Genomic DNA, 217,150 nt, shown 5'->3' with positions numbered 1-217,150 from the left:
GGGCCGGTAGCACCACAACCGCCGTCGCCTCCGGCAATTACGCCGGCATCTTCGTGCCGTCCGGGAAACTTGCCGACGGGTGGAAGGTCCGCTGGCGTGTCCGCGCCACGGCCGCCGGCGTCAACGGTGCCTGGACCACCTGGCATCCGCTCATCGTTGATATCTCCAAGCCCACGGTCGCCGGCGAGTACGTACGGCCGACCAATGGCGCAGGCGCGGCCACCACACTCACTCCCGAGTTCCGGGCCGAGGTCAGCGATCCCGACGGCCGGCCTATGACGTTGATGGTCGAGGTTGAGCACGATCCTGCCGTTCCCGGTCAAGGCACTGGAGTCATTTGGGCCGGTAGCACCACAACCGCCGTCGCCTCCGGCAATTACGCCGGCATCTTCGTGCCGTCCGGGAAACTTGCCGACGGGTGGAAGGTCCGCTGGCGTGTCCGCGCCACGGCCGCCGGCGTCAACGGCGCCTGGACCACCTGGCACACCTTGAGCGTGGCTACTTCTACGCCCGCCCTATCCACTGGAAAGGCAACTACGGCGGGAGTGACCGCGGCAACGGACACGAACACCAGCGGCCCGTTCGACTACCAGCGCATGAGCCCCGCGGACTGCAACGCGGAGCGACTCAAGTCACCGCGCCCCTGGCACGGATTCGGCTGGACCGTCCTGCGCCCCTATACCGGTTGCTACAGCCGGATCGCAGGATGGGGAGACTGGGACGTCGACCTGTACACCGGGATCCCGAAGACGGCGTGCCCCAAATCGCAAGGCGTCAGGATGACCGTCAACGTCATCATGTACACCAATCTCGGCACGACCAAGGATGGGCCGGTCGTATACGGACAGAACGACCCCGACCTGAAGGCCAGAGACATCAGTATCTGGATCAACATCAGCGAACTCATAGTCGTGGGCGCCAACTGCGTCCAGACGAACGTGCTCGACGGGCGCAACATCACGGTCAGGGTGGAGGCCGAAGGGTCCGACAATTCCGACTGCGATATGATCAAGGGCCCTGAAGACGGAAAGAGAATCGCCACGATCGGTGACTTCAAGCGAAACGGCCAGACCGCATTCGTCTTCCGGTCCCAGGGCTCCAAGTGGGGAAACTGCACACTGCGCCCCAAGCTCTACCCAGGGGTCAGCATCGACTTCTTGGATCCGGCTCCGTTCAAGCTGTGGCACCACCTCGGGACCGAGCAGATCCCCAATCGGCCGAAGGGCGATTTTCCCTTCGTCGCCCGCTGCGACAGTGTGCGCCTCAGTTATCCGGCGCTCAGGTCCAATGGAGACTTCTATTGGCCGGGCCACACCGGCGGATGCAGAATTCTCGGCGCCGACCGTGTCTACACCATGTACACGGAAGATCCCTTCCGGGGAGAGGTGGCGAGACACATCAGGGACGCCTTCCAGAACCCGCAGGCGACCGATCCGAAGCTGGATCGGCAAGGCCGGCCCATCACCAAGAACTTTCCCGGCAACTACGACGTGATACCCAGGGCCCCCTTGACCAGGCGGGCGAACAGCGAGCTCGCCCCTGACGGCGTGCTGCTGAACGGGAAGAACCGCACCCAGATGACCTGGTATTGTCCGAACCTCAGCGGGGCCGGCCCGGGCAAGGAGTGCGATGAGTATCCGTTCCGCTCCACCTTCCAAGCGATCGGCGTCGAGGGCAAAATGGTCAACAATGTCTGGACTCCTACGCTCAACGCCTCACTTCGTATGGTGAGCGCGGCGCACAACGGAGCCGCCGGTCGCGATCTGGGGGCCTTCTACTCCCGCTATCGCGTCTTCACCTCGAGCTCCCGTGAAGGCGGCGCGGGCAACTGGCCGTCCAACGCCTTCTGGGTCAGAATCCGCACGGGCACGCCACCGTCATAACTCCACAGTCAGGAGGGGGCGTCTCCGGAAGGCCCCCTCCTGGCGCACCGACAATCGGGAGCCGATCATGCGGTCGCCGACGTACCTGCACGACCTTCTGGTCTCGACTCTCTTCACCGAAGAACTCGATCACGACATGGACCTGTGGTCGCTGGGATTCAGCGCCCTCTGGATCAAGGGAGCGGATCTCGACACCCTCGCCCAAGCCTTCTCCTTGGACCTTTCCACCCGCACCCCGTGCCACCTGAGCGAAGTCCTTGACCACCACGGCGACGACGGTTCTCTCTGGGTAGCCGAGGCCGGAGGTTGGACGGGCATCCTGCCGGCACGTTCAGACGACGCTTTCCTGTTGTCGCTGACCGAAGGAGGCCGTCACGCCCTCAGCTTCAGCATGGACATCAACGGCCATGACAGTTTCAAGTATGTCCGGAACGGGGACATCATCGTCTCTTTCCGGCCCACCTGGCCCGACTCCCAGCACGGCAGTGACCCGCACGCGCTCGATCACCTGATGGATGGGCTGCGCTTTCAGGTCAGTGGCGATGACAACCCCGTGGAAGAGGGCGAGAGTATCAGCTCGATCCTGGCGTTGATCGGCCGCATAACCGAAACGGACATGGCTGCTGACTGGCTTGAGGCGGTGCACTCTCGCATTGGACTGATTCGAAGGTGACGGGGTTAGGACGTGTCTCAAGAATGCCGAGCCAGTCGTTATGGCAGCGATGTGGATGGTGGCTATGTAGCGGACAGCGGGTTTTGTCGAACTGGACAGCGATGCCAGGGTGGCGTCTGAGCCTGTGATTCCGCATTCGACGGTGGAGCGGGCACGGTAGTCGACTAGATCGAAAGCGAGTGCGTACGAGTTAGGGCACGTGCGAGCACTGCGAGCGACCTGAAGGACTCTGCTGGTTAACTCGTTTCAGGCGGTCAGGGCTGGTTCGAGTTGGGTCAGGTGGCTGGTGCGTTTCCGGCTCAGCGGTTGGCCGTTCCACCAGGCATCCAAGCGGATGAGGTTGACCGCGATGGCGGAGACGACGTGTTCGAGGTGGACCTTCTTGATGCCGCGGTAGCGAGTGCGGCGCAGGCCGGTGACCGTGACGGCTTGGTGGATGGTCGCCTCGATGCCGCACCGGAGGACGTACTTGTCCCGCCAGGCGGGGGTGGTCTGTTCGGTGCGGGCGGCGTCGAGGGTTTCCTGGATCGCGCGGGGGTGCAGGGTGAGGTGGCTGCCGCTGCGCTGGGCACTGGTGCATGGTCAGATCACGCTGTATCTCCTTGCTTTCAGGGATGAAGTGACTCTAGCGAAGACGCTGGCCCATGAGAAGTATCACGTAGGGCAACTGCGCAGGGGGGGTGCCGTATCGCGAAACGGACGCAGAGGCCATACCTTTCGAGCGGGAGGCATGGGAATTCGAAAAGATATGGTGGGACGCTCACCCTCTGAACCCTAAGAATATGAGTCAGTAGATGGCTGGCGAGTCGCGCCGATGAGCGAGCTCTATGGGAAGTGGGAAAAGGCCTTCGAGTAGGCCGCGGAGGATCCAGGTTCGGTGGCACGCCTGACGTGCCCTAACTGTGGATGTACGGCGCTGCGACTGCTGTTCGTTGTGCCAGAATGGGATTCGACCGTCGGATGGTCTGAATTCTGGTGCGAGAACTGTAGGCAGGGGATATTCTTTTCTCGAGTAAATGTTCCCCCTTGTGGAAACTCGTTCACAATCAACGAGCGCACAGCCCTCTCGGAGGGAGAGGGAGCAAGATACACCATCATCCCTCCTCCTGATTATCCGGATGACCTCGATGACTCCGGGGATGGTTGACCTGTCTGAGCAGATCGGCGGGATGGGTTTTCTGCCTGGTCGTCTGTTCGGGGCGGTGGTGTGTGGCTTGTCGGCCAGGTGCGGGAGGTGTACGAGGTTGCCCGGCCGAAGCCGGACTGGGCCGATCGAGCGATCTTCGCCGTGCTCGCTGTCAACTGCGATCCAGGCTGAGCAAGACGCCGAGGGCCGCCTGGACTGGGACATCGCCGTGGACTCCACCACCGTCCGGGCGCACCAGCACCGCGCCGGTCGATAATTCCATCCGTGCAGGTCAAGCGGCATGTGAGTATTTGTGGAGGATGCCGCCGAGCCGGACTCGTCGGCGTATGCTCAGGTCGACAATCCGCTCGGGATCCGTGATCGGGTCAGGGACGGTGCGTTGCGGAGTCGCTTGGCCCTGGGCTTGGTGGGCTCGGTACCGGTTGTAGAACAGTTCGTACTCGCGTAGGGCGTGCCGCAGGTGGTGTTCGTTCCACAGGAGGCAGCGGTCGAGGAGTTCGCGGCGGCAGGACTGCACCCATCGCTCCATGATGGAATTCATGCGCGGCATCCGGATGCCGGTGAGTGCGGTCTGGATGCCTGCGTCGGCGAGGATTCCGTCCATGAGGGTGGGGAACTTCCCATCCCTGTCTCGGATCAGGAAGCGTGCTCCGGCAGCCTGCGTCTTCCAGGTCCATCACGAGGTTCCTGATCGTCTGGATCACCCGGTCGGCGGTCGGCGGTCGGGTGAGCGGTGGTGCCCAGTACGCGAATGCGCCTGCTGGCGTGCTCGATGACGGCCAGGATGTACTGGCGTTGCACCGAGACGTAGGCGTCGGCGGTCAGCACCACACGAGCCGCCAGCCGTTCGACATGTGCCGCGGCAGGATGGAGCGGTCCGGGCTCGGGCGCGTGGTGCACGCGCTGTCCAACGAGCAGCTCGCCGGGCCCAAGCCGGTGGCGGCCGGCCCGGTGCCGCGGGAGGGACCGGCGCTGTCCGAGGAGGCCCGCGTCCCGCTGGAGGGCTACTACTGGAAAGGGCACGGCCGAAGCGGTTCCGGCCGTGCCCGTTCGCGTTTCAGCTCGTCACGGCACCGCCACCTTCGCGGTCAGCGAGCCGACCTTGTCGGCCTGCGGGTTGAAGACGATCGTGTACGTGCCCGTGGCGGGCAGCGTCGTCGCCGCAATGGTGCAGTTGCGGCCGCAGTAGGGCGAGCTGCCCAGCGCCGTGCCGTCGGGCTTCAGCAGGCCGACCCGGACATCGGTGGAGGCGGCGAAGCTGGTGCCGGTGAAGGTGACGGCCACCTGCTGCCCGGCGGTGCCGCTGAAGGTCCAGCTCCCGTTCTGGCCCGGGGTCGTGGTGGTCAGCGTGACCGCCGTGCCGCCGATGGTGACGGCGGCCGGGGCGAGGTCGCGGACTGCATGGACCCTGAGGGTCAGCTTGCCCACCTTCTCGTCCTGCGGGTCGAACTCCACCGTGTAGGTGCCGGTCGCGGGCAGTGCCACCGGCTCCAGGAAGCAGTTCTTGCCGCAGTAGGTGGCCGACACCAGCGTGGTGCCGTCCGGCTTCTTCACCGACACCCGCGCACCGGTGGTGGCGGTGAAGTTCGCGTCGGTGAGGTTGAACGACACCACCTGCCCGGCCGTCCCGGCGAGCGACCAGGTGCCGTTCTGGCCGGGGGCCGTCGTGGTGATCGTCGAGGCGGCGCCGCCGACGGTGACCGCGCCGAGCAGGTGGGTGACCGCGTACGCCGCCAGGGTCAGCTTGCCGGTCTTGTCGTCCTTCGGGTTGAACTCCACCGTGTAGGTGCCGGTCGCGGGCAGTGCCACCGGCTCCAGGAAGCAGTTCTTGCCGCAGTAGGTGGCCGACACCAGCGTGGTGCCGTCCGGCTTCTTCACCGACACCTGGGCGTCCACCGAGCTGGCGAAGCTCGCGTCGGTGAGGTTGAACGACACGAGCTGCCCGGCCGTCCCGGCGAACGACCAGGTGCCGTTCTGGCCCGGAGTGGTGGTGGTCAGCGTGGAGGCGGGGCCGCCGAGTGTGACGTTCGCGCTCAGGTGGGTGACCTCGTGCAGCTGCAGGGTGATCGAGCCCGTCTTGGCGTTCTGCGGCCTGAACTCGACCGTGTAGGCGCCGTCCACCGGCAGCACGGCCGGGTCCAGCAGGCAGTTCTTCCCGCACGCGGTGTCGTCGATCAGGATGGTGCCGTCCGGCTTGCGTACCGCGACGTAGGCGTCGTAGGTGCTGGTGAGCGTCGAGCCGGTGAAGTTGAACGACACCCGCCGGCCCGCCGTCCCCGTGAACGTCCAGACGGCCTTCTGCCCGGCGCCGACGGTGGTCAGCGTGGACGCCGGGCCGCCGACCGAGGTCGTCCCGGTGACGTCGCCCTCGGTGAGCTGCGCGGTCAGCGAGCCGGCGAGGGCCTTGCGCGGGTCGAACAGGATCGTGTACGTGCCGGACGCGGGCAGCGTGATCGGGTCCAGCACGCACACCTTGCCGCAGGAGGTGTCCTCCCGCAGGACGGTGCCGTCCGGGCCGCGCACCGAGACCGCGGCGTCGGAGGCGCTGGAGAACGTCCCGTTCATGAACGCGAGGTTGACGTAGCGGCCCTCGGTCCCGGTGAAGGTCCAGGTGCCGTTCTGTCCCGGGGTCGTGGTGGTCAGCGTCGAGGTGACGCCGTCCACCGCGATCGTGGCGGTGACGTCGTTCACCAGGTACGCCCGCAGCGTCAGCGCGCCCGTCTTGGCGCCCTTGGGCCGCAGGTCCACCTGGTACGTGCCGGTCGCCGGCAGGGTGACCGGCTCCAGCAGGCACCCGGTGCCGCAGTTGGTGTCGGCGACCAGGTCGGTGCCGTCCGGCTTCCTGACCTTGACGGTGGCGTCCGAGGCGTAGGTGAACGTCGAGCCGGTGAAGTCGAACGACACCCGCTGTCCCGCCGTCCCGGCGAAGGTCCACAGGCCGCGCTGCCCGGGGATGGTGGTCGTCAGCGTGGACGCCGGCCCGCCCACGGTGATCTGCGCGGTCACGTCCGGCGGCACGAGGTTGAGCTGGGCCGAGATCGAGCCGGTCTGGATGCCGGCCGGGTCGGCCACCACCTGGTAGGTGCCGTCCACCGGCAGCACCGTCGTGTCGAAGTAGCAGGAGCTCGCGCAGAACGTGGACGGCACCAGGACCGAGCCGTCCGGCTTGCGCATGGAGGCGTTCGCGCTGGAGAACGTGCCGCCCGAGAAGGTGACCGAGATCCGCTGCCCGGCCGTCCCGGCGTACGTCCAGGTGGGGTTCTGGCCCGGGCCCTTGGTGGTCAGCTCGACCGGGTCGCCGCCCGCCGTGAGCGCTGCCGTGACGTCGCCCACGGTGACCTGCGCGGAGATGGAGCCCACCGCCGTGCCGGAGGGGTCGAGCACGACCGTGTAGGTGCCGTCCGCCGGCAGTGTGGCCGTGTCGAAGGCGCACGACGCCTTGCAGAATACGGAGTCGAACAGCTCGGTGCCGTCCGGCTTGCGCACCAGCGCGTACGCGCTGCTGAACGTGCCGCCCGTCAGGGCGAACGCCACGCGCTGCCCCGCCGTGCCGTCGAACGACCAGGTGGCGGCCTGTCCGGCGCCGGTCGTGGTCAGCTCGACCGGGTCGCCGCCGGCGGTCAGCGTGCCCGTGACGTCGCCCTCGGCGACCTGCGCGGACATGGAGCCCACCGCCGTCTTGGACGGGTCCAGGACGAGCGTGTAGGTGCCGTCCACCGGCAGCGCGACCGTGTCGAACGCGCACGACGTCTTGCACCAGGTGGACCTGTACAGGTCCGTGCCGTCCGGCTTGCGCAGCGACGCGTACGCGCCGCTGAACGTGCCGTCCGCCAGGGAGAACGCGACGCGCTGCCCCGCCGTGCCGGCGAACGTCCAGTACGCCCGCTGGCCCGGCCCGGTCGTGGTCAGCTTCACCGGCCCGCCGCCGACGGTCAGGACGCCGGTGACGTCACCCTCGATCACGCTCGCGGTGATCGGCCCCGTGTGCAGGTCGCTGGGGTCGACGAGCAGCGTGTACGTGCCGGTCGCCGGCAGCGTGGTGGTGTCGAAGGCGCAGGCCGCCGGGCAGTAGGTGGAGCCGAACAGCCGCGTCCCGTCCGGGTTGGCGATCGAGGCGCTGGCGGCGCCGGCGCCGCTGACCGAGAAGGCGACCCGCTGGCCCTGCGTGCCGGTGAACGACCAGGAGGCCGTCTGACCGGGGACGGTGGTGGTCAGCGTGGACGGCGCGCCGATCGCGACCGTCCCGGTGACGGCCGCGGGCACCGCGTGCAGGCGCAGCGCGATCGAGCCGGTCTTGGCGTCCTTCGGGTCCCACACCATCGAGTACGTGCCGGTGACCGGCAGCGTCTCGGTGTCCATGAAGCAGCCCTCGCCGCACGACCCCTGATCGAGGATCTTCCCGTCGGGGCCGCGCAGTTGCAGGGTGGCGTCGCCGAGGGCGGTCAGGGTCGAGTCGCCGAGCACGGCGGAGACCTTCTGGCCCGCGGTGCCCGCGAACGTCCAGGTGCCGCGCTGGCCGGGGTCGGTGATCTGCAGCGGCACCTTCGGCCCGTCGATCGCCGCGGTGGCGGTGACGTCGGCCCCCAGGGTGTTCACGCTCAGCTTGTAGGGGCCGAACACGTCGTTCCACGGCCACACGCGCAGCCGGTAGGCGCCGGCGGGCAGCGCGTCCACGCGCTTGGCGCCGCACAGGTAGGAGGTGGCGACGCTCGCGCCCGCGGCGTCGGCCAGCTCCCACCGGAGCCCGAACCCGGACCCGGGGCACTCCTGCGCGTTGACGAAGACCGAGGCCGGCTGGTCCAGCGTGAACCGGTACTCGTCGACCGCGACCTCGCCCTCCAGGTTGCCCGCGCCCTCACCGGGCACGCCGTCCGAGGCCGTGAACGGCAGCGAGACCGGGAATGTCTGCGGCGGGGTGACCTCCAGGTCGAGCGCCACGTTGTCGAGCCCGTACGCCTGGTTGGACAGGCCCGCGGTGCCGGTGGCCGAGACCTTGACCTCGATCTGGCTGTTCTTGTGCGTGATCGGCATCGTGACGCGGTACTTCGCCCACGGCAGGCCGTTCGCCAGCGTCCCGGACGCGACGGGCGTCAGCTCGCCCGGCGTGATCGTGTGCGGGTCGTCGCGGTCGGTCTCGACCTTGATCGTCTCGTTGTCGGAGTCGGACGTCCAGTCGCCGACGGCCAGCAGGTCGAAGCTCAGCGTGCCGGCCTTGTGCAGCGGCAACGACTGCACGAAGAACCGGTAGGAGTCGCTGCCGCTGAACGGGCCGGCGAACGAGGTCACCGCGGGGTCGGCCGACACCCGCGAGGGCAGCGTGTTCTTGCCCAGCGTGCCCTCGAAGTCGATCGTCAGGTCGCCGTTGGCGTCCACGGCCTGCGCCGCCGGGTCGAGGGCCACCGTCTTCTGCTCGGCGGCGGCCTCGGCGAACGAGGTGTCCGCGGTCAGCGCGATGTCCAGGACGCAGTCGTTGAACGGCACGCCCGGCGCGACGCCGCTCTCCTCGCACTGCGCCGTCGCGAGCTGCATCTGCTCGGGCGTCAGGTCGTGGATCGTGACGATGCGGGAGGGGAACTGCAGGTTCGTGAACGTCGCGGTGCTCTGGCCCGGGCCGTAGGTGAACAGCGACTCGGTGTCGTCCAGCCGCCAGGAGTTGGCGTAGTCGGTGTGCAGCTGGGCGGGGCTGGCGTTGGCGGGCAGCTGGGTGCCGTCACGCAGCTTCAGGTCGTTCTTCGGGTCGCCGTCGGCGTTGCCGAGCAGGCCCTCCAGGTCGCTGTCGGCGGACGGCGGCAGGTAGAGGCCGGCGGCGCCCCGCCTCCAGGACAGGACGGGCCCTTCCAGACCGTCGAACATGACCAGCCACTTGCCGTCCTTGCGCAGGACGAACGCTTCCTTGCCCAGGTAGAGGATCTTGTCGGTGCCGAGCGTGAACTTCTGGCCGTCGATGTAGAGGTCGTCCTCGTGGAACTCGACCTTGTGGTCACCGGCCTCCATCGCGGCGTCGAACATCACCGACACGTCCCGGCCGCCGCTGGCGGGGCTGAGCCGGCCGTGGATCTCCAGGCCGTGCCTGTCGCTGTTGGCGAGGACGAACTCGCCGACGGACTGCAGGTCGTAGCCCAGGCCGTCCAGGGTGGTGAAGTGCGGCTCGCCCTTGACCAGGCCGCCGTGCTCGGAGAAGTACCACAACAGGATGAGGACGACCAGCGCGCCCACGCCGAGCGCCAGCGCCATCTCGACGGTGGCGAAGCCGGCCGCGCGCAGGAAGAGCGCGCCCTGCGGGGTGCGGAGGAACACCATGACGGAGGCGGTCAGCGCGGCCGCGGCCGCCGCGGCGCTGCCGTACTTGGCCACGTCGTTGTTCTGCGAGTCGTTGGAGTCGTTGCTGGGGGTGGTGAGGCGGTCGATGAGCTGACGCAGGCCCTGCGGGATCGGCCAGTCGCGGTCGTCGTCGTTCTCGTCCAGCTCGGGAATGTCGGCGGGCGGGCTGCCCGGCGGGGGCTGCCGCTTGCTCTCCTCGCACTTGCGTTCCTTCTTCACCTCCTCGATGTGCAGCAGGCCGGGAACGGGCGACAGCGCCCGGTACGTGGAGAGCTGGTAGCCGTCCTTGCCGTCCACCTTGCAGGAGGGGTTCTTGCTGTAGACCTGGAACCAGTCGTCGTAGGTGCCCCAGCGGTTGAGCACCGTGCCGGCGGTGACGTTCTTGACACCGTCGTTGGTCAGCACGCCGACGTACCGGACGACCTGCCCGCCCCAGCCGGAGTAGTCGGGGTTGCCGTCGACCTTGGCCTCGATCACCTGGCCCCAGTTGTTGCCGGCGCGGTCGTAGTAGACGATGTCGGGCCGGTCGCTGCCGCCGCTGAGGGTCGGCTCCCACTGGATCTCGGGGTTGATGAGCCCGCCGCTCCCGCCGATCTGGTCGCTCAGGTACTTGATGGCCCGGGCCTGCCCGATGGCCTCGATGCCGCCGGACGGGCTGCACTCGTTGGGCTGCTGGTAGATGTGGGTGCCGAGCACCGGACGGTCGCGCAGGCACGCCTCGTTGATGCGGCGGCGCGTGGAGTACATGTGGTTGAAGACGCAGCGTTTCTGGCCGCTGCGGCCGTTGGACCAGTCGCTGCTGTTGGGGGAGCAGGCGGTGGCCGCCTCCGCCCACCTGGCTAACAAGAACTCGGGCACGGGCACGAGGAACCCGGCCACGAGCACGGCCACCATGAACAGACGAAGACGCCGCACGCGTTCACCCCGAATAAAGAGGACATAAGACTGGCAGCGGGACCGTACACCCAAAAGATCGTTGCGCGATAGAGATCACCAGCTCCCCTTTGGGGTGATCTTTGACTAGGCTGCGCACCGGATCAGTAACAGGAGGTGTCGTGGTCGTCGACCGGTCATGGGAGATCGCATTCGATGCGCCGGCTGCGCGGCCGGTGCGCGCGGCCCGGATGGTGCTCGCGGCCACCGGGCCAGGCGGGGCCGCCGTGATCGTGCTGGACGCCGACAGCGACACGTTCGCGGCCGTTCCCGGCCTGCCGGCGCACCTCGCGCCGGAGACGGTGTCGCTGTCGTCCGACGGCACCCGGCTGGTGCTCACCGCGCGCCAGGACGACGGCGCCGGCCCGCCGCGCGTCGTGCTGCACACGCTCGCCACCGGGGCCCGCCAGGAGTTCGCCTCCGACGACTACCTGCGCGCGGCGCTCTCGCCGGACGGCACCCGCCTGGCCGTCCTGTCCGACCTGTCCGACGGCCCCGGCATCCCCGGCGTCGGCGACGAGCTCGCCGGCATCGAGCTGATCGACACCGGCACCGGCTCCCGGCAGCGGCTCTGGTGGGCCGAGGGCTACTGGGAGGAGGCCTCGATCAGCTGGTCGCCCGACGGGCTGCTGCTCGCCGCGACGTACCTCACGCTGGACGACGTCCTGACGACCGTCGTCCTCGACCGCACCGGCAAGGAGCTCGCCGCCTACGCCGAACGCGTGGCCCTGCCCGGCCCGCACTCCGTCTGGGCCTCCGGCCACGAGCTGGTCGTCTACCCGGAGCCCGATGACGAGAGCCCGCTGATCCTGATCGACGTGCGGACGGGCGGCGAGCGCCGCTTCACCCGGCGCACCTTCGACGGCTACCTCGCCGTCAGCGCCGGCCGTGTCGTCCGCCCCGGCTCCGCGCCCGGGCGGCTCGTGACCACCGACCTCGACGACGGCGACGAGCGCCCCTTCCTGACCCTCAGCCCAGCCGTCTCGATCGACGCCCTCGACATCGTCGCCTGACGGTTCAGCCCCGCAGGCGCCGCTGCCCGGGGACCGCGTAGCCCGCCGACCGGTCGTCGGGCAGGTAAGAATTAGCGGGACCGGTGACTTCCGGGTCCTGATCAGATACCGGGACAGCAAGTTCACCGCTCTGTTCGATGAGGTGTTCACGACCGAGGGCATCCGCGTGGTGCTCACCGCACCACAGGCTCCTCGGATGAACGCGATCATGGAACGGTGGGTGGGCATCGTCCGCACCGGGCCCACTGCTCGACCTGGATGCCGAGATGAACCCGCAGCTCACGACCGTGAAATGGAGTATTGACACCCTTGACATGCCCTTCCGGCGAGGCTGATCCCTTCACCGCCCTGGCTCCCATGGCGGCGGAGTTCGGCCGGTAACGACTGGTCTTGCGGTCTGTCCACGTACGGCTTCCTGGAGGATGGCAGCCTGGTGGCGGCCGCTCGTTCGCAGGGCGTCGACACACTGGTACGGATCACCCCTGACGGGTCGGTCGCGACGGTCCCAGGTACCTTCACCGTGATCGACTCGCTGGCCACCGCCGGAACGACCGCGGCGGTGATCTGTGCCTCGCCCGGCCTCGTTCCCGCCGTGGCGCTGGTTCCCGCCGCAGACCCGGAGATCCGGGTGGTACGGCGGAGCCGACCGCATCCGGTCGGCCCGGAATGGGTCAGTACGCCGGAGCGGATCGAGTTCCCCACCGAGGCCGGACTGACCGCCCATGCCCTCTATTGGCAGGGACCGGATCCTGCTGACCACCTCGTCGTTGACCGCTGTGACTGTTCCGGACAGCGAGGTCGGGGCGTTGTAGACGACGGCCGGCTGCCGAATGGAGTAGGGAGCTCGGCGTATTCTTCAAGGAAGATCTCGGGTGCGCCGTACGCGAGCGCGGTCAATCGAGCCTGATCCAGGCCCAGGCACGAGGCGTGCAGGCCTGGGTGCATGTTGCCGTTCAGGCGTGCGCCGATCTCCACCAGTGCTGGCCCATCCGGTCCGACGATCACCTCTGCGTGCGCCGGACCGTTCTGTATGCCCAACGCGTCAAGGACTTTCAGCACGTACCCGTACAACTGATCGCAGACCGGATCGGAAGGGTCGACGAGGATGTCCCGGTTGTCGATCGGTTTGCCGTTGTCCAGGAGCCGCTTTTCGTAGCGCCAGATGCCGACAAGCCGGGTACGGCCGTCGCAGGAGACGGTGTCGATGATGTACTCGGTGCCCTGGAGGTAGCTCTGCACCAGCACGAGGCTGTTCATGGTGCCGAAGATGTCGGTGGAACTGATGATCCGCTCTAACGCCCGCTCCAGTTCCGCTCTCGAGCGGCAGACGAAGACGCCGTCCGTCGACGCGGACGACAGCGGCTTGGCCACGCACGGCCAGTGACCGTGCTCGTCGGCCCAGCCCGCTGCCTCGCTCTGCGCCTTAGTGACCAGTTGCGCCGCGGTCCGCAGCCCGGCCGCGCCCACTGTTTCGATCATTACCGACTTGTCGCGCCGGGCCTGCGACAACGCGGAGCCGTTGGTGCGCAATCCCACGGTCAGACGTGCGCCGCCGCGCGGGCGAACTCCTCGTCGGCGAAGTCGGCGTACGCCGGACCGCCACAGTTCGAGCGCCTCGGCGAGCAGCGCGGCCCGCGCCACCGGGTCGGCCGAGAGGGTTCCGGCCCGCGGTGGCGTGCGGGCCGGGGGAGCGGCGCGCCAGGTGGGTCGCGGCGACGGCTGGCGGCTCGGTTTTCGCGCTCCGGCCAGGGCCGTACGGTCATCCGTGGGACAGGAGCGAGGTGTAGGCGCTGGAGTGCTGCTGGCCGGACATGAAGGAGACGAACTGCCTGACGAACGCGCTGCGCGAGTAGCCGCCTGCGTTGCCGGTCAGGTCACGGTGGAAAGCGGTGCGGAACAGGTTCTGATACTCCCCGACGTCGATCCTCTCGTCGTCGTCGGTGTCGGTGACGTCGAACAGCACGTCGGCGATCTTGATGAGCCCCGAGCCGGGCAGGCGGGCCGCCGCGGCGGCGTACTCGTCGCGGGTGACGCGTCCGTCTTCGTCGCGGTCGAGGGCGGTCTGCAGCTCGCGCCACCAGGCGGCGTACGCCTGGAACAGCCGATCCTCCTCCTGCTCGCCCAGGTCGAGCCGGGTGGCGATCTCCCGGGCCATGGCGGCCAGATCGGGCCAGCGCAGGTAGCCGTCGCCGGTCTGGTCGAGGACCTCGGCGAAGAACCGGTCGGCCGACCGGACCGCCTGGTGGTCCTCGTCGGCGGCAGGGGTGAGCAGCCGCGCCAGGGCAGCGGCCTTGCCGGCGCGGCGGCGTACGGCCTGCCAAGGTCCTGCTCCCTCGCCGGAGGGGTCCAGCAGTCCCATGACGAACTCCACCCGCGTCCAGCTCTGCGGAAGGTAGCGGGTGGCGAGGGCGGCGCTCAGGTACACGGACTGCATGAGCGTGCGGGCTCCCGGCAGGTCGGGCAGGGCGACGCGGCGGCTGAAGGCTTCGGGGAGCGAGGCGATGGTGATGGCGGCGGCCACCGGGCCCGCCACCGCGCGGCCCGCGGTCCACACCGCGGGGTGAGCGCGCAGGACCGGAGGAGCGGGCACGTTGGCGAAGAGCCGGTAGAGGATGACGCCCACCGCCTCGTTGTTCTCCAGGCGGTGCTCGACGACGTCGTCGTAGTAGGGCCAGAACTCCGGCAGCGTCGCGGGGAGGTGGTCACCGGTGCCGTCGATCAGGGCCAGGAGCGTGCGGTGTTCGTCGTAGAGCCGCCGCATCGCCTCGGCGTCGAGCTTGTCGCCGCTCAGCCGGCACATGGTCACCGTCGACTCGAACAGGGTCGCCACCACCCAGGCGCGCGCCTCGGGGTCGGTCGCGTCGTAGGGGCGGCCGTGGGCGTCGGTGCCGGACATGCGGGCGTGCAGGCGGTTGAGCCGGGCCGCTTCGCGGTCGCGTACGCGCGGGTCGGGGTCGAGCAGGCGCCGCGAGCTCGTCGTGGTGTTGCGCAGGCGCCGCCACGGGTGCGTGAGGAACGTGGAGTTCTCCATCAGCGCCGCGCCGATCTGCGGGTGGGCGGCTTCCAGCAGGGTGGCCCGGGTCACCGCGAGGCTCCAGCGCGCCTCGTTGACCAGGCGGCGCAGGAGGGAGTCGGGTCCGAAGACGTCGGCGCCGTCCTGTGGGGTGGTCTGGCTCATCGAAGGCTCTCTCCTGTCATCGGGGTGGGTTCGCGTACGTCGCCGAACCGGCGACGGCGACGGCGGTATGCGTCGAGGCATGCCGAGAAGTGGCCGGCGCGGAAGTCGGGCCAGAGCACCTGGGGGAAGACCCACTCGGCGTAGGCCACCTGCCAGAGCATGAAGTTGGAGATGCGCTGCTCGCCGGAGGTGCGGATGACCAGGTCGACGTCGGGTGTGTCGGGGTAGGGCAGGTGCTCGGCGAAGCTGGCCTCGGTGACCTGGTCGGCCGGCGTCGCGGACCGGATCAGCGACCGCGCGGCCTGCACGATGTCGCGGCGGCCGCCGTGGTCGAAGGCGACGGTCAGCGTCATGCGCCTGTTGTCGCGGGTGAGGGTCATCAGGTCGGTGATGTCCTGGACGAGCGGTGCCGGGATGCGCGGGTCGGTCATGCCGAGGAACCTGCAGCGGATGCCCCGCGCGTGCAGCACCGGCGCGTGCTTGCGGATGGCGCGGCGGACGAGCCGCATGAGGATGTCGATCTCGCCGGAGGGCCGCCGCCAGTTCTCCGTGGAGAAGGCGTACAGGCTCAGCCAGGCGACTCCGGCCGAGCGCGCCGCCTCGATGACGTCCATCACGGCGGCCTCGGCGGCCTCATGGCCCGCGGTGCGCGGCAGCGACCGCTGCCCGGCCCAGCGGCCGTTCCCGTCCATCACACACGCCACGTGACGCGGCACGACCATGACCACTCCAATGGCTGAGCGTTACTATGCCAATACTTTAAGTGGTCGGAGGCCGTCGGCGGGTCGTTCCAGGCGCAGCGACTCGCGGCGTGTGCGGGGCCGACTTCCGTCTCCGGGCAGGCCGGCACCACCGCCTGCGGCCTGCCGTGCCCTCGCTTCCACCCATGTCCTTGGGGTGCCTAGAACGCGAGGCCGCACGCCGGCCAGGCATGACCCGCGCGGGAGCGGGAACGTCAAGAGCCATGCCATTGTGCCTGGTCACGGGGGCGACCGGCTACATCGGCGGGCGGCTGGTCCCCGAGCTGCTCTCCGCCGGTCACGACGTTCGCTGCATGGTGCGCTCGGCCGGGAAGTTGCGCGACCTGCCCTGGGCCGCGCGCACGGAGGTCGTCGAGGCCGACGCCACCGACCTGGAGCGGACGCGCCGGGCGCTGGCCGGGGTGGATGTCGCGTACTACCTGATCCACACGATGGGCGCGAGCGGCCGGTTCGCCGAGCGGGACCGTCTGGCGGCGCGCAGGTTCGCGGCGGCGGCGGCCGAGGCGAGGGTACGGCGGATCGTCTATCTGGGCGGTCCCGCTGGGGATGAGCGGCTCTCGCCGCATCTGCGGTCGCGGGCCGAGGTGGGGGAGATCTTCCTGCGCGGAGCTGTGCCGGCGGTGGTGCTGCGCGCCGCGGTGATCATCGGGTCGGGGTCCGCCTCGTTCGAGATGCTGCGCCACCTGACCGAGCGGTTGCCGGTCATGACGACGCCGCGCTGGGTGCGCAGCCGTACCCAGCCCATCGCGGTGCGGGACGTGCTGCGCTACCTGGTCGCCTGGGCGCGGGTGCCGGGAACGGTGAACCGGGGGTTCGACATCGGCGGCCCGGATGTCCTGACCTACGCCGACATGATGCAGGGCTACGCCGCCGTGGCCGGGCTGCCGTCCCGGGTGATCATCCCGGTGCCGCTGCTCAGCCCCCGGCTGTCGAGTCTGTGGGTGGGGCTGGTCACGCCGGTCCCGGCGAGCATCGCGCGCCCGCTGGTGGAGTCGCTGCGCAACGAGGCGGTGTGCGGCGAGCACGACATCGCGCGCCACGTGCCCGACCCTGAGGGCGGGCTGATCGGGTTCCGCCGGGCCGTGGCCCTGGCGCTCATGAAGATCAAGGAGGCCGACGTCGCCACCCGGTGGTCCTCGGCGTCCACACCGGGCGCGCCGAGCGATCCGCTGCCCACCGACCCCGACTGGGCGGGCGGCAGCCTCTTCGTGGACGACCGGCGCCTGGCCGTACCCGCGAGCCCGCAGGCGCTGTGGCAGGTCATCGAGAGCATCGGCGGCCGCAACGGCTGGTACTCCCTGCCGGTCGCCTGGCAGCTACGCGGGCTGGCCGACCGGCTCGTCGGCGGCGTGGGCCTGCGGCGCGGCCGGCGCGATCCGGCCCGGCTGCGGGTGGGCGACTCGATCGACTTCTGGCGGGTGGAGGAGGTGGTCCCGGGCGAGTTGCTGCGGCTGCGGGCCGAGATGCGGCTGCCCGGCCTGGCCTGGCTGGAGCTCGGTGTCACCCGCTCCGGCGGCCGTACGGTCTACACGCAGCGGGCGATCTTCCACCCGCATGGGCTGCTGGGCCACCTGTACTGGTGGGCGATCGCGCCCTTCCACGGCCTGATTTTCGGCCGGATGCCGGTGAACGTGGCCGCGGCGGCCCGGCGACGGGAACGCGACTTGTCCTGATGCCCGCACGGCCATGAGGCTCGCCTGGCACGCCACGGGCACATGCGTCCGCGAGTTCCGCGCAGAGCCGGACGCATGACGACAAGGCCCACCGGCGGCGGTCGGCGTGCTGCAGGGCCCGGGCGGGGGCTCGATCCCCGCGGCGAGCCGTGCATCGCGGCCGCCAAGGCGTCGCCCACCACCGTCAGCGCCGGGGAACCACCTGCTGTCAGCCTGCTGATCAAAGCGATCCGGGTGCTCGCCAGCCGCCGGTCGTCGACGGCGACAGCGGTGAGCAGACCCGCGTCCAGTTCGGGGCGGGCGCCTTCGATCGGCATGGAGCTCGCCACCTCTGTCCGGACGGCGAGCTCGCGCAGGAGTGCCAGCGAGTTGGTCTCGTAGGCGACGCGCAGGCGGACGTGGTGTTCGGTGGCGGCTCGCTCGACCTCCTGGCGGATGCCGGAGGACTTGTCCGGGAGCGCGAGCCGTACGTCGAGGAGATCGGCCAGGTCGCATCGCGGCCGGGCCGACAGCGGGTGATCGGGCGCGACCATGACGAACAGCGGCGAGGGCCGGGTCACCAGCTCCGTCACATCCGGCGGATCGGTGCCCTCCCCGATGCGATGGCCGAGCCCGGGTGGCTCGCCTCGGATCCGTCGCCGGTCAGGCCGTCCCTGACGGAACCGCGAACGGCCTGACCGGCATCCGAGCGTCCGGCGTCAGCTGCAGCTCCACCGAGCCCAGTAGGTGTTCTGGTAGTCGTCAGTGACCCACAGCGCGTGGACGATGTTGTTGTCGCCGAGATAGATGTCGCCCGGCCAGGCGAGCGGATCCGGGTACGGGAAGATCACCGGCGCCCCGGAGGCTCCCCAGAACCCCGAATCGTAACCGGTGGTGCTCGTTCGCTTGACCAGGCCGACGGTGTCACCGACCGTGTTCGCCGCCACCGGACGCGCGTCCGGGCGAGTGTGCAGCACCGAGCCGTCGCTGTTCCACACGATGGAGACCTCGCCACCCGCCGCGGCCGTGCCGTAGCCCACCGGCCGGCCGCTGTTGTCGCTCTCCGTGATGGAGAAGCTGCTGACTCCGGCCGGCGTCTGCAGGTCATGCAGGGTGCCGTCCGGGTACAACATCTTCTTCGACGTGAGGAGGATGCGGCCGTCCTTGTCGATGCTCACCGGCCGGCCCTGCCCGACGACGCGGTACGTCGAGTAGTTGGTCCCCGGCCACACCACCACGGAGTTCCCGGAGCTGAGGCTGGCCAGGCCGACGACGTCCCCCTTGTCGTTGATCGCGATCTCCTCCGTGTAGCTGGAGCCGGACACCTTGGCCAGCCGCACCTTGGACCCCGAGCCCGGCCGCCAGACGTACGGCTCTGACGGTCCTCCCCACGGGGTGAGGCTGCCGATCACCGTGCCGCTGCTGTTGACGTCCTGCGGGGTGTCCCGCTTGTTGCCGTCCATGGTCGGCCAGTTCGCCACAGTCTGGCCGTTTCGCCATAAGAAGCGGCCGTTGTTTTCGCTGGCGCCTACGGCGTACTCGCCGCTGGCGCTCGCGCCCACGATCGAGGCGTAGTCGTCGCCGTTCTGGTCCGGGAGGTTGCCCAGGTAGGTGCAGGCCGTCGCGGCGGACGCGGTGTTCGCCGGCACCAAGAGCCCGGCGGCGGCCAACGCGCTGACCAGTATCGTGCGCACGTGCTTACGCATGGAACTCCTCACGGGTCGATTCCCGGCTTCCAGGACGAGCGGCCGGATCGTGCGCAGCCTCCCAGTCGTCCATCAAGGGGACCTCGAATCGGTATGGGGAAGTCCCGATCAAGGAGGCCGAGGGCAACGCCGGACGGCCTGCCACCACCGGACCCGCCCACCGAGAACCCGGGTGGTGGTGAGGCTCCTCGCTGAAGCGATGAGCGGGGCGGGGCGATGACGAGCCGGGGGATGGCTACGCTTTCCGCAGCCGTTACCGGACATGGAAGGTCGAACCGTGCGCATCGCACTCGCTGGGCTCGCCACCAGCCACCCCTACACCGACGCCCGCACCCTGTCCCGCCATGCCGAACTCGTGGTGTGGGAGCAGGATCCAGAGCGGCTCGGCCGGTTCACCGCCGAGCACCCGCAGGCCAAGGTGGCGGGCAGCCTGGCGGAGGTGCTGGCGGGCCGGCTCGACGGGGTGGTGCTGACCGTGCCCAACCCGCAGGTCCCGCAGGCGCTGGCCGAGGTGCTGGAGACCGGGCTGCCCTGCTTCGTGAACAAGCCCGCCGCCGCCAGCCGGGCGCAGCTGGAGCAGCTCGACCGGCTGCCGATCCACGACCGCGTGCTGTCGAGTTCGGTGCTGCGGTTCGCGCCCGCGTTCGCGGGGGCCCGGGTCGATCGTGACCGGGTGCTGGCGGTGCGGGCCACCGTACGGCACGACGTCGGCATGTGGGCGACCGGCTACAACGCCTGGCAGGACACGCCGGGGGAGGGCGGCGGCACGATGGTCACCATGGGCATCCACGGGGTGGAGCTGCTGGTGGCGCTGCTCGGGCCCGAGGTGCGGCTGGTGGGCGCGGCGGGGGCGAGGCGGCACTACGCGACGCTCCGCTCGGAGGACACCGGGGTGATGGCGCTGCGCTGGGGCGACGGCATCACCGGCACCGTCGAAGTCCTCGGCGTGTCAGAGTCGGAGTCCTACAGCGTCACGCTGCACACGCGCGACGGCAGCGAGACGATCGTGATCGAGGGCGGGGACGACGTGGTCCGCGGTCTCGGGTACGAGGGGACGATCGAGGCGTTCCTCGCGATGGTGGGCGGCGCGCCGAGTCCCGTGCCGTGGGCGGAGACCAGGGCCGTTCTCGACGTGCTGGTCCGCGCGCGCGAGGACTTCTGAACGACTGAGGGTCTGACGCCTGGGCGCGTGCTCCTGGACGAGCGGCGTCCGGCGTTCACCCATGCCCCGGCCGCCCCTCCCCGTTGACAGCCGGAGCTCCGCCCAGTTACGGTCTGGACCGTAAATCATGGACGGAGGAGACCGCGTGCGGACGACAGCGGAACTCGAGGAGCGGCTCGCGCGGCCGAGCCCCGGGCTCGTCGACGATCTGGGCAAGCTCGACGGCGACATCATGATCCTGGGCGCCGGCGGCAAGCTCGGCCCGAGCCTCGTACGCCTGGCCCTGAGGGCCACCGGCGGCGACAGGCGGATCATCGCGGTGTCCCGCTTCTCCGAGCCGGGGCTGGCCCGGGCGCTCCAGGACGAGGGCGCCGCGGTGGTCGCGGCCGACGTCGCCGACGAGCGGGCCCTGCACGAGCTGCCGGACGCGCCGAACGTGGTGTTCCTGGTCGGAGCCAAGTTCGGCACGAGCAGCGGCCAGGAGCACGCCGCCTGGTTCACCAACACCTACCTGCCGGGCCGCGTCGCCGACCGGTTCGCGGGGAGCAGGATCGCCGCGCTGTCCACCGGGAACGTCTATCCTCTCGTCCCCGTCACCGGCGGCGGCAGCACCGAGGGCTCACCCACCGGGCCCGTCGGCGACTACGCGATGAGCTGCCTGGGCAGGGAACGCGTGCTGACGCACTTCGCCGGGAAGAACCGCACCCCCACGGCGCTGCTGCGCCTCAACTACGCGGTCGAGCTGCGCTACGGCGTGCTGGTCGACCTCGCCCAGAAGGTGCTCGCCGGGGAGCCCGTCGACCTGACCACGGGCCAGGTGAACGTGGTCTGGCAGGGCTACGCCAACGAGGTGACGCTGCGGTCGCTGCTGCACGCCGGCGTGCCGCCGTTCGTGCTCAACGTCACCGGCCCCGAGCTGATCTCGGTGCGGCAGGCGGCGTCGGCGCTCGGCGAGGCGCTGGGCAAGGAGCCGGTGTTCACCGGCGAGGAGGCGCCGACGGCGCTGCTGTCGAACGCCTCCCGCTGCCACCGCCTGTTCGGCTACCCCGAGCTGACCCCCGCCGAGCTGATCGAGCACACGGCGCGCTGGGTCGCCGACGGCGGGCCGCTGCTGGGCAAGCCCACCAAGTTCGAACGCCGCGACGGGCGTTTCTGACGCACCTGCCCGCCGCGTACCAGGCAGGCGGGCGTGCTCATCTCACACGGCGAAGGGGGACCTCACGTGCTCGGCACGGCTTCAGAGGCGCAGGCTCCACAGGCACAGGAGTCCGTACGCGACCTGTTCAGGCGCGGTCTGGTGATCCCGGCGCATCCGCTGGCCCTGACCGCGGACAGGAGGCTGGACGAGCGCCGCCAGCGCGCCCTGACGCGCTACTACGTCGAGGCCGGCGCGGGCGGGTTGGCGGTGGGCGTGCACACCACGCAGTTCGCCATCCACGGCACCGGCCTGCTCGCGCCCGTGCTCGAACTGGCCGCAGGAACGGCGAAGGAGTTCGAGCGCGAGGTGGTGCTGGTCGCCGGCGTGACCGGGCCCACCGACCAGGCGGTGGCCGAGGCGGAGCTGGCCCGGTCGCTCGGCTACCACATGGTGCTGCTGAGCCCGTACCGGGAGTTCGACGAGGACGGGCTGATCGAGCGGGCCAGGGCCGTGGGCGAGGTGCTGCCCGTGATCGGCTTCTACCTGCAGCCCGCGGTCGGCGGGCGGCCCCTGTCGCGCGACTTCTGGACGCGGCTGGCGGGCATCGAGTCCGTCGTGGGCGTCAAGGTCGCGCCCTTCGACCGGTACCGCACCCTCGACGTGCTGCACGGCGTCGTGCGGGCGGGCCGGGCGGGGGAGGTGGCGCTCTACACGGGCAACGACGACCACATCCTCGCCGATCTCATCACCTCCCACCGGGTGGTCGTGGACGGGCGGCAGGTGGACGTCGAGTTCGTGGGCGGCCTGCTCGGACAGTGGGCGGTCTGGGTCCGGCGGGCGGTGGAGCTGCTGGAGGAGGCCACGCGGGCGCGTTCGGGCGACGACGCCGCCGTACGCCGGCTGCTCGGCCTGGACGGCCACCTCACCGACGCCAACGCGGCCATCTTCGACTCGGCGAACGGCTTCCACGGCTGCATCCCGGGCATCCACGAGGTGCTGCGCCGCCAGGGGTTGCTGGCGGGCCGCTGGTGCCTGGACCCGGAGGAGGACCTGTCGCCGGGGCAGCTCGCCGAGATCGACCGCGTCTGGGCCGCCTATCCGTGGCTGCGCGACGACGACTTCGTCGCCCAGGGGCTGGACCGATGGCTGGCCTGAGCGGCGGGTCCGGCGCAGGCTACAGGGTCAGGCGGTAGAGAGTGAGCGGACGGCCGCTGGATCCGCTGGTCAGGTTGCCGGTGCGTTCGGCCAGCCCGGCCAGCTCCAGCCGGTGCAGCATGCGCCGGGCGGTGCGCTGCTGGACGGCGAGCCGCTCGGCGATCTCGCGGGTGGTCAGCGCCTCGCCGCCGGCCGCGTCGCGGGCCTCCAGCAGCTTCTCCAGCGTCGGCACCGACAGCCCCACGCGGCGCGCGAGCAGCGGCAGGTTCTGCCCGCCGGCGGGCGCGCTGATCACCGACTCCAGCACGATGTCGGTGTCGGCGCGCAGGGACAGCACGGCGGCCACGTTCCCGATCCGCCTGGCCCTGGCCAGGGCGCGGCGGGACAGGCTCTCGGCCTCGGCGGCGCTGCGCCCGAGGCCGAAACCCACCCGCGCCACGCTGCTGTGATTGGCCAGCCGCGCCAGCATGGGCAGCCCCGTGAAGCCGCCCGTGGCCTCGTAGAGCGGCCCGCGGGTGGTCACCAGCAGGTGCTTGCCTCCGCGGAACCCGGCCAGCGTGCCGGCCAGCGCGCCGGCCTCGCGCAGCAGGCCCTCGTCGCTGTCCACCTCCACCAGGCCGAGCGCGATCTGCGCGTCCTCCTGAGCCTGCCCCTCGGCGGTGAGCAGCAGCTGGCGCAGCGCCGTCCGCACGGAGTGCTCGGACGGCGCCAGCCGCAGCACCTGCATCTCATCGCGCAACGCCTCGTGCACGGAGCTGAGGCAGGTGATGACGGGGTGGTCGGGGGAGCGGCGGTGGAAGGCGATGATCTTCTTGGACGTCGTCTCCGGCCGGTAGCCGAGCGTGCGCAGCTCGCCGGTGGGCAGCCCGGCCTCGTCGAACGTGGCGGTGACGTCGGCGGGCGAGATGGTGTCGATGGACAGCCGGGTGATGTCCTGACCCTCGTGCTGGAGCCGTACCAGGGCGCTCAGCAGCGTCGCGCCCGAGTAGTCGACGAACACGGCGGGCCGGGTGAGCACGTCGGCGCCGCGCGCCAGCATGTACGGCACGATGCCGGTGAACAGCCAGCCCTCGACCGAGCTCGCGTGCGCCTCGACGATGGCGGGCGCCTGCGACTCGTGGTCGTAGTCGAGCCGCAGCGCGCTCACGCCGGGTTGCTCCTCGCAGGTGGCCGCGACGTCGTCGACCAGATCGTGCGGGCCGACGACTCCGATGACGAAACCCACCCGCGTCTCCTTCCCCTTACTTACGGTCTAGACCGAAAGGCTATCCGGTGACCCTGCACTTTCCCAACATGGCCGAGCCCGCGGGCCGCACCCTCGGCGACGAGGAGGTGGCCGCGCTGGACCGCGTCATCCGCTCCGGCATGCTCAACTCCGTGTGGGGGACCGAGGCGCGGGCGCTCGAACGCGAGGTGGCGGAGCTGTACGGCTCCCGCCACGCGATCGCGTGCGCGTCCGGCACCGCGGCCCTCCACCTGTCGGTCGTGGCGGCGGCGCCGGACCCCGGTGACGAGATCATCACGACGCCGATCACGGACTTCGGGACCGTGGCCCCCATCTTGGCGCAGAACGCGGTTCCTGTCTTCGCCGACGTGGACCCGTCCGACGGAAACCTCGATCCGGACGCCGTGGCCGCGCTCATCGGGCCGCGCACGCGCGCCATCATGGCGGTGCACCTGTTCGGCGCGCCCGCCAGGGCCGGCGAGCTGCGCCGGCTGGCCGACCGGCACGGCCTCACGCTCATCGAGGACTGCGCGCAGGCGTGGCTGACCGAGTTGCCCGGCGGCCGGTACGCGGGCACGGCCGGCCACGTCGGCACCCTGAGCCTGCAGCAGTGGAAGCACATCACGTGCGGCGACGGCGGGCTGGCCGTCACCGACGACGACGAGCTGGCCAGGCGCATGCGGCTGTTCGCGGACAAGGGGTGGGACCGGGCGGCGGGGCGTTCGCACGAGAGCCTGGGCCTGAACTACCGGATGACCGAGCTGCAGGCGGCGGTGGCCCGCGCCCAGCTCGCGAAGCTGCCCGGGGTCGTCGAGTCCAGGCGCCGAACCGCCGGCCTGCTCGTCGACGCCCTGCGCGAGATCGGCGGAGATCTCGGGCTGCCGCGGCCGGACGGGCACGCGTGGTGGCTGTTCCCGCTCTTCCTGCCCCGCGGCGACGCCCCCGAGCTGGCCGCGCACCTGAACGCGGCCGGAATTCCGGCACGGGCCGGTTACCTGAAGGAACCCCTCAACCGGGCTCCCCTCTGGGACGGGCCCGTCTACGGCTCCTCCCGCTACCCCCTGGAGGGCTACCGCCCCGCCCCCTGCCCGGAGGCCGAACGGCTGGTCGCCGCCACCCTGCTCGTCGTCGACTGGAACGAGCACTACACGTCGGAGCACGTCAAGGCCATCGCCGAGGCGATCGCGAGCTACCCCGGCCGGCCGTAGTCACGTTCATGTCTCAGGCATTGACCGGACCATCCCCGGTCACTAGGTTTCGGTCAGGACCGGTATTCAGGAAAGGAACGCCGCCGATGAGAAACATAGCGGCAGCAGGCGTCGCGGTCGCCCTCAGCGTCGTGATCGGCGGGTGCGGTTCCGGTGGCTCGGGCTCGGACAAGAGCGCGGTGACTCTCTGGATGTACCCCGTCATCTCGGACCAGGCCAAGAACAAGGCCTTCTGGGACAAGGTCGAGAAGGACTTCGAGGCCAAGAACCCGGCGATCGACGTCACGATCGACCAGCAGCCCTGGGACGGCCGCCAGGAGAAGATCACCACGGCGCTGGCCTCCAGGAAGGGCTTCGACCTGGTCGTGCTCGGCCCGGACCAGATCCCCCAGTACGCCGAGCAGGGCACCCTGGAGCCCGTGGACGACGTCATCGCGGCCGACAAGAGCGGCTACCTGCCCAACGCCCTCACCGCGCTGACCGTGAACGGCAAGCTCTACGGCGTGCCCGTCTACCAGACGATCACCGCCCCCATCTACAACAAGAAGCTCTTCGCCGACGCGGGAGTCTCCAAGGTGCCCGAGACGCTGTCCGAGCTGAAGGAGGCCGCACCCAAGCTGGCCGCCAAGAAGGTCGCGGTGCTCGACTACCCCGGCAAGCCGGAGGTCTCGCTCAACCAGAGCTTCTACCCGATCCTGTGGGCCAACGGCGGCTCGGTGTTCTCCCCCGACGGCAAGAGCGTGACCGTCAACAGCCAGGAGGGCATCGCCAGCCTGCAGCTCCTGCTCGACCTCAAGGCCGTCGGCGGTCTGCCGGAGAACGCCGCCAGCAAGGGCAACGACATCGAGGGCGGCACGCTGGCCGCCGGCAGGAGCGCGATGTACCACGCCGCCACGGCGCTCAACGCCGACCAGCTCGGCGCCGCCATCGGCGCGGAGAACGTCGGCATCGGCCTGCCGCTGGAAGGCACCAAGCGGGTCGCGTTCGGCATCCCCGGCGGCCTGATCCTGGCCAAGCACTCCGAGAACAAGGACGCGGCCAGGAAGCTCGCCGCCTACATCGCCTCGCCCGAGGTCGCCGGCCCGCTGGCCAAGGAGTCCGGCTTCTTCTCCGCGCGTACGGACGTGACGATCCCCGACCAGTCGGCCACGTCCAAGGAGTTCGCCAAGTCGCTGCAGTACGCCTTCCCCGGCGACACCCACCCCAAGGCCCGCCAGGTCATGGCGATGGTCGCGGCCCACGTCCAGGCGGCGCTGATCGGCAAGGAGGACGCCAAGACGGCCCTCGACGCCGCCGCCAAGGAGGGCAACGACCTGCTGGCCAGCGGTGGCTGACACGATCCCGGGCCGCTTCGGGGGCGGCCCGCCTGCTCGGAAGGGTGTGAGGTCCGGTGCGTGACCGCCTGCGCGACCCGATCACGGGGCTGCTGTTCGTGCTCCCGATGCTCGTGCTGTTCCTGATCTTCAGGATCTTCCCCACGCTCGGGGCGGCGGGCATGAGCCTGACGGACTGGAACATCGGCGGCGAGTGGAGCTTCGTCGGCGTCGACAACTACACCCGGCTCGTGAACGACCCGAACTTCTGGTCCAGCCTGCAGGCCACGCTGGTCTACACCGTCATCTACGTGCCGCTCGTCATGGCCGTCTCGCTCGCCACCGCCCTGCTGCTCAACTCGATCGTCTTCCTGCGCGGGCTGTTCCGCGGCATCCTCTTCCTGCCGTACGTGACCAGCTTCGTGTTCGCCGGCCTCATCTGGCGCTGGATCTACGAGTTCGACGGCCTGATCAACGGGCTGCTGGCCAAGCTGGACCTGGGGCCCGTCGGCTTCATGGAGCGGGCGGAGCTGGTGCTGCCCGCCCTGGCCGTCGTCTCCTGCTGGAAGGGCTTCGGCTACTCGATGCTGATCCTGCTGGCGGGGCTGAAGGCCATCCCCGGCTCCTACCTGGAGGCGGCCAAGGTCGACGGGGCCGGCCCGTGGCAGCGCTTCCGCGGCATCACCCTGCCCCTGCTGAAGCCGGCGATCTTCTTCGTGCTGGTGATCGAGACCATCTCCTCGTTCCAGGTCTTCGACACGATCTACGTGATGACCGGCGGCGGGCCCGCCAAGGCCAGCTACACCCTCATCTACGGCATCTTCGAACGCGGCTTCAGGTTCTGGGAGTTCGGCTACGCGGCCACCTGGGGGATGGTGCTGTTCGCCATCGTGCTGGTCGTCTCGCTGATCCAGCGCCGGTTCATCGGCAAGGAGAACACATGACGATGACGGCCACGCGCCCCGCCGCCGTCCGCGACCGGCAGGCCACCAGGCCTCGCCGCCACGGCCGGCGGTGGCCGCTCTACACGCTGCTCGCGGTCATGTCGCTGCTGACGCTCGGCCCGTTCGCCGCCATGGTCGTCGTGGCGCTGTCGCCCCGCGGCGAGCCGACCGTGCCGGCGCAGTGGCCAGGCTCGCTCACCCTCGACAACGTCATGCAGGTCCTGAGGGCGTCGGGGTTCGCCGAGTGGACGCTCAACTCGCTGATCTACTCGGGCGTCTCCGTGGTGATCATCCTGCTCACCGCGTCGATGGCCGGCTACGCGTTCGCCAAGAAACGCTTCCCCGGGCGCGACACCATGTTGTGGACGTTCCTGGCCACCATGATGGTGCCGTTCCAGGCCACGCTCATCCCGCTGTACGTGCTCGTCTCCGACCTCGACGGCGCCGACACCTTCTGGGGCCTGATCGTGCCGACGCTGGCCAACTCCCAGGCGGTCTTCCTGATGCGCCAGTTCATCCTGGGGCTGCCCGACGAGCTGTTCGACGCCGCCAAGGTCGACGGCGCCTCCGAGCTGCGCGTCTACTGGACGATCGTGGTGCCGCTGACCAAGCCGATCCTGGCCACCCTCGGCGTGTTCGTCTTCCTGTGGCACTGGAACGACTTCCTGTGGCCCCTGGTGATCTCGCAGAGCGACGCCACGCGGACGCTGACGGTCGGGCTCACCGTGCTGAAGACGGAGGAGATGCAGTGGTCGCTGCTGATGTCCTCCGCGGCCGTGTCGGCGGTGCCGTGCCTGGTCGTCTTCTTCCTGCTGCAGCGCTACCTGGTCAACAGCATCGCGATGACGGGCCTGAAGTGACCGGCTGATCGGGACGGCCTACGCTTGTCGCCCGGAACGTCCGGTGAGGGGAGCGAGGATGAGCACGCCGATCGACGCACGGGCCGCCGGGCTGCGCGACCGCCTGCGCGGGAGCCTGGCCGCCGCCGCGCTGACGCCGATGACCAGGGCCGGCGAGGTGGATCTCGACGTCGCGGAGACGTACTTCCGGCGGCTGGCAGCCTCGGGCGCCGACGCCCTGGCCGTCCTCGCGCACACCGGGCGCGGGCCGTTCCTGCCCGCGCCGGTCCGGGCCGGCGTGATCGCCCGCGCCCGCCGCGCGGGCGTCCCCGTCATCGTCGGCATCGGTGGCACGCGGGACGGCGGCGAGGCCGGCGCGGTCGCGGACGCCCGGATGGCGGCCGAACTGGGGGCCGACGGGGTGCTGGTGTTCCCCGAGGCGGGGGACCGGGTGGCGTTGCACGAGGCCGTGTGGTCGGCCGCCGGGCTGCCGATGATCGCCTTCGACCTCTACACGAACCCGTGCCCGCCCGCCACGCTGCGCCGGATCCTGAGCCTGCCCGGGGTCGCCGGCCTCAAGACGGCGCTGCTGTCGGACGCGATGGCGTGCCAGGAGACGATCGCCCTGACCCGCGAGGCCGGCAGGCTGGCGATCACGGGGGAGGACCGCATGTTCGCCGCCTCGCTGCTGTGGGGCGCGCAGGCGGCGCTCGTGGGCATCGCGGCCGCGTCGGTGGGGACGACGGCGGCGGTGCTGCGCGCGTACGAGGGCGAGGACCTGCGCGCCTTCGAGAAGGCCGCCGCGCGCCTGGACCGGCTGGCGGCGGCCACGTTCACCGCTCCCATGGAGGGCTACGTCCAGCGCATGTCCTGGCTCGCCGCCGCGGAGGGGCTCATCCCCGAGGACCGGGCCCACGACCCGTACGGTCCCGCGCTTCCTGACGGCGAGCGTGCCAAGGTGCTGGCCTGGTAGCTCAGAGGGCCACCCGGATCAGGTTGCGCCCCTTGAGCGCGTAGAGCGCCTTGCGGGACGGGTCGATGTTGAGCCGGGAGCCGCCGCCGAACCAGTCGCTCGCCAGCCCCTCCACCAGCTTGCGCGAGGTGAGCCTGACCAGGTCGATCTCGTAGATCGCGTCCTCGTCACCGGTGTAGGCGTGCCTGCCGGCGAGCACCAGGTCGCCGCCCCGGTCGCACACCTTCAGGGTGCGCGTGACCTTGCGCCGGCGCGGGTCGTACTCGAACAGCACGCCCGCGTCGGTGATCCCGTACAGGGCGAGCGCGCCGTGCTTGAGGCTCGTGACGGCCTTCGCGCCGGCCACCGGCTCGACCTCCCACCTCACCTCGCGGGTGCGCAGGTCGAACGCCGCCAGCCGGGCCGTGGACGTCACCGGCGGCGATCCGAGGCCCTCCTGCGTGCTGGTGCCCAGGTAGACGGTGCCCAGCCGGGCGGCCAGCGAGAACACCGTCTGGCGTTCGACGACCGGGCGGTAGGTGTCCACCCGGCCGGTCCTCGGGTCGTAGACGTCGAGCGCGCCGTTCTGGTGCCCCGGCTCCGGCTGGGTGGACATCACGATCAGGCCGGTCAGCCTGTCGTGGACGAGGTCCTTCGGCCGGTCCTGGTTGTGGCCGGTGCGCAGGAGCAGCTTGGCCTCCGGATCGCCCGCGCGGTGGGAGTAGAGGGCGGCCTGGGTGTAGACCCCGAGGTAGGTGGTCGTCCCCGCCGTCATGATGGTCTTCGGCTCGCCGGGGATGGGCAGCCGGGTGACCTGGCCCGTGGCCAGGTCGTGCAGGTCGCAGCCGCCCTTGCCGCCCACGTAGACCCGCTCGCCGTCGCAGTGCACGGACATGGGCTCCTCGGGGGCCGCCCGGAACCCCTTCTGCACGTGGCTGACGTAGGCCAGGTCGCCGGTGGCGGGGTCGTAGACGAAGATGCCCGGCTCCTGGACGCCGTAGATGCGGCCGCCGTGCTCCAGGATGCGGACGGTCTGCGCCTCCGGGAACGGCACGCCGAGCACCTCGTACGCGCCGGTCGCGATCTCGTAGCGGTAGAAGGTCCCGGAGGGGCGGCCGGCGAAGTAGACCCAGCCGTCGTGGATCAGCACCGAGACGACGTACTTCTCCCCCGGGGCGGTGGCCTTGACCACCTTGTACGCGGCCGGGTCCGCCTTGTCCACCACGAGCAGCTCCGCCAGCGAGTTCATGCCGCCCGCCACGTGCGTGTCGCTGATCGCCATGCTCGACACCCAGTCGCGGTCGGCCACCTCGGCCGGCAGCAGCTCGCGCTTGTCGCCGGTCCGCCGGTCGATCGCGATCAGGTGGGCATTGGCGCCGACGCCGGCGTAGACGTGGGTCTCGTCGGCCTGGATGCTGCGGACGTACGCCTCGCCGGGAGCGGGCTGGCCCAGGTCGCGGGTGGCGCCGGTGGCGGGGTCGTACTCCAGCACGCGGCCGGGTTGCGACGTGCCCAGGTACACCTTGCCGTCGGGGGAGGCGGCCATGGTCCAGATGTAGGGGTCGGGGTACTGGGCCAGCAGGGTCGTCCTGCCGGTGAGCGTGTCGATCCTGTAGAGGTCGGAGCGGCTGTGGGTGCCGACGTAGACGTCGGTGCCCACCTTGCACATCGCCCAGATGCCCACGCCGGTGGGGATGTCGAAGTGCGCCGTGACCCGGTCCTGGCCCAGGTCCCAGGCGCCCACCACGTTCGGCGCCAGGCCGCGCGAGCCGAGGTAGAGCACGTCGCCGACGAACTCGGCGTTGCCCAGGGGGCTGGCCACGCTGGCCGGGCCCAGGTCGGTGATCGTGCCCTTCGGCTCGCGGGTGGCGGCCTGCGCGGGGGCGGCGGGGAGGGTGACGGCGGCTGCGGAGGCGGCTGCGGCTTGGAGGAAACGGCGGCGGGGGATCATTCGCTGGTCACTCCTTGTGAGGGTGGCCGCACGGTATAACGGACTAGGCCGTAATGTCCAGATCGAAGAGCCGTGCGGCGTTCCGCCACGCGACCAGCTCGGCCGTCTCCGCGTCCAGGCCCGCCGCCGCCACCGCGCCGAACGCCGAGGCCGGGTCGATGAGGGTCGAGTCGGTGCCGAAGAGCAGCCGCGTGCGGTCCACCGCCGCCGCCACCTGCGCGATGCGGCCGGCGGGGGCGTGCGAGTAGCACGGTTCGAGGTAGAGGCGGTCGCAGGCGCCGGCCGCCTCGATGGCGTGGGCGTGGCCGTCGGCGCCCATGTGCCCGGCGATGACCCGCAGGCCGGGCGTGTCCAGGCAGGCCTGCGCCAGGTCCAGCACCGTGGCGCCCCACGTGTGCACGAGCGCGGGCACGCCCGCCTCCGCGACCATGGCCAGCGCCTCGCGCGTCTGGGGCGAGGAGACGGGGGAGCGGGTGTAGTCGGTGTGGATCTTGACCCCGACGAACCTGCCGGTGGGCAGGTACGCCCGCAGGTCCCGCTCGGCGTCCGCCTGCCTGCGGGGATTGACGGTGACGTAGCCGAGGTGGCGGTCCTGGCCCTCCAGCCAGGCGGCCAGGGCCCGGTTGCCGGCGGGGGCGTCGTAGATCACCGCCTCGGTGGCCGAGACGATCGACAGGTCGATGCCGAACCGGTCCATGGTGCTCAGATTGGCGCCGGCCACGTCCATGGTGAAGAACCACGGGCCCCAGTGCGCGTGCACGTCGATGATCATCCGAGCAGCCTCCTCGCGTTGCCGCCCGCCACGGCGGCGATCTCCGCCGGCTTCAGCCCGCTGGTCGCCAGGCGCAGCAGGGGGACGACCGGCTCGTAGTGGGGGGTGCGGGAGCCGTACAGGAGCCGGTCGGCCGGTACGGTCTCCAGCGCGTCGGGCGAGTTCAGCAGGCGGGTCGAGGTGTGGAAGCCCGGCTCGTCGGCCGCCACGACGACGAAGTCGCCCAGGTGGTAGAAGTGCGTGTCGAGAAAGACCACCGTGGCGTCCAGGCCGGAGAACGGCTGCCAGAAGCGCCGCACGTCACCGCCGGTCAGCACGACGAGCCCGAGCTCCGCTGACTTCCTGGCCACGTGGCGGACCGAGGGGAAGCCCGCCTCCACCCCCTGCTCGTCGGGGAAGAGCCTGACGGCCCTGACCCCCAGCCCGGCCAGCCGGTGGAGCTCCCGTACGGCGCCGATGGGGTCGCGCAGGTCCACGGTCCCGACCGGGACCGCCGGCGGCTCCAGCGCCAGGACCTCGTCGTTCCCGCTGCGCACGTCGAACAGGGCGGCACGCAAGGACGCGACCGCGCCCGCCCGGATGCGGTGCGCGGCCAGCGTGCCCAGCACCGCCCGGGGCGTGCCCGGCGGGCCGTCGCGGTCGGGATAGGCGCCGACCAGGACATCCACGTCCAAGCTCACCTCGAGGTCACCGATCAGCCTGCTCGCGTCGAACGCCGTCACAACCGCCTCCATTGACTTATTCAGCTCCGCACATTACGGTCTGGGCCAAAATTGGGCAACATGCTCTCGTGGAGGTGCGGCCGTGCCGCGTAAACCCCTCGCAGTCCTCGCGGCCCTGGCCGCGGGCCTGTTACTGCCGGTGCTCCCGGCCCAGGCGGCCACACCGCCGAAGGCGCCTGCGTGCGCCGGGCCGCGGGTGGAGACGTTCGGGCCGGCGTCGATGACCGGCGCCATCGTGGGCGCCACGGTCCACGAGGGCAGGGCCTACGTCGTCACGCGCGGCCAGAAACCGCCCGTACTGGCCGAGATCGACCTGAGCAGCCGCAAGGTCGTCAGGAGCGTGCGCCTGCCCGACGGCCCCGCCACCGGGGAGCCGGAGGGCGGCTGGGCCACCACCGTGGCGGGCGGCAAGATCTACGTCGGCACCTACCCCGTCCCCGACCTCTACCGCTTCGACCCGGCCACCGGCGAGGTCGAGCACCTGGCCTCCTTCGGCAGGAACGGCGGCTACATCTGGGCGCTGGCCGCCGCCCCCGACGGCACCGTCTTCGCCGGCACCTACCCCGACGGCCGGGTCAAGCAGTACGTCCCCGCCACCGGCGCCGTGCGCGACTTCGGCGTGCTGGCCCCCGGCGAGCGGTACGTCAGGGCGCTCGCCGCCGACGCCGAGAACGTCTACGCGGGCCTGCTCGACAAGGGCAAGCTCGTCGCGATCAACCGCGCGAGCGGCGCCGTCACCGAGCTGGCCCAGGGCACGACGGGCATCGGAGTGGTCGCCGAGCACGGCGACCGGGTCCTCGCGACGAGCGGCCAGACCCTCATCGACGTGCGCAAGGACGGCACCGACGCCCGGCGCGTCCCGCTCGGCGGGAACAGCTTCGACGCCCTGGTCGTGGCCGCCGACGGCACCGTCTACGCCACCTCGCGCCCCGACGGTGCCGTCCACCGCTACCGCACCGGCGACAGCGCGCCCACCAGGATCGCCGACGCGCCGTCGCCGGACGACGAGACCAGGCGGCTCGCGCTGACCGGCGACGGCACGCTGGTCGGCTTCTCCGGCAGCGGCGGCATGTGGTCGCTGGACCTGAGCTCGGGGCAGTCGCAGTTCACCGACCTGATCGAGGCGGGCCTGCCGGCCGGCGCCGAACGGCCCCAGAGCATGCTGCTGGTGCCCGGCCGCGCCGTCTACGTGGGCGGTCACTTCTTCATGGACGTGCGCGACCTGCGTACCGGCGAGCAGCGCCGCTTCCGCGTCCCCGGAGAGCCCAAGGACCTCGTGCGCCGCGGCAACAAGATCTACGCCGCCATCTACCCCAGCGGAAAGATCATCTCCATCGACCTGCGCACCGACGAGGTCCGCAGCCTCGGCTCGCTGGGGCACGGCCAGCAGCGCCCCTGGGACATCGAGTACGACCCGGTGCGCGACAAGCTGCTGGTCGCCTCCGCCCCGCTGGGCGCCGAGCTGGAGGGCGCCCTGTCGATCGTGGACCCCGACACCGGCCGGATCGACGTCCACAAGGGCGTCATCCCCGGCCAGAGCCTGATGAGCCTGTCGCTGGACGCCCGCAAGGGCGTCGTCTACCTGGGCGGCGACGTGCTCGGCGGCGGCACCCCGCCGGTGCACACCTCGGCGTCCGTCGCGGCCTTCGACCTGCGCACCCGCACGGTGCTGTGGCAGGTGGACCCGGTCGCGGGCCACCGCACCTTCCAGGACGTCAAGGTGCACGACGGGCTCCTCTACGGCGTCTACAAGCGCAACTCCGGCGCCTGGATCGCCCTCGACCTGGCCACCAGGACCGTCAAGCACCAGGGCACCCTGTCCGGGTACGGCGAGCTGACCACGCACCGCGGCCGGGTGTTCGTCAGCACGTTCTTCGGCGGCGGGAACGTCTACGAGCTGGGAGCCGAGGCCACGCACCTGGCCACCGGCCTGGGAGACGACTGGTACACCAACCCGCAGCTCCACTTCGAACCCGGCTCCTGGAAGGCGTGGGCCATGAGCGGCCGGCACCTGGCCAGGATCGACCTCGATCCGCGCTGCCCCCTGCTCACCGTCACCCCGCCGCAGACCTGATGCCGCCCCTCGTCGTGGACGCCCACCGGCTGATCGGCCCCGTACCCTTCGACGACCTGCCGCGGGACCCGCGGCCGGACATGGAACGGCTGGGCATCGACCGCGCCTACGTGACCCACACCCTCAGCCTCTACTCCGACGCCCGCGCCGGGAACGAGGCGCTGCTCGCCCTCGACGACCCCCGGCTCGTCCCGGTGCCGGTGCTGCTGCCCGACCCGTTCGAGCCCGTGCCCGACTGGGACGTGCCCATGGTCAGGCTCTGCCCGGCCCGGCACCGCTTCGAGCTGACCGGCCCGACCGCCCTGCGCCGGCTCGCGGAGCTCGACGTCACGGCGGCCATCGACCTCGACGAGACCTCCCCCGGGCAGCTCCTCACCCTCGCGCGGGAGCTGCCCGGGCAGCGCATCCTGCTGCTCAACCCCGGCTACCGGCGGCTGCGCGCCATCGGCGAGCTCATGGCGGCCATCCCGAACCTGTGGCTGGAGATCGGCACCGTCAACACCCAGCGCGGGGTCGAATGGCTCGCCGGGCACTTCGGGGCCGGACGGCTGGTGTTCGGCACCGGCGCCCCCGTCATGGACGACTGCGGCCCCCGCTTCCTGCTCGACCACCTCGACCTGCCGGAGGCCGACATCGCCCTGATCGCGTCGGGAGGCGGCCTGCTGTGATCCTCGACGCGCACGGGCACCTCGGCCCGTGGCCCGACTTCCTCATCCCCGACCCGTCGGCCGGCGGCATGGTCGCCCTCATGGACCGCCTCGGCATCGACGCCATCGGCATCAGCCACCTGCTCGCCGTCGGCCCCAGCGCCGAGGAGGGCAACCGGCTCGCCTTCGCCGCCGCCGAGCGGCACCCCGGCAGGTTCGGGGTGTGGCAGGTGTACAACCCGCACCAGCGCAACCGGCTCGTCGAGAAGGGCGTCTGGGGGGTCAAGATCCACCCGGACGTGCACCAGTGCGCCCTCGACGACCGCCGCTACGACCCCGTCTGGGAGCTGGGCCTGCCCGTGCTCGCCCACGGCCAGACGGACTCGCCCTGGAGCGATCCGGAGCGGTTCGTCACCGTGGCGCGCCGGCACCCCGGGGTTCCGCTGCTGCTCGGGCACGCGGGGCTCTGGCCGTACGGCTTCGCCCGCGCCGCCGAGCTCGTCCGCGACCATCCGAGCCTGTACCTGGAGATCTGCGGGTCCAAGATGACCGGGCGATGGATCGCCCGGCTGGCGGAGGCGGTCGGCGCCGATCGGGTCGTCTACGGCTCCGACGCCTGCTTCCTCGACCTGCGGATCGGCTTCGGCCGCGTCGCCCTGGCCCCGCTCGACGACGCCGACCGTGCCCTCGTCCAGGGCGGCAACCTCGCCCGCATCCTGGGCGCGGCCCGTTCCGCACCGCTGGAAGGACCTTGCCCATGACGCTCGCCACCGACCGCGGTCCCGCGGAAGGACATCATCCATGACCCTGGCCATCGACGGTGGCACCCCCGTTCGCACCGACCCCTGGCCGTCGTGGCCGCCCCCGATGGACGACGCCCAGCGCGCGCTCGTCACCGCCGTGCTGGACAGCGGCCGGTGGGGCGCCACACAGGGCGGCCGGGCCTGCTCCGACCTGGTCGCCGCGTTCGCCCGCCGCTCCGGCGTCGAGCACGGCGTCGCCGTCGGAAACGCCACGCTCGGCCTGTTCGCCGCGCTGCGCGGGCTCGGCGTCGGGCCCGGTGACGAGGTGATCGTGCCGGCGTACACGTTCGTCGCCACCGCCACGGCGGTCCTGCTCGCCGGCGCCACACCGGTTGTCGTGGACGTGGACGCCACCGACCTCCACCTGTCCGCAGCCGCGGTGCAAGCGGCAATCACCCCCCGCACCGCCGCGCTCGTGCCGGTGCACCTCGCGGGGAGCCCGGCCGACATGGACCCCCTGAACGCCATCGCGGCGCGGCACGGCCTGGCCGTCGTCGAGGACGCGGCCCAGGCGCACGGCGCCACCTACCGCGACCGCCCCGTCGGCGGGCTGGGCGACGCCGGGGTCTACAGCTTCCAGTCCAGCAAGGCGATGACGGCGGGGGAGGGCGGCCTCATCGTCTGCCGCGCCGGCGAGGTCCACGAGGCCGTCTGGTCGGTCTGCAACGTGGGCCGCACCCTGGACGGCGCCTGGTACGGCCATCCGCGCGTCGGCTGGAACCTGCGCCTGACCGAGATCCAGGCCGCCCTGCTGCTGCCCTGGCTGGACCGGCTCGACGACGAGATCGACCGCAGGAACACCTTCGCCGCCGCCGTCGCCCGCGAGCTGCCCGCGGCATGGGCGAGCGTGGTCCCGCAACCGCCCGGCACCACGCGCGACTCGCGCCACCTGCTCATGCTGCGCGTCCACGTCCCCTTCGACCGGTCGTTCCTGCTGGCGGCCATGGCCGCAGAAGGGGTGCCCCTCGACGGCGGCTATCCGCCGCTCGGCACGATGCCCGCCCTGACCGAGGCGGGCGCCCGCACGGAGCCCTGCCCGTCGGCGGAGGCGGCGGCTCGCGACGTGCTCTGGGTCCGCCAGGCCATGCTCATGGACGATCCCGCGGGCGCCGCTCACATCGCCGAGGCCCTGGCCAAGGTTCTCGCGAGCATGCCCGAGACCGGATCGGGATAGCTCGCACGCCATTCGCCCCGGTTCTGCCCAGGGGCTCGGTTCCTCCTGGTCGTGCGTCAGCGGACCTTCACCGACAGAGGTCAACGGTCCACGACCAACCATGCACCGTGGTCTTCGAAGGTGGTGCTGTGGCCACCCAGCCGTTCGCCCATGTCAGCCAGGCGGCCCACGTCGAAGCGTTGGCAATGGCCGAAGTACGGGTCAGGAGTCTCCTCGATGGGGACATTGATGATCAGCCGTTGTGCCGTGCGCTTCCACAGCACATCGAGGGCGCGAGCGGCTGTGTCGCTGTCGAGATGTTCAAGCAGGTGAATGGCGGTAACGGTATCGAAGCGAGGCAGGAATTCGACTCGCGGGTCGAACAGGTCAGCCGCCAGGAAATCTGCGCCCGAAATGCCCTGCTCCTCGGCGTACTTCCTCGCCGCCTGGATGAAGAATTCCTCGATGTCCAGACCGACCAGTTGGGGGCTTGGATGGCCGGTGGCAGGCAGATCTGCGCTGAGCAGCAGCGGCAGGAATCCGTGACACGTTCCGGCATCCAGTAGCGATTCTCCACGCCGCAGTTCGCGCACTCGTCGATAAATCACGCTGAACGGTTGGATGAAGTCCGTCGGATCGATGTCGCCGGGCGGCTCACGCAGGGCCTTCAGGGTGTTCCGGTAGAACCAGCGCGAGCAGGTGTAAGGGTCGGCGTGCACGGAGTAGAGCGTGATCGTCATGAGTTGGTTGAAGAGCGCGTGGGGTTCCTTTTCCCAGACGCCCCACACAGGCAGATCCATCCCGAACCTATGCCGCGTGCTGGCCAACATCGGGATCAGCGAGTGCCGAATGTGTTTGCCGACATTGTTGTCGATCTCTGACAGGTGAAGATCGTGGACCACCATCAATTCGGGCTCGATGTCACGATCGGCACCTCCTGGCGGATTGAGCCAGTGAAGTGTGAACGGTCCCGCTTGCGCTACTGGCTCATGCGACCGCGTGAGGCGTTCCACAAGTCTGTGGTGGCGGTGGATGGAGAACATGCCGCCCGAGGATATCGGCGGTCCCCTCGCCCGAGCCATGTCGGCCGTACCCCTCCGACCAGGGTGTTTAGGTTTGCCCAAGGCTTGTCCAAGCCGCGTTGGTCAGCCTCACATCGTACGGCGCGAGGAGGCGGCATGCGAGGAGTGGGCGAAGTGATGCAGAACGGGAGGCGGAGGCCCGGGCCCGATCTCAGCGTTGTGATCCCCACGCACCGTCAGGCCCATTGCCTGGAACCGGTCCTGGAGTCGCTCGCTCGCCAGACCTTGCCCGAGGAAGCGTTCGAGGTCGTGGTGGTGGAGGATCCCAGTGAGGTGTCCTACGAGGCGGCCGCCGAAAGGGCCTTGGAGCTCGGATTCCGCTTCGAGACACTTCCCGGCCGCGCGGGTCGCAGCGCAACCCGGAACCATGCAGTGAACCTGGCTCGCGGCGACGTCCTGCTCTTCCTCGACGGCGACTGCTATGCAGAGCCTGGCCTGCTGGAAAGCCACTGGCGCTTCCACAAGGACGCGCCCGGCCCACGGGCGGCGCTGGGCTCTCGGCTCGAGATCACCTCGCTGGGGTTCGCTGGACGACTGATGCGTGGCGAGGCGATCTCGGCGGAAGAACGCGGCCGGCACTGCTTCGACATGAGGTTCCCCGCCGGGTTGCCGGCTGAGGCTGTGCGGCTGGCCATGGAGACCCCCTGGCTGTACGCGTACACGAACGTCTCCGTGCCGCGGGCGCTCGTGACCTCGGTGGGAGGTTTCGACGAGCAGTTCGGTCTCCAGTGGGGGCTGGAGGACATCGACCTGTTCTACCGCGTCTATGTGCGCATGGGCCGTCTACCAGACGCCTTTGTCTACGACGAGTCGATGGTCGCGTACCATCTGCCGCACTATCGCAACCGGGGCTCGGAAATCGGCCAATTCCTGGGGAACGAGCCCTACTTTCGCCGGAAACATGCTCATTTCGAGGTTGAACCGAGTGTCGACCTGCCCGATATATCCGCCTACCAGATCCGACTCTACCGGCAGCGAGTGGCTCAATTCACTGCCTCCGGGGCTGGTCGCACCGACGAGTCCACCTGGCGCCGCGTGGAAGAATTGCTGTCCACCTGGCCGACCCCGCGTGTCCTGTACGCCGGTCTGGATACCGCCGACCTTCCGTTGCCATCAGGCACGATCACGGTGGACCACGGCGCTCCGCCGTCACGGTCGAATGAGCATGTGCTCGGTCTATCCACGGGTTACCCCGAACGGGCCTTCGACCTCGTCATCAATGTGGATCTTTGGCGTCTGCTCCACTGGCAGGACTTCTGCGCCCATGTGAGCGAGGCCCTACGGATCGCGGATGAGCTGTTGCTCATCCGCACGGCCCAACCCGGCGACCGCCGGATCGGGATCGACGGTGACCCGGCCGCAGACGATCGAGACCTGGAGTACTTCCTGCGTGCGCTGCGGTCACACGTCTCCGTCATCACTGACCGCAGCGAAGCGGGTGCGTTGCTGATCCGGTGCCGGTGACCGCCATCACCGAATGCTGCGGTGCGGCACCGTGCCCGATGCTGGTGTAGTAGCCGATCATCCGTGCTCTCACTGCGTGGAGCTCCGGCTCGGAGTCCACGCTCCGCGCCAGCTCACCGGCATAGGAGCGGGCAAGGTCCGGCAAGGTGTACCGGCCCGGTACGGACTCGGCGAGCAGCCGCGCTTCGGCCAATTCTGCGCACAATCGGGCGACGCGCTCCACGGGCATAGCCGCCATGCAGGCTGCGGCGTCCAGACTGATGTCCGGCCCTGGGCACAGTCCCAAGATTCGGAACAGTCGCGCTGTCTGCGGGCGCAACGCCTGGTAGGACGCGGAGAAGACCGCGCGGATGTCCGTCGTGAGGTCCTGCGTCGCCAGGGTGTCCAGCTGCCGTGGGGTGTCAGCCAGGTCGCGGGCGATCGCGAGCAGGGGGAACCCAGGACTTGTGGCGGCTCGGGCGGCCGCGATGGCCAACGCCAACGGCAGCCCCGCGCAGGCAGCCAGGATCTCCGTCACGGCCCTCGGTTCGCTCGAAAGGCGTCCGGCACCGAGCCGGGCGGCCAGCAACTGGCGCGCCTCATCCTCATCGAGCACATCCAGCGACACGGGCCGGGCTCCCTCGGCGACGATCAATCCGGTCAGGGTGCTCCGGCTGGTCACCACTGCCATGCTGCCTGACCGGCTCGGCAACAGCGGCCGCACCTGAGCAGCGTCGCGGGCGTTGTCCAGCAGCACCAGCACTCGCTTGCCGGCCAGCCTGCTGCGGTAATGGCCCATCCGGGCCTCCACGCTCGTCGGGATCCGCTCGGCCGGAACACCCAGCAGCTCGAGCAGGGCCTGAAGGGCTTGCGACGGATCGAGCGCCGGACTCGCCGGATCGAAACCACGCAGGTCCAGGTAGAGCTGCCCATCGGGGAAAGCGTCGCGATTCTGATGCGCCCAGTGGACGGCAAGCGTCGTCTTTCCCACCCCGCCAGAGCCGGACACTGCGACAACCGGAGCCTGTACAGAGAGCAGCCGGTCCAGCAGGTCCATTTCGTTGCGACGGCCCACGAATCCAGGCGGGTCAAGGGGCAGGTTTGCCGGCACTTCGTGCGTGCCCGACGACAGCATCTGCGGCGACATCGCCTCGTCCGGCGGCGCAAGGCTGCTGTCGGCGCCGAGCAGGCGGCGATGCAGGTGCTGCAGAGCAGGGCTGGGATCGCACCCGAGCTGTTCGACCAGTCGTTGGCGTAATCGGGTGTAGTGCGCAAGGGCATCTGCCTGCCGGCCGGACCGGTAGAGAGCCAGCATCAACTGCCCGGCCAGCCGTTCGTTCAGCGGGTGTGCGGCTGCCGCGGTCGCCAGCTCGGGCAGGAGACGATCATGGTCGCCGTGGCGCAGCCACAGGTCGTTGCGATCGAGGAACGCGGACAGGTGCTGGTTGACGAGTGTGTCTCTGACCCCGTTCAGCCACGGCAGATCCAGGTCCTTGAACGGCTCGCCGCGCCACAGCGCCAACGCCCGGTTCCACAGCCCGATGGACGCCCCCGCGTCGTCCGCGGCTCTGGCCTCGGACACCAGGTACTGAAACCGGTGCATGTCCACCGCTGTCGGCTCGATGTCGAGCACATACCCGCCACCTGTACGGACGATGGGGACACCGCCCAACAGGTGACGTAAACGGGAGAGATAGGTGTAGATGGTCTCCCGGGAGGCTCGTGGTGGTGCGCCGTCCCAGAGACGGTCGACCAGATCGTCCACCGTCACCCTCCGGCCGGCCTCCACGAGAAGAATCGCCAGCACGCCCCGCTGCCTGGCGTGGAGGTCGACGCGTCTGCCCCCTACCCGGGCTTCGACACCACCCAGAACGACGAACTCCATCCGCGTTTCCCCTTTGCTATCCCGACGACTTCGGGGAGCAAGGGTGAGGTTAGCGAGCGCGGGTATGGCGGCGGTATGTCCGGCTCACCGGGCAGGTTCGCTCACAGGATCAGTGCCCGGTGCTCTCGTACCGTCTCACGCCTGCCCTGAACGTCAGCCCGCCGATCAGCAAGCAGGCCATCGCCACCACCGGCGTCAGCGCGCCCAGCCATCCGTGCGGCCCTCGGTCGAAAAGGTGAGCGGCTGGAAAGAACCCCACGAATGCGACCGGCACGATCGTCAAGACGATGCGCAGGTCGGGTCCGTAGACGCTGATCGGATAGCGGGCAAGGTCACCGAGCGCCTGCGTCGCATAGGCCAAGGCGCTCGATGGGCTCAACAGCCAGAAGGAGGCTGCGCCGGCAGCCAGATTGATGCCCAGCCTGACCAGAATGGCGCTCAAGAAGAGGATCAGCGCCCATATGACCGTAAGAACTGTCCAGTTGGTGTCCACATGGGCCAGGCCGGCAGTCAGCAGGACAACGCCCATCGTGAGGTTACCGAGCCCGTTCATCCCCACGGCGGAACTCATCACCTGAAGGACGACAGGCATCGGCCGCACCAGCAAGTAGTCGAGCTCACCACCGTTGATCATCGAAGCCAAGTGCCATGTTCCCTCGAACAACAGGGAACAGACGCCTTCGGCGCTGATCACCATGGCATAGACGCAGACGACCTCCCATTGCTTCCATCCGGCCAGCACGGGAAGGTGCGAGAACACGGTGAGCAGAAAGATCAAACCGGCAAGCTGGGTGAGGACGGCCGCGGCGGCCAGCAAGATCGCGTCAGTCCTGTACTCGAGGACGGCTCTCAGGTGCACCCCCAAACATCTCCTGTACAGCCACAGCAGCCGGCGCGTCGACCTCATCTCATCCCCCATGAACCGTGATCTGCCGCAGCCCCCGTGACCAGGCCACCCGTCCGATGAGCCACAAGGAGGCGATCCAGACGACCTGCCAGCAGAACAGGAGAGCCGCCTCCCCATCCCTGACCCGGCCGACGAAAATCAGTGCGGGTGTGGAGACCATGCTCGGAAAGGGGGACATCTGGCACAGAGATTGCAACCAGGCCGGATAGAGCTCGACAGGTACCAGCGATCCGGACAGAACCCCGGCGATCCCGGCCCGGGCCCAGCTGACACCCTGGTAGTTCTGCGTCCAGAAGCAGGCGACGCCGGTCAGATAGACGATGCCGAACTTGAGCGGCACCACCGCGCACAGGCTGGCCACGAACAGCAGCCCCTGCCAGCCGGTCGGCATGGGCACCGGGGCGACCACGGAGATCATCATCACGCCGATGGAACCGACCGCCAGGAGTTCCACGCCCAGGAAACCGAGGGTCTCGGCCCAGCGCGCCAGCTGGAAGTCCACCGGCTTGGTCAGGTCGAGCGCGACCATGCCGGAGAGCACCCGGCCTGCCAGCAGCAGGTCGGTGTACCCCGAGACCAAGGCGTTGGCGGCGAATGCCACCAACAGGTATCCCTTCATCTCATGCCAGGTGAAACCCGCGAGCCGGGAGGGGCTTGCCTCACTCAGCAACGCCTGCCAGACCGCCAGCATCGCAACTGCCTGCACGACGGTTCCGAGCAGGATGAGCAGGAAGTTCATCCGATAGACGCGCAGCGATCTCCATGAGTTGCGCGCGAGGCTCACGTACCCCTTCATCGGAGTTCGTAATCGCGTGCGTAGATCCTGCGTACGACGTCCTCGATCCTGGGCTCGTCGATCCACATGTCGACGATGTCCGCCTGCGCGGCCACCGCCTTGGTCACCTGACCGGCCGTGAACATCAGCCGGTCGAAGGTGATCGACAAGTGGCGGGACGAGCCGCCTTGGCTCGCCCTGACGCCCGGCAGCGACCGTACGAGGTCAGGTGGCGCCGCGCCGGCGAGTGCGAAATGAACGGTCCTGTCCGTGGCCAGCAAGTCCTTGATCGTGGCGATGGGCCCGTCGAAGACGATCGAGCCCGCATCGATGATGACGATCCGCTGGCACAAGTCCTCGATGTCGGCGAGGTCGTGGGTGGTGAGCAGGATGGTCGTACCCTGCTCGCACAGGCGCCTCAGCATGGTGCGCACCTGGTCCTTCGTAGTGATGTCCAGACCGATCGTCGGTTCGTCCAGGTAGAGCACGGCCGGATCGTGCAGCAACGCCGCGGCGAGGTCGGCGCGCATCCGCTGCCCGAGAGAGAGCTTGCGTGCCATCACCGGCAGGAGTTCCCCGAGGGCGAATGAGGCATCGAATTTGTCGAGCTGGGCGCGGTAGAGCCGCTCAGGCACGCCGTAGATGTCGCGCAGCAGCTCCAGGGAGTCGCGAACCGGTAAGTCCCACCACAACTGCGAACGCTGTCCGAAGAGCACCCCGATCCTGCGCGCGTTGGCGCGCCGCTGCCGGTGTGGTACGCATCCGGCCACCAGCACCTCACCCGCTGTGGGAACGACGATGCCGCTGAGGAGCTTCACGGTCGTCGACTTCCCGGCCCCGTTCGGCCCGACGTAGGCGACCGCTTCGCCGGCCTCGATTCGCAGATCCACGTCCCTGACCGCGGCATGTTCCTGGTAACGCGGCCGGATCAGGTGCCGCAGGGAACCAGCGAGGCCAGGAGACTTGTCCGCGAGGCGGAACACCTTGGTCAGGCCGTGCGCCTCGATCAGCGCCATCCGGCTTCACCGGTGGCCGTCTCGACTGCCGGCTGGAGTCGCAGCGCCATGGGCCCCGGTTCGTCATCCCCCGCCAGCAGTTCGGTGTGGAAGTGGTTGCCGAGCCCCCGGGCGAGGAAGGCCAGCTTCTCCATGGCGGCCTCACGGCCGTCCGGCTGCGCATCGGCGATGACCAGGAACAAGGTCCCCGCCACCCGGACAGACTCGTCCACGAGGTGGTAGAACTCCGGCCGGCCAAGATGCTGCCAGACATCCACGTTCACCACCGCGTCGAAGCCGGCGTCCTCCAGCGGCATGGCGACGCCGAGAAGATGGAAGTTGGTTGCTGATGGCGGACGGCTGAAGTCGAACGTCACCGTCCCCTCTCCGGTCGGCAGGTTCTCCGTGCCGCTCCCCATCCACACCACGCGTGTCGCGCCAAGGGCTTCGAGCCTGGTGCTGATCCAGGGCAGCACAGGCGCGGTCCGGCCGGCACCGGACTCCGCGATCCGCGTGACCACCTTTCGGTAATGGCCGAGCAGGCGCGCGGTTTCGGCGGCCGGTCCCCATCCGGTGAGTTCCCATTCCAGGTGCGGATGCTTGCGCTGAACCCGGGACAGGTTGTCCGCATAGTCCCTGTACCAATCACCTAGCCGCCGATAGTGCGGCAAATGATGACAGAGGGCCGCATGATCATAGGTGAAAGCCTCCGCATCCCTGTCCAGCTCCACGTAAATCCGGTAGAAAAGTTCAGGATCCTCCCACCCCCACGTGGTGCCGAACGCCTCGTCGAATCCGTCGACCGCCACCACCAGGTGTCGGGGGACCGACACGTTGGCGGCCCAGGCGATCATCCAAGGCACCCGGAGCGCCATCGGGATCTGGGAGTCGCCGCCGGGAAAGCGCGTGTCGTCGCAGAGCGGGTCCACGACATCGTCCACAGACGTCTCGCCGCGCAGGATGGCGGGCAATTGCGGAGGACCCATCTCCAGCCGTCGGCCTACCACGACCCGGGGGCCGTCCGAGTGATGGCCAAGATGACGCTGGAGAAGTTCCGGTGAGGCGTGGGAATCGGCGTCCAGGAACAGAATGACCCGGCCGCGGGCACGCGCGATGCCGTGGTTGCGGACCGCGGACCGGCCTCGCCGCTCAGGCAGCATGATCAGCTGCAGGTCCAGCGGTTTGCCTGCCTCCATGACGGTCTCATAGCCTGGATGGTCGCCGTCCCGAACCACGATCACCTCGAACCGCTCGGGCGCCAGGGTCTGGCGGGTGAGGGAGCGGAGCACGAGTTCAAGACATTCGGGGTCGCGGTGGGTTGGGATGATCACGCTGAGTTCGATGTCGTTGCCGTGTGGTGCCGCCATCGTTGGTTCTCCTATCGCCGGATGCCTCGGGTGGTAGCCGGGCGCGAGCCGCATCTTGTGCGGCTCGCGCCCGGCGGCCTTCGTGCCCTACCTCACGAGCGGCACCGGCAGCTGACGATGCAGCCGCACCCGCAGCAGGTGGTCTGGCAGCCGCCGCAGCCGCCGCCCCTTCCGGCCTGAGCCATGTCGTTCGCCTCCAGGGCAGTGGGTGCCTCGATCACCTGGATGACGTCCAGAGCAAGGTCCGACACGTCGAGCACGGTGGTCGCCATGGTCATGATCTCTTCTCCATTCCCGACTGTTCGTGACCGATGAAGGCCACGAATCATGAAATGACCGTACGAACTACGCTTTCGCTGATCCACTGTGGTTATCGTTGGCTTAACACTCAGGGGAAAGGGTGCGGGTAGGCATTGATTTCGGCTTCGGGCAACGGCTGGCTCCGGTAGCCGAGCCGTACCGGAGCCGTCCGCAACCGTGGCAGCCCGTTGGCGCGCCGGTGACGGTGACCGAAGGTCATCGGCAGCGTTCCGGGAATGATGACCTTGACGCAGTGGAGGTCAGCGGCACGATGCTCGCTTGATGTCTGATCCACCACCAGCACGTCGAGTCCTTCTGCCAGGTAACGGTCCACTACCTGGTCAAGGTCAGTGCGTAGATCGTCGGCAGGCCTGTGCCGGGCATCGAGCGGGAAGGCCTCTGCCATGTGCCGCATGCCCGAGCCCGTGAACAGGAACTCGAGACGCGGCCACGCCAGGGGTGAGGCGTAGGCGATCGCGTGGTCCTCCATCGTCCGGACCAACTCGGGATCAGCCGCCATCTTCTCCGCACGTTCCGGGTCTCTACGCAGTTCCTCCGCCGCCGCCCGGTAGGTGCTCGCCAATTCCGACAACCCACCCCGCAGCGCCTGCTCCGGGTCCATATGCGCGCCCGCGCTGAAGTACGCCTTCGGCACGCCCGGCCGATCTTCCTCGTCGACCAGCGCCACCATCATGGCGGGCAGACCTTCCGGCATCGTGGCGTCGAAGACGTGCAGCCGGCACCCGCTGTCGCTTTCTATCTGGTTCACCAGCAGGCGGTTGACGGGATCGGCCGAGGTACGAGGATCGACACTGGGCAGTGGAAGACGGGCGTACCAAGTGATCAGGAAGGCGTCTCGCTCGGCGACCTCGAAGACGCCGTGCAGGATGGCCTCTGCCAGGCTTCCCCCGAGCGCACAACCGTTGGAGCATTCGAACACGATGTGCTCGCACCCTTCGCCGTAATAGGCGACGCTCGCAGGCACCAACAGGGGCCCTCCACGCGCGAAGGAGTAGGCGTAGACCCAGCCCAGTCGCAGGTCGGACCGGTAGGCGAAATCCGGCGTGCACGGGTCCGCCACCGGCCGGTCCGGCAGTCCCAGCCGCACAGGGTCCAGGGCTCGCTCCGGGCCGAGTTCGTCGAACGAAGCGCGGACACTGACCTTGCGGGAGCGCGGGTTCAGTCCCCCCATCCTCTCCAGCGCTTCCGCTATCGCGACCACCGCGCTGGCGGTGTGGCTCGGTGTTCTCCCGTATCCGTCGGCCGCGGAAGGGAACCCCGGACGGCCGGCGACCGCCTGTGCCACCGCCAAGGGTCCGGCCTCGCCGGACGGCACTCTCGGGATCAGCCCGTACCTGGAGTCGACATAGACGTCCAGGAGCCGTTCATGTTCGGCGACCAGATCGCGAACCCGGTAGGAAGTCCGTGACGGCTTGGGGGAGGGCGGAAGGACCAGCGTCCCGTCCGCGGGCGTGTTGTCGGGAAAGTTGCCGCAGTCCGGGCACAGGGGATCCGGCAGGAAGCGACGCCGCCGTACCGCAAGGGTACGGGTGTCCAGCTCCAGCACTGCCTGAGAGGTACGCGGCGTGGCGCCGTCACGCAGCGCGGCGCATTCCCCGGCGACAAGGGCGGCGATGGCCTCCAGCGTCGAAGCGGTCAACGGCGGCGGGGTCAGGCGGATCGCGCCGGACGACACTGCCTCACACAGGTCGCGCTGCCCTTCGGGCGCGGCGGCGAGAGCGGTCTCCTCGCGACGCCGGCGGCAGGTGTCGCACCCTGGTTCTCCCGGCGTGACGAGCGGGCCGATCGTGACCTGTCCAAGAGCGGCGCGGACCACGAGCACCGGCCGGCCGCGGCGGGCGGCTGAAGCGATGTCCTCCGCAGTGAGGCCGTCGCCGGGTTCGTCCGCGACAACGGTCTCGAGCGGCTCGCCGAGCGTGGCGGCTGCGATGGCCTGGGCCAGGGGGCCGTTGCTTCGAGCGGCCGGCGGCTGAGCTGCAGTCATCGAGCTCTCCTCGGACCGGGGACGACTGCGACCGCCGCCAGGAACGGCAGCACGTCATTGATCTCCTGGCATCTGTCGACGGGTGTCACCAGAACCTGGCAGCCACCCTCCGCCAGGCGCCGCAGCAGGGGTTCCAGGCGTCTGTCCCACTCGTCGTCACCCAGGTCCTGCGGGATCGCCACCTCGGAGATCGGATGGCCGGCGATCGCAGCGACGGCGCCTTCTACCCCGGCTTCCAGCGCGGCGGACACCGTCAACGCGCAACCGCGAACCAGGTGTTCTCCGTTCACGGCCCGTACCGCGATCTCCGCTATCGGTCCAGCACGCAGCCACACCTCCAGCGGAGTCCCCAGCAGCTCGGCGGAATTCAGGAGATTTCGGGTCGCGGTATCAGGTTCATCCGGCTCGATCCTTCGCCAGCCCTTCTCCTCGGGCCGCTCCATCGGTACGGCGGTGCCGGCGTCCAAAGGCAGCCAGTCACCCAGCGGCCGCCGTCCGTGGCATCGCAGTAAAGCCCGCCCGACCGCCTCGTTCCAGGTGAACCCGCCGGCGACCTCCATCGGTTCGTCGCACGCCGGCGGTTCACAGCGCGCAGCGAGTTCGAGTCCCCCGAGCAGCGCGCGCTGACGTGCACGGGCCCGATCCGGGGCGACCGCGACGGCGACCAGCGGTCCAGACGCCAGGGCAGCCGGATCGGCCACCGTCGCAGCCACTGCGGCGAGCGGAACCTGCGTTCGATCAGCCTCGCCCACCTCGATCAGGGGTCCGAACCGCCGGTCCAGCAGGTCCGCTGCGCGCCGGGAGAGCACGTCCGCCGTCACAGCGGGGCGAACCGACAGGCGAGATATCCGGTCCGCCACCGGCGGCAGCTCGGGCGGCGCACAGGCTCGGCAGGACGGATGCGGATGCAGCCGATGCTCCTGCGCGGTCGCGGTCGCCAGATCGATCACTGTGATCCGGGCGGCGGTCTCCTCGGTGTCAACGACGAGCCGGAAATAGCCCATCGCGAGCGTGGCGGCGACCATGCCGATCAGCGGTCCCGACAGATAGGGCTCGGCCGCGTCCGGCCGGTCAGAGAGGTCCAGCGCCGCCCATTCAGCATGATCGCGGGATACGGCACCCCGGGCGCGGCGTACGGCGCATTCCATACAGCCGCCCGCGGTATCAGGCCCGGACGGCCCGACCCAGGCTGCGCCCGCGATCGGCAGAGCGTGCAACGACGGGATGCCGGCGGACCGGGCCGCCCGGGCGATGATCGCTGCTCTGCCCAGCATCGGCCTGTCGCTGCAATGGAGGATGGCATCGTAACCAGCGAACTCCGCCTCGAACCTATGCAGGTCGGAGCCGGAATCCGGCTCCGACACCATCGTCAGCCGCTGGGCAGGATCGTCCTCCCGGCGTTCGGCAAGGATCGTCTGGTAGAGATCCGTCTCGGTGGGGACCTCTGAGGTGGTCCAGACGGCGGGGTGTCGCACCCCGACCCGAAGGATGCTCCGGACCAGGGCGGTCATCGTGTCGCCGGCGCCGACGAGGAGAACCTTGCCGAGGCGGAAGCGCTCGAATCGATGGGCTCCTGAGCCGCCCATGCCCTCGGCGAACGCGATCTCCTTCGCGTAGCGGCGCACTTCCCATGGCTCCAGCTCATGAGGCAGCTCGGTGGCCGCGTCGCGGGCCAGCCCATGGCGGAGCAGTTCCTGCGTCAGCTGTGTCACCACGTGGGCCGGTCGCGGTGGTAGCCCGGCCACGAGCTCGGCGACGCTCCGCGTGCCGTCCAGGAGTGGCGCAAGGCGTTCCAGCAGCGAGTGAAGACCGCCGCCCTGCAACCGCAGGCTATGTGTATGCGTACGCAGGTAGAGCCCGTCCTCCACAGGCACGTACCAGCAGTCGTCGCGCAGCCGTGGTCTCGGATTCGTCATGAGGTTCTCCTGGAAGAGGGGGTTCCGGTCGGCATGCTCGGCTCGGTCACCAGAGCTCCAGCTCCAAGAATCCGGAGCCGGTTCCGGCCGTACCGAGCACGACTTGCACCAGCGAGTTGTGGTCGGACGGCATGGCCAGAAGGGCATCCACGGCGGGGGCGTCGAAGCCCAGGATCGGCCTCGCCCCGAGCCCGACGGGATGCGCGGCCAGGCAGAGGCGCTGGACGATCACACCCGCCAGGAGGTGGAGCACTCGGTACCAGCGAGGCCCGACCGATCTGGCCCCGCCCTCCAATGGCCCTGCCACGAACACGTGAACCGCGCCGATCGGCGTGAGCTCCGTCGGGTCATACATGGCCGCAGCAAGCCGCTCAGGCGCGTCCACGGTGGCGCAAGGCATCAGAATGTGCGTCGCTGGATCGTAGCGATAGGCGCCAGGCTCGAGCCCGGTCACTCTGTTCACCACGCAGTAGAGCGATAGCGCCGCCTCCTCACCGGTCGCGGCCATGACATCCGACGGGATGTCCGCGGCCGCCTGTGCCAGCACCGCGGCGAGTTGGTCCGGCCGGATGGGACAAGGGACGAAGGCGGTTGCCGAGCGCCGGTGAAATGCCTCGGCCAGCACGTCGACCGGGGGCGCATCGGGCAGGGCGACGGCCGCCTGCGTAGGCACAGCGTTCTGGGCCGGCGGGAGGGGGCCGGAGTGCTCGGCGATTCCCGCCAGCTGATGCAGTTCCCGTACCTTCGGATCCGCGAGGCAGGCTAGCTCTTGATCGGCGTGGAGGCGATCGGCCGGGCAGGGCCTTGCCCACGCACGGTTCTCCATCCATCGGGTCCAGTCACGTCCATCGGGCGGCTCGGAAAGGATGGCGTACACAGAGAGCACCGTGGAGTCCAAGCCGAGAGCGCTGTCGATCGCATCCTGGTCGAAGAAGAAGTTCACCGTGTCGCCGGCGGCGTCCAAGGCGAGCAGCTGGCCGGCGAGCGCACCGAGGTCCAGGCAACCCAACCGGTAGCCCACGGGCCCGTACTTCGCCGAGTTCTTCCATACCCGGCACGCAAGCAGGTAGCTGGGTTTCCCGCCGGGCAAGGGCGCTGCGCCGGCCACTTCCACCAGCTCGTGGTGGACGGCATCGTAGTGATACAGCCCGGCCGGCAAGTCCGCCGAGCCAGGCCAGCTCACGTACAGCTCGCTGGGATAGTAGGCGCCGCCGGACGGAACCGCCCGGACCAGATGTGTCGTGCCCCTCCGTTGTGTGGCGTCACCAAAGCCGGTGAGCAGCCGGAAATGGGTTCTATTCGGCGCGCAGCCAAGCAGGTTCCGGCCGAGCGTGGCGATTCCCCCCTCATCGGACGGACCCTTCGGGAGGGAGGGCCAGGGCAGCCGGATTCTGCGTCCGCCGGCGTACCTGATCGAGGTCACCGCAGGCTGCGTACTAGGCCAGTTCATGAGGGCCTCCGATCCACCAGATCGATTCACGCTGCAGCGGACCGGGGTGTGCCAGCATTCGAGGCATCCGGCCGGCGAGCATCCCGAGCTGGGATGCATAGGAGCAGACGGCGCGTCGTTTGGTGCGCCACTCGCTCCCGTCCAGCCGGAGTCGCTGCTCCGTTCCTGCCGCCGCCGCATGGGCCGGCAACGCCTGCCGTAACGGAACCGGCCTGGACCGGCCGGTAGAGGCCGGCGCGTCCGCGTAGAAACCAACCCTGCGCTCCCGGGCTGAGCGCAGGATCTGCCACGTAGCGTCACGCACCCGGTGGCAGCCGGGATCATCTGTCATGCCGGCCGGTGCGATCACCGCCGTTGCGGGAGGTAAGCCGGCAAGGAACTCACGCAGAGTGTCAAGCTCATCACCTGCCCGAGGATCCTCCAGGTGAGGCAGGTGGATCGTGTCGGCATTCAGGATGGCGCATGCCGCGACATCCTCACCGGCTCGTACCCGAGCCGCCTCCGCAGCGCTGGTGAACCCGCACAGCCGGTCCCGGTCCGTCGGCGGCATCTGCTCTTCGGGCATCCCTCCGCACACCGTGACAACAGCGACCGTGCCGGCGTACCGGTGGATCAGGCCTGCCGCCCCAAGCACCGCGTCCGCGAACCGTGGAGAGATCACCACCAAACGCCAGCAGGACTCCGGTTCAGTCTCGTCCTGATTCGGGGCAACAATCCGATAGCCGACACCCCTGACCACCTCCACCCGCACGGCGTCCTTGATCTTCGCGCGAAGCGTGGCGATGTGAACGTCCAACGTGCGTGAGCCGTTGCCATTCAGCGTCGGCCAGACCTCTGAGACGAACTCCTCCCGCTTGACCACCGTTCCGGGCCTGCGTGCCAGGATGGCCAGTACCTCGAATTCCTTGCGGGTCAGTTCCACCGGGGCGGCGCCCACGGACGCCTGGTGCCGGCCGATGTCGACTCGTAACGGTCCCACGTCAAGAATCTCCGGCGTGGCCTGGCGGATCCGGCGCAGCACGGCCTCCAGGCGGGCATGAAGCTCGGCGAAGCTGAACGGCTTGGTGACGTAGTCGTCGGCACCACTGCGCAAGGCCCTGACCCGGTCCTCCTCGGTGCCGTGGGCCGACAGCATCACGATCCCGACCGTGCTCGATCTGCGCAGCTCTCGGCACACGCCAAAACCGTCACCATCCGCGTGCGGGTCCATGACGACCAGATCCCACCCGGAATCCATGGAAGCGGCGGCCGCGGTCTGGACGTGCCGCACCTGGTACCCGACCCGCCGCAGCGCACTGCTCAGCGCCACGGCGAGCCGGGCGTCCTTGTCGATGAGCAATAGCCTCCGCAACCGCCTACTCCTTCGTCGCCGTAGCCCGGTGTAAGCCGCCGAGCAGACGGCTCCGAGCGAACTGGCCCCTCCTGCGTCGGCCAAGTCGCAGCCTTCCGGCGCAAGCTAAAGGGAACCTTGAGGCGATCTAGCACAGGTGCTGATGCTCGCCATAGGCGGGCTTGTCGCTGCGCCTGTAGGGCCTGCTGAAGGGCGTTCAGTGCCTTTCGCAGTGCGAATCTCGTCATACTCAGGAGGCGTGGCCAGTCGTCCCGTTCATGGGGGGCCGGGCTCGGAGAGCGTGGCGGCGACGGCTTCGGTGCCGGGCTGAACCTAGTGCTGTGACCGGAAACGTTCACCGGGTTGGGCGCCGGCTTCTGGCCGCGGTTCCAGTGGTCGGTTGGCCGCTTCAAGCGCCGGGTTCAGCGAAACCGTGGGGTCGTGGAAGACCATCGCCGGCGATAAGCCGCCCCAGGACGTCCTCGCCTTCATCACCCTGGGCGGTCGGTAACGCTGTGGCAGGAATTGCCGATGCTTGACGCGAAGGAAGCCATTCGACGCGCCTGGCTCCGGGGGAGATCGTCAATGTCGGTGCGGATGTCGCGAAAGATCGCCGCCTTCTGCCGGGAGCTCGCGGATGGTTCCTTGGAGACACTGGCGGAGCAGGAAGGTCACGGGGAGACGTTCCGGCGGGTCCGGGACGGTCTCAGGTCCGATCTGCCGTCCGACATCCTGGAAACCGATCTCGACGCGTTGAACTTGATGTGCGAACGCGTCCTCGGGCAGGGTTTCCTTCCCGCCGACACTCGCGTGGCGCGATTGCCGGGGCATGAGGCGGCCACTGGCGCCCGCCTGTGGAACTGCCCCGGCGGCCGCTGTTCCGGCCGTGGCCGGGTCCGCCCCCACCAGGCGCCGCCGATCTGCTCGATCAGCGAGCTGCCCCTGGTCGACACGCCGCTGCCAACGACATGACCGGCTTTCTGAGCGAGCTCGGCAAGAAGCTCGCCGAGCGATGGGTCGCACTCCTCGCGCTCCCCGGCCTTCTCTACGTCGCTGCTGCCCTCGCGGCGACGGCACTCGGCTGGCCCCACGCCCTCGACGTCGCCGAACTCGGTCGCCGGATAGAGATGTGGGCGAGAGAGCCGGCACTCGGTTCGGTCGGTGGCAGCGTCCTCGTCGTAGGGACGATATTGATGGGCTCGGTGGCGGCGGGCCTGGCTGCCGTGGCGCTGGGCCGGCTCACCGAAATCCTGTGGGAGCTTCCCGGGCGGCAACGGCCCGCTCGTTGGCTGGCTGACATGCGGCGAAGGCGTTCCATCCGGGCCAAGCAGGCGGCCGACAGCGCGCAGACCGCGGAGGAGATCGCTCGGGCCGTCGCTCGCGCCGACCGGCTCTGCCTGGTCGAGGCTGACCGTCCGACCTGGATAGGCGACCGGCTGCGGGCCTGCCGGATCCGTGTCGAACGCTCCTATGGCCTGAACCTCGACGTCGTCTGGCCCCGCCTGTGGCTGACCCTTCCCGATCAGGTCCGCGCCGAGCTGACCACCGCACGGGATGCGTACGGGCGTGCCGCCCGCCTCTTCGGCTGGGCCGTCCTGTACCTGGTGCTGGCCTTGTGGTGGTGGCCTGCCGTACTGATCGCCGCGGGGACGGCCTGCACGGCCTGGAGCTCCGCCCGTACGGCGACGACGGTCCTTACCGAGCTCATCGAGGGCGCGGTCGATCTGTACGGCCCACCGATGCTCGCGCAGCTCCAGGACGTGTCACTTACTCGGGAACAGGGCGCCGCGCTGACGTCCCGGCTGCGCCGCAGCAGATGGGATCCTGACTCTCCCTTGGGGGAATGACATGAGCTTTCGGGAGCGCGGCCGTCTTCTCAAGGTGATCGGTCGCCGGGTCGAGCTGGTGGGGGAACACCAGAGCCCTTCGTCCGTTCAGGGAGAAACCGCGCTCGCTCAGGCCCAGCGGCTCAGGGCGCTGCTCACCGACAGTCCCCGCGATCAGCAGGCCCGGTTCCTGCTCGGCTGGTTCCACTTCTTCCGGTTCATGGCCTCCGTCGGAGAGTCCGAAAGCGATATGGCGCTGGCGATGCAGCTTTTCGTCCGCTGCTACCGGGACGGCGTCGAGCTCGCGAGGCTTCCGCAGATGGCGCTGCCGTCCATCGCTCAGCGGGTCGACCCCGACCTGCAGGATGCCGCCCTGTGGGAGGAATTTCTGGCCGCGCTCGACATCGATCAACCCGGCTGGGCCGGGCTGGCGGTCAACACCGGGCTCGCCTTGGTCTTCCGGCCTGAGAGCCAGGGCTCTCAGGCCGATCTTGACCGAGCTGTCGAGTTGTACATCGACGCCCTGAACGCCGACCTCGACCCCGAGGACGTCCGCGGAACGTTCGCCAACCTCGGCCACGCGCTCGTCATGCGCTCGCAGATACGCGAGTCGACCGAGGACCTCACCAGCGCGATCAGCGCCATGAACAGTGCCCTAGACCTGACCCCGGCCGGAGATCCGGAACACCCGGAGATGCTCAACAGAATGGCCGGTGCCCTCACCGAGCGCTTCATCCAGACCGGCGACAGCGAAGATCTCGTCCAGGCGATCGGCCTCTACCGCCGCGTCACCGCCGCCGTTCCTGGTCAGCCCACCTATCTCGCCGAGTTCGGTACGGCGCTGCGCATCAGCTTTGTCGAGGTGGATGGTGACTTCGACGACCTTCAGGAGGGCATCGGCCTGCTCCGACAGGCAGTGCGGCTCTGCGCGCCTGACGATCGTCAGCGCTACAAGTGGCAGTTCAGCCTGGGCACGGCGTTGCGGGTCCGAGGTGAGCGCACCGCCTCACTCGAAGACCTCGACGAAGCAGTCATCTTCCACCATGCCGCGTTACGCGAGCTGTCCGAGGGTAACCCCGATCGCGCCGCCATCTTGAACGGCAGCGGCCTCGCCTACCTTGTCCGCTACCGGATCGGTTCAGCGCTGGAGGACATCGACGAGGCGATCAAAGTGCTCCGCCTGTCCGCCGAGATCACCCCGAGCACGGGAACCATGTCCAACCTCGGCACCGCGCTTCGTGCCAGATTCGAGCGGACCGGGAATCCCACGGACCTCGACGCGGCCATCGACACTGGGCGGCGCGCGGTCGCCGCCGACCCTGGGGTGCACGCCGCATCCCACGCGAATCTGGCCGTCGCCCTCATGCTTCGCTACCGCCGTACCGGCTCCCGCGATGACCTGGACGAGGCCATCGGCACTGGGCGCCTGGCTGTCACCCACACCCCCGCCGGCCATTCCGAACGGTCCGGCCGCCTGTCCAACCTCGGCCTCGCCCTTCAAGCGCGATCCGAGCTGTCTTACTCCTCCTCCGACCTGGATGCGGCGATCTCCTACCACCGCGAGGCAGCTGCCGCCCTCACGGCGAACGAGCCGCAGCATGCCGTGATGCTGGTGAACCTCGCCGGCGCTCTCCACGACCGGCATGAGCTGACCGGCTCGGCCACCGACCACGACGAAGCCCTGCAACGGTTCGAAGAGGCCGCCTACGCCGCGGCAGCGCAGCCCACGATCCGCCTCCGCGCCTGCCGCGCGGGCGCCGACCTGGCTGCTGATCAGCATCCGTCCCTTGCCGCCGCCCTGCTGGAGACCGGGGTACGGCTGCTGCCGCGGGTCGCTCCGCGCCGCCTGTCCCGTAGCGACCAGCAGCACTCTCTCGGCCAGCACAGCGGCCTGGCTGCCGATGCGGCCGCTTTGGCCCTTACAGACCCCTCTCGACCGGAGACCGAGCGTCCCGCACGGGCCTTGAGCCTTCTCGAGGCCGGTCGCGCCGTTCTCTACAGCCAGGCACTGGAGACACGGACCGACCTCAGCGAACTCGCCGAGCGGCATCCGGACCTGGCCCGGCGCTTCACCGAACTGCGCGACCTGCTCGACGCGCCCGACCCCGGACCGCACACCCCACCGGCCCGCACTTGGAACGAGCTGCTCGCGGAGATCCGAGCCCTGCCCGGGTTCGCCGGCTTCGCCCGGCCCCCATCTCCGGCCGAACTCGCCGCACATGCCTCTCACGGGGCGATCGTGGTCATCAACATCAGCGACTACCGCAGCGATGCGCTCATCGTCACCACGGCGGGAGTGACCCACCTGCCGCTGCCTGCCCTCACTCAGGGCACGCTCCTCGCCCAGGCTGATGCCTTCCACGGCGCGCTCGACACCGCAGATCTGTCACTCGCCGAGATCGCGACCGCCCATGCGCGCATCCGTGAAGTCCTCGCCTGGCTGTGGGATCAAGCCGCCGGCCCTGTGCTGGAGGCACTCGGCCACAGCGCCCCCTCCGATGAGCCTCCCAGGGTCTGGTGGATGCCGGGAGGACTGCTCAGCTTCCTCCCCCTGCACGCCGCGGGCCACCACACCAACCCGCCCGACCCGCGCTCCAGGACTGTTCCCGACCGCGTCGTGTCGTCCTACACGCCGACCATCGCGGCGCTCAGCCACGCTCGCCGTTCCCTTTCCCGAACTCCCGTGACCGCCCCTCCTGACCGTGCCGTGATAGTGGCGATGCCCACCACGCCTGGCCACCCCGGGGACCTCCCCCAAGTGCCAGTCGAAGCCGCTTTGGTCGCCCGCAAACTCCCCGGCTCGATCATCCTCACCGAACCTGACCCCCGCAGCCCTCAACCCCATGACGCCGCGATCCCGACCCGAGACGTGGTGCTCAACCTCCTCACCACCCACTCCATCGCCCACTTCGCCTGCCACGGAACCAACTCACCAGACGATCCCTCTGACAGCCGCCTGCTTCTGCACGATCACCGGACCGCTCCACTGACAGTCGCTGCCCTGACCTCGATCCGGTTGGAGCACGCCCGGCTGGCTTACCTGTCGGCCTGCGAGACCGCAGTGTCCTACTCTCTAATCGACGAGGTGATCCACCTCGCCTCCGCCTTCCAGTTGGCCGGTTACCCCCACGTGATCGGCACTCTCTGGCCCATCGATGATTCCCGTGCCGTCCAATTGGCCGAAGTCTTCTATGCTGCCCTGACAACAGGCGGCCACCCCGCCTTCGAACGCTCCGCTCATGCGTTGTATCAAGCCACGCAAGCCCTCCGCGCCCGCTCCCCGCTCACCCCAGCGCACTGGGCGTCTCACCTGCACACCGGCGCATGAACTGATGCTGGACGGGACATGGGGCGGGCCGAGCGCCCAAGGTCATCCCGGTGCCCCGCAACAAGGATCTCCGCTGGGGCGGCCGACCACTGGCACTCCCAGCCAGAAAGTGCGCACCCAACCCCCGGTGAACGTTTCCGGTCGCAACACTAGGTGCCGAGGGTGCCCAGGTTCCGGTGGAGCCGATTCCCCGGCCTGCCCGGCACGAGTACGTTAGGTGTGACTTCGTTTTCCGTCTCGCTTTTGGAGGCCGGCTTGATTTGGTCGCGCCACGTCATGGTGGCTGCAATTCTGCTGGCGTCCGCCGCCTGCACGAATGAGGCCACTCCCGCCCAGGGCAGGCCCCATCAGGCGTCCGGAAATCCGGCCACGACGAGGCCGTGCAAGTTCCAGGTCGTCAAGGACCAGCCACCTTCTTGGGCACGAACCGGTTTCACGCCTGGCGCGGAAATACACTATGCCGCCAGCAGGCGTGGCGACATGGTCGCCGTCCTCTTCGGTTATCCGCTCTACAGCCCGCCGAAACCGGACCGGGGCAACAAAATCCTGTGGCGTTCGAAAGCGCCGCTGGTTCCTTCCGACCCGTTGCGGATCGAGGCCCGGCTGAACGGTACCGGCACGCCGACGCGGATCACCGTCCAGGGCGGCCCCGGGCCCTCGTCCGTCGACCTGCCCAGCCCCGGCTGCTGGCGCCTGGACCTGGCGTGGAGCTCCCATACGGACTCCATCGACCTGGAGTACGTCAGTCGATGACCGGCTCCCCTGCCATCGCGTCGAACAGCACCGTCCGCCAGTCCCCGACGTTGGCGAAGATGGCGCCGCGGGTCCGCACGCCGAACCGGCGGGTGACGCGGGCGGCCTTGATGTGCGCCGGGATGGTGCCCATCTGGTAGACCTGGTCGAGGTTGTGGAAGAGGGTGACGCTCAGCACCCGCCGTGCCGCGACGTCCGTACGGGTGGCGATGAAGACGAGCCCTTCGAGCCGCGGCGTGATGCGCGCCGAGATCCAGGCGTGCGCGATGCGGAACGCGAGCAGCCGCCACAGCCCGCCGCAGTCGAACCTGGTCACCACGACGACGCCGCCGTCCGGATCCGGGGTGCAGCGCGAGGCGGCTCCGGCCACTACACGATCTGGAGCAAACCCAGGCATATCAGCACTACTCCACTCAGAACCCGAACAGTACGGATGAACACGCGCTCGCCACCCATGAACGCCCGGCCGGGAACGTGGTTGAGCGCCGTCCCGATCGCCGTCCCCAGCACCGAGGCGGCCACCATCCCGACCAGGAAGACCGGAGCCGCCGCGGGGTTGAGCAGCACGGTGGCGACCAGGGCGCCCCAGATGAGCGACGTGGTCTTCTGCGTGGTGAACAGCAGGCCGAGGTCGACCCCCCAGAGCAGGCCGCGCCAGCCGGGTTCGAGCGCCCGCGCGTAGTCCTGGGGCACCTGCCGCATCACATGCGGGGTGCGGTTCAGGACGTCGGCAACCCCCACGCCGACGAGCAGAGCGCCTGCCGCCACCTCGCGCCACCGGAGCGGGAACGCGCTCCCCAGACCCTCGGCGACGACGGCCGCCAGCAGGGCGATGACCGCTCCGCCCGCCACGAGCCCCAGGGAGTAGCCCGCGATGAAGCGGCGTGCTGCGCCAGGCGACCGCCTGGACAATGGACCGGCGACGCCGACCATCGAACGGCCTCAAGGGCTCCAGTACTGCAGGACGAAGCCGGCCGAAGCCAGGGCCACGATCACGGGAACGTTCATCAGACGAGATCCTTGCCCGGCAGGACGCTCACGCCGTCCGCGGCGTCGGAAGTGTCGCCGAGGGAGCCGATCCAGCTCGACAGGGCGTTGAAGGAGCTGAACACCACAGCGGACCGCACGACCCCCTCGGGCGAGAGCGCCACCGCCGCCGGGCTCATACCGACGCCGAGCGCCGCCATGCTGAACCGGCCCGAGACGTCCACGTAGCCGGGCAGGCCGGCCAGCCCGTAGCGCGCCACGAACTCCCTGCCCGACTCGGCCGACGCGCACGACACCACGATGCCGACCAGGTCCACTCCCGCCGAGGCGAAGAAGCCCCGCGCCTTCGGAGCCAGCTCCTGGCACGCCCCGCAGGTCGTGCTGAACACCAGGAGCACGCCAGGCGGCCGGGCGAGCCCGTCGGGGAAATCGATGACCGTCGCGCCGAGCTTGGCCTCCGGCAACGGCTGGACGGACTCGGGGCGCCCCGCCTGGCCCACAGGCGCCTGGGCGACCCGCGCGTTGAGCTCACCCAACATCGCGAACAGGATCACGACCGCCAGGGTGAGCAGAGCGAGCAGGGTGACAATCAGTGCGGTGATCATGTTTCGGTCCGTTCGCGCGCGATGGTTCCTCTGACGAAGACGGTCAGGTATCGCCGGTTCGCCCAGACGGGGACGGCCACCGCCACGTTCAGGGCGAGCAGTTGGACGGCCTGGTCGTGCTCGGTCTCGCGCAGCGCCGGCACCAGTGCCCAGGCCAGGACCGCGGCGCCGGCCAGCACGTTCCAGCCGCCGAACGACCGGGAGCCGCTCCGGCCGAAGCAGCCGCAGGGCAGCGAGCTCGCCCGCAGCCGCCCCACGACCCCCACCAGCGCGAACCCCGCTCCCAGCAGGGCAGCGGCCGGCAAGGTCAGCGGGTGCTCCTGGGCGAATACGGCCAGCGCCGCCAGCGCGATCTCCACGACGGCGACCGCTCTGATCAGGACGACGGGCGGCTGCCGCGAGCCGGTCAGCTCACCGAGGGCCGCGGCCAGGCCGCGCGGGCTGACCATCTTGCCGGCCCCCGAGGTGAGCAGGGTCGCTGCGAGCAGTGCGCTGAGGATGACGGGCAGTACGCCCATGGCCGGCTACGACGGGAGCCCGGCCGCGGTCAGCCCCTCGGCCGCGGTCACCATGCGGAGGTGGATCACCTGGTCCTCCCCGTAGACGGCGACGGGCGCGGTCGAGTAGCGGCCACCCTTGTCCCCGACCAGTTGAATGGTCGAATCGACCTTGATCTGTTTGGTGCGGAAATGAATGGCGATGACGCCGACGGGCTTCTCGTTCTCGATGCGGGAACAGACCGCAACGTTCACCGCGCCCTCGTTCTCGAAGATGTACGCGTAGCCGTGGTTTGTCGGGGTGATCGACATTTCGGGCCTCCGGGTCGTCCGTCCGTTGCTCAGGGATAGCAGCTGATGGAGGCCCTGCCGGGGGCCTCACAGCATCGGCAGAAGGACGCTCCCGAGTAGCAGCCCCAGATGTAGGTCGCGTTGTTCGAGCAGGTGCTGTAAGGGAATGTCGGGCAGTAGAGCAACTGGCAGCAGAGGTATTCGCAGATGGCCTGCGCCGAGGCGGGCCGTGCCTGAGTGGCGACGGACGTGGCGGCGGCCAGGGCGCTGGCGCCCACGGCCCGGGTGAAGAAGCGTCGAGATAACCGGCGTTTGCGCTGCGGGGGCTCATGAACTGCCACGGCCACTCCATCACAATCGATCGATTCGATTTGATCTTTAATGGAGAGTACAACATCATTCACATACCGACAAGAAGATTCTTTCGCGTGGCCGGTCGACGCGACGTCGATCTACGAGTGCGTCAGGGCAATTATGCCGGGCACAAAACACCTGCAGAAGTTCCCCCTTTTCTGTGTTGAATCACTTGCAGGCGGGATGTTGTGATTGAAGGTGAAGACGTTGTTCCGGTCGTACCGATTCCTCGGCCGGCAGGCGGCATGCTGGAGGCCGAGCGGCTGCGGGCCCGACAGCGGCACTGTCCGGGACGGCGCCGTCGGACATCCCCACCCACCACCTGGCCGGCAGGCGGGCACGCGGGCCGCAACACCGTCGCCGGCACCTGCCCAGGGTTCCTGTCACACCCGGCCCTCCGCGACCTCACGTTCAAGCCGGCACTGAGCGCAGGTGCGGATCAGCGAGCGGGCAACGTCCATTTCCCGCCTTCGCAGGCGGGCGGGCCGAAGGTGAAACGGCGCCCACTGGCCGTCTCGGCCACGATCATGTCCTCGGCTCCGTTACGCAGGCAGCCTCCCGACACGACTGGGATCTGGACGGATTCCCCTGGGGCGAGTTGCCGGTCATGAATCGTGTCACCGAGCCATTTCACCGTCACGATTTCACCGGTACGGTTCTCGACGTCCACCCACCGGCTGACGCGTGGCCGGCAGGCGGCGAGGGCGAGAATCACCGCCAGCCAGATGATCCTTTTCACGAAACCCCTTGGCCGCTGGACTGTTCGTAGTCAGGTGAGCATGTGCCCGGCGCCCGGCTCGGCGCCACCGTCCGCCGGCACGCGCGGGTCATTGCGGCGATGTAGCGCAGTAGCAGTTCTGTCGGTTGCGGCACGCTGTTCTCGGCCGGGCCATCGGTAAATGTCGGCGTTCGGCAGCAGGTAGCCGCTACCGTGCCTCCATGTTGAATGCGCACGAGCGATTCGTGCCCTCCGGGCCGCTGCGGATTTGGACGGAGCGGGTCGGGGATCCTGGGCTTCCCGCCGTTCTGATGGTCATGGGGTCGGCTGCTCAGGGTGTCAGCTGCCCCGATGCGCTGGTCGGCCGGCTTGCCGGGCGTGGGGTTCAGGTGATCCGGTTCGATCATCGGGACACCGGCCGGTCCAGCGTTGTCGACTTCGAGGCTCATCCGTACACGATCGGGGACATGGCCCGCGACTGCCTGGCTGTGCTGGACGGTTATGAGCTGGGCTCCGCTCATGTGGCTGGGACCTCCCTGGGCGGCATGATCGCGCAGTGGCTGGGGGTGCATGCGCCGGACCGGGTCCGGTCGTTGACGGTGATGTCCAGCTCGCCGATGGGTCATGATCCGAGCCCGGCGTGGGCACGGGCGCGGGCCGGGGAGCCGGCCGAACCGGATGATCTGCCGCCGCCTTCGCCGGCGTTTCTCGCGCATCTGGCCGCCGGGCTGCCGCCGGGTGTGGAGTCCGACGTGGCCTTGTTCCGGGTCTTCAACGGGCCGGTTCGGCCGTTCGACGAGCCGGCTGCCCGGGCGATGCTGGAGCTGGCGCTGTCGCGGGCCACCGACCCGGCGGCCGCGGCCAACCATCACCGGGCCGCGTGGATGGACGCTCCTGACCTGCTCGCCCCGCTGTCGTCGATCACCGCGCCGACCTCGATCGTGCACGGCGACCAGGATCCGGTCTATCCGCTCGGTCACGGCGAGGCCCTGGCTGCCGCGATTCCGGGCGCGGTACTGCACGTCGTGCCCGGGATGGGCCATGTCATGACGTCACCCGGCCTGCCCGAGCAGGTCGCCGACCTGATCCGGCTGTGACCCGCATGGCGTCCCTTCGCGACCGCGAAGGGACGCCATGAGCCGGGAGCCTGGCTCAGTACCGCTCATCCACGGAGAACCCCCAAGAACCGCGAGCCGGAGGGTTGGCCGTGTAGAAGTAGCACGGCCCCGGCGTGGTCCACGACGACTTGTACTTGGGCCGCTCCCGCTCGCAGGCGGCCTTCGTCGGGAACATCCCGACGAAATAGTCCGCGTGCGCCGGTCCGGCCAGGGTGACCGCACCGATCGCCGCCGTCGCGACCGCGAGGCCGACCACTCCGGTGCGGCGCAGACCTGGCCGACGGATGACCATCATCATGTGACTCCCTTGGGTCGGGGTTTTTGCGGAAAGCCAAGCATCCGGCGGTACACAGCCGGGATATCCGGGCCATGTTCCGAGAATGTGACGCAGGTATGCCGGCCGCAGCGGCTGCACACGGGTGCTCGGGGGCCGACCACCAGCAGGACCCTGAAATGCGGATCACGCATTGCCGGATAGTCGTCATCTCTGGAGCCCATCGGCCGCCACGCCCCCGGCCGGCTCACCGTGTTCGACGCCCGCGACCACCGGCCGCTCGGCGACGTCGAGGTCGGCCGCTTCCCGCTGACGGTCACTTCGTCACCCGACGGCCGGCTCGGCTACGGCTCATGCGTGTCCTCCTCCACCGTGGACGTCGTGGACCTGGAGGAGATGCGTCGGCTGGAGCGCCTGGAGATCCCCAAGCGCGGCGAGCCGCGTGCGCACGGCCTGGCCTACATCCCCCGGCAGAGGCAGTGAGCACCAACGGGCGACGGCATCCTGTGCCTGAGGAATCCGCTCACCGGGCCGACCGGGTCGCCGGCACCGCGACGGCGCGGCGGCAGCAGGCGATCGGCGACATGGCCGCCGCACTGGCCTCGGCCGCCGAGACCCGCCCAGGTGGTCCTGGCCGGCCACCCGACCGGCACGCTGGAACTTGCGCGGACGCGGCATCGAGACGCCGCGCAACCGCGTCGAGGTCCGCGGCGCGGCCGTCAGTAGGTGGCGCGTCCGCCGCTGATGTCGTAGACGGCGCCGGTGGAGAAGCTGACCTTGTCGGAGGCCAGCCAAGCGATGAGCTCGGCGACTTCTTCCGCCTTCCCGACGCGGCGCATGGGGATGAGGCTGGTGATGTGGGCGAGGGCCTCGGGCCCGGTGTCGGCGTTCATCGGGGTCTCGATCACGGCGGGGGCGATGGCGTTGACCAGCACGCCGCTGGTCGCCAGTTCCTTGCCGAGAGATTTGGTGAGCGCGATGACGGCGGCCTTGGAGGCGGAGTACGGCGCCATGTTCGGGTTGCCGTCCTTTCCGGCCATGCTGGCGAGGTTGACGATGCGGCCCCAGCCGCGTTCGCGCATGCCGGGCACGAACGCGCGGCAGGTGTGGAAGGTGCCGTCGACGTTGACGTCGAAGGTGCGCCGCCAGCCATCCAGCGGGATCTCCCACAGCGGGGCGTTCGGGCCGACGATCCCGGCGGAGTTGACCAGGATGTCCACCGGGCCCACCTGTTCGGCGGCGGCCTGGACGGCGGCGGCGTCGGTGACGTCCACGACCAGGTCGGCGCCGTCGGCCACGTCCAGAGTGATCACCCTGACGCCGTCTGCTTCGAGGCGGATGGCGGCGGCCTTACCCAGGCCGCTGACGCCGCCGGTGATGAGCGCGGTGCGCATGAGGGGTCCTTTCAGTGGGATTCGCGCGGCACGTGGTCGCCGCTGGAGCCGATGAGGAAGTCGAGGTCGGCGCCGGTGTCGGCCTGCCGCACGGTCTCGACGTAGAGGCGCTGCCAGCCGCGGGAGGGACGGGCGAACGCTGCCGCCATCTCCGGGGACGGCCGGCGGGCGGCAAGTTCTTCGGCGGGGAGGCCGACGTCGAGGCGGCGGTTCTCGACGTCCAGGATCACCATGTCGCCGGTGCGCACCAGCCCAAGGGGTCCGCCCGCTGCGGCTTCGGGGGCGACGTGCAGGACGACGGTGCCGTAGGCGGTGCCGCTCATCCGCCCGTCGCAGATGCGCACCATGTCGCGCACGCCCTGGGCGAGCAGCTTGGGCGGCAGCGGCAGGTTGGACACCTCAGGCATGCCGGGGTAGCCCTTGGGGCCGCAGCCACGCAGGATCAGCACCGAGTCGGCGGTGACCTCCAGGTCTGGGTCGTCGAGGCGGGCGTGCAGGTCCTCGACGGAGTCGAACACGACGGCGGGCCCGCGATGCCGGAGCAGGTGGGGCGAGGCGGCAGCGGGTTTGATCACGGCCCCGTCGGGGGCGAGGTTGCCGTACAGGATCGCGATCCCGGCGTCGTCCTGGAGAGGCTCGTCCCGAGGCCGGATGACCTCACGGTCGTGGATTTTCGCGTCGGCGAGGTGATCGACCAGGGGGCGGCCGGTGACGGTGATGGCGTCGGGGTCGAGCAGGTCGCCGATCTCGTTGAGGACGGCGTGCAGGCCACCGGCCCGGTAGAGGTCGTCCATCAGGTGGCGGCCGGCGGGCTGCAGGTCCACCAGCAAGGGGACGCCGGAGCCGGTGCGGTCGAAGTCGTCCTGGGCCAGCTCGACGCCGAGCCGCCCGGCGATGGCCAGCAGGTGCAGGACGGCGTTGGTGGAGCCGCCGAGCGCGGCCAGGGCGACGATGGCGTTGAGGAACGAGCCGCGCGTCATGACGGTCGAGGGGCGACGCTCGCTGGAGATCATCTCGATGATCAGGCGGCCGGTCTCGTGAGCGCCTTCGAGCAGGCGGCTGTCGGGGGCGGGGGTGCCGGCCAGGCCGGGCAGGGTCATGCCGAGCACTTCGGCGAGCAGGCCCATGGTGGAGGCGGTGCCCATCGTGTTGCAGTGGCCCTTGCTGCGGATCATCGACGACTCCGAGCGCAGGAACTCGGCCGCGCTCAGCGTCCCGGCGCGCACTTCCTCGCTCAGCTTCCACACGTCGGTCCCGCAGCCGAGCGCGGCGCCGCGGAAGGTTCCGGTGATCATCGGCCCACCCGGAACGACGACCGCGGGCAGATCGACCGAGGCGGCGGCCATGAGCAGCGCGGGAATGGTCTTGTCGCAGCCGCCGAGCAGGACCACGCCGTCGATCGGGTTGGCCCGCAGCATCTCCTCGATGGCCATCGCGGCCAGGTTGCGCCAGAGCATCGCGGTGGGGCGGACGTTCGTCTCGCCGAGAGAGACCACCGGCAGGTTCAGCGGGACGCCGCCCGCCTCCCACACGCCGCGCTTGACGTGCTCGGCCACCTCGTCGAGGTGCATGTTGCAGGGAGCGAGGTCGGAGGCGGTGTTCGCGATCGCGATGTGCGGCTGGCCGTCGAAGGCGCCGGACGGCAGCCCGCGCCGCATCCACGCGCGATGGATGTAGGCGTTGCGGTCGCTGCCCGCGTACCACTGAGCGCTCCGGCTCCGCGCCATGAGCCCACCAATCTTCCAATAAATGGAACTTTAATTCGACTACTGAAACCCTGGAGGCAGATTAGACCATGGGCGGCCGCGGCGGAACTGCTCATGACGGCAACTTCCGTTTTATGGAATGGTGGTCTAATCTTCGGAACATGCCCGAACTGATCGACGTGTCCAGGCTCGGCGGGTCCGATCGCGTGCCGGCGGCGCCGGACGAGCCGATCCTGTTCACCAAGTCGCCGGACACGCTCGTCGGCCCGTACGACGACGTGCGGATCCCGCGCGGCGCCTGGCTCCAGCCCGGCGACGTGATGGAGCTCGGCATCGACGGCCTCGGTGCCCAGCGCCGGCACGTCATCGGGGCCCGGTAGATGCGCGCGCTGGTCCTGACCGGCCCCGGCAAGGCCGAGGTTCAGGAGGTCGAACCGCCGACCGCCGCGCCCGGCGAGGTCGTGGTGGACGTCGAGCGCGTCGGCGTGTGCGGCACCGACGTGGAGCTGTTCACCGGCGAGATGAGCTACCTGCGCACGGGCCGTTCGTGGTATCCGCTGCGGCCCGGCCACGAGTGGTGCGGCCGCGTCACCGCACTCGGCGACGGCGTCCCGGAGGAATGGCTGGGCCGCCGCGTCACCGGCGACACCATGCTCAGCTGCCGGAACTGCGACCGCTGCCGCTCGGGCCGTCACCACGTCTGCGGCGACATGGTCGAGATCGGCATCAGCCGCGGCCGCCCGGGAGCGCTCGCCGAGCAACTCGCCGTCCAGGTGACGGCACTGCACGCTCTGCCGCACACGGTGGACTCCACGCTGGGTGCGCTGGTCGAGCCCGGCGGCAACGCCCTGCGGGCGGCCCGTGGCGCCGGGCTCGCCTCGGGCGGGCGCCTGCTGGTGCTGGGCACGGGCACGATCGGCCTGCTGACAGCGCTCTTCGCGAGGGCCGCCGGAGCCGAGGTCCATCTGATGGGCCAGGACGAGCCCAGGTTGGGCCTGGCCAGGCGCCTCGGCTTCGACCACGCCTGGACCGGGGCCACCCTGCCGCGCCTGCCGTGGCATGCCGTCGTCGACGCCTCCAACGCGCCCGAGCTGCCCGCCCTCGCGCTCGACCTCGTCGAACCCGCCGGACGCGTGGTGTACATCGGCCTGGCCGGCACCCCCTCCACGCTCGACACCCGCGACCTGGTGCTCAAGGACGTCGCCGCGATCGGCATCCTCGGTGGCTCCGCGGGCCTGGCCGGAGCCATCGCCGCCTACGCCGACGGCTCGGTCGACGCCCGCCCGCTGGTCGCGGCCACCGTCGGCCTCGCCGAGGCCGCAGGCATCCTGGCAGGGCAGCGCCCGGCCCACGCCGGGCCGGGGCCGAAGATCCACATCGACCCCCGGAGGTGAGGGGCGACCACGGTGATGCGCGGTGCGGGTAGAACGGCCGCCGGCCGCCTTCGCGCTGCTGCCGCAAGCGGTGCAGCTCGCCGGGCTCTCGGAGGGTGGACGGAAGAGGTGCATACGCGACATCCTGTGACGTGCTGTTGCGCCAGTTGGAGTACCTCGTCGCTCTGGCCAGGGAGCGGCATTTCGCCCGCGCCGCCGCGGCCTGCCACGTCTCCCAGCCGTCGCTGTCCGCGGCCATCCGCAAGCTGGAACGCGAGCTCGACGTGCCGCTGGTGCGGCGCGGGCAACGTTTCGCCGGGCTGACGCCCGAGGGCGAGCGGGTGGTGCTGTGGGCGCACCGCATCCTCGCCGACGCCGACGGGCTGCGCCAGGACCTGTCCCGGATGCGAGAAGGGCTGTCAGGGACCCTGCGCATGGGGGCGATCCCGACCGCGCTGACCGCCGCCTCGTTGCTGACCACGCCGTTCTGCGAGCTCTATCCGCACGTACGGGTGCTGCTCACCTCGCTGTCGTCCCGGGAGATCGCGCGGCGGCTGGCGGACTTCGAGATCGACATGGCGATGACGTATCTCGACGACGAGGAGGAGGATTTCGGCGAGGTGCGCACCAGCCCGCTGTACGAGGAGCGCTACCTGCTGCTCACCCCGTCCGACGGCGAGCTGGCCGACCGGCGGGTCGCGCGCTGGGCCGAGGTCGCCGCGCTGCCGCTGTGCCTGCTCGCCCCCGAGATGCGCAACCGCCGCATCCTGGACGCCAACTTCCGCCAGGCCGGCGCGGTGGCCGTCCCGGCGATCGAGACCGACACCGTCTCGGCCCTGTTCGCGCACGTGGCCACGCACCGCTGGTCCAGCGTGATCGCGCACGCCTGGCTGCACATGTTCGGCGTGCCGGAAGGCATGCGCGTCGTCCGGCTGGAGCGGCCCGCGCGCGAACCCCGCGTCGGCCTGGTGGTGTCCGGTACGGGCCCCGAGTCGGTGATGGCCAGGGCGGTGCTGGACATCGCCCGGGACCTCGATCTGCGCGAGGTGTTCGACCGGCTCGCCCACGACCACCTGGCATAGACGGCGCCTATCACCCGATAGACACAAACGCTTTGACCTGCGAAGACACCTCGTCGGACAGTGAGATCACCCCGACAGGCAAGGAGCAGAAACCATGGCCAAAGTGTTGTGCGTTCTCTACGACGACCCGATCGACGGCCATCCGGCCGGCTACGCCCGCGACGGCCTGCCTGAGCTGGCCGGCTACCCGGGCGGCCAGACGCTGCCCAGCCCGAAGGCCGTCGACTTCACCCCGGGTCACCTGCTCGGCAGCGTCTCCGGCGAGCTGGGGCTGCGCCGTTTCCTGGAGGAGCGGGGTCACACGCTGGTGGTCACCTCCGACAAGGACGGCGACGGCTCGGAGTTCGACCGCGAGCTGGCCGACGCGGACGTGGTCATCTCGCAGCCGTTCTGGCCCGCGTACCTGACCGCCGAGCGCATCGCCCGCGCCCCCAAGCTGAAGCTGGCCGTCACCGCCGGCATCGGCTCCGACCACGTCGACCTGGACGCCGCCATCGCCCGCGGCGTCACCGTCGCCGAGGTCACCTACTGCAACAGCATCAGCGTCGCCGAGCACGTGGTGATGATGATCCTTTCTCTCGTACGCGACTACCTGCCCGCCCACCGGACGGTGCTGGAGGGCGGCTGGAACATCGCCGACTGCGTCGCCCGCTCCTACGACCTGGAGGGCATGCACGTCGGCACCGTGGCCGCCGGCCGGATCGGCACGGCCGTGCTGCGCCGCCTCAAGCCGTTCGACGTGCACCTGCACTACACCGACCGGCACCGCCTGCCGCACGAGGTCGAGGAGGAGCTCGGGCTCACCTTCCACCCCGACGCCGCCGCCATGGTCCCGTTCTGCGACGTGGTGACCATCAACGCCCCGCTGCACCCGCAGACCGAGGGCCTGTTCGGTGACGAGCTGATCGCCACGATGAAGCGAGGCGCGTACCTGATCAACACCGCCCGCGCCAAGATCGCCGACCGCGACGCGATCGTCCGAGCGCTGGAGAGCGGGCAGCTCGCCGGATACGCCGGCGACGTCTGGTACCCCCAGCCCGCGCCGGCCGACCACCCCTGGCGCACCATGCCGCACCACGGCATGACCCCGCACATCTCCGGCTCCTCGCTGTCCGCCCAGGCCCGCTACGCCGCCGGCACCCGCGAGATCCTGGAGGCGTGGCTGGACGGCACGCCGATCCGCGAGGAGTACCTCATCGTCGAGGGCGGCGCGCTGGCCGGGACCGGCGCGCGCTCCTACAGCACCCGCAAGCAGTAGAAGGGACGGGCGCGACCAGTGGTGTGCCGGGGTTCCGGCCCGGCACGCCGCGGCGGAGACACTCGACATCGTGACGATGCGACCCCGACCGGCCTCCATCATGGGTGAGAAGGAAGGGGCAGCGGCCCATTCGCGGGGCCGCTCCGATCGGTTCAGTCGTTCCTGCCTGGCCTGAAATTCTGCCGTCGGCCGCGGACACGTAGGAAGTGAAAGCCCGCAGCGTTCGGAAGGCCTGACGAGGATGACACGTGAGTGAACAAGACGACCGGTCCCGGTTCGAGGCGGTGTACCGGCGCACCCATGAACAGATCCTCGGCTACGCCGTGCGGCGGTGCTCCTCACCCGAGGACGCCGCCGACGTCGTGGCCGAGACCTATGTGATCGCCTGGCGGCGGATGAGCGAGCTCCCTGAGGGTGAGGCCGGCAAGCTCTGGCTGTACGGCGTGGCCCGGCGAGTGCTGGCCAACCACCGCCGCAGCGAGCGGCGCAGGCTCACCCGGCACACCGAACTCACAGCCGAGATCGAACACCTTTACACCGCCCCCTCCCCACACCATGAGCGGGACGGCGTGGAGGAAGCCATGGACATGCTCGCCGACAGCGATCGGGAACTGCTGGCCCTGACCCTCTGGGAGGGGCTCGACCCCGGCGAGATCGCCACAGTGCTGAACTGCTCCCGCAATGCCGCCCGGATCCGCCTGCACCGGGCCCGCAAGCGCTTCGCCAAGGCCCTGGAGAAGACCCGCCCGTCGGCCGCTGGTCTCGCGCCACGGCCGCTCGTCGAGAAGGAGTCAAGGTGAACAGCGACCAGCTCTTCAAGGACCGGGCGCGAGTGCTGGATGAGGACCTGGCCGGCCGGGCGTCCACCGCGGGGGCGGACGCGCTGCTGATGCAGGTCGTCTCGCTGGAGCGCGTTCCGGCCCGGCGACGGCTCCGGCTCTCTCCCGGCCGCGCTCTGCTCGGCCTGGCCGCGGCCGCCGCCGCGGTAGCGGTCATCGCCCCCGCGATGCTGTCCGACAGCACGATCTCCATCGCGCCTCAGCCCAGTACGTCGGTGTCCGTGACAGCCGAACCGACTGCCCAGCAGATCCTGCTCGCTGCTGCCGTCGCCGTGGAGAAGGCCCCCGCGAGCGGAGACTACTGGCGCACCGCGACCATCAACCAGTGGATGTTGACCGACCCCACGCGCAGCTATGTGCTCGAGGGAAGACGCTCTGCAGAGGTCTGGCTGGCGAAGCGGCCGGATCTGCCGAGCTGGCGCATGCGGCAGGATCTCGGCGTCAAGCCCGCGACACCGCGGGACGAGGCGGCCTGGCGGGCCGCGGGGGCGCCTACCACCTGGCGGTACCCCAAGGACATGAAGACGGAGAACCTGTTCTCCGTCCCGTCCAGGCCGCTGGAGGCGGCGGCAGGTGAGCGAACCGGCGAACGGCTTCACTGGAAGACGGTCGGTGACCTGGCAGGCAAGTCGTTGACCTGGCAGGAGATGCGCGCGATCCCGGGCGAGCCCGAGACGCTCCGGAGCTACCTGGAAGAGCGCATCGGCCGGCTGGATCTGGCCGGATCCGGGATGGACGTGGAGGAGGCGAGGGCGTACATCTTGATCCGGAACTGTGTGGACATCATCAGCACCCTGCCCGCCTCGCCCGAGACCCGTGCATCCGCGTACCGGGTCCTTGCGTCCCTGCCCGGCATCCGGGCCGAGGCGGAGATGACAGATCCGCTGGGCCGGCCCGGGCAGGTGCTCAGCTATCAGGAGGAGATTGAGCCGGGCGTGTTCTCCAAGGTTCAGCTCGTGGTCGATCCCGGCACCGGCCTGCTTCTCGCCGAGGTGAGGACGAACACCACCAAGCTCGCGAACGGGCGGCAGGCGGAGCTGCGTCTCTCCACCTCGTACCAGGCGATCGGCTGGACCGACGAACGCCCGGAACCGCCCACGCATCGGAACTGAGCCGCCCGCCGCCGACCGGCCGTCCTTATCCGGCAAGCATCGCATGCACGGCATGACCATCCCGAGTCGGCGGTCCGCCGTCGGCTCGGGGAGCCGGGGAGTGGATGGCGTGCACGCCGGAAGGGGGCGGCCGGCGGTTACGTAGCGCGTTGCCGCCACTCCTCGTAGACGGGGCACTGCGGGCAGCTGGCCCGGTCGCACAGCCGGCACAGCGTTGCCACCAGCCGCTCGCTGCGTGCCTCCGGCCCGAGCAGCGCCGCCGCGATCGGCACCAGGTGCTCACGCTGCTCGTCGGTAAGCCGCTCGATCAGCCGCTGCAGGGCGCTCTGCCGGGCCGCCAGCGCCGCTGCCGCCACGCGCTCTCCCTCGGACGTGAGCCGCAGCGGGCGCGCGCGGCCCCGGCTGCTGCGCTCGACCCAGCCCTGCTCGGTCAACCGGCGGACCAGATGGGCGGTGCCCGGCTGGGAGATCCCCAACACGCCGCCCAGCCAGTCCGCCGTGCGGCCCGGCTGGTCCTTGATGGCGATCAGTGCTTCTCCCAGCGCGCCACCCGAGCCGACCGCTCCGGTCACCGCTTCGCGGATGATTCCCGTCACGAACAGGGCGGATGCGCCGAGCAGGTTTGCGGCATGCTCTTCTCGTACATTCATTACTGATGAATGTACGCCTCTCAGGGTTGATTGTCTGCTACAACGCCGCACAGCTGCCCGTGGCGATGCGGCCCCTGCTCATCGCCCTGGTGGCCGCCCAGCAGGCGGGCGGTTTCACCGGCGCCGGCCTCGCCGGTGGGGCGGCGGCGACGGGCATGGCGCTGTCGGCGCCGTGGTGGTCCCGCGCGCTGGCGCGGTACGGCGACCGGCGCGTTCTGACAGCCTCCGGCGCGCTCTTCCTCGTCACCGAGCTCGCGCTCGCGGCCAGTCATGGCCTGCTGCCGGTCATGGGCGCGGCGGCGCTGTGCGGGCTGTGCACGCCCCCCATCTCCAGCAGCCTGCGCTCGATGCTCCCGCACCTCGTCGCCAACGGCGATCCCGGCAGGGCCTACGCCGTCAACGCCGTCGCCAACGAGACGGTCTACATCGCCTCGCCCTTGTGGGTGACCGGCTGGGCCACGCTCGCCGGTCCGGCCGCCGCGCTCGTCGCCAGCGCGCTGGCAGGCGCCGCCGCCCTCGGCGCCGGCATCGCGTTCACACCTGCTCTTCCGCGCCCGTCCCGCCGGGCAGGGCCGCCCCTCGCGGCCCTGCCCGCCGTGCGCACCCTCGGCGGCGCCTACCTCGCCTACTGGGTCTGCATGGGGGCGATGTGGGTGCTCCTGCCCGCCTTCGCCGCCCACGCCGGCGCCTCCCACCAGGCCGGGCTGCTGGTGGCGCTCTGGTCGGCCGGCAGCCTCGCCGGCGGCCTGGCCCTGGCGGTATGCGGACCACGCGGTGCCTACCGTGATCGCTACCTCTGGCTGCTCGGCACGCTCGCCGCGACCTCGCTGCCGCTGGCCCTGCCGGCCACGGTCGCGACGATGGCCGTCGCGATCACCCTGTTCGGCATCGCGCTCGCGCCCTGGCTGGCCACCAGCGACCAGCTCGCCGCCGTGATCGCCGGGCCGCGCAGCAGCGAGCTGTACGGCTGGCTGACCACCCTCGGGCAGATCGGCAGCGCCGTCGGAGCCGCGCTCGCCGGCCCGCTCGGCGACCGGTACGGCGGCGGCCCGGCCTTCCTCCTGGTAACCGCCGCCCTGGCGGCGGGCCTCGCCGTCGCCCTCACGCGCAGGCGCACGCTGCCCCAGGACGGCCGACCGTGAACGCAGACGGCGGGGCGGTGCTCTCGATCGCGATGACGCCCTCGCCCTTGATCCTCCACCACTGGAACGCGACCTGCCCGGGCCAGGCCGTGCCGGGTCAGCGGCCGGCGAGTTCGGCGAAGATCTCCACCAGTTCAGGCCGGTCCAGTCGAGCCGGCTCACCCGGAGGACCGCTGGATCGGCGACCATCGCCGCGCGGTCATGACGGCGCCGCACCATCCGGCCGGCAAGGCTGTTTCGGAGGGGGATCGTCCCGCAGCCTGCTGTACATCAAGCCATCACGCCACTGACCGGCGCGGAACTCCACCGCACGCATGACGCCCTCCAGGGTGAAGCCGGCCTTCTCCAGCGATTTCTGCTCGGCGACGTTCTCCGGATGGGTGGTCGCCTGGATCCGCTGGGCCGGGGTGTGCTCGAACAGGTAGTCGCACAGCATCGCCTGCGCGCGCCAGCCGACACCGCGTCCGCGCCAGTCGGGGAGCAGGGCGATTCCCGTCTCCCAGTGTCGTGAAACTTCGGACCCTTGCGCTGACCAGCTCACGAAGCCGGCCGCCGTGCCGTCGACCTCGACGATGAGTCTGCTGTTCTCGGCGCCCAGGTATCCATCCGTGGCGAAGCGCCGTGCGGGGGCCTGCGCGTCGCGGAATCCTGTCCAGTCGAGGCCGATGAGCCCTGGTGTCGTGGCGAAGCGCCGGAACATGGCGAGATCATCCTCGGTCACCGGCCGCAGTCGTACTTCGAGCGCGCTCATGGCGCACCTCCCCTGTGGTTTCTTCGCCCTGCCCATGGTCGCGTCATCGGCCTGAACCTGGTTCGCGACATCCAGGGGCGCGGGACCGCGCAGTGTGCGGGAATGTGCCTCGGCCAGCGCGCCCACGGCGTTCGAACCGTCCAAGAACGATGACAGCGACCAGGGGGAGTGCCTGCACAGGCCCTATGCATCATCCGCCGGGTCACGCTCCGCTTCCCCAGGACGCCTCGGAATCCGTCCGCGTTCAAGCCGCTCCTTGGCCCCGCCGATCTCCTTCTTCACGTCGGCGGCCAGCCGGCGGCGTAGCACTGGCTCCAGCAGCCACCGGAGGAACGGCGCGAAGTCGATCGAGATCGTGCGCCTCACCTTCGTGGTGCCGTCTCCGACGTTTTCCGCTTCGAAGGATGCCCTGAATCGGGACAGCCGGTGGTTCAGGCGATTGTGAGGCAGGGGCGCGTACTGGACATCGACGCGCCGGCCCGGGGTCAGGCGCATCTGGGAGATCAGCTTGGGTGCTGGGCCAGGGACGCCCGGCAGGATCGGGCGGAACTTGAACTCCACGAGGTCTCCGCTGTGCCGCACCCAGTCGATGGGGCCGATCTTGTCGTCGATCTCCGCGTAGCGTTCGGCGTCCATCACGAACCGCAGGAACTCCTCCGGCGTGCAGCGGATGATCTCTTCCGCGATGACTTCAGGCATGGAAAGAGAGTACTCTCTCACTATGGCGCGAACTACCCCTGGGGTGGCCAAGGAGCGCCTCCTCGAGGAGGACATCCGGCTGCTCGCGGTCAAGGGGTGATCGCCGGTGACAGCGCGATGCCCCCTCCAGTGCTGGGCGCATCGGTGCCATCTCAACGGGTAATTACAATGCAGTGCTGCATCGTATTCAAATATGACCCATCTCACCTATTTCGATGCAGATCTGTACTGTATTGTAATCCGCCGAGGAGGCGACGTTCCGTGAACGGCCTCCGCGCGCAGTGGGCTCGCACGACGGGTGCGGTGAAGTCGCCGCTGCCGGGTTCCAGGCAGGTCATCCACCCCATGAGAGACGGGAATCAGCCATGAGTGCCTTCGTACTCGGGTTCCATGACATCGACAGGACGCAGCTTGCCCTGGTCGGAGGCAAGGGCGCCAACCTCGGCGAGCTGTCCGCGATCAGCGGGGTTCGCGTGCCGTACGGGTTCTGTGTGACCACCGACGCCTACCGGGAGGTCGTGGAACGGGATGCGGCGGTCAGCGCGCTGATCGACGGGCTGGCCGGGCTGCGGGCCGATGACCGGCCGGGGATCGCCGCCGCCTGCGCGCGCCTGCGGGCCACCATCGAGGACCTGGCCGTGCCCGAGGAGCTCCGGCGCGACATCATCCGGCACCTGCAGGAGACGGGCGATGAGGGCGTGCCCTGCGCGGTGCGTTCCAGCGCCACCGCCGAGGACCTGCCGTCCAGTTCCTTCGCCGGCCAGCAGGACACCTACCTCAACGTCAAGGGCACCGCGGCGCTGATCGACAGCGTGCGGCGATGCTGGGCGTCACTGTTCACCGACCGCGCGGTGGCCTACCGCATCCAGAACGGCTTCGATCACCGAGCCGTCCGGCTGTCGGTCGTCGTCCAGCAGATGGTCTTCCCGGAAGCGGCCGGCATCATGTTCACCGCCGACCCGGTCTCCGCCAACCGCACGGTGGTCTCGATCGACGCCGGGTACGGCCTGGGAGAGGCGTTCGTCTCCGGGCTCGTCAACGCCGACAACTACCGGGTCAGGGCAGGGCAGATCACCGAGAAGAAGATCGCCACGCAGACGAAGGAACTGCGGGCCTCCCCGTCCGGCGGCACCATGGAGCAGCCGATCGAGGCCGCCCGCCAGCACGCCCAGACACTGACCGACAGCCAGATCCTGCAGCTTGACAAGCTGGGACGGCGAATCGAGGCGCATTTCGGCAAGCCGCAGGACATCGAGTGGGCCCTGTGCGACGGCACCTTCTACGTGCTGCAGAGCCGTCCCATCACCACCCTCTATCCCGTGCCGCCGTCGAACGACGGCAAGAACCACGTGTACATCTCCTACGGGCACCGGCAGATGATGACCGACGCCTTCGCCCCTCTCGGCCTGTCGTTCTTCGCCCTGCTGCACGACAAGCTGGGGCGCACGGCCGGCGTCGTGGCGGGCAACCGCTTCTACAAGGACGTCTCGTCCGAGCTGACCTCGTTCTGGGCCAGGCCCGCCACGCTCAAGAGCCTCGGCCAGGTGGACGTGCTGATGGCCAACGCCCTGCGGACCGTGCTGAAGCGCAAGGACTTCGTGGCCTCGCTGGCGCGCGGCAAGACCTCGATGCTGGACTTCGGCGAGGGCGGCCCGCTGCCGATCGCCCGCCAGTACCTCAAGCTCTCCCGCGAGAACGACCCCCGCGTCGTGCCCGACCTGATCGCCTACACCGAGAAGACGGTGGAGCGGTGCAGGCAGGGCCTCGCGGGCAGGTCGGGCGACGAGCTGTTCCAGTACATCATCGACGACCACGCCGTGCTGGCCGAGCTCACCTTCGATCCGCGCAGCGTGGCGGCGGCGTTCGTCGGCATCCAGGCGGTCAACTGGGTCAACAAGCACATGGAGGCCTGGCTGGGCGTCAAGAACGCCGCCGACGCCATCGCCCAGTCCGCCGACCACAACGTGGTGGCCGCCATGGGGCTCGACCTGCTGGACGTCGCCGACGTCGTCCGCGAGCACCCCGAGGTCATGCGCTACCTGGAGACCGCCGAGGGCGGCACCTTCTTCACCGGTCTCGCCGCGTTCGACGGCGGCGAGGCCGTACGGGACGCCATCCAGGACTACCTGCGCAAGTACGGCATGCACTGCGCCGGCGACATCGACATCACCCGGACCAGGTGGAGCGAGGACCCGGCCCCGCTCGTCCCGCTCCTTCTCGGCAACATCCGGAACTTCCCGCCCGGCGAGCGCCGCCGCAGGGCGGAGCAGGGGCGCGCCGAGGCCGAACGCGGCATGAACGACCTCCTCGCCCGCCTCAGGGAACTCCCCGGCGGCGCCGGCAAGGCCAGGAAGGCGGCCAGGAAGATGAGCCTGATCCGCCGCTTCATCGGCTACCGCGAATATTCCAAGCACTCCCTGCTCCTGCGCTACGAGCTCTACAAGCGGGCGCTCATGGCAGAGGCCGCCAAGCTCGTCGGCCGGGGCGTCATCAAGGACGCCGAGGACGTGTACTTCCTGTCCATCGAGGAGTTCAGGCAGGCGGTCAACACCGGCGAGCTCGACTACTCGGTCATCATCCAGCGAAGAGAGGCGCACGAGGCGTACCGGAAACTCGCCCCGCCACGCGTGATCACCTCCGAGGGTGAGGTCATTCCCGGCGAGTACGACGCCGGCACTCTCCCGGAGGGGGCGATGGCCGGCATCGCCGTGTCGGCGGGCATCGTGGAGGGCCGCGCCCGGGTCATCCGCAGCATGGCCGAGGCCGACGTGGAAGAGGGGGACATCCTCGTGACGGTCTTCACCGACCCGAGCTGGTCCCCGCTGTTCGTCTCCGTCAAGGGGATCGTGATGGAGGTGGGCGGCGTGATGACGCACGGCGCCGTGGTGGCCCGCGAGTACGGCCTGCCCGCCGTCGTCGGCGTGGAGAGCGCCACGGAGCGCATCGAGGACGGGCAACGCATCCGGGTGAACGGCAGCGAGGGGTATGTGGAGGTCCTGCCGAACCCCTGACACTTACGGCCTCATCCGCATCTGCCCGGGGCCCGGCCCGGGCAGGCTGATCGCGTGTAACTTTCACCGAACGCGGGCGGCGGCGCACAGCTCACTGACAGGATCTTCTGACGGCGGCGGTACGGGCCTTGACAAAGGCTGCCGCCGCCCCAACACTCTCCCCACCACAAGTGTGTGACATAGCACTTAGTGGGTTCGAGGTGTTAACGCTAACAAGGAGACACCGCAGTGAGACGATTAAGGTCCGTGATTCTGGCCGGGCTCGTGGCAGCGGGCACGTTCCTCCTCCCCGCCGCGCCCGCGTCGGCCGCCCCGGTCAACCTGGCCCCCTCGGCGAGCCCGTCCGCGTCCTACACCTCGCCGTGGGAGAACGTGGCCGCCATCAACGACGGCATCGACCCGCCGAGCTCGAACGACACCGTCAACCGCCGCTGGGGCACCTGGCCCAACACCGGTGAGCAGTGGGCGCTGCTGACCTGGTCGCAGGCGCAGACGCTCACCTCGGCACAGGTCTACTTCTTCGACGACAACGGCGGTGTGCGCGTACCGGCCTCGTGGCGGCTGCAGCGCTGGACCGGCAGCGCGTACGCCGACATCCCCGGCACGTACGCGACCGCGACCAACACCTACAACACCGTCACCTTCGCCGCCGTCTCCACCACCCGGCTGCGCGTGCTGATGCAGAGTGGCCAGGGCTCGGTGGGCCTGCTCGAGGTCAAGGCCATCGGCGAGGGCGCCCCGCAGACCGGCTGGAACCCGCCCGCGAACCTCGTCACCCCGCTCAACGAGGTGTGGCAGCACGTCGAGAGCACCTACCCCAACCTGTACGGGTTCCGCAATTACGGCTGGGACCAGATCATGGCCAACCGCGGCTCGATCAACTACTGCGTCCGCTGGGACACCAGCGCGACCGTGACCGCAGCCCAGCGTGACCAGATCCACGCCCAGCTCACCCGCCAGTTCAAGAAGTGGATGGACGTCATGGCCGGCCACAACGGCTGGCCGTACAGCACCGTGCCGCTCAAGGTCGTCGGCTGGGCCGTACGCGACCGCGCCCAGCTCCAGTGGAGCGACAACTCCGTCGACATCTACGTCAACGACATCCGCGAGAACGCGCCCCAGTGCGCCGAACCCTGCGGCCGCTTCTTCAACCAGAGCGGCAACTACCCCAACTGCCCGGGCGGCGCGTCGCACCACTACGACATGTCGCTCTGGCTGACCAGCGGATTCGGCGGCGGCGCCGGCGGCGACTGGGGCCAGCGGATCGGCAGCGAGTACTTCATGTCGAACCTCAACACCGACAACGTGCACATCCTGCTGCACGAGATCGGCCACTCCTTCGGCCTGGACGACTTCTACGACTGGACCCCCACCGGCGTGGGCGGCTTCCTCATGAAGGCCGGCAGCGCGTCCCAGATCACGGAGTTCGACGCGTGGATGTTCCGTGACTGGTGGCGCCACCTGAGGAGCCGGTATGGCGTCTAGAGTCGCGGCGCTCCTCTGCCTGGTCCTGGCCCTGCTCACGGCGCCCGCGCAGGCGTCGGCGGCGGCCAAGACGGTCTACATCCCCGCGCGCTGGCAGAGCACGGGCGAGGTGCCGTGGGTCAGCTCGCGCACCAAGGAGTCGGCCAACTTCATCCTGCTCTGGGGCGACCGGTCGGGGACGAACCCGACGAGCGCGCCGGAACCGTACCGGTTCGATCCCGACAACATGCTCAGCCAGCTCGAGAGCCTCTACTCCTTCTACGTGAACACCATGAAGTTCACGCCGGAGACCGGGCTGCTGGCCCAGCACAAGATCATCGTCATCGTCACCAGGACCTGGTCGAACGCCCCGCTCGACGCGTGGGCCACCGGCGGGTCCACCGACGGCAGGGTCGGCGTGATCAACATCGCCCCGGCGGCGGCGCTGCCCGGGTCGTGGGGGCTGGCGCACGAGCTGGCCCACGTCTTCCAGAACTACACCTTCCTCGGCCGCTCCGGGTACGGCTTCACCCACCCCAGCGCCGGCACGTTCTGGGAGGCCAGCGCCGAGTTCATGGCCATGCAGGTCTACCCGACGACGGCGGCCGGCGACCTGACCAGGTTCATCCGCACCGAGAACCTGGCCTACAGCAGCAGCCGGCACCACTACGGGGCCTGGATGCTGCTGCAGTACATCAAGGAACGCGACGGCCTGGCCATGTTCAACCGCATCTGGAACGAGGCCAGGAACACCGAGCACCCGCTCGAGGTCTACCGCCGCATCGCCGGCATCGACCAGGCAGAGCTCAACCGCCGCATGGGCGAGTACGCCCAGCGCAACGTCACCTGGGACTACGCCAACCGGAACGACTTCATGCCGTTCATCAACCGCCTGTACCCCTTCATCACCGCCTACAACGGAGTGGCGGTGGAGCCGGTCAACGCCGCTGCGGGACACTTCCGCATCTCCGACGCGCTGGCGCCGTCCGACTACGGGTACAACAAGATCCGTCTCGTGCCGAGCAGCGACGGCGCCCTCATCCGGATGCGGTTCAGGGGCCACGTCAACGCGGCGGCGCAGTCGGGCTGGTCGTACGGGTTCGTCGCCGTCAGGAACGGCGTCCCCCGGTACGGACCCCTCCACAACTCCGCCAACGGCGAGGTGACCTTCCAGACCCAGCCCGGTGAGAGGGACGTCTACCTCGTGGTCGTGGGCGCGCCGGGGACCGTGCACAAGTACGCCTTCCTCGACGGCTACCCGCGCAACCACCGCTACCCGTACCAGTTCCGCCTCCAGGGCGCCACGCCCTGGGGCCACGAGCCGGGCCACGTCAAGCCGCCCGCGCCGGGCGGCGGGCGGTGGCACTCCAACGGCGGCGGCTGGGTGGACAGCCGTGCCAACGTCGCCGCCACGGCCTACGTCGGCCCCCGCGCCGCCGTGTACGGCAACAGCACCGTCAGCGGCAACGCGCGCATCGAGGACCTCGCCTGGGTCAACAGCGGCGCCACCGTGACCGGGAACGCCGTGGTCAAGAACAACGCCCTGGTGCAGGGCGGGGCCAACCTCAGCGGGAGCGTCGTGATCGGCGGGGACGCCGAGCCGGCGACGGCTTGCTCGTCGGGGACGTACCTGATGTTCAACCCCGACCGGCGCTGCGACGGTGGCGGCGGTGAGGCGGACGTCAACCCGTCGCACCCGGTCTTCAGCGACGAGGACCTCGCCTTCGGCGGTGGCGGCGATCCGGGGCCGGTGAACCTGGCGTCGAGCGCCACGCCGTCGGCCTCGTACACCTCGCCCTGGGAGAGCGTGGCGGCCATCAACGACGGCGCCGTGCCCAGCCCGCGCTGGGGCACCTGGCCGGAGACCGGGACCCAGTGGGCCGAGCTGACCTGGACGTCGCCGCAGACGATCAAGTCGGCGGAGGCGTACTTCTTCGACGACGGGGGCGGCGTGCGCGTGCCCGCGTCGTGGCGGATCCAGTACTGGAACGGCAGCGCCTACGCCGACGTGGCGGGCGCGAGCCACTATGCGACGGCGGCCGGGGCCTACAACACGGTCACGTTCACCGCCGTGAACACCACGCGTCTGCGATTCGTGCTGGAAAGCGGCCAGGCATCGGTCGGGTTGCTGGAGGTACGCGCCTTCGCCTGATGGGCGCGAGGTGAGGTGCCGGGCGGCCAGGACACGATCCCCGCCGCCCGGCACGCCCGCGTCCGGGACGCGATCCCCACTGCCCGGCACGCCCGCGTCCGGGACATTCGTGCTCTCGCACGCCCATGTCCCGCGCTGTGTGATCGCCTCCCGACAGGCACGCACTGACCTGTCGGGGGCCGACGATGTGAGCCAACGTCAGATTCGAGTCATGCTGGATTCGTATCCCCCTCCGCCGGGGTAGACCCAGGCGCCGGTGACGGTGGTGCCGTCAGCGCTGAACGTGCCTTCGTAGTAGGCGGGGCTCCCCTTCGCGCCGCCCCAGATGGTCAGTTTGTCGCCGGTCAGCTCGTACACGTAGTCGAGGGTGTTGCCGGTCGAGTCGTAGAAGCGTGACACCACGTCCGTGCCGGTCGGCTCGCCGAACGGGCGCAGGTTGCCGATCACTTCCAGGCCGGTGACGGGCCGGCCGAACTGGGTGAGCTCGACGTGCTGGAGCAGGAAGAAGCCGCCGGGCATCCACTCATACCGTACGGTCCCTTCGGCGCCGCCGGTGACCGCCCAGGTGCCGACCAGACGGTCCAGGGCCTTCAGGGCGGCGGTCGGCTCGTTGATCTCCGGCATCTCCGTCATTTCGTTCTCCTTGCGGGTGTGGCGAGTGCTCGCCGGTACCTCGGAGGCCGCCTGCGAGCCTCGACATCCCAGAAGTGTGATTCAGGTCACATCGCCGTCATGTCGAGAGGAGCGGGCCGGTCACGAGGTAGCGGCAGGACCCCATCAAGGAGGAAGTCATGGCCACCACGGCAACCACCACCGGCGTTCCCGCCGTCCGACGCTCGTCCGAGAACCTCCTGCTGCTCGCCGCCGCCTTGGCCGGGCCGGTCTTCCTCGCCTCGGCCGGCATCCAGATGCTCACCCGCGAGGGCTTCGACATCACCCGCCATCCGATCAGCCAGCTGTCCACCGGCAGCCTCGGCTGGATCCAGATCGTCACGTTCGTGCTTGCCGGCGTGGGCGGCCTGGCGCTGGCCGGTGGTATCAGGCGCACCCTCACCGCGGGCGTCGGCCGGCGAGCCTTGCCCGTCCTGGCCGGGATCTTCGGGGCCGGGATGATCGCAGCCGGCGTGTTCACCATGGACCCGGAGAACGGCTTCCCCGCCGGAACCCCTGACGGGCCGGTGGCGCAGATGTCCTGGCACAGCGTCACGCACTCGGCCGCGGCCGCGGTCTCCTTCACCGCGCTGGCCATCGCCGCCATCGTGCTGGCCGTGCGATGCGCCCGCCGCCGGGCCGTGCCGGCGGCCGTCGCCAACGGCGCCGCCGCGCTCGTCCTGCTGCTCCCCATGTCGCCGGAGCACATGAGCATCCAGATCGCCGTCAACGGCCTGGTCGCCTTCACCTGGACGACCATCCTGGCCCTGTCCCTGCGCCGCTCCGCTTGACCTTTGCGTACGCTTGCCCGCACGTTCGACAGAAGGATCCCCATGAAGTACCTGCTGCTCAGCTACACCCCCGCCGCCGCCTGGGACGCCGCGACCGCTGACACCGCATCCGAGGAGGCTCTGGCGGCCTTCGCCGTGTACCAGAAGTTCGAGCAGGAATTGATCTCCACCGGCGAGTTCGTCACCAGCGAGGGCCTCGGCCATCCGGCGGTCAGCACCACAGTGCGCAGGTCCGGAGAGGGCGTGGTGGCGACCGACGGGCCGTTCGCCGAACTGAAGGAGGTCCTGGCCAGCTTCGCCGTGATCGACGTGGCGAGCCAGGAACGAGCCGTGGAGATCGTCTCGCGGATCGTCGAGGTGCTGGGAGAGCCGATCGAGATCCGGCCGATCATGGGTGAGGACTTCACGGCGTGACGACCACGCCAGACGACGTCCGGCGCGAGCGGATGGCCGGCATGGCAGCGGGACCGGCACGACAGTGGGACCGGTACGACAGTGGGACCGGTACGACAGTGGGACCGGTACGACAGTGGGACCGGTACGACAGTGGGACCGGTACGACAGTGGGACCGGTACGACAGTGGGAAAGGCACACGCAGCATGAACGCCGACATCGAGCACCTGCTGCGCACCGAAGCGCCACAGGTGCTCGGCGCGCTGGTACGCCGCTTCGGCCGTTTCGACGTCGCCGAGGACGCGGTGCAGGAGGCGCTGCTCGCCGCGAGCCGGGTCTGGCCGGCCGACGGCGTGCCGGATAACCCGCGTAGCTGGCTGATCCGCATCGGCTATCGGCGGATGGTCGACCTGCTCCGCGCCGACCAGGCCAGGCGCCGGCGCGAGCAGGAGGCCGGCGCCGCCGAACTGGCCATGCAGGAACCGGCCCGGCGTACGGGCCCCGCGCAGGAGACCGACGACAGCCTCGCCCTGCTGCTGCTCTGCTGCCACCCCGCGCTGAGCGCCACCTCCCAGGTGGCGCTCACACTGCGCGCGGTCGGCGGCCTGAGCACCGCCGAGATCGCGCACGCGTACGGCACCACCGAGAACACCATGGGCACCCGGATCAGCCGCGCCAAGCAGCAACTGGCCCGCGCCGGCGCCCGCTTCACCCCGCCGGCCGACACCGACCGGGACGGCCGGATGGCCGCCGTGACCCAGGTGCTCTATCTGATCTTCAACGAGGGTTACACGGCCTCCACCGGCGCCCAGCTCGCCCGCGTCGACCTGACCGGCGAGGCCATCCGGCTGACCCGCATGCTGCACCACGCCTCGCCCGCCGACCCCGAGGTCACCGGCCTGCTCGCGCTGATGCTGCTCACCGAGGCACGCCGCCCCGCCCGCACCGGCGGCCACGACGAGCTGGTGCCCCTGGACGAACAGGACCGGGCGCGCTGGAACGCCGGCCTCATCCGCGAGGGCACCGAGCTGATCGACGGCGTCTGGAGCCGCCGCGAGGTCGGCCCCTACCAGTTGCAGGCCGCGATCGCAGCCGTGCACGCCGCTGCCACGTCACCGGAGCAGACCGACTGGCCGCAGATCGCGGCGCTCTACCTGTGGCTCGAACGGCTCGCCCCCACCCCGCCGGTACGGCTGAGCCGGGTGGTGGCGGTGGCCAAGGCCTACGGGCCCGCCCGAGGGCTGGCCCTGCTCGACGACCTCAACCGCCGCTTCCACCTCGACCAGGACCCGCTGGTCCGGCAACGTGAACGCGCGGTGCGTGCGCACCTGCTGCAGCTGACCGGCGACGCGGCCGGCGCGGCGCGGCTGTACCGTGAGGCGGCCTCCCTGACCGGCAACCGGATCGAGCAGCGATATCTGCTCGACCGGGCCTGTGAGGCGAAGGGAAGTTCTCACCAGGCGTAGGCCTCCGGCGCGGGCTTGGAGCCGTTCGGGCCGGGCGGCGGGAACAGCTCGTCCAGCCTGGCCAGCGTCCCCTCGTCCAAGGTGATCGCCAGCGCGCGGAGCGAGCCGTCGAGCTGGCCGACCGTGCGCGGCCCGATGATCGGCCCGGTCACGCCGTCCTGCGCGAGCAGCCAGGCCAGCCCGACGTCGGCGGGGTCCTCGCCGATGCCGGCACACATTTTCTCGTAGGCCTCGATCGTTTCCCGGTGCTTGGCCAGGGTGTGGGCTGATCGACCGGAGTCGCCGCGGGAGGCGCCGCCCGCCCTCTGCTTGCGCAGGACGCCGCCGAGTACTCCGCCGTGCAGGGGCGACCACGGGATCATGCCGAGCCCGTAGTGCCGCGCCGCGGGCAGCACCTCCAGCTCGGCCCAGCGGTTCATCAGGTTGTAGATGGACTGCTCGGCGACCAGGCCGAGCATGTGCCGCCCGCGTGCTGCCTCCTGCGCCTGCGCCAGGTGCCAGCCGGCGAAGTTGGACGAGCCGAAGTAGAGCACCTTGCCCTGCCGGCGCAGGACGCTGAAGGCCTCCCAGATCTCCTCCCACGGCGTGTTCCGGTCGATGTGGTGCATCTGGTACACGTCGATGTGGTCGGTGCCCAGCCGCTGGAGCGAGGCGTCGCACGCGCGCCTGATGTGCAGCGCGGACAGGCGGCTGTCGTTGGGCCACTCGCTCGTCGGGAGGTAGAGCTTGGTGGCCAGGACGGTCTTGTCGCGCCTGTTGCCTCCTGTGGCGAACCACCGTCCGATGATCTGCTCGGTGCGGCCTTCGCCGTACACGTCGGCGGTGTCGAAGAAGTTGATGCCGTGCTCGTGCGCCCGGTCCATGATCGCGTGGCTGTCGGCTTCGGACGTCTCCGTTCCGAAGTTCATCGTGCCCAGGACGAGCCGGGACACCGAGAGCCCGCTGCGGCCCAATCGGACGTAGTCCATGTCAGGCCGCTCCGAACTGCTCGGTGAAGCGGCCGGTGAACAGGTCGGCCCCCTTGTAGGCCGAGACCGTCTCCGCGGAGACGACGGCGGGGCCGTCGGGGGTGGGCAACTGGCCGACGCCGCCGTGCGGGCCGAGGGGCAGCAGGATCATGGGATGCGGCAGCGGCCGATAGGTGGCCGTCGGCTGCTCGCCGCGCAGCTGGGCGAGAATGTTCTGGGCCACCACCTCCGCGTGCTGCATCGCGTACCCGGCCATCTTGGCCTCGGCGACGTCGGTGATGTCGCCGATGGCGTAGACGTGCTCGTGGCCGCGCACGTTGAGGGTGTCGGTGACGGGCACCTGCCCCTGGGGCGTGCGCGCGGTCAGCTCGCCGTCCGCGAGATAGTCGCTGTTGATCCGCACACCGTGCGCGCGGAACCAGATGTCGGCGGTGATCTCGTCGCCGCCGGTCACGGTGACGGTGAACGTGCCGGCCTGGCCGGGCTCGGTGGCAGGGGGCGTGCTCAGGCCGGTGCTCAGCCGCAAGTCGATGTCGCGTTCGCCGAGCTGACGGCGCAGCTCCTCGCGCATCTCCGCCGGGAAGGCCGGCAGCAGCTCCTCGGCCGGGTCGACGATGGTCACACGCTTGTGCGGCCAGGTCTCCTTGATCTCCCCGGCCAGCTCCAGCCCGACCGGCCCGGCGCCGAGAATCAGCACCCGATCGGAGCCCGCCAGTTCCTTGTGGGTCCGGCGCAGGTCCTCCAGGACCTCCGCCATGGAGTCCGAGGTGGGCTTGGCGGGGTAGGCGTAGCTGGAGCCGGTGGCCAGGACCAGGTAGTCGGCCTCGACCCGCCGGCCTGAGGCCAGGGTGACGCCACCGGGGTTCACCGAGGCCGCGCGGTCGCGCACCACGGTGCCGCGGGTGAGCCATTGGTCGTAGGGGAAGAACATGTTGCTCGCCCAGTCGGGCTGGGTCAGCGCCCGCAGCGAGCCGGCAGAGTTGATGAACGCGTCCCGGGGGTCGATGAGGACGACGTCGGCCTCTGCGTCCAGGGCCTTGGCGACTGCAGAACCACCGTAACCGCCGCCGATGACCACAACTGTACGACTCATCATTCACTCCAACATAAAAAGGGGTTGAGTTCGTGTCACGAACCATATTAGTTCGTGAGACGAACTGCAACCCCTTCTCGGGTTCAGTGCATGGGACGCGGTTCCATGAAGGTGGCGGGAAACCTCGTCGTCCGCCGTGACGTGGCCGAGCAGGGCGGCGAGCGTGCAACAAAATTCGTGGAACGAATTAACGTTGGGGCTCCTTGGCCTTACCTTGACCAAGGTAGGTGGGCTCGTCACTCTCGTACGACTTCCCGCGCCAACCGGCGCGTTCACCCCGGACGGGGTGCCCAGGTTCGGCCCTTCGAGCGCCGTGCCGCCCTGCCGCGCGTCGGCGACCGGCCGACCGCTCACTGCCCGTAGGTCCTGCGCGATGTCCCGGGTGGACTTCCCCTCCTCACCCTGGCCCGGCTCGCCGGCACCGGGGAACAGCGCACCGACCTGGTGGACCGAGCCAACGCCATCCGCCCCCGCACCGTCCGCTGATCCGCGGCGGCGAGAGGGCGGATGATTCGCTACATCGGGCGGCCGGTCCCGCTCAGCCAGCTACCGTAGAGGGTGCTGGTGACTCGGCAGCGACCGGCGTAACAGACGTAGCTCACCTTGATGCTCCGGTGCTTGTAAACCGACGGATTGAACTTGCGGACGATGCGTCCGTGCGTGCAAACGTCGTACACCTTGGCCTTACTTACACCGTTCTGGTTGTAGATCTTCGTCATGCTGCTCGAGTTCGACTCAGTCCTCTTCAGCCGCTTGACGCTGTGCGTGTTGGGGTTGTAGGTCCGCGTCCCGAGGTAGTTCGTCCACACGCCACCACATTGACCCCTGTCCTCCGACCAGTAGAGGTAGGGCTTGACCGTGTCGGCGCCGGCGGTCGACATCCCGCCGCCTCCGACCACCATCCCCGAAGCGAGTATCGCCGACGCCATGAGCCACCCGAGCCGTTGTCCTTTGCGCATGAACCTTCCCATCTCCGGTGTCGTCGCATCCTGTGGAGCCCAGCACGGTCAACTGAGTGACCGGCTGCCACAGTGCCGTAGGGCGGTATAGGCACAGAACATCTTCGGTACACGTGACGTATCTCGGCCGGAGACCGGTTCGCTTCTCCAGGGGTCCGAAACGCGCAACCGTCGTGAGACGATCGGCCGCTTGGCCCACGACTCCGGGATCCGCGCCGTGCCCGGAGACGTCGACCGCGGCCGGCCGCTGATGATCACGGCGCGCCGCTTCCCTCTTGCCGGCACCCGCCGGCCCCTCGTCTACGGCAGCTCGCGCGCCAGCTTCTCCGCCCCGCTCGGCCGGGTGACCGCGGTGACGGCTGCGTCGGCCTCGGCACGGAACCAGACGTACTTCTCCTTGGCCTGCATGCGCAGGATGCGCGGGTCGTTGACGGTGCACCGCTCGCGTACCGACTTGCCGGGGGCGACGCGCTCCACGGAGATCCGGCACGTGCCGACCTTGTCCTTGATCCGCTCCGGCACGAACGACCCCGAGCCGTACAGGGTGATGGTGATCTTCTCGCTGATGGTGAGCCCGGCGCTGGGGTATTTGCGCAGGTAGGCGCCTTGCAAGGAGGTATGCCCGGTGGAAGACTGGATCTGACGGAGGGGGACGTCATGATCGAGGTCAAGAGCATCGACAAGCCCGACGAGCGCCGCGACTTTCCCAGGGGGCACCTCGAGGTGTGCAACCTGTCCGGGCTGAGTTTCGGCGTGGCCACGTTCGAGCCCGGCTGGCGCTGGTCGGAGTCGGTCAAGCCCATCGCAGGCACGGACTCGTGCGAGGTCCACCACAACGGGTTCGTGGTCCAGGGCCGGCTGCGCATCCGGATGAACGACGGCACCGAGGCCGAGATCGGCCCGGGAGAGATCTTCGTCTGCCCGCCAGGACACGACGCCTGGGTGGAGGGCGACGAGCAGGTGGTCCTCTACGACTTCGCCGGCGGAGCGGCCGAGTACGCCAAGGCCCGCACGTCCGGCGCTGCCGCGAGCGGGCACGGCCCGGACGGATCGTAGGTCGTTGAGGTCGGTCATGCGCTGGGCGGGCTGCGTTGCGAGGCCCGAGCATGGAGCACGAACCGCAGCCCGGCGAGGCGGTCACCCGGATCCATCACCAGGTTGCGAGCCCGCTGCACCGTCCGTGCCCCGGTCGGGGCGCGCAGGGGGGGCGGCCGATCAGGCAAGTCGGCGTAGAGCCGGGGTCTCATGCCGTGATGGTGGTGCCGGGCGTGGTCACGGTGACCGCGGGCGGCTCACGGTTCGTCGTCCAGGATGCGGGCTCGTTCCGGGCGGATGCCGTGAGTGAGTGTCACCGCGGACTGATCTCCGGCCACCTTGAGGGCGGTCGTTTCGGCGTAGGGCTCGATCAGGTTGGCCGGGGTGCAGTCGAAGATGTCGCAGAGCGCGATGAGCGTGCGCAACGACAGGCGTTCGGGCTTGTTGGCGACCAGCCGGTAGACCTGGGCCGGAGACAGGCTCACACCGCGCTCGCGCAGCAGCGGGATCAGGTCGGTCGTCTTCCATATCTCGTGGGCGGCCATGATCTGTCGAAGGCGCCAGTGGAAGTTCAGGCGTCTGGTCACGGTGTGCCTCCCTGCCCCGGGGGCGGGATCGGTGATCGCTTGGATGACCGCTTCGCGGACGATCCGGGCGGCGTCCATGTCGCGTTCCGCTTCTGGTGTGGCGATCAAGGCCAGCGTGGTGCCACGGCCGGCCGCGTGGATCGCGCGCGCCGCCCGCTCCTCCGGGACGCGGAGCCGGCCGGCCAGGGCGACACGGTGCACCAGCCCGGTGAGGATCTCTGAGGCCTGCTTCGCCGCGTCGGCTCCGGCGCCCGGCCGTGGGCTGCCGTAGATCAGCGAGTACAGCGCGGGCTCGGCGAGGCCGAAGCCGATGTGCGGGTCCCAGCCGCGCCGCAGGTCCTCCACCGGGTCGCCGCTGGGCGTCATGCCCCGCTTCTCGGCGAGGTAGGACATGAGCCCACGGCTGGCCACGGCGTCCAGCAGACCCTGCTTGTCGCCGAACAGCCGGTACAGGATCGGCGCCTGGACGCCGGCGGCCTTGCGGACCGCCCTGGTCGAGACCGCGTCCCTGCCCTCGCGCGCCAGCAGGTCCGCCGCGACGTCGAGGATCGCTTCCCGCGTGTCGTTCGCGCTGGTCATTTATCGATGCTAACAGGGCAATGCTGCTATCGCTAACATTCCCGCTAGCCTTCTCTTGTTAGCGGCGTGGTATCGGTGTTAACTTCTATGTGTTAGCGGTTAAACAAGGAGGCTTCATGGGAACCGCATCGCGCATCGCCATCGTCACCGGAGGCTCGCGGGGGATCGGCCGCGCCGTCGCCTCCCGGCTGGCCGCCGCGGGCCAGGATGTCGCCGTCGTGTACGCGTCCAACGCCAAGGAGGCGGACGTCGCCGTCGGTGAGATCGAGGCGGCCGGCGCCCGCGGGATCGCGCTGCGGGTCGACGTGGCCGACGAGGTCGAGGTCGCCGCCGCGTTCGACACCGTCGAGCAGCGCCTCGGCCCCGTTGACGTCGTGGTCAACGCGGCCGGTGTGATGGCGCTGCGACCGGTCCGCGACCTGGACCTGGCCGAGCTGGACCGGCAGATGCGCGTCAACGTGCGGGGCACGTTCGTCATGGCCAGGGAGGCCGCGCGCCGGATTCGGCCGGGTGGCGCCATCGTCGCCTTCTCCACCAGCGTCACCCGCCTGCACCTGCCGGCCTACGGCGCGTATGCCGCGAGCAAGGGGGCGGTGGAGGCCCTCGTCCCGATCCTCGCCAAGGAACTGGGCGGTCGCGACATCACGGTCAACGCGGTGGCGCCGGGTCCGACGGCCACGGAGCTGTTCTTCGACGGCAAGTCACAGCAGGACATCGACCGGATCGCCGGCCTCAGCCCGATGAACCGGCTCGGCACCCCGCAGGACATCGCGGAGGTCGTCGCCTTCCTGGCCGGGCCCGGCCGCTGGGTCAACGGCCAGACCGTCTTCGCCAACGGCGCAGCCGCCTGACCCCGCACTCGACAACCTGCTCGCCCGGCTCGTGGGCCCGGTCGCCTTCTCCGCCGCGGAACCCGAGCACGCGCTCCCGGGCTGCTCACCCTGATCGCCGGCAGCGCCCTCGGCGCCCTTCGCCTGCCAGCGGCTGCAGCACCGGTTCGCCACGTGGCAGCACGAGCGGGGGCCTCAGGCCGTTCCCCGCCCGGCGCGCCCGAACGACACGAAGGACGGATCAGCCATGCTCCTCATCTCCCGCACCGGCCATCGCCTCAGCGCCGTCGCCGCTCTCCTCTGCGTCATGGTCGCCCTGCCGGGATGCGCGGCACCGGCGCCCCGCGCGACAGCCGCGCCCCACGTGACAGCCGCGCCCCGCGCGACGCAGGACCTCACGCGTGGCCTGGTCCCCGGACAGGTCACCGAGATCGCTCGCGGCCTGGCCATGCCGTGGGGCCTGACGTTCCTGCCTGACGGCTCGGCCCTGGTGTCCGAGCGGTCGTCGGCACGGATCCTGCGCATCCGGCAGGGCGGCGAACCCGAGCCGATCGGCACGGTGCCCGGAGTCGACGTGAGCGCCGAAGGCGGCCTGCTCGGGCTGGCCGTCTCGCCGTCTTTCGACAGGGACCACACCGTCTACGCGTACGTGTCGGCCTCGCCCACCAACCGCGTCGTGGCGCTGCGCCTGGCTCCCGGCCTGCGTTCCCTGCGCCAGGACCGGGTGGTGCTCGATGGCATCGACACCGCCGACCGCCATCACGGCGGGCGCCTGCGCTTCGGGCCGGACGGCAACCTCTGGATCGGCACCGGCGACGCCTTCTCGCCCGAGAACGCGGCCGACGACGCGTCACTGAACGGCAAGATCCTGCGTATCCGCCCCGACGGCTCCGTACCGCCGGGCAACCCCTCGGGAACCGCCGTCTACTCCAGCGGCCACCGCAACGTGCAGGGCATCGCGTTCGGCCCCGACGGCACCGCCTACGCATCCGAACTCGGCCACCGCACCTGGGACGAGCTGAACGTCCTGCGCCCGGGGCGCGACTACGGATGGCCCGAATCCGAAGGCCGCGACGGCTCGCACGGCGAACGCCCGATCTTCACCGTCCATCCCGACGACGCCTCGCCGTCCGGCATCGCCGTCGCGGGCGGGGCCGTCTGGATGGGCGCGCTCGGCGGACAGCGGCTCTGGCGCCTGCCCGTCAACGGCCCCCGGGCGGACGGCGACCCCGTCGCCTACTTCGTCCAGCGGTACGGACGGATCCGCACGGTGGAGCCGGCACCCGACGGCTCACTGTGGATCACGACCTCCAACACCGACGGAGCAACGTGGGGCGGCACCGCCGCCCGCCCCGGCGACGATCGGATCCTGCGCGTCGACCTCGTCCGCCCCGGCTCCTGACCGCCGGCGGCGGCACCCTGGTCGCCTATGACGCCCCGCCTGCAACTGATTCCGAAGACAATCTCCGACTCCTCGCCAGCCGGGCCACCACGCTCGGCCGCGACACCGCCCCCCACACGCGCCGAACGCACCCGGCGGCGTCGTCAGGGTCCAGGACCGAACGGCAAGGATCAGCCGGATGCCGGCGGCGAGCGAACGGGATACCGAGCAGGCCGTTGAGGATGGCAGGTCTCGGCAGACGGTGGGATCGTGTAGGGCAAGGCGACCTGCTGGAGGAGATCGTGGAACATCCCGAGCTGAACACGGACATGATCCTCGCCGCCGTCCGGGACCACGGGTTCGCAGCCTACGACGTCCTGGTCAAGGAGTTCCCGTCAGACTTGGTGGTCGAAGAGTTCACGAAAGCGGCCAGGTCGGGCTTCACCAGCTTCGGCGTGGGAGTACACCTGGCGTCGCTGACGGACAAGGGACGCAAGCGCCTCGACTCCCTCGCGCCATAGTCCGCCGAGTGACCGGCGTACCGGTGCGGGTGCTGGACGCACTTCACGCGGATCGGCACGGATCCCGTCAGGCCACACGTCAGCGCCATCGTGGCTGCTTCTGACGCGGTACGGGCCGGCCTGCTCCCGGCCGGTCGGCGGGTCACCCCAAGTTCCACGAAGGACCATCGAGGCGTGCACCGGCCCTGGGACCAGACCTGTGGGGTCCCAGGGCTACGGTGAAGAGATCACGTGCTCCGCACCAGCGGCTCCTCCCTGGTCTCCGTGCCGATCGCGACGTTGCCGCCGGAGAGGAGCGCGACCACGGGCCCCGGCGGCAGGTGCGCCTGGTGGGTGAGGTAGGCGGCCGTGGCCACCGCGCCGCTGGGTTCGGCGCGTTCCCCCAGCTCCCGCCAGAGCAGCCCGGCGGCGGCGTCGATGGCGTCCTCGGTCACGGTCACCATGTCGTCCACGTACCGATGGATGTGCTCCCACGCCAGCGCGCCCAGCACCGGCGCGCGCAGCCCGTCGGCTCGCGTGCGGTAGGTCAGCTCCACCGGCCACGCCGTCCGCGTGCCCGACCGGAAGCTGGCCGCCCCGTCGGCGGCCAGCTCGGGCTCGACGCCGATCACCCGGATCGCCGGGTCGGCAGCCTTGACCGCCACCGCGATCCCGGCCAGCAGGCCGCCGTTGCAGACGGGCACCAGGACGGCCCCCGCGTCCGGCAGGTCCAGGCAGATCTCGGTCCCGGCGCTGCCGTGCCCGGCGATGACGTCGAACGCGTCGGAGCCGACCACCGTCGCGCCGAACCGGTCGGCCAGCGCCAGGCATGCCTCCTCCCGCAGGGCGGGCGGCACGATCACCACCTCGGCGCCGAGCCGGCGCGCGGCGCGCACCTTCAGCTCCGGCGCCGTGTCCGGCAGGACGACGGTCGCCCGCACCCCCTGTTCGGCGGCGGCGTAGGCGATGGCCTGGGCGTGGTTGCCCGACGACTGCGCGATCACGTGCCGGACGCCGCGCCCCGCCAGCCGGCCCACGGCGTTGACCGCGCCGCGCACCTTGAACGAGCGGGTGGGCTGCCGGTTCTCCGGCTTGACCCAGAGCCGTTCGCCGGGCAGCCGCAGCAGCGGCGTGCGCCGCACGTACGGCGCGATGCGGTCACCGGCCGCCCGGATGTCGGCCGCGGTGACGAGCCTCGTGCGTGCCGCGTCTTCCGGGTTCGTGCGTGCCGCGTCTTCCGGGCTCGCGGATGCCGCGTCTTCCGCGTTCATGCGCTCAGCACCCTCTCCTGGATGGCGTCCAGGTCGGCCGCGGCCTCCGACGGCGGCGCGGCGTCGGGGACGAGGTCCTCCAGGTGACGCAGCGGCCGGTGCCACAGCCCCAGCAGCCCCCACACCACCAGGAACACGCCACTGGCGAGCAGCACCGCCCCCGCGCCCCCGCCGGGCCCGCCGGCGAACCGTCCGGCCCACTCCGCCAGCGGCCCGGCGGCGAGGAAGCCGAGCGGCTGCATGGCCGTGGCGATCATGATGTTCACCGCGAGCACCCGCCCCTGCAGCTCCGGCCCCACCTTGACCTGGATGATCGACAGCCAGTGCGCGTTGCCGATGCTCATGCACGCCAGCCGGACGAACAACCCGGCCGCGACCAGCCACACGACCGGCCACACGCCCATCAGCACCACGCCGAGCCCGGACCCGACCACGAAGCCGATCATCCCGGTGGCCCGCCGCCGGGTGCCGCCCCACACCAGCACCACGCCGGTGCCCACGGCCGCGCCGACGCCGCCGATCGCGGTCACCGCGCCCAGGTCCGCCGAGGTGCCGATGGCCAGCACGACCGGGGTGACGAGCACCCACATCAGCGCGGTGCAGAAGTTCACCACCGCGAAGTAGAGCGCCATCACCAGCAGCGGCCGCCGCCTGCGCAGGAACCGCCACCCGCCGGTGAGCGCCGCCGTGAACGTCTCCTCGCGCCGGTGGAACAGCCGGTCGGGGAAGCGCACCAGCAGCAGCGTCAGCACGCCGACCGCGAACGTGGCCACGTCCACGGCCACCACCGCCGACAACCCGAACAGGCCGATCAGCGCGCCGCCCGCGAGCGGCGCGACCACGTTGCCCGCCCCGAAGCCCACGTTCGCCAGCGCGTTGGCCTGCGGCAGGTACGGTTTCGGCACCAGCTGCGCGATCGCCGCCAGCCACGCGGGCTGCTGGAACGCCGACACGACCGAGGTCACGCCCACGATGAGGCAGACGTTCCAGAACGCCAGCCGCCCGGTGGTCAGCAGCAGCACCAGCGCCACCATGGCCAGCCCGGACAGCGCGTCGCAGGCCAGCATGATCTTGCGCCGGTCCACCCGGTCGGCCAGCGCGCCGCCCAGCGGGGTGAGCAGCACGGCCGGGATCTGCGCCAGCATCGTGACCAGCGCCAGATCCAGGATCTCGCCGCTGCGCTGGTAGGCCCACACGCCGAGCGCGAACGAGCTCAGCGCCGTGCCCAGCGCCGAGACGATCTGCCCGGCCGCCACCGTGTAGAAGGGCCGCAACCCGACGCGTTCGGGTGGGCGCACCGGATCGGGCAGCGTTCCGGCCGCCCAGCGGGTCAGGTGCTCCAGCACCAGGGCGGCCAGCGGCTCCGCCTGGTGGCGCAGGAAGTAGTGGCCGGCCCTGGGCAGCACGGCCCGCTCCACCCGTTGCGCGAACGCCGCCCACTCGGTGTAGCGCTCCTCGTGCAGCTCGGTGGCGCGGTCGCGCTCCCCGACCAGGCTCAGGACCGGGGCGCGCAGCGGCGCCCCCTCGCCGGCCAGCTCGCGGCCGAACCACTCCTGCGCCTGGTGGGCGTCATGCCGCATGGCGCGCACGGCGGTGCGCTTGGCGGCCTCGTCCATGTCGTCGAGCAGCCCGCCGGAGGCACGCAACGCGTCGCGGAACATCCGGTCGGACACCCAGCGGTCGCCGCCGAACAGCCGCCTGACCAGCCCGGGCAGCCGGGCCGCCGGGAAGCTCGCGGCGGCGATCACGCCCAGCACGGGCACGCCGTCCGCCTCCAGCCGTCGCGCCAGCGCGACGGCGGGCGCGGAGCCCACGCAGTGGCCGTAGATCGCGACCGGGCCCGACGCGGTCGCGGCCACCTCGGCGGCCAGCACGTCCACCAGCTCCTCCAGCGGCAGCGGCGGCTCGTCCGGGCGGGCGGGGTCGTGACCGGGCAGCTCGGCCGAGAGCACCTCCACCCGGTCGCCCAGCGCCCGGGCCAGCGGCTGGTACACCGCCGCCGACCCGCCGCCGTACGGCACGCACACCAGCGTGAACTCGCTGGCCCGGCCGCCGCCCAGGCGGTGCAGCAGCCCGCCGCCGTCCTCGCGGCCCAGGAACGCGGCCAGCTCGGCCACGGCGGGCCGGGTGAACAGGTCGATCACCCGCAGCCCGCGGCCGATCTCCTTGACCGCGCGCACCGCGGCGAACGAGTCGCCGCCGAGGGCGAAGAAGTCGTCGCCCGCCCCCACCCGCTCCACGCCGAGCACCCGGGCGAAGGCCCCGGCGACCAGCTCCTCGTTCGGCGTCGCGGGCGGCGCGTACGCGGCCTGCTCCGCCACCGGCTCGGGCAGGGCGGCGCGGTCGATCTTCCCGTTCGGGTTGAGGGGGAGCCGGTCGAGGGGCACGACGTGCGCCGGCACCATGTAGTCGGGCAGCCGCTCACGCAGCGCCGAGCGCACGATCGCGGCCTCCACGGTCGCGGGCGTCACCCACGCGGCGAGCTGCCTGGCCTTCCCCTCGCCGACGGGCAGCACCACGGCCTCGGCGACCTGGGGCAGCGCCCGCAGCGCGGTCGTGACCTCGCCCAGCTCCACGCGGTAGCCGCGCACCTTGACCTGGTCGTCCACCCGGCCGCGGAACTCGATCCGCCCGTCGGAGGTGACGCGCAGCAGGTCGCCGCTGCGGTAGCAGCGTCCCTGCCCGGTCAGCGGGTCGGGGACGAACCGCTCGGCGGTCAGCTCGGGCCGGCCGATGTAGCCGCGGGTGACCCCGGGGCCGCCGACCACCAGCTCGCCGGGCACGCCGGGCGGCACCGGCCGCAGGGCGGCGTCCACCAGGTGCCCGTACACGCCGGGCAGCGGACGGCCCAGCGGCACGATGCCGGTCCGCCGGTCGGCGGGGATCTCCTCGGTGTCGCACACCAGGCAGATCATCGTGGACTCGGTGTGGCCGTAGTGGCTCTGGATCCTGAGCCCCGGCCGGGCGGCCCGGGCCCGCTCCACCAGGTCCCACGGGCACGCCTCGCCCGCCAGGATCAGCAGCTCGCGCGGCAGCACGGCGGCCAGGTCGCCGCCCGAGGCGAGCAGCTCCAGGTGGCTCGGCACGCACTTGACGACGTCCACCCGGTGCTCGGCCAGGTAACCGGCGAACGCGGCCGGGTCCATCGCGGTCTCGCGCGGCACCAGGTGCACCGTCCCGCCCGTGGTCAGCGCGCCGAACACGCAGGTCAGGCCGAAGTCGGCGGCGGGCGTGGAGACCACCGCGAACGACCCGCCGGGCACGCCGATGCGCGGCAGCATGCCGCCCAGGTAGTTCAGGACGCCGCCGTGCTCGGCGGCCACCGCCTTGGGCGTGCCGGTGGACCCCGACGTGAAGATCACGTGGTGCAGGTGCCCGGGCCGCACGTCGACCTCGGGGCGGGTGTCCGGCAGGGACGGTGGCCGGTCGAGCGCCAGCACCCGCCTGCCGTCCCCGATCAGGGACGCGAACTCGCTCACCGTCACCACGGCCCGCACCCCGGCGGCATCCAGCATCGCGGCGATCCGTGCCGCCGGGTACGCCGGGTCCATCGGCAGGTAGCCGCCGCCCGACTTCTGGATGCCGAACAACGCGCACGCCAGATCCGCGCCCGGCTCCAGCAGCACGCCGACCGGCTCGTCGGCGCCCACCCCGGCCTCCAGCAGCCAGTGCGCGATCCGGTTCGCGGCCGCCTCCAGCTCCGCGTAGGTCAGGGCACGGTCGGCGCCCACCACGGCCCGCGCCCCGGGAGTCTCGTCCACCCAGCGCTCGATCAGGTGGTGCACCGCCCCGGCGGGCGGCTCGGGCGGCGGCCCGCCGGCCACGGCCGGGCCGGTCACCGGCTCCAGCGGCACCGCGCCCACCGGCGTGTCCAGGTCGGCGAGCAGCCCGTCGAGCAGGGCCGCGTACCAGCGGGTCAGCTTGGCCGCGGTGCCCGGCTCGAACAGGTCGGTCCGGTAGGCGAGCCCGCCGCGCAGCGGCGCGCCCGGCCCCTCGTCGACGACGTGCCAGCTCAGGTCGAACTTGGTGGTCAGCTCCGGCAGGTGGATCTCGGACGCCTCCAGGCCGGGCAACTCCGGCCCGGCCACGCCGGGGATGTAGTTGAGCATCACCTGGAACAGCGGCGTGGCCGCCAGGTTCCGCTCCGGCCGCAGCCGGTCCACCACCCGGTCGAACGGCGTGCCCGCGTGCGCCAGCGCGCCCAGCGCGGACTCCCGCGCGCGGGCCAGCAGGTCGCGCCCGGTCGGGTCGCCGCCCACGTCGATCCGCACGACCACGGTGTTGAGGAAGCAGCCCACCACGCCTTCGGTGTCCGGGTGGTCGCGGCCGGAGACGGGCACGCCGACCGCGATGTCCGCGCTCGCCGACAGCCGGGCCAGCAGCGCCTGCAGCCCGGCCAGCAGCACGATGAACGGCGTGGACCGGTAGGCGGCGGCCACCTCCCTGACCCGCTCGCTCAGCCCGGCCGGCAGCTCCAGGTCGAGCGCGGCCCCGCCCGGGTCGGGCACCGCGGGGCGCGGCCGGTCCGTGGGCAGGTCGAGCACCGGCGGCAGGCCGTCCAGGTGCCCGGCCCACCAGTCCAGGTCGGCCGGGTCGGGGACCGGCGACACCTCGGCGTACTGCGCCGGCGGCGGGTCGAGCGGCGGGCGCAGGCCGAGGCGGGCGGCGTACAGGCCGGACAGCTCCGACAGCAGCAGCCCCCGCGTCCACGCGTCGGTGGCGATGTGGTGGAAGGTGAGCGAGAGCACGTGCTCCCGCTCACCTTCCACGCCGCCGTCGTCCACGGCGAGCAGCACCGCCCGCATCGGCGGCTCGCGGTCCAGCGCGAACGGCGTCGCCAGGTGCGCGGCCAGCACGCCCTCGATCTCAGACCGGGCCACGCGCGCGGTGGACACGGGCACCTCGGCGGCGTCCCGCACCACCATCACCGGTTCGGGGCCGGAGTCGTCGACCACGCCGCGCAGCACGTGGTGCCGCTCGGCCAGGTCGCGCACCGCGCCCAGCAGCGCCTCCGCCCGCAGCGGGCCGCGCAGCCGCAGCGCCAGCGGCACGTTGTAGGCGCTGCTGCCCGGTTCGAGCTGCGCCAGGAACCAGAGCCTGGCCTGCACCCCGGACAGCGGCACCGGCCCGTCCGCCGGCGTACGCCGCACGCGCGCGGCGGCGGCCGGGCGGGGGAGCGCGGCGGCCAGGTCGGCCAGCACCGGGTGCTCGAACAGCAGCCGCACCGGCACCGCCGCGCCCAGCCGCTCCCGCAGCCGCCCGGCGACCCTGGTCGCCGCGAACGAGTGCCCGCCGAGGGCGAAGAAGTCGTCGTCCGCCCACACCTGCGCGAGCCCGAGCACGTCGGCCCAGACCTCGCCCACCAGGCGCTCCCCGGGAGTCCCCAGCGGCACCCGCACCGCGGGCCCCGCCTCGGGCACGGGCAGCGCCGCCCGGTCCACCTTGCCGTTCGGCGTGAGCGGCAACGCCTCCAGCACGCCGATCACGGCCGGCACCATGTAGTCGGGCAGCCGCTCGCGCAGCGCCGCCCGCACCTGGGCCACGTCCACCGTCACGTCCCCGGCCGCCGGCGTCACCCAGGCGGCCAGGCGCCGCTCCAGGCCGGCGCCGACCGGCTGCACGTACGCCTCCGCGACCTGCGGCAGGGCCCGCAACGCCGCGGCCACCTCGCCCGGCTCGACGCGGAAGCCGCGCACCTTCACCTGGTCGTCGATCCGCCCCAGGAACTCGATCAGCCCGTCCCCGGTCACCCGGACCCGGTCGCCGGTGCGGTACCAGCCGCCCGTGAAGCGCTCCGCGGTGAGATCGGGGCGGCCCAGGTAGCCGCGGGCCACGCTGGGCCCGCCGATCCACAGCTCCCCGGGCACGCCGGGCGGCAGCGCCCGCCCGGAGGGGTCGGCCACCCGGCACACCACGTCCGCCAGCGGCCGGCCCAGCGGGGCCCGGCCCGCGCCCAGCTCGGCCAGAGCCTCGCCCGCGTCGCAGGCCAGCACCGACACCGTGGTCTCCGTGGGGCCGTAGTGGATCTGCACCTCCAGGTCCGGCCGGGCCTGCCGGACCCGCGCCACCAGGTCCGCCGGCACCGCCTCACCGGCCAGGATCAGCAGCTTCCCGGGTAACGCGGCCGTGCCGAGGAGCTCGAGCTGGCTGGGCACCATCTTGATCGCGTCCACCGGGTGCGCCGCCAGGCGGGCGGCGAACGCGGCCGGGTCGGTGGCCGTCTCGTGGTCGATCAGGTGGAGGGTGGCGCCGGTGGCCAGCGCGCACCACACGTTCGTCATGCCCAGGTCGGCGGCGGCGGTGGAGACCAGCGCGAACGAGGTCATCCCCGCGGGGATGACCTCGGCCACCGCGCCGAGGTAGTGCGTGATGTGCCGGTGCTCGACCGCGACGCCCTTCGGCCGCCCGGTCGAGCCCGACGTGTAGATCACGTACGCCAGGTGCTCCGGCCGCACGGCCACGCCGGGGCGTTCGCCGGACGCCCCCGCCGCGGCGGCGAGCTCGGCGTCCGTGAGCACGATCCGCGCTCCGGCGTCGGCCACCACCGCCCGGTTGCGCCCCTCCGGGTAGACCGGGTCGAGCGGCAGGTAGGCCGCGCCCGCCTTGAGCACGCCGAGCATGGCGACCACCAGCTCGGGCCGCCGCTCCAGCAGCACGCCGACCGGCTCCTCCGGCCGCACCCCGCTCGCCAGCAGCCAGTGGGCCACCTGGTTGGCGCGGCGGTCCAGCTCCGCGTAGCTGAGCGAGCCGACCGCGACCGCGTCCGGGCGGGCGTCGGTCACCCGCTCGACCAGGCTGTGCAGCGGCACGTCCACGGGCAGGTCCGCGCCCGGGCCGCGCAGGTCGTCGCCGGCCGGCAGCCGCACCGGCGCGTCCGGGTCGGTGAGCATGCCGTCCAGCAGCTCCAGGTACCAGCCGGCGAGCCGCCGCACGGTGGCCTCGTCGAACAGGTCCGTGCGGTAACGCAGCTCGCCCGAGAACCGGGTGCCGTCGTCGCCGAGCTCCAGGTTCAGGTCGAACTTGGCGGTCGGCGCGGGCGGCGACCCGGTCACGACCTCCAGCCCGGGCAGCGACACCGGCGCGCCGGTGTCGTAGACGTTGAGCATCACCTGGAACAGCGGCGTGACCGCGAGGTTCCGCTCCGGCTGCAGGCGCTCCACCACCCGCTCGAACGGCGTGCCGGCGTGCGCGAACGCGTCCAGCGCCGCCGCGCGCGTCCGAGCCAGCAGCTCCGCGCCGGTCGGGTCGCCCGAGGTGTCGCCGCGCACCACCAGGGTGTTGATGAAACAGCCGACGACCCGCTCGGCGTCGGGGTGGTGGCGGCCCGCGTGCGGCACTCCGACGGCGATGTCGTCGACGCCGGACAGGCGGCTCAGCAACGCCTGCAGCCCGGCCAGGAACACCATGAACGGCGACGTCCCCGCCACCGCGCGCACCTTCGCCGACAGCCGCTCGGGCACCTCCACCGCGACCGCCGCCCCCTCCCACGTGGGCACGGGCGGGCGCGGGCGGGCGAGCGGCAGGTCGAGCACCGGCGGCAGGCCCGCCAGGTGCCCGGCCCACCAGTCGAGGTCGGCGTCCGGCCGCCCGGCCTCCCACGCGGCCACGTCCGCGTACTGCAGGGCCGGGGGAGCGGGGGGCGGCTCCAGGCCGAGGCGGGCGGCGTACAGGCGGGCGAGATCGTCCAGCAGCACGCGTTCCGACCAGGCGTCGGTGGCGATGTGGTGCAGGGTGAGCGCGAGCACGCACTCGTCGTCGCCGAGCCGGAACACCGTGGCCCGCAGGGGCGGCTCGGCGTCCAGCCGGAACGGCCGCCAGGCGTGCCCGGCCAGCTCCCGCTCCAGCTCCGCCGGATCTGCGTCCACCAGGTCCACCACGGGCACCGGCACGGCTGCGACGGGACGCACGCGTCCCTTCTCGACGACGCCGCGCAGGATCCAGTGCCGCTCCGCCAGGTCCGCCACCGCGCCGGTGAGGGCGGCGACGTCCACCGGGCCGCGCAGCCGCAGCGTCAGCGGCACGTTGTAGGCGGGCGTGTCCGGCTCGAGCTGGGCCAGGAACCACAGCCGCTCCTGCGCCGGCGACAGCGGCATGTCCGCGGCCGACGTCGCCGGGATGCCGGGGGCGGCGGCCTCGTCGTTCTGCTTCAGAGCGGCGGCGAGCCTGGACCGGACGAGTTCGGCGATCCGGTCCTCACGTACCTCGGTCATCCCTCGATCCCCTCCATCAGGTCGGCGGCCAGCAGCTCCTCCAGAGCGGCGGCGAAGTCGGCGAGCACCGGGCGGTCGAACAGCAACCGCACGGGCACGGCGACCTGCAACATCTCGCGGAGGCGGCCGGCCACCCTGGTCGCGGCGAACGAGGCTCCCCCGAGGGCGAAGAAGTCGTCGCCGGCCCAGACCTCGGGCCGTTCGAGCACCTCGGCCCAGACGGCGGCCACCAGGCGCTCGGCGTCGGTGGCCGGCGCGACCCGCACCAGGTCCGGTCCGGTGTCAGGAACGGTGTCCGGCTCGGGCAGCGCGTCACGGTCGAGCTTGCCACTGGGCAGCGTGGGCAGGGCCGGCAGGGCGACCCAGCGGCGCGGCACCAGGTGGCCGGGCAGCCGGGACCGGGCGTGCCGCTCGATCGCGGCCAGGTCCGCCGTCTCCGGCGCGACGTAGCCGACCAGGTGGGCGTGCGCGTCCGCCCCCGCCACGGTCACCGCGGCGGCGTCGGCGATCTCGCGCAGTACGGCCTCGATCTCGCCCAGCTCGATCCGGTACCCGCGGACCTTCACCTGGTGGTCGCGGCGGCCGTGGAACTCCAGCGTCCCGTCCGGCCGCCACCGCGCCAGGTCACCGGTGCGGTAGCACCGGCCGCCCGGCGTGAAGGGGTCGGCCACGAAGGCGGCCGCGGTCAGGTCCGGCCGGCCCCGGTAGCCGCGGGCCACCCCGGCGCCGCCCAGCAGCAGCTCGCCGACCGCGCCCGGCGGCAGCAGCCGCAGCCGCGCGTCGACCACGTACGCCCGCTCGCCCGGCATCGGGCACCCGATCGGCACGCGGTCGCCCTCGTGCGCGCGCACCCGGTGCAGCGTCGAGGTGACGGTGGTCTCGGTGGGCCCGTAGGCGTTCCACAACTCGCCGACGCGCAGCAGGATCTGCTCGGCCAGCGCCGGGTCCAGCGCCTCCCCGCCGGCGACGGCACGCAGCGCCGGGCCGCCCGCCCAGCCGGCCGCGATCAGCATCCGGTACGCGGTCGGCACCAGGTCGATCACCGTGGCCCCGCTCGTGGTGATCAGCTCCGCCAGCGCGTGCCCGTCGGTGGCCGTGGCACGGTCCACCACCACCGACGTGCCGCCGGCGGCCAGGACGCTCCACAGCTCGGAGGCGGAGGCGTCGAAGCTCAGCGGCGCGACCGCGGGCTGCACGTCGGCCGGGCCGAGGCGGAGCGCCGAGATCATCCCGGCCACGAGGGCGGCCAGGCCGCCGTGGGTGACCTCGACCCCCTTGGGGGTGCCGGTGGAGCCGGAGGTGTAGGTGACGTATGCCAGGTCCTCGGAGCGTACCTCCGGCAGGTCGGCGCGCGGGCCTGCCGCGAGCCGATCCGCGTCGAGCGTCACCGGCTCGTCCGCGTCGGGGGCCGGCGCTGCTTCGAGGGGCGCTTCGCCGCGCGTGAGCACCACGCGGGCGCCGGCGTCCCCGGCCAGCAGGCGCAGCCGCTCGGCCGGGTGTTCCGGGTCCAGCGGCAGGTACGCCGCCCCCGCCCGCCACACACCCAGCAGCACCGCCGGCAACATCCGGTCCCGCGGCACGCGGACGCCGACCACGTCGCCCCGCGACACCCCGTGCTCCAGCAGCCCGGCCGCGATCCGGTCGGCGCGCTTGTTCAGCTCGGCGTGGCTCAGCGCGGCGCCGTCCGGGCCGACCACCGCCGTGCCCGCCGTGCCCGCCGTGCCCGCCGTGCCCGCCGTGCCCGCAGTGCCCGCAGTGCCCGCCGTGCCCGTCTTGTGCGCCGCGAGCGCCAGCGGCACAGGCGGCAGGCCGTCCGGCAGCCGCGGCCCGGCCGCGCGGGCCAGCAACGCCGCGCGTTCGTCCGGGGTGACCAGCTCGAACGCCGCGATCGCCAGGTCCGGCTCGGCCAGCGCGCGCCGCAGCAGCCACAGCAGCCGGTCCAGGTACGCCCCCGCCGCCTCCCGGCCGAGCAGCGCGACCGCGTACTCCAGGTGCAGTTCGGCCCCGGCGGCCGTGCGGTTGACGAGCACGCTGAACTCGTGCACCGCCGCGCCCGAGCCGACCTCGGTCAGCAGTTCGAGGCAGCCGGCGCGCACCGGCACCTCGGCGTGCTGCATGGCCAGCAGCACCGGGGCGCGAGGCAGGTCGGCGGGCGGGACCTCCTGGTGGACCAGCGCCCGCGTGGTGGCCTCCCCGGCCTGCTTGACCAGGTCGCGGAAGGTCGGCGCGGCGTCCGGCCGCAGCCGCACCGGCACCGTGTCGATCAGCGGCCCGACGACCCGGGCCAGCTCCGGCCTGGCGCGCCGCGCCGCGACCACGCCGACCAGCGTGTCCGGCTCCCCGGAGGCCAGGGCGAGAGCGGCCAGGTACACCGCGAACGGGGTCGCGCCGCACGCGCGGGCCAGCGCGGCCACGCCGTCCGTGAACTCCTCGGGCAGCGGCCTGGTCACCCGGCACGTCGTCAGGTCGCCGGGCGGCGGCCCCGCCACCGGCACCCCCGCCAGCTCGCCGCGCCAGAACTCCCGCAGCCGCGCGAGGTCGGGCCGGTCCTCCTGCTCGCGCACCGCCACGTCGCCGAGCTGCACCGCCGGCTCGGGAACGGGCTCACCCGCCAGCTCGGCGGCCAGCTCGTCCATCAGCACGCCGACCGAACCGCCGTCGAAGGCGAGGTGGTCCGTCACGAGCACCAGCTCGGCCACGTCGTCCCCGACGGGGCACAGGCTCGCGCGGAGCAGCGGCACCTCGTTCGTCACGTCGAACACGTACTCCGCCGCGGCCTGGGCCACCTTCACCGGGTCCGCGCCCGCCGGGTGCTCCACCAGGGGGACGGCGACGGGCGGGTGCACGACGGCGTACGGGACGCCGTCCTCGCCGACGGCGACGGTACTGCGCAGGGCCTCGTGCCGGCGTAAGACCGCGTCCAGCGCCGGGCGCAGCGGCGCGCTCCCGCTCAGGCCGCGCACGCGTAGCCGGACCGACACGGTGGTGACCGGGCTGTGCGGGTGAAGCTGGCGCAACGTCCAGAACTCGCGTTGCGTGGCGGTGAGCGGGTGCCGGGCCCGGCCGGTCCGCCGCACCGGCGCCGATCCCGGCTCGCGCAGGCGCGCCGCCAGCCCGGCCGCGGTCGGCTCGGTCAGGAACGCCGCCAGGGGCACGGTGTGCCCGAGCCGCCGTGACAGCTCCGTCACCACCCGGGCGGCGGCCAGCGAGTGCCCGCCCAGGTCGGCGAACCGGTCGTGCACGCCCACCTCCGGCAGGCCCAGCACGTCCGCGATCACCTCGGCCACCTGGCGCTCGTCGTCCGTCCGCGGCGCGACCGGCACCGCGCCTCCCGTCCGGGCGGCGCCCAGCTTGGGCAGGGCCGCGCGGTCCACCTTGCCGGTGGGGCCGATCGGCAGGTCACCCGTCACGCCGATCCTGGCCGGAACCAGGTGGTCGGGCAGCCGGTCACGCAGCCAGTCGCGCAGCTCGGGCTCGGTCACGCCGGAGGCGGCCACGTGCGCGACGAGGTAGGCGATGCCGTCGTCGTCGGTGTGCGCCAGCACGACGGCGCGGCGCACCGCGGGATGGCGGTCCAGCGCCGACTCGACCTCGCCCAGTTCCACCCGGTAGCCGCGGATCTTGACCTGGTCGTCGGCGCGGCCCACGTAGCGCAGCTCGCCGTCCACCCACCGGACCAGGTCGCCGCTGCGGTAGACGCGGGTGCCGTCCGGCTCGGTGCGGAACGCCTGCGACTCGTGGCCCAGGTACCCGCGGGTCACGCCGGGCCCGCCGATCCACAACTCGCCCACCTCTCCGTCCGGGACCGGCCTGCCGGAGGCGTCGCGCACGCTGAGCAGCGCGCCCGCCATCGGCGCGCCCAGCGGCGGGTCGCCCTGGTAGTCGCGGCTCACCTCGAACATGGTGGAGCCGGTGGTGCACTCGGTGGGGCCGTACATGTTGAGCACGCGGCGCACGCCCGGGTTGGCGTACATGCGCGCGACCAGGGCGGCGGTCAGCCGCTCGCCGCCGGACAGCACCATGCGCACGCCGTCCGGCAGCGGCTCGCGCAGCAGCACCGACAGCGCGGACGGGACGCCGAAGACCGTGCGCACCTCGTCGCGGGCCGGCAGCGTCGGCAGCGCCAGCACGTTGTCCGCCATGATCACGGTTCCGCCGGCGGACAGCGGCGTGAAGATCTGCGTGATCGAGGCGTCGAAGCAGATGGAGGAGCCGGCCAGCATGCCGCTCAGTTCCTCGGCGGTGTAGGCGGACGCCTCCCAGCGCACCAGGTTCAGGGCGTTGCGGTGCTCCACGACCACGCCCTTGGGGCGGCCGGTGGAGCCGGAGGTGTAGATGACGTACGCGGCGTCGCCCGGCTCGCCGGGCACCTCGGGCCCGCGCGCGGCGGGCGTCACGTCGTCGACGAGCACGGTGCCGGCGCCGGTCAGCGACGCGGTATCGCGCCGCGCCGCCGAGGTGACCACCGCGCTCACGGCGGCGTCCTCGGCCATGAAGCGTAAGCGCTCCGTCGGGTAGGCCGGGTCCAGCGGCACGTAGGCCGCCCCCGCCTTCAGCACCCCGATCAGCGCGGGCACCAGCCACTCGTCGCGGTCCATGCAGATCCCGGCCAGGTCGCCGCGCCCGACACCCCGCGCGGCCAGGGCGTCGGCGATCCCGTTGGCCCTGCGGTCGAGCTCGGCGTAGGTCAGCCGGCTCGTGCCCGCGACGACGGCGACACGATCGGGCGTCCGCCGGCACTGCGCCTCCAGGGCCTCGTGGAGGCGGGCGGGCGAGTTCGTGAGAGGGCGGTTCGCGCCCGTCACAGCTGTAGTCATGTGTCCTCTTTCCAGCAAAGGTCGAACGTGCCCGGGTGGGCGATCTCGAAGGGGCCCGCTCCCGGGGACGGCAGGCGGGCCCGGGCGAGGTCTTCGCCGGGAGCGCGGGGTCGTGCGGGCGGTTCACCGTCGCGTGGTCGGCGGGTGCGGCGGGGCGCGTGTCTTCTCCTGGCCACCTGCTCCCTTCGCCGAAGACCATGGACGTCCGCACAGCAGCATCGGCGACGCGGCTTGCCGCTGACTTGGAACCTGCCGTGATCTTGCTTGCAGGAGGGGCGCGTCATCGGCCGATCGGCTCGAGACGGCTCGGAAGGCGGGCAGGCACGGCCCGGCGCGCAGCGTCGACCAACACGCGCAAACCTCCTGGACCGGCGACGGGCGAACTCCGGGCTCCGGACCTGGGCGAGGCGTGCGGCCTCCTCGCCACTACTCCGGGGCGCGAGCCACCATGATCCTCTTCACTGGGGCCGTCCCGCAAACAGGATCTGCGGGGGACTCGATGCACGCTTTCCCGGCGACCCAGGTCTCCACCACCCGTGCGCCGTCATCCAACGGGGCGTCGTCACATACCGCGCGGTCGGCGACCTCGCCTGCGGTGATGCCGCCCGCGCCCGGCACGCCGATCGAGGCCGCAGCGGGTCGGGTAGGCCGCCACCGCCCCGCTCCGGCGGTCGCCTGCTCGGGCTGGAGCGTGTGGCGGGTCGCGGACCTCCGATCCGCCGTGGAGGTCGAGTGCGGGCGCGGGGTTCCCTGTCTTCTCGTTCAGATCCAGGGGCTGTCGTCTGCTTCCGGATCCCAGGTTTCGGGCTCGGCGACCCAACCGGCAGTCAGGATCAGGCGGCTCCGGCGGTCGACGGCGAGGAATCCGAAGGGATGGACGAAATCGACGTCGATGTGCTTGGCGCGATAGGGAGGCCGCGGTGTCACTCCGCTGGCGACCGCCCCAGTGGCGGTGACCGCGGCGGCCTGGAAGCCGTCGGCCTGGAAGGTGGCCAGGGCGTTCTGCTGGGCGTGGGTGATGGCGAGCGGCGTGGTGCTGATGCCGGGAAAGTGCCCGCGGGTGGTGTCGGTCACCGTGGCCAGGCCGAACACCTGGGGCAGGTCCAGCAGATCCTGGGCGGAGGTGACGGTGAATCTCGGCACTGTGACGTTCAGCCTGTCATACGGCTTGTGGTCACGGACGAAGCGAACGCTGATCCCGGGGCCCGGGTGTCCCACAGGGAGGGCGTCCCCCTTTCGTGAGGGGTGGCGCCCGGCGAGTACGTCGATGCCTGCGGTGAGAACCTCGCCAGGTTTCCAGGAGTCGTCGCCGAGGACGAGGTGGACGTCGATTCCGTTCGTGCCCATGACGCGAAGCACGGTCAGCGGGCCGGTAGGGGTGTCGGCGACCTGGACGCGGTCGAGCAGCTGGGTGCTGCGGCGCAGCAGGAGGATCTCGCGTGCGGCCCATGGGCCGGTGGGGATCAGGTCCACACCCTCGGCGAAGGGGCGCAGCCAGGTGGTGCGGACGGCGAGTGCGCCGGCCAGTATCAGGCACGTCTCGTCGGTCAAGGGGACGGGCATGGCGGGGATGAGCCCGCCGGTCTGTTCGGCGGCCCAGGCGTCGAGCCGGAGCCGGTCCGCCACCGGGTCCGTGCTCAACTCGCCGCGCATGCCCTCGGGCAGCGTGCCGGCCCAGCCGGGGAGCAGCGGCAGGTCCCGCCTGATCCACAGTCCTAGCGCCGACCGGACCGCCGGCGAGCCTTCCATGGTCGACAGGAGGGTCCGCGCCGCGTGGGAGGCGGTGGCGGCGCTCATCCCGATGGCGTCCTGCAGTTCTGTTCGTCCCGGCCCCGCGGCGGCCGACGCCAGGTACGCCAGCAGCGGCCAGACACCCGCTCCTGCCATCACGACCGATTCCCCCGAGCAGGTCGCTGCCCACCGGCTGGTCAGCGCGTTCACCGCGGTCACCGGGTTCTGGGGGGTTCCACTGTCAGGTGCCATGCCGTGCGTCCCATCATCAAGAGCGCCGAGTAGAGCAGGAGATCATCCCAGCCGGGCGGAGAAGGCGGCAACGTCAATTCATCGCCCGGCATCGGCGTGACCACCCCGTCTCCTCCGGCACGCCGACGGTCGTCATGCGCCCTGGACCCCGGTGCTCTCGAGGAAGCGAAGGCCCAAGCAGGTAGCTCCGCTGAGCAGATGTCCGCCTCATGCCCGGGCGACGCCCTGGTTCGCAGAAGGCGTGATCTTCACAATCGTGCCGTGAACCTCCACCGAATCATCCGGTCATTACACCTCACCATTCTCTCGTTATTGATGGTCGTCTCCTCAGCAGTGCTCTGGGCAGGAGCGACGCCGGCCCAGGCGGTAAGGGGCGGAAGCCCGGCGGCCGACGGCACCTGGGGCTTCGTGGCGAAGGTGAGCGTGGGCGAGACCCACGGCTGCACCGGAGCCCTGGTCAGCCCGCAGTGGGTGCTCACCGCCGCCAGTTGTTTCGCCTCTCAGGGGCAGTCCGTCACGAGCGGGGCGCCGAAGACCGCGACGACGGTGACGGTCGGCAGGACGGACCTGTCCGGGTCGGGCGGGCGGGTGCTGCCCGTGGAGTGGATCCACCCGCACCGCGACCGGGATGTCGTGCTGGTCAAGCTGTCCTTGCGGGCCGTCGGCATCACGCCTGTCGCGCTCGGCTCCACCGTTCCTGCCGCGGGAGATGCGCTGCAGGTCGCCGGCTTTGGCCGGACCGCTGAGCAGTGGGCGCCCAACCGGCTGCATGCCGCGCCGGTCGTGGCCGGGGCCGTGGCCGCCGGCTCGTTCGACTGGACGGGGGCGGACGGCAGCGACGTGAGCGCCTGCCAGGGTGACGCGGGCGCGCCGGTGCTCCGCACGAACGGGAGCCGCGCGGAGCTCGTCGGGCTCAGCTCCGGCGCGGGGCAGGGCGGTTGCCTCGGCGCGGCCGGCGACGGGACGCGCGGCGGGGACGCGGTGCGGGTGGACGACCTGGCGAGCTGGGTCCGTACGGTCGCGGTCGAGCCCACCACGTCCTTCACCCGGTACGGATCCAGCCTGAGCGGGATCGGCGGTTATGACCTGGATGACAACCGTGATCAGGTCGTGGCGTTCGACTACGAGCATTCGGGAAAGCTGGACCACCTGGTGCTCTACCGTCCGGGCTCGCAGATCGTCTTCATCGTCAAGCGGAACGCGGACGGCACCTACGCTCCGGTCTTCTCCTCGACCACGGGTATCGGTGGCTACGACCTGAAGGACGGCCGGGACCGCATCATCGCCTTCGACTACACGGGGTCGGGGAAGCTCGATCATCTGCTGCTCTACCGTCCGGGCGGGCACACGGCCTGGATTCTCGAGCACGGCGCGGGCAACACGTTCAAGGCCGTGTTCCACAGCTCGGCCGGCATCGGCGGCTATGACCTGAAGAGCGCCGAGGACCAGATCATCGCCTTCGACTACGAGCATTCGGGGAAGCTGGATCATCTGCTGTTGTACCGGCCGGGGACCGGGATGGCCCACATTCTCCAGCACAGCGGTGGCGCCACGTTCACGCCGGTCTACGCCTCGGCCGACGGTGGGATCGGCGGCTACAACCTGAAGGACGCGCGCGACCGCGTCATCGCCTTCGACTACACGAGTTCGGGCAAGCCGGATCACCTGGTGCTCTACCGCCCGGGCGGGCAGACGGCCTGGATCCTGCAACACGGCGCGGGCAACTCGTTCACGGCGGTGTTCCACAGCTCGGCCGGCATCGGCGGCTATGACCTGAAGAGCGCGGCGGATCAGATCATCGCCTTCGACTACGAGCATTCGGGGAAGCTGGATCATCTGCTGCTCTACCGCCCGGGCGGGCAGACGGCCTGGATCCTGCAACACGGCGCGGGCAACTCGTTCACGGCGGTGTTCCACAGCTCGGCCGGCATCGGCGGCTATGACCTGGAGATGGCGAAGGACCGTATGATCGCCTTCGACTACCGGAGCACGGGCGGGCAGAGCCACCTGTTCCTCTACCGGCCAGGCGACCAGATCACCTATTTCGCGGGACGGGCGCTTCCGCCTGTACGGGTGGTTCCGGTCACCGTGTCGCCCGCCATCGGCCCGGACTCCATCGTGGAGCGATTCGCCTATCCCGTGAACTTCCCGCACGCGTTCGCGGGCACCTCCGGCCAGGACGACTGGGGTACGGACGAGGCCGAGGCGCGCAACTTCGAGCTGATCTCCGGAAACGGCGGCATCATCTGGGTCTCGTGCACCGCGTCCCCCGAGAACGGGGTCGGCGTGATCAAGGTGTTCCCGGGCTTGCTGAACGGCCAGACCGAGATCGGCGAGCCGCATCTCGGCGTGACGGCGGTCTGCTTCAAGGTCCTCGGCTCCGAAGGATGGGTGAAGCTGCGGATCCCGAACGTCTACGAGGTCCAGGGAGACAGCCGCTCGCCTGGGGCCGGACATGACGTGGACGCGACAGTCGTGAACGTGTCTTCCGGAGCGGAGCGCACCAAGCGCGTCGAGCGGGACGAGAGCGAGCAGTTCGGACGCACGGATACCACCTGTGACGAGAGCCACCAGGACTATCCCGACAACTGCCAAGAGACCCTCCTGGAACTGCGGGTCGTCAGCTGAGAACTGAACGGCCGGCCGGCACGGGACCTCCGGCCGGCCGTTCAGCCCAGGCCTTGACCGCATCGACGGAAATGGTGGACGTGAATACGATTCGAGCGTTACGCGACAGGACCCCTTGGCGGACGGCAGGGGTCATCGGCACCGTGCTCGCGTTGCTTCTCATGGGCAGCCCGATCACCGAGGCCGCGGTGGCGGATCCGCCCGCCGCGCCGGTGTGCGAACGTCAGATGGTTCTGGAAGCGTGGGTCACGGGCGGCGTGAACGTGCGCCCGGCCGCGGAGAAGGCTCTGCTCGGGGACAAGGCGGCGATCTGCGCTCTGCTGGCCGAGCTGCCCCGGCTCGTGGCACAGGACGACCGTGAACAGGTGGGCCGCATCAAGGCCCACGGAGGGCCCGAGGTGGCTGCCGCTGCCAACGCCGCCCTGGTCTCGGACGACTCCGGTGCCGTGGTGAAGTTCCTCGACGGTGGCTGGGAGACCGCTCGGGAGATCGACCTGCGCGCCAGCGTGAACGAGATGAAGGCGGCCGGCGGGCCGGAGGTCAAGGCTGCCGCGAACGCGGTGCTGCGCAACGGGTCGCGTGCGGCTCTGGGGCAGTTCATCGAGTCGGGGTGGCGGCTGCCGTACAAGCTGGACCTTCGCGCGGTCGTCAACCGGGCGATGGCCGAAGGCGGCCCGCAGGTGCAGGATGCGGCGAACCGGGCGCTTCAGGACGGCAGCCTGGAGATGCAGGAGCGATTCGTCCAGATCGACTGGGGCGTGGCCCAGGCCCGGGACAACGAGAACCAGACCTTGAACGATCTCCGGGCGAGTGCCACGGAGGCGACCCGCCGCGCGGCGTTCGAGACGGTCTCCGCAGTCGCACAGGCCGAGCGGGCGAAGGCCGAGGCCGCGGCGGCCAAGAACGACGCGCAGGAGGCCGAACGCCTCGCCGCGCAGGCCGGGCAGGAGTCGGCGGAGGCCAGGCGCCAGGCCCGGCGCGCGGCCGAGGCCGCCGACCGCGCCGCGGCCGCCTCCAGCGTCGCCGTACAAGCCGCGCGGGCAGCCGCGGAGGCCGCGCGCGCGGCAGCCGGTGCCGCCGGACGCGCGGCGACCGCGGCGGCGCGGGCGCACACGAAGTCCGACGAGGCGTGGGCGGCAGCGGCGGCTGCGGAGCTGGACGCGAAGGCCGCTGCCACGGCGGAGAACCACAACCGGGTCATGCAGCAGATCGGCCCGCAGATCTCCGCCTGGCTCTCGCCCATCGATCAGATCACCGCCGTGACCCAGCAGGCGTACGCCGCGGTCGCCGCCGCCGATTCGGCGCGGGCGAACACCGAGGCGGCCGGACGCGCGGCCGAGGCCGCCGGCCGTTACGCGGGGGAGGCCAGCGCCGAGGCCCGGGCCGCGTTCGCGGCGGCGGCGCGTGCGGGCGCAAGTGCGGAACGGGCGAAGCGCGCCACCGCGGAGACGGTGCGCCACGCGGACATCGCCAAGGACGCGGCCGGCAAGGCGCGAGATGCCGCGACGCGTGCGGTGTCCTACGCGGAGCAGGCAGCGAGCGCCGCGGCGAGCGCGGCCAAGCACGCGGGCAGCGCCGTCAACGCGGCCGAGCTGGCGACGCAGCACGCCGACAACGCCTACCGCGCGGCGGAGGACGCGTTGAAGGCAGCCGAGACGGCCCAGATCGTGTACAAGGCGGCACGTGCGGCGGACGCCGAACGGCTCAGGCACGAGCTGGAGCTCGAGTTGTCGTTCGCCCGGCACATCAGTCAGGAAGCCGCGCAGGCCCGGCTGGGGGACGCCCGCGGCTTCGGAGTCCCGATCGGCCGCTATCACACGCCCGAGATCGATGCGCTGATCGCCGAGGCCGCCAGCCCGCAGACCGAGGCCACCCTGGCGGCCCGCAAGGCGCGCGAGGTGGCTCGATACTTCGCGACGGTGCCCGGCACGTGGACCAGTTCGGCGGCCATGGCGGCGCTCGGCGAGGACGACGACGTTCTTGCCGTCGAGTTCGTCAGGAGCGGGCTCGCAGCCGCGGAAGAGCAGGACGACCGCACGACCCTGACCGGTCTCATGGTCACCGGCACCCCGGCCATGAGAGCCGCCGCCCAGGACGCCCTCGACGGCGGGTGGCCCGACGTCATCGCCTTCCTCGACGACCCGGACTACCCCGAGCGAGCCGCCGAACAGCGGGAGCAGATCGGCCGGATCCTCGCTGAGGCCCGCGGCGCCGGCCACGCGCAGACCGAGGAGGCGGCGAACCTCGCCCTGCGCTCGGACGATCCGGACGCCCTCGAGGAGTTCCTGCTGGTGAAGCACAACACCGCGTACACGATGGACGTCCGGTCGAAGGTCGGCGCGATCGCCGGCGACGAGTCCCACGGCACCGAGGTGCGGAACGGCGCCCAGGTCGCTCTCGCCGGCACGACGGCGATGCAGGCCGAGTTCCTGGAGGTGGAGCGGCACCGCGCGGCCGAGCGCGACCACGCGACCGCGACGCACAACTACATCGCCACGTCCTTGATGATCGAGACCTCGCAGATCGCGCAGCGCGCCGTCGACTTCGCGCGCACCGCGCAGGCCGCGGCGGCACAGGCCCGCGGTTCGGCGGAGGAGGCCATCGGGTACGCGAACGACGCCGGCAGAGCGGCCGAGCAGGCGCGGACGTTCGCGACCGAGGCCGTCGCCCACGCCCGCGACGCCGCCGCGTCCGCCGAACGGGCCGCGCAGGCCGTCCGCACCGCCGCCGCCGCGGCCCAGCAGGCTCAGCAGTCGGCCAGGAAGGCGTCACTCTCGGCCCGCTGGGCCCGGGCCTCGGCTGTCTCGGCGGCACAGGACGCGGCCAGCGCCTTCGCCGCCTACGACACCGCGTACGCCGCGCAGCTCGCGGCCGGCAAGAGCGCGTCCGAAGCGGCTCGCATCGCCGCCGAAGTGTTCGACGACTATCGGGAACAGGCCGAGCAGCGCCTCCGCGAGCTCAAGGGCGAGTGGTACGGACACTGCAAGTCGGGGCCCGAGAACGGCCTGCCCGGGTACCACGACTGCAACGCCTACGTCGAGAAGATCCTCAACGACCCCAAGGGGCCGCTCCACGACCCGGACGGCTACGCCGAAGAGCGGATCGAGCACTGCAAGAAGCAGTTCGTCGGCAAGGCTCAGGACGCCTGCATGTCCGTCGTCCTGAGCCCGCTGTTCTACTTCGCGGCGAGAGGGATCTCCGACCGGGAGACCGAGACCCACCGTCTCGCCGAGGAGTACATGGCCCTGACCGGGCTGGACCTGCTCAACGGCGCCTCCCAGCTGTCGTTGATCAACGATTGCAAGAACGCCGCGGGGAAGGCCGCCGCGCGCGGGAGCAAGGCGTTCTCGGACTGCATCACCGGGGCCCTGGACCTGTCCGAGGATCCCGACTGGAACAAGTACTCGAGCGAGTGGAAGGGGACCTTCGTGGAGTCGCTCGTCCCCGAGGAACTGCGATTCGCCGAGTACAACTCGGTCTGGGGGACGATGTACCTGCGCGAGCACCTGTCGGATCGCACCATCCTCTCGGCGATCCACGAGTCCGATCTGGCGACGTCGCTGCTGCGCACTCTTCCGATCGGATGCCTGCAGGAAGGCGGGCACTGCCCGTTCGAGGACGCCGCGCTTCAGCTCAAGGACGTGAGCGAGTCCATCAAGCGGCTGAACAACCAGGGCTACATCGTCGACGAGTCCGGACGGGTGCTCGACGCGAGCGGACTGCCGATCGCGAGTCTGCCGCCGTCCAGCGATCTGGAGAAGTGGGCGGGCTACACCGTCGAGAGCGGGCTGCACGACGACCTGGCGGCCCTCGAACACCGCCTCGGCCTGCTGTACAGGCAGGAGTTCGGCCTGCCCATCGCGCCTCCGGCCTGGCACCTCGAGACGCAGCTCGCCTATCGCGTCGCCACGCGGGAGGTGGCGCTCCGTGACTCCACGCTACGGCTCGTCATGAACAACCGGGGCGGGGTGTGCGACGCGGTCCCGATCAGCGGCACCGGGCCTGACCAGCAGCGGCAGGCCGTGGCAGGGTGCATCCAGGCCGTCAAGCTGCTGCTGCCGGCCGGCACCACGATGATCATCTACTATCCCGATCCGGAGAATCCGGCGGAACTGCTTGAAGTCACCGTGCGCGGGGTCGGCCGCTGGCTGGACTGAACCGGCCTGCCGGGTGTGAGTGAACCGGCCGGCATCCGGCGCAGGGTGAGGGCGCGGTCGTCGAGGGACGCCGCGCCTTCACCGATGCGGCGGAGGGCCGCCCCGTCCAACCGGCACGGACCCCTTCCTCGGCGCCCGCGGTCCGAAAGCGATGGGGCCAACGGCGCGAAGGCGCTAAGGTGGCGGGTCATGAGGTGCTTCGCCGCCTGGCGTACCCGTAGCTGAGGGCCGGCTCACCGCACACGACTGCCGTGAGCAGGTCGCCGGGCTGCACGACCCGGCCGCGCACAAGCACGTCTCGGTCGCGGAGACGGGCCACGCCATCGCCGGTTACGTGGCCTGGAGCGTCGACACGGCGCGCGGGAACGGCGTCATCTCGCACCTCGCCGTCGCGGCCGGCCACCGCCGGCATGGCACGGGCGCGGCGCTGCGCGAGCACGCCTTCGCGGGCATGCGAGCCCTCGGAGCGGAAGTGGTCGAGATCGGCACCGGAGGCGACCCCTTCCACGCGCCCGCCAGGGCTCTGTACGAGAAGCTCGGGTGTACGGCGGTGCCGGTCGTCTTCTACTGCCGGCAGCTCTGATGTCCCCGCGTCAGGCTTGGGCCGGGATTCTCCGGAGTGATGCCAGGGCTCAGGCGGGCCGCTGGGCGCGCCCGAGCTCCGCGAGCCGGGCGAGGGCGGGCAGAGCGTGGGCGATCGCCCGCCGTTGCTCGCCGGTCAGCTGGGCGATCAGCGGGGCCAGATGGCGTGTCCGGTCGGCGTGGCGGGAGCGGCCGATCCGGCGGCCGGCCTCGGTGATGTGGACGAGGACGGCGCGTCCGTCGCTCGGGTCGGGGCGGCGCTCCACCAGCCCGTCGCGCTCCAGCCGGGTGACCAGCTGAGTGATGGCGGGCTGGCTGACCTGCTCGGTCCTGGTCAGGTCGGTCAGCCGCATCGGGCTGCCGCTGAAGGCCAGAGTGTCCAGCACGGACAGCGTCGTGAACGACAGCTTCTCCAGCATGGGGAGGCGGATGTAGAAGCGGTTGAAGTTCTCGATCGCCGCGGTGAAGGCGTTGACGTCCAGGTCGTCGTCGGAGATGTCGTCGTTCACGCCCTGATTATATATTGAGAATTTATATAAGATGCTTATGATGTAGTCCCGGTTGAAGGGGAGAGACACCCATGACTGTTCGTGTTGGCATCAATGGCTTCGGGCGGATCGGCCGCAACGTCTTCCGCGCGGCGGCGGCCCGGGGCGCCGACCTGGAGATCGTCGCGGTCAACGACCTCGGCGACGTGGCGACCATGGCCCACCTGCTGGCCTACGACTCGATCCTGGGCCGGTTCCCCGGCGAGGTCGTCGCCGAGCCCGGCGCGATCCGTGCCGGGGACACCACGGTCAAGGTGCTGGCCGAGCGCGACCCGGCCGACCTGCCGTGGGCGGACCTGGGGGTGGACGTGGTCATCGAGTCCACCGGCATCTTCACCAGCGCGGCCAAGGCGCACGCGCACGTGGACGGCGGCGCGAAGAAGGTCATCATCGCCGCCCCGGCCAGCGGCGAGGACGTCACGATCGTGCTCGGCGTGAACGACGACGCCTACGACCCGGAACGCCACACCATCATCTCCAACGCCTCGTGCACCACCAACTGCCTCGGAGTGCTGGCGAAGGTGCTGCACGACGCGGTCGGCATCGACTCCGGCATGATGACCACCGTTCACGCCTACACCCAGGACCAGAACCTCCAGGACGCGCCGCACAAGGACCTGCGCCGCGCTCGCGCCGCGGCGCTCAACATCGTCCCGACCTCCAGCGGCGCGGCCAAGGCCATCGGCCTGGTCCTGCCCGAGCTCCAGGGCCGGCTCGACGCCTTCGCCCTGCGGGTCCCCGTCCCGACCGGCTCGGTCACCGACCTGACCGTCACCACCCGCCGCCCGACCACCGTGCAGGAGGTCAAGGACGCGTACGCCGCGGCCGCGGCGGGTCCGTACAAGGGCCTGCTGTCCTACACCGAGGCGCCCATCGTCAGCAGCGACATCGTCACCGACCCCGCCTCCTGCGTCTTCGACGCCCAGCTCACCCGGGTGCTCGGCTCGCAGGTCAAGGTCGTCGGCTGGTACGACAACGAGTGGGGCTACTCCAACCGCCTCGTCGACCTGTCCGTCATGGTCGGCGCCACTCTGTAGACGATCAGCGGCCCGCCCGGGCTTCACCTCGCCGAGCAGGCGCTGGACGAAGTGCCGGTCCCCTCCCGTGGCTTCCCGGGCCCCGTGCGTGCGTGCAAGTCGTGCACCCGGAGATCCCGGACGAGCGGTGACATTACAATGATCGACCTATGCCGACCAGACGCTCGGTCCCGGACCACGACCGGCGACCCGACGCCGCCGGTTGAGAGGAGCTGACGGATGCGGCTCACCGCGCGGGAGCTCAACCGGGCCACGCTCACCCGCCAACTGCTCCTGCAACGGCAGATGCTGGATGTCGCCGAAGGGGCGCGCCGCGTGGTCGCCCTGCAGGCGCAGCACGCCGCCTCGCCGTACCTGGCCCTGTGGAACCGGCTCGCGGGGTTCGAGCCGGCGGACCTGGACGCGGCCTTCGCCGACCGTAAGATCGTCAAGGCGACGCTCCTGCGGATCACGCTGCACGCGGTCCACGCCGAGGACTACCCGCCCTTTCACGAGGCGATGCAGCCCTCGTTACGCGCCGCCAGGCTCGGCGATCGGCGCTTCACCGGCAGCGGCCTCACCGCGGCGGACGCTGACGCGTTGGTCGGCGAGCTCCTGGCCTTCGCGGACCGGCCCAGGACCGCGGCGGAGATCCAGACCTGGATCCAGGCGCGGCTCGGCGTGCCACCGAAAGGGGTGTGGTGGGCGCTGCGGTCCTACGCGCCGCTGCTGCATGCCGTTACCGGCCGGCCCTGGTCGTTCGGCGCGCGGCCGGCCTACGTCGCGGCGGGAATCGCGCCGACGCTGGGAACGGCGGCCGACCAGGCCCTGAAGACGCTGGTGCTGCGTTACCTGGAGGGGTTCGGGCCGGCATCGGTGGCCGATGTCGCGCAGTTCGCCCTGGTGTCGCGCTCCAGGGCCCGCGGCGCGATGGACGCCCTGGCCGGAGCGCTCGAACGGTTGACAGGGCCGGACGGCACGGAGCTGTTCGACCTGCCCGGCGCGCCGCGCCCGGCAGCCGACACACCGGCCCCGCCACGGCTGCTGCCCATGTGGGACAACATCCTGCTGGCCTATGCCGACCGCAGCCGCGTCATCCCACCCGACTATCGCAAGGTCGTCACCCGGTCCAACGGCGACGTCCTGCCGACGCTGCTGGTCGACGGTGCGGTCGCCGGCGTGTGGCGGCCGGTCGAGGGAGGGATCGAGGCCACCGCGTTCCACCCGCTGCCCAGCCGGACGTGGGAGGAACTGGCCGGCGAGGCGCAGGCGCTCCTGGCGTTGCTGGCCGGCCGTGAGCCCGATGTCTACCGCCGCTACGACCGGTGGTGGGCGGCCATGCCCAGCGCCGAGGTACGGATCCTCCCGGAGGAGGGGCCCTGATCGGGGCGCGCGCGTCGGCGATGCACGCAGGAGCGCCCGCCGGCCACGCCGGGTGCTCCGGCGCTCGCGGGGGGCCGGCCGGCCGCACGGATGTGCCGTACCAAAGCCCTGCGCGTGAACGAGATCCGGCCTGCCCATGATCGATGAGGTCCTGCCGGAACGGGTCGTCTGCGTCGAGTCCTTCGGCGACGTGCCCGGCGCCGTGCTGCTCGGCGAGGAGGCGGCACTCGTCGCCAACGCCGTGGACAAGCGACGCGACGAGTTCGCCACGGGACGGCACTGCGCCCGCGCCGCCCTCGCCCGGCTCGGCTTCCCGCCCGCTCCCGTCCTGGCGGACGAGCGTGGCGCCCCCGTCTGGCCGCCCGGCGTCGCGGGGTCGATCACCCACTGCGCCGGATACCGGGCGGCGGCCGTGTCCGCGGACGTGCTGAGCGTCGGCATCGACGCCGAACCGTGCCGGCCGCTTCCTGACGGCGTCCTGGAGGCGATCTCCCTGCCCCGGGAGCGCGAGATGCTGGCCCGCCTCGGCGACGCCCAGCCGTGGGACCGCCTGCTGTTCAGCGCCAAGGAGAGCGTCTACAAGGCGTGGTACCCGGTGGCGCGACGCCGGCTCGAGTTCGAGGACGCCCTCGTCGACATCGATCCCGGCGGCACGTTCTCCGCGCGGCTGCTCGTGCCGGGACCGCGCGTCGGCGACGTCGCACTCCGGGCGTTCACGGGCCGCTGGCTCGCCGCCGGCGGGCTGCTGGTCACCGGCGTCACGGTTTCCTGACTCGCGGGGTCGCCGGGCGCCCGGCCGGTTCCGACCGGGTATGCCGATCACGGCGGGCGGACGGCGAAGTGAGAAGAGAGCCGTCCTCGCCCGGGGGCGTGATCGCCGCCTGTCAGTGAGTAACCGTGAGGCCGTTTCGGCAGGTCATCGTGGGCAGCGCGGGACGGTGGAACAGCGCGGGCGCTGAAGGGAAAGCGCGGAGTCTACCTCGCTCGTCGCGGGCGCGCTTCATGCGCGGGCAGTTGCAGATCTCACATCGAAGTCGACAGTGATCGCCGAAACCAGTTGCGGCGCGGAGAACGGTCTTGCTTAGGATGGGGGCCGACGGTGTGCCCCATTGGGGACATGTCGCTCGAATTCACTGCCTTGAGGGGGACCACTCTCTGGTGACTGGTGACGGGGGACAGGGCAAGGTGGCGGTCGTCGGCATGGCCTGCCGGCTTCCGGAAGCGGCGGACGTGGCGGCGTTCTGGACGCTGTTACGCGAGGGCGTGGACGCTGTGGCGGACATGCCCCCCGAACGGTGGGACGCCGAGCCGGGCTTCGCGGCCGCGCCGGCGTACACGCGGCGAGGCGGCTGGCTGGAGCACGTCGACCGGTTCGACGCGGACTTCTTCGGCATCCCGGCCAGGCAGGCCGCGACCATGGACCCGCGCCAGCGGCTGCTCCTCGAGCTGAGCTGGGAAGCGCTGGAGGACGCCCGGGTGGTGCCCGAACGGTTCCGCGGCAGCCGTACCGGCGTCTTCGTCGGGGCGATGTGGGACGACTACGCCGCCCTCGCCCAGCGGTACGCGGCAGGGGCCAGGTCGCCGTACGAGATGAGCGGCCTGCACCGCGCGCTGCTCGCGAACCAGATCTCCTACATCCTCCGATTACGGGGCCCCAGCCTCGTCGTGGACACCGGGCAGTCGTCGTCGCTCGTCGCCGTCCATCTCGCGGTCGAGAGCCTGTTACGCGGCGAATGTGACGTGGCCCTGGTGGGCGGGGCGAACCTGGTGCTCGATCCGGGCAGCGCGGCCGTCTCTGCGGCGTTCGGCGGGCTGTCGCCCAGCGGCCGCTCCGCGACGTTCGACGCCGGCGCCGACGGATACGCGCGCGGCGAGGGCGGCGGGGTGGTCGTGCTCAAACCGCTCCAGGCGGCACTCGCCGACGGTGACCGGATCCACGGGGTGATCCTCGGCGGCGCGGTCAACAACGACGGCGGTGGCGACACGCTCACCAGCCCCGACCAGGAGGCGCAGCAGGACGTCATCCGGCGGGCGCACGCCTCGGCGGGGATCCGGGCCGACGAGGTGCAGCACGTCGAGTTACACGGCACCGGAACCTTCGTGGGCGACCCCATCGAGGCCATGGCGTTGGGGACGGTCTTCCGCCGGGGTGATCCCGCCGCGTTACGGGTCGGATCGGTCAAGACAGCCATCGGGCATCTCGAAGGGGCCGCCGGGATCGCCGCCCTGATCAAGACGATCCTGTGCATCAGCAACAGGCAGCTCGTTCCCAGCCTCCACTTCGAGCGTCCCAGCCCGCGCATTCCGCTCGACGAGCTGGGCTTACGCGTCCAGACGGAGACGGGGCCCTGGCCGGAGCCGGACCGCCCGCTGATCGCGGGGGTGAGCTCGTTCGGGATGGGCGGCACGAACTGTCACCTCGTACTCGCCGAACCGCCCGCCCCCCACCCCGCGCCGCCGGATCCCCACCCCGGCGAAGACCCACCGTCCCGGCCGATCCCGTGGCCCCTGTCAGGGCGGAACCGGCAAGCACTCCGCGACCAGGCCCGGCGGCTGCTCGCCCGGCTGCGCGAGCACCCCGCTCGCAACCTCGACCTCGGCCTCTCCCTGGCCACGACACGCACCGCCTTCGAGCACCGGGCCGTGCTCCTGTCCACCGACCGCGCCGGGTTCGAGCGCGGGCTCGACGCCCTCGCCGCCGGACGGCCCGCCCCCGGCCTCGTGGAAGGCGCCGCCGGACCCCGGGACGGGGTCGCCTTCGTCTTCCCCGGGCAGGGATCGCAGTGGACCGGCATGGCGGTGCCGCTCCTGGAGAGCTCACCGGTCTTCCGCGAACACATGGACGCGTGCGCCGACGCCTTCGCGCCCTACCTGGACCGGCCGCTGCTGGACATCCTCGACGACCCCGCCACCTTGCACCACTCCGACCTCGTGCAGCCCGCGCTGTTCGCGGTGATGGTGTCGCTCGCCGCCCTGTGGGAGTCCTACGGGGTGCGGCCGTCGGCGGTCGTCGGGCACAGCCAGGGAGAGGTTGCCGCCGCCCACGTCGCGGGCGCGCTCTCCCTGCCCGACGCCGCACGCATCGTCGCCCTGCGCAGCCGCCTGCTGATGAGGCTCGCCCACCGCGGCGGCATGCTCTCGATCGTGCTCCCGGCCGAGGAGGTCGACAAGCACCTGCCCGACGGCCTGACCATCGCCGCCGTGAACGGGCCCGGCTCCACCGTGGTGTCCGGCGACCTCGACGCCCTGACGGCTCTGCAGGAGCGGTACGACGCCGACGGGGTGCGCGCCCGCCGGGTGGCGATCGACTACGCCTCGCACTCCCACCAGGTCGAGGTCATCCGCGCGGAGATGCTCGACGCGCTCGCCCCGACCCGTCCCGCCGCAGGCCGGGTGCCGTTCCACTCGACGGTCACGGGCGGCCCGCTGGCCGGTGCGGAGTTGACCGCCGAGTACTGGTACCGGAACCTTCGCCACCAGGTCCGCTTCGCCGAGGCCGTACGGACGATCGACTGCGGGATCTTCATCGAGGTGAGCCCGAACCCGGTTCTCACCGGAGGGGTGCGGGACACCGTGCCGGAGGCGACGGCACTGGGAACGCTGCGCCGGGACGAGGGCGGGCTGGACCGGTTCCTCACCTCGCTCTCCGAGGCGTACACCGCCGGCGCCGCGGTCGCCTGGGACCGGTGCTTCGCCGGGACCGACGCCCGGGTGGTCGACCTGCCCACCTACGCGTTCCAGCGGCAACGGCACTGGCTGGACACCCGTGAGCGCGTCGCGGAGCCGCCCGCGAAGAAGCGGGACGAAGCCGCGCCGATCGCCGAGGAGGCCACCGCGGATCCCGCCGAACTGGTGCGGGCGCAGGTGGCGGCCCTGCTCGGGCACCACGACGCGGACGCGGTGGACATGACGCGGACGTTCACGGACCTCGGGTTCGACTCGCCGCTGATCGTCGAGCTGAGCAGCCGGCTCGCCGCCGCCACCGGGCTGCGGTTGCCGATCGCCGTGATGTTCAACCACCCCACGCCCGCGCTCCTGGCCGAGCACCTGCGCGCGGAGCTACGGCCGCCCGACCCGCTGAGCACGATGCTCGACCGGCTGGCCGAGGCGCTCGACGAGCCCCCCGCCGACCCGGCCAGGCGCGCGGAGCTCGCCGACCGGCTGGCCGCGCTGTCCCGGCAGGTGGCGGCACCGGCCGAGAGACCACCGAAGGACGAGGTCGCCGGCCGGCTGCGAACGGCTTCGGTGGACGAACTTCTCAGCTTCATCGACGGGGAACTCGGATGACGCACGGCGGGACGAACTCGGGGGGCAGCCGGATGACGGACAACGACCAGCTGGTGGAGTACCTGCGGCGGGTGACCGTCGAACTGCACGAGACCCGCCGGCGGCTGCGGGAGGCCGAGGAGCGCGACCACGAGCCGATCGCGATCGTGGGGATGGCGTGCCGGTATCCGGGCGGCGTGCGCTCGCCGGAGGACCTGTGGGAGCTGGTCGCCTCCGGCGGGGATGCGATCGGAGAGTTTCCGGCCGACCGGGGCTGGGATCTGGGGGCGTTGTTCGACCCCGACCCGGAGCGCGCGGGGCGCTCCTCCGTGCGGGAGGGCGGGTTCCTGTACGACGCGGGGGAGTTCGACGCCGGCTTCTTCGGGATCTCGCCGCGTGAGGCGCTGGCGATGGATCCGCAGCAGCGGTTGCTGCTGGAGACGTCGTGGGAAGCGCTGGAACGGGCCGGGATGGATCCCCACGCGTTGCGCGCCACTCCCACGGGCGTCTTCTTCGGCGCCGTCCCGCAGGACTACGCCGCTCCTCTGCACGCCGCGCCGGAGGGGTTCGAGGGGCACATGCTGACAGGCACGACGCCGAGCGTCGCGTCGGGCCGCGTGGCGTACACGTTCGGGCTGGAGGGGCCCGCCGTCACGATCGACACGGCGTGCTCGTCGTCGCTGGTGGCGCTGCACCTGGCGGCGCAGGCGCTGCGGGCGGGCGAGTGCACGCTGGCGCTGGCGGGAGGCGTCACCGTCATGGCGAACCCCGGGATGTTCGTGGAGTTCAGCCGTCAGCGGGGGCTGGCGCCCGATGGCCGGTGCAAGTCGTTCGCGGAGGGGGCGGATGGGACGGGCTGGTCGGAGGGCGTGGGGCTGCTGGTGCTGGAACGCCTGTCCGATGCTGTGCGGTCGGGGCGGCGGGTGCTGGCGGTGGTGCGGGGGAGTGCGGTCAATCAGGACGGCGCTTCCAATGGGTTGACGGCGCCGAACGGGCCTTCGCAGGAGCGGGTGATCGCTCAGGCGCTGGCGGATGCGCGTCTTGCGGCTGGTGATGTGGATGTGGTGGAGGCGCACGGGACGGGTACGGCGCTTGGTGATCCGATCGAGGCGCAGGCGTTGATCGCCGCTTATGGCCGTGAGCGGGAGCGGCCGTTGTGGCTGGGGTCGGTGAAGTCGAACATCGGGCATGCGCAGGCGGCGGCCGGGGTTGCGGGTGTGATCAAGATGGTGGAGGCGATGCGGCACGAGACGTTGCCGCGGACTCTGCATGTGGATGAGCCGTCGTCGCATGTGGATTGGTCGTCGGGTGCGGTGTCTTTGCTGACTGAGCAGCGGCCGTGGCCTGCGGGTGATCGGCCGCGGCGGGCGGGGGTGTCGTCGTTCGGGATCAGTGGCACCAACGCGCATGTGATCCTCGAAGAGCCGCCCGTGCTGGAGGAGGCCCCTGTTCAGGGTGAGCCGGGGGTCGTGCCGCTGGTGCTGTCGGCGCGTGACGACTCGGCGCTGCGGGAGCTGGCGGCGGGGCTGGCGCCCGTGGTGGAGGCGCAGGGCCCGGCCAGGGTGGCGGCGGCGCTGGCTCGCCGGTCGGTGTTCGAGCACCGGGCCGTCGTGGTGGACGGCGCCGCGGGGATGCGGGCCCTCGCCGAGGGCGGTGAGTCGCCGGGTGCGGTGCGGGGCGTGGCGGGAGCTGACGGGCGTGTGGTGTTCGTCTTTCCCGGTCAGGGCTCGCAGTGGGCGGGAATGGGCGTCGGGCTGCTGGACGCGGCGCCGGTGTTCGCGGGACGGTTGCGCGAGTGCGCCGCGGCCTTGAGGCAGTTCGGCGACGTCGACGTGGAGGGGGTGTTGCGGTCGGGGGTGGTGCCGGAGCGGGCCGAGGTGGTCCAGCCGGTGCTGTGGGCGGTGATGGTGGCGCTGGCCGAGTTGTGGGGTTCGGTCGGGGTGCGGCCGGCGGGTGTGGTGGGGCACTCGCAGGGGGAGATCGCGGCCGCTGTGGCGTGCGGTGCGCTGTCTGTGGAGGACGGCGCACGGGTGGTCGCGTTGCGCAGCCGCGCGCTGGCACGGCTTGCGGGGCGCGGCGCGATGGCGTCGGTGTCGCAGCCGGTCGGCTGGGTGGAGGAGCGGCTCGCCGCTTTCGCGGGGGTGTCGGTCGCCGCGGTGAACGGCCCGGCGGCGACGGTGGTTTCGGGCCCGATCGAGGGCGTTGAGCGTTTTGTGGGGTCGTGTGCGGACGAGGGGGTGTGGGCGCGCCGGATCGCGGTGGACTACGCCTCCCACAGCGCGGCGGTGGAGGAGGTCGAGAACGAGATCCGGGGGCTGACGGTGCGGCCGCGCCGCTCGGAGGTGTCGTTCTTCTCCTCCGTGACCGGCACCCTGCTCGACACCGCAGGTCTGGACGGCGACTACTGGTACGAGAACCTGCGGCAGCGGGTGCGGTTCACCGACGCGGTGGGGGCGGCGCGCGCGGCAGGCGTGGGCGCCTTCGTCGAGGTGAGCCCGCATCCGGTGCTGGGGATGCACATCGAGGGAGCGCCCGTGGTGGAGACGCTCCGTCGCGACGAGGGCGGGCTCGACCGGTTCCTGCTGTCAGCGGGTGAGGCGTTCGTCCGCGGGGTGCCCGTCGACTGGCCGCCTACGGGCCAGGTGCCGGCCGAGGTGCCGACCTACCCGTTCCGGCGCCGGCGCTACTGGCTGGCGGCACAGCCGTCGCGGACCGACGTCCGGCAGCTCGGCCTGAGCTCCGCCGGCCACCCGCTTCTCGGCGCCGTCCTGGAGACCGCCGACGGCGGGCTCACCTGGACGGGGCGGATCTCGTCCGAGAGCCACCCCTGGCTGGCCGACCACGCGGTGTGGGGCGGGGCGCTGCTGCCGGGGACGGCGTTCGTGGACCTCGCGCTCCAGGCCGGCGACCAGGTCGAGGAGCTCACCCTGCACACGCCGCTGACGCTGCCCGAGCGGGGCGGCGTCCGGCTCCAGCTCGTCGCGGGGCCCGAGAACGGGACGGGACGCCGTACCGTGGCCATCCACTCACGGCCCGAGGACGCCGGGGACGGCGCCCCGTGGACGCGCCACGCCACCGGCGTGGTGGCCGGCTCCGGCGGAGCCGGCGCGGGCGTCGCCGAGACGCCGGGCGCCTGGCCACCACCCGGGGCGCGGCCGCTGGACGTGGAGGATCTCTACGAGCGGCTCGCCGTGCAGGGGTACGACTACGGACCGGCCTTCCAGAACGTGCGGGCGGCCTGGCGGCGCGGGGACGACGTGTACGCCGAGGTGGTCCTGCCGGAGGAGACGGAGGTACGCGGCTTCGCCGTGCATCCGGCGCTGCTGGACGGGACCCTGCACGCCATCGGGCTGGGCGAGCTGGTCCCGGCCGCCGGACCGGACGAGATCCCGCTGCCGTTCTCCTGGACCGGCGTGCGCGTGCACGGGACCGGCGCCTCCGCCTTGCGGGTACGGCTCCGGCCCGGCCGCGACGGCGCCATCCGCCTGGACGCGGCCGACGACCAGGGGCGGCCGGTCGTGTCCGTCGACTCCCTGGCGATGCGGCCCGCCTCGCGCCGGCGTTTCGGGACGGCGCGGCCCGACTCGCTGTACCGCGTCGGCTGGCCCGAGGTCGCCGGCAGCTCTGGCACGGCGTCACGTCCGGCCACGGCGGTGTGCCCCGACGGCCCGGACGATCCCGGCAGCGCGGCGCGGTGGGCGCTGGAGCGGATCCAGCAGTGGCTGGCCGAGGACGGGAACGCGCCCCTGGTCGTGGTGACCCGCCGGGCCGTGGCGACGGGCCATGAGGACGAGCGGATCGATCCCCGCCAGGCGCCGGTCTGGGGGCTGGTCCGTTCGGCGCAGAGCGAGCATCCCGGCCGGTTCGTGCTGCTCGACGTGGACGACACCGAGAACCTCGAACAGACGGCGTCCCTCGCCGTGGCGTCGGGCGAACCCCAGCTCGCCCTGCGTGGCGGCCGGCTCCGCGCGCCGCGCCTGGCCCCCGCGGACGGCACCGGCGCGTCCCCGACCGCGACGTCCGGCCCGGAGGGGCCCGGTGTCTCGGAGATCGCGGCGTTCGGCCCGGACGGGACGGTGCTGATCACCGGCGGCACCGGGACCCTGGGCGGACAGGTGGCCCGCCACCTCGTCACCCGGTACGGCGTTCGCCACCTGCTCCTGACCGGCCGGCGCGGCGCGGACGCGCCCGGAGCGGGCGAGCTGGTCGCCGAGCTGAAGGCGGCGGGCGCGGAGGTGACGGTGGCCGCCTGCGACGTGGCGGACCGGGACGCGCTGGCGGCCCTGCTGGCCGGGGTGCCGGCCGACCGGCCGCTGCGCGGGATCGTCCATGCCGCCGCCGTGCTGGACGACGGAGTGGTGGAGGCGCTGCGGCCCGACAGGATCGACCGGGTGCTGCAGCCGAAGGCGCTGGCCGCCCGGCACCTCCACGAGCTGACACGAGAGCTCGACCTTTCGGCGTTCGTGCTGTTCTCGTCGCTGTCGGGCGTGCTGGGCGCGCCCGGCCAGGCCAACTACGCGGCGGCCAACGCCTACCTCGACGCGCTCGCCGCGCACCGCCGCTCGCTCGGGCTGCCCGCGATCTCCCTGGCCTGGGGGCTGTGGGAGCAGCGCAGCGCCCTGACCGGGGGACTGCGGGCCGCCGACCTCGGCTGGTGGCGCGAGGTGGGGGTCGCCTTCATGCCGACGCGAGATGGCCTGGTGTTGCTCGACGCCGCCCTCGCCGCCCCGCCGGACGCGTTGCTGGTGCCCGCTCACCTGGACGCCCGCAGGGCCACGGCCCCGGTGCCGTCGATGCTGCGCGAGCTGGCACCCCGTACGGGCAGACGCCGGACCTCCGGCGATGCGGGCGGATCGTTGCGGCAGAGGCTGGCCGGGATACCGGCGGCCGACTGGGACCGGGTGCTGCTCGACCTGGTACGCGAACAGGTCGCCACCGTCCTCGGGCACGCCGGCGCGGAAGCCGTCGAGCCGCGACGGGCCTTCAAGGAGCTCGGCTTCGACTCCCTGCTGGCCGTCCGGCTGCGCAACACGCTCAACAGCGTCACCGGCGTCGAGCTCCCCACCACCGTGGTGTTCGACCACCCCAGCCCGGAGGCGCTCGCGCGGCGGCTGCGCGAGGAGGTAGCGGACGACCCCGCCGCGGCACCGGCCGTGCCCGTGCGGGAGGAGCACTCCGACGACGATCCGATCGTGATCGTGGGCATGGCCTGCCGGTACCCGGGCGGGATCTCCTCGCCCCAGGACCTGTGGCGGCTCGTGGCCTCCGAGGGCGAGGTGATCGGCGGTTTCCCCGCCGACCGGGGCTGGGATCTGGCCGCGCTGTTCGACGCCGGATCCGGCCGGTCGTCCGACACCCGGTTCGGCGGATTCCTCAGCGACGCCGGCGATTTCGACGCCGACTTCTTCGGGATCTCGCCGCGTGAGGCGCTGGCGATGGATCCGCAGCAGCGGTTGTTGCTGGAGGCGTCGTGGGAGGCGTTCGAGCGGGCCGGGATCGACGTGGCGTCCCTGCGCGGCAAGGACGCGGGAGTGTTCGTCGGCGCCATGCACCAGGACTACGGACCCCGCACCGACCAGGCAGACACCGGCGCGGACGGGTATCTGCTGACCGGTGGTGCGGCGAGCGTGTTGTCGGGGCGGGTGGCGTACACGTTCGGGCTGGAGGGGCCGGCGGTGACGATCGACACGGCGTGTTCGTCGTCGTTGGTGGCGTTGCATCTGGCGGGGCAGGCGTTGCGGCGGGGTGAGTGTTCGCTGGCGTTGGTGGGTGGGGTGACGGTGATGTCGTCGCCTGGGGTGTTTGTGGAGTTCAGTCGTCAGCGGGGGTTGGCGCCTGATGGCCGGTGTAAGTCGTTCGCGGAGGGGGCGGATGGGACGGGCTGGTCGGAGGGTGTTGGGGTTGTGGTGCTGGAGCGTCTGTCGGAGGCCAGGCGTCGGGGGCATCGGGTGCTGGCGGTGGTGCGGGGGAGTGCGGTCAATCAGGACGGCGCTTCGAATGGGTTGACGGCGCCGAACGGTCCTTCGCAGGAGCGGGTGATCGCTCAGGCGCTGGCGGATGCGCGTCTTGCGGCTGGTGATGTGGATGTGGTGGAGGCGCACGGGACGGGTACGGCGCTTGGTGATCCGATCGAGGCGCAGGCGTTGATCGCCGCTTATGGCCGTGAGCGGGAGCGGCCGTTGTGGCTGGGGTCGGTGAAGTCGAACATCGGGCATGCGCAGGCGGCGGCCGGGGTTGCGGGTGTGATCAAGATGGTGGAGGCGATGCGGCACGAGACGTTGCCGCGGACCTTGCATGTGGATGAGCCGTCGTCGCATGTGGATTGGTCGTCGGGTGCGGTGTCTTTGCTGACTGAGCAGCGGCCGTGGCCTGCGGGTGATCGGCCGCGGCGGGCGGGGGTGTCGTCGTTCGGGATCAGTGGCACCAACGCGCATGTGATCCTCGAAGAGCCGCCCGTGCTGGAGGAGGCCCCTGTTCAGGGTGAGCCGGGGGTCGTGCCGCTGGTGCTGTCGGCGCGTGACGACTCGGCGCTGCGGGAGCTGGCGGCGGGGCTGGCGCCCGTGGTGGAGGCGCAGGGCCCGGCCAGGGTGGCGGCGGCGCTGGCTCGCCGGTCGGTGTTCGAGCACCGGGCCGTCGTGGTCGGCGGCGTCGAGGGCCTGACGGCTCTGGCGGAAGGCCGGGAGTCGGCGCAGGTGGTGCGAGGTGTGGCCGGGGGCGACGGCCGGGTGGTGTTCGTCTTCCCCGGCCAGGGGTCGCAATGGCCGCACATGGGGGCGCGACTGCTGGACACGGCCCCGGCGTTCGCGGGGCGGCTGCGTGAATGCGCCGCGGCGCTGCGCGAGTTCGGCGACCTCGACGTCGAGGCGGTGCTGCGGTCCGACGTGATCCCGGAGCGGGCCGAGGTGGTCCAGCCGGTGCTGTGGGCCGTGATGGTCGCGCTGGCCGAGCTGTGGCGCTCGGCGGGCGTGGTGCCGGCGGGCGTGATCGGCCACTCGCAGGGGGAGATCGCGGCCGCGGTGGTCAGCGGCGCGCTGTCCGTGCGGGACGGCGCCCGGGTGGTGGCACTGCGCAGCCGGGCGCTGGGGCGCCTGGCGGGCCGGGGCGCGATGGCGTCGGTGTCGCAGCCGGCCGGCTGGGTGGAGGAACACCTCGCCAGGTTCGCCGGGCTGTCGGTCGCCGCGGTGAACGGCCCGGCCGCGACCGTGGTGTCCGGGCCGGCCGAGGCCGTCGAGGGCTTCGTGGCGTGGTGCGAAGCGGAAGGACACTGGGCGCGCCGGATCGCGGTCGACTACGCCTCCCACAGCGCGGCGGTGGAGGAGGTCGAGACCGAGATCCGGGCCCTGGAAGTCCGGCCACGGGCCTGCGAGATGTCATGGTTCTCCTCGGTGACCGGCGGGCCGATCGACACCACCGGCCTGAACGGCGACTACTGGTATGCGAACCTGCGCGAACCCGTGCGGTTCCAGGACGCGGTCAACGCCGCCAGGAGCGCGGGGCTGGGCACGTTCGTCGAGGTGAGCCCGCATCCGGTGCTGGCCATGCACATCGACGACGCGCCCGTGGTGGAGACCCTGCGCCGCGACGACGGCGGGCTCGACCGGTTCTGGCTGTCGGCCGGGCAGGCGTTCGTCCACGGCGTCCCCGTCACCTGGCCGGCCACCGGCGCGCCCCCGGCCGACGTGCCCACCTACCCCTTCCGACGCCGGCGCTACTGGCTGGAGCCCACCCACCACGATCCGGCGGACGCCGAGCTGTGGCAGGCGGTGGACGTCGGAGACCTCGACGGTCTCACCCGCAAGCTCCACCTGGCCGGTGACCCGCCGCTCAGCTCCGTCCTGCCAGCGCTCGCGAACTGGCGCAACCGCCACCACGCCCGCTCCGTCCTGGACACCTGGCGATACCGCGTCACCTGGCTGCACGCCGAAGCGGCGCCCGCCACGCTGTCCGGCACCTGGCTGGTCGTCGTGCCGGACAGCCACCTCGGCGACGCGACGGTGGAGGCGACCGTCCAGGCGTTGAAGAGAGCCGGCGCGTCGCCGCGGACGCTGCCCTTCTCCGACCGGAGCACCCTCGCCGCGGCGCTGGCGGCACGGCCCTCGGGCGTGCTGTCGCTGCTCGGCCTCGACGAGCGGGCCGGGCGGGACGGCGTGCCCGGCGGTACGGTGGCCACGCTGGAGCTGGTCCAGAGCATGGCGGCGGCCGGCAGCAGGGCCGCGTTGTGGTCGCTCACCAGCGGAGCCGTCGCCGCGGGGCCGGACGACACCGTGCGCAACCCCGCGCAGGCGGCCGTCTGGGGCCTGGGCCGGGTGGCGGCGCTGGAGCACCCGGAGATCTGGGGCGGCCTGATCGATCTGCCGGAGCACCCCGACGAGGCCGCGTACGCGCGGGTCTGTGCCGTCCTGGCCGGGCTCGGCGAGGAGGACCAGGCCGCGGTGCGGCCCTCGGGCGTGTACGTGCGGCGGCTCGTGCGCGCCCCGCTCGCGGGCGGCGGCCCGGCGGGCGAGCTCCGGCTGCGCGGTACGGCGCTGCTCATCGGCGGCACCGGCTCCATCGCCCCGTACGTGGCCCGCTGGCTGGCCGGACAAGGCGCCGAGCACGTCGTCCTGGTGAGCCGCCGGGGCCCCGACGCCCCCGGGGCAGCCGAGCTGGTGGCCGAGCTGACCGAGCTGGGCACCCGCGCCAGCGCCGTGGCCTGCGACGTCGCCGACCGGGACGCGCTGGCCGGTCTGCTGGCCCGGCTCGAGACCGACGGGCAGACCGTGCGGACGGTGGTGCACGCCGCCACCGCCACCCGGCTGGCTCCGCTCGCCGGCGTCACGGCCGCCGAACTCGGCGCCGTGGCGGCAGCCAAGATCCGCGGCGCCCGGCATCTGGACGAGCTCCTCGACCCCGGGCAGCTCGACCACTTCATCTGCTTCTCCTCGGTGGCCGGGGTGTGGGGCAGTGGCGACCACGCCTCGTACGCGGTCGGCAACGCCTACCTCGACGCCTTCGCCGAGCACCGGCGGGCACGCGGCCGGGCCACCACGTCGATCGCCTGGGGCGTGTGGGCCAGCGAGCGCATGCCCGACGAGGTGGACGAGACGCACCTGCGCCGCCAGGGGCTGCCGACCCTGCCGCCCGAGCTGGCGCTCACCGCCCTCGGGCAGATCCTCGCGGCGGACGAGACGTGCGTGACGGTGGCCAACGTGGACTGGGCGGTCTTCGCGCCGGTGTTCGCCTCCGCCAGGTCCCGCCCGCTGCTCGCCGCGATCGAGGAGGCGCGGGGCGACGGCGACACCCAGGACGGGCCGTCCGCCGGGCAGCCGTGGGCGGACCGGCTGGCCGGGCTGCCGCCGGCAGAGCGGGAGGCCGAGGTGCTGGCGCTCGTCACCGAGCACGTCGCCGCCGTTCTCGGCCACGCGACGCCGGACACGGTGGACGCCGATCGGTCCTTCAAGGACCTCGGCCTCGGCTCGCTGAGCGCGGTGGAGCTGCGCAACCGGCTGGGCGCGGCGACGGGCATGAAGCTGCCGGTCACCCTGGTGTTCGACCATCCCAGCCCGGCCGCGCTCGTCCGCCATCTGTGTGGGGAGCTGGAAGGGCGGCCCACCGTGCTCGCCGACCTGGACCGGCTGGAGGCCGCCGTCGCGGCGATGCCGGCCGACGGCCCGGACCGCGCGCTGGTCCGCAGCCGCCTGGCCGCGCTGGCGGCCGTCCTCGGCGGCGCCGCCACCGAGGACGTGGCCGGCTACGCCTCCCTCGACGACGACCTCGAATCCGCGACGGACACGGAGATCTTCGACCTCATCGATCGCGAGTTCGGCAATTCCTGAACGGCCCGGCGGACCAAGGACGGCGTTTCGCATGTCGGAAGACGAAAAGCTTCGCGAATACCTCAAGAAGGTCACCATCGAGCTGCGGGCCACGCGCCGGCGGCTCAAGGAGAACGAGGACCGCGATCGGGAGCCGATCGCGATCGTCGGCATGGCCTGCCGCTACCCGGGCGAGGCGAACACGCCGGACGAGCTGTGGGAGCTGGTCGCGGCCGGCCGGGACGCCACCTCCGAGCTGCCGGGCGACCGCGGCTGGAACCTGGCCGCGCTGTACGACCCCGACCCCGGCCGGCCCGGCACCACGTACGTCAGGCGCGGCGGTTTCATGAGCGAGGTGGCCGGCTTCGACGCCGACTTCTTCGGGATCTCGCCGCGTGAGGCGCTGGTGATGGATCCGCAGCAGCGGTTGTTGCTGGAGAAGTCGTGGGAGGCCCTGGAGCACGCCGGCCTCGACCCGCAGGCCCTGCGCGGCAGCCACACCGGCGTGTACGTCGGCATCAACTACCAGGAGTACGGCCCGCTGTTCCACCAGGCGCCGCCGAACGTCAAGGGTCACGTGGTGACCGGTGTCGTGCCGAGTGTGGCGTCGGGGCGCATCGCGTACACGCTGGGGCTGGAAGGCCCGGCGGTCACCGTCGACACCGCGTGCTCGACCTCGCTGGTCGCGCTGCACCTGGCCGTGCGCGCGCTGCGCGCCGGCGACTGCGAGCTCGCCCTGGCCGGCGGCGCCACCGTGCTGTCGTCGCCGGGCCCGCTCGTGGAGCTGGGCGGCCAGCGGGTGCTGGCGGCAGACGGCCGCTGCAAGGCGTTCTCGGCCGGGGCCGACGGCATGGGCATGGCCGAAGGCGTGGGCATCGTGGTGCTCGAACGGCTCAGCGACGCCCTGCGCCACGGCCACCGGGTGCTCGCCCTGGTCCGGTCCAGCGCCATCAACCAGGACGGCGCCTCCAACGGCCTGACCGCGCCGAACACCCTCGCGCAGCAGCGGGTGATCCAGCAGGCGCTCACCGGGGCGGGGCTGTCACCCGGCCAGGTGGACGTCGTGGAGGCGCACGGCACCGGCACCGCGCTCGGCGACCCGATCGAGGCACGTGCCCTGCTCGCCACGTACGGCCAGGGCCGGGAGCGGCCGTTGTGGCTGGGGTCGGTGAAGTCCAACATCGGGCACACGCTCGCCGCGTCCGGCGTGGCCGGCGTCATCAAGATGGTGCAGGCCATGCGGCACGGCACGCTGCCGCGGACGCTGCATGCCGACGAGCCGACACCCCACGTGGACTGGAACGCGGGCGGGCTGGCCCTGCTCGCCGAGCCTGCGGCGTGGCCGCGCGGCGAGGAGCCGCGCCGGGCGGGCGTGTCGTCGTTCGGGCTGAGCGGCACCAACGCGCACGCGATCCTGGAGGAGTACCCCGAGCACGGCGTCACCGGCGGCGCGAACCTGCCCGTCATGCCCGCTATGCCCGCCATCCCCGTCGTGCCGGTCGTGCTGTCGGCCAGGACCGCCGAAGCGCTGCGCACCCAGGCCCGGACGCTGCTGAAGACCGGGCACGAGCCGCTGGACGTCGCCTACACCAGGAGCGTGCGGCCGGTGTTCGAGCACCGGGCGGTCGTGATCGCGCAGGACCGTGACGAACTCGCGGCCGGGCTGGCCCGGATCACCGAGGACACCTCGCAACCCGTCAGCCCCGGCAAGGTGGCGTTCCTGTTCTCGGGTCAGGGGTCGCAGCGGCTGGGCATGGGCCTGGAGTTGTACGGGCGGTTTCCGGTGTTTGCCGCGGCTTTTGATGAGGTGTGCGGGCGGTTGGAGCCGTCGTTGCGTGAGGTGATCGCGGCTGATGCGGTGGCTTTGGATCGGACGTTGTTCGCGCAGCCGGGGTTGTTCGCGGTGCAGGTGGCGTTGTTCCGGTTGGTGGAGTCGTGGGGGGTTCGGCCGGATTTCCTGTTGGGGCATTCGATCGGTGAGTTGGCGGCTGCGCATGTGGCGGGGGTGTTGTCGCTGGATGATGCGTGTGCGCTGGTGACGGCTCGGGCGCGGTTGATGCAGGCGTTGCCGGCGGGTGGCGCGATGTGCGCGTTGGGGATGGGTGAGGCGGAGGTGGCGCCGCTGTTGTCGGCGGGGGTGCAGGTCGCCGCGGTCAACGGGCCGGATGCGGTGGTGGTCTCGGGTGACGTGGAGGAGGTCGCGCGGGTCGAGGCCGAGGTGGCGAGGTCAGGGCGGCGTACCCGGCGGTTGCGGGTCAGTCATGCGTTCCATTCGGCGCGGATGGAGCCGATGTTGGAGGCTTTTGCGGAGGTGGCGCGGGGGTTGACGTTCCATGCGCCGTCGATTCCGATCGTGTCCACGCTGGCCGGGGAGCCGACGGCGGAGATCGCCACTGCCGGGTATTGGGTGCGGCAGGTGCGGGAGCCGGTGCGCTACGCCGACGGGCTCGCCGAACTGGTCGCCCGCCGATCCACGGTGCTCGTCGAGGTGGGGCCCGACGGGGTGCTCAGCGCGATGTCACCCGACCACCACGTCATCCCGCTGCTCCGCGCGGGCCGCGACGAGCCCCGCACGCTCCTCGCCGCGCTGGGCGAGGCCCACGCCCGCGGGATGGCGGTGTCCTGGGAGCGGCTGTTCGCCGGCACGCCCGCCAAGCTGGCCGACCTGCCCGCCTATCCGTTCCAGCGGCAGCGCTACTGGCTGCCTCCCGCCTCCGGCGTGGACGAGGGCGCTCTGACCCCGACGGGTCACCCGTTGCTGAGCGGGGCCGTGGAGCTGGTCGAGGGCGACGGCCTGCTCCTCACCGGCCGGATCTCCCCGGCCTCGCAGCCGTGGCTGGCCGATCACGTGGTCCTCGGTTCCGTGCTGCTGCCCGGGACCGCGTTCCTGGAACTGGCGCTGCAGGCGGCGGCCCGCGCGGGCTGCGACCGCGTCGAGGAGCTGACCCTGCAGGCGCCGCTGGTGCTGCCGGCGCAGGGTGCCGTACAGATCCAGGTGGAGGTCGGCCCGGCCGACGAGTCGGGGCGGCGCGCCCTCGCGATCCACTCACGCCCGGAGGAGCCCGGCGACGCGGACGACGGCTGGGTGCGGCACGCGGGCGGCTTCGCGGGCACGCGGCCGGGGCCGGACCCGACCTCTGCCGGCTTGACCTCCGCCGGCTTGACCTCTGCCGGCTTGACCTCCGCTGACCTGACCGCCTGGCCGCCGCCCGGCGCCGAGCCGGTCGAGGTCGAAGGGCACTACGAGCTGCTGGCCGGGCGCGGCTACCACTACGGGCCCGCCTTCCAAGGCCTGCGCGCGATGTGGCGGGCCGGCAAGGAGGTGTACGCCGAGGTCACGGCGGACGTGGACGCGGAGGCGTACGCACTGCACCCGGCGCTCCTCGACGCGGCCCTGCACACCCTGGCCGCCGGCGACCTGCCCGAAGGCCGGGTGCTGCTGCCGTTCTCCTGGGCCGACGTCTCACTCCGCGCCACCGGCGCGGCGACCCTGCGCGTGCGCCTGCGGCCCACCGGCCCCGACACCCTGATCATCGACGTCGCCGACGGTCTCGGCGTCCCCGTCGTAGCGGGCGCGGCGCTCACCCTGCGGGAGGTGACCGCGGGCACCCTGTCGCAGGACCGCCGGAACGCGGGCGCCCTGTACCGGGTGGAGTGGCAGCCCATCGAGACGCCCGCTCCTCCGTCCGTCCGGTGGACACTGCCGGACGGCTGGGAGCCCTACCCCGTCCCGGACACCACGGCCGCCGACGCACCCGAGGTCGTCGTGGCCTCCTGCGCGGGCGAGGACCCCGTCGGCGCCGTCCATCGGGTGCTGGGCCTCGTCCAGGAGTGCCTGGCTGCCGAAGGCTCCCGGCTGGTGCTGGTCACGCAGGGGGCGACGGCCGTCGACGGGAACGTCGCCGATCCGGCCGGCACGGCGGTGTGGGGGCTGGTGCGCTCGGCCCAGACCGAGCATCCGGACCGGTTCACGCTGGTGGACCTCGACGGGGACGGCGCGGGCCGCGGCCTGATCCCCGCCGCGTTCGCCACCGGAGAGCCGCAGATCGCGATCCGCGGCGGCGAGCTGCACGTGCCCCGCCTGGCCGAGCACGCGGCCACGCCCGCGCCCTGGACGGCCCCCGGCGGGACGGCACTGGTCACGGGTGGGACGGGGACGTTGGGTCGGTTGGTGGCGCGTCATCTGGTGTTGGTGCATGGGGTGCGGGAGGTGGTGCTGGTCGGTCGGCGGGGTGGTGTGGTGTTGGAGGGTTTGCCGGGTGTGCGGGTGGTGGCGGGTGATGTGACGGATCGTGCGGCGATGGCGGCTTTGGTGGGGTCGTTGCCGGATCTGTCGGTGGTGGTGCATGCGGCGGGTGTGGTGGATGACGGGGTGGTCGCGGGGTTGAGTGGCGGGCAGGTGGATCGGGTGCTGGCCGCGAAGGTGACCGGCGCCACGGTGCTGCACGAGCTGACCCGGCACCGGGACCTCGCGGCCTTCGTCGCCTTCTCCTCGGCGGCCGGCACGCTCGGCGGAGCCGGACAGGCCGCCTACGCGGCGGCCAACGCCTTCCTGGACGGCCTCATGTCGTGGCGGCGCGGCCTGGGGCTGCCCGGCACCTCGCTCGGCTGGGGCCTGTGGGCCGAGCGCAGCGACATGACGAGCGGCCTCGGCCACGCCGACCTGGCCCGCTGGGAGCGGATCGGCCTCGGCGCCATGGAGACGGACCCGGCCCTGCGGCTCCTGGACCGGGCGATCGCGACCGGCGAGGCCGCGCTGCTGCCTCTCCGGCTCGACCTGCCGGCCCTGCGCGCGACCCGCGAGCAGGTTCCCGTTGTGCTGCGCGGCCTGGCCAGAGTGCCAGGGCGGGGCGAGGACACCGGAACGCGCGAGACCCTCCGGCAGCGCCTCGCCGACCGGCCCGCCGCCGAGCGGGAACGCCTGGTGCTCGACCTCGTACGCACCCACGTCGCCACCGCACTCGGCCACCCCTCGCCCGCGTCGGTCGAGCCCGGACGCTCCTTCAAGGACCTGGGCTTCGACTCGCTCACCGCGGTCGAGCTGCGCAACCGGCTCACCGCCGCGACCGGGCTGCGGCTGCCCGCCACCCTCATCTTCGACTACCCCGAACCCGCCGCCCTGGCCCGCCACCTGCTGGCCGAACTGGCGGGGACGCTGCCGAGCCGCGCCCGCACGCAGGTGCGGCACGCCCGCTCCGACGACGATCCCGTGGTGATCGTGGGGATGGCGTGCCGGTATCCGGGTGGGGTTTCCTCGCCGGAGGAGTTGTGGGAGCTGGTGGCTTCGGGTGGGGACGGGATCGGGGAGTTCCCGGTCGATCGGGGGTGGGATCTGGGGGCGTTGTTCGATCCGGATCCGGAACGTGCGGGCCGTTCCTACGTGCGGGACGGCGGGTTCTTGTATGACGCGGCCGAGTTCGATGCGGGGTTCTTCGGGATCTCGCCGCGTGAGGCTCTGGCGATGGATCCGCAGCAGCGGTTGTTGCTGGAGGCGTCGTGGGAGGCGTTCGAGCGGGCCGGCATCGACGTGGCGTCCCTTCGCGGCAAGGACGCGGGAGTGTTCGTCGGCTTGATGCACCACGACTACTCGGCCCGCCTGCACACCACCCCGGCCGACCTCGAAGGTCACATCGGCATCGGCAACTCCGGCAGCGTCGCCTCCGGCCGGGTGGCGTACACGTTCGGGCTGGAGGGGCCCGCCGTCACGATCGACACGGCGTGTTCGTCGTCGTTGGTGGCGTTGCATCTGGCGGCGCAGGCGTTGCGGCGTGGTGAGTGTTCGCTGGCGCTGGCGGGCGGGGTGACGGTGATGTCGTCGCCTGGGGTGTTCGTGGAGTTCAGCCGCCAGCGCGGCCTGGCGCCTGATGGCCGGTGCAAGTCGTTCGCGCAGGGCGCGGATGGGACGGGCTGGTCGGAGGGTGTCGGGGTTGTGGTGCTGGAGCGTCTGTCGGAGGCCAGGCGTCGGGGGCATCGGGTGCTGGCGGTGGTGCGGGGGAGTGCGGTCAATCAGGACGGCGCTTCGAATGGGTTGACGGCGCCGAACGGGCCTTCGCAGCAGCGGGTGATCGCTCAGGCGCTGGCGGATGCGCGTCTTGCGGCTGGTGATGTGGATGTGGTGGAGGCGCATGGGACGGGTACGGCGCTTGGTGATCCGATCGAGGCGCAGGCGTTGCTTGCGGCCTATGGTCAGGGTCGGGAGCGGCCGTTGTGGCTGGGGTCGGTGAAGTCGAACATCGGGCATGCGCAGGCGGCTGCGGGTGTCGCGGGTGTGATCAAGATGGTGGAGGCGATGCGGCACGGCATGCTGCCGCGGACCTTGCATGTGGATGAGCCGTCGTCGCATGTGGACTGGTCGTCGGGTGCGGTGGCGTTGCTGACCGAGCAGCAGCCGTGGCCTGCGGGTGATCGGCCGCGGCGGGCGGGGGTGTCATCGTTCGGGATCAGCGGCACCAACGCGCATGTGATTCTCGAAGAGCCGCCCGTGCTGGAGGAGGTCCCTGTTCCGGGCGAGCCGGGGGTCGTGCCGCTGGTGCTGTCGGCGCGTAACGGCGAGGCGGTGCGGGAGCAGGCCCGCCGGCTTCTCCCCATCGTCGCTGACGCCGACCTCCACGACCTGGCCCACACGCTGGCGACCCGCCGTAGCGCGTTGGAGCACCGTGCCGCCGTCGTCGGCGCGGATCGCGACGCGCTGGTGGCCGGGCTCACCGCCCTCGCCGAAGGCCGCGAGGCAGCGGGCGTGTTCACCGGTCAGGCGACCTCTGGGCCGGTCGCGTTCCTGTTCTCGGGTCAGGGGTCGCAGCGGCTGGGCATGGGCCTGGAGTTGTATGGGCGGTTTCCGGTGTTTGCCGCTGCTTTTGATGAGGTGTGCGGGCGTTTGGAGCCGTCGTTGCGTGAGGTGATCGCGGCTGATGCGGTGGCTTTGGATCGGACGTTGTTCGCGCAGCCGGGGTTGTTCGCGGTGCAGGTGGCGTTGTTCCGGTTGGTGGAGTCGTGGGGGGTTCGGCCGGATTTTCTGTTGGGGCATTCGGTTGGTGAGTTGGCGGCTGCGCATGTGGCGGGGGTGTTGTCGCTGGATGATGCGTGTGCGCTGGTGACGGCTCGGGCGCGGTTGATGCAGGCGTTGCCGGCGGGTGGCGCGATGTGCGCGCTGGGCATGGGTGAGGCGGAGGTGGCGCCGCTGCTGTCGGCGGGGGTGCAGATCGCCGCGGTCAACGCTCCCGACTCGGTGGTCATCTCCGGTGACGCCGACGAGGTGGACCGACTGCAGGCGCTGGTGACCGAGCGGGGGCGGCGTACCCGGCGGTTGCGGGTCAGTCATGCGTTCCACTCGGCGCGGATGGAGCCGATGCTGGAGGCTTTTGCGGAGGTGGCGCGGGGGTTGACGTTCCATGCGCCGTCGATTCCGATCGTGTCCACGCTGGCCGGGGAGCCGACGGCGGAGATCGCCACTGCCGGGTATTGGGTGCGGCAGGTGCGGGAGCCGGTCCGGTTCGCTCGGGCGCTGGAGTGGCTGGGCGAGGTGCCGGTGCTGCTGGAGGTGGGCCCGGACGCCACGCTGACCGCGATGGCCGCCGACCGCGACGTCGTCCCGCTGCTGAGAAGGGACAAGGACGAGGCCAGGGCGGTGGTGGACGCGCTGGCCGGGCTGCATGTGCGCGGCGCGCGTCCCGACTGGACGGCCCTGCTGCCGGGCCGGCAGGTCGACCTGCCCACCTACCCGTTCCAGCGCCGCCGCTACTGGCTGGCCCCCACCTCCGGCACCGACGCCGCCGGGCTGGGCCAGACGCCGCTCGGGCATCCGCTGCTCGGCGCCGCCATCTCCCTGGCCGACGGCGACGGGCTCCTGCTCACCGGACGTCTGTCGGCCCAGACCCACCCGTGGCTGGCCGACCACGTCGTAGCGGGCAGCCGGATCCTGCCCGGTGCCGCCCTGGTGGAGCTGGCCTGGCAGGCCGTCGAGCACACCGGGTACGCGGGCATCGAAGAGCTCGTCCTGCACGCCCCGCTGGTGCTGCCGGAGACGGGCGGGCTGCAGATCCAGGCCCGGGTCGCCGCCCGCGGCCCGGACGGTCGAGCCGAGCTGACCGTGCACGCCCGCGCCGCAGACGATCAGTCGTGGACCCGGCACGCGGCGGGCACGGTGACCGAAGCGCCGGCCGCCCCGATCGGAAGCCTCGCAGCATGGCCGCCACCCGGTGCCCCCATCGACGTGGACGGCCTGTACGCGGCGCTCGCCTCGGCCGGGCTGCACTACGGCCCCGCCTTCCGCGGCCTGGTGCGGGCATGGCGCGACGGCGACGACACCCATGCCGAGCTGGTCCTGCCGGAGTCGCTGGCCACCGACGCCGGACGCTACGCCTTCCATCCGGCCTTCTTCGACGCGGCCCTGCACCTGCTGACGCCGGACGGCAGCGGCACGGCGCAGGTGCCGTTCTCGTGGCGGGGCGCGTACCTGCACGGCGCCGCCACCTCCCGGCTGCGTGTCCGCGTGACGGCCACGGCGCCTGACCAGGCGTCGATCGTCGTCGCGGACGACACCGGCAGGCCGGTCACAAGTGTCCAGGCCGTCGCCATCCGCCCGCTGGCCCTCCCGGCCGCCCGGCGGATGCTCGCCGCCGACGCGCTCTTCGACGTCGAGTGGACCCCGTTGCGCACGCTTCCGGCCGCTCCGGCGACCCGGTGGGCCGTCGTGGGAGAGGGGGAGCCGGAGCTGACGGGCACGCGGCACCCCGACCTGGAATCGGTGGCGGCGGCGGGCGTGCCGGACGCGGTGCTCGTCCCGCTCGGGCCCGGCGAGCCGTCACCGTCGCGGGCGCGCGAGGCCGTGACGGACGTGCTGCGCACGATGCAGAGCTGGCTCGCCGACCCCCGCTTCGCCCGCTCCCGGCTGGTCGTCGTGACGCGTGGCGCGACCTCCACCGACCCGGTGGGGGCGGCGGTCTGGGGCCTGGTGCGCTCCGCGCAGGCCGAGCACCCCGACCGGTTCACGCTGCTCGACCTCGACGGGAACGCCGGCAGCGATGCCCTGGCCGCCGCGCTGGCCACCGGGGAGGCGCAGCTCACCGTCCGCGACCGCGAGGTGCTCGTCCCCAGGCTGGCCAGGGTCACGCCCGGCACTCCGGAGGGGATCGAGCCCGGCCACGGCTGGAACCCTCACGGGGCCGTGCTCATCACCGGTGGCACCGGAACCCTCGGCGGCCTGCTCGCCCGCCACCTGGTGACCGCGCACGGTGTCCGGCATCTCGTGCTGGCCAGCAGAAGCGGCGCCGGCGCACCGGGCGCCGACGACCTGGCCGCCGAGCTGACCGGGCTGGGAGCTAGCGTCCGCGTCGCCGCCGTGGACGTCGCGGACAGGCAGGCGCTGGCGGCGTTCCTCGCCACGCTCGACCGGCCGCTGACGGGGGTCGTGCACGCGGCGGGCGTGACCGATGACGGGCTGGTCGAGTCGCTGACCCCGGACCGGCTCGGCACCGTCCTGCGCTCCAAGGCCGACGCCGCCTGGAACCTCCACGAGCTCACCCGCCACCACGGACCGGCCGCGTTCGTGCTGTTCTCCTCCGCGGCCGGGGTGCTCGGCAGCGCGGGACAGGCCAACTACGCCGCCGCGAACCAGTTCCTCGACGCGCTGGCCAGGCGCCGCCGCGCCGCCGGGCTGCCCGCGACCTCGCTGGCGTGGGGACTGTGGGCGCAGGCCAGCGGCATCAGCGAAGGGCTCGGCGCCGCCGACCACGCGCGCCTCGCGCGGCTCGGCATCCGGCCGCTGGCCACGGACGAGGCGCTCGCCCTGTTCGACGCCGTGCTCGCCGACGGCCGGGCCACCGCCGTACCGGTCAAGCTGGACCCCGGCGCCGCGCGCGCACATCCGCTCCTGCGCGACTCCTCGCCCGCCGCCCGGAGGGCGGAGCGGCACTCGGAGCCGCTGCTGGACAAGCTGGCGGCCCTGCCGGACGCCGAAGCCGCGAGCCTGCTCCTCGACCTGGTACGCCGCCACGTCGCCCAGGTACTCGGCCACGCGGACACCCGGGAGATCGACCAGGACCGGCAGTTCAAGGAGCTCGGCTTCGACTCGCTGACCGGGGTGGACCTCCGCAACCGCCTGCGCACCGAGATCGGGCTGGACCTGCCGGCCACGCTCGTCTTCGACTACCCGACGCCGGAGGCGCTCGCCGGGCACCTGCACGCGCGGGTCCGCCAGGCGGCGCCCGACCCGATCGGCGCCGCGTTCGACCGCTTCGAAGCCGCGCTGGCCGCGCAGCAGGACGACGCCTCCCGCGACCGCATCGTGACCCGGCTGCGCGCGCTCGCCGCGCAACTGGCGCCGACGGCCACCGACCTGGCCACCGCCAGCGACGACGAACTCTTCGACCTTGTTGAGAACCTGGGGGACTGACGCCGCATGACGAACGCCAACGAGGACAGGCTGCGCGAATACCTCAGACGGGCCATCGCCGAGGCGCAGGACGCCCAGCGACGGCTGCGCGAGGCCGAGGAGGCGGACCGCGAGCCCATCGCGATCGTCGGCATGGCGTGCCGGTTCCCCGGCGGGGTGACCTCGCCGGAGGAGCTGTGGGAGCTGGTCGCAGCGGGTCGCGACGCGATCACCGACTTCCCCGCCGACCGGGGCTGGGACCTCGCCGCGCTGCTCGGCTCCGGGACGGGGCCCGGCACCTCCACCACCCGGTACGGCGGGTTCCTGCACGACGCGGCCGGCTTCGACGCCGACTTCTTCGGGATCTCGCCGCGCGAGGCGCTGGCGATGGATCCGCAGCAGCGGCTGCTGCTGGAGACGTCGTGGGAGGCGTTCGAGCGGGCCGGCATCGACCCCGTGTCGCTGGGCGGCAGCCGTACCGGGGTGTTCGCCGGGCTGATGTACCACGACTACCAGTCGCGGCTGCACAGGGTGCCGGAGGAGCTGGAAGGCTTCCTCGGCAACGGCAACGCGGCGAGTGTCGCGACCGGGCGCATCGCCTACACGTTCGGGCTGGAGGGGCCCGCCGTCACGATCGACACGGCGTGCTCGTCGTCGCTGGTGGCGCTGCACCTGGCCGTCCAGTCGCTACGCCGCGGCGAGTGCACGCTCGCGCTGGCGGGCGGGGTCACCGTGATGGCGTCCCCGAACACCTTCGTGGAGTTCAGCCGCCAGCGGGGGCTGGCACCCGATGGCCGGTGCAAGTCGTTCGCCGAGGGGGCGGACGGGACGGGGTGGTCGGAGGGCGTGGGGCTGCTGGTGCTGGAACGCCTGTCCGATGCTGTGCGGTCGGGGCGGCGGGTGCTGGCGGTGGTGCGGGGCAGCGCGGTCAATCAGGACGGCGCCTCCAATGGTCTGACGGCGCCGAACGGGCCTTCGCAGGAGCGGGTGATCGCTCAGGCGCTGGCGGGGGCTGGGCTGTCGGCCGGTGATGTGGATGTGGTGGAGGCGCACGGGACGGGGACGGCGCTTGGTGATCCGATCGAGGCGCAGGCGTTGATCGCCGCTTACGGCCGTGAACGGGACCGGCCACTGTGGCTGGGATCGGTGAAGTCCAACATCGGGCATGCGCAGGCGGCGGCGGGTGTCGCGGGTGTGATCAAGATGGTGGAGGCGATGCGGCACGAGACATTGCCGCGGACCTTGCATGTGGATGAGCCGTCGTCGCATGTGGACTGGTCGTCGGGTGCGGTGTCTTTGCTGACCGAGCAGCAGCCGTGGCCTGCGGGTGATCGGCCGCGGCGGGCGGGGGTGTCGTCGTTCGGGATCAGCGGCACCAACGCGCACGTGATCCTGGAGCAGCCCACGCCGCCAGAGGAGCCCGTGCCCGCGGCCCCCGGACCGGTGCCGTGGCTGCTGTCGGCGCGCAGCCCTGAAGCGCTGCGCGAGCAGGCCCGCCGGCTTCTCGCCGTCGTCGATGGCGCCGACCTCAACGACGTGGCGTACACGCTGGCCACCGCGCGGGCGGGGCTGCCGTACCGGGCCGCCGCCGTCGGGCACGACCGGGAGGAACTGGCCCAGGCACTCACCGCAGTCGCCTCCGGAGCCCGGACAGCGAACCCGCTCAAGGGCAGGACGGCGTTCCTGTTCTCGGGTCAGGGGTCGCAGCGGCTGGGCATGGGCCTGGAGTTGTATGGGCGGTTTCCGGTGTTTGCCGCTGCTTTTGATGAGGTGTGCGGGCGGTTGGAGCCGTCGTTGCGTGAGGTGATCGCGGCTGATGCGGTGGCTTTGGATCGGACGTTGTTCGCGCAGCCGGGGTTGTTCGCGGTGCAGGTGGCGTTGTTCCGGTTGGTGGAGTCGTGGGGGGTTCGGCCGGACTTTCTGTTGGGGCATTCGATCGGTGAGCTGGCGGCTGCGCATGTGGCGGGGGTGTTGTCGCTGGATGATGCGTGTGCGCTGGTGACGGCTCGGGCGCGGTTGATGCAGGCGTTGCCGGCGGGTGGCGCGATGTGCGCGCTGGCGGCGAGCGAGGCGGAGGTGGCGCCGCTGCTGTCGGCGGGGGTGCAGGTCGCGGCGGTCAACGCTTCCGACTCGGTGGTCATCTCCGGTGACGTGGAGGAGGTCGCGCGGGTCGAGGCCGAGGTGGCGAGGTCAGGGCGGCGTACCCGGCGGTTGCGGGTCAGTCATGCGTTCCATTCGGCGCGGATGGAGCCGATGTTGGAGGCTTTTGCGGAGGTGGCGCGGGGGTTGACGTTCCATGCGCCGTCGATTCCGATCGTGTCCACGCTGGCCGGGGAGCCGACGGCGGAGATCGCCACTGCCGGGTATTGGGTGCGGCAGGTGCGGGAGCCGGTCCGGTTCGCTCGGGCGCTGGAGTGGCTGGGCGAGGTGCCGGTGCTGCTGGAGGTGGGCCCGGACGCCACGCTGACCGCGATGGCCCCCGACCGCGACATCATCCCGCTGCTGAGAAGGGACAAGGACGAGGCCAGGGCGGTGGTGGACGCGCTGGCCGGGCTGCATGTGCGCGGCGCGCGTCCCGACTGGACGGCCGTGTTGTCCGGCCGGCAGGTCGACCTGCCCACCTACCCGTTCCAGCGCCGCCGCTACTGGCTGGCCCCCACCTCCGGCACCGACGCCGCCGGGCTGGGCCTGACCCCGGCCGGGCATCCGCTGCTCGGCGCCGCCATCTCCCTGGCCGACAGCGACGGGCTCCTGCTCACCGGACGCCTGTCGGCCCAGACCCACCCGTGGCTGGCCGACCACGTCGTCGCGGGCACGCCCATGCTGCCCGGCGCCGCCCTGGTGGAGCTCGCCGTCCGTGCCGCCGACCAGGCCGGCTGTGACCACCTGGAGGAGCTCACGCTCGAGGCGCCACTCGTGCTGCCGGAGCGGGGCACGGTGTCGGTCCAGCTCCGGGTCGGCGCTGCGGACCGGACCGGCAGGCGCGAGGTGAGCATCCACTCCAGCTCCTCAGGCGAGGACTGGACCCGGCACGCCACCGGAACGGTCACCCAGGAACCGGCCGGGCGCGGCACCGGCGAGCAGGCCATCGGAGCCTGGCCGCCGCCCGGAGCCGAGCCGGTCGAGCTGGACGGCCACTACGAGGCGCTCGCCGGGGCGGGCCTCGGCTACGGCCCCGCCTTCCAGGGGCTGCGCGCCGCCTGGCGGGCGGGCGACGACGTCTACGCGGAGGTCGCCCTGCCCGAGGCGGCCGGTGCGGAGGCGTACGGGCTGCATCCGGCACTTCTGGACGCCGTCCTGCACGCCCTCGCCGCGGCGGCCCCTCCAGCAGCAGGGCAGCCGCCCCGCATCCCGTTCTCCTGGTCCGGGGTGACGCTGCACGCCGCCGCCGCGACCACGCTGCGCGCCCGGCTGTCACCGGCCGGCGCGGACGCCGTGTCGATCGTCGCCGCCGACGCCACGGGGGCGCCCGTCATCACCGTGGACTCGCTCGTCCTCAGACCGTTGGCGGCCCCCGTTCCCCGGCACGACGACTCCCTGTTCCGCGTCGAGTGGACCCCGGTGCCCAGGGAGGCGGGGCAGAACGCGGGCATCACCGTGGTCCACTGCGAGCCGCCCCGGACAGGAGACCTGGCAGCGGACACCCGCGCCGCGGTGCACGCCGCGCTGGAAGCCCTGCAGGAGTGGCTGGCCGGAGAGCCCGGCGACGACGCCCGACTGATGATGGTCACCAGGCACGCGGTGGCCGCGGTCGCCGGCGACCCCGCGCCGGACCCCGCAGCGGCGGCGATCTGGGGGCTGGTCCGCGGCGCGCAGGGAGAACACCCCGGCAGGATCCTGCTCGTCGACACCGACGCTCCGGCCGACCCCGCGACGCTCGTCGTCCCCGCGGAGCCCCAGATCGCGCTCCGCGCCGGCACGGCCTACGCCCCCCGGCTGGCACGGATGTCCACCCACCCCGGCCTGGTGCCGCCCGCGTCGCCGCACTGGCGGCTGGACGTGACGGCCAAGGGCACCCTGGACCACCTCGCCCTGCGCGCCCACCCGGAACAGGAGCTCGAACCCGTCCAGGTGCGCCTCCGGGTACGCGCGGCGGGGGTCAACTTCCGCGACGTGCTCATCGCGCTGGACCTGTACCCGGCCGACGTGCCCCTCGGCGGCGAGGGCGCCGGAACCGTCGTCGAGGTGGGCCCCGGCGTGACGGGGCTGGCACCGGGAGACCGGGTGTTCGGCCTGTTCTCCCACGCGTTCGGGACGAGCGCGGTCGCCGACCACCGGATGCTCGCGCCGATCCCGGACGGATGGTCGTACGAGGAGGCCGCCTCGGTACCGATCGCCTACCTGACCGCCTACTACGGCCTGGTCGAACTCGCCCGGCTGCGGGAGGGGGAGCGCGTCCTGATCCACGCCGCGACCGGCGGCGTCGGCTCCGCCGCCGTCGCGCTCGCCCAGCACCTGGGCGCCGAGGTGTTCGCCACCGCGAGCCCCGGCAAGTGGGCCGCGCTGCGGGAACGCGGCCTGGACGACGCGCACATCGCCTCCTCGCGCACCCTGGACTTCGCCACGACCTTCACCACCGGCATGGACGTGATCCTGAACTCCCTCACCGGTGAGTTCCTCGACGCCTCGCTGCGGATGCTGGCGCACGGCGGCCGGTTCCTGGAGATGGGCAAGACCGACCTGCGCGATCCCGCGAGCCTTCCCGGCACGGACTACCAGCCGTTCGACCTGATGCAGGTCGAACCCGCACGCATCCAGAGCATGCTGGCCGACCTGCTCGCCCTGTTCGAGTCCGGCGCCCTGCGTTTGCCCCCCATCACCACCTGGGACGTACGGCGGGCGCCCGAGGCGTTCCGCCACATCAGCCAGGCCCAGCACATCGGCAAGGTCGTCCTCACCGTGCCCCGTCCCCTCTGGACCCCCGAGGGGACGGTGCTGGTCACGGGTGGGACGGGGACGTTGGGTCGGTTGGTGGCGCGTCATCTGGTGTTGGTGCATGGGGTGCGGGAGGTGGTGCTGGTCGGTCGGCGGGGTGGTGTGGTGTTGGAGGGTTTGCCGGGTGTGCGGGTGGTGGCGGGTGATGTGACGGATCGTGCGGCGATGGCGGCTTTGGTGGGGTCGTTGCCGGATCTGTCGGTGGTGGTGCATGCGGCGGGTGTGGTGGATGACGGGGTGGTCGCGGGGTTGAGTGGCGGGCAGGTGGATCGGGTGCTGGCCGCGAAGGTGACCGGCGCCACGGTGCTGCACGAGCTGACCCGCGACCTGGCGGGATTCATCGTGTTCTCCTCGGCCGTGGGCACGCTCGGCGGAGCCGGACAGGCCGCGTACGGCGCCGCGAACGCCTTCCTGGACGCGCTGGTCACCCAGCGGGTCGAGCAGGGATTGCCCGGAGTGTCGCTCGCCTGGGGACTCTGGGCCGAGTCGAGCGGCATGACCAGCGAGCTGGGCGCGGCCGACCTGGCCAGGATGGCCCGCTCCGGTGTCGCCCCGCTTACCACCGAGCACGCCCTCCACCTGCTCGACGCCGCCCTCACCACGGCCGAACCGGTGCAGGTGCCCGTCGCTCTCGACCTCACCGCCTTCCGCGGCGGCACCGAGGTGCCCGCGATGCTCCGCGGCCTCGTCAAGGCGCCGGTCCACAGGGCGACCGCACGATCCGCGGGCGAGACCTCCTACGCCCAGCGCCTGGCCGCCATGCCGGACGCGGACCGCCACCGCGCCCTGCTCGACCTGGCCCGCGAGCACGCCGCGGCCGTCCTGGGACACGCCACGCCGGATGCCGTCGACGGCGAGCGGCCGTTCAAGGATCTCGGCTTCGACTCGTTGACCGGCGTCGAGTTCCGCAACCGGCTCACCGCCGCGACGGGGCTGCGGCTGCCCGCCACCCTCACCTTCGACTACCCGACGCCGGTCGCGCTCGCCGACCACCTGCGGCGTGAGCTGCTGGGGTCGTCGCCGATCGCGCCCGCACCGGTGGCCACCGGCGTGTCCGACGATCCCGTGGTGATCGTGGGGATGGCGTGCCGGTATCCGGGTGGGGTTTCCTCGCCGGAGGAGTTGTGGGAGCTGGTGGCTTCGGGTGGGGACGGGATCGGGGAGTTCCCGGTCGATCGGGGGTGGGATCTGGGGGCGTTGTTCGATCCGGATCCGGAGCGTGCGGGCCGTTGCTACGTGCGGGACGGCGGGTTCTTGTATGACGCGGCCGAGTTCGATGCGGGGTTCTTCGGGATCTCGCCGCGTGAGGCGCTGGCGATGGATCCGCAGCAGCGGTTGTTGCTGGAGGCGTCGTGGGAGGCGTTCGAGCGGGCCGGCATCGACCCCGCCGCGCTGCGCGGCGCGCAGGCCGGGGTGTTCGTCGGAGGGATGCGCCAGGAGTACGGCCCGCTTCTCGGCCAGGGCGCCGAGGAGGTGGAGGGGTATCTGCTGACCGGTGGTGCGGCGAGCGTGTTGTCGGGGCGGGTGGCGTACACGTTCGGGCTGGAGGGGCCGGCGGTGACGATCGATACGGCGTGTTCGTCGTCGTTGGTGGCGTTGCATCTGGCGGGGCAGGCGTTGCGGCGGGGTGAGTGTTCGCTGGCGTTGGTGGGTGGGGTGACGGTGATGTCGTCGCCTGGGGTGTTCGTGGAGTTCAGTCGTCAGCGGGGGTTGGCGCCTGATGGCCGGTGCAAGTCGTTCGCGGAGGGGGCGGATGGGACGGGCTGGTCGGAGGGTGTTGGGGTTGTGGTGCTGGAGCGTCTGTCGGAGGCCAGGCGTCGGGGGCATCGGGTGCTGGCGGTGGTGCGGGGGAGTGCGGTCAATCAGGACGGCGCTTCGAATGGGTTGACGGCGCCGAACGGTCCTTCGCAGCAGCGGGTGATTCAGGGGGCGCTGGCGGATGCGCGTCTTGCGGCTGGTGATGTGGATGTGGTGGAGGCGCACGGGACGGGGACGGCGCTTGGTGATCCGATCGAGGCGCAGGCGTTGATCGCCGCTTACGGCCGTGAACGGGACCGGCCACTGTGGCTGGGATCGGTGAAGTCCAACATCGGGCATGCGCAGGCGGCGGCCGGGGTCGCGGGTGTGATCAAGATGGTGGAGGCGATGCGGCACGGCATGCTGCCGCAGACCTTGCACGTTGATGAGCCGTCGTCGCATGTGGACTGGTCGTCGGGCGCGGTGGCGTTGCTGACCGAGCAGCAGCCGTGGCCTGCGAGCGACCGGCCAAGGCGGGCGGGGGTGTCATCGTTCGGGATCAGCGGCACCAACGCGCACGTGATCCTGGAAGAGCCGCCCGCACTGGAAGAGGCTCCCGCTGAGGGCGAGCCGGGGGTCGTGCCGGTTCTTCTGTCGGCCCGCAGCTCGGACGCCCTGCAGACCCAAGCAGCGGAGCTCGCGGCCTTCCTGCGCGGGAATCCGGACGTGCCGATGGAAGACGTGGCATATTCGTCCGCCCACCGCCCGGTATTCGCCCATCGCGCCGTGATCGTTGCCGGCCACCATGACGAACTGCTCGCCAAGCTGACCCAGATCAGCGATTCCGGCCCTGTCGGGCGTGCGCAGACGGCGTTCCTGTTCTCGGGTCAGGGGTCGCAGCGGCTGGGCATGGGCCTGGAGTTGTATGGGCGGTTTCCGGTGTTCGCCGCGGCTTTTGATGAGGTGTGCGGGCGTTTGGAGCCATCGTTGCGTGAGGTGATCGCCACTGACGCGGCGGCTTTGGATCGGACGTTGTTCGCGCAGCCGGGGTTGTTCGCGGTGCAGGTGGCGTTGTTCCGGTTGGTGGAGTCGTGGGGGGTTCGGCCGGATTTCCTGTTGGGGCATTCGATCGGTGAGTTGGCGGCTGCGCATGTGGCGGGGGTGTTGTCGCTGGATGATGCGTGTGCGCTGGTGACGGCTCGGGCGCGGTTGATGCAGGCGTTGCCGGCGGGTGGCGCGATGTGCGCGCTGGGGATGGGTGAGGCGGAGGTGGCGCCGCTGTTGTCGGCGGGGGTGCAGGTCGCCGCGGTCAACGCTCCCGACTCGGTGGTCATCTCCGGTGACGCCGACGAGGTGGACCGACTGCAGGCGCTGGTGACCGAGCGGGGGCGGCGTACCCGGCGGTTGCGGGTCAGTCATGCGTTCCATTCGGCGCGGATGGAGCCGATGTTGGAGGCGTTTGCGGAGGTGGCGCGGGGGTTGACGTTCCATGCGCCGTCGATTCCGATCGTGTCCACGCTGGCCGGGGAGCCGACGGCGGAGATCGCCACCGCCGGGTATTGGGTGCGGCAGGTGCGGGAGCCGGTCCGGTTCGCTCGGGCGCTGGAGTGGCTGGGCGAGGTGCCGGTGCTGCTGGAGGTGGGCCCGGACGCCACGCTGACCGCGATGGCCCCCGACCGCGACGTCGTCCCGCTGCTGAGAAGGGACAAGGACGAGCCGCGCGCACTGCTCACCGCCCTGGCGACCGCCCACACGCACGGAGCGCAGGTCGACTGGCGCGCCATGCTCACCGGCAGCCTGGTCGACCTGCCCACGTATCCGTTCCGGCGCAGCCGCTACTGGCTGGAACCCACCTCCGGTACGGACGCCACAGGCCTCGGCCTGGCCCCGGCGGGGCACCCTCTGCTCGGCGCCACCGTCTCCCTCGCCCAGGAGGGTGGGACCGTCGTCACCGGCCGGCTGTCCACGCTGTCCCATCCGTGGCTGGCCGACCACGTCGTGGCGGGCGCACTCGTGATCCCCGCCGCCGTCTTCGCCGACCTGGCCCTGCACGCCGCCGCCCACGCCGGCCACGACCAGGTCGGCGAGCTCTCCCTCGAGACCCCGCTGGTCATCCCGGAAGGCGGCGAGGTCACCCTCCAGATCTGGGTGGACGCCGACGGGCACCGGCTCACCGTCCACGCCCGCCCCGGCCCCGACCAGCCCTGGACCCGCCACGCCACGGCCACGCTAACCGCCGGCGCCGGCACCCCGCCACCCGAGGACGGCACGGAGCCCGATCCGGCGGGCGGTCCTGCCGAGGGCGACCCCGCCGACCTCGACGCGCTGTACACCGCCATGTCCGCCGCCGGGCTGGAGTACGGCCCGGCCTTCCAGGGCCTGCGAGCCGCCTGGCGGCACGGTGACCGCGTGTACGCCGACGTCGCGCTGCCCGAGCCGCTGCAGGCGGGCGCCGACCGCTACGCCCTCCACCCGGCGCTGCTCGACGCGGCGCTGCACGCGGCCGGGCTCGGCGTGCTCGCCGCCACGGGCGCGGCGCGGATCCCGTTCGTCATGACGGGCATCCGCGTGCACGTGCCCGGCGTGACGGCGGCGCGAGCCCGCCTGACGCCGCTCACCCCCGACTCGCTGGCCCTGACCCTGACCGACGCCGCCGGCCGCGCGGTCGCCGACGTGGACGCGATCACCTTCCGCCCGCTCCCGTCCGAGCGGCCGGACGCCGACATGTACACCGTGGACTGGGCCGAGATCCAGGCACCCGACGCCGTGCCCCAGGCCGGCATCGCCGTTCTCGGCGAGCCGTACGAGGGGATCGCCGCACCGTGTCACCCCGACCTGGCCGCCCTGCCCACCGGCGCGCAGGCGCCGCAGTACGTGCTGGTCCCGATCAGTGAGGCACACGCCGGGCGGCCGGACGACGAGGTGGCCGCCGTGCACAGGACGGCCGAGCGCGCGCTGGCCCTGGCACGTGCCTGGCTGGCCCATGACCGGCTCCCGGGCGCCCGCCTCGTCCTCCTGACCCGGGGAGCCATGGCGCCACGACCGGGGGAGGACGTCACCGACCTGGCCGGCGCGGCGGCATGGGGCCTGATCCGCTCCGCGCAGTCCGAGCACCCGGGCCGGTTCGTGCTCGTCGACCTCGACGGGACGGCGCAGTCCCGCGACAACCTGCGCCGGGCGCTCGCCACCGGCGAACCGCAACTGGTGCTGCGCGGCGGCACGATGCTGGTGCCGCGCCTGGCCCGCGCGAGGGCAGGGGACGAACCTCCCGCGGCGTACGACCCGGAAGGGGACGAACTTCCCGCAGCGTACGACCCGGAAGGGACGGTCCTGATCACCGGCGCGACCGGGGCGCTGGGCGGGCTGCTCGCCCGGCACCTGGTGTCCGAACGCGGCGTGCGCAGGCTGCTGCTGGCCAGCCGCAGCGGCGCGGACGCTCCCTCGGCCCCCGGGCTGCGGGCCGAGCTGGAGAGGCTGGGAGCGCGCGTCGAGTTCGTGGCGTGCGACCTGGCGCACCGGGACCAGGTCGCCGCCCTGCTCGGCACCGTCGATCCCGAGCACCCGCTGACGGCTGTGGTGCACGCGGCCGGAGTGCTCGACGACGGCGTGCTGGAGTCCCTCACGCCCGACCGGCTCGCCGCCGTGCTCCGCCCGAAGGCGGACGCGGCGCTGCACCTGCACGAGCTCACCCACGGGCTGGCCGCGTTCGTGCTGTTCTCGTCGGCCGCCGCCGCGTTCGGGACGCCCGGCCAGGCCAACTACGCCGCCGCCAACGCCGTGCTGGACGCGCTCGCGCAGCGCCGCCGGGCCCGCGGGCTTCCGGCGACCTCGCTCGCCTGGGGCCTGTGGGACGTGGAGGCCGGAATGGCGGCCACCGCCAGGCCGGGGACCGCCGCGCTGACGCCCGGGGCGGGGCTGGCCCTGTTCGACACGGCCGGCCGGTACGACCACGCCGTCCTGGTGCCCGCTCGCCTGGACCTCGCGGCGATCGCACGCTCCGGCGAGCCGCCGCACCTGCTGCGCGGCCTGGTCCGCACCCGCCGGCGCCCCGCGGAGCCCGGAGGCCCGCAACTGGCGCGCCGCCTGGCCGGGCTGTCCGGCCAGGAACGGGAGCGAGCCGCCCTGGAGGCCGTGCGGACCGAGGTCGCGGCGGTTCTGGGACATCGCGGCCCGGAGGCCGTACCGCCCGCCGCGACCTTCGCCGAGCTGGGCCTGGACTCGCTCACCGCCGTCGAGCTGCGCAACGCCCTCGCCGCCGGCACCGGCGCCCGCCTGCCCGCCACCCTGGTCTTCGACCATCCGACGCCCGCGGCGCTGGCCGGGTTCCTGCTGCGGGAGATCACGGCCACGCCGGCCACGCCCGCCCCTGTCGTCGTGGACCGGCCGAGCGCGGACGAGCCGATCGCGATCGTGGCGATGGCCTGCCGCTACCCGGGCGGCGTGCGCTCGCCGGAGGACCTGTGGGACCTGGTCACGGCCGGCGGCGACGCGATCTCGCCGTTCCCCACCGACCGGGGCTGGAACCTGTCCACCCTGTACGACCCCGACCCGGACCGTCCCGGCACCAGCTACACCCGTGAGGGCGGTTTCCTGTACGACGCCGACCGTTTCGACGCCGACCTGTTCGGCATCGGCCCCCGCGAGGCGCTGGCGATGGATCCGCAGCAGCGGCTGCTGCTGGAGGCCGGCTGGGAGACGTTCGAGCGCGCGGGCCTTGACCCCACCTCGATGTCCGGCAGCGACACCGGCGTCTTCGTCGGCGTGATGTACCACGACTACGTCACGCTGCTGCCGTCCGTCCCCACCGACCTGGAGGGCTACGTCGGCACCGGTACGGCCGGCAGCGTCGTCTCCGGCCGCCTCGCCTACGCCTTCGGGCTGGAGGGCCCGGCCGTCACGGTGGACACGGCCTGTTCGTCGTCGCTGGTGGCGATGCACCTGGCGGCACAGGCGCTGCGGCGCGGCGAGTGCTCGATGGCGCTGGCGGGCGGCGTCACGGTGATGGCGACGCCGGGGACCTTCGTGGAGTTCAGCCGCCAGCGCGGGCTGGCGCCGGACGGCCGGTGCAAGTCGTTCGCCGCCTCCGCCGACGGCACGGGCTGGGCGGAGGGCGTGGGCCTGGTGCTGCTGGAGCGGCTGTCCGACGCCCGCCGCAACGGCCACCGCGTGCTGGCCGTGCTGCGCGGCAGCGCCGTCAACCAGGACGGAGCCTCCAACGGGCTCACCGCCCCGAACGGCCCCTCGCAGCAGCGGGTCATCCAGCGCGCGCTCGCCGACGCGCGCCTCGCCCCCGGCGACGTGGACGCCGTCGAGGCGCACGGCACCGGCACCGCGCTCGGCGACCCCATCGAGGCCCAGGCGCTGATCGCCACGTACGGCCACGACCGCGACCGGCCGCTGTGGCTGGGGTCGGTCAAGTCCAACATCGGCCACACCCAGGCGGCGGCCGGCGTCGCCGGCGTCATCAAGATGGTGCAGGCCATGCGGCACGGCACGCTGCCGCGGACCTTGCACGTCGACGAGCCGACACCGCACGTGGACTGGTCGTCCGGCGCGGTGTCGCTGCTGACCGAGCAGCGGTCCTGGCCGGCGAACGGGCGGCCCAGGCGGGCCGCGGTGTCGTCGTTCGGGATCAGCGGCACCAACGCGCACGTCATCCTTGAAGCGGTCTCCGCCGAACCCGACCCCCCGGTGAGCCGCCAACCCGGGATCGAGCCTCCGGCGAGCCGCGAAGCCGGGATCGAGCCTTCGGCGAGCCGCCAACCCGAACCCGAGTCTCGGCCGAGCCGCGAAGCTCAGCCGCTGCCGTGGGTGGTGTCGGCGGCGACCGAGCCCGCGCTGCGCGAGCAGGCCCGCCGCCTGCTGACCCGCTTGGAGCGCGACCCGCAGCCGGATCTCGCCGGCCTCGGACTGGCCCTCGCCACCACCCGAGCCGGCCTCGAACAGCGCGCGGTGCTGGTGGGCGCCGACGTGCCCGCCTTCACCCGAGGGCTCGGCGCGCTCGCGGCAGGCGAGCCCGCGGCCGGAGTCGTCCGGGGATCCGCCCGCGCAGGGACCGAGGCGGTGTTCGTCTTCCCCGGCCAGGGACCGCAGTGGCTCGGCATGGGTGCGGCCCTGCTCGACTCCTCGCCGGTGTTCGCCGCGCGGATCGCCGAGTGCGCCCAGGCGCTCGCCCCCTACCTCGACCTCTCCCTCGAGGACGTGCTGCGTGGGAAGGGCGACCTGGAGCGGGTGGACGTGGTCCAGCCCGCGCTGTGGTCCATGATGGTCGCCCTGGCCGAGCTGTGGCGCGCGTACGGCGTGCGGCCCGCCGCCGTCGTCGGCCACTCGCAAGGGGAGATCGCCGCCGCCTGCGTGGCGGGCGCCCTCTCGCTGGCCGACGGCGCGCGGGTGGTCGCGTTGCGCAGCCGCGCGCTGCGCGCCCTCGCGGGCACGGGCGGGATGGCGTCGGTACAGGCGCCGCCGGACCGGCTCGCCCTCGACGGCACCGGGCTCACCGTGGCCGCGGTGAACTCCCCGTCGTCGGTAGTGGTCGCGGGCGCGGACGCGGCCCTCGACGCCCTGATCACCCGATGCGAGGCCGAGGGGATCCGCGCCCGGCGGCTGCCCGTCGACTACGCCTCCCACTCGCCAGGGGTCGAGCCGATCCGCGACGACCTGCGCGCGGCGCTGGCCGGGATCGCGCCCCGCCCGCCCGCCGTGCCGTTCCTGTCCACGGTGACGGCACAGTGGGTCGAGGACGAGCCGCTGGACGCGGAGTACTGGTACCGCAACCTCAGACAGCCCGTCCTGTTCGCCGAGGCCACCGGCGCGCTGCTCGACCGAGGGCACCGGACGTTCCTGGAGGTCGGCCCGCATCCCGTGCTGGCCGCGGGCATCCAGGAGAGCGGCGAGCAGGCAGGGCTCGCCCTCACCGTGGCGGCGACGCTGCGACGTGACGACGGCGGCCTGGACCGCTTCCTGACCGCGCTGGGCGAGGCGTACGCCAGCGGCGTGGCCGTCGACTGGCGGGCCGCCTACGACGGCCGGCCGGCTACCAGGGCCGAGCTGCCCACGTACGCGTTCCAGGGCCGGCGGTACTGGCTGGAGCCCGAGCCCGAGCCGGTGACCGCCGGGGCCGATCCGGCGGAGACGGCCTTCTGGCAGGCGGTGGCGAGCGCGGACGCCGGCCAGGTCGCCCGGACACTCGGCGTGGACGACCCGGGCCCGCTGGACGCGGTGCTGCCCGCGCTGACCGCCTGGCACGCCCGCCGTGGCGAGCGGAACGCGACGGCGTCCTGGCGCTACGAGGTCACGTGGACGCCCGTCGCACCCGAGGCGTCCGGGCTGTCCGGCACCTGGCTCCTGGTCGTCCCCGAGACGCCCGCCGCGGGCGAGAGCGCCGCGTTCTGCGCCGCCGCCCTGGCCGAGGCGGGGGCCGAGGTGGTGACCGTCACCCACGGCCCGCGGTTCACCCTGCCCGCCGGGCTCGCCGGAGTGGTGTCGCTGCTCGCGCTCGACGACGTGCCCGTGCCCGGCCACCTCGCCGTCTCCGCCGGTCTCGCCGCCACGGTGGCGCTGGTTCACGAGCTGGACGGGGCCGGCGTCCCGCTGTGGCTGGTGACGCGCGGCGGCGTGCGCACCGGCGCGTCCGACGGGCCGGGCGAGCCGGGCCAGGCACAGGTGTGGGGGCTGGGGCGTACCGTGGCGCTGGAACTCCCGCGGCTGTGGGGCGGCCTGGTCGACCTGCCCGCCACCCTCGACGCCCGCGCCGCCACCCACCTGGCGCGCGCCCTCGCGGGCACGGGCGGCGAGGACCAGCTCGCCGTGCGGCCCAGCGGCCTGCTGGCCCGCCGCCTGGCCAGGCTGCCGGTCCCGGCGCCCGGACCGGGCTTCCGCGCTCGCGGCACCGTCCTCGTCACCGGAGGGACGGGCGGCTTCGGCGCCCACGTGGCCCGCTGGCTCGCCGGCCTGGGCGCCGAGCACCTGGTGCTCGTCCCCCAACGCCCGGGAGCCGGTGACCTCGACGCCGGCGCCTTCGGCGGCACCCGGGTGACCGTCGCCGACTGCGACCTCACCGATCGCGCCGCGCTGGCCGCCCTGCTCGCCGAGCATCCGCCGACCGCGGTCTTCCACACGGCGGGCACGCTGAACGCGGCCCCGCTGGCAGGCACCTCCCCGGCCGAGCTGGACGCGGTGCTCGGCGCCAAGGCGCTCGGCGCCACTCATCTGCACGAACTGCTCGCCGGCCACGAGCTGGACGCCTTCGTGCTGTTCTCCTCGATCGCCGGAGTGTGGGGCAGCGCCGGGCAGGCCGCCTACGCCGCCGCGAACGCCCACCTCGACGCGCTGGCCGAGCACCGCCGCGCCCGCGGCCTGCCCGCCACCGCCGTGGCGTGGGGCCTGTGGGCCGAGGTCGATCTCGGCGATCCGGCGGCCGAGGCCGAACGCCGCGAGCAACTGCGCCGCCGCGGCGTACCGCCGATGCCGCCGGACCTCGCGCTGGTCGCGCTCGGCCAGGCGCTGGAGGAGGATCGCCCGGCCCTCGTGCTGGCCGACGTGGACTGGGAACGGTTCGTGCCCGCCTTCACCGCGCTTCGGCGACGGCCGTTCGTGGAGGACCTGCCCGAGGTGGCCGGCCACCTGCGCGCCGCCGCCGACAGCCGGCTCGCCGACGCCGGGAACGCCGAGCTGCCACGCAGCCTCGCCGGGCTCACCGACGCCGAACGCCGCCGCCGGCTGCTGCGGGCCGTACGCGGCGAGATCGCGGCCGTGCTCGGCCACGACGGCGCGGACGCGGTCGAACCCGGCCGCCAGCTGCGCGAGCTGGGCCTCGACTCCCTCGCAGCCGTGAACCTGCGCAACCGGCTCGGCGCCGCCACCGGGCTGGACCTGCCCCCCACCCTCGTCTTCGACCACCCGACCGCCGAGGACCTGGCGGCACACCTGGGCGCCCGCCTGGACGAGGCCGCCCGCCCGTCCCTGGACGACGCGCTGGCGGGCATGGCCGCGGCGATGGCCGCGATCCCGCCGGGCGACCCCGCGGCGGAGCGGGCCGCCGCCCGGTTGCAGGCGTTGCTCGGCGAACTGACCGCCCGGCACGAGCCGCCCGCCCCGCCGGCGGAGGCCGTGGCCGAACGGTTGCGCGCGGCCAGCGACGACGAACTGTTCGACTTCCTCGACGCCGAGCTGGAAGGGTGAGAATCGGTGACCGCTGGCGCCGCGCCGACCGGAGAGTCGACCGAAGACAAGCTGCGTGACTACCTCAGAAGGGCCACGCTGGAGCTGCACGAGACCCGCCGCAGGCTCCGTGAGGCCGAGGAGCGGCACCGCGAGCCGATCGCGATCATCGCGGCGAGCTGCCGCTACCCCGGAGGCGTGCGCACGCCGGAGGACCTGTGGCAGCTCGTGGCCGGGCAGGCGGACGCGATCGGGCCGTTCCCCGCCGACCGGGGCTGGGACCTCGAGTCCCTGTACCACCCCGACCCCGACCATCCCGGCACCACGTACGTCCTGCGGGGCGGGTTCCTCGACGACGCGGGCGGCTTCGACGCGGCCTTCTTCGGGATCTCGCCGCGCGAAGCCCTGGCCATGGACCCGCAGCAGCGGCTGCTGCTGGAGACGTCCTGGGAACTGCTCGAACGCGCCCGCCTCGATCCGGAGTCGACGCGCGGCAGCCGGACCGGGGTGTTCGTCGGCACCAACAACCAGGACTACGCCGCGCTGCTCGACCCCGTCCCCGACGGGCTGGAGGGCTTCCTGCTGACCGGTGTGGCCGCGAGCGTGCTGTCGGGCCGGCTGGCGTACAGCCTGGGATGGGAGGGGCCCGCGCTCACCGTCGACACCGCCTGCTCCTCCTCGCTGGTGGCGTTACACCTTGCCGCGCAGTCGTTGCGGCAGGAGGAGTGCTCGCTGGCCGTGGCGGGCGGCGTGTCGGTGTTGTCCACTCCCTCGGGGTTCGTGGAGTTCAGCAGGCAGCGCGGGCTGTCGCCGGACGGCCGCTGCCGATCCTTCGCCGCCTCCGCCGACGGCACGGGCTGGGCCGAGGGGGTCGGCCTGCTGCTCCTCGAACGGCTCTCCGACGCCCGACGCAACGGGCACGAGATCCTCGCCGTGATCCGGGGCAGCGCGCTGAACCAGGACGGCGCCTCCAACGGTCTCACCGCGCCGAGCGGCCTGGCACAGGAGCGGGTGATCCGCGCCGCGCTCGCCTCAGCCGGGCTGACGCCCTCCCAGGTCGACGCCGTCGAGGCCCACGGCACGGCGACCGTGCTCGGCGACCCGATCGAGGCGCAGGCGCTGCTCGCGACCTACGGCCAGGACCGGGACCGGCCGCTGTGGCTGGGGTCGATCAAGTCCAACCTGGGGCACGCCGCGGCCGCCGCCGGAGTGGCCGGGGTGATCAAGATGGTCGAGGCGATGCGGCACGGCGTGCTGCCCGCCACCCTGCACGTGGACGAGCCGACATCCCGGGTCGACTGGTCGCGCGGGCGCGTCGCGCTGCTCACCGAGGCCCAGCCGTGGCCCGACACGGGGCAGCCGCGCCGGGCGGGCGTCTCGGCGTTCGGCGTGAGCGGCACCAACGCCCACGTCATCCTGGAAGCCGCGCCACCGCCGGAGCCCCGCACGGAGCCCCTGCCCGTGATGGGGATCACCGGGGGAGCAGCGGCCGCGTGGCTGCTGTCGGCCAGATCCGAAGCCGCCCTCCGCGCCCAGGCCGCCCGCCTGCGCCCCTACGCCACGGACGCGGAGCACGGCGAGCCCTCCCGCGTTCACCGGGTCGCCTGGTCGCTGGCGACCACGCGGGCCACGCTCGACCACCGTGCGGTGCTGGTCGGCGCCGAGGCCGCCGACTTCGCCCGGGGCCTCGACGCGCTGGCCGCCGGGCAGTCGGCCCCCGGGCTCGTGCGGGGAACGGCACGCCCGGGAGCGCAGGTCGCGTTCGTCTTCTCCGGGCAGGGCGGGCAATGGGCGGGGATGGGCAGGCGGCTGCTGAGGTCCTCTCCGGTGTTCGCCGAGGCGGTCGGCCGCTGCGCCGACGCGCTGGCACCGTACGTCGGCTGGTCGCTGACCGAGGTGCTCGGCGGCGGCTCGAACGCCCCCGACCTGCGCCGCGACGACGTGGCCCAGCCGGCGCTGTGGGGGACGATGGTGGCGCTCGCCGAGCTGTGGCGGGCGGCGGGCGTGACCCCCGACGCCGTGGCAGGACACTCGCAGGGAGAGATCGCCGCCGCCACCGTCGCCGGCGCGCTGTCCCTGGACGACGGCGCCCGCGTGGTCGCGCTGCGCGCCCGGCTGATGGCCGAGGCCGGCGGCGCGGGCGGGCTGCTGGCGATCGCGCTGCCCGCCGACGAGGTCGAGCGGCGCTGGGGCGATCGGGTGACGGTCGCCGCCGATACCGGGCCGCGCTACACGACGGTGGCCGGGGAGGCGGGGCCGCTGGCGGAGGTGCTGGCCCAGTGCGAGGCCGACGGGGTGCGGGCGAGCCGCGTCGAGGTCGGCTACGCGGCACACTCCCCGTACGTGGAGCCGGCCCGGGACCGGCTGGTCGCTGAACTCGCCGGGCTGACACCCGGGACGGCGCGGATCCCGTTCTACTCCTCCGTCACGGGCGGGCCGCTCGACGGCCGCGAACTCGGCGCCGCCTACTGGGGCCGGAACCTGCGCGAGCGCGTCCGGTTCGCCGACACGGTCCGGGCCCTGCTCGCCGACGGCGCCACCCTCTTCGTGGAGCCAGGGCCGCACCCCGTGCTGGCGGCGGGTGTGGCGGCGACGGCGGAGGCGGCCGGCGCGCCCGCCGCCGCGATCGGCACGCTGCGCCGCGACTCGGGGGACCTCCGCCGCTTCCTGACGGCGCTCGGCGAGGCCCACGCCCACGGGGCACGGGTGGACTGGCGGGCCGTCCTGACTCCCGCACCGCCGGTCGACCTGCCGACGTACGCCTTCCAGCGGCGGCGCTTCTGGCTCACCCCCCGCAGGCCCGCCGCCCACGGGGGCGACTCGTGGCGGTACCGGCTGGACTGGCGGCCGATGCCCGCGGCGGCTGCGACGCCGGTGCTGTCGGGCACCTGGCAGGTGCTCGTCCCCGTGGCCCGCGAGCGGCACGGGCTGGTCGAGGACGTCGTCGCCGCTCTGACCGAGCACGGCGCCGAGGTCGAGACGAGCAGCCGGGCGCGGCGCGGGGCGTACGCGGGAGTGGTGTCGCTGCTGGGCCTGGACGAGTCCGCGCATCCGGACCATCCCGCGCTGAGCCGGGGCCTGGCCGCCACGCTGGCGCTCGCCCAGCCCGGCGGCCTCCACAGCGGCCCCCTCTGGCTCGTCACCCGGAACGCCATCACCGACACCGGCGCCCCCGCCGGCCCGGCTGCCGGCGACATCGCCGGCGCCGCTGACGGCGGCGGTGCCGGGGAGCCGGCGCGCGCCCGGATCTGGGGCCTGGGCCGGAGTCTCGCCCTGGAGCGGCCCGAGCTGTGGGGCGGCCTCGTCGATGTGCCGGAACGGCTGGACGAGCGGGCGCGCGCCGCCTTCGCCCGCGCGCTCGCGCAGCCGCCCGGAGGCGAGGACCAGGTGGCCGTGCGCGGCGGCACGCTGCTCGTCCCCCGCCTGAGCCGCGCGCCGTACGCGGCGCCGGAGTGGCAGGCCGCCGGAACCGTCCTCGTCAACGGCGGCTCCGGCCCGTACGGGCCGCACCTCGCCGCCTGGCTGGCCGAATCGGGTGCCGACCACGTCATCCTGGTCGCCGACGAACCGGTCGCGGACCTGGGCGAGCGGATCACCGTCGCCGTCGTGGACCCGTCGGACCCGGCCGCGCCCGCCCGGCTGGTCGCCGAGCACCGGCCGTCCCTGGTGGTGCACGCGGCCGACCACCTGGAGGAGAGCACCCTGGCCGGGCTCACCCTCGACCGGCTGGAACGCGTCCTGGTCGCCAACGCCGTCGAGGCCAGGGCGCTGAGCGAGGTCACGGAGACGGACCTGGTGCTGTTCTCCACGATCGCGGCCACGTTCGGCGGCGTCGGCCAGGCGGCGTACGCCGCGGCGGGCGCGGAGATCGAGGCGCTGGCCCGGCATCGGCGCGCCCGCGGCCGTCCCGCCACGGTGGTGGCCTGGGGGCCCTGGCTCGAACGCGACAACGGCGAGCTGGGCGCGCGCCTGGAGAGCCAGGGGGTGGCGAGGATGCGCCCCGGCCCCGCCTTGCAGGCGCTGCGGCGGGAACTGTCCGCCGCGGGCACCGCCGCCACCGCCGGCTCCATGTCCGCCCCCGGCACCCCCGGCACCGGCGGCACCGCCGCCATCGTCGATCTCGACTGGCCCCGGTTCGCCTCCGCCTACGCCGGGGACCGGCACCGTCCCCTGATCGCCGATCTGGACGAGGCCAGGCCGCGCGGCTCCGCCGTCCCGGACGACATGCCCGCGCAGGCCGGCCCCCTCGACCAGGAGAACCTGATCACGCTGGTCTGCGGCCACGCCGCGTCCGTCCTCGGCCACGACGATCCCGCCGACATCGACGCCGACAGCCGCTTCACCGACATCGGCTTCGACTCGCTGACCGGCCTGCAACTGCGCAACGCCCTCGGCCGGACCGTGGACCACGCCCTGCCCGCCGACCTCGTCTTCGAACACCCCACACCTCGCCGGCTCGCCCAGCACCTGGAGCAGATCCTGAAGGAGCACGACCGATGAACCAACGCGTCAAAGTCCTGATCGTCGGGGCCGGGCCAGTCGGGCTGATGGCGGCGTGCGAACTGCGCCGCCGCGGCGTCGCCGCGGACATCGTGGACGCGGCGCCGGAACCCGGCACCGGGTCCCGCGCCATCCTGCTGTGGCCGCCGTCCCTGGAGGCCTACCGCGACCTCGGCATCCTGGAGGAGGCCCGCAAGCGCGGCGTGGGGGTCGGCGCGCTGAGCTACCACGTCGGCGGCACCACGCTCAGGCTGCCGCTCGCCCCCACCATGGCGCCGCTCATCCTGCCGCAGCAGGACACCACCGAGCTGCTGCAGGACGAGCTGCGCAGGCTCGGCGGCGACGTACGGCGTGGCCTGCGGGTGGTGGGCCTGACACAGGATCAGGACTCGGTCACCGTCACCGCCCGGGAAGCGGACGGCCGGGAGGTGACGCTGGAGGCGGAGTGGCTGATCGCGGCCGACGGCTTCCGCAGCACCGTCCGGGACCTGATCGGCGCCGACTTCACCGGCGCGCCCCTGCCGATCACCTTCCTCCTCGCGGAAGGCCGGATGGAGGGCGACTACGACGCGCAAGCGGTGAACTACTACCTCGGCCGTGCCGGGGTGGTGCTCGTGGCGCCGCTGCCCGGCGGCCGGGTGCGGATCTCGGGCGCGGTACCCGAGGGCACCGAGCTCACCGGTGAGACGGGGCAGCGCCTGCTGGACGAGCGCGGGCCGGGCGGCCTGCGGCTCACCGACCTGACCATGAACACGCTGTTCACCAGCCACGAGCGGATCGCCTCGCCACTGCGGGCCGGCCGCTGCTTCCTGGCCGGCGACGCGGCACACGTCCACTCCGTGGTCGGCGGGCAGGGGCTCAACCTGGGGTTCGCCGACGTGCGGAACCTGGCGTGGAAGCTGGCCGGCGTCCTCGACGGCAGGTACGCGCCGCACATCCTGGACAGCTACGACGTCGAGCGCCGCGCCGCCGCCGAGCAGACCGTGCAGGCCACCGGCCGGATGGCCAGGCAGGCGGTGCTCAGCCCGGTCGCGCACCGGATCCGCGACCTGGCGATGACCCTCATGCACCGCACCGGCGTGCTCGGCCGCCGGATGCCGCCGCTGCTGTCGGGCTGGCTGATCACCTACCCGGACACCCTGTTCCCGGCCGCGGGCAAGGTGCCGCGGGGGCTGCCCCGGCCGGGCACCCGCCGGCCGAAGTGGTCGCTCGAACCCGACGCCGGCGACCGTTTCCAGCTCGTCACCACCGGGCCGGACGGCGGCCTGGCCGGCAGCCAGGGGGCGGCGCTGGCCGCCCGGCTGCCCGAACTGGTCGTCCACCGCCACCGGGCGGGCGGCGCCGACGCGTTCGTGCTGCTCCGCCCGGACGGCTTCGTCGGCGCGAGCGGCCCCGCCACCGTACTGCCGCACGCCGCCACCGCTCTGGAGCGGCTGGCAGCCGGCGCCTCGCACCACGTGAAGGGACAGTCATGACCGAACAGCAAGAGCTCCCCCCTGTACTTGACGGGTTCGACCTCTCCGACCAGAGCCGGTTCGGCGACGGGTTCCCTCACCACGTCTTCACCCGCCTGCGCAAGCAGGCGCCGGTCTTCTTCCACCCGCCGGGCACGACCGCCGACGGTGAGGGTTTCTGGGTGCTGAGCCGCTACGCGGACATCCGTGCCGCGGCGGCCGACCCGGCGTTCTCCTCCCAGGGCGGGGGTGGCCGGGCCGGCGGTGGCACCCACATCGACGACCTGGCGCCCGGCGTCCACGCGGGGACCATGCTGAACATGATGGACGACCCCCGGCATCAGGCGCTCAGGGACCTGGTCAGCCCCTCCGTCGACGGCGAGACGGTCGCCTCGCTGGAGCCGGAGCTGCGCGCCGTCGCCGCGAACCTGGTCGCCGGGGCGGTGGCGGACGGCAGGGGCGACCTGATGGTGGACATCGCCGGGCCGTTCGCCATCAGGACGGCGCTGCTGGTCCTCGGCGTGCCACGTCGTGACTGGCCCGCCCTGCACGCGTGGGCCGACGTGAGCATGGGCTTCGACGACCGCGAGGTCGGCGAGGACACCGAGCGCTCGCAGATGTCGCGGCTCGCGCTCTACCAGTACGGCAGCGGCGCCCTCAAGGCGCTCGCCGCCGAGCCGGGCCCTGGTCTGCTCTCCCTGGTCGCCACGGGCGAGCTGCCCGAGGGGGAGCGGCCGCTGTCGAGCTACGAGCGCGAGGTGTTCTTCAACCTGATCCTCGGCGCGGGCTCCGAACCGCCGCGCAACGCCATCGCCCACGGCCTGCTGGCCCTGGCCGAACACCCCGACCAGTGGAAGGCGCTGCGGGAGGACCGTTCGCTGATCCCGGGCGCGGTCGAGGAGATGCTGCGCTGGTCGTCGCCGACGCCGTACAACCGGCGCACCGCCACCCGCGACGTGGAGGTGGGCGGCATGCAGATCAGGGCCGGGCAGAAGGTGACGTTCTGGTGGGCCTCCGCCAACCGGGACGAGGAGGTCTTCGCCGACCCGCACACCTTCGACATCCGCCGCGAGCACAATCCCCACCTGGCGTTCGGGTTCGGCACCCACGGCTGCATGGGGGAGCGGCTGGGCCGGCTGGAGCTGCGGCTGGTCCTGGAAGCCCTGCTGGACCGGGTGGGCGAGCTGAGCACGGCCGGTCCGGTGCGGTGGGCCAGCAGCAACAAGCACACGGTGATCCTGCGCCTGCCGGTCACCTACGGCGCCCTCACCCCGGTCGAGGCGCCCGAACTGCCGGAGCAGCCGCCGCCCACGATCCCGGCCGACCCCGGCCAGTACGCCATCAGCCGGATGCTGCCGTTCAACCCGTTCGATCCGGAGTTCCGTGAGGACCCGTACCCGATCTACCGGCGGATCGCCGAGAACGGCCCGGTCATGCGGACGCCGGGCGGCATGGTCGTCGTCATGGGCCATCGGGAGGCCTCGGACGCGCTGCGGGACCCGCTCGTCGGCTGGGGAGACGGCCAGTCGGTGGCCGAGCACTTCGGCCGCGACGCCGAGGGCAGGCCGGTGCGCCAGTTCATCTTCATGGACCCGCCCGACCACACCCGGCTGCGTTCCCTGGTGAGCGGGGCGTTCACCGCCCGGGTCGTCGAGCGGCTGCGCCCGCGCGCCGTCGAGCTCGCCGACCGGCTGGTGGCCTCGGCCGGATCCTCCTTCGACCTGATGGACGCCATCGCCCATCCTCTCCCGGCGCTGCTGCTCGGCGACCTCATGGGCGTGCCGGAGGAGAACATGGACCGTTTCCGCGGCTGGTCGGCGGCGATCGGGCGGGGCCTCGACCCCGACTTCGCGCTCACCAGGGCCCAGGTCGCGCAGCGGCAGGGCGCGCGGGAGCAGTTCAACCAGTACTTCACGGAGCTGGCCGCGCAGCGCCGCGCGGAGCCCGCCGACGACCTGGTCAGCAAGCTGGTCGCGGCCGAGCAGGAGGGCGACAGGCTCACCGAGACCGAGCTGGTGACCACCTGCACGTTGCTGGTCTCGGCGGGGTACGCGCTGACCGTGCACCTGATCGGCAACGGCATGCTCGCGCTGCTGCGCGAGCCCGGGCAACTCGCCTGGCTGCGCGCGAACCCCGGCCAGATCGGGGCCGCCGTGGAGGAGCTGATCAGATATGACGCGCCCGCGCAGGTGATCTCGCGGACGGCACTCAGCGACACGGTGATCGGTGACACGCCGATCCGGCAAGGTGAGTCGATGCTGCTGGTGCTGGGCGCGGCCAACCGAGACCCGGCCGTGTACGACGAGCCGGACCGGCTGGACCTGGCTCGCCGGGCGCCGGTGCGCCACCTGGGCTTCGGGCACGGCATTCACTTCTGCCTCGGCGCGCCGCTGGCCCGCCTCGCCGTCCAGGTGGTGATCGGGCGGCTGGCCGAGCTGGATCTCACCATCGCCGACCCCGGCCCGCGGCACACCGAAGGCATGGTCATCCGCGGCCTCGCCTCCCTTCCGGTGGTGGCCCGATGACCGCGCTCGACCTGGACCTCTGGCTGCGCCGGTTCCACCCGGGGCCCGGCGCGGGCCCGCTGCTGGCGCTGCTCCCGCACGCGGGCGGCTCGGCGACCTACTTCCACGGCCTGTCTGCGCTGCTGGCTCCGGCACTCGACGTGGTCGCGGTCCAGTACCCCGGCCGCCAGGAACGCCGCAGGGAGCAGGCTCTGGAGGACGTCCACGCACTCGCCGACCAGGTCACCGCCGTGCTGACGGCCGCGGCGGCGGGCAGGCCGGTCGCGCTGTTCGGGCACAGCATGGGGGCGAGCGTCGGCTACGAGACGTCTCTGCGGCTCCAGGCCGGCGGCGTGGAGGTGGCACGGCTGTTCGCCTCCGGACGGCGGGCACCGAGCAGGCGGCGACGGGAGGTCCCCGGCGGGCAGGACGACGAGTCGCTGCTGGCCGAGCTCCGCACGCTCAGCGGCACCGACGCCCGCCTGTTCGACGACCCGGACGTGGTGCAGATGATCCTGCCCGCGCTGCGTGCCGACTACCGGGCGATCGAGGCGTACGCGTGGCGGCCGGGCGAGCTCCTCGGCTGCCCGATCACCGCCCTCGTGGGGGACGCCGACCCCCGGGTCAGCGAGGACGACGCACGGGCCTGGGCCGGGCACACGACCGGCGGGTTCGAGCTGGTCGCCTTCACCGGCGGCCACTTCTACCTGGCCGAGCACGCGCAGGAGGTGGCGAAGACCATCGTCGACCGCCTCACCTGAGGGGCAGGCCGGCACCGCCACCCGGACGGGCCGCAGCGCCCACCGCGCGGGTGAATCATCCGTTTCCCGTCGAATGTCCCAGGGATGATCAAGAATGGTGTGCCATGGGATGGATCGGGATCGCGACGGGCCACGAACTCACCGTCGAGGGGACGCGGCGGCCGGTGCTCGCCTGCCGGACGGCCGCGGGCCGCGTGCTGGCCAAGGTGCCCGCCAACGTCAGGAAGGACCCGGCCGCGCTCCGGCTCGCCGCCCTCTGCGACCGGCTCGGCGAGCACGCGCGGTCGGTGCACGACCGGGTCGAGTCCTGGATGGTGGGGTCGCTGCCCGTCCCGGCCGCGGTGTTCGCGGCCGTGTGGGACGACCCGGTGTGGCGCGAGACGCTCACCGACCTGGTCATCGCCCCGATCGTCGGCGGCGCGCCCGACCTCGGCCGCTGCGCGCTCCTGCGCGCGGGCGCGTGGACGGGCGCGGACGCCTTCGTGATCCCGCACCCGCTGCTGCTCGGCGACGAGCTGCCCATCTGGCGGGGACGGAACCTCACGCAGGTTGTCGAGCAGGTACGCCGCGAGGTGTGGACGCGTCCCGCGAGCATGGACCGGACGTTCGGCGTGGTCGACACCTTCGGATACATGGACGCCCGGTACGAGAGCGGCGCCGCGTTCGAGCGCCGCGTGCACGAGCTGGGCGGGCGCATCAAGGGGAACACGGCGCGGTTCACCGTGCACGCGCCCGAGCCGCTCGGCCTAGAGATCGACCTGGACTGGAGCGGGCCGATGAGCCCGGCCTACCTGGCGTGGCTGAGCTTCGCCGCGGGCGGCAGGGAGATCGGCGACATCGCCTGGTCCGAGGGCGTGCGCACGCTCATGGCTCTGTACGCGGGCCGCACCGTGGACGAGACGGAGCCGGTGGTGGAGGCGGCCGAGGCGTACTCCCGCTACTGCGACGCCCACCAAGGCGAGCCCGGCACCGTGGCGCCCTCCGGCAGCACCGCCCCGGCGCGCGAGGTGCTGCTGCGCGCCGGGGCGGTGCTGCCGGGCACGCCCGCCGGCTCCGGCGAGGACACGTGCGTCGCCGTCCGCTACGAGCACTCCGTCCTGGACGAGCCGGTCGTCGAGCTCGTCCGGCGCGCGGCCGTCGACGGCGACAAGGCCGAGAAGTCGCTGCACGACCTGGACCCGGTGGCCGAGACCGGCGTCGGCACCGTGCACGCGGGCCCGCTCGGCTTCCTCGCGACCGCCCTGCACCGGTACCCGGCGCTCCGCGCCCGCATCCTGGCCGCGCACACCGACCTGCGGGCCGCGCGCGGCCTGGCCGCCCGCAAGCCGGGCCTCGCGCGCACCACGCTCACCCGTACCGGCGACGACCTGGAGACGCACGCGCCCGAGCTGCTGCCGCCGTTCTACGAGGAGTGCGCGCGGATCCTGGCCGCCGCGGGCAGCGCCCGCTTCGCCGCCGCCTTCTTCGACAAGGCCCGCGCCGCCGAGGACGCGCACGCGCTGCCGGTCGACGAGGCCGCGCTCGTCGCGGCGCACCTCGCCGCGGGACCGGACGCCGCCGGAACGGCCACGCTCAAGAAGCACGGCAAGCGGCTCGCCGCCCGCCATCCCGCCTCCGCCGCGTACCGCTGGCACCGCAGCCTGCTCACCGAGTGGTGCGAGCAGGTCCCGGACGGCGCCGACGGCGCGCTGGCCCTGGCCGACGGCTGGGCCGCGCTGGCGAAGGCCGCCGGGCACGCGCTCGGCGGGCCCGAGGACGAGCGCGCCGTACGGGCCCTGCTGGAGAGCGGCTGCATGGAGTCGGCACCGCCGGCCCTCTGGAAGTTCGTCCTTCCGCTGCTCGGCCCGATGGCCCGGGCGGACGCGGGCATCGGCCGCGCGCTCCTCGGCATCCTGCCGCTGCCCGCCCAGGACACCCCCGAGGCGAAGAGCGCGGCAGTGTCGCTCCTCCTCGGCAACCTCGCGGGCGCGGGCCTGACCGACCCGTTCACCACGTTCCCCGGGCCGGCGGGGGCGGCGGCGAAGGACTGGCTCGGCCGCTTCCTGAGGCTGTACGCGGGGCTCGCGCTCCCCGTCGCCGGTCTCGGCGACCTCCTGCACGACGCCGGCACGCGGCTGCGCGCGGATGGCCTCACCTGCGACGACCACGAGGCGGTGCTGGGAGTGGACGAGGACGAGGTCAACCGCTGGGAGGAGACCGCCGCCGACCTCCCGCTCCTCGACCTCCTCCTGGACCGCGGCGTCCCGCTCGCGCGGCCCCGGCTGCTGCACACGTTCAAGCTGTACGACCGGCTCGCCGCCGGAGCGGGCACCGACCTGGCCGCCGTTGCCGCCGACCCGGACTGGGCCCCGCTGCTGCGCGACGCGATCGTGGGCAACGTGACCAACCAGCTCAACGTCACCGAGCCCGCCGTCCCGAAGCAGACCGCCCCCGAGACCGTACGGGCCCTGACGACGACACCGGGAACGGCGCAGATCGTCGCCGCCATCCTCGCCGAGCATGCCGGGCGGGTCCCGGATCAGGGGCTTCCTGACGCGCACGCCGCCCTGTGCGACGCCGAACGGTTCACCATCGCCGGAGTCCCCGGCCCCCTCCTGGACAGCGTCCGGACGATCGCGACCGGGACGGACCCGGCCCGCGCCCTCGCCGCCACGCTGAGCGGCGGCGTCCTCGACGAGCTGGAGCTGCCCGCCTTCGTCCCCGGCCACGTCAACACCATCACCGACTACCTGGAAGAGAGCGGCGCCGACCTGCTCCTGATCGAGTCCGGCCGGCTCTGGGAGCACCAGTTCCGCGCCTGCGTCGTCACACCGGACGGGGCCGGCCCGTCCCACGGCTTCGGCACGTACGAGCACGTCTCCAGCCGGTCCCACGAACGGACCGAGGCGCGCGACCTCTACGACCGCTGCCTGATCGCCGTGAACGGCCGGGTGACCGTACTGGACCACGGCGGCCCGCACTGCCCGCACGGCAGCGCGCACCCCGCCGCCCGCCGCGTCGTACCGGCCGACGGCGAACGGGTCGCCTTCCCCGGCGGCGCCGAGGCCACCGTGTGGCGCGGCCAGGGCCGGATCATCGAGCTGCGGGACCCGGCCGGGCGGACCATCGGCCGCTACGTCCGCGGCTGGGGCAGGGTGCCCGAGCACGACGGTGCCGAGAACATCAGCACGGTCGAGCACCACCGCTACGCGTCCGGGACCCGCCTGGTCGCGCCTCCCGGCTGGTGGTCGGCGATGCGGCCGCGCGACCCCGAAGGATCCAGGGCGCTGCGCGCCGTCGACGAGAAGAAGGCGCAGGCCCTGATCGACGTCGCGGACGCCGCGCTCGCCGCCGACCTCATGCGGGTGCTGGACCCCGAGAGCGACTACCTGGACAAGCACGCCGCCCGCGACGAGCTGGCGGGACGGCTCCGCCCGCTCCTGCCGGAGATCACCGACGAGTCTCTCCGGAAGGGCGTCACGTTCCTGGTGTGGACGGCCGTCGAATGCCGCGAGCGCGCGGCCGCCCTGCTGGAACGCCTGGCGCTGACCCCGCCGCCCCACCTGCGCCCGGCGCCCGCCTCCGCGGCGCCCGCCGTCCCGTCCGAGAAGTCCCCCGAGCCGGACGATCCGGGGCCGGAGTCCGCGTACGAGAGGATCGTCCACTTCGCCCGCGCCGCCGTCGAGGTGCCGTACGACAAGAAGATCGCGACCTTCGACGCCGCCGCCGTCAAGGGGATCGAGAACACGCTGGGCCGCCTCGGCGCCGCCGTCCTGGAGGCCGCGTGGGGCGACGGCGGCGGGCGCGCGCAACTGCTGGAACTGGCGGCCGTCCCCGGACTCCTCCGCACCGACGGCACCTGGCACGTCGCCCGGCTGCGCCCGGAGTACGACCTCGGGCAGATCCGCTCGGGCCGGGGCCCCATCGTGGCCGCCGCCGTCGCCGACCACGAGCAGGTGGGGCACGGGTACGCGGTCACGGCGCTCCTCCACACCCCGGACGGCCCCGACCCGCTCCTGTTCACCCGCAACCGCGTCGTCGAGCTGCGGACCTGCCGCGGCTGGGGCGACCAGGACCGGCTCCGGCTGGCGCTCGGCCTGATCGCCGAGAACGGCCCGCCGCCCGTGGACCGGGAGGCGACCGTACGGGCGTTCGCCGAGGCCACCGGCCTGTCACCGGCCCAGTGCCTGATCCTGCTGTCCACCTCGGCCCGCACGCTCTCCTGGCCGGACGGCTGGGCGCGGGGCCGCGTCGCCGCCTTCGGGAAGGGCGACGCCGCCCGCGCCCGCGCCCGCGAGCTCGACCTCGCCGAGATCGAGCTGCACATCGCCGCGCTCTCCCTGGAGGCGCTCACCACCACCGACGAGGCCGTCGAAGCCGTCGAGCTGCTCATGCCCGACGACCCCGCCGACCTCTGGCGTACGGGCCCCGACCTGGACCGGGCGGTCGCGTACTGGACGGAACGCCACCCGAGGCTCACCCCGCTCACCACCGAGCAGTGGGTCACCCTCGCCTCCGGCGCCGAGGACGCCCTGGAGGCGCTGATCGCCCTGCTCGGCGAGCGTCCGTCCGTGCCGCCGCTGGGTCACCTCGCCCGCGCCGCGAGGCTTCTGGCCGACCGTCTGCCCAGGGACCACCCCGCCCGTACGACCGCCGCCGCCCGCCTGCGCGACCTGCACGAACACGTCACCGGCCCGGACACGACCCTGCCCATCGCCGCCGGGGTCACCTCGGTCACCGCCCTGGAACGAGCCGCCGGAGCGACCGCCGTCCACCTCCCGGAGAGCAGGCTCGCCATCGGCGAAGCCCTCACCCTGGAGCCCGCCGGAGACGGCTACCGCGTCCACCTCCGCCCGTCCCTCGGGCCCGACCTGGACGCGCTGGCCCAGGCCCTCCGCCGCGGCGGCGCCACCGATGTCGCCCTGGTCATGGAGGACCTGCGCTTCCTCGGCTCGTCCGAGTCGCTGGAGGCCGCGGCCCGGCTGCGGTGACGTTCCCGGAGGGGTGGTGGCCGGCGAACCAGTGGCCAGGATGTCGAGGCAACGAGGGGGACCAGGCCCAGATCGCCACTCACCCTTGTCCCGGGCTCCAGCAGCACGCTACCTTAACCCCCTTAGAGGGTTAAGGAGGTAGGGCAGCCCATGAGTGGCATCGTGACAACGACCGGCGTGGCCTTCGTGAACGGCATCCGCGTGCACTACACGCGGGCGGGTTCCGGTCCGCTGGTGATCCTGCTCCACGGCTGGCCGCAGACCAGCCTGTGCTGGCGGGCCGTGCTGGAACCGTTGGCCGCCGATCACACGGTCGTCGCGCCTGACCTGCGTGGATACGGTCTCAGCGACAAGCCGTCAACGGGCTATGACAAGCGGCAGATGGCCGCCGACATGGCCGAGCTCGTGCGGACGCTGGGCTTCGACCGGGCCGCGGTCGTAGGGCACGACCGCGGCGCCCGCGTCGCGCACCGCTGGGCGCTGGACCGCCCGGAGCAGGTGGAGCGGCTCGTCGTGCTGGACGTGGTGCCGACGCGGGAGATGTTCCGCCGGCTGGACGCTTCGGTGGCGGCCGGGTACTGGCACTGGTTGTTCCACCTGCAGCCGGACCTGCCGGAACGCCTGGTCGCCAACGACGTCCGCGGATATCTGGAGTACTTCTTCGAACGCTGGACCTACAACCGTCACGGGCTGGACCCCGACGCCGTGGACGCCTACGTCCGCGCCTACTCCCGGCCCGGCGCCCTGCGGGCCGGCTTCGACGACTACCGCGCCCAGGATCAGGACCTCGCGCTCGACGACGACGACGCGGCGACGGGGCGCAAACTGGTCATGCCCGTGCTGGCCTTGTGGGGATCGGTCGGGCTTCCCTCCCGGCTCCCGACCCTGGACATCTGGCGTGAGTACGCCGAGGACGTCACCGGCGCCCAGATCCCCGATTGCGGTCACTTCATCGCCGAGGAGCGGCCGGACGTCCTCCTCGATCACCTTCGAGGCTTCCTGGCCGAGGGGAGAGGCCGTTGACCCCGTCACGCGAGGACCCGCTCGCCGTTCGCCCCCGCAGACCGGCTGCCGGCCTCACGCTTCGCCGAGGTGCCCGGCCGAGGCGAACCTGGCAGTGGACCACGGCGCGCGGATGACGTCCCGAACCGCAGGCGCGGCAGCGGAGGACGAGTGGCTCTGGTACGGCGGCCGGGTGTGCCTCGACTACGTCAACACCCTGCGCGACCGCTGGAAGGAGCCCCGTGAGACGCTCCGCGAACCTGACGACGTGCTGCGCTGGTTGCACGTCGCCGGAGTGACCGGCGAGCCGATCCGGACGCCTGCCCAGCCAGAGGTCATGCTGGACTTCGCGCGGCGACTGCGTGAGGCGATCGACCGCGCCGTCATGGCGGCGGCGGGCGGCGGTCTGCCTGACGCAGGAGACCTGTCCCTGATCAACGATGCCGCGATGGTGGTGCCACGCCCGGCGCCCCAGGTCGTCATCGTGGGCGGGCGCCTGGCGCCGGGGAACAGGAAGGACGGAGCCGAGGACGCGGCAGCGGGACTCGGCCTGGTCGCTCATGACGCGGTGGAACTGCTGCTCTCGGACGAGATCCGCCGGGTTCGCGTCTGCGGCGCGGACCGCTGCGCCCTGCGCTTCGTGGATCGTTCCCCCGCGCACAACCGGCGCTGGTGTTCCATGGCGCGCTGCGGCAACCGGACCAAGGTGCGATCCCATCAGCTCCGGCACGGCGGGTAGTGACCGGGGACATCCGCTCCAAGCGTCACACCGACCTCCGGCAACGGGGCGGGGGCGCGGGCCAGAATTTCCAGAAGCCGGCGGACGGCGGGTGTGGGCGGGCCTGGAAGGACGGCCAGCGACGTGGTCAACGTGGGTCCGGCGAGCGGGCGGATGGCGACCCGGGGTACCTCCGGCAGGCCGGTGACCTCATAGAAGACCGTCCAGGACGGCGTGCCGACACCGATGTCCGCGAGGGTCTCCTGGAGCGTGGTGAACGGCGGCCCGGGCGGCGGGACGGTCCCGGCCGCCCGGCAGGCGTCGGTGATCAGGTCGTGGAAGGGCGGGTTGTCCTCGCGGGCAGCGAGCCGGATGGGCAGATCGGCCAGGTCTTCGAGCTTGAGTTCGGCCGAACGCGTCAACGGGTGTCCGGCGGGCAGGGCCACGTACAGCGGATCCGTCCAGATCGGGAGGAGTTCCAGGCCCGGCGCGCCGGAGAGCGCACGGACCAGCGCCGCGTCGAGTTCGCCCGAGCGCACGGCGGAGAGGCGATCGGGCAGGGGAAGACGGCGCGGGCGGACCTGGAGGCGTGGCGCGACGGCGGCCAGTTCGTTGAGGACACGGTAGATCCGGTCGCCCGGACCCTGCACGATGCCGAGGCGCAGGACGCCGTCCGTGCCCGCGCGGATGTCGGTGGCGACCTGCCGGGCGCGGTGCGCGGCGGCCAGGACGGCGCGCGCCTCGGGCAGCAGGCGTTCTCCCGCGCCGGACAGCTTCACATGGCGGGTCGAACGGTCGAACAGCGGCACGCCGAGCTCGCGTTCGAGCCGGCGGATCTGCTGGCTCACCGCTGACTGCACGATGCTGAGCCGCTCGGCTGCGCGGCTGAAACCGCCCTCTTCGGCGACCGCCACGAAGTAGGCAAGCTGCCGGAGTTCCACCCGTCGTCCTCGATTCATCTCGATCGGTGATGACTGCAGGTCATAACCGCTTCTGGTACGCGACTTGTTCCTGGGATCGAATGGAACCCGAACCCGAATGGAGCGAAATATGACTGCATTGCAGGCCTTTGTCGTCCCCAGCCAGTCCGCGGAGGTGGTCGTTCTGCCCGCGGGCGGGGCGTTCACCCTGCTCGCCGACGCAAGCGACACCGCCGGCGCGCTCGGCGCCAACCGGCTCACCCTGGGTCCGGGCCGCGACGGTGCCAGGCTGCACTACCACGCGCGTTCCACCGAGCTGTTCTACGTCCTGGACGGAGCGCTGGACTTCCTCCTCGGCGAGGAGAGGATGACCCTCACCAAGGGCGGGCTGGTCGTGGTACCGCCGCGGCTGCCGCACGCGTTCGGCGCGGCGCCGGGCACAGGGGCCGATCTGCTGGCCGTCTTGACGCCGGGCGTCGAACGTTACGGCTATTTCCGACAGCTGGGGCGCATCCAGCATGGTCTGGAGCCCTTCGACAGCCTGCTGCCCGAGCAGGAACGCTACGATGTGCACTTCGTGGACGCCTCCGGCGGGCAGCCGCCGCGGAGCTCCCGATGACCGCCGAGCCCCTGCGCGTCCGGTGGCCCTGCTCGGCGTGCACAACGCCGTACTGGCCGCCCGAGGTCACGATCCAGTGGCTCGCCGTGGTGATCCCGTTCGCGCTGCTCGCCCTGCGGCCGCTGCGCCGGCTCTCCCGCCCGTACAAGATCCTCGTCTGGTTCGTCATCTCGACGCTGGTGTCGATACCGGCCGCCTTCGCCGTCGTGGCCATCGCCACCGCGCGTGCGATCAGCTCCTTCCTCGAAGGGGGCGCGCCGCCGAGCGGTGCCGCGCTGTCGCTGCAGTTGCTCCTCGTGGTGCTCCTGTCCCTCGGCGTGGCGGCCGGCTACCGCATCGCCGTGTTCCGCGTCATCGGCCGCGACCTGCGCCCCGGAGCGCCGCCACCGCCGCCCGGCCCGGCGGCCGACGCGGGGGCCGAGCAGCGGCTGCGCTGGATCGGCGCGGCGCAGCACGGGAACGTCACGCTCTATTCCGGCCGCAACCCGTTCCTCGGAGCCGGCGACACGGCCCGGGCCTGGACCATCGCGGTCGAGCTGGACCGCACGCCGGGCCCGCGCGACGGCTCGGGGTCGGCGCGGCCGCTGGTCGAGATCGACCCGGTGGAGCTGCACACGTTCGTACGGGAGCGGCTGGCGCAGACGAGCGCGCAGTCCCACCCGGCAGGCATCATCAACCTGCGCATCCGCGACCAGATCGTCGCCACCGGCCGCGCCGGCGTCATCATTCGCGTGCTGACCCGCATCCTCGCGCTGACCAGCGAGATCTGGCCCAACGACAAGACCGGCCAGCCGATCAAGCGGTCCCTGATCGCCTATGACCACTAACCGTAGCCAGACCCCTTGGCATCAATCATCTAGTTGAAGCAGTCCTGCTTCTTGAGCGCGATGCCGTACTCGGTGACCTTGCCGCGCGTGACGCCGAAGGTGTACTGAGCCTTCCTGTTGCCAGGGACCGTGATCACGTAGTACCCGTGGATGTCCTTGTTGATCCTCGGGTAGGCGGCCTTCAGCCGGTCGAGGGTGGAGCCGATCTTGATGCCTTCCGGCGTCCTCATCTCCTTCGCGGCGAAGACGGCGGCCAGTCCCACGCGCGGTGAGATGTAGACGCCGACCTCGTCCTTGGGAGTCGGGAACTTCTTCAGGTCCCAGCCGGAGCAGCCGCCTCCGCCCGGCATCTTGCTGACCACCTGCCCTGTCGCCCTGGCCTGCTTGACGGTCATGCCGAGCTTCACGGCACCGTAGCCGTACGGCCCCAGCGTCGGCTTCGCCTGCGCCACCGCGGCGGTGGCGCCGGAGACCATCAGCGAACCAGCGAGGAGCGAGGCCCCGATCATCGTCTTCATCATGTCTGCTTCGACTGCCAAGATCGGGTAAAAGTTCTGGGGCGCGAGCAACTGTTGATCGCTGCCGGCCCCACGGCCAGTTGATCACCTGAAACCCACCGCCCGCCCGGGCATCTCACCTGGCCTCTTGCGCTGACATACCCCGGACATACCGCGCGCCTCTACGTTGGCGTGCATGTCTGCCTCGTGGTGGCGGCTCGCCGTCCTGATTCTGGTCGCCGCGTTCCTGGTGCCGAGCCCTCCGGCCGCCGCGGCCGCGCTGTCCGACGCGGGCTTCTTCGGGAGGTGGAGCGGCGGCGCCTGGACGGTGGGACCGCGGTTGAACTACGCGCTGGCGGGCCTCAAGCCCGTGGAGAGCGCGGTGAAGGCGGGTGACTACGCGCTGGCCAAGCGGCGGCTGCTGGATTACTACCGCTCGCGCCCGGCCATCGAGGCCGGCGGCTTCTCGCACACGGCCTGGCCGGGCGCGATCGAGCTGACCTCCAGCCACATCTGGACGCTGGGGTCGGGTGAGGTCTACGTCAGGACGCTCACCTTCGGCCCGGGGGAGAAGACCGTCACGGCCGACGTCACCAGCAGCGTCACCAGCGGCAAGACCGGATTCTTCCTGATGAGCCGGCACAAGGACGCGGTCATCGCCCTCATCAACAGCAAGAGCAAGGGCTCGGGCAAGCCCACCCTCCGCCTGACCCTGTCCGACGGCTCGGTGCAGACCCTCACCCCCACGCACGACACCTACATCTGGGCGGCCAACCCGGGCAACGTGTACGGCGCCAAGTACTACATGCAGGTCAGCGACCAGGGCACGGGGCCGTTCACCGACGAGACACGCAAGGCCTACCTGCGCTTCGACCTCGGCAGCGTCAAGGGTGTGAAGAAGGCGGAGCTGACGCTGACCGGCACGGCCGACACCGCGAAGGACATCATGCTGTACGGCAACGCCGAGACCTTCGACGAGGCCACCCGCACCTGGTCCAACACCGTGCAGAACACCTTCTCCTGGGCGGGCGACCCCGGCGGCTTCGACTGGAAGCTGCCCTCCGGCGCAGACATGGAGTATCTCTACCAGCTGCCCCGCTTCTACTTCGCCGGCCCGCTGGCCCTGGAGTACCAGAAGACCGGCAACGAGCAGCACGCCCGCACGCTCATCGGCCTGATGACCGACTTCATCAAGGACGCCGACGTCTACGACGCCGACCAGGGCGCCGGTTCCTACCCGGGCAACCTGCACGCCGCGCGCCGCCTGCACAACTGGATCGCGGCCTACGAGATCCTGCGCAAGAGCCCATCGCTGACCCCCGAGGCCAACACCGCGATCCTCAAGACGATGAACCGGGCCGGCCTGCACCTGCAGGTGAACGTCAACGCCACGCCGAACAAGATGCAGTCACAGAAGATCACGCTGCTGCACGCCTCCGTCTACTTCCCGGAGTTCCGCGTCGCGCCCGCGTGGCGGACCAACGCCGCCGACTTCCTCTCGGCCCAGCTCAACGACTCGACCTACGCCGATGGCGGCTACAAGGAGTCCACGGACGCCTACCTGCGGGGCTACCTCAGACAGTACGTGGACGTCGTCGCCTTCATGCGGCGCAACGGCATCACGTTCACCGCCACCGCCAAGCTGCGGCAGCTGGGCCGCTTCCTCATGGATCAGAGCTATCCCAGCGGCTACGGCCCGGCCTACGGCGACAGCGACTCCCTCGACCTGCGCAGCACCCTCAGGAGCCTGGGCGAGCTGCTCAACGACCCCGAACTTGTCCATGTCGGTACCTCCGGCACGTCCGGCGAGAAGCCGGCGCGCACCTCCGTGCTCTACCCGGACACCCGGGTCGCGATCTCCCGCTCCGGCTGGACCGCCGGCGACTCCCACCTCCGGATCAACGCCGACCGCGGCAACCACAGCCATCCGGACGAGCTGGCGATCACCGCGTACGCCTACGGCCGGCCGCTCCTGCCCGACATGGGCACCTTCACCTACAGCACGGACGAGCGCGCGAAGTGGCTGCGGTTCACCACGGAGGCGCACAGCACGATAGAGATCGACGATCAGCGGCAGACCTCGACCGCGGCCGGCGGGATCTCGCATCTGATCAGCAACCCCGCCTTCGACCTGATCGGCGCGAACACCGAGAGCTCCGCCGGCGTCCGCCACGAACGATCCGTCCTGTCGCTGCATTCGGGCCTGTGGGTGGTCTCCGACCGGCTCAAGCCGGTGGACGCCGTCAAGGAGCACCGCTACGAGCAGAACTGGCATTTCGCCGCGGACGCCAATCCCGCGATCCGGTCCGGGACGGAGGCCACGACCACCGCCTTCGCGACGGGCGCGAACCTCACGATCGTCCCCGCCGACCCTGCCGAGGTCGCCTCCACCCTGCGCGACGGCTACTACGCGCCGCGGTTCTACTCGGTGGAGAACGCGAAGTACGCCTCCTACGTCAAGACGGGCTCCGGCCAGACGACCTTCGACACCATCCTGCTGCCGTCCAAGGGCGCGGCCGACACCTCCGTGACGGTGGAACGGCTTCCCGTGGGCGGCGCCGAGCCGTACGAGGCGACAGCCCTGAGCCTGAACGGCGGCGAGGGGGTCTACTACAAGTCCTGGACCACGAAGGCGCCGCGCGCGTTCGGGGCCTACACCTTCGACGGCAAGCTGCTCCACGCCGACGCCGGATCGATCGTGATGGTCGACGGCTCGTCGATCGAACGTGCCGGCGAGACCCTGGTCAAGGCGCCGGCCGCGGTCAAGGATCTGGCCGTGACCTTCGACGGGGACGGCACCGTGCGTATCGACGGCAGCGGACTCACCGCGAGCACCGACCCGGCCAGGTCCATCGCGATCAAGGCGCCGAACGCCACCAAAGTGATCCTCAACGGCGCGGTCGTTCCGTTCGAACGCGCGGGCGCGCTCATCCACGCGGCCGCCTGACACCTCCCTTCCCAGGACGCCAGGTCGTGGCTCGCCGTGCGACCTGTCATCGGTGCGGACGTCGAGGACGGTGCCGGCCATGGTGCAGGGCCGGCGTCGTCGTGCTCACCCACAGCACGTTCAGGAGCCGGTGGTGGGGTGAGTGACCATCTGTGTGCGAGGCATGGCAGGATCGCGACCATGTCCCTCAGCGTTCCCCGTCTCCGGATCGGCTCGACCGAGATCATCGCCCTCGCCGATGGCGAGGGCCCGTTCTTCTCGCCACGCGCCGAGGCCTTCCCCGAGGCCACGGCCGATCAGTGGGCCGAGGCCGACCGCTACGACCCGGGCGCGGTCGACGCCGAGGGCCGCTGGCGGCTCCAGTTCCGCGCGTACGCGATCCGCAGCGACAAGGGCCTCACCATCGTGGACGCCGGCATCGGCCCGGCGGACAGCCCTGCCGGCTCGTGGGCGCCCGTGCCCGGTGCGCTCCCCGAGTCGCTCGCCGCCGCGGGCATCGACCCGGCCGAGGTCGACACCGTGGTGCTCACGCACCTGCACACCGACCACGTCGGATGGGCGGTCGTGACCGAGGCGGCCGTCCCATCAGCGGGCGGCGCGGCGACCGGCAACGCTTCGACCAACAGCGCGGACGGCGACCGCCGCCCCTACTTCCCGAACGCCGAATACCTGCTCCAGCGGGCCGAGTTCGACGCCCTCGACGCGCTCAACCCGCAGCTCCGCGAGACCCTCACCGACCCGCTCCAGGCGGCCGGTCGGCTCCGGCTCCTCGACGGCGACACCCAGCTACGCGCCGGGCGCACGGTCGCCACGCCAGGCCACACGCCCGGGCACCAGAGCGTGCTGGTCGCCGAGGGGCGCGAGCTGGTGCTCGTCACCGGCGACCTCCTGGTCCACGCCCTCCAGCTGCTCCACCCCGAGCTCGCCTACTCGCACGAGATCGACCGTGAAGCGGCCAGGCACGCGAGGAAGCGCATGCTCAGCCGCGAAACCGCCACCACGCTGCACCTGGCGACTCCGCACCTGACGGAGCCGTTCATCTCGGTGTGATCGCGGCCGTCCGAGCCGTTCGGCACGGGTCACGCCGCGAGGGCCCAGCTGACGCTTCCGTATGCAGGAGCAGCACGGTCGCAGGCGTACGGCGGGCGATGGGGTCAGGTGGGGCCGACGCGGGCCGCTTCCGGCGAGCCGACCTGGGCGAACAGGACGCGGGCGCGCCGCCATGCCGCCTCGGCCGCCGTCCGGTCGCCGCGGGCCCGCTGCACGTCCCCGAGCGCGCTGAGCACGCGGGCCTGCCACAGCGGCGTCAGGATGGAGCCGAAGATCCGCAGCGCCTCGGTCAGGTGGCCGTACGCCTGCTCGTGCTCCCCCCCGCCGATGGTGCAGCAGGCCGAGCGCGACCCGGATGCGGCCGTCGGTCAGCGGCTCGCGGAGCGGCCGGTTCAGGGCCAGGGCCTGGCGGAAGAGGCCGGCCGCCGCCGCGTAGGCGCCGGTCTCCAGCCGCACCAGGCCCAGCGCGTACCGGGCCTCCGCCTCCTCCCTGGGGTTGCCGAGGTCCTCGGCGATGGCCAGCATCTCCTTGAAGTCGGACTCGGCCGCGTCGAGCTCGCCTGTGCCGAGGCGGAGCTGGCCTAGCCAGTACAGCACCTCCGCGCGTACCCGCCGGTCGCCGTCGCGGCCCACCGCCAGCGCCCGTTCCAGCAGCGGCCCTGCCTGCTCGAAGCGGCCCACCTCAACCAGGAGCTGGCCCAGCGAGCGGGACAGCAGTGTCTCGGCGCCGCGGTCGCCGGAGGCGCGGTGCACCTCCAGCGCCTCCTCGTGGCGGGCGATGGCCTGGTCGTAGCGGCCCATCATGCCCTCCACATGAGCCGCGATGCCGAGCGCGTACAGGCGGCCGCGGGTCTCGCCGAGCCGCCTGAACGTCCGTACCGACTCGTCCAGGACCTTGGCGGCCTCGGCGTATTCATGCCGGTACGCGCCCAGCAGGCCGAGCCCCATGAGCATGGTCGCCGTGCCGCGGGCGTTGCCCGCACGGCGCGTGCAGGCCAGGGCGCACCACAGGACGTCCTCCCAGTCGTCGTTGTGCCCGCGGGTCAGGAACAACGGGTACGAGCCGGCTACCAGCTCCCAGCACAGCTCGTCGAGCTCCAGGTCGCAGGCCTGGCGCACGGCCCGCACGAGGTTCAGGTGCTCGGTGTCGTACCAGGCCAGGGGGTCCTCGGCGATCAGGCGGGCCGGCCCGGTCACGGCCGGGCGCCACCGCGGGGCGTCGCCGCGCAGGGTGACGTAGTCGCCGCCGGACAGCGCGAGGTGGGCGTGTTCGGCCAGGGCCAGCCAGCCGCCCAGCGCGCGCACGACGGCCGGGCGGACGTCCTCGGCGACGCTCTCCCTGGCGAACAGCCGGATGAGATCGTGCAGGTGGTAGCGGGGACGGGTGGTGCCGGACGTCTCCAGCAGCCGGGCGCGGACCAGCTCGCCGATCAGCTCACCGGCCTCTCCCATGTCGATGCCGAGCGTCGCAGGCGTGTCATCCGCCCCGTGGTGTCGGGCGGACGGTCGGTGCCGAGCAGGGCGGCGCACGTCCAGGCGGAGACGTCGGGCGCGTACAGGTGGGCCAACAGGCACAGCAGCCGCTTCGCCCGCGGGCTGAGCCGGTGGAAGCTGTAGGACAGGCTCCCGCGTACCTCCAGGTCACCATAGGACAGCTCGTCGAGGCGGCGGCTCTCGTCGGCCAGGCGGCGGGCCAGCTCGGCGATCGTGGCACGGCCGTGCACGACCAGCCTGGCCCCCATGATGCGCAGCGCGAGCGGCAGGCCGCCGCACAGCCGGACCAGCTCGCGCGCCGCCCCCGCCTCGGCCGCCACGCGCCCGGCGCCCGCGATGCGGCCCAGCAGCTCGACGGCGCGCGAGGTGTCCAGGACGCCGAGCTCGACCAGTCGGGCGCCGGGCAGGCCGGCCAGCTTGGCGCGGCTGGTCACCAGGACGGCGCAGCTCGGCGTGCCCGGGATCAGCGGCCGGACCTGCGCCTCGTCGGCCGCGTTGTCGAGGACGACGAGCAGCCGGCGGCCCGCCAGTCGCGAGCGGTACTCCTTGGCGCGTTCGTCCGCCCCGCGCGGGATCTCCGAGCCCGCCATGCCGAGCGCGCGTAGAAACCGGGCCAGCACCTCGTCAGGCCCGGCCCGGTGGGCCTGCCAGCCGCCGCGCAGGTCCGCGTAGAGCTGGCCGTCGGGGAAGGCGCCGGAGACGGCGTGCGCCACGTGCACGGCCAGCGTGGTCTTGCCGACCCCGGCCTGACCGCTGATCGCCACCACGGTCACGGCCGTGCCGTCCGGGGCGGTGCGAAGCAGCTCGCGCATCCCGGCGGCGATCTCGTCCCTGCCGGTGAGGTCGGCCACGTCCGGCGGGAGCTGGCGGGGCCGGACGGGACCAGCCGCCCGGCCCGCGGACGAGGCCGGCGGGGCGAGCGCGTCGTCGCCGGTCAGGATGGCGTGCTCCAGCCGCCTCAGCGCGGCGCCGGGCTCCAGGCCCAGCTCCTCGACCAGCGCCGTACGCGTCCGGCGGTAGGCTTCCAGCGCCTCGGCGGTGCGGCCGTCGTGGTGGAGCGCCAGCATCAGCAGGGCGCACAGCCGCTCGCGCAGCGGATGCTCGGCCACGAGGTCCGCCAGCTCTCCGGCGATCTCGTGGTGCCGGCCCAGCCGCAGCTCCAGCTCCAGGCACTCCTCCAGCACCTCCAATCGCCGGGTACGCCGCCGGTCGTCAGGGTCCTGCGCAGCCGTCCCACGCCGTTCTGGATCTGCCTTCGGGCGGTGGCGGGCGTGTCGGCCGGCCAGAACGACTCGACCAGCGTGTCCAGGCTCACCGGGTGGTTGGCCCGCAGGAGCAGCATCGCCAGCAGCTCGCGCTGGTTACGGCCGACCATGGACACCGGCCGGCCGCGCGCCGTCACCTCCAGCGAACCCAGGACCCCGAACCACGCCACGCCGTGCAAGCTCGTCCTCCCGCCGGAGAACCCGAAGGGCGATCTGGAGGAGTCAAGTGTAGTGCGGCGGACTTCACCGGGCTTGTCAGGCTGCGACAGAACTCGCGCCCCGGTTGTGGCCGGAGGGACGGGCAGGCAGCGGGGGAGCGGCGACCGGCGGCACCCCGGGGTCGGTCGCTCCCCGGGGTGAGGGAATGCGGTCCCGCCTTCAGCGGCTGGTGACCGAGGGGTGGATGCGACGCGAAGAGAACGGGGTCTCGCGCCGTCGCTTCCGGCGTCAACGGGCATGCGCCGAAGCGGGAGGCTGGTTGATCAGCCGTCCATGATCACGGCCGGGCGGTGCCGTGAGAGGAGGGGTGTCGCCGAGGGTTCGGCTCGGCGACACGAGCGATGATGTCTCCCGCATGCTGACCGCAATCGCGGTCGCTGCCCGAGGGCGATCTCGAGCAGGGCGATGGTGGCCCCGCCGGCCGCGCCACGTTCCCGAGCATCTACCTGGAGCCCGGCCGGTCCGGCTGCAACAAGCGCCTGTACGAGGCCCTGCCCTGTGTGGGGGAACTTCCCGTAAGTTCAGCGTGCTCGAACGCGGTAATCTGCCGTGTTTCGTCGTTCTGGGGGTGTGCCAGGGTCAGTGCCGCCGAGACCGCAGCCTGTCCAGGAAGCGCCGGGCCTTCTGCTGATTACGGGGGTCGCGGGCCGCGCGCTTGGCCTTCTCGATGGTCTGTCTGCCCTTGGGGCTGCGCAGGTACGCGCGTACTCGGTCCATGAGTGTGGTCATGCGACCCTCCCTACCCTTGTCGCCGTACGCGAAGCGCTGCGGCCCCTACGCGTCTCGCCGGCGGCTCGCAACGTGTCCGGCGGGGACGGGTCCGGCATACCTTGATCGGCCGATGCCGTGAGAGGCGCTTGCCACTGAACCCGGCGGTCGGTGGCGGCCGGGATGACGAAGCGGCAGGTGGCCAGGGGAGCCGGTGCTGAACGTCAAGACGATCGAACACCACCTGAGGAACGCGGTACGCCAGGCTGGAGGGCAGCTCACGGGTGGTGCCGGCCACCGGGATTCGCGCCCCGGTGGACTGAGCAGCGCCCGCGCGCCCTCCGGCGAGGGCCGGGCTGGACGGATTTCCCGGCTTTGACTGGACGCCATCACCATATGTCCAGCCGCGTGCTGACATTTCGGAAATGTATGGACCATGGAGGCGTGAATCTCAACGGTCGTACCTTCGTGATGGTGAGCTCGACGGCGAGCGCGGTGAACCCCGACAGTCCCACCCGGTTCCAGTACTGGGAGGCCGACGAGGTCGTGTGGGGCGAGTACACCGGCGACACGGTGACCCACGGGCGCTTCGTCGGCACGCGCGACGGCGACCGGGTGTCGATCGCGTACGCGCACGCGCTGAAGGCCGGCGGCAAGGCGGGCGGGCAGAGCAGCAGCCGCATCGAGACCGGCGACGACGGGCTGCTGCGCCTGGTGGAGGAGTTCAGCTTCGACGGGGACGACACGCTGCACGTGAGCGTGTGCACCGAGGTCGCCTGAGCCCCCCGGCGGGTTCAGTCGTCCTTGCGCAGGGCGGCCCGGCCCTCGGCGGCGCCGACGAAGCGCATCTTGCCGAGCGGCACGTCGCCCTGCGCCTCCTGGGCGGGCCGCCGCTGCTGCCGGGGCCGGTCCCGATCGCTCGGCAGCACGTACGGCCGCCTGAGCACCTCGTCCAGGATGAACACGGTCTCGGTCGCCTTGACCGCCGGGATGTTGGCCAGCCGGTCGGTCACCATGGTGTGCACGGCGGCCACGTCGGAGACCCGCACCTGGATCATCGCGTCGTGCTGCCCGGTGGTGATCGCGCAGTACTCCACCTCCGGCATCCTGGCCAGCTCCGCCCGGAACTGCTTCCACATCTGCTGGCGCACGGTCACGAAGATCAGCGCCGTGATGCCGAGCCCCGCCCTGACGTGGTCGATCTCCGCCGTGAACCGTTTGATCGCGCCGTCGGCGCGCAGCGCCTCGAAGCGGGTGTAGGCGTTCGCCCGGGAGATGCCCACCCGCTCGGCCAGCGCCGCGACGGAGATCCTGCCGTTCTCGCGCAGGACCTCAAGGATCTTCAGGTGGATGTCGTCCAGTTCGAGACCGATGCCGATCCGTCCAGGCTGACCGCCACCGCTGACACCATTTCTGGAAATTTCACTCATCATTACCTCATCCACCTTTATATACGTCTAGCTGACCGCACAGTCCCTGGACGATCTGCCGCACAATCCTCGACATCCTTCTGCTGAACGTCCAATTTTGGAGGACTCTCATGGCGACCCGCTCGCAGACGGCGGCCGTGCTGCTCGCCGGTGCACTCGCCCTTGCCGCCTGCGGCGGCGGCACCTCACAGACCCCCGCGGCCCCCGGTGGCGGCGGGAAGACCCTCGTCATCGACACGTCCTTCGACCTCAAGACCGCCGACCCCGGCCGCACGTACGAGCCCACGGGGCTCATCGTCGGCAAGGCGGTGTACGAGACGCTGCTCACGTTCGACGGTGCCGACGTGACCAAGCCGGTGCCGGCGCTGGCCGAGTCGTACGAGCTGTCGGAGGACGGCAAGACGCTGACCCTCAAGCTCAAGCAGGGCGCGACGTTCGCCGACGGCTCGCCGGTGACGGCCGACGACGTGGTGTTCTCGCTGACGCGCGTGCGCGACATGAAGGGCACGCCGTCGTTCCTGCTGGACGGCGTCGAGGTGACCAAGACCGACGACACGACGATCACGCTGACGTCGAAGGCGGCCAACCCGGCGCTGCCGTTCATCCTGCCGAACCCGGCGCTGGGCATCCTCAACAGCAAGGTCGCCAAGCAGAACGGCGCGACCGCCGACGCCCAGGACAAGGCCGAGCAGTACCTGAACGCGAACTCCGCCGGCTCCGGGCCGTACACCATCGAGTCGTTCAACGTGAGCAGCCAGGTCACGCTCAAGGCGAACCCGAAGTACTACGGGACCAAGCCCGCCTACGACAAGGTCGTCATCCGCAACGTCGAGGCCGCCACCCAGAAGCTGAACGTCCAGCGCGGCGACAGCCAGGTGGCGCTGAACCTGTCGGGCGACCAGGTCACCGGCATGCCCGCGACCCTGCAGGTCAAGAAGACCGCCTCGGCGAACGTCATCTTCCTGCTGGCCAACCAGGACTCCGCGATCAGCAGGACCACGCCGAACGCCAAGTTCGTCGAGGCCGTGCGCAAGGGCGTGGACTACGCGGGACTGCTGGAGCTGGCCGGTGAGGGCTCGACCCAGGCGCCGGGCGTGATCCCGTCCCAGATCCTTGGCGCGCTGCCCGCCGACCAGGGGGCCAAGCGGGACGTCGAGGGCGCCAAGGCGGCGCTGGCCGCCAGCGGGCTGTCCAACCCGACCGTGAAGCTGGAGTACCCGAGCGAGCTGACCGTGAACGGGCTGTCGTTCCAGCCGCTGGCCGAGCGTATCCAGGCCAACCTCAAGGAGGTCGGCATCACGGTGGACCTGCAGCCCGCGCCGGTCACGACGGCGCTGGACAACTACCGCAACGGCAAGGAGGAGATGGGCCTGTGGTACTGGGGCCCCGACTACCCGGACCCCAGCGACTACCTGGCCTTCCTGCCCGGTAAGACGGTGGGGCTGCGGGCCGGCTGGAAGGCCGGGGCGGCCAAGGAGATCGAGGCCGCCGGCGACAAGGCGGCCACGACGATCGGCGACGAGGCGCGCAAGACGGCCTACGCCGACGTGCAGACCCGGCTCAACGCCTCCGGGCCGTTCATCCCGCTGATCCAGCCCAGCCAGAACATCGTGACCGCGGCCTCCGTGACCGGCCTGGACTACCACCCGGTGTGGACGGTCGACGTCGCCGACCTCGGCGTGAAGTAGGGGCAGGCACGTGTCCTCCCCCAAAGCCGGGCTCAGGGAACGGCGGCGAGGGGCGCATCCGCTGGCGCGCTTCCTCGTCCGCCGCGTCCTGCTGGCCGTCCTGATGGCCTGGGGCATCACGCTGGTGACGTTCGTCCTGACGAACCTCGTCCCCGGCGACCCGGTCGCCGCCAACCTCGGGCAGCGGGCACTGGGCGATCCGGCCATCGTCGCCCAGTGGCGGGCCGAGCACGGCCTGGACAAGCCGCTCTGGCAGCAGTACCTGATCCACCTGCAGGGCCTGGTCCAGGGTGACCTGGGCACGAGCCAGCAGAGCCACCGCCCGGTCAGCCAGGACCTGGCCGAGTTCGTGCCGGCGACGCTGGAGCTGGCGGGCGCGGCGATCCTGGTCTCGCTGGTGCTGGGCGTGGCGTTCGGCGTCGTGGCCGCGCTGCGCCGCGACCGCCTCTCCGACCACGCGCTGCGGGTGCTGAGCCTGATCGGCATCTCGGTGCCGACGTTCTGGCTGGCGCTGGTCGCGTTCTACGTGTTCTTCTACCGCCTGCAGATCACCCCGGGCAGCGGCCGGGTGGACGCCGCCCTCGGCGGCGCTCCCGCCGTCACCGGGCTGCAGACGGTGGACGCCGTGCTGGCCGGCCGCTGGGACATCTTCTCCTCGGCCGTCGGCCACCTCGTCACGCCCGCGCTGGTGCTGGCGCTCTACACGATCGGCCTGCTGACCCGCTTCACCCGCTCGGCGGTGCTGGAGGTGCTCGGGCAGGACTACGTGCGCGCCGCCCGGGCCAAGGGCCTGCCCGGCCGGGTCATCCTCTTCCGGTACGTGCTGCGCTCGGCGCTGGTGCCCATCATCACCGTGGCGGGCCTGGCCTTCGGCAGCCTGCTGTCGGGCACCGTCCTGGTCGAGGCGATCTTCGCCTGGCCCGGCATCGGCCAGTACGCCTACAAGAGCGCCACCACCCTCGACCTGCCCGCCGTCATGGGCGTCGGCCTGGTGGTGGGCATCGTCTACCTCGTCATCAACCTGGTCGTGGACGTCCTGTACGGCGTCATCGACCCCCGAGTGAGGCTCCAATGAGACGGCGCGACCCCCTGACCCGCGTCAGGGAAGGCAGGGGCCTGCTGCGGCGGCTGCCCGAGGCGTGGCGGCAGCCGCTGGCCGTCGCCGGCGCCGTGCTCGCGCTGCTGTGGCTGGTCGTGGCGCTGGCAGCGCCCTGGCTCGCCCCGCACGACCCGCTCGCCCAGGAGCTGCCCCGGCTCGCGCCGCCCGGTCCCGGCCACTGGTTCGGCACCGACCAGCTCGGCCGCGACATCCTGAGCCGCGTCATGTACGGGGCTCGGGTGTCGATCCCGCTGACGCTGCTGCTGGTGGCCCTGTCGGTACTGATCGGCGGCCTGCTCGGCGCGTGCGCCGGGTACTTCGGCCGCTGGGTGGACGAGACCATCATGCGGGTGGCGGACCTGGTGTTCGCGTTCCCGACCGTGATCCTGGCCATGGTGGTGGCCGCCGCGCTGGGCGCGAGCCTGACCAACGCGGTGCTGGCCGTGCTGGTGGTGGCCTGGCCCGCCTACGCCCGCGTCACGCGCGGGCTGGTGCTGGGGGTGCGCGAGCGGGAGTTCGTGCTGAGCGGGCGGCTGCTGGGCTTCTCCGTGTGGCGCTCGCTCCGCGTGGACGTGCTGCCGAACATCACCGGCCCGGTCCTGGTGCTGGCCACGCTCGACATCGGCACCGCGCTGCTGCTGCTGTCCGGCCTGTCGTTCCTGGGCCTGGGGGCCAAGCCGCCCTCCCCCGAGTGGGGGGCGATGGTGGCCTCGGGCGTGGAGGTCTTCGACAGCTGGTGGGTGGCGACGTTCCCGGGGCTGGCCATCCTGACCGTCGTGCTGGCGTTCAACTTCCTGGGGGACACGCTGCGCGACGCCCTCGACCCCCGTACGGCCCGCGCGATCAAGGAGCGTGCCCTTTGACGCTGGACATCACCGATCTGCGGGTCTCGATCGGCGACAAGGAGATCCTGCGCGGCGTGGACCTGCGGCTGCAGGCCGGACGCGTGCACGGGCTGGCAGGGGAGAGCGGGTCGGGCAAGACGATGACCGGCCTGGCCGCGCTCGGGCTGCTGCCGCACGGCGCCCGGGTGACCGGCTCGATCCGGCTCGGCGAGCGCGAGCTGCTGACGCTGCCGCCCAAGGAGCTGAACCGGGTGCGCGGCGGCCAGATCGCCATGGTCTTCCAGGACCCGGCCACCAGCCTGCACCCGATGCTCACCATCGGCAGGCAGCTCACCGAGCACATGCGCCACCACCTCGGGCTGGGCAAGGCCGAGGCGAAGGCGCGGGCCGTGGAACTGCTGGGCAAGGTCCGCATCCCGGGGCCGGAGGAGGCGTACGGGCGCTTCCCGCACCAGTTCTCCGGCGGCATGCGGCAGCGGATCGCGATCGCCATCGCGCTGGCCTGCTCGCCGAAGGTGCTCATCGCCGACGAGCCCACGACGGCGCTGGACGTGACCGTGCAGGCCGGCGTGCTGCGGCTGCTGCGCGGCCTGTGCGACGAGCTGGGGCTCGCGGTGCTGCTGGTCACGCACGACCTGGGCGTCATGTCGGCGGTGGCCGACGAGGTGAGCGTGATGAAGGACGGCCTGGTGGTGGAGTCGGGGCCGCGCGGCCGGGTGCTGCGCGAGCCGGAGCACGCCTACACGCGCGCCCTGCTGGACTCCCTGCCCGATGCCGGGCCTGCCCCCGAACCTTCCTCTGGGCGCGATGCGGAGATGCCATGACCAGCCTGCTGACCATCGACGACCTGGTCGTCGAGCACCGCTCCCCGGGGCGTCCCGTCGTGCGGGCCGTGGCCGGGGCCAGCCTGAGCGTGCGGCCCGGAGAGGTCGTCGGGCTCGTGGGCGAGTCCGGGTGCGGCAAGTCGACGCTGGCCCGCGCGGTCTGCGGGCTGAACCCGATCACCGCGGGCTCGATCGACTTCGACGGGCAGCCGGTCACGCCGCTGGGGCTGCGCCGCCGCAAGCTCACCGGGATCCAGATGGTGTTCCAGGATCCGTACGCGTCGCTGAACCCGCGCAGGCGCGTGGGCGACCAGATCGCCGACGGTCTGCGCGCCACCCGCGACACCGCCGCCTCCCCTGCCGACCTGCTGGAACGCGTCGGCCTGCCGCGCGACTTCGCCGGGCGGCACCCGCACGAGTTCTCCGGCGGGCAGCGGCAGCGCATCGCCATCGCGCGGGCGCTGGCGGCGCGGCCGCGGCTGCTGATCGGCGACGAGCCGATCTCGGCGCTGGACGCCTCCGCGCAGGCACAGGTGGCGCGGCTGATGCGGGACCTCGCGGTCGAGTCGGGGGCCGGGCTGCTGTTCATCAGCCACGACCTGTCGGTGGTGCGGCTGATCGCGGACCGGATCGCGGTCATGTACCTCGGCAAGATCGTCGAAGTCGGCGAAACGGCGGAGGTGTGGGCGAACCCCCGGCATCCGTACACCAGGGCGCTGCTGGCGGCCATCCCGCAGCCGGACGGGCTGGGCGTGCTGCCGGCGGAGCTGCCCGGTGACGTGCCGGACCCGGCCAGCCCGCCGCCCGGATGCCGGTTCAGCCCGCGCTGCCCGCTGGTGATGGACGTGTGCCGCGACAAGGAGCCGGACTTCGGGCCGGTCGCCTGCTGGCTGCACGAGCCGAAGTGACACCGGGGCCGCCCGCCGCGCCCGACCCGGTGATCACGCCCGAGGCGGTGGTGGCGGCGCGGGTCGCGAGGGCGCGGCGGGCCATGGCGGAGGCCGGGATCGACGCGCTCGTGCTGCGGCCGTCGCCCGACTTCCGCTTCCTCGGCGGCGGGCAAGGGCCGTTCCTCGTCGTGACGCAGGAGACGATGGCCGAGACCGGGGACCCGGCCGCGCTGGTGCCGCGGGGGGCGCGCCGGGTCGGGGTGGACCCGGAGATGCGGGTGCGCGAGCTGTTCGGGCTGGCGATCGAGGCCGAACTGGTCCCCGCCACCCCCGTGCTCGCGCCGCTCCGCCTGCGCAAGGAGCCGTACGAGATCGAGGCTCTGCGGCGCGCCGTGGCGGCGGCGGAAGGCGTGCTGGAGCGGGTACGGGAGCTGGCCTGGTTCGGGGAGACCGAGCGGGCGATGGCCGCGCGGCTGCGCACGCTGCTGCTGGAGTCCGGGTGCGAGGAGCCGCTGTCGCTTCGGGTGGCGGCCGGCGAGCACACGGCGCGGCCCGCGCACACGCCCGCGCAACGCGTGATCAACCCCGGGGACGCGCTGGGCGTGTCGGTGTGCGGGCGCTGGGACGGCTACTGCGCGGAGGCCGCCCGGGTCTTCGTGGTGGCCGAGCCGCCGGAGGACTTCGAGGCGATGTACTCGGTGGTGCTCGCCGCCCACCGGGCGGGCCTGGCGGCGCTGCGGCCCGGCGTCCCGGCCGGCGAGGTCGCCCGCGCGGTGGCCGAGGTGATCGACGGCAGCGGGTACGGGCGGTTCGCGGCGCCGCACGCCGGCCGGGGCGTCGGCCTCGGGCCCGACGAGGGGCCGTTGCCGGGCGAGGACACGGTCCTGGAGCCGGGGATGACGTTCTGCCTGGAGCCGGCCATCCATGTGCAGGACCTGTTCGGGGCCAGGGTGGCGGACGTGGTGCTCTGCGCGGAGGACGGCGCGCTGCCGCTCGGCACGACCCCGCACACGCTGCACGTCCTCGACCGGTAGCGCAGGAGATCAGCACACGGGTGCATGGTCGCCGGCCGGATGGCAGGTCGGCGTCGGGCGCTGTCCGGCCGGCTCGGTGGGCTGCGGCTCCGGTACCGCGCCGAGGGGACTCGGGCCCTGCCCGGGGGACGGCGGATCGGTGTGAGGGGAGTCGGAAGCGCCGCTCGTGACCGTTGGCACAGGAGCAGGGGTGGGCTCGCCGGCCGGCGTCGGCATCGTGGTGACGGCCGCGGTCACGGTCTGCGCCGGAGTGAGCGTCGGAGTGAGGGCCGGGGTGGCCGCCGGGCTGGGGGACAGGCTCGTCGACGGGGTGGCCGGCGTCCGGATCGGGCGAGCGGGGACGTCGGGCACGGAGCCCTCGTCCTTGTCGGCTGCCGGCTTGGTTCGCGCGGTCTTGCGTGCGGGCTCGCCGGTGAGCTGATCGGCCACGGTCCGGTCGGCCACGGTCTGGTACGTCAGGATGCCGCCCATGCTGATGGCGAACACCAGCCCGGTGGCGGTGGCCACCCTGGCCCACGGCAGCTTCCTGCGCGGCACCTCCTCCATCGCTGCGACCAGGGTGGACGATCCGCCGCCCCCCGCCTTCGCGGCGGCGTGCCCGCGCTGGGCATTCACCGTGTGCTGCTTGACCTTCTCACCGGTGCGTTCGAGGTAGTGCGCGTACACGGCGGTGCCCACCGTGGTGCCGACGCTGACCAGCGCCGCGCCGATCACGGTGCCGGCCACCCCCAGATAGGAGGCGGCGACCGCGGCGGTCGCCGCAGCCAGCGCGCTGCCCGCGATCTGCGGTCCGGTCAACTCGAACTTCCGCTGCACGTCGCCCATCGCGGCGCAGTCCCCTTCTTGATCATTATTCGGTGAGAAAAGCCTTGCCTGGACGCAGCCGGACAACGGACCACAACGGCGCCGGCCATCACGGGCACGAGCTTCGGCGGCGGGAGAGCGCTCTGGCTCGACGATCGCCGCCCCCGCGCGTGATCTCGGCCCCCCGAGTGCCGGCACGCCTGATGGGCGCCGGCGCTCGCTCGCCCGGCGTGACCGGACGAACCGGCCGCCCTCGCCACCGGCCACCCGCGCGTGGCGAGGGCCGCCTCCGCCCTACCGGCTGTGCGACCACCAGCGTCGCTCGACGGCGTCCCACGCGAGGAGCCAGCGCTGCCGCGCCTCCGTGGCCAGATCGCGCATGCCGGCGACGGCGCCATGCGGATGACGGCGCAGGAACGAGCGCAGCTCCGCGCCCGCGAGGCACAGCAGAGCCAGCAGGAGAGTGATTTCCAGGGCCGAGACGGCCGCGATTCCGAGGACGATTGCCGTGATCACTGGGACGACTCCAGCCGCCCATTAGGCGGCGTTATTGATGGGTTCAGCGGGCATCGAGGGGTTGGTAGGGATGAGTCTAGGTTCGTCACCGCCGCTCACCCGGCCGGCCCACCGCCGAATGGGCAGATCTTTGCCCTCCCGCGCACCACCTTTGGCGGCGGGCGGGTTTGCCGTGATGACCTGCGTGCTCGCTCCACTCGCCCTCGGCCCCGCCCGGCGGCGACGCGAAGAGCACTGATCTTGTGGATGAAGGCGATCTCTGCCCGGCTCGCACCACACCGCACGGCCGGACACTTGTCCGTACGGACCCCGGACGTGCGCCGGGGCGGGAGGCACCAGCTGCATGACACGCGCCACGGGAACGGACCCGGAAGCGGCCACCCAGCGATGAGATCGACACCATCCTAACGGAGCCCCAGGTGAGCGGCCTACCGGCCCCATGCCCGGCGTCGGTGGCTTCTGCGATCTCAGGGGGTGGCGCGCAGCCCCGCATGCACCCGGGGGATGAGGGCCGTTTCCCTCCTCTGCGTGGGGGCAGGGGCTGTGGCTAGCCAGGCTGCTGTTCTGAATCTCAAGCGGTCGTCGCTGCCTCGCTGCCGCGCTGATCGCGCCAATGAAGGGACCATGATGTCCAAGGCGCCGTCGGTCGTCTTGCTGGCCATGCCCGAGCCTGCGTACGTTGTCCCGTCACCCGGAAGGCCGCCCGCCGTCGAGGTGCCGCCGCCGGGAACGGGCATGCGGCGCATCAGAGTGGTGGCTCCTGCGGCCGGCAGGCGCCCGCTCCTCATGACCGGCGACCAGGCGGTATGAGCGGTGAGCAGGATCCACGGGCCGCCGCCGGAATGCCGGGACCCGCTGCTGACCTGGACACTGGACGCCGCCGATCCCGATGGCTGGGCTGCCGGCGATCCGAGCGCGTTGCGCCAAGGCGTGAGCGCTCACGCCGCCCGGCAGGGACTGTCGCAGGCCAGGTGCGAGGACCTCGAACTGGCCGTGCACGAAGGCGTGGCCAACGTCTTCGACCACGGCGGCGGGTCCGGGCGGGTGCGGCTGTGGCGGGCCCAGGGCCTGTTGTGCTGCGAGATCAGCGATCACGGACCCGGGATCCCGGCCCGCTGCCGGCAGGCGTCGATGCCTGCCCGCGACCGCGATGACGGCCGCGGGCTGTGGCTGATGGCCCGGCTCAGCGACTCGCTCACGGTGGCCACGGGCCCGGCAGGCACTACCGTGATCATCGTTGTCCGTCTGCCCGACTGATCCCCCTGTATCCCCGGAGCTCGAGGGTTTCGCGGTTGGCCGGGTGACACCGGCGGGGGGACATGCGGGTATCAGAAGCGGCCGTGGGGAGCGCGGAGTTCCTCGCCCACCCTGCCGGCGCGGCATCACCGGAAGTCGTCGGCATGGTCGCGGGCCCACTGCGCGAAGGTACGCCCGCGGCGGCCGGTCACCTTCTCCACGTCCGGCGAGACGGGCACCTCGGCGTCGTTCAGGTAGTCGCCCAGTTGCAGGAACCACTCGATCACCTCGGGCGGGTAGGCGTCCCGCCATTCCTCGCGAGCCTGTTCCGGGGTCAGCTCGATGAAACGGACCTCCCGCCCGATCGCCTCCCCGATGAGACGCACCGCATCCGCCCGCCGTACGGGCTCGGGCCCGGTGGGCCAGTAGGTGCGACCGGCATGGCCGTCCTCCAGCAGCGCAGCCGTCAGGACCGCGGCGATGTCCGCCTCGTGCACCATGGCGTTGGTCCAGCCGCCGAACGGCGCCCGGACCACGCTCCCGGCCTTGATGGAGGGCGCCCAGTCCAGGGTGTTGGCCATGAACTCGCCCGGGAACACGTGGGTCCATTCCAGGCCGGAGCCCTCGATGAAGCGGTGCAGCGCCCGGTGGTCGGCCTCCATCGGGTCGTCGTCGGAGGCGCTGGGATCGTTGTGGCCGAGATGGGTGAGCCGCCGCACCCCTGCGCGCTCGGCCAGCTCGATGATCTCCCCGCCGGTCGTGAGCGGCCCCTGGCCCTCGACGGCCACCAGGTGCATGCGCTCGACCCCGCGCAAGGCGGCGACGAGGCTCGCGGGGTCGCCGAAGTCCCCGCGTACGAGCTCGACCTCCGGCGGCAGCGCTGCCTTCTCCGGGGAGCGGGTCAGCGCCCGCACTTGCCGGCCCGCCTCCAGGAGGTGCCGGACGAGGCTGCGCCCGACCGTCCCCGTCGCTCCCGTGACCAGAATCGGCATTGTTGCTCCCTTGTGATTCTTCGCGCGCCAACGTAAACCCTGCTCGGAGAATTGGTGTGGAGCGGCCTATTCTTGCTATTCGACTCGCATTCTGGCAAACGCGAACACGACGTTCATATTCTTCTTTGACCTGCGGAGACGTGGCGGCCTGCGGGTGGCGTGCGATGTGATCTGGAATGCCGGCAGAGCCTCTGGCCTGGGCTTACCTCGCGTGGAGAGAATTTCGGGAAATTTCCATGGAATCGGCCGAAGCGGCCGGGGTGTTCGTGCTCATGTCGAACTCTGGGCCTTCTGCCCTAGTGCCGCCCCGTCGGCACCGGGCGAGTCAGGAATGGCGCGGACCTTCGATCCAGCCTGACTCGACGGCGATACGGACGGCGTCGGTCCTGTTGCGGGCGCCGGTCTTGGTGATGACGCTGGAGATGTAGTTGCGGACCGTCGCCGTCGACAGATGCAGCCGGGCGGCGATCTCGCCGGTGCCGGCGCCCGAGCCGACCAGCCCCAGCACGGCCGCCTCGCGGTCGGTGAGCGGGGTGGTGGTGGCGCTCATCGCGGCCAGGGCCAGGGAGGAGTCGATCACCCGCTCGCCCTGGGCGACCCGGCGGATGCTCTCGGCCAGGCGTTCCGTGGGGGCTTCCTTGAGCAGGAAACCGCCGGCCCCCGCCTCCATCGCGCGCCTCAGCAGGCCGGTGCTGGCCAGGCCGGTGAGGATGAGCACGCCGCAGGCCGGCATGGCGAGCTTGAGACGGCGGGTGGCCTCGACGCCGTCGATGCCCGGCATCTCGATGTCGATGACGGCCACGTCCGGGCCGCAGGCGAGGGCGCGCGGGACGACCTTGTCGCCGCGATCGGCCTCGGCCACGACCTCGATGTCGCCCGTGAGGTTCAGCAGGGCCGTCAGCGCGCCCCTCACGACGCCATGGTCCTCAGCCAGCAGGACGCGGATCAACGGTGCTCACCTTCCCGATCGTGTACGGCGGGCAGCGACACCCGCACCTCGAACCCGTCTTCGCCCACGGCCCCCGCCTCCAGGGTCCCGCCCAGCTTCTCCACCCGCCGGCGCAGCCCGGCCAGTCCCGAGCCGGGCGGCCGGGCGGCCGGCTCGCCGCGGACCCCGTCGTTGCGTACCAGCAGGCGGACCCGGCCGTTCACCCGGTTCAGCTCGATCAGGCAGTGGCGGGCGTCGCTGTGCCTGACGATGTTGGTGGCCGCCTCGCGTACCATCCAGCCGAGCGCGTCGCCGGTCTCCTCGTCGATCTCCTTGAAGCCCAGGCGCAGGTCACAGCTCGCGCCGGTGAGCTCGATCAGGGAGGCGGCGGACGTCAGCTCCGCGCCCAGGTTGAGCGCGCACGTGGCCTCCACCACGTCGCCGATCTCCGCGCGCGCGTCGCTGGCGAGGACGATCGTCTCCGCCAGCTCGGCGGCGGCGCGCTCGCGGTCCACGTCGAACAGGGCCCGGGTCAGCTCGGTCTTCAGGGCGATCGACGTCAGCGTCTGGCCGAGCAGGTCGTGCAGCTGGCCCGCCAGGCGCAGCCGGTCCTGGTCCAAGGCCATCTCGGCCAGCGCGACCCGCAATTCGCGCAGCTCCCGTACGAACCTCGCGTAGTGCACGATGCCGGCGGCGACCACCGCGGCGACGAGCACCCCGGCGCTGCTGTACGTGGCGGGCACTTCGACCGAGGCGCCCTCCATGCGCGTCAGCGGGTACTCGGCGACGGCCACGACCAGGAGCACGCCGACGCCGTAGCGGAAGGGCAGCAGGAGCAGCCCGGCGGTGGCGACGATGAGCGGCGTGTAGATCCACACCGAGCCCTGGAACGGGATCGCCCCGTAGACGACGACGGCGAACAGCAGGAAGATGCGTGCCCGGTGGGGCCCTTGGCTCGTTCCCGCGATGTGCCGGGCGACGATCCTGGCGTACACGACGAGCAGCCCGCCGAGCAGGACGAGCGCCAGCAGGGCGCGCAGCGGGTCACCGGTGAGCAGGAAGGCGAGCGGGGTCAGGCCCCACAGCGCCCCGGTGACCGCGACGACGGCCGTGGTCAGCCACCTGACCTGCGCTTCACTGTTCTGGACCACAGGAGTGCTCCCGCTTGTCCCGATGGATGCATCATGCTGATCGTGACGCCTTCCCGGCCTGTGATCAATGGCCGGCGGTCACCGGCCCCTCGTTCAGCCAGCCGTTGGCGCGGGCGACGCGCACGGCGTCGTCGTCGTTGCGGGCGCCCGTCTTCAGCCGGGCGGCGGCGAGGTAGTTCTTGATCGTGTGGACCGACAGGCCCAGGGAGCCGAGCAGGTCGCTGCCGCGCCTGCCGGCGGCGACGGCCGACAGCACGGCGATCTCCCGCGCCGTCAGCGGGTTGGTGTTGAGCTCCTGCTCGCCGCCACCGCCGTCCGCGGCCAGGTCGAAGTCGATGTACCGCTCGCCCCTGGCCACCACCCGGATGGCGTCGGTGAGCCGGTGGGCGGGGGCGTCCTTGACCAGGAAGCCGCGCACCCCGGCGGCCATGGCCCGGTCGAAGTTGCCGGGGGTGCCGACGCTGGTGAGGATCAGCACGGGCGGCGGCTGCTCCAACTCCTTGATCAGGCCCGCCGCCTCCAGGCCGTCGATGCCCGGCAGCCCGATGTCCAGCAGGGCCACGTCCGGCTTGGAGCCGACGACGGCGGGCACGATCTCGTCGCCCCTGGACACCTCGCCGATCACGCGGATGTCCCTCTCCTCCGACAGCAGGGCGATCAGCGCGCCTCTGATGAGGTCGTGGTCCTCCGCGATCAGAACTTTGATCATCTCCGGTCTCCTGTAGCAGCAGAGGTCGTCAGGGCGGGCGCCAGGGGGCGGCGACCGGGAACGTTCAGCGACAGCGTGAACCAGCCGTCCTCGGTGTGGCGGCCGCAGCTTCCCGCCACCTGCGCGAGGCGTTCGTCGAGCCCGGCCAGGCCGCTTCCACCCACGGCGGGGTCGGCCTGCGGGCCGGGAGCGCGTACGCCGTCGTTGGCGACGGTCACCGTGATGCGGTCGCCGTCGGGCTCGACGCCCAGCAGGCAGACCGTGGCGTCGCTGTGGCGCAGCAGGTTGGTGGCCGCCTCGCGGACCGCCCAGGCCAGCGCCACCCGGACCTCCGGCGGCAGCGAGGGAGGCAGCTCGGCGAAGTCGCACCGCACGCCGGCGGTCTCCAGCACCCGGCGAACCCCGCCCAGCTCGCTCTCCAGCGACATCTCGCGGTAGCCCTTGACCACCGCCCGCACGTCGTGCAGCGAGCGCCGCGCGATGTCGTGGATCTCCTTCAGCTCCCGGCGCAGCCGCCCGATCTCCTCGGGCGGGATCCGGGTGCCCAGCTCGGTCCGCATGGCGATGACCGAGAGGTTGTGGCCCAGCACGTCGTGCAGCTCGCGGGCGAACCTGAGCCGCTCCTCGGTGATGGCGAGCTTGGCGGCCTCCTCGCGCGTGCGCTGCAGCTCGGCGAGCAGGGTCGCGAAGATGGTCAGGCCCGCGAGCGCGCCCGCCGTGAGCAGGTTCTGCAGCGAGCCGAACAGCACCCAGCTCAGATCCTGCGACGTGGGCAGGACGAGGCAGGCGGCCAGCGAGGCGAAGAAGCCCGCCGCCGCCCACCGGCCCCGCAGCGTGACGGCGAAGGCGAGCGGCAGCATGAACCCGACGCTCAGCCAGGTGGGTCCGGCGGCGAACGGTATGGCCACGGCCAGCGCGCACATCCCGCCCAGCACCACAAGGTCCCACCGGGACCCCATGTCCAGCACCGCGCGCACCGCCAGCCACAGGTAGCAGCCGGTGAGGCCGATGAGCAGGACGACCGCCGCCGTGGCCCGCACGGCGGGGTGGACGCCCAGAGCCTCCGCGAGCGGTACGGCGGCGAAGGCCGCCATGCCGACGAGGAAGACCCCGGCCGTGACGCGGGCCAGCCGTACGGTGCCCGGCCCGACGCCCCTCAACCTCTGCGAGGCTCCCACCTGAACCACCTCTTCGCGGCGAGCAGGGACAGCGCGAGCCAGGCGCCCAGGACGAGCCACCCCGGCCACACGACCAGGAAGCCCTCCACCACCCCCACCTCGGACCCCGTGACGTCACGCCCGAGATAGGCCGTCCTGATCCCCTCCGCCATCCGCTCGAACGGCAGGAAGGACGAGATCGTCCGCAACCATTCGGGGAAGGCCGCGACAGGGTAGGCGAATCCGGACAGGGCAAGGGAGAGCAGCAGGAACGGCAGGCTCACCACGACCGTGGAGCCCTGCGCGGGAACCCTGCCGCTCACCGCGACCGCCATCGCGGCGCACACCGCGAGCCCGAGCAGCACCATGACCAGCAGCAGGGCGGGATTGGCCGGCAGCGCGACGCCGTGCACGACCCTGGCCAGGCCGACGATCAGCACGAGCTGCAGCAGCCCGACCGACAGCACGGTGAGGATCTCCCCGCCGAAGATGGCCAGGTCGGGCAGCTCCGTCCCGCGCAGCCGCTTGAGTATCAGCAGTTGCCGCCGCATGACGAAGGACTCCACCACCGTCATGAAGCCCAGGGTGGTGATGCCCATCACGATCACGCCGGTCATGACGGCGACGTCGATCGGGGCGCCGTCCCGGGTGCCGCCCGGCAGCATCAGCGGCATCAGCCCGCCGAACAGGACGGGAAAGAACAGGGCGATGCCGATCGAGATCGGTGTGCGCCAGAACAGCGTCTGGGTCAGCCGGAAGTGCGCCAGCGTGTACGCGGTCACGTCCGGACCTCCTGGGCGATGTCGAGGAAGACCTCTTCGAGCGTCGCCTGGCGGACGTCCAGGCCGGTCACCCGCACGCCGCGCGCCTGCGCCCACCCGAGCACGGCGTGCGCCACCGACTCGGGCTCGGCGGTGACGATCACGCACCGCCGCCCGGTCGCGGTGAGCACGTCCCGCTCGCCCACCGGCAGCCCCTCGGGGGTGGCGCCGGCGGGCAGCTCGAAGGCGACCCGTCCCGAACCCCGGCCCAGCACCTCCGACATCGTGCCCTGGGTGACGATCCTGCCCCGGTCCATGATGGCCACCCGGCCGGCCAGCTCCTGGGCTTCCTCCAGGTAGTGGGTGGTGAGCAGCACCGTCATCCCGCCGGCCGCGAGGCCCCTGACCAGGTCCCGGACCCGCCGGCGGGCCTCGGGGTCGAGCCCCGTGGTCGGCTCGTCGAGGAACAGCAGGTCGGGACGGCCCAGGGTGGCCAGCGCGATGTCCAGTTTGCGCCGCTCGCCGCCGGACATGCGCTTGACCCGCGTACCGGCCTGGCCGGACAGCCCCACCAGCTCCAGCGCCTCGGCCACCGGCATCGCGCCGGAGGTGAACCTGCTCCATGCGGTCACCGTCTCGGCCGCCGACAGGTCGCCGAACAGGCCGGACTCCTGCAGCACCAGGCCGATGCGGGAACGCGGCGCGCTCGCCGGGTCCTGACCGAACACCCGCACCGTGCCCGAGGTGGCCCGCAGGTAGCCTTCCAGGATCTCGATCGTGGTGGTCTTGCCGGCCCCGTTCGTGCCGAGGAGCGCGAACACCTCGCCCGCGCGGACGTCGAAGGTGATGCCGTCCACGGCGGCGCAGGGCCCGTAGCGTTTGCGCAGCTCCGAGACCTCGATCACCGGCTCGTTCATCGCGTCTCCGTGAGAGGGTCTCCCGCGCCGGCACCGACCTCGCACAAGGTGCTGCGGCAACTGCCGATGCGGCTGATCGAGGGGACCGTTCCGGCCGTGGGGCCGGCGGTCGCCTCCGGCCAGGCCGCCGCGACGAGCCTGGCGAACTTCCTGCGGTCCTCGTCACCGAGGACGTAGACACTGTCGGCCATCACAGACTCCTTGATCTTCAGGTCGCGTCGCTGACGCAGGAGGGGACGCTCGGCCCGGTGTAGGAGGTGGAGGTGAGGATGGTGCTGACCGTGCTGCCCGGCTCGGCACTGCCGCCGGCGGCCGACTCCAGGTCGGCGATGTCGAACTCGCCCTCCGGCTTGGGCGGCAGCGGCGGGGCGGGGACGCCTTGCGGGTAGGCGATGCCGTACTGGGTCAGCAGGGCGATGGGGTCGCGCTCGTAGCGGGCGCGCAGGTCGCCGTCCTCCCACGCGGCGGCGACGAGCCTGGCGAACTTCCTGCGGTCCTCGTCCCCGAGGATGTAGATGCTCTCGGCCATCAGGGCTCTCCTTTCTATTCGGCGGGCGGGCCGCCGATGAGGAAGTCCCCCACCGACGACTCGGTGGCCCAGTCGAGGCCGAAGGTGCGGGCGGCCAGGTCGGAGTCGCCGCTGCCGAGCCCGCAGGGCGACAGGCCCATCGCGGTGGCCACCAGGTAGAGGGTCTGGTAGAGCACGCCGGTGGTCTTCAGCGTGGCGGCGTAGGCGACCCCGGAGTACTTCCACGACATGCGACGGAAGCGCGAGGTGAAGGTGATCAGCACGTCGGGGTCGGCGATGCCGCCCGTGGCCAGGCTCGCCGTGGCCAGCATCGCCTGGGCGTCCTCGGGCCTGGCGGGGAGCGTGACGAGCCGGTGGCCGAGCGGGTCGTAGTAGTAGACGCCGCTGTCCAGGCCCTCGCACCGGGCGACGGTCAGGTACAGCTCCAGCTCATAGACGGCGCCGCCGCCGGGGTAGGGGCGGCTGCTGGCCTCGTACGGCATGCCGGGCGCCGGCCCGTACATCCGCCTGACCCTGGCGGCCCGGTAGAGCAGCTCGCCGAGCTGCCGGATCGTCGGCGGGCCGGCGTACCGGCGCACCGACCTGCGCGTCTCCAGCACGGTGGTGAGCGGCGGGTCGGCTGCCGCGGCCTCCTCCAGGCAGGGCCGGTACAGCTCCACGGCCGCGCCCTCGGGCACCGGCTTGATCACCGGTTCGGGCGGCAGGTCGTCCAGGAAGCGGAAGGTCGCGCCGAACGGCTGGTCGTGCCGCCCGGACCTGCTCCTGGAGTGGAAGAGCAGGTCGTGGAAGTCCCACGAGCGCAGCGCGGGATCGCGTTCCTCGTCGTCGCCGGCGAAGGCCAGGCCGGCGGCCACGAGGTGGGCGAGAGCCTCGGGCGCCTCCTTCACCATGACCGGGCGGCCGAGCGCCGCGAGCAGCGGCATGGCGTCCTCGGTGAGCGTGACGCGGTGCAGCGACAGCGCGGACTCCAGCACGAGCCCCTGCTCCGACCTGCGGACGAAGGCGAACTTCGACAGCTGTACGGTGTCGCCGGGGGACAGGTCGGGCGGCTGGAACCGGGCGCCGCGGGCGATGGGCACCACCCGCAGCAGCGGCTCGACCGCGTGCACGAGCACCGGGTGCAGCCGCGACAGCGTCAGGTACAGCAGGGCCGCGTCGTGGCTGGTGCCGCCCGCCGCGAGGAGCCGCTCGGCCAGGTCGTCCCGCTCGGCCAGCGTGCCGGGCAGCTCGCCCAGCAGCGCCTCGACGGCCGGCGGCAGGCCGCGCAGGGCGACCGTGCCGAAGGGGCACGTGATGGTCAGGACGCCGTCCCCGGAGGCGACCACCGCGTCCTCGCGCAGGCCCACCATGGGCGTCGGCGTGGGCGTGCTCACAGGAACATCGTGATGGGGTTCATCTGCTCCTCCGGGGTGGGCTCGGCGAGCCAGCCGAGCTGGACGGGCACGTCGTAGAGGCGGCCGGGGGCCAGCCGCCGCCAGAAGTGGCGCATGCCCGGCACGATGATCTTGACGACGGGCAGGCCGATGTCGGGCCTGGTCTGGTCGAGCACGAGCATCTCCATCCCGCGCTCCTCGACCAGCGCACGCGCCTGCTCGACGTCGTCGAGCAGGTCGGCGGTGGCCGGCCGGGCGTAGGCGGAGGCGGGCACCGCCTTCCCGGCGGGCGACAGGTAGGGGTGGTCGGCCACGCGCGCGTGTGTCCACCAGTCGACCTGGTCCTTCTCGGGGAACCTGTAGCGGGTGACGCCGTCGGGGCCGACGTCGATGACGGCGGGGATGAACTGGTTCAGCTCGGCCAGCGCGCGCTGGACGGCGATGCGTACGTCGAAGTGCGCGCCGAAGGCCATGAGGATGTCCTCGCTCGGCCCGTCGACCCGGCGGCTGATCGCGGCGGCGGCCGGGACGCCGAGGTCGTTGGTGAGGTCGAGCACGTGCAGGTCGCGCCCGAGCCCGGCGTAGACGTCGCGGAACTCGGCCATCCACGGGTCGGCGAAGGTGTCGAGGTCGAAGGCGGGCCTCGGCACCCGGTTGTACCACCACAGGGCCACCGCGTCGCGCTCGACGAGCTCCATGAAGCCCTGGACGACGGCGTCCTCCAGGGAGGAGCCCGCGGCGTTGCCGTTGGAGTCGGCCCAGGCGTAGAGCGGGCCGGTGCAGCCGGGGTCGTTGTAGTAGTAGTACAGGTAGCCGGTGGGCAGGTACTTGTGCCGCCCCTCGGTCAGCGACCACACGGGCGTCCACTCGATCGCTGCGTTCTCGTCGAGCGGGGCGTTGACGAAGGAGTAGTTGGTGGTGGCGCCGAGCTCCTTGCGGGTGCGGAACTGGGTGTCGCTGTAGAGCGAGCAGGCGTTGGGGTGGACGGCGTCCGCGCCGAGCTCCAGCAGGCTGGCCCTGCGCCTGGCCTCGTCGCCCTGGAAGATGCCCGAGTAGCGCTCCATCGCCTCGCACATGGCGCTGACCTTCGCCTGCAGGTCGGTCATGCCCTTGCCGGCGCTCTGGCTGCGCAGCCCCTTGCGCAGCGAGGCCAGGTCGTGCATCTGGCGGGCGAAGTTGTGGCCGGCCATGTACGCCTTGACGAAGGGCACCCTGGTGTCCATCCGGGCGAGCTCGCGGATGACGCCGGTGATCGGGCTGACCAGGTGGGCGTACCGCTCGGCGGTGTCCTCGGGGTGCCGGGAGCGGTGGCCGCCGTCGGCGGTGAACGCCTTGGGCCGCGAGCCCAGCTCGACGGGGGAGTGCGCGGCCGCGGCCATCAGGCCGGCGTCGCCGCACTCGGGGCACTGGGGCCTGCGGCGCAGCTCGTGGCGGGTGGCGGCGACCTGCATGGTGTCGAACGTGATCACGTCGCGCTGCTGCGGGCTGCGCGCCCCGGCCAGCCACTTCACCGCCTCGGCCGCGACGAGCCGCGCGCCCGCGCCCCGGGTGAGCCCCAGGTCGGCGGCGGGCAGGGCCAGGGGCCGGCTGGCCCGCAGCTTGTCCTCCAGGTACGTCAGCGACTGCCGGTGCCCCTCCAGCCGCTGCGACAGGCATCGCCAGCAGCCGCCGTCCCCCTCCCCGGGCCGGAAGAGCGGGCCCACCCACAGCACCGGCCCGGTCGTCCGGGCCAGCAGCCACGGCCGCCCTTCCGCCAGGTGCCGCCGGTTGATCTCGGCCAGGTCGCCGCGCAGGTAGTCGTCGGTCAGCACGACGGTCAGTGCCGCGCCCTCCCCGGGCCCCGCCACCTCGACCCCCTCGGCCACCAGCAGGTTCCGCAGCTCCTGGGCCGACACGTCGCCGACGGTGAGCACCTCGGCCCGGCCGCCGCGCACCGCGGCGACCGCCTCCTGCGCCTTGAGCCCCGTCATCTCCCAGTAGGCGGCCGTCCTGCGATCCACGTCCTCGGTGACGTCCACCAGCAGATCGCGCTGCCGCAGCGTCTGCAGCACGAAGTAGACGTTCTCCGGCGGGATGTCGGGTTCCACCGCGACCAGGATGTCGTTGACGGTGTGCTTGCCGTCCAGCAGGCGGGCCACGGCCTCGATCGAGCGGCCGGTGAGCACCTGGGTCTCGCGCTCGGAGATCAGGTAGACCCCTTCTCCCTCGATGACCTCGACCCTTAAGTGGCGGCGGAAAGACGGCCGGGCGTCCATGGTGTCCACGACGTTTCCTTTCGATCAGTGCACGAGGCGCAGCGAGGCGACCTGGTCGTCGGCGAGCCGGAGGAGGGTGAGGCCCGCCGCGGCGAGCCCGTTGGTGGCGGACAGGGACAGGCGGTCGGCGCGCCGCCGGTCGGCGAACCAGCGGCCCGTGTGGTCGCGGCGGCGCAGCAGCTCGGCGGTCAGCTCCCTGGCCGAGCGCGCCAGCGCCCCGTCCCCGGTCAGCCGGGCGGTGTGCAGCGCCACCTCGGCGTCCACGACGAGCCGCGCGCAGGAACGTCTCGGGTCGGGCGCGCAGTACCTGGCCACCTGCTCCTTCAGGGTGCCGGGCACCTCGCCGGTGAGCAGGTGGGCCGTGGCGACGGCGGCCAGCAGCGAGCCCGGCGTGTCCAGCGCGAAGCGGTGCGCCCGCAAGGGCGCGGGGTCCGCGCCCAGCGCGCCCGTGCTGGAGGCCAGCGCCCACACCAGCCCGTCCTGTCCGGTGGGCACCCCGTCGAGCGCGGGCACCCCCGGCGGGTACGGCGACCGCGTCGCCCCGCCACCGGTCAGCTCGGCCAGCAGCTCCTCGTGCAGCCGCGCGGCCAGCGCCTCGGCCGCGGGAACCGCCACCGGCGACGCCTCGCGCAGCTTGTGCAGGGCCAGCAGCAGCCCGGCCCGGCCCAGCACGGGCTCGGCGGAGGTCGGCAGGGCGAGCTGTTCCTCGGCCAGCGGCAGCAGCCCGGCCGCCCGCTCCACGAGCCTGGCGTCGGCCAGCGCGGCGCCGCAGCGGCTCAGCGCGTAGATGGCCGAGCCGAGGCCCACGAACGCCCCGACCGGCGCGAGCGTCCCGCACATCCGGCGGTAGACGGCCGAGCGGGTGGACAGCGTCGCGAACTCGGCCGAGGCGTCCAGCGCGTCCTGCGCGGCCGTCCAGTGGCCGGGGGCGCCGGTGTTGGCGTACAGCTCGGCGAGGAAGACGGCCAGCCCCGCGGTGCCGGTGAGCAGGTCGCCCTGGAGCGGCTCGATCTGGTCCAGCCCGTGCGCGGGGTAGGTGACGACGCCGATCCAGCCCGACCGCTCGCCGAGGGGGTCGCCCGCGGGCGTGCCGAGCGTGACGGCGGTGGCCAGCACCTGGTCGGCGAGCTCGCCGGCGCGGGCGAGCAGCAGCTCGGCCTCGGGCTCCTCCGGCCGGCCCGACACGTCGTAGACGTACTGGCCGATCTCGCGGATCGTGCGCGGGCGCGGCCCCGGCCCGGGGAAGGCGGCGGGCAGCTCCTTCGCGCCGGTGAAGTCCAGGCAGGTCTCCAGCACGGCGAGGTGCTCCTCCACCGGGAACCCTGCCAGGTCGGCGACGCGGTCCTGGAGCCGCTGCCAGGCCGTGCCGGAGAAGTGCCCGGGGATCTCGACGCCGTCGGGGGTGAACACCGAGTCGGAGCCGGGCCTGGAGACGAACAGGGGGACGTCCATCCGGCGGAACGCGTCGATCTCCTGCTCGACGAGCTCCAGGATGTCCTCGCGCCCCGGGTCCCGCCGCAGCGTCTCGCGGGCGCTGCGGAACAGGTGGGCGAGCGTGACCTCCCTGGCCATCCCGTCGACCAGCGCACCGGGGCTCAGGCTCATGTTGAGCAGCTCGACGCAGTCCCAGGTGCTGCGCCAGATGTAGCGGACCGGAGCGTCCTGCAGCAGCGCGAACGGGCCGCGGGCGTCGGCCAGCAGGTCCTGGTTGCTCGCCAGGCACTCCTGCATCTGCCGGTAGCCCTCGGCCACCTCGTCGGCGTAGTGGTTCGGGTGGGCCAGCTCGCCCGCGCCGTACGTCGGCCGGTACGGCGGCGCCTCCCAGCCCAGCGGATACCCGGTGGAGTTGACCGCGACCTGCTCCTGCAGCCCGGCCATGCAGCCGATGTCCTGCGCCTGGACGCCGCCCGCGATCACCCGGGGGAAGCTGATGACGGCGGTCTTGGCCACCGTCTCCTCGACCTTCCCCCACAGGGACCGGATGCGGTCGCCGATGAGGGCGGGCTTGCCGATGCGGGCCTGCAGCACGTTCTCCAGGTCGATGAAGACCGGCGTGTCGCCCTTGGCCACCAGGTTGTCCGCCCATAGGTCGCGGCACTCCAGGAACTGCGCGAGCCTGGCCAGCATGCCCAGCCGCGTGTAGTAGCGCCGGACGCTGTCCTCGTCGGCGGCCGGCTCGGAGGTGACGTACTCCTCCCAGCCGTAGCCGTCGCGGCAGACGACCGTGCGCGTGTGCAGGGCCAGCGGCAGCCCGTGGTTGTTCAGCAGCGTGCACACGTCCATCAGCCCGACCACCGAGCGCAGGTCCTTCGGCTTGTAGACGACCCGCTCGCCCGAGGTGAACGTCAGCAGCGTGACCACCCGGCCGTGGTTGTGCGGGTCGCCGGAGTCGCCGGAGTAGCCGGTGACCGGCCCCGGCGCCCGCCAGCCCCACAACGTCCTGCGCAGCTCCGGCAGGTCGGCGTTGAGCCGGTCGAACAGCTCGTGGACCACGCGCCGCCACTGCAGGCAGGTCATGCCCATGACGTAGGCCAGCCCGGGGAGTGTCTCCAGCCGGTCCAGCCAGCCGGACTGGCTGACGTCCAGGCCGGGGCTCTGCAGCCAGGCGGACACGTCGTTGCCGGTCCCGGCGAGCTGCGCCTCGAACGCGAAGCCGGAGAAGCACACCTGCGTCAGGCGCTGGATGAGCTGTCCCGCGATGTCCTCGCGCGCCTCGGGCGTGACGGGTACCCCGCGTACCGTGCCGTCCTTGATGTCCAGCAGCCGGTTGACGGCGCGCCTGAACGCCACGAACGGCGAGCCAGGGCGCCCGGAGGCGGGGTCGGCCGCGGCCGTGGGCGGCTGCGCGAGCAGGAAGTCCACCAGCGCGTAGCCCCAGTCGGGCAGCCGGCGCGGGTCGGCCAGCCGGACGTCGATGAGCCCCGCGCCGAGGTCGCGGCCCGAGCGCCTGCGATGGTGCAGCAGCGCCCGCTTGGCGTCCTCGTCCTCGCCGACCGCCGCCTTGAGCCAGCGCTTGGTACGTTCTGACGCCTGACGCGGGCTGCGCCCCGCCACCGGGACGAAGAACTCGCCCGACACGCGCTCGGGAAAGGGCGCGGCCGCGGCGAGCACGGCCATCAGGCGCTCGTCCCCGCCCGGCACCGCGAGCAGGCCCTCGCCCTGCGCTTCCGCGTATCCGGCGTGAACCGGGACCGTCATCTCAGACCTCCTGTCGGCGGACCATGCGGGCGAAGAGCGGGCTGTGGTCCAGCAGCTCCTCGAAGGGGCCGTCGGCGACGACCCGCCCCTGGTCGAGTACGTAGATTCGATCCGCCGACTTGATGGTGCTCAGCCGGTGCGCGATCACGATCCGGGTGATGTCCAGCTCGGCGATCCTCCGGCTGACCAGCGCCTGCGTGTGGTTGTCCAGGGCGCTCGTGGCCTCGTCGAGGATGAGGATGCGCGGGCGCTTGACCAGCGCCCTGGCGATGAGCAGCCGCTGGAGCTGGCCGCCCGAGAAGGAGGCGTTGTCCTCGCCGACGATCGTGTGCAGGCCCATGGGCATGGCGGCGATGTCGCCGTCCAGGTCGGCCAGGCGGGCCGCCCGCCAGGCGTCCTCCTCCGTCGCGCCGGGCACGTCCCCGACGATGTTCTCCAGGATGGAGCCCCTGAGCACTCTGGCCTGCTGCATCACCACGCCGACCTGGGCGCGTACCCGGCGCAGGTCCAGGTCGCGCAGGTCGCCGCCGTCGTAGAGCACCTGGCCCGTGCGGGGCGGGTCGAAGCCGAGCAGCAGGCGGACCAGCGTGGACTTGCCCGCGCCCGACGGGCCCGCGACCGCGACGAACTCGCCCGGCCTGAACACCATCGAGACGTCGTCCAGGATGCGCATCGCGGTGCCGGGGTAGGCGAAGGAGGCGCCGCTGAGGCGTACCAGGCCGCTCAGCTCGCCCGGGTCCTTCGCGCCGGGCGGCGTCTCCGGCGCCCGCTCCAGCACCGGGCGCAGCCGCTCGAACCGGGGCCGCAGGGCGAAGGCCGCCTCGACCGCCCGGTTCATCTGGCCGAGCGCGAGCACGAACTGGCCGAGCGCCACGGCGGCGATCACGAAGGAGGCCGTGGGCACGCCCACGGTCACCCCCGCGACGGCCAGGAGCAGCAGCAGCGCCGGCTGGGCCGAGGCGCCGATGGCCGCCGACACCGCCCGCTCGCGCTGGGCCCACGCCGCCGCCCGCTGCTGCGTGGCGAACAGCCTGGACCACAGCCCGAACACCTGGGACTCGCGGCCCGCGACGTGGATCTTGTCGATCGCGCCGAGGCACGCGTACAGCAGGGAGTAGACCTTGCCGTACTGCTCGTGCATGACCAGCTCGTGCTGCTGCTGGCGGACCGCGCGGCCGGCGAGCACGCCGAGCAGCCCGCACACGCCGCCCAGCGCGACCAGGGCGAGCCGCCAGTCCACGGCGATCAGCGCCAGCAGGCCGACCAGCGAGAACATGCCGCCGAGCAGCGAGTTGACCGCGGCGTCGCCGAGCGCCTTGCGCATGTCGGAGATGGCGTTGGCGCGCTGGACCAGCTCGCCGGTGCTGTACTGGTTGAAGAACGGCAGGTCGAGCGAGACGAGGTGGCTCCAGACGGCCGGTTCGAGCCGTTCCTGCAGCCGCCCCTGTACACGGACGAGCACCGAGTTGCGCACGGCCAGCAGCAGGGTGCTCGCGCACACCATGGTGGCGATGGTCACCGCGATCCAGATCGTCGCCGGCCCGCCGCCGGGGCTGCCCGCGGCGTTCAGCAGGCTGAACGTGAGCAGGGGCACGCCGAGCGAGAGCAGCGCGGCGCCGCCGCCGGCCGCGAGCAGCCAGGTCAGCTCCCTGCCCAGGCCGCGCATGCCGAACCTGAGCAGCTCGACGGGCGAGGCCGTGCCCGGGCCGAGCGGCGGGTAGATCTGCCAGGCGTCCGGCGCGAGGGCCGCGGCCACCGGTTCCGTCACCCGGCAGGGGGTCGCCGCCGGGTCCTCGGCGCGGTAGCCGCCCCGGTGCGGTAGCAGCGCCACCGGCCGCCCGCCGTCCCGGGTGAAGCCGATCATGGGGACCGTGGCCCTGCGCCACCAGCGGCCCTCCAGGCGCACCCGCCGGTGCCTGACCCCGGCGGCGTCCAGCGCCGCGCCGAGCGGGTCGCCGGCACCCGGGGCGGCCTCCGCCGTGGCGAAGCCGCAGTGCTCGCCCAGCGTCCGAACCACCTTCGCGGCGTGGTCCGCGCTCGTGCGGGGCCCGCCGTCGGGTGCCGGCGGCGCGCCGGCCGCGGCCGCGACGTCGGCGAACGACTGGCGGAGCGTCTCGTCCGTGGCCGCCACCCTGGCCGCCCGCCAGTTGTCCCGGTCGGCCTCCTCGGCCTCGCCCAGCAGCAGCACCCGCTCCAGCGCCCCGCGGTGCAGCGCCCGCAGCTCACGCTCGCCCGGCGGGTCCTGCGCGGGGTCGAGACGGCGCGTCCAGGCCGACAGCGCGGCGGCGTCCCTGCGTACGCGGTGCACCGACGTCCCGTCGGCGGGGGAGGCCACGACGGTGTAGCCTGCGGGCAGGTCGGTGGCCGCGAAGCCGTGCATGACCTGCCCGCTCTCCACGCGCAGGACGCGGCGGCGCGGGCCCTGGCCGTCCACGGGCGACAGCAGCACGTCCACGAAGCCGCCGACCACGCGCCAGCAGGCGTAGGGGTCGATCAGCTCGATCTCGCTGACGGGGTAACCGGGGCGGCCGAGGCCGCGCGTTCTCACGTTCATGCCGCTTCCTCGACGAGCGTGCGGTAGAGACCGGGCTCGGCGATGAGCTCGGCGTGCGTGCCGCGCTGGACGACCTTGCCCCGGTCCAGCACGAGGATCAGGTCGCTGTCGCGCACGGTGCTGAGCCGGTGCGCGATGACCACGCACGTGCAGCCCCTGGCCTTGAGGTTGGCGTCCACCAGCGCCTCGGTCTCCGCGTCCAGCGCGCTGGTGGCCTCGTCGAGCACCAGCACCGACGGCGCCAGCGCCAGCGCCCGGGCGATCTCCAGCCGCTGCCGCTCGCCGCCCGACAGGTTGCGGCCCCGCTCCTCGACCCAGCCGCCCGACAGCCCGCCCCTGCGCTGGACCACCTCGGCGATGCGGGCGTCGCCGACCGCCCGGTTCAGCCGGTACGCCGGAACCGTCGGGTCCCACAGCGTCAGGTTGTCGGCCACCGTGCCCTCGAACACCTGGAGGTTCTGCTCCACGTACCCGATCGAGGTGGACAGCGTCTCCCTGGGCAGCTCGTCCCTCGGCACCCCGTCGAACCTGATCTGCCCCGACCACGGCATGACCGCGCCGGTGAGCAGCCGGGCGACCGTCGACTTGCCGCTGCCCGTACGCCCGACGATCGCGACGCGTCGGCCGGGCTCCGCGCGGAACGTCAGCCCCTCGATCACCGGCCCGTGCTGGCGGTCGTAACCGAAGGTGACCCCGTCGAACTCCACCGCGCCGCGCAGCCCGCCGGCCCCCTCGGGGGCGTGCGGCGGCTCGGCGTGCCGCGGGTCGGGCCCGGCGGACAGCGCGTCGTCGAGCATGCTGGTCTGCGCGACCACGATCTGCGCCTCCGCCCCGATCCCGACCAGCGAGGACATCGGGACGAGGAACGCTCCCACGAGGAGCTGGGCCGCGATGACGGTCTCCATCGTGACCTCGCCACGGGCGATCAGCACCGCCCCGGTGATCACCATCGTGGCCCCGGCCAGCGAGCCGAGCGCCGCGGGCACCACCATCAGCGCCTGCGTGACCCGCATCAGCTCCTGCGCCGCCGACATGGTCCGCGCCGACAGCCCCGCCCACTTGGCGAAGAACCAGCCCTCGGCGCCGTCGGCCTTCAGCGACTCGGCCATCGAGACGCCGTTGAAGGCCATGCTGTCCCTGCGGTGCTCGTCGAAGATGAGCCGCTGCTGGTGGGGCGCGGTACGCCGGCTGACCGCCCGCATCGCCACCAGGTTCACCGCCGCCAGCACCGCGGCGACCCCGGCGAAGGCCGGATGGAAGTGGAACAGGATCGAGGCGTGCACCACCATGGTGAGCACGGCCGCGATGGTGGTGGCGACCCGGTCCGACAGCAGCAGGGCCAGGCCCGCGCCGAAGGACGTCCTGGTCACCAGGCCGCCGGTCTGCCGCCGGTGGAAGTGGTCGCCCGGCAGCCTGAGCATCCGCCACACGTGGCGGCCGGACAGATCGGCCGCCATCGCGAGCTGCACGGCGCTGAGCAGCCGCTGCTGCGCCCACGTGCCGATCAGGGTGAAGCCGACGCAGCACAGCAGCCCGAACAGCACGGGCGCGGACCAGGCCGCCCCTCCGGGGACCAGCACCTTGCCCAGCAGCAGCCTGGTCAGCAGCGCCGTGACCGCCGCGGGCAGGGCCAGCATGAACGACATGACGGCGACGGCGAGCAGCGTGGACAGGTACGGCCGCACCTTCGCCAGCGCCGAGCGGGCATTGGGGAAGCGCGCCCCTCCCGGGGTGAAGTTCTCCCCGGGCCGCGGCACGATCACGATCCCGCTGTATCGCCGCCGGAACTCCTCCCTGCTCAGCCGGATCCGGCCGACGGCGGGGTCGTTGAGGTAGGCCCACCGCTTGCGCATGCCCTCCAGCACCACGTAGTGCCGATGGTCAACGAAGATCATCGACGGTACGGGGAAGGTCTCCAGCGCGTCCGCCTCCACCCGCCAGCCGCCGATGGTGAAGCCGTACTCGTCGGCCGCCGCCTTGAGCCCGGCCCCGGTGAGCCCGTCCCTGCCCACCCCGCACCGCTCCCTGACCTCGTGCACGGGGACGCGCAGGCCGTGGTGGGCGAAGATCGTGCTCAGGCAGGCGGGCCCGCAGTCGGCGTCCTCCATCTGCGGCCGGCGCTCGGTGCGTACCGGCCGCGGCCTGACCGGGCGCTCGGCGACGCCGGCCGTGCTGCCGGCCGTGCTGCCGGTCGTGCCGCCGGTCGTGCCGCCGCTCGTGCCGCCGGTGCTGCCGGTCGTGCGCTCAGCCACGGCGGCCTCCGGCGAACAGGGCGTCCACGGGGCGGACGACGGCGACGGTGATCTCTCCCGAGACGGGGGTGAGCGTGGCGCCGGGCCAGGCCGGCCGGTCGAGGTCCACGGTCACCAGGTGCCGTCCCTCCACCCGCAGGTCCTGGCCGAACAGCGGGCGCAGCACCTCGTCCGAGGCCGGGTACGGCTCCACCGCGCTCACCCGGCCCCGCCCGCCCGCGCCGGCCAGCGTGACGCTCTGGCCGGGTTCGAGCACGCCGAGCCTGTCCCGATCGACCAGGAGCAGCGCCCGCAGCGGGCCGGCCGGGTCGACGGCCGCGACGGCGCCTCCCGCGGCCAGGGCGGTGCCCGCGACCGCCGTCCGCAGCACCCGCCCGCTCGCCGCGCCCGTCACGACGTGCCTGCGTCCCCGCTCGTCGGCCAGCACGGCCAGCGGCGTCCCCTGGCTCACCTCCTGGCCCACCCGGACCAGGACCTCGGCCACGCTGCCGGACACGGGCGCGGCCACCGGCACGGGACCGTCCCCTGCCACCAGCACGCCGGTGCCGGGGACCACGTCACGGACCTGTCCCAGCCACGCCCAGCTCGCCCCGCAGGCCGCGACCAGGATGAGTGCGACCGCGGCGAGCCACGCCTTGGTCCGGACCGTGGAGACGAGCTCGTCGATCCGCTCCCCTCCCGGCGCCTCCACCGCGGTCGTGGTCATCGCACGTCTTTCCCTGTCGGCGAGTACAGGCAGAAGCAGAGGCTGAGCAGGCACGGAGGGGGAGGTGGCGGGGGTGGCGGCAGGATCCCCGAGGGCGACCCGGCCAGGAGCTCGATGACGAGCTCGGTGCCGGGCTCCGGCGGCAGCGCCGGCGCTTGCGTGCCCTCGGGCAGCCGGAGGTCGTACTCGGCCAGGACCTCGAGGGGCTCGCGCTCGTACCGGATCCTGAAGTCGGCGTCGAGCCACGCCCTCGCGGTCAGCTCACCGAACGCTCTTCGCTGGGCGGTGTCCCAGCCGATCGTGTCCACAGTCATCACAAGTCCTCCCGCCGCGGTGTATGAGATGCTCGTTCCGGCGGGGTGGTGGGCATCTGGACTGCCCACCACGCCGCCTGTGACGTACGAGGTCGTCAGGCGTTCCGCCCGCCGGAGAAGCATCCGGTCGGGCAGCTCACGGTGCCGATCGTGCCGAGGGCGCCGCCCGCGGACGATTCGAGGCTCTCCAGGTCGATCGCCTGGCCCGGGTGGTCGGGCAGGCCAGGCGGGGGCAGTTCGCGCGGCCAGTCGACGCCGGCTTCGGCGAGGGCGGCGCGCG

At 72.0% G+C, this 217,150-nt stretch carries 138 protein-coding genes and 3 pseudogenes (1 of these 141 running past the window's edge); 69 read left to right on the top strand and 72 right to left on the bottom strand.

Annotation, left to right across the window (positions count from 1 at the left end):
• Positions 1 to 1,883 (top strand): hypothetical protein (locus ACBJ32_RS45565; RefSeq protein WP_375132150.1); only part of this gene is annotated, 1,883 nt, incomplete at its 5' end.
• Between the two features lie 67 nt (positions 1,884 to 1,950).
• Positions 1,951 to 2,556 carry a DUF6461 domain-containing protein gene (locus tag ACBJ32_RS45560; protein ID WP_375132149.1) on the top strand — a complete coding sequence of 202 codons (606 nt, stop codon included), beginning with the start codon at positions 1,951 to 1,953 and terminating at the stop codon, positions 2,554 to 2,556.
• 246 nt (positions 2,557 to 2,802) lie between these two features.
• Here the strand turns inward: ACBJ32_RS45560 and ACBJ32_RS45555 are convergent.
• From ACBJ32_RS45555 to ACBJ32_RS45545, 3 genes and pseudogenes are all read right to left on the bottom strand, one after another.
• Positions 2,803 to 3,123, bottom strand: a pseudogene (locus ACBJ32_RS45555) (transposase); the annotation flags it as partial.
• A gap of 851 nt (positions 3,124 to 3,974) precedes the next feature.
• Positions 3,975 to 4,307, bottom strand: coding sequence for an integrase core domain-containing protein (locus ACBJ32_RS45550; RefSeq protein WP_375132148.1), 333 nt, complete (start codon positions 4,305 to 4,307; stop codon positions 3,975 to 3,977).
• A gap of 461 nt (positions 4,308 to 4,768) precedes the next feature.
• Positions 4,769 to 10,939, bottom strand: a complete 6,171-nt coding sequence (locus ACBJ32_RS45545) for a VWD domain-containing protein (RefSeq protein WP_375132147.1) — start codon at positions 10,937 to 10,939, stop codon at positions 4,769 to 4,771.
• Positions 10,940 to 11,079: 140 nt separating this feature from the next.
• Between ACBJ32_RS45545 and ACBJ32_RS45540 the strand changes: the two genes are divergently transcribed.
• On the top strand, positions 11,080 to 11,970 hold the full coding sequence (locus ACBJ32_RS45540) for a hypothetical protein (RefSeq protein ID WP_375132146.1): 891 nt from the start codon (positions 11,080 to 11,082) through the stop codon (positions 11,968 to 11,970).
• A gap of 729 nt (positions 11,971 to 12,699) precedes the next feature.
• Here ACBJ32_RS45540 and ACBJ32_RS45535 read toward each other — a convergent pair.
• From ACBJ32_RS45535 to uppS, 3 genes are all read right to left on the bottom strand, one after another.
• Positions 12,700 to 13,611, bottom strand: a complete 912-nt coding sequence (locus ACBJ32_RS45535; protein WP_375132145.1) for an ATP-grasp domain-containing protein — start codon at positions 13,609 to 13,611, stop codon at positions 12,700 to 12,702.
• A gap of 118 nt (positions 13,612 to 13,729) precedes the next feature.
• Complete coding sequence (locus ACBJ32_RS45530) at positions 13,730 to 15,148, bottom strand: oxygenase MpaB family protein (RefSeq protein WP_375132144.1); 1,419 nt, start codon at positions 15,146 to 15,148, stop codon at positions 13,730 to 13,732.
• Entirely contained in the window at positions 15,145 to 15,870 is a 726-nt protein-coding gene (gene uppS / locus ACBJ32_RS45525) for a polyprenyl diphosphate synthase (protein ID WP_375132143.1), read from the bottom strand. The genes ACBJ32_RS45530 and uppS overlap by 4 nt, the downstream gene beginning before the upstream one ends.
• A 242-nt stretch (positions 15,871 to 16,112) precedes the next feature.
• Here uppS and ACBJ32_RS45520 point away from each other — a divergent pair, with 242 nt between their 5' ends.
• The gene (locus ACBJ32_RS45520; protein WP_375132142.1) at positions 16,113 to 17,582 is read left to right on the top strand and encodes an SDR family oxidoreductase; all 1,470 of its coding nucleotides are present in this window, start codon (positions 16,113 to 16,115) and stop codon (positions 17,580 to 17,582) included.
• Between the two features lie 167 nt (positions 17,583 to 17,749).
• Here ACBJ32_RS45520 and ACBJ32_RS45515 read toward each other — a convergent pair.
• Positions 17,750 to 18,154, bottom strand: a pseudogene (locus tag ACBJ32_RS45515) (LysR substrate-binding domain-containing protein); the annotation flags it as partial.
• 126 nt (positions 18,155 to 18,280) lie between these two features.
• The gene (locus ACBJ32_RS45510; protein WP_357887307.1) at positions 18,281 to 19,267 is read right to left on the bottom strand and encodes a hypothetical protein; all 987 of its coding nucleotides are present in this window, start codon (positions 19,265 to 19,267) and stop codon (positions 18,281 to 18,283) included.
• Between the two features lie 277 nt (positions 19,268 to 19,544).
• Here ACBJ32_RS45510 and ACBJ32_RS45505 point away from each other — a divergent pair, with 277 nt between their 5' ends.
• The 3 genes from ACBJ32_RS45505 to ACBJ32_RS45495 all read left to right on the top strand — a co-directional run bounded on the left by ACBJ32_RS45505 (position 19,545) and on the right by ACBJ32_RS45495 (position 22,722).
• Positions 19,545 to 20,429: a Gfo/Idh/MocA family protein gene (locus tag ACBJ32_RS45505; RefSeq protein WP_375132141.1), complete on the top strand. Its 885-nt coding sequence runs from the start codon at positions 19,545 to 19,547 to the stop codon at positions 20,427 to 20,429.
• A gap of 145 nt (positions 20,430 to 20,574) precedes the next feature.
• On the top strand, positions 20,575 to 21,585 hold the full coding sequence (locus ACBJ32_RS45500; RefSeq protein WP_375132140.1) for an NAD-dependent epimerase/dehydratase family protein: 1,011 nt from the start codon (positions 20,575 to 20,577) through the stop codon (positions 21,583 to 21,585).
• Between the two features lie 66 nt (positions 21,586 to 21,651).
• The gene (locus tag ACBJ32_RS45495) at positions 21,652 to 22,722 is read left to right on the top strand and encodes a dihydrodipicolinate synthase family protein (RefSeq protein ID WP_357887316.1); all 1,071 of its coding nucleotides are present in this window, start codon (positions 21,652 to 21,654) and stop codon (positions 22,720 to 22,722) included.
• 19 nt (positions 22,723 to 22,741) lie between these two features.
• Here the strand turns inward: ACBJ32_RS45495 and ACBJ32_RS45490 are convergent, their stop codons facing one another.
• The gene (locus tag ACBJ32_RS45490; RefSeq protein WP_357887319.1) at positions 22,742 to 23,947 is read right to left on the bottom strand and encodes a hypothetical protein; all 1,206 of its coding nucleotides are present in this window, start codon (positions 23,945 to 23,947) and stop codon (positions 22,742 to 22,744) included.
• Positions 23,948 to 23,994: 47 nt separating this feature from the next.
• Here ACBJ32_RS45490 and ACBJ32_RS45485 point away from each other — a divergent pair, with 47 nt between their 5' ends.
• The 5 genes from ACBJ32_RS45485 (at position 23,995) to ACBJ32_RS45465 (ending at position 29,224) form a co-directional block, all read left to right on the top strand.
• Complete coding sequence (locus tag ACBJ32_RS45485; protein ID WP_375132139.1) at positions 23,995 to 25,155, top strand: DegT/DnrJ/EryC1/StrS family aminotransferase; 1,161 nt, start codon at positions 23,995 to 23,997, stop codon at positions 25,153 to 25,155.
• An 86-nt stretch (positions 25,156 to 25,241) separates the two neighbouring features.
• Entirely contained in the window at positions 25,242 to 26,489 is a 1,248-nt protein-coding gene (locus tag ACBJ32_RS45480; RefSeq protein WP_375132138.1) for an ABC transporter substrate-binding protein, read from the top strand.
• A 56-nt stretch (positions 26,490 to 26,545) separates the two neighbouring features.
• Complete coding sequence (locus ACBJ32_RS45475) at positions 26,546 to 27,412, top strand: carbohydrate ABC transporter permease (protein WP_375132137.1); 867 nt, start codon at positions 26,546 to 26,548, stop codon at positions 27,410 to 27,412.
• Positions 27,409 to 28,272 (top strand): carbohydrate ABC transporter permease, encoded by an 864-nt coding sequence (locus ACBJ32_RS45470; RefSeq protein ID WP_357887331.1) that lies wholly within the window; start codon positions 27,409 to 27,411, stop codon positions 28,270 to 28,272. Before ACBJ32_RS45475 ends, ACBJ32_RS45470 begins: the two co-directional genes overlap by 4 nt.
• Before the next feature lie 58 nt (positions 28,273 to 28,330).
• Positions 28,331 to 29,224 (top strand): dihydrodipicolinate synthase family protein, encoded by an 894-nt coding sequence (locus ACBJ32_RS45465; protein WP_375132136.1) that lies wholly within the window; start codon positions 28,331 to 28,333, stop codon positions 29,222 to 29,224.
• A 1-nt stretch (position 29,225) separates the two neighbouring features.
• Here ACBJ32_RS45465 and ACBJ32_RS45460 read toward each other — a convergent pair whose 3' ends face one another.
• Genes ACBJ32_RS45460 through ACBJ32_RS45450 form a run of 3 tightly spaced genes read right to left on the bottom strand, consistent with a single transcriptional unit; the run spans position 29,226 to position 32,648 of the window.
• Positions 29,226 to 31,154 (bottom strand): hypothetical protein, encoded by a 1,929-nt coding sequence (locus tag ACBJ32_RS45460; protein ID WP_375132135.1) that lies wholly within the window; start codon positions 31,152 to 31,154, stop codon positions 29,226 to 29,228.
• A 43-nt stretch (positions 31,155 to 31,197) separates the two neighbouring features.
• Complete coding sequence (locus ACBJ32_RS45455; protein WP_375132134.1) at positions 31,198 to 31,926, bottom strand: amidohydrolase family protein; 729 nt, start codon at positions 31,924 to 31,926, stop codon at positions 31,198 to 31,200.
• Positions 31,923 to 32,648 carry an amidohydrolase family protein gene (locus tag ACBJ32_RS45450; RefSeq protein WP_375132133.1) on the bottom strand — a complete coding sequence of 242 codons (726 nt, stop codon included), beginning with the start codon at positions 32,646 to 32,648 and terminating at the stop codon, positions 31,923 to 31,925. Before ACBJ32_RS45450 ends, ACBJ32_RS45455 begins: the two co-directional genes overlap by 4 nt.
• An 82-nt stretch (positions 32,649 to 32,730) precedes the next feature.
• Between ACBJ32_RS45450 and ACBJ32_RS45445 the strand changes: the two genes are divergently transcribed.
• From ACBJ32_RS45445 to ACBJ32_RS45430, 4 genes are read left to right on the top strand one after another with little or no spacing between them, the layout of a single operon-like run.
• Positions 32,731 to 34,722 carry a hypothetical protein gene (locus tag ACBJ32_RS45445; protein WP_375132132.1) on the top strand — a complete coding sequence of 664 codons (1,992 nt, stop codon included), beginning with the start codon at positions 32,731 to 32,733 and terminating at the stop codon, positions 34,720 to 34,722.
• A complete protein-coding gene (locus tag ACBJ32_RS45440; RefSeq protein ID WP_375132131.1) occupies positions 34,722 to 35,390 on the top strand; it encodes an amidohydrolase family protein in 669 nt (222 codons plus the stop codon). Before ACBJ32_RS45445 ends, ACBJ32_RS45440 begins: the two co-directional genes overlap by 1 nt.
• Complete coding sequence (locus ACBJ32_RS45435) at positions 35,387 to 36,130, top strand: amidohydrolase family protein (RefSeq protein ID WP_357887352.1); 744 nt, start codon at positions 35,387 to 35,389, stop codon at positions 36,128 to 36,130. Before ACBJ32_RS45440 ends, ACBJ32_RS45435 begins: the two co-directional genes overlap by 4 nt.
• Positions 36,131 to 36,170: 40 nt before the next feature.
• Positions 36,171 to 37,346, top strand: coding sequence for a DegT/DnrJ/EryC1/StrS family aminotransferase (locus ACBJ32_RS45430; RefSeq protein ID WP_375132130.1), 1,176 nt, complete (start codon positions 36,171 to 36,173; stop codon positions 37,344 to 37,346).
• Between the two features lie 80 nt (positions 37,347 to 37,426).
• Here the strand turns inward: ACBJ32_RS45430 and ACBJ32_RS45425 are convergent, their stop codons facing one another.
• The gene (locus ACBJ32_RS45425) at positions 37,427 to 38,368 is read right to left on the bottom strand and encodes a methyltransferase domain-containing protein (RefSeq protein ID WP_375132129.1); all 942 of its coding nucleotides are present in this window, start codon (positions 38,366 to 38,368) and stop codon (positions 37,427 to 37,429) included.
• 135 nt (positions 38,369 to 38,503) lie between these two features.
• Between ACBJ32_RS45425 and ACBJ32_RS45420 the strand changes: the two genes are divergently transcribed.
• Entirely contained in the window at positions 38,504 to 39,871 is a 1,368-nt protein-coding gene (locus tag ACBJ32_RS45420; protein WP_375132128.1) for a glycosyltransferase family 2 protein, read from the top strand.
• Here ACBJ32_RS45420 and ACBJ32_RS45415 read toward each other — a convergent pair.
• The 10 genes from ACBJ32_RS45415 to ACBJ32_RS45370 form a co-directional block, all read right to left on the bottom strand.
• Positions 39,825 to 41,735 carry a BTAD domain-containing putative transcriptional regulator gene (locus ACBJ32_RS45415; protein ID WP_375132127.1) on the bottom strand — a complete coding sequence of 637 codons (1,911 nt, stop codon included), beginning with the start codon at positions 41,733 to 41,735 and terminating at the stop codon, positions 39,825 to 39,827. The two genes, ACBJ32_RS45420 and ACBJ32_RS45415, sit on opposite strands and share 47 nt — an antisense overlap.
• A gap of 109 nt (positions 41,736 to 41,844) precedes the next feature.
• On the bottom strand, positions 41,845 to 42,594 hold the full coding sequence (locus ACBJ32_RS45410; protein ID WP_375132126.1) for an ABC transporter permease: 750 nt from the start codon (positions 42,592 to 42,594) through the stop codon (positions 41,845 to 41,847).
• 49 nt (positions 42,595 to 42,643) lie between these two features.
• A complete protein-coding gene (locus tag ACBJ32_RS45405) occupies positions 42,644 to 43,426 on the bottom strand; it encodes an ABC transporter permease (RefSeq protein WP_375132125.1) in 783 nt (260 codons plus the stop codon).
• 8 nt (positions 43,427 to 43,434) lie between these two features.
• Complete coding sequence (locus ACBJ32_RS45400; protein WP_375132124.1) at positions 43,435 to 44,433, bottom strand: ATP-binding cassette domain-containing protein; 999 nt, start codon at positions 44,431 to 44,433, stop codon at positions 43,435 to 43,437.
• Positions 44,424 to 45,779, bottom strand: a complete 1,356-nt coding sequence (locus ACBJ32_RS45395) for a glycosyltransferase family 2 protein (protein ID WP_375132123.1) — start codon at positions 45,777 to 45,779, stop codon at positions 44,424 to 44,426. The genes ACBJ32_RS45400 and ACBJ32_RS45395 overlap by 10 nt, the downstream gene beginning before the upstream one ends.
• Positions 45,780 to 45,871: 92 nt before the next feature.
• Positions 45,872 to 46,057 carry a hypothetical protein gene (locus tag ACBJ32_RS45390; protein WP_375132122.1) on the bottom strand — a complete coding sequence of 62 codons (186 nt, stop codon included), beginning with the start codon at positions 46,055 to 46,057 and terminating at the stop codon, positions 45,872 to 45,874.
• Between the two features lie 110 nt (positions 46,058 to 46,167).
• Positions 46,168 to 48,084, bottom strand: a complete 1,917-nt coding sequence (locus ACBJ32_RS45385; RefSeq protein WP_375132121.1) for a TOMM precursor leader peptide-binding protein — start codon at positions 48,082 to 48,084, stop codon at positions 46,168 to 46,170.
• Complete coding sequence (locus tag ACBJ32_RS45380; protein ID WP_375132120.1) at positions 48,081 to 50,000, bottom strand: TOMM precursor leader peptide-binding protein; 1,920 nt, start codon at positions 49,998 to 50,000, stop codon at positions 48,081 to 48,083. Before ACBJ32_RS45380 ends, ACBJ32_RS45385 begins: the two co-directional genes overlap by 4 nt.
• Before the next feature lie 46 nt (positions 50,001 to 50,046).
• The gene (locus ACBJ32_RS45375) at positions 50,047 to 51,423 is read right to left on the bottom strand and encodes a nitroreductase family protein (RefSeq protein ID WP_375132119.1); all 1,377 of its coding nucleotides are present in this window, start codon (positions 51,421 to 51,423) and stop codon (positions 50,047 to 50,049) included.
• 13 nt (positions 51,424 to 51,436) lie between these two features.
• On the bottom strand, positions 51,437 to 52,789 hold the full coding sequence (locus ACBJ32_RS45370; RefSeq protein ID WP_375132118.1) for a winged helix-turn-helix domain-containing protein: 1,353 nt from the start codon (positions 52,787 to 52,789) through the stop codon (positions 51,437 to 51,439).
• Positions 52,790 to 53,311: 522 nt separating this feature from the next.
• Here ACBJ32_RS45370 and ACBJ32_RS45365 point away from each other — a divergent pair.
• From ACBJ32_RS45365 to ACBJ32_RS45350, 4 genes are all read left to right on the top strand, one after another.
• Positions 53,312 to 53,752: a hypothetical protein gene (locus tag ACBJ32_RS45365; RefSeq protein ID WP_375132117.1), complete on the top strand. Its 441-nt coding sequence runs from the start codon at positions 53,312 to 53,314 to the stop codon at positions 53,750 to 53,752.
• On the top strand, positions 53,749 to 54,627 hold the full coding sequence (locus ACBJ32_RS45360; RefSeq protein WP_375132116.1) for a hypothetical protein: 879 nt from the start codon (positions 53,749 to 53,751) through the stop codon (positions 54,625 to 54,627). The genes ACBJ32_RS45365 and ACBJ32_RS45360 overlap by 4 nt, the downstream gene beginning before the upstream one ends.
• 1 nt (position 54,628) lies before the next feature.
• Positions 54,629 to 57,934 (top strand): CHAT domain-containing protein, encoded by a 3,306-nt coding sequence (locus tag ACBJ32_RS45355; RefSeq protein ID WP_375132115.1) that lies wholly within the window; start codon positions 54,629 to 54,631, stop codon positions 57,932 to 57,934.
• A gap of 480 nt (positions 57,935 to 58,414) precedes the next feature.
• Positions 58,415 to 58,687: a hypothetical protein gene (locus tag ACBJ32_RS45350; RefSeq protein ID WP_357887393.1), complete on the top strand. Its 273-nt coding sequence runs from the start codon at positions 58,415 to 58,417 to the stop codon at positions 58,685 to 58,687.
• Here the strand turns inward: ACBJ32_RS45350 and ACBJ32_RS45345 are convergent.
• The 6 genes from ACBJ32_RS45345 to ACBJ32_RS45320 all read right to left on the bottom strand — a co-directional run bounded on the left by ACBJ32_RS45345 (position 58,677) and on the right by ACBJ32_RS45320 (position 62,160).
• On the bottom strand, positions 58,677 to 59,057 hold the full coding sequence (locus ACBJ32_RS45345; RefSeq protein WP_375132114.1) for a hypothetical protein: 381 nt from the start codon (positions 59,055 to 59,057) through the stop codon (positions 58,677 to 58,679). The two genes, ACBJ32_RS45350 and ACBJ32_RS45345, sit on opposite strands and share 11 nt — an antisense overlap.
• Entirely contained in the window at positions 59,057 to 59,539 is a 483-nt protein-coding gene (locus ACBJ32_RS45340) for a hypothetical protein (RefSeq protein ID WP_375132113.1), read from the bottom strand. The genes ACBJ32_RS45345 and ACBJ32_RS45340 overlap by 1 nt, the downstream gene beginning before the upstream one ends.
• Positions 59,540 to 59,694: 155 nt before the next feature.
• Complete coding sequence (locus ACBJ32_RS45335; RefSeq protein ID WP_375132112.1) at positions 59,695 to 60,279, bottom strand: TlpA family protein disulfide reductase; 585 nt, start codon at positions 60,277 to 60,279, stop codon at positions 59,695 to 59,697.
• Complete coding sequence (locus ACBJ32_RS45330) at positions 60,276 to 60,797, bottom strand: MauE/DoxX family redox-associated membrane protein (protein WP_375132111.1); 522 nt, start codon at positions 60,795 to 60,797, stop codon at positions 60,276 to 60,278. The genes ACBJ32_RS45335 and ACBJ32_RS45330 overlap by 4 nt, the downstream gene beginning before the upstream one ends.
• 6 nt (positions 60,798 to 60,803) lie before the next feature.
• Positions 60,804 to 61,088 carry a hypothetical protein gene (locus ACBJ32_RS45325; protein ID WP_375132110.1) on the bottom strand — a complete coding sequence of 95 codons (285 nt, stop codon included), beginning with the start codon at positions 61,086 to 61,088 and terminating at the stop codon, positions 60,804 to 60,806.
• 772 nt (positions 61,089 to 61,860) lie between these two features.
• A complete protein-coding gene (locus ACBJ32_RS45320) occupies positions 61,861 to 62,160 on the bottom strand; it encodes a hypothetical protein (RefSeq protein WP_375132109.1) in 300 nt (99 codons plus the stop codon).
• 200 nt (positions 62,161 to 62,360) lie between these two features.
• Between ACBJ32_RS45320 and ACBJ32_RS45315 the strand changes: the two genes are divergently transcribed.
• A complete protein-coding gene (locus ACBJ32_RS45315; RefSeq protein ID WP_375132108.1) occupies positions 62,361 to 63,236 on the top strand; it encodes an alpha/beta fold hydrolase in 876 nt (291 codons plus the stop codon).
• Positions 63,237 to 63,291: 55 nt separating this feature from the next.
• Here the strand turns inward: ACBJ32_RS45315 and ACBJ32_RS45310 are convergent, their stop codons facing one another.
• Positions 63,292 to 63,555 carry a hypothetical protein gene (locus ACBJ32_RS45310; RefSeq protein ID WP_375132107.1) on the bottom strand — a complete coding sequence of 88 codons (264 nt, stop codon included), beginning with the start codon at positions 63,553 to 63,555 and terminating at the stop codon, positions 63,292 to 63,294.
• A gap of 228 nt (positions 63,556 to 63,783) precedes the next feature.
• Between ACBJ32_RS45310 and ACBJ32_RS45305 the strand changes: the two genes are divergently transcribed.
• Entirely contained in the window at positions 63,784 to 64,014 is a 231-nt protein-coding gene (locus ACBJ32_RS45305; protein WP_375132106.1) for a YncE family protein, read from the top strand.
• A gap of 236 nt (positions 64,015 to 64,250) precedes the next feature.
• Here the strand turns inward: ACBJ32_RS45305 and ACBJ32_RS45300 are convergent, their stop codons facing one another.
• The gene (locus ACBJ32_RS45300) at positions 64,251 to 64,925 is read right to left on the bottom strand and encodes an SDR family oxidoreductase (RefSeq protein WP_375132105.1); all 675 of its coding nucleotides are present in this window, start codon (positions 64,923 to 64,925) and stop codon (positions 64,251 to 64,253) included.
• A gap of 11 nt (positions 64,926 to 64,936) precedes the next feature.
• Positions 64,937 to 66,652 (bottom strand): IlvD/Edd family dehydratase, encoded by a 1,716-nt coding sequence (locus ACBJ32_RS45295; protein ID WP_375132104.1) that lies wholly within the window; start codon positions 66,650 to 66,652, stop codon positions 64,937 to 64,939.
• Between the two features lie 140 nt (positions 66,653 to 66,792).
• Here ACBJ32_RS45295 and ACBJ32_RS45290 point away from each other — a divergent pair, with 140 nt between their 5' ends.
• From ACBJ32_RS45290 to ACBJ32_RS45265, 6 genes are all read left to right on the top strand, one after another.
• Entirely contained in the window at positions 66,793 to 67,011 is a 219-nt protein-coding gene (locus ACBJ32_RS45290) for a hypothetical protein (protein WP_375132103.1), read from the top strand.
• Positions 67,012 to 68,025 carry a zinc-binding dehydrogenase gene (locus ACBJ32_RS45285; RefSeq protein WP_375132102.1) on the top strand — a complete coding sequence of 338 codons (1,014 nt, stop codon included), beginning with the start codon at positions 67,012 to 67,014 and terminating at the stop codon, positions 68,023 to 68,025.
• Between the two features lie 131 nt (positions 68,026 to 68,156).
• Entirely contained in the window at positions 68,157 to 69,086 is a 930-nt protein-coding gene (locus tag ACBJ32_RS45280) for a LysR family transcriptional regulator (RefSeq protein ID WP_375132101.1), read from the top strand.
• Between the two features lie 94 nt (positions 69,087 to 69,180).
• Positions 69,181 to 70,344, top strand: coding sequence for an NAD-dependent formate dehydrogenase (locus ACBJ32_RS45275; RefSeq protein WP_375132100.1), 1,164 nt, complete (start codon positions 69,181 to 69,183; stop codon positions 70,342 to 70,344).
• A gap of 248 nt (positions 70,345 to 70,592) precedes the next feature.
• Positions 70,593 to 71,144, top strand: coding sequence for an RNA polymerase sigma factor (locus tag ACBJ32_RS45270; protein ID WP_375132099.1), 552 nt, complete (start codon positions 70,593 to 70,595; stop codon positions 71,142 to 71,144).
• On the top strand, positions 71,141 to 72,295 hold the full coding sequence (locus ACBJ32_RS45265; RefSeq protein ID WP_375132098.1) for a CU044_5270 family protein: 1,155 nt from the start codon (positions 71,141 to 71,143) through the stop codon (positions 72,293 to 72,295). The genes ACBJ32_RS45270 and ACBJ32_RS45265 overlap by 4 nt, the downstream gene beginning before the upstream one ends.
• Before the next feature lie 137 nt (positions 72,296 to 72,432).
• Here the strand turns inward: ACBJ32_RS45265 and ACBJ32_RS45260 are convergent, their stop codons facing one another.
• Entirely contained in the window at positions 72,433 to 72,945 is a 513-nt protein-coding gene (locus ACBJ32_RS45260; protein ID WP_375132097.1) for a MarR family winged helix-turn-helix transcriptional regulator, read from the bottom strand.
• A 5-nt stretch (positions 72,946 to 72,950) separates the two neighbouring features.
• Here ACBJ32_RS45260 and ACBJ32_RS45255 point away from each other — a divergent pair, with 5 nt between their 5' ends.
• Positions 72,951 to 74,087, top strand: a complete 1,137-nt coding sequence (locus ACBJ32_RS45255; protein WP_375132096.1) for an MFS transporter — start codon at positions 72,951 to 72,953, stop codon at positions 74,085 to 74,087.
• A gap of 199 nt (positions 74,088 to 74,286) precedes the next feature.
• Here ACBJ32_RS45255 and ACBJ32_RS45250 read toward each other — a convergent pair whose 3' ends face one another.
• Entirely contained in the window at positions 74,287 to 74,838 is a 552-nt protein-coding gene (locus ACBJ32_RS45250) for a GNAT family N-acetyltransferase (RefSeq protein ID WP_375132095.1), read from the bottom strand.
• A 183-nt stretch (positions 74,839 to 75,021) separates the two neighbouring features.
• The gene (locus ACBJ32_RS45245; RefSeq protein ID WP_375132094.1) at positions 75,022 to 75,537 is read right to left on the bottom strand and encodes an SRPBCC family protein; all 516 of its coding nucleotides are present in this window, start codon (positions 75,535 to 75,537) and stop codon (positions 75,022 to 75,024) included.
• A 365-nt stretch (positions 75,538 to 75,902) separates the two neighbouring features.
• Between ACBJ32_RS45245 and rph the strand changes: the two genes are divergently transcribed.
• The 3 genes from rph (at position 75,903) to ACBJ32_RS45230 (ending at position 82,164) form a co-directional block, all read left to right on the top strand.
• Positions 75,903 to 78,548: a rifamycin-inactivating phosphotransferase gene (gene rph, locus ACBJ32_RS45240; protein ID WP_375132093.1), complete on the top strand. Its 2,646-nt coding sequence runs from the start codon at positions 75,903 to 75,905 to the stop codon at positions 78,546 to 78,548.
• Between the two features lie 228 nt (positions 78,549 to 78,776).
• Complete coding sequence (locus ACBJ32_RS45235; RefSeq protein ID WP_375132092.1) at positions 78,777 to 80,033, top strand: hypothetical protein; 1,257 nt, start codon at positions 78,777 to 78,779, stop codon at positions 80,031 to 80,033.
• On the top strand, positions 80,023 to 82,164 hold the full coding sequence (locus ACBJ32_RS45230) for a DUF6055 domain-containing protein (RefSeq protein ID WP_375132091.1): 2,142 nt from the start codon (positions 80,023 to 80,025) through the stop codon (positions 82,162 to 82,164). Before ACBJ32_RS45235 ends, ACBJ32_RS45230 begins: the two co-directional genes overlap by 11 nt.
• Before the next feature lie 198 nt (positions 82,165 to 82,362).
• Here ACBJ32_RS45230 and ACBJ32_RS45225 read toward each other — a convergent pair whose 3' ends face one another.
• The gene (locus ACBJ32_RS45225; RefSeq protein ID WP_375132090.1) at positions 82,363 to 82,797 is read right to left on the bottom strand and encodes a hypothetical protein; all 435 of its coding nucleotides are present in this window, start codon (positions 82,795 to 82,797) and stop codon (positions 82,363 to 82,365) included.
• A gap of 158 nt (positions 82,798 to 82,955) precedes the next feature.
• Here ACBJ32_RS45225 and ACBJ32_RS45220 point away from each other — a divergent pair, with 158 nt between their 5' ends.
• The 3 genes from ACBJ32_RS45220 to ACBJ32_RS45210 all read left to right on the top strand — a co-directional run bounded on the left by ACBJ32_RS45220 (position 82,956) and on the right by ACBJ32_RS45210 (position 85,466).
• Positions 82,956 to 83,606, top strand: coding sequence for a DUF998 domain-containing protein (locus ACBJ32_RS45220; RefSeq protein WP_375132089.1), 651 nt, complete (start codon positions 82,956 to 82,958; stop codon positions 83,604 to 83,606).
• Between the two features lie 42 nt (positions 83,607 to 83,648).
• A complete protein-coding gene (locus ACBJ32_RS45215) occupies positions 83,649 to 84,020 on the top strand; it encodes a YciI family protein (protein ID WP_357887460.1) in 372 nt (123 codons plus the stop codon).
• A gap of 186 nt (positions 84,021 to 84,206) precedes the next feature.
• A complete protein-coding gene (locus ACBJ32_RS45210) occupies positions 84,207 to 85,466 on the top strand; it encodes an RNA polymerase sigma factor (protein ID WP_375132088.1) in 1,260 nt (419 codons plus the stop codon).
• On the opposite strand, the gene ACBJ32_RS45205 is transcribed toward ACBJ32_RS45210, so the two are convergent.
• The 4 genes from ACBJ32_RS45205 to ACBJ32_RS45190 all read right to left on the bottom strand — a co-directional run bounded on the left by ACBJ32_RS45205 (position 85,454) and on the right by ACBJ32_RS45190 (position 89,098).
• On the bottom strand, positions 85,454 to 86,434 hold the full coding sequence (locus tag ACBJ32_RS45205; protein ID WP_375132087.1) for an aldo/keto reductase: 981 nt from the start codon (positions 86,432 to 86,434) through the stop codon (positions 85,454 to 85,456). The genes ACBJ32_RS45210 and ACBJ32_RS45205 overlap by 13 nt on opposite strands.
• 1 nt (position 86,435) lies before the next feature.
• Positions 86,436 to 87,530 (bottom strand): NAD(P)/FAD-dependent oxidoreductase, encoded by a 1,095-nt coding sequence (locus ACBJ32_RS45200; protein ID WP_375132086.1) that lies wholly within the window; start codon positions 87,528 to 87,530, stop codon positions 86,436 to 86,438.
• Positions 87,531 to 88,042: 512 nt separating this feature from the next.
• Positions 88,043 to 88,498 (bottom strand): hypothetical protein, encoded by a 456-nt coding sequence (locus ACBJ32_RS45195; RefSeq protein ID WP_375132085.1) that lies wholly within the window; start codon positions 88,496 to 88,498, stop codon positions 88,043 to 88,045.
• 288 nt (positions 88,499 to 88,786) lie between these two features.
• The gene (locus ACBJ32_RS45190; protein WP_375132084.1) at positions 88,787 to 89,098 is read right to left on the bottom strand and encodes a hypothetical protein; all 312 of its coding nucleotides are present in this window, start codon (positions 89,096 to 89,098) and stop codon (positions 88,787 to 88,789) included.
• A gap of 6 nt (positions 89,099 to 89,104) precedes the next feature.
• On the opposite strand from ACBJ32_RS45190, the gene ACBJ32_RS45185 reads away from it, so the two are divergent.
• Positions 89,105 to 89,542 (top strand): cupin domain-containing protein, encoded by a 438-nt coding sequence (locus tag ACBJ32_RS45185; RefSeq protein ID WP_375132083.1) that lies wholly within the window; start codon positions 89,105 to 89,107, stop codon positions 89,540 to 89,542.
• 236 nt (positions 89,543 to 89,778) lie between these two features.
• Here the strand turns inward: ACBJ32_RS45185 and ACBJ32_RS45180 are convergent, their stop codons facing one another.
• Entirely contained in the window at positions 89,779 to 90,687 is a 909-nt protein-coding gene (locus tag ACBJ32_RS45180) for a helix-turn-helix domain-containing protein (RefSeq protein ID WP_375132082.1), read from the bottom strand.
• 116 nt (positions 90,688 to 90,803) lie between these two features.
• On the opposite strand from ACBJ32_RS45180, the gene ACBJ32_RS45175 reads away from it, so the two are divergent.
• The 3 genes from ACBJ32_RS45175 to ACBJ32_RS45165 all read left to right on the top strand — a co-directional run bounded on the left by ACBJ32_RS45175 (position 90,804) and on the right by ACBJ32_RS45165 (position 93,419).
• On the top strand, positions 90,804 to 91,538 hold the full coding sequence (locus ACBJ32_RS45175; RefSeq protein ID WP_375132081.1) for an SDR family oxidoreductase: 735 nt from the start codon (positions 90,804 to 90,806) through the stop codon (positions 91,536 to 91,538).
• A 226-nt stretch (positions 91,539 to 91,764) separates the two neighbouring features.
• Positions 91,765 to 92,919: a PQQ-dependent sugar dehydrogenase gene (locus ACBJ32_RS45170; RefSeq protein ID WP_375132080.1), complete on the top strand. Its 1,155-nt coding sequence runs from the start codon at positions 91,765 to 91,767 to the stop codon at positions 92,917 to 92,919.
• 281 nt (positions 92,920 to 93,200) lie between these two features.
• Positions 93,201 to 93,419: a hypothetical protein gene (locus ACBJ32_RS45165; protein ID WP_375132079.1), complete on the top strand. Its 219-nt coding sequence runs from the start codon at positions 93,201 to 93,203 to the stop codon at positions 93,417 to 93,419.
• Positions 93,420 to 93,646: 227 nt separating this feature from the next.
• Here ACBJ32_RS45165 and ACBJ32_RS45160 read toward each other — a convergent pair whose 3' ends face one another.
• The 4 genes from ACBJ32_RS45160 to ACBJ32_RS45145 all read right to left on the bottom strand — a co-directional run bounded on the left by ACBJ32_RS45160 (position 93,647) and on the right by ACBJ32_RS45145 (position 109,679).
• A complete protein-coding gene (locus tag ACBJ32_RS45160; protein ID WP_375132078.1) occupies positions 93,647 to 94,669 on the bottom strand; it encodes a threonine/serine dehydratase in 1,023 nt (340 codons plus the stop codon).
• A complete protein-coding gene (locus ACBJ32_RS45155; protein WP_375132077.1) occupies positions 94,666 to 102,879 on the bottom strand; it encodes an amino acid adenylation domain-containing protein in 8,214 nt (2,737 codons plus the stop codon). Before ACBJ32_RS45155 ends, ACBJ32_RS45160 begins: the two co-directional genes overlap by 4 nt.
• The gene (locus tag ACBJ32_RS45150) at positions 102,876 to 107,696 is read right to left on the bottom strand and encodes an amino acid adenylation domain-containing protein (RefSeq protein WP_375132076.1); all 4,821 of its coding nucleotides are present in this window, start codon (positions 107,694 to 107,696) and stop codon (positions 102,876 to 102,878) included. The genes ACBJ32_RS45155 and ACBJ32_RS45150 overlap by 4 nt, the downstream gene beginning before the upstream one ends.
• A gap of 762 nt (positions 107,697 to 108,458) precedes the next feature.
• Positions 108,459 to 109,679: a serpin family protein gene (locus ACBJ32_RS45145; RefSeq protein WP_375132075.1), complete on the bottom strand. Its 1,221-nt coding sequence runs from the start codon at positions 109,677 to 109,679 to the stop codon at positions 108,459 to 108,461.
• Positions 109,680 to 109,877: 198 nt separating this feature from the next.
• Between ACBJ32_RS45145 and ACBJ32_RS45140 the strand changes: the two genes are divergently transcribed.
• From ACBJ32_RS45140 to ACBJ32_RS45130, 3 genes are all read left to right on the top strand, one after another.
• The gene (locus ACBJ32_RS45140; protein WP_375132074.1) at positions 109,878 to 112,307 is read left to right on the top strand and encodes a trypsin-like serine protease; all 2,430 of its coding nucleotides are present in this window, start codon (positions 109,878 to 109,880) and stop codon (positions 112,305 to 112,307) included.
• Positions 112,308 to 112,387: 80 nt separating this feature from the next.
• A complete protein-coding gene (locus ACBJ32_RS45135; protein WP_375132073.1) occupies positions 112,388 to 116,464 on the top strand; it encodes a DddA-like double-stranded DNA deaminase toxin in 4,077 nt (1,358 codons plus the stop codon).
• A gap of 268 nt (positions 116,465 to 116,732) precedes the next feature.
• Positions 116,733 to 117,047, top strand: coding sequence for a GNAT family N-acetyltransferase (locus ACBJ32_RS45130; protein WP_375132236.1), 315 nt, complete (start codon positions 116,733 to 116,735; stop codon positions 117,045 to 117,047).
• A gap of 49 nt (positions 117,048 to 117,096) precedes the next feature.
• Here the strand turns inward: ACBJ32_RS45130 and ACBJ32_RS45125 are convergent, their stop codons facing one another.
• Positions 117,097 to 117,555: a MarR family winged helix-turn-helix transcriptional regulator gene (locus tag ACBJ32_RS45125; RefSeq protein ID WP_375132072.1), complete on the bottom strand. Its 459-nt coding sequence runs from the start codon at positions 117,553 to 117,555 to the stop codon at positions 117,097 to 117,099.
• A 71-nt stretch (positions 117,556 to 117,626) separates the two neighbouring features.
• Here ACBJ32_RS45125 and gap point away from each other — a divergent pair, with 71 nt between their 5' ends.
• The 14 genes from gap to ACBJ32_RS45055 all read left to right on the top strand — a co-directional run bounded on the left by gap (position 117,627) and on the right by ACBJ32_RS45055 (position 176,183).
• Positions 117,627 to 118,631 carry a type I glyceraldehyde-3-phosphate dehydrogenase gene (gap, locus tag ACBJ32_RS45120; RefSeq protein WP_375132071.1) on the top strand — a complete coding sequence of 335 codons (1,005 nt, stop codon included), beginning with the start codon at positions 117,627 to 117,629 and terminating at the stop codon, positions 118,629 to 118,631.
• Between the two features lie 219 nt (positions 118,632 to 118,850).
• Positions 118,851 to 119,993: a winged helix DNA-binding domain-containing protein gene (locus ACBJ32_RS45115; RefSeq protein WP_375132070.1), complete on the top strand. Its 1,143-nt coding sequence runs from the start codon at positions 118,851 to 118,853 to the stop codon at positions 119,991 to 119,993.
• Positions 119,994 to 120,129: 136 nt separating this feature from the next.
• The gene (locus tag ACBJ32_RS45110) at positions 120,130 to 120,765 is read left to right on the top strand and encodes a 4'-phosphopantetheinyl transferase (protein WP_375132069.1); all 636 of its coding nucleotides are present in this window, start codon (positions 120,130 to 120,132) and stop codon (positions 120,763 to 120,765) included.
• Positions 120,766 to 121,151: 386 nt separating this feature from the next.
• Positions 121,152 to 124,280 carry a type I polyketide synthase gene (locus ACBJ32_RS45105; RefSeq protein WP_375132068.1) on the top strand — a complete coding sequence of 1,043 codons (3,129 nt, stop codon included), beginning with the start codon at positions 121,152 to 121,154 and terminating at the stop codon, positions 124,278 to 124,280.
• 32 nt (positions 124,281 to 124,312) lie between these two features.
• Positions 124,313 to 134,074 (top strand): type I polyketide synthase, encoded by a 9,762-nt coding sequence (locus ACBJ32_RS45100; RefSeq protein WP_375132067.1) that lies wholly within the window; start codon positions 124,313 to 124,315, stop codon positions 134,072 to 134,074.
• Between the two features lie 31 nt (positions 134,075 to 134,105).
• Entirely contained in the window at positions 134,106 to 144,443 is a 10,338-nt protein-coding gene (locus ACBJ32_RS45095; RefSeq protein WP_375132066.1) for an SDR family NAD(P)-dependent oxidoreductase, read from the top strand.
• A gap of 6 nt (positions 144,444 to 144,449) precedes the next feature.
• The gene (locus tag ACBJ32_RS45090; protein ID WP_375132065.1) at positions 144,450 to 160,274 is read left to right on the top strand and encodes a type I polyketide synthase; all 15,825 of its coding nucleotides are present in this window, start codon (positions 144,450 to 144,452) and stop codon (positions 160,272 to 160,274) included.
• A gap of 6 nt (positions 160,275 to 160,280) precedes the next feature.
• A complete protein-coding gene (locus tag ACBJ32_RS45085; RefSeq protein ID WP_375132064.1) occupies positions 160,281 to 164,753 on the top strand; it encodes an acyltransferase domain-containing protein in 4,473 nt (1,490 codons plus the stop codon).
• A complete protein-coding gene (locus ACBJ32_RS45080; protein WP_375132063.1) occupies positions 164,750 to 166,228 on the top strand; it encodes an FAD-dependent oxidoreductase in 1,479 nt (492 codons plus the stop codon). Before ACBJ32_RS45085 ends, ACBJ32_RS45080 begins: the two co-directional genes overlap by 4 nt.
• Entirely contained in the window at positions 166,225 to 168,732 is a 2,508-nt protein-coding gene (locus ACBJ32_RS45075) for a cytochrome P450 (protein WP_375132062.1), read from the top strand. The genes ACBJ32_RS45080 and ACBJ32_RS45075 overlap by 4 nt, the downstream gene beginning before the upstream one ends.
• Positions 168,729 to 169,472: a thioesterase II family protein gene (locus ACBJ32_RS45070; protein WP_375132061.1), complete on the top strand. Its 744-nt coding sequence runs from the start codon at positions 168,729 to 168,731 to the stop codon at positions 169,470 to 169,472. Before ACBJ32_RS45075 ends, ACBJ32_RS45070 begins: the two co-directional genes overlap by 4 nt.
• A gap of 104 nt (positions 169,473 to 169,576) precedes the next feature.
• The gene (locus ACBJ32_RS45065; protein ID WP_375132060.1) at positions 169,577 to 174,442 is read left to right on the top strand and encodes a DUF4132 domain-containing protein; all 4,866 of its coding nucleotides are present in this window, start codon (positions 169,577 to 169,579) and stop codon (positions 174,440 to 174,442) included.
• Between the two features lie 150 nt (positions 174,443 to 174,592).
• A complete protein-coding gene (locus ACBJ32_RS45060) occupies positions 174,593 to 175,465 on the top strand; it encodes an alpha/beta fold hydrolase (protein ID WP_375132059.1) in 873 nt (290 codons plus the stop codon).
• A 112-nt stretch (positions 175,466 to 175,577) separates the two neighbouring features.
• Positions 175,578 to 176,183: a CGNR zinc finger domain-containing protein gene (locus ACBJ32_RS45055; RefSeq protein ID WP_375132058.1), complete on the top strand. Its 606-nt coding sequence runs from the start codon at positions 175,578 to 175,580 to the stop codon at positions 176,181 to 176,183.
• On the opposite strand, the gene ACBJ32_RS45050 is transcribed toward ACBJ32_RS45055, so the two are convergent.
• Complete coding sequence (locus ACBJ32_RS45050) at positions 176,162 to 177,103, bottom strand: LysR family transcriptional regulator (protein ID WP_375132057.1); 942 nt, start codon at positions 177,101 to 177,103, stop codon at positions 176,162 to 176,164. The two genes, ACBJ32_RS45055 and ACBJ32_RS45050, sit on opposite strands and share 22 nt — an antisense overlap.
• Positions 177,104 to 177,212: 109 nt before the next feature.
• On the opposite strand from ACBJ32_RS45050, the gene ACBJ32_RS45045 reads away from it, so the two are divergent.
• Together ACBJ32_RS45045 and ACBJ32_RS45040 are read left to right on the top strand one after the other, a co-directional pair.
• Positions 177,213 to 177,701, top strand: coding sequence for a cupin domain-containing protein (locus tag ACBJ32_RS45045; RefSeq protein WP_375132056.1), 489 nt, complete (start codon positions 177,213 to 177,215; stop codon positions 177,699 to 177,701).
• Entirely contained in the window at positions 177,698 to 178,528 is an 831-nt protein-coding gene (locus ACBJ32_RS45040; protein ID WP_375132055.1) for a hypothetical protein, read from the top strand. Before ACBJ32_RS45045 ends, ACBJ32_RS45040 begins: the two co-directional genes overlap by 4 nt.
• A gap of 29 nt (positions 178,529 to 178,557) precedes the next feature.
• Here the strand turns inward: ACBJ32_RS45040 and ACBJ32_RS45035 are convergent, their stop codons facing one another.
• Positions 178,558 to 179,049 (bottom strand): hypothetical protein, encoded by a 492-nt coding sequence (locus ACBJ32_RS45035; RefSeq protein ID WP_375132054.1) that lies wholly within the window; start codon positions 179,047 to 179,049, stop codon positions 178,558 to 178,560.
• 172 nt (positions 179,050 to 179,221) lie between these two features.
• Between ACBJ32_RS45035 and ACBJ32_RS45030 the strand changes: the two genes are divergently transcribed.
• A complete protein-coding gene (locus tag ACBJ32_RS45030; protein ID WP_375132053.1) occupies positions 179,222 to 181,972 on the top strand; it encodes a heparinase II/III family protein in 2,751 nt (916 codons plus the stop codon).
• A gap of 180 nt (positions 181,973 to 182,152) precedes the next feature.
• Positions 182,153 to 183,022, top strand: coding sequence for an MBL fold metallo-hydrolase (locus ACBJ32_RS45025; protein ID WP_375132052.1), 870 nt, complete (start codon positions 182,153 to 182,155; stop codon positions 183,020 to 183,022).
• Between the two features lie 405 nt (positions 183,023 to 183,427).
• Here ACBJ32_RS45025 and ACBJ32_RS45020 read toward each other — a convergent pair.
• The 4 genes and pseudogenes from ACBJ32_RS45020 to ACBJ32_RS45005 form a co-directional block, all read right to left on the bottom strand.
• Positions 183,428 to 184,474 (bottom strand): annotated as a pseudogene (locus tag ACBJ32_RS45020) (tetratricopeptide repeat protein); the annotation flags it as partial.
• Positions 184,453 to 185,700 carry a BTAD domain-containing putative transcriptional regulator gene (locus tag ACBJ32_RS45015; protein WP_375132051.1) on the bottom strand — a complete coding sequence of 416 codons (1,248 nt, stop codon included), beginning with the start codon at positions 185,698 to 185,700 and terminating at the stop codon, positions 184,453 to 184,455. The gene ACBJ32_RS45015 and the pseudogene ACBJ32_RS45020, both read right to left, overlap by 22 nt.
• Positions 185,583 to 185,951 (bottom strand): winged helix-turn-helix domain-containing protein, encoded by a 369-nt coding sequence (locus tag ACBJ32_RS45010; protein WP_375132050.1) that lies wholly within the window; start codon positions 185,949 to 185,951, stop codon positions 185,583 to 185,585. The genes ACBJ32_RS45015 and ACBJ32_RS45010 overlap by 118 nt, the downstream gene beginning before the upstream one ends.
• A 628-nt stretch (positions 185,952 to 186,579) precedes the next feature.
• Positions 186,580 to 186,729: a hypothetical protein gene (locus ACBJ32_RS45005; RefSeq protein WP_375132049.1), complete on the bottom strand. Its 150-nt coding sequence runs from the start codon at positions 186,727 to 186,729 to the stop codon at positions 186,580 to 186,582.
• A gap of 423 nt (positions 186,730 to 187,152) precedes the next feature.
• Here ACBJ32_RS45005 and ACBJ32_RS45000 point away from each other — a divergent pair, with 423 nt between their 5' ends.
• A complete protein-coding gene (locus ACBJ32_RS45000; RefSeq protein ID WP_357887591.1) occupies positions 187,153 to 187,488 on the top strand; it encodes a hypothetical protein in 336 nt (111 codons plus the stop codon).
• A 14-nt stretch (positions 187,489 to 187,502) separates the two neighbouring features.
• Here ACBJ32_RS45000 and ACBJ32_RS44995 read toward each other — a convergent pair whose 3' ends face one another.
• Positions 187,503 to 188,141, bottom strand: coding sequence for an Lrp/AsnC family transcriptional regulator (locus ACBJ32_RS44995; RefSeq protein WP_357887593.1), 639 nt, complete (start codon positions 188,139 to 188,141; stop codon positions 187,503 to 187,505).
• 107 nt (positions 188,142 to 188,248) lie between these two features.
• Here ACBJ32_RS44995 and ACBJ32_RS44990 point away from each other — a divergent pair, with 107 nt between their 5' ends.
• From ACBJ32_RS44990 to ACBJ32_RS44965, 6 genes are read left to right on the top strand one after another with little or no spacing between them, the layout of a single operon-like run.
• Positions 188,249 to 189,826 carry an ABC transporter substrate-binding protein gene (locus ACBJ32_RS44990; protein WP_375132048.1) on the top strand — a complete coding sequence of 526 codons (1,578 nt, stop codon included), beginning with the start codon at positions 188,249 to 188,251 and terminating at the stop codon, positions 189,824 to 189,826.
• Positions 189,827 to 189,836: 10 nt separating this feature from the next.
• On the top strand, positions 189,837 to 190,901 hold the full coding sequence (locus ACBJ32_RS44985; RefSeq protein WP_375132047.1) for an ABC transporter permease: 1,065 nt from the start codon (positions 189,837 to 189,839) through the stop codon (positions 190,899 to 190,901).
• Positions 190,898 to 191,788 carry an ABC transporter permease gene (locus tag ACBJ32_RS44980; protein WP_357887602.1) on the top strand — a complete coding sequence of 297 codons (891 nt, stop codon included), beginning with the start codon at positions 190,898 to 190,900 and terminating at the stop codon, positions 191,786 to 191,788. The genes ACBJ32_RS44985 and ACBJ32_RS44980 overlap by 4 nt, the downstream gene beginning before the upstream one ends.
• A complete protein-coding gene (locus ACBJ32_RS44975; protein ID WP_357887605.1) occupies positions 191,785 to 192,594 on the top strand; it encodes an ABC transporter ATP-binding protein in 810 nt (269 codons plus the stop codon). Before ACBJ32_RS44980 ends, ACBJ32_RS44975 begins: the two co-directional genes overlap by 4 nt.
• Complete coding sequence (locus ACBJ32_RS44970) at positions 192,591 to 193,502, top strand: ABC transporter ATP-binding protein (protein WP_375132046.1); 912 nt, start codon at positions 192,591 to 192,593, stop codon at positions 193,500 to 193,502. The genes ACBJ32_RS44975 and ACBJ32_RS44970 overlap by 4 nt, the downstream gene beginning before the upstream one ends.
• Positions 193,499 to 194,518, top strand: a complete 1,020-nt coding sequence (locus ACBJ32_RS44965; RefSeq protein ID WP_375132045.1) for a M24 family metallopeptidase — start codon at positions 193,499 to 193,501, stop codon at positions 194,516 to 194,518. The genes ACBJ32_RS44970 and ACBJ32_RS44965 overlap by 4 nt, the downstream gene beginning before the upstream one ends.
• A gap of 9 nt (positions 194,519 to 194,527) precedes the next feature.
• Here the strand turns inward: ACBJ32_RS44965 and ACBJ32_RS44960 are convergent, their stop codons facing one another.
• Together ACBJ32_RS44960 and ACBJ32_RS44955 are read right to left on the bottom strand one after the other, a co-directional pair.
• Positions 194,528 to 195,343 (bottom strand): hypothetical protein, encoded by an 816-nt coding sequence (locus tag ACBJ32_RS44960; protein ID WP_375132044.1) that lies wholly within the window; start codon positions 195,341 to 195,343, stop codon positions 194,528 to 194,530.
• Between the two features lie 273 nt (positions 195,344 to 195,616).
• On the bottom strand, positions 195,617 to 195,838 hold the full coding sequence (locus ACBJ32_RS44955; RefSeq protein ID WP_375132043.1) for a hypothetical protein: 222 nt from the start codon (positions 195,836 to 195,838) through the stop codon (positions 195,617 to 195,619).
• Between the two features lie 813 nt (positions 195,839 to 196,651).
• On the opposite strand from ACBJ32_RS44955, the gene ACBJ32_RS44950 reads away from it, so the two are divergent.
• Positions 196,652 to 197,095, top strand: a complete 444-nt coding sequence (locus tag ACBJ32_RS44950; protein ID WP_357887620.1) for an ATP-binding protein — start codon at positions 196,652 to 196,654, stop codon at positions 197,093 to 197,095.
• A gap of 125 nt (positions 197,096 to 197,220) precedes the next feature.
• Here the strand turns inward: ACBJ32_RS44950 and ACBJ32_RS44945 are convergent, their stop codons facing one another.
• The 17 genes from ACBJ32_RS44945 to ACBJ32_RS44865 form a co-directional block, all read right to left on the bottom strand.
• Positions 197,221 to 198,066 carry an NAD(P)H-binding protein gene (locus ACBJ32_RS44945; RefSeq protein ID WP_375132042.1) on the bottom strand — a complete coding sequence of 282 codons (846 nt, stop codon included), beginning with the start codon at positions 198,064 to 198,066 and terminating at the stop codon, positions 197,221 to 197,223.
• A gap of 325 nt (positions 198,067 to 198,391) precedes the next feature.
• Positions 198,392 to 199,015, bottom strand: a complete 624-nt coding sequence (locus tag ACBJ32_RS44940) for a DNA-binding response regulator (protein ID WP_375132041.1) — start codon at positions 199,013 to 199,015, stop codon at positions 198,392 to 198,394.
• On the bottom strand, positions 199,012 to 200,145 hold the full coding sequence (locus ACBJ32_RS44935; RefSeq protein WP_375132040.1) for a sensor histidine kinase: 1,134 nt from the start codon (positions 200,143 to 200,145) through the stop codon (positions 199,012 to 199,014). Before ACBJ32_RS44935 ends, ACBJ32_RS44940 begins: the two co-directional genes overlap by 4 nt.
• Before the next feature lie 64 nt (positions 200,146 to 200,209).
• The gene (locus ACBJ32_RS44930) at positions 200,210 to 200,854 is read right to left on the bottom strand and encodes a DNA-binding response regulator (RefSeq protein ID WP_375132039.1); all 645 of its coding nucleotides are present in this window, start codon (positions 200,852 to 200,854) and stop codon (positions 200,210 to 200,212) included.
• Complete coding sequence (locus ACBJ32_RS44925; protein WP_375132038.1) at positions 200,851 to 202,032, bottom strand: sensor histidine kinase; 1,182 nt, start codon at positions 202,030 to 202,032, stop codon at positions 200,851 to 200,853. The genes ACBJ32_RS44930 and ACBJ32_RS44925 overlap by 4 nt, the downstream gene beginning before the upstream one ends.
• Positions 202,011 to 202,793, bottom strand: coding sequence for an ABC transporter permease (locus ACBJ32_RS44920; protein WP_375132037.1), 783 nt, complete (start codon positions 202,791 to 202,793; stop codon positions 202,011 to 202,013). The genes ACBJ32_RS44925 and ACBJ32_RS44920 overlap by 22 nt, the downstream gene beginning before the upstream one ends.
• Complete coding sequence (locus tag ACBJ32_RS44915) at positions 202,790 to 203,689, bottom strand: ABC transporter ATP-binding protein (RefSeq protein ID WP_375132036.1); 900 nt, start codon at positions 203,687 to 203,689, stop codon at positions 202,790 to 202,792. The genes ACBJ32_RS44920 and ACBJ32_RS44915 overlap by 4 nt, the downstream gene beginning before the upstream one ends.
• Positions 203,686 to 203,880, bottom strand: a complete 195-nt coding sequence (locus tag ACBJ32_RS44910; RefSeq protein WP_375132035.1) for a hypothetical protein — start codon at positions 203,878 to 203,880, stop codon at positions 203,686 to 203,688. Before ACBJ32_RS44910 ends, ACBJ32_RS44915 begins: the two co-directional genes overlap by 4 nt.
• Before the next feature lie 17 nt (positions 203,881 to 203,897).
• On the bottom strand, positions 203,898 to 204,218 hold the full coding sequence (locus ACBJ32_RS44905) for a hypothetical protein (RefSeq protein ID WP_375132034.1): 321 nt from the start codon (positions 204,216 to 204,218) through the stop codon (positions 203,898 to 203,900).
• Positions 204,219 to 204,232: 14 nt separating this feature from the next.
• A complete protein-coding gene (locus ACBJ32_RS44900; RefSeq protein WP_375132033.1) occupies positions 204,233 to 205,591 on the bottom strand; it encodes a SagB family peptide dehydrogenase in 1,359 nt (452 codons plus the stop codon).
• Positions 205,588 to 207,846, bottom strand: coding sequence for a TOMM precursor leader peptide-binding protein (locus ACBJ32_RS44895; RefSeq protein WP_375132235.1), 2,259 nt, complete (start codon positions 207,844 to 207,846; stop codon positions 205,588 to 205,590). Before ACBJ32_RS44895 ends, ACBJ32_RS44900 begins: the two co-directional genes overlap by 4 nt.
• A gap of 24 nt (positions 207,847 to 207,870) precedes the next feature.
• Positions 207,871 to 211,044, bottom strand: coding sequence for a type 2 lanthipeptide synthetase LanM (gene lanM, locus ACBJ32_RS44890; RefSeq protein WP_375132032.1), 3,174 nt, complete (start codon positions 211,042 to 211,044; stop codon positions 207,871 to 207,873).
• A gap of 1 nt (position 211,045) precedes the next feature.
• On the bottom strand, positions 211,046 to 213,598 hold the full coding sequence (locus tag ACBJ32_RS44885) for an ATP-binding cassette domain-containing protein (RefSeq protein WP_375132031.1): 2,553 nt from the start codon (positions 213,596 to 213,598) through the stop codon (positions 211,046 to 211,048).
• A complete protein-coding gene (locus ACBJ32_RS44880; RefSeq protein WP_375132030.1) occupies positions 213,595 to 215,850 on the bottom strand; it encodes a cysteine peptidase family C39 domain-containing protein in 2,256 nt (751 codons plus the stop codon). Before ACBJ32_RS44880 ends, ACBJ32_RS44885 begins: the two co-directional genes overlap by 4 nt.
• Positions 215,843 to 216,556, bottom strand: coding sequence for a biotin/lipoyl-binding protein (locus ACBJ32_RS44875; RefSeq protein ID WP_375132029.1), 714 nt, complete (start codon positions 216,554 to 216,556; stop codon positions 215,843 to 215,845). The genes ACBJ32_RS44880 and ACBJ32_RS44875 overlap by 8 nt, the downstream gene beginning before the upstream one ends.
• On the bottom strand, positions 216,553 to 216,870 hold the full coding sequence (locus tag ACBJ32_RS44870; protein ID WP_357887659.1) for a hypothetical protein: 318 nt from the start codon (positions 216,868 to 216,870) through the stop codon (positions 216,553 to 216,555). The genes ACBJ32_RS44875 and ACBJ32_RS44870 overlap by 4 nt, the downstream gene beginning before the upstream one ends.
• A gap of 95 nt (positions 216,871 to 216,965) precedes the next feature.
• On the bottom strand, positions 216,966 to 217,150 hold the 3' portion of the coding sequence (locus ACBJ32_RS44865) for a hypothetical protein (RefSeq protein WP_375132028.1). 169 nt of this gene lie beyond the right edge of the window; the window shows 185 of its 354 coding nt (coding positions 170-354); its start codon lies off the right edge, out of view; the stop codon is at positions 216,966 to 216,968.

Origin of the sequence: Nonomuraea sp. GTA35 (assembly GCF_041950525.1) — a bacterium.
Lineage (GTDB): Bacteria > Actinomycetota > Actinomycetes > Streptosporangiales > Streptosporangiaceae > Nonomuraea.
Note: the sequence above shows the minus strand (reverse complement) of the source record. Positions and strands in the feature narration are given on the sequence as shown.

Excerpts from the sequence above, each read along its gene's own strand:
- ACBJ32_RS45560 (WP_375132149.1), top strand. The coding sequence starts at position 1,951 with ATGCGGTCGCCGACGTACCTGCACGACCTTCTGGTCTCGACTCTCTTC.
- ACBJ32_RS45550 (WP_375132148.1), bottom strand. The coding sequence starts at position 4,307 with ATGGACGGAATCCTCGCCGACGCAGGCATCCAGACCGCACTCACCGGC.
- ACBJ32_RS45530 (WP_375132144.1), bottom strand. The coding sequence starts at position 15,148 with ATGAGCCAGACCACCCCACAGGACGGCGCCGACGTCTTCGGACCCGAC.
- uppS (WP_375132143.1), bottom strand. The coding sequence starts at position 15,870 with ATGGTCGTGCCGCGTCACGTGGCGTGTGTGATGGACGGGAACGGCCGC.
- ACBJ32_RS45520 (WP_375132142.1), top strand. The coding sequence starts at position 16,113 with ATGCCATTGTGCCTGGTCACGGGGGCGACCGGCTACATCGGCGGGCGG.
- ACBJ32_RS45510 (WP_357887307.1), bottom strand. The coding sequence starts at position 19,267 with ATGCGTAAGCACGTGCGCACGATACTGGTCAGCGCGTTGGCCGCCGCC.
- ACBJ32_RS45480 (WP_375132138.1), top strand. The coding sequence starts at position 25,242 with ATGAGAAACATAGCGGCAGCAGGCGTCGCGGTCGCCCTCAGCGTCGTG.
- ACBJ32_RS45470 (WP_357887331.1), top strand. The coding sequence starts at position 27,409 with ATGACGATGACGGCCACGCGCCCCGCCGCCGTCCGCGACCGGCAGGCC.
- ACBJ32_RS45465 (WP_375132136.1), top strand. The coding sequence starts at position 28,331 with ATGAGCACGCCGATCGACGCACGGGCCGCCGGGCTGCGCGACCGCCTG.
- ACBJ32_RS45460 (WP_375132135.1), bottom strand. The coding sequence starts at position 31,154 with ATGATCCCCCGCCGCCGTTTCCTCCAAGCCGCAGCCGCCTCCGCAGCC.
- ACBJ32_RS45455 (WP_375132134.1), bottom strand. The coding sequence starts at position 31,926 with ATGATCATCGACGTGCACGCGCACTGGGGCCCGTGGTTCTTCACCATG.
- ACBJ32_RS45440 (WP_375132131.1), top strand. The coding sequence starts at position 34,722 with ATGCCGCCCCTCGTCGTGGACGCCCACCGGCTGATCGGCCCCGTACCC.
- ACBJ32_RS45430 (WP_375132130.1), top strand. The coding sequence starts at position 36,171 with ATGACCCTGGCCATCGACGGTGGCACCCCCGTTCGCACCGACCCCTGG.
- ACBJ32_RS45425 (WP_375132129.1), bottom strand. The coding sequence starts at position 38,368 with ATGTTCTCCATCCACCGCCACCACAGACTTGTGGAACGCCTCACGCGG.
- ACBJ32_RS45420 (WP_375132128.1), top strand. The coding sequence starts at position 38,504 with ATGCGAGGAGTGGGCGAAGTGATGCAGAACGGGAGGCGGAGGCCCGGG.
- ACBJ32_RS45415 (WP_375132127.1), bottom strand. The coding sequence starts at position 41,735 with ATGGAGTTCGTCGTTCTGGGTGGTGTCGAAGCCCGGGTAGGGGGCAGA.
- ACBJ32_RS45400 (WP_375132124.1), bottom strand. The coding sequence starts at position 44,433 with ATGGCGCTGATCGAGGCGCACGGCCTGACCAAGGTGTTCCGCCTCGCG.
- ACBJ32_RS45395 (WP_375132123.1), bottom strand. The coding sequence starts at position 45,779 with ATGGCGGCACCACACGGCAACGACATCGAACTCAGCGTGATCATCCCA.
- ACBJ32_RS45390 (WP_375132122.1), bottom strand. The coding sequence starts at position 46,057 with ATGACCATGGCGACCACCGTGCTCGACGTGTCGGACCTTGCTCTGGAC.
- ACBJ32_RS45385 (WP_375132121.1), bottom strand. The coding sequence starts at position 48,084 with ATGACTGCAGCTCAGCCGCCGGCCGCTCGAAGCAACGGCCCCCTGGCC.
- ACBJ32_RS45380 (WP_375132120.1), bottom strand. The coding sequence starts at position 50,000 with ATGACGAATCCGAGACCACGGCTGCGCGACGACTGCTGGTACGTGCCT.
- ACBJ32_RS45365 (WP_375132117.1), top strand. The coding sequence starts at position 53,312 with ATGCTTGACGCGAAGGAAGCCATTCGACGCGCCTGGCTCCGGGGGAGA.
- ACBJ32_RS45360 (WP_375132116.1), top strand. The coding sequence starts at position 53,749 with ATGACCGGCTTTCTGAGCGAGCTCGGCAAGAAGCTCGCCGAGCGATGG.
- ACBJ32_RS45355 (WP_375132115.1), top strand. The coding sequence starts at position 54,629 with ATGAGCTTTCGGGAGCGCGGCCGTCTTCTCAAGGTGATCGGTCGCCGG.
- ACBJ32_RS45350 (WP_357887393.1), top strand. The coding sequence starts at position 58,415 with ATGGTCGCCGTCCTCTTCGGTTATCCGCTCTACAGCCCGCCGAAACCG.
- ACBJ32_RS45335 (WP_375132112.1), bottom strand. The coding sequence starts at position 60,279 with ATGATCACCGCACTGATTGTCACCCTGCTCGCTCTGCTCACCCTGGCG.
- ACBJ32_RS45330 (WP_375132111.1), bottom strand. The coding sequence starts at position 60,797 with ATGGGCGTACTGCCCGTCATCCTCAGCGCACTGCTCGCAGCGACCCTG.
- ACBJ32_RS45325 (WP_375132110.1), bottom strand. The coding sequence starts at position 61,088 with ATGTCGATCACCCCGACAAACCACGGCTACGCGTACATCTTCGAGAAC.
- ACBJ32_RS45315 (WP_375132108.1), top strand. The coding sequence starts at position 62,361 with ATGTTGAATGCGCACGAGCGATTCGTGCCCTCCGGGCCGCTGCGGATT.
- ACBJ32_RS45310 (WP_375132107.1), bottom strand. The coding sequence starts at position 63,555 with ATGATGATGGTCATCCGTCGGCCAGGTCTGCGCCGCACCGGAGTGGTC.
- ACBJ32_RS45300 (WP_375132105.1), bottom strand. The coding sequence starts at position 64,925 with ATGCGCACCGCGCTCATCACCGGCGGCGTCAGCGGCCTGGGTAAGGCC.
- ACBJ32_RS45295 (WP_375132104.1), bottom strand. The coding sequence starts at position 66,652 with ATGGCGCGGAGCCGGAGCGCTCAGTGGTACGCGGGCAGCGACCGCAAC.
- ACBJ32_RS45290 (WP_375132103.1), top strand. The coding sequence starts at position 66,793 with ATGCCCGAACTGATCGACGTGTCCAGGCTCGGCGGGTCCGATCGCGTG.
- ACBJ32_RS45285 (WP_375132102.1), top strand. The coding sequence starts at position 67,012 with ATGCGCGCGCTGGTCCTGACCGGCCCCGGCAAGGCCGAGGTTCAGGAG.
- ACBJ32_RS45275 (WP_375132100.1), top strand. The coding sequence starts at position 69,181 with ATGGCCAAAGTGTTGTGCGTTCTCTACGACGACCCGATCGACGGCCAT.
- ACBJ32_RS45260 (WP_375132097.1), bottom strand. The coding sequence starts at position 72,945 with ATGAATGTACGAGAAGAGCATGCCGCAAACCTGCTCGGCGCATCCGCC.
- ACBJ32_RS45255 (WP_375132096.1), top strand. The coding sequence starts at position 72,951 with ATGAATGTACGCCTCTCAGGGTTGATTGTCTGCTACAACGCCGCACAG.
- ACBJ32_RS45250 (WP_375132095.1), bottom strand. The coding sequence starts at position 74,838 with ATGAGCGCGCTCGAAGTACGACTGCGGCCGGTGACCGAGGATGATCTC.
- ACBJ32_RS45245 (WP_375132094.1), bottom strand. The coding sequence starts at position 75,537 with ATGCCTGAAGTCATCGCGGAAGAGATCATCCGCTGCACGCCGGAGGAG.
- rph (WP_375132093.1), top strand. The coding sequence starts at position 75,903 with ATGAGTGCCTTCGTACTCGGGTTCCATGACATCGACAGGACGCAGCTT.
- ACBJ32_RS45230 (WP_375132091.1), top strand. The coding sequence starts at position 80,023 with ATGGCGTCTAGAGTCGCGGCGCTCCTCTGCCTGGTCCTGGCCCTGCTC.
- ACBJ32_RS45225 (WP_375132090.1), bottom strand. The coding sequence starts at position 82,797 with ATGACGGAGATGCCGGAGATCAACGAGCCGACCGCCGCCCTGAAGGCC.
- ACBJ32_RS45220 (WP_375132089.1), top strand. The coding sequence starts at position 82,956 with ATGGCCACCACGGCAACCACCACCGGCGTTCCCGCCGTCCGACGCTCG.
- ACBJ32_RS45215 (WP_357887460.1), top strand. The coding sequence starts at position 83,649 with ATGAAGTACCTGCTGCTCAGCTACACCCCCGCCGCCGCCTGGGACGCC.
- ACBJ32_RS45210 (WP_375132088.1), top strand. The coding sequence starts at position 84,207 with ATGAACGCCGACATCGAGCACCTGCTGCGCACCGAAGCGCCACAGGTG.
- ACBJ32_RS45205 (WP_375132087.1), bottom strand. The coding sequence starts at position 86,434 with ATGGACTACGTCCGATTGGGCCGCAGCGGGCTCTCGGTGTCCCGGCTC.
- ACBJ32_RS45200 (WP_375132086.1), bottom strand. The coding sequence starts at position 87,530 with ATGATGAGTCGTACAGTTGTGGTCATCGGCGGCGGTTACGGTGGTTCT.
- ACBJ32_RS45195 (WP_375132085.1), bottom strand. The coding sequence starts at position 88,498 with ATGGGAAGGTTCATGCGCAAAGGACAACGGCTCGGGTGGCTCATGGCG.
- ACBJ32_RS45185 (WP_375132083.1), top strand. The coding sequence starts at position 89,105 with ATGCCCGGTGGAAGACTGGATCTGACGGAGGGGGACGTCATGATCGAG.
- ACBJ32_RS45180 (WP_375132082.1), bottom strand. The coding sequence starts at position 90,687 with ATGACCAGCGCGAACGACACGCGGGAAGCGATCCTCGACGTCGCGGCG.
- ACBJ32_RS45175 (WP_375132081.1), top strand. The coding sequence starts at position 90,804 with ATGGGAACCGCATCGCGCATCGCCATCGTCACCGGAGGCTCGCGGGGG.
- ACBJ32_RS45170 (WP_375132080.1), top strand. The coding sequence starts at position 91,765 with ATGCTCCTCATCTCCCGCACCGGCCATCGCCTCAGCGCCGTCGCCGCT.
- ACBJ32_RS45160 (WP_375132078.1), bottom strand. The coding sequence starts at position 94,669 with ATGAACGCGGAAGACGCGGCATCCGCGAGCCCGGAAGACGCGGCACGC.
- ACBJ32_RS45155 (WP_375132077.1), bottom strand. The coding sequence starts at position 102,879 with ATGACCGAGGTACGTGAGGACCGGATCGCCGAACTCGTCCGGTCCAGG.
- ACBJ32_RS45150 (WP_375132076.1), bottom strand. The coding sequence starts at position 107,696 with ATGACTACAGCTGTGACGGGCGCGAACCGCCCTCTCACGAACTCGCCC.
- ACBJ32_RS45145 (WP_375132075.1), bottom strand. The coding sequence starts at position 109,679 with ATGGCACCTGACAGTGGAACCCCCCAGAACCCGGTGACCGCGGTGAAC.
- ACBJ32_RS45140 (WP_375132074.1), top strand. The coding sequence starts at position 109,878 with ATGTCCGCCTCATGCCCGGGCGACGCCCTGGTTCGCAGAAGGCGTGAT.
- gap (WP_375132071.1), top strand. The coding sequence starts at position 117,627 with ATGACTGTTCGTGTTGGCATCAATGGCTTCGGGCGGATCGGCCGCAAC.
- ACBJ32_RS45115 (WP_375132070.1), top strand. The coding sequence starts at position 118,851 with ATGCGGCTCACCGCGCGGGAGCTCAACCGGGCCACGCTCACCCGCCAA.
- ACBJ32_RS45110 (WP_375132069.1), top strand. The coding sequence starts at position 120,130 with ATGATCGATGAGGTCCTGCCGGAACGGGTCGTCTGCGTCGAGTCCTTC.
- ACBJ32_RS45100 (WP_375132067.1), top strand. The coding sequence starts at position 124,313 with ATGACGGACAACGACCAGCTGGTGGAGTACCTGCGGCGGGTGACCGTC.
- ACBJ32_RS45095 (WP_375132066.1), top strand. The coding sequence starts at position 134,106 with ATGTCGGAAGACGAAAAGCTTCGCGAATACCTCAAGAAGGTCACCATC.
- ACBJ32_RS45090 (WP_375132065.1), top strand. The coding sequence starts at position 144,450 with ATGACGAACGCCAACGAGGACAGGCTGCGCGAATACCTCAGACGGGCC.
- ACBJ32_RS45080 (WP_375132063.1), top strand. The coding sequence starts at position 164,750 with ATGAACCAACGCGTCAAAGTCCTGATCGTCGGGGCCGGGCCAGTCGGG.
- ACBJ32_RS45075 (WP_375132062.1), top strand. The coding sequence starts at position 166,225 with ATGACCGAACAGCAAGAGCTCCCCCCTGTACTTGACGGGTTCGACCTC.
- ACBJ32_RS45070 (WP_375132061.1), top strand. The coding sequence starts at position 168,729 with ATGACCGCGCTCGACCTGGACCTCTGGCTGCGCCGGTTCCACCCGGGG.
- ACBJ32_RS45065 (WP_375132060.1), top strand. The coding sequence starts at position 169,577 with ATGGGATGGATCGGGATCGCGACGGGCCACGAACTCACCGTCGAGGGG.
- ACBJ32_RS45060 (WP_375132059.1), top strand. The coding sequence starts at position 174,593 with ATGAGTGGCATCGTGACAACGACCGGCGTGGCCTTCGTGAACGGCATC.
- ACBJ32_RS45055 (WP_375132058.1), top strand. The coding sequence starts at position 175,578 with ATGACGTCCCGAACCGCAGGCGCGGCAGCGGAGGACGAGTGGCTCTGG.
- ACBJ32_RS45045 (WP_375132056.1), top strand. The coding sequence starts at position 177,213 with ATGACTGCATTGCAGGCCTTTGTCGTCCCCAGCCAGTCCGCGGAGGTG.
- ACBJ32_RS45040 (WP_375132055.1), top strand. The coding sequence starts at position 177,698 with ATGACCGCCGAGCCCCTGCGCGTCCGGTGGCCCTGCTCGGCGTGCACA.
- ACBJ32_RS45035 (WP_375132054.1), bottom strand. The coding sequence starts at position 179,049 with ATGATGAAGACGATGATCGGGGCCTCGCTCCTCGCTGGTTCGCTGATG.
- ACBJ32_RS45030 (WP_375132053.1), top strand. The coding sequence starts at position 179,222 with ATGTCTGCCTCGTGGTGGCGGCTCGCCGTCCTGATTCTGGTCGCCGCG.
- ACBJ32_RS45025 (WP_375132052.1), top strand. The coding sequence starts at position 182,153 with ATGTCCCTCAGCGTTCCCCGTCTCCGGATCGGCTCGACCGAGATCATC.
- ACBJ32_RS45005 (WP_375132049.1), bottom strand. The coding sequence starts at position 186,729 with ATGACCACACTCATGGACCGAGTACGCGCGTACCTGCGCAGCCCCAAG.
- ACBJ32_RS44995 (WP_357887593.1), bottom strand. The coding sequence starts at position 188,141 with ATGATGAGTGAAATTTCCAGAAATGGTGTCAGCGGTGGCGGTCAGCCT.
- ACBJ32_RS44990 (WP_375132048.1), top strand. The coding sequence starts at position 188,249 with ATGGCGACCCGCTCGCAGACGGCGGCCGTGCTGCTCGCCGGTGCACTC.
- ACBJ32_RS44980 (WP_357887602.1), top strand. The coding sequence starts at position 190,898 with ATGAGACGGCGCGACCCCCTGACCCGCGTCAGGGAAGGCAGGGGCCTG.
- ACBJ32_RS44970 (WP_375132046.1), top strand. The coding sequence starts at position 192,591 with ATGACCAGCCTGCTGACCATCGACGACCTGGTCGTCGAGCACCGCTCC.
- ACBJ32_RS44960 (WP_375132044.1), bottom strand. The coding sequence starts at position 195,343 with ATGGGCGACGTGCAGCGGAAGTTCGAGTTGACCGGACCGCAGATCGCG.
- ACBJ32_RS44945 (WP_375132042.1), bottom strand. The coding sequence starts at position 198,066 with ATGCCGATTCTGGTCACGGGAGCGACGGGGACGGTCGGGCGCAGCCTC.
- ACBJ32_RS44930 (WP_375132039.1), bottom strand. The coding sequence starts at position 200,854 with ATGATCAAAGTTCTGATCGCGGAGGACCACGACCTCATCAGAGGCGCG.
- ACBJ32_RS44915 (WP_375132036.1), bottom strand. The coding sequence starts at position 203,689 with ATGAACGAGCCGGTGATCGAGGTCTCGGAGCTGCGCAAACGCTACGGG.
- ACBJ32_RS44910 (WP_375132035.1), bottom strand. The coding sequence starts at position 203,880 with ATGGCCGACAGTGTCTACGTCCTCGGTGACGAGGACCGCAGGAAGTTC.
- ACBJ32_RS44905 (WP_375132034.1), bottom strand. The coding sequence starts at position 204,218 with ATGGCCGAGAGCATCTACATCCTCGGGGACGAGGACCGCAGGAAGTTC.
- ACBJ32_RS44895 (WP_375132235.1), bottom strand. The coding sequence starts at position 207,846 with ATGGACGCCCGGCCGTCTTTCCGCCGCCACTTAAGGGTCGAGGTCATC.
- lanM (WP_375132032.1), bottom strand. The coding sequence starts at position 211,044 with ATGACGGTCCCGGTTCACGCCGGATACGCGGAAGCGCAGGGCGAGGGC.
- ACBJ32_RS44885 (WP_375132031.1), bottom strand. The coding sequence starts at position 213,598 with ATGAACGTGAGAACGCGCGGCCTCGGCCGCCCCGGTTACCCCGTCAGC.
- ACBJ32_RS44875 (WP_375132029.1), bottom strand. The coding sequence starts at position 216,556 with ATGACCACGACCGCGGTGGAGGCGCCGGGAGGGGAGCGGATCGACGAG.
- ACBJ32_RS44870 (WP_357887659.1), bottom strand. The coding sequence starts at position 216,870 with ATGACTGTGGACACGATCGGCTGGGACACCGCCCAGCGAAGAGCGTTC.